This is a genomic window from Pseudoalteromonas sp. L1 (genome assembly GCF_021728095.1).
GTDB lineage: Bacteria > Pseudomonadota > Gammaproteobacteria > Enterobacterales > Alteromonadaceae > Pseudoalteromonas.
Genome location: NZ_JAKKCT010000001.1, coordinates 346029 through 576714 on the forward strand (window position 1 = coordinate 346029; position 230686 = coordinate 576714).

General features: G+C 40.8%; 211 protein-coding genes, 11 tRNA genes and 1 other RNA gene (1 of these 223 running past the window's edge). 148 read left to right on the forward strand and 75 right to left on the reverse strand.

Translation table 11 applies throughout. The features are described 5' to 3' along the window. Window positions 1-286, forward strand: the 3' portion of a protein-coding gene (locus L3V38_RS01570) for a type II toxin-antitoxin system VapC family toxin (protein ID WP_237118159.1). The gene continues 104 nt to the left of window position 1, outside the view; 286 of the gene's 390 nt are visible here — the last part of the coding sequence; the start codon falls outside the window, past its left edge; it ends in the stop codon at window positions 284-286. 203 nt (window positions 287-489) lie between these two features. Here L3V38_RS01570 and L3V38_RS01575 read toward each other — a convergent pair whose 3' ends face one another. Next, complete coding sequence (locus L3V38_RS01575; RefSeq protein WP_130150501.1) at window positions 490-819, reverse strand: stress response translation initiation inhibitor YciH; 330 nt, start codon at window positions 817-819, stop codon at window positions 490-492. A gap of 141 nt (window positions 820-960) precedes the next feature. Here L3V38_RS01575 and L3V38_RS01580 point away from each other — a divergent pair, with 141 nt between their 5' ends. From L3V38_RS01580 to L3V38_RS01595, 4 genes are all read left to right on the forward strand, one after another. After that, a complete protein-coding gene (locus L3V38_RS01580; protein ID WP_062569768.1) occupies window positions 961-1266 on the forward strand; it encodes an STAS domain-containing protein in 306 nt (101 codons plus the stop codon). Continuing rightward, entirely contained in the window at window positions 1266-2936 is a 1671-nt protein-coding gene (locus L3V38_RS01585; RefSeq protein WP_237118160.1) for a SpoIIE family protein phosphatase, read from the forward strand. Before L3V38_RS01580 ends, L3V38_RS01585 begins: the two co-directional genes overlap by 1 nt. Window positions 2937-2982: 46 nt before the next feature. Further along, window positions 2983-3642: a GAF domain-containing protein gene (locus L3V38_RS01590; protein ID WP_237118161.1), complete on the forward strand. Its 660-nt coding sequence runs from the start codon at window positions 2983-2985 to the stop codon at window positions 3640-3642. A gap of 75 nt (window positions 3643-3717) precedes the next feature. Next, entirely contained in the window at window positions 3718-4908 is a 1191-nt protein-coding gene (locus L3V38_RS01595) for an amino acid aminotransferase (RefSeq protein ID WP_130150504.1), read from the forward strand. 74 nt (window positions 4909-4982) lie between these two features. Here L3V38_RS01595 and L3V38_RS01600 read toward each other — a convergent pair whose 3' ends face one another. The 8 genes from L3V38_RS01600 to L3V38_RS01635 all read right to left on the reverse strand — a co-directional run bounded on the left by L3V38_RS01600 (window position 4983) and on the right by L3V38_RS01635 (window position 13186). After that, a complete protein-coding gene (locus L3V38_RS01600; protein ID WP_237118162.1) occupies window positions 4983-5732 on the reverse strand; it encodes a DUF3379 family protein in 750 nt (249 codons plus the stop codon). Beyond that, window positions 5732-6247 (reverse strand): sigma-70 family RNA polymerase sigma factor, encoded by a 516-nt coding sequence (locus L3V38_RS01605; RefSeq protein ID WP_062569773.1) that lies wholly within the window; start codon window positions 6245-6247, stop codon window positions 5732-5734. The genes L3V38_RS01600 and L3V38_RS01605 overlap by 1 nt, the downstream gene beginning before the upstream one ends. Window positions 6248-6349: 102 nt before the next feature. Further along, complete coding sequence (locus tag L3V38_RS01610) at window positions 6350-7993, reverse strand: BatD family protein (RefSeq protein WP_237118163.1); 1644 nt, start codon at window positions 7991-7993, stop codon at window positions 6350-6352. Further along, complete coding sequence (locus L3V38_RS01615) at window positions 7987-9858, reverse strand: VWA domain-containing protein (protein ID WP_237118164.1); 1872 nt, start codon at window positions 9856-9858, stop codon at window positions 7987-7989. The genes L3V38_RS01610 and L3V38_RS01615 overlap by 7 nt, the downstream gene beginning before the upstream one ends. A gap of 1 nt (window position 9859) precedes the next feature. After that, window positions 9860-10846, reverse strand: a complete 987-nt coding sequence (locus L3V38_RS01620; protein WP_237118165.1) for a VWA domain-containing protein — start codon at window positions 10844-10846, stop codon at window positions 9860-9862. Next, window positions 10839-11279, reverse strand: coding sequence for a DUF4381 domain-containing protein (locus tag L3V38_RS01625; RefSeq protein ID WP_237118166.1), 441 nt, complete (start codon window positions 11277-11279; stop codon window positions 10839-10841). The genes L3V38_RS01620 and L3V38_RS01625 overlap by 8 nt, the downstream gene beginning before the upstream one ends. Before the next feature lie 2 nt (window positions 11280-11281). After that, entirely contained in the window at window positions 11282-12226 is a 945-nt protein-coding gene (locus L3V38_RS01630; RefSeq protein WP_205989527.1) for a DUF58 domain-containing protein, read from the reverse strand. Between the two features lie 3 nt (window positions 12227-12229). Then, the gene (locus tag L3V38_RS01635; protein ID WP_062569779.1) at window positions 12230-13186 is read right to left on the reverse strand and encodes a MoxR family ATPase; all 957 of its coding nucleotides are present in this window, start codon (window positions 13184-13186) and stop codon (window positions 12230-12232) included. A gap of 347 nt (window positions 13187-13533) precedes the next feature. Between L3V38_RS01635 and fadI the strand changes: the two genes are divergently transcribed. The 4 genes from fadI (at window position 13534) to L3V38_RS01655 (ending at window position 18795) form a co-directional block, all read left to right on the forward strand. Beyond that, window positions 13534-14844: an acetyl-CoA C-acyltransferase FadI gene (gene fadI / locus L3V38_RS01640; RefSeq protein WP_062569780.1), complete on the forward strand. Its 1311-nt coding sequence runs from the start codon at window positions 13534-13536 to the stop codon at window positions 14842-14844. Beyond that, window positions 14844-17069, forward strand: coding sequence for a fatty acid oxidation complex subunit alpha FadJ (fadJ, locus tag L3V38_RS01645; protein WP_237118167.1), 2226 nt, complete (start codon window positions 14844-14846; stop codon window positions 17067-17069). Before fadI ends, fadJ begins: the two co-directional genes overlap by 1 nt. Before the next feature lie 298 nt (window positions 17070-17367). After that, window positions 17368-18165, forward strand: coding sequence for a signal peptidase I (lepB, locus tag L3V38_RS01650; RefSeq protein WP_237118168.1), 798 nt, complete (start codon window positions 17368-17370; stop codon window positions 18163-18165). A 99-nt stretch (window positions 18166-18264) separates the two neighbouring features. Further along, window positions 18265-18795 carry a GNAT family N-acetyltransferase gene (locus L3V38_RS01655; RefSeq protein WP_130150513.1) on the forward strand — a complete coding sequence of 177 codons (531 nt, stop codon included), beginning with the start codon at window positions 18265-18267 and terminating at the stop codon, window positions 18793-18795. A 14-nt stretch (window positions 18796-18809) separates the two neighbouring features. Here the strand turns inward: L3V38_RS01655 and L3V38_RS01660 are convergent, their stop codons facing one another. Beyond that, a complete protein-coding gene (locus L3V38_RS01660) occupies window positions 18810-19196 on the reverse strand; it encodes an MmcQ/YjbR family DNA-binding protein (RefSeq protein ID WP_062569784.1) in 387 nt (128 codons plus the stop codon). A gap of 190 nt (window positions 19197-19386) precedes the next feature. Between L3V38_RS01660 and yeiP the strand changes: the two genes are divergently transcribed. From yeiP to L3V38_RS01695, 7 genes are all read left to right on the forward strand, one after another. Further along, window positions 19387-19959 (forward strand): elongation factor P-like protein YeiP, encoded by a 573-nt coding sequence (gene yeiP / locus L3V38_RS01665; protein WP_130150514.1) that lies wholly within the window; start codon window positions 19387-19389, stop codon window positions 19957-19959. A gap of 225 nt (window positions 19960-20184) precedes the next feature. Further along, window positions 20185-20913 carry an RDD family protein gene (locus tag L3V38_RS01670; protein ID WP_130150515.1) on the forward strand — a complete coding sequence of 243 codons (729 nt, stop codon included), beginning with the start codon at window positions 20185-20187 and terminating at the stop codon, window positions 20911-20913. Then, complete coding sequence (locus L3V38_RS01675; RefSeq protein ID WP_130150516.1) at window positions 20910-21860, forward strand: stage II sporulation protein M; 951 nt, start codon at window positions 20910-20912, stop codon at window positions 21858-21860. The genes L3V38_RS01670 and L3V38_RS01675 overlap by 4 nt, the downstream gene beginning before the upstream one ends. Then, window positions 21850-23316 carry a hypothetical protein gene (locus tag L3V38_RS01680; protein ID WP_237118169.1) on the forward strand — a complete coding sequence of 489 codons (1467 nt, stop codon included), beginning with the start codon at window positions 21850-21852 and terminating at the stop codon, window positions 23314-23316. The genes L3V38_RS01675 and L3V38_RS01680 overlap by 11 nt, the downstream gene beginning before the upstream one ends. Beyond that, window positions 23306-24454 carry a DUF4350 domain-containing protein gene (locus L3V38_RS01685; RefSeq protein WP_237118170.1) on the forward strand — a complete coding sequence of 383 codons (1149 nt, stop codon included), beginning with the start codon at window positions 23306-23308 and terminating at the stop codon, window positions 24452-24454. The genes L3V38_RS01680 and L3V38_RS01685 overlap by 11 nt, the downstream gene beginning before the upstream one ends. Further along, complete coding sequence (locus tag L3V38_RS01690; protein ID WP_193987600.1) at window positions 24451-25434, forward strand: MoxR family ATPase; 984 nt, start codon at window positions 24451-24453, stop codon at window positions 25432-25434. Before L3V38_RS01685 ends, L3V38_RS01690 begins: the two co-directional genes overlap by 4 nt. Next, a complete protein-coding gene (locus L3V38_RS01695; RefSeq protein ID WP_237118171.1) occupies window positions 25431-26750 on the forward strand; it encodes a DUF58 domain-containing protein in 1320 nt (439 codons plus the stop codon). Before L3V38_RS01690 ends, L3V38_RS01695 begins: the two co-directional genes overlap by 4 nt. A gap of 101 nt (window positions 26751-26851) precedes the next feature. Here L3V38_RS01695 and L3V38_RS01700 read toward each other — a convergent pair whose 3' ends face one another. After that, window positions 26852-27328, reverse strand: a complete 477-nt coding sequence (locus L3V38_RS01700) for a DUF4234 domain-containing protein (protein WP_130150521.1) — start codon at window positions 27326-27328, stop codon at window positions 26852-26854. 219 nt (window positions 27329-27547) lie between these two features. Between L3V38_RS01700 and L3V38_RS20255 the strand changes: the two genes are divergently transcribed. Continuing rightward, the gene (locus L3V38_RS20255; RefSeq protein WP_237118172.1) at window positions 27548-27742 is read left to right on the forward strand and encodes a hypothetical protein; all 195 of its coding nucleotides are present in this window, start codon (window positions 27548-27550) and stop codon (window positions 27740-27742) included. Here the strand turns inward: L3V38_RS20255 and L3V38_RS01710 are convergent. Next, a complete protein-coding gene (locus L3V38_RS01710; RefSeq protein ID WP_237118173.1) occupies window positions 27739-29976 on the reverse strand; it encodes an EAL domain-containing protein in 2238 nt (745 codons plus the stop codon). The genes L3V38_RS20255 and L3V38_RS01710 overlap by 4 nt on opposite strands. A 53-nt stretch (window positions 29977-30029) precedes the next feature. Continuing rightward, a complete protein-coding gene (locus tag L3V38_RS01715) occupies window positions 30030-32750 on the reverse strand; it encodes an insulinase family protein (RefSeq protein WP_237118174.1) in 2721 nt (906 codons plus the stop codon). 190 nt (window positions 32751-32940) lie between these two features. On the opposite strand from L3V38_RS01715, the gene sixA reads away from it, so the two are divergent. The 4 genes from sixA to L3V38_RS01735 are packed head-to-tail and all read left to right on the forward strand — an operon-like array spanning window position 32941 to window position 35007. Beyond that, window positions 32941-33417 (forward strand): phosphohistidine phosphatase SixA, encoded by a 477-nt coding sequence (gene sixA, locus L3V38_RS01720; protein WP_130150525.1) that lies wholly within the window; start codon window positions 32941-32943, stop codon window positions 33415-33417. A 48-nt stretch (window positions 33418-33465) separates the two neighbouring features. After that, on the forward strand, window positions 33466-33816 hold the full coding sequence (locus L3V38_RS01725) for a RidA family protein (RefSeq protein WP_237118175.1): 351 nt from the start codon (window positions 33466-33468) through the stop codon (window positions 33814-33816). Then, window positions 33797-34276, forward strand: a complete 480-nt coding sequence (locus L3V38_RS01730) for an ASCH domain-containing protein (RefSeq protein WP_237118176.1) — start codon at window positions 33797-33799, stop codon at window positions 34274-34276. Before L3V38_RS01725 ends, L3V38_RS01730 begins: the two co-directional genes overlap by 20 nt. Then, on the forward strand, window positions 34273-35007 hold the full coding sequence (locus L3V38_RS01735) for an SDR family oxidoreductase (RefSeq protein WP_237118177.1): 735 nt from the start codon (window positions 34273-34275) through the stop codon (window positions 35005-35007). The genes L3V38_RS01730 and L3V38_RS01735 overlap by 4 nt, the downstream gene beginning before the upstream one ends. Window positions 35008-35009: 2 nt before the next feature. Here the strand turns inward: L3V38_RS01735 and L3V38_RS01740 are convergent, their stop codons facing one another. After that, on the reverse strand, window positions 35010-35930 hold the full coding sequence (locus L3V38_RS01740; protein ID WP_237118178.1) for an AEC family transporter: 921 nt from the start codon (window positions 35928-35930) through the stop codon (window positions 35010-35012). A gap of 24 nt (window positions 35931-35954) precedes the next feature. Next, entirely contained in the window at window positions 35955-36512 is a 558-nt protein-coding gene (gene smrB, locus L3V38_RS01745) for an endonuclease SmrB (protein ID WP_237118179.1), read from the reverse strand. Window positions 36513-36613: 101 nt separating this feature from the next. Between smrB and prmB the strand changes: the two genes are divergently transcribed. Both prmB and aroC read left to right on the forward strand, forming a co-directional pair. After that, window positions 36614-37549 carry a 50S ribosomal protein L3 N(5)-glutamine methyltransferase gene (prmB, locus tag L3V38_RS01750; protein ID WP_237118180.1) on the forward strand — a complete coding sequence of 312 codons (936 nt, stop codon included), beginning with the start codon at window positions 36614-36616 and terminating at the stop codon, window positions 37547-37549. Between the two features lie 65 nt (window positions 37550-37614). After that, on the forward strand, window positions 37615-38715 hold the full coding sequence (gene aroC, locus L3V38_RS01755) for a chorismate synthase (RefSeq protein ID WP_130150531.1): 1101 nt from the start codon (window positions 37615-37617) through the stop codon (window positions 38713-38715). Between the two features lie 85 nt (window positions 38716-38800). On the opposite strand, the gene L3V38_RS01760 is transcribed toward aroC, so the two are convergent. Further along, window positions 38801-39955 carry a lipase family protein gene (locus tag L3V38_RS01760; protein WP_237118181.1) on the reverse strand — a complete coding sequence of 385 codons (1155 nt, stop codon included), beginning with the start codon at window positions 39953-39955 and terminating at the stop codon, window positions 38801-38803. An 11-nt stretch (window positions 39956-39966) separates the two neighbouring features. Next, a complete protein-coding gene (locus L3V38_RS01765) occupies window positions 39967-40581 on the reverse strand; it encodes a DUF4198 domain-containing protein (protein ID WP_237118182.1) in 615 nt (204 codons plus the stop codon). Window positions 40582-40887: 306 nt separating this feature from the next. On the opposite strand from L3V38_RS01765, the gene L3V38_RS01770 reads away from it, so the two are divergent. The 3 genes from L3V38_RS01770 to L3V38_RS01780 all read left to right on the forward strand — a co-directional run bounded on the left by L3V38_RS01770 (window position 40888) and on the right by L3V38_RS01780 (window position 42173). Then, the gene (locus L3V38_RS01770; RefSeq protein WP_237118183.1) at window positions 40888-41232 is read left to right on the forward strand and encodes a hypothetical protein; all 345 of its coding nucleotides are present in this window, start codon (window positions 40888-40890) and stop codon (window positions 41230-41232) included. 122 nt (window positions 41233-41354) lie between these two features. Beyond that, on the forward strand, window positions 41355-41702 hold the full coding sequence (locus L3V38_RS01775; RefSeq protein WP_237118184.1) for a hypothetical protein: 348 nt from the start codon (window positions 41355-41357) through the stop codon (window positions 41700-41702). 123 nt (window positions 41703-41825) lie between these two features. Then, on the forward strand, window positions 41826-42173 hold the full coding sequence (locus L3V38_RS01780; RefSeq protein WP_237118185.1) for a hypothetical protein: 348 nt from the start codon (window positions 41826-41828) through the stop codon (window positions 42171-42173). Window positions 42174-42262: 89 nt separating this feature from the next. On the opposite strand, the gene L3V38_RS01785 is transcribed toward L3V38_RS01780, so the two are convergent. Beyond that, window positions 42263-44269 (reverse strand): fused MFS/spermidine synthase, encoded by a 2007-nt coding sequence (locus L3V38_RS01785; RefSeq protein WP_237118186.1) that lies wholly within the window; start codon window positions 44267-44269, stop codon window positions 42263-42265. A 130-nt stretch (window positions 44270-44399) separates the two neighbouring features. Between L3V38_RS01785 and L3V38_RS01790 the strand changes: the two genes are divergently transcribed. Then, complete coding sequence (locus L3V38_RS01790; protein WP_237118187.1) at window positions 44400-46403, forward strand: winged helix-turn-helix domain-containing protein; 2004 nt, start codon at window positions 44400-44402, stop codon at window positions 46401-46403. 14 nt (window positions 46404-46417) lie between these two features. Here L3V38_RS01790 and L3V38_RS01795 read toward each other — a convergent pair whose 3' ends face one another. Next, on the reverse strand, window positions 46418-47257 hold the full coding sequence (locus L3V38_RS01795) for a LysR family transcriptional regulator (RefSeq protein WP_237118188.1): 840 nt from the start codon (window positions 47255-47257) through the stop codon (window positions 46418-46420). Window positions 47258-47358: 101 nt separating this feature from the next. Here L3V38_RS01795 and L3V38_RS01800 point away from each other — a divergent pair, with 101 nt between their 5' ends. From L3V38_RS01800 to L3V38_RS01825, 6 genes are all read left to right on the forward strand, one after another. Further along, window positions 47359-48009, forward strand: coding sequence for a glutathione S-transferase family protein (locus L3V38_RS01800; RefSeq protein WP_237118189.1), 651 nt, complete (start codon window positions 47359-47361; stop codon window positions 48007-48009). Between the two features lie 204 nt (window positions 48010-48213). Beyond that, entirely contained in the window at window positions 48214-51390 is a 3177-nt protein-coding gene (locus L3V38_RS01805; protein WP_237118190.1) for an HD domain-containing phosphohydrolase, read from the forward strand. Between the two features lie 87 nt (window positions 51391-51477). Then, window positions 51478-52047 (forward strand): elongation factor P hydroxylase, encoded by a 570-nt coding sequence (locus L3V38_RS01810; protein ID WP_237118191.1) that lies wholly within the window; start codon window positions 51478-51480, stop codon window positions 52045-52047. Then, on the forward strand, window positions 52037-53179 hold the full coding sequence (locus tag L3V38_RS01815; protein WP_237118192.1) for an ATP-NAD kinase family protein: 1143 nt from the start codon (window positions 52037-52039) through the stop codon (window positions 53177-53179). The genes L3V38_RS01810 and L3V38_RS01815 overlap by 11 nt, the downstream gene beginning before the upstream one ends. Before the next feature lie 2 nt (window positions 53180-53181). Further along, window positions 53182-53457, forward strand: coding sequence for a YfcL family protein (locus L3V38_RS01820; RefSeq protein ID WP_062569812.1), 276 nt, complete (start codon window positions 53182-53184; stop codon window positions 53455-53457). Window positions 53458-53606: 149 nt separating this feature from the next. Beyond that, window positions 53607-55166 carry an AbgT family transporter gene (locus L3V38_RS01825; protein ID WP_237118193.1) on the forward strand — a complete coding sequence of 520 codons (1560 nt, stop codon included), beginning with the start codon at window positions 53607-53609 and terminating at the stop codon, window positions 55164-55166. A gap of 148 nt (window positions 55167-55314) precedes the next feature. Here the strand turns inward: L3V38_RS01825 and L3V38_RS01830 are convergent, their stop codons facing one another. The 3 genes from L3V38_RS01830 to L3V38_RS01840 all read right to left on the reverse strand — a co-directional run bounded on the left by L3V38_RS01830 (window position 55315) and on the right by L3V38_RS01840 (window position 58174). Beyond that, a complete protein-coding gene (locus L3V38_RS01830) occupies window positions 55315-57126 on the reverse strand; it encodes a DEAD/DEAH box helicase (RefSeq protein WP_237118194.1) in 1812 nt (603 codons plus the stop codon). A 147-nt stretch (window positions 57127-57273) separates the two neighbouring features. Then, a complete protein-coding gene (locus tag L3V38_RS01835) occupies window positions 57274-57537 on the reverse strand; it encodes a GrxA family glutaredoxin (protein WP_062569816.1) in 264 nt (87 codons plus the stop codon). A gap of 118 nt (window positions 57538-57655) precedes the next feature. Further along, complete coding sequence (locus L3V38_RS01840) at window positions 57656-58174, reverse strand: TlpA disulfide reductase family protein (RefSeq protein WP_237118195.1); 519 nt, start codon at window positions 58172-58174, stop codon at window positions 57656-57658. A 269-nt stretch (window positions 58175-58443) separates the two neighbouring features. Between L3V38_RS01840 and L3V38_RS01845 the strand changes: the two genes are divergently transcribed. Then, window positions 58444-58890: an Hsp20 family protein gene (locus L3V38_RS01845; RefSeq protein ID WP_237118196.1), complete on the forward strand. Its 447-nt coding sequence runs from the start codon at window positions 58444-58446 to the stop codon at window positions 58888-58890. Between the two features lie 60 nt (window positions 58891-58950). Here L3V38_RS01845 and L3V38_RS01850 read toward each other — a convergent pair whose 3' ends face one another. Next, window positions 58951-60504 (reverse strand): cryptochrome/photolyase family protein, encoded by a 1554-nt coding sequence (locus tag L3V38_RS01850; RefSeq protein ID WP_237118748.1) that lies wholly within the window; start codon window positions 60502-60504, stop codon window positions 58951-58953. 114 nt (window positions 60505-60618) lie between these two features. Between L3V38_RS01850 and L3V38_RS01855 the strand changes: the two genes are divergently transcribed. Continuing rightward, on the forward strand, window positions 60619-61392 hold the full coding sequence (locus L3V38_RS01855; protein ID WP_237118197.1) for a DUF4124 domain-containing protein: 774 nt from the start codon (window positions 60619-60621) through the stop codon (window positions 61390-61392). Here L3V38_RS01855 and L3V38_RS01860 read toward each other — a convergent pair. Further along, complete coding sequence (locus L3V38_RS01860; protein ID WP_237118198.1) at window positions 61387-61848, reverse strand: hypothetical protein; 462 nt, start codon at window positions 61846-61848, stop codon at window positions 61387-61389. The two genes, L3V38_RS01855 and L3V38_RS01860, sit on opposite strands and share 6 nt — an antisense overlap. 243 nt (window positions 61849-62091) lie before the next feature. Between L3V38_RS01860 and L3V38_RS01865 the strand changes: the two genes are divergently transcribed. The 22 genes from L3V38_RS01865 to purF all read left to right on the forward strand — a co-directional run bounded on the left by L3V38_RS01865 (window position 62092) and on the right by purF (window position 85527). Further along, window positions 62092-62168, forward strand: a tRNA-Met gene (locus L3V38_RS01865). A 310-nt stretch (window positions 62169-62478) separates the two neighbouring features. Next, a complete protein-coding gene (gene rimP / locus L3V38_RS01870) occupies window positions 62479-62934 on the forward strand; it encodes a ribosome maturation factor RimP (RefSeq protein ID WP_062569821.1) in 456 nt (151 codons plus the stop codon). Window positions 62935-62972: 38 nt separating this feature from the next. After that, complete coding sequence (gene nusA / locus L3V38_RS01875) at window positions 62973-64472, forward strand: transcription termination factor NusA (protein ID WP_130150551.1); 1500 nt, start codon at window positions 62973-62975, stop codon at window positions 64470-64472. 25 nt (window positions 64473-64497) lie between these two features. Continuing rightward, the gene (gene infB, locus L3V38_RS01880) at window positions 64498-67152 is read left to right on the forward strand and encodes a translation initiation factor IF-2 (protein WP_237118199.1); all 2655 of its coding nucleotides are present in this window, start codon (window positions 64498-64500) and stop codon (window positions 67150-67152) included. Between the two features lie 110 nt (window positions 67153-67262). Then, window positions 67263-67667 carry a 30S ribosome-binding factor RbfA gene (rbfA, locus tag L3V38_RS01885; RefSeq protein WP_054553174.1) on the forward strand — a complete coding sequence of 135 codons (405 nt, stop codon included), beginning with the start codon at window positions 67263-67265 and terminating at the stop codon, window positions 67665-67667. Continuing rightward, entirely contained in the window at window positions 67667-68611 is a 945-nt protein-coding gene (gene truB, locus L3V38_RS01890; protein WP_063706762.1) for a tRNA pseudouridine(55) synthase TruB, read from the forward strand. Before rbfA ends, truB begins: the two co-directional genes overlap by 1 nt. Window positions 68612-68721: 110 nt before the next feature. After that, the gene (rpsO, locus tag L3V38_RS01895; RefSeq protein ID WP_054553172.1) at window positions 68722-68991 is read left to right on the forward strand and encodes a 30S ribosomal protein S15; all 270 of its coding nucleotides are present in this window, start codon (window positions 68722-68724) and stop codon (window positions 68989-68991) included. A gap of 242 nt (window positions 68992-69233) precedes the next feature. Beyond that, window positions 69234-71366, forward strand: a complete 2133-nt coding sequence (pnp, locus tag L3V38_RS01900) for a polyribonucleotide nucleotidyltransferase (protein ID WP_237118200.1) — start codon at window positions 69234-69236, stop codon at window positions 71364-71366. A 128-nt stretch (window positions 71367-71494) separates the two neighbouring features. Next, on the forward strand, window positions 71495-72373 hold the full coding sequence (nlpI, locus tag L3V38_RS01905) for a lipoprotein NlpI (protein ID WP_130150555.1): 879 nt from the start codon (window positions 71495-71497) through the stop codon (window positions 72371-72373). Next, window positions 72357-73559, forward strand: a complete 1203-nt coding sequence (locus L3V38_RS01910) for a hypothetical protein (RefSeq protein WP_237118201.1) — start codon at window positions 72357-72359, stop codon at window positions 73557-73559. Before nlpI ends, L3V38_RS01910 begins: the two co-directional genes overlap by 17 nt. A gap of 212 nt (window positions 73560-73771) precedes the next feature. Continuing rightward, window positions 73772-76564 carry a monovalent cation/H+ antiporter subunit A gene (locus tag L3V38_RS01915; RefSeq protein WP_237118202.1) on the forward strand — a complete coding sequence of 931 codons (2793 nt, stop codon included), beginning with the start codon at window positions 73772-73774 and terminating at the stop codon, window positions 76562-76564. After that, on the forward strand, window positions 76564-76908 hold the full coding sequence (locus L3V38_RS01920) for a Na+/H+ antiporter subunit C (protein WP_062569829.1): 345 nt from the start codon (window positions 76564-76566) through the stop codon (window positions 76906-76908). The genes L3V38_RS01915 and L3V38_RS01920 overlap by 1 nt, the downstream gene beginning before the upstream one ends. Then, window positions 76905-78422: a monovalent cation/H+ antiporter subunit D gene (locus L3V38_RS01925; RefSeq protein WP_237118203.1), complete on the forward strand. Its 1518-nt coding sequence runs from the start codon at window positions 76905-76907 to the stop codon at window positions 78420-78422. The genes L3V38_RS01920 and L3V38_RS01925 overlap by 4 nt, the downstream gene beginning before the upstream one ends. Continuing rightward, on the forward strand, window positions 78423-78959 hold the full coding sequence (locus tag L3V38_RS01930; RefSeq protein WP_237118204.1) for a Na+/H+ antiporter subunit E: 537 nt from the start codon (window positions 78423-78425) through the stop codon (window positions 78957-78959). Beyond that, a complete protein-coding gene (locus tag L3V38_RS01935) occupies window positions 78953-79222 on the forward strand; it encodes a K+/H+ antiporter subunit F (protein ID WP_062569832.1) in 270 nt (89 codons plus the stop codon). The genes L3V38_RS01930 and L3V38_RS01935 overlap by 7 nt, the downstream gene beginning before the upstream one ends. A gap of 8 nt (window positions 79223-79230) precedes the next feature. Further along, complete coding sequence (locus L3V38_RS01940; RefSeq protein WP_062569833.1) at window positions 79231-79563, forward strand: Na+/H+ antiporter subunit G; 333 nt, start codon at window positions 79231-79233, stop codon at window positions 79561-79563. 102 nt (window positions 79564-79665) lie between these two features. Further along, a complete protein-coding gene (gene truA, locus L3V38_RS01945) occupies window positions 79666-80460 on the forward strand; it encodes a tRNA pseudouridine(38-40) synthase TruA (RefSeq protein WP_062569834.1) in 795 nt (264 codons plus the stop codon). 158 nt (window positions 80461-80618) lie between these two features. Further along, entirely contained in the window at window positions 80619-81494 is an 876-nt protein-coding gene (gene accD / locus L3V38_RS01950) for an acetyl-CoA carboxylase, carboxyltransferase subunit beta (RefSeq protein ID WP_130150560.1), read from the forward strand. 25 nt (window positions 81495-81519) lie between these two features. Next, window positions 81520-82785, forward strand: coding sequence for a bifunctional tetrahydrofolate synthase/dihydrofolate synthase (folC, locus tag L3V38_RS01955; protein ID WP_237118205.1), 1266 nt, complete (start codon window positions 81520-81522; stop codon window positions 82783-82785). 11 nt (window positions 82786-82796) lie between these two features. Continuing rightward, a complete protein-coding gene (locus L3V38_RS01960) occupies window positions 82797-83426 on the forward strand; it encodes an SPOR domain-containing protein (protein WP_237118206.1) in 630 nt (209 codons plus the stop codon). A 61-nt stretch (window positions 83427-83487) separates the two neighbouring features. Beyond that, window positions 83488-83982, forward strand: a complete 495-nt coding sequence (locus L3V38_RS01965; protein WP_036969851.1) for a CvpA family protein — start codon at window positions 83488-83490, stop codon at window positions 83980-83982. 18 nt (window positions 83983-84000) lie between these two features. After that, complete coding sequence (purF, locus tag L3V38_RS01970; RefSeq protein ID WP_130150563.1) at window positions 84001-85527, forward strand: amidophosphoribosyltransferase; 1527 nt, start codon at window positions 84001-84003, stop codon at window positions 85525-85527. A gap of 73 nt (window positions 85528-85600) precedes the next feature. Here the strand turns inward: purF and L3V38_RS01975 are convergent, their stop codons facing one another. Further along, a complete protein-coding gene (locus L3V38_RS01975; protein WP_062569839.1) occupies window positions 85601-86200 on the reverse strand; it encodes a Yip1 family protein in 600 nt (199 codons plus the stop codon). Window positions 86201-86429: 229 nt separating this feature from the next. Between L3V38_RS01975 and miaE the strand changes: the two genes are divergently transcribed. Then, window positions 86430-87188, forward strand: coding sequence for a tRNA isopentenyl-2-thiomethyl-A-37 hydroxylase MiaE (miaE, locus tag L3V38_RS01980; RefSeq protein WP_237118749.1), 759 nt, complete (start codon window positions 86430-86432; stop codon window positions 87186-87188). A gap of 245 nt (window positions 87189-87433) precedes the next feature. After that, window positions 87434-88558, forward strand: a complete 1125-nt coding sequence (locus L3V38_RS01985; RefSeq protein WP_237118207.1) for a hypothetical protein — start codon at window positions 87434-87436, stop codon at window positions 88556-88558. Window positions 88559-88618: 60 nt separating this feature from the next. On the opposite strand, the gene L3V38_RS01990 is transcribed toward L3V38_RS01985, so the two are convergent. From L3V38_RS01990 to L3V38_RS02000, 3 genes are read right to left on the reverse strand one after another with little or no spacing between them, the layout of a single operon-like run. Beyond that, window positions 88619-89413, reverse strand: coding sequence for a transporter substrate-binding domain-containing protein (locus tag L3V38_RS01990; RefSeq protein WP_237118208.1), 795 nt, complete (start codon window positions 89411-89413; stop codon window positions 88619-88621). A 55-nt stretch (window positions 89414-89468) separates the two neighbouring features. Next, window positions 89469-90200 carry a UDP-2,3-diacylglucosamine diphosphatase gene (locus tag L3V38_RS01995; protein WP_237118209.1) on the reverse strand — a complete coding sequence of 244 codons (732 nt, stop codon included), beginning with the start codon at window positions 90198-90200 and terminating at the stop codon, window positions 89469-89471. A gap of 54 nt (window positions 90201-90254) precedes the next feature. Next, entirely contained in the window at window positions 90255-90746 is a 492-nt protein-coding gene (locus tag L3V38_RS02000; RefSeq protein WP_062569843.1) for a peptidylprolyl isomerase, read from the reverse strand. A 177-nt stretch (window positions 90747-90923) separates the two neighbouring features. Here L3V38_RS02000 and cysS point away from each other — a divergent pair, with 177 nt between their 5' ends. Together cysS and L3V38_RS02010 are read left to right on the forward strand one after the other, a co-directional pair. Further along, window positions 90924-92303 carry a cysteine--tRNA ligase gene (cysS, locus tag L3V38_RS02005; protein WP_237118210.1) on the forward strand — a complete coding sequence of 460 codons (1380 nt, stop codon included), beginning with the start codon at window positions 90924-90926 and terminating at the stop codon, window positions 92301-92303. Window positions 92304-92442: 139 nt separating this feature from the next. Then, window positions 92443-93318, forward strand: coding sequence for an EamA family transporter (locus L3V38_RS02010; RefSeq protein WP_237118211.1), 876 nt, complete (start codon window positions 92443-92445; stop codon window positions 93316-93318). 55 nt (window positions 93319-93373) lie between these two features. On the opposite strand, the gene folD is transcribed toward L3V38_RS02010, so the two are convergent. Next, window positions 93374-94228, reverse strand: coding sequence for a bifunctional methylenetetrahydrofolate dehydrogenase/methenyltetrahydrofolate cyclohydrolase FolD (folD, locus tag L3V38_RS02015; protein WP_054553151.1), 855 nt, complete (start codon window positions 94226-94228; stop codon window positions 93374-93376). A 327-nt stretch (window positions 94229-94555) separates the two neighbouring features. On the opposite strand from folD, the gene L3V38_RS02020 reads away from it, so the two are divergent. The 14 genes from L3V38_RS02020 to L3V38_RS02085 all read left to right on the forward strand — a co-directional run bounded on the left by L3V38_RS02020 (window position 94556) and on the right by L3V38_RS02085 (window position 105739). After that, a tRNA-Pro gene (locus L3V38_RS02020) sits at window positions 94556-94632 on the forward strand. Between the two features lie 50 nt (window positions 94633-94682). Beyond that, window positions 94683-94759 (forward strand) — tRNA-Arg (locus tag L3V38_RS02025). Window positions 94760-94782: 23 nt separating this feature from the next. Next, window positions 94783-94858: transfer RNA gene (locus L3V38_RS02030), tRNA-His, on the forward strand. Between the two features lie 16 nt (window positions 94859-94874). Next, window positions 94875-94951: transfer RNA gene (locus tag L3V38_RS02035), tRNA-Pro, on the forward strand. 124 nt (window positions 94952-95075) lie between these two features. After that, window positions 95076-95152, forward strand: a tRNA-Pro gene (locus L3V38_RS02040). A gap of 366 nt (window positions 95153-95518) precedes the next feature. Further along, window positions 95519-96823, forward strand: a complete 1305-nt coding sequence (gene tig, locus L3V38_RS02045; RefSeq protein WP_062569848.1) for a trigger factor — start codon at window positions 95519-95521, stop codon at window positions 96821-96823. A gap of 274 nt (window positions 96824-97097) precedes the next feature. After that, window positions 97098-97715 (forward strand): ATP-dependent Clp endopeptidase proteolytic subunit ClpP, encoded by a 618-nt coding sequence (gene clpP, locus L3V38_RS02050; protein ID WP_237118212.1) that lies wholly within the window; start codon window positions 97098-97100, stop codon window positions 97713-97715. A 135-nt stretch (window positions 97716-97850) separates the two neighbouring features. Continuing rightward, a complete protein-coding gene (gene clpX / locus L3V38_RS02055; RefSeq protein ID WP_062569850.1) occupies window positions 97851-99134 on the forward strand; it encodes an ATP-dependent protease ATP-binding subunit ClpX in 1284 nt (427 codons plus the stop codon). Window positions 99135-99277: 143 nt separating this feature from the next. After that, window positions 99278-101638: an endopeptidase La gene (gene lon, locus L3V38_RS02060; RefSeq protein WP_130150583.1), complete on the forward strand. Its 2361-nt coding sequence runs from the start codon at window positions 99278-99280 to the stop codon at window positions 101636-101638. A 193-nt stretch (window positions 101639-101831) separates the two neighbouring features. After that, window positions 101832-102122: an HU family DNA-binding protein gene (locus tag L3V38_RS02065; protein WP_175580427.1), complete on the forward strand. Its 291-nt coding sequence runs from the start codon at window positions 101832-101834 to the stop codon at window positions 102120-102122. A 201-nt stretch (window positions 102123-102323) separates the two neighbouring features. Beyond that, window positions 102324-104225: a peptidylprolyl isomerase gene (ppiD, locus tag L3V38_RS02070; protein ID WP_237118213.1), complete on the forward strand. Its 1902-nt coding sequence runs from the start codon at window positions 102324-102326 to the stop codon at window positions 104223-104225. Window positions 104226-104292: 67 nt separating this feature from the next. Beyond that, window positions 104293-104691 carry a GNAT family N-acetyltransferase gene (locus L3V38_RS02075; protein WP_130150585.1) on the forward strand — a complete coding sequence of 133 codons (399 nt, stop codon included), beginning with the start codon at window positions 104293-104295 and terminating at the stop codon, window positions 104689-104691. Then, complete coding sequence (locus L3V38_RS02080; protein ID WP_130150586.1) at window positions 104688-105029, forward strand: cupin domain-containing protein; 342 nt, start codon at window positions 104688-104690, stop codon at window positions 105027-105029. Before L3V38_RS02075 ends, L3V38_RS02080 begins: the two co-directional genes overlap by 4 nt. 5 nt (window positions 105030-105034) lie before the next feature. Then, entirely contained in the window at window positions 105035-105739 is a 705-nt protein-coding gene (locus L3V38_RS02085) for a hypothetical protein (protein ID WP_237118214.1), read from the forward strand. A 58-nt stretch (window positions 105740-105797) separates the two neighbouring features. On the opposite strand, the gene L3V38_RS02090 is transcribed toward L3V38_RS02085, so the two are convergent. The 6 genes from L3V38_RS02090 to pspF are packed head-to-tail and all read right to left on the reverse strand — an operon-like array spanning window position 105798 to window position 112164. After that, a complete protein-coding gene (locus tag L3V38_RS02090; RefSeq protein WP_062569855.1) occupies window positions 105798-106559 on the reverse strand; it encodes an ATP-binding cassette domain-containing protein in 762 nt (253 codons plus the stop codon). Then, window positions 106559-107551, reverse strand: a complete 993-nt coding sequence (locus tag L3V38_RS02095) for an oligopeptide/dipeptide ABC transporter ATP-binding protein (RefSeq protein ID WP_237118215.1) — start codon at window positions 107549-107551, stop codon at window positions 106559-106561. Before L3V38_RS02095 ends, L3V38_RS02090 begins: the two co-directional genes overlap by 1 nt. A 2-nt stretch (window positions 107552-107553) precedes the next feature. After that, window positions 107554-108447, reverse strand: coding sequence for an ABC transporter permease subunit (locus L3V38_RS02100; protein WP_130150589.1), 894 nt, complete (start codon window positions 108445-108447; stop codon window positions 107554-107556). Then, window positions 108434-109468, reverse strand: coding sequence for an ABC transporter permease (locus L3V38_RS02105; RefSeq protein ID WP_130150590.1), 1035 nt, complete (start codon window positions 109466-109468; stop codon window positions 108434-108436). Before L3V38_RS02105 ends, L3V38_RS02100 begins: the two co-directional genes overlap by 14 nt. Next, complete coding sequence (locus L3V38_RS02110) at window positions 109468-111045, reverse strand: ABC transporter substrate-binding protein (protein WP_237118750.1); 1578 nt, start codon at window positions 111043-111045, stop codon at window positions 109468-109470. The genes L3V38_RS02105 and L3V38_RS02110 overlap by 1 nt, the downstream gene beginning before the upstream one ends. Before the next feature lie 45 nt (window positions 111046-111090). After that, the gene (gene pspF / locus L3V38_RS02115; protein ID WP_130150592.1) at window positions 111091-112164 is read right to left on the reverse strand and encodes a phage shock protein operon transcriptional activator; all 1074 of its coding nucleotides are present in this window, start codon (window positions 112162-112164) and stop codon (window positions 111091-111093) included. A 188-nt stretch (window positions 112165-112352) separates the two neighbouring features. Here pspF and pspA point away from each other — a divergent pair, with 188 nt between their 5' ends. From pspA to L3V38_RS02165, 10 genes are all read left to right on the forward strand, one after another. Continuing rightward, the gene (pspA, locus tag L3V38_RS02120; protein ID WP_062569861.1) at window positions 112353-113015 is read left to right on the forward strand and encodes a phage shock protein PspA; all 663 of its coding nucleotides are present in this window, start codon (window positions 112353-112355) and stop codon (window positions 113013-113015) included. Window positions 113016-113073: 58 nt separating this feature from the next. Then, complete coding sequence (gene pspB / locus L3V38_RS02125) at window positions 113074-113307, forward strand: envelope stress response membrane protein PspB (RefSeq protein ID WP_130150593.1); 234 nt, start codon at window positions 113074-113076, stop codon at window positions 113305-113307. Then, entirely contained in the window at window positions 113304-113705 is a 402-nt protein-coding gene (gene pspC, locus L3V38_RS02130) for an envelope stress response membrane protein PspC (RefSeq protein ID WP_062569862.1), read from the forward strand. Before pspB ends, pspC begins: the two co-directional genes overlap by 4 nt. Window positions 113706-113767: 62 nt before the next feature. Then, complete coding sequence (locus L3V38_RS02135; RefSeq protein WP_237118216.1) at window positions 113768-115180, forward strand: YcjX family protein; 1413 nt, start codon at window positions 113768-113770, stop codon at window positions 115178-115180. Further along, window positions 115177-116211: a YcjF family protein gene (locus tag L3V38_RS02140; protein WP_237118217.1), complete on the forward strand. Its 1035-nt coding sequence runs from the start codon at window positions 115177-115179 to the stop codon at window positions 116209-116211. The genes L3V38_RS02135 and L3V38_RS02140 overlap by 4 nt, the downstream gene beginning before the upstream one ends. A gap of 134 nt (window positions 116212-116345) precedes the next feature. Beyond that, window positions 116346-117527 (forward strand): methionine gamma-lyase, encoded by a 1182-nt coding sequence (gene megL / locus L3V38_RS02145; RefSeq protein ID WP_237118218.1) that lies wholly within the window; start codon window positions 116346-116348, stop codon window positions 117525-117527. 189 nt (window positions 117528-117716) lie between these two features. Next, on the forward strand, window positions 117717-118550 hold the full coding sequence (phhA, locus tag L3V38_RS02150; RefSeq protein WP_346729896.1) for a phenylalanine 4-monooxygenase: 834 nt from the start codon (window positions 117717-117719) through the stop codon (window positions 118548-118550). A gap of 9 nt (window positions 118551-118559) precedes the next feature. Further along, the gene (locus tag L3V38_RS02155; protein ID WP_036969771.1) at window positions 118560-118904 is read left to right on the forward strand and encodes a 4a-hydroxytetrahydrobiopterin dehydratase; all 345 of its coding nucleotides are present in this window, start codon (window positions 118560-118562) and stop codon (window positions 118902-118904) included. Window positions 118905-119003: 99 nt separating this feature from the next. Further along, window positions 119004-119570, forward strand: coding sequence for a hypothetical protein (locus L3V38_RS02160; protein ID WP_237118220.1), 567 nt, complete (start codon window positions 119004-119006; stop codon window positions 119568-119570). A gap of 154 nt (window positions 119571-119724) precedes the next feature. Further along, on the forward strand, window positions 119725-121680 hold the full coding sequence (locus L3V38_RS02165) for a methyl-accepting chemotaxis protein (protein ID WP_237118221.1): 1956 nt from the start codon (window positions 119725-119727) through the stop codon (window positions 121678-121680). An 82-nt stretch (window positions 121681-121762) separates the two neighbouring features. Here the strand turns inward: L3V38_RS02165 and L3V38_RS02170 are convergent, their stop codons facing one another. The 4 genes from L3V38_RS02170 to map all read right to left on the reverse strand — a co-directional run bounded on the left by L3V38_RS02170 (window position 121763) and on the right by map (window position 128622). Continuing rightward, complete coding sequence (locus L3V38_RS02170; protein WP_237118222.1) at window positions 121763-123793, reverse strand: BCCT family transporter; 2031 nt, start codon at window positions 123791-123793, stop codon at window positions 121763-121765. Between the two features lie 539 nt (window positions 123794-124332). Next, window positions 124333-125160, reverse strand: coding sequence for a 2,3,4,5-tetrahydropyridine-2,6-dicarboxylate N-succinyltransferase (dapD, locus tag L3V38_RS02175; RefSeq protein ID WP_130150603.1), 828 nt, complete (start codon window positions 125158-125160; stop codon window positions 124333-124335). Between the two features lie 9 nt (window positions 125161-125169). Continuing rightward, window positions 125170-127788: a [protein-PII] uridylyltransferase gene (gene glnD, locus L3V38_RS02180; RefSeq protein WP_237118223.1), complete on the reverse strand. Its 2619-nt coding sequence runs from the start codon at window positions 127786-127788 to the stop codon at window positions 125170-125172. 12 nt (window positions 127789-127800) lie between these two features. Further along, window positions 127801-128622 (reverse strand): type I methionyl aminopeptidase, encoded by an 822-nt coding sequence (gene map / locus L3V38_RS02185; protein WP_267136299.1) that lies wholly within the window; start codon window positions 128620-128622, stop codon window positions 127801-127803. A 236-nt stretch (window positions 128623-128858) separates the two neighbouring features. Between map and rpsB the strand changes: the two genes are divergently transcribed. From rpsB to L3V38_RS02255, 14 genes are all read left to right on the forward strand, one after another. Further along, window positions 128859-129587: a 30S ribosomal protein S2 gene (gene rpsB / locus L3V38_RS02190; protein ID WP_062569873.1), complete on the forward strand. Its 729-nt coding sequence runs from the start codon at window positions 128859-128861 to the stop codon at window positions 129585-129587. Between the two features lie 105 nt (window positions 129588-129692). Then, window positions 129693-130544, forward strand: a complete 852-nt coding sequence (gene tsf / locus L3V38_RS02195; protein ID WP_130150606.1) for a translation elongation factor Ts — start codon at window positions 129693-129695, stop codon at window positions 130542-130544. Window positions 130545-130696: 152 nt separating this feature from the next. Next, complete coding sequence (pyrH, locus tag L3V38_RS02200) at window positions 130697-131446, forward strand: UMP kinase (RefSeq protein WP_062570043.1); 750 nt, start codon at window positions 130697-130699, stop codon at window positions 131444-131446. A 17-nt stretch (window positions 131447-131463) separates the two neighbouring features. Further along, on the forward strand, window positions 131464-132021 hold the full coding sequence (gene frr / locus L3V38_RS02205) for a ribosome recycling factor (RefSeq protein WP_130150607.1): 558 nt from the start codon (window positions 131464-131466) through the stop codon (window positions 132019-132021). A 105-nt stretch (window positions 132022-132126) separates the two neighbouring features. Beyond that, complete coding sequence (locus tag L3V38_RS02210) at window positions 132127-132906, forward strand: isoprenyl transferase (RefSeq protein ID WP_130150608.1); 780 nt, start codon at window positions 132127-132129, stop codon at window positions 132904-132906. Between the two features lie 22 nt (window positions 132907-132928). Beyond that, window positions 132929-133795, forward strand: coding sequence for a phosphatidate cytidylyltransferase (locus L3V38_RS02215; RefSeq protein WP_130150609.1), 867 nt, complete (start codon window positions 132929-132931; stop codon window positions 133793-133795). After that, entirely contained in the window at window positions 133792-134991 is a 1200-nt protein-coding gene (ispC, locus tag L3V38_RS02220; RefSeq protein WP_237118224.1) for a 1-deoxy-D-xylulose-5-phosphate reductoisomerase, read from the forward strand. Before L3V38_RS02215 ends, ispC begins: the two co-directional genes overlap by 4 nt. 1 nt (window position 134992) lies before the next feature. Beyond that, window positions 134993-136345, forward strand: coding sequence for a sigma E protease regulator RseP (gene rseP / locus L3V38_RS02225; protein ID WP_237118225.1), 1353 nt, complete (start codon window positions 134993-134995; stop codon window positions 136343-136345). A gap of 107 nt (window positions 136346-136452) precedes the next feature. Then, window positions 136453-138924, forward strand: coding sequence for an outer membrane protein assembly factor BamA (gene bamA, locus L3V38_RS02230; protein ID WP_237118226.1), 2472 nt, complete (start codon window positions 136453-136455; stop codon window positions 138922-138924). 11 nt (window positions 138925-138935) lie between these two features. After that, window positions 138936-139454, forward strand: a complete 519-nt coding sequence (locus L3V38_RS02235) for an OmpH family outer membrane protein (protein WP_062569881.1) — start codon at window positions 138936-138938, stop codon at window positions 139452-139454. Window positions 139455-139463: 9 nt separating this feature from the next. Next, the gene (gene lpxD / locus L3V38_RS02240) at window positions 139464-140504 is read left to right on the forward strand and encodes a UDP-3-O-(3-hydroxymyristoyl)glucosamine N-acyltransferase (protein ID WP_237118227.1); all 1041 of its coding nucleotides are present in this window, start codon (window positions 139464-139466) and stop codon (window positions 140502-140504) included. A 10-nt stretch (window positions 140505-140514) separates the two neighbouring features. Continuing rightward, the gene (gene fabZ, locus L3V38_RS02245; protein WP_130150615.1) at window positions 140515-140967 is read left to right on the forward strand and encodes a 3-hydroxyacyl-ACP dehydratase FabZ; all 453 of its coding nucleotides are present in this window, start codon (window positions 140515-140517) and stop codon (window positions 140965-140967) included. A gap of 2 nt (window positions 140968-140969) precedes the next feature. Beyond that, on the forward strand, window positions 140970-141740 hold the full coding sequence (gene lpxA / locus L3V38_RS02250; RefSeq protein ID WP_062569884.1) for an acyl-ACP--UDP-N-acetylglucosamine O-acyltransferase: 771 nt from the start codon (window positions 140970-140972) through the stop codon (window positions 141738-141740). Between the two features lie 111 nt (window positions 141741-141851). Next, window positions 141852-142223, forward strand: coding sequence for a septal ring lytic transglycosylase RlpA family protein (locus tag L3V38_RS02255; RefSeq protein ID WP_237118228.1), 372 nt, complete (start codon window positions 141852-141854; stop codon window positions 142221-142223). Here the strand turns inward: L3V38_RS02255 and cydC are convergent. Genes cydC through L3V38_RS02280 form a run of 5 tightly spaced genes read right to left on the reverse strand, consistent with a single transcriptional unit; the run spans window position 142220 to window position 148580 of the window. Further along, window positions 142220-143959 (reverse strand): thiol reductant ABC exporter subunit CydC, encoded by a 1740-nt coding sequence (gene cydC, locus L3V38_RS02260; RefSeq protein ID WP_237118229.1) that lies wholly within the window; start codon window positions 143957-143959, stop codon window positions 142220-142222. The genes L3V38_RS02255 and cydC overlap by 4 nt on opposite strands. Next, entirely contained in the window at window positions 143952-145712 is a 1761-nt protein-coding gene (cydD, locus tag L3V38_RS02265; RefSeq protein WP_237118230.1) for a thiol reductant ABC exporter subunit CydD, read from the reverse strand. The genes cydC and cydD overlap by 8 nt, the downstream gene beginning before the upstream one ends. Continuing rightward, the gene (cydX, locus tag L3V38_RS02270) at window positions 145702-145854 is read right to left on the reverse strand and encodes a cytochrome bd-I oxidase subunit CydX (RefSeq protein WP_036969707.1); all 153 of its coding nucleotides are present in this window, start codon (window positions 145852-145854) and stop codon (window positions 145702-145704) included. Before cydX ends, cydD begins: the two co-directional genes overlap by 11 nt. 12 nt (window positions 145855-145866) lie before the next feature. Next, window positions 145867-147006, reverse strand: coding sequence for a cytochrome d ubiquinol oxidase subunit II (cydB, locus tag L3V38_RS02275; RefSeq protein WP_267136285.1), 1140 nt, complete (start codon window positions 147004-147006; stop codon window positions 145867-145869). Next, on the reverse strand, window positions 147003-148580 hold the full coding sequence (locus L3V38_RS02280; protein ID WP_237118231.1) for a cytochrome ubiquinol oxidase subunit I: 1578 nt from the start codon (window positions 148578-148580) through the stop codon (window positions 147003-147005). The genes cydB and L3V38_RS02280 overlap by 4 nt, the downstream gene beginning before the upstream one ends. Window positions 148581-149001: 421 nt before the next feature. On the opposite strand from L3V38_RS02280, the gene lpxB reads away from it, so the two are divergent. From lpxB to L3V38_RS02310, 6 genes are all read left to right on the forward strand, one after another. Then, window positions 149002-150159, forward strand: a complete 1158-nt coding sequence (gene lpxB / locus L3V38_RS02285; protein ID WP_130150620.1) for a lipid-A-disaccharide synthase — start codon at window positions 149002-149004, stop codon at window positions 150157-150159. Next, entirely contained in the window at window positions 150149-150754 is a 606-nt protein-coding gene (rnhB, locus tag L3V38_RS02290) for a ribonuclease HII (protein ID WP_237118232.1), read from the forward strand. The genes lpxB and rnhB overlap by 11 nt, the downstream gene beginning before the upstream one ends. Further along, complete coding sequence (dnaE, locus tag L3V38_RS02295; RefSeq protein WP_237118233.1) at window positions 150754-154245, forward strand: DNA polymerase III subunit alpha; 3492 nt, start codon at window positions 150754-150756, stop codon at window positions 154243-154245. Before rnhB ends, dnaE begins: the two co-directional genes overlap by 1 nt. A 16-nt stretch (window positions 154246-154261) precedes the next feature. Further along, a complete protein-coding gene (accA, locus tag L3V38_RS02300; protein WP_054553102.1) occupies window positions 154262-155218 on the forward strand; it encodes an acetyl-CoA carboxylase carboxyl transferase subunit alpha in 957 nt (318 codons plus the stop codon). 90 nt (window positions 155219-155308) lie between these two features. Continuing rightward, window positions 155309-156616 carry a tRNA lysidine(34) synthetase TilS gene (tilS, locus tag L3V38_RS02305; protein ID WP_237118234.1) on the forward strand — a complete coding sequence of 436 codons (1308 nt, stop codon included), beginning with the start codon at window positions 155309-155311 and terminating at the stop codon, window positions 156614-156616. Continuing rightward, entirely contained in the window at window positions 156613-156957 is a 345-nt protein-coding gene (locus L3V38_RS02310) for a hypothetical protein (RefSeq protein ID WP_237118235.1), read from the forward strand. The genes tilS and L3V38_RS02310 overlap by 4 nt, the downstream gene beginning before the upstream one ends. A gap of 26 nt (window positions 156958-156983) precedes the next feature. On the opposite strand, the gene L3V38_RS02315 is transcribed toward L3V38_RS02310, so the two are convergent. Further along, window positions 156984-157880, reverse strand: a complete 897-nt coding sequence (locus L3V38_RS02315; protein ID WP_237118236.1) for a GGDEF domain-containing protein — start codon at window positions 157878-157880, stop codon at window positions 156984-156986. Window positions 157881-158018: 138 nt separating this feature from the next. Between L3V38_RS02315 and L3V38_RS02320 the strand changes: the two genes are divergently transcribed. Further along, complete coding sequence (locus tag L3V38_RS02320) at window positions 158019-159992, forward strand: monovalent cation:proton antiporter family protein (RefSeq protein WP_130150625.1); 1974 nt, start codon at window positions 158019-158021, stop codon at window positions 159990-159992. Here the strand turns inward: L3V38_RS02320 and L3V38_RS02325 are convergent, their stop codons facing one another. Continuing rightward, window positions 159993-161138 carry a patatin-like phospholipase family protein gene (locus tag L3V38_RS02325; RefSeq protein WP_130150626.1) on the reverse strand — a complete coding sequence of 382 codons (1146 nt, stop codon included), beginning with the start codon at window positions 161136-161138 and terminating at the stop codon, window positions 159993-159995. Between the two features lie 132 nt (window positions 161139-161270). On the opposite strand from L3V38_RS02325, the gene L3V38_RS02330 reads away from it, so the two are divergent. From L3V38_RS02330 to L3V38_RS02380, 11 genes are all read left to right on the forward strand, one after another. Beyond that, window positions 161271-162143 (forward strand): DUF3014 domain-containing protein, encoded by an 873-nt coding sequence (locus tag L3V38_RS02330; protein WP_062569898.1) that lies wholly within the window; start codon window positions 161271-161273, stop codon window positions 162141-162143. 136 nt (window positions 162144-162279) lie between these two features. Then, window positions 162280-162376: signal recognition particle sRNA small type (gene ffs / locus L3V38_RS02335), an RNA gene on the forward strand. A 341-nt stretch (window positions 162377-162717) separates the two neighbouring features. After that, window positions 162718-162948 carry a hypothetical protein gene (locus L3V38_RS02340; RefSeq protein WP_237118237.1) on the forward strand — a complete coding sequence of 77 codons (231 nt, stop codon included), beginning with the start codon at window positions 162718-162720 and terminating at the stop codon, window positions 162946-162948. Between the two features lie 353 nt (window positions 162949-163301). After that, on the forward strand, window positions 163302-163781 hold the full coding sequence (locus L3V38_RS02345) for a hypothetical protein (RefSeq protein WP_237118238.1): 480 nt from the start codon (window positions 163302-163304) through the stop codon (window positions 163779-163781). Between the two features lie 80 nt (window positions 163782-163861). Beyond that, entirely contained in the window at window positions 163862-164374 is a 513-nt protein-coding gene (locus L3V38_RS02350) for a hypothetical protein (RefSeq protein ID WP_237118239.1), read from the forward strand. Window positions 164375-164638: 264 nt separating this feature from the next. After that, complete coding sequence (locus L3V38_RS02355; protein ID WP_237118240.1) at window positions 164639-164935, forward strand: hypothetical protein; 297 nt, start codon at window positions 164639-164641, stop codon at window positions 164933-164935. Window positions 164936-165104: 169 nt separating this feature from the next. Continuing rightward, window positions 165105-165521: a GNAT family N-acetyltransferase gene (locus L3V38_RS02360; protein WP_237118241.1), complete on the forward strand. Its 417-nt coding sequence runs from the start codon at window positions 165105-165107 to the stop codon at window positions 165519-165521. A gap of 226 nt (window positions 165522-165747) precedes the next feature. After that, entirely contained in the window at window positions 165748-167901 is a 2154-nt protein-coding gene (locus L3V38_RS02365) for a TonB-dependent siderophore receptor (protein ID WP_237118242.1), read from the forward strand. Window positions 167902-168146: 245 nt separating this feature from the next. Then, entirely contained in the window at window positions 168147-168992 is an 846-nt protein-coding gene (locus tag L3V38_RS02370) for an HDOD domain-containing protein (protein ID WP_130150630.1), read from the forward strand. Window positions 168993-169368: 376 nt separating this feature from the next. Further along, on the forward strand, window positions 169369-170121 hold the full coding sequence (locus L3V38_RS02375; protein WP_237118243.1) for a hypothetical protein: 753 nt from the start codon (window positions 169369-169371) through the stop codon (window positions 170119-170121). Window positions 170122-170185: 64 nt separating this feature from the next. Then, window positions 170186-170419, forward strand: a complete 234-nt coding sequence (locus L3V38_RS02380) for a hypothetical protein (protein ID WP_237118244.1) — start codon at window positions 170186-170188, stop codon at window positions 170417-170419. Here L3V38_RS02380 and L3V38_RS02385 read toward each other — a convergent pair. The 3 genes from L3V38_RS02385 to L3V38_RS02395 are packed head-to-tail and all read right to left on the reverse strand — an operon-like array spanning window position 170416 to window position 174401. Next, a complete protein-coding gene (locus L3V38_RS02385; protein ID WP_237118245.1) occupies window positions 170416-170796 on the reverse strand; it encodes a diacylglycerol kinase in 381 nt (126 codons plus the stop codon). The genes L3V38_RS02380 and L3V38_RS02385 overlap by 4 nt on opposite strands. 20 nt (window positions 170797-170816) lie before the next feature. Continuing rightward, window positions 170817-172442, reverse strand: a complete 1626-nt coding sequence (locus L3V38_RS02390) for a phosphoethanolamine--lipid A transferase (protein WP_237118246.1) — start codon at window positions 172440-172442, stop codon at window positions 170817-170819. 15 nt (window positions 172443-172457) lie between these two features. Next, the gene (locus L3V38_RS02395; protein ID WP_237118247.1) at window positions 172458-174401 is read right to left on the reverse strand and encodes an LTA synthase family protein; all 1944 of its coding nucleotides are present in this window, start codon (window positions 174399-174401) and stop codon (window positions 172458-172460) included. Window positions 174402-174568: 167 nt separating this feature from the next. Between L3V38_RS02395 and L3V38_RS02400 the strand changes: the two genes are divergently transcribed. The 4 genes from L3V38_RS02400 to L3V38_RS02415 all read left to right on the forward strand — a co-directional run bounded on the left by L3V38_RS02400 (window position 174569) and on the right by L3V38_RS02415 (window position 179141). Then, on the forward strand, window positions 174569-175243 hold the full coding sequence (locus L3V38_RS02400; protein ID WP_130150638.1) for a response regulator transcription factor: 675 nt from the start codon (window positions 174569-174571) through the stop codon (window positions 175241-175243). Beyond that, window positions 175243-176649 (forward strand): ATP-binding protein, encoded by a 1407-nt coding sequence (locus L3V38_RS02405; protein ID WP_237118248.1) that lies wholly within the window; start codon window positions 175243-175245, stop codon window positions 176647-176649. The genes L3V38_RS02400 and L3V38_RS02405 overlap by 1 nt, the downstream gene beginning before the upstream one ends. 64 nt (window positions 176650-176713) lie before the next feature. Beyond that, window positions 176714-176902: a DUF3185 family protein gene (locus tag L3V38_RS02410; RefSeq protein WP_062569921.1), complete on the forward strand. Its 189-nt coding sequence runs from the start codon at window positions 176714-176716 to the stop codon at window positions 176900-176902. A gap of 64 nt (window positions 176903-176966) precedes the next feature. Then, window positions 176967-179141: an exonuclease domain-containing protein gene (locus L3V38_RS02415; protein WP_237118249.1), complete on the forward strand. Its 2175-nt coding sequence runs from the start codon at window positions 176967-176969 to the stop codon at window positions 179139-179141. A 41-nt stretch (window positions 179142-179182) separates the two neighbouring features. Here L3V38_RS02415 and queC read toward each other — a convergent pair whose 3' ends face one another. Then, window positions 179183-179863 carry a 7-cyano-7-deazaguanine synthase QueC gene (queC, locus tag L3V38_RS02420; protein WP_228074481.1) on the reverse strand — a complete coding sequence of 227 codons (681 nt, stop codon included), beginning with the start codon at window positions 179861-179863 and terminating at the stop codon, window positions 179183-179185. 121 nt (window positions 179864-179984) lie between these two features. Here queC and queE point away from each other — a divergent pair, with 121 nt between their 5' ends. Beyond that, on the forward strand, window positions 179985-180650 hold the full coding sequence (gene queE, locus L3V38_RS02425; protein WP_130150641.1) for a 7-carboxy-7-deazaguanine synthase QueE: 666 nt from the start codon (window positions 179985-179987) through the stop codon (window positions 180648-180650). Between the two features lie 71 nt (window positions 180651-180721). On the opposite strand, the gene bcp is transcribed toward queE, so the two are convergent. Together bcp and L3V38_RS02435 are read right to left on the reverse strand one after the other, a co-directional pair. Next, the gene (bcp, locus tag L3V38_RS02430; protein WP_130150642.1) at window positions 180722-181201 is read right to left on the reverse strand and encodes a thioredoxin-dependent thiol peroxidase; all 480 of its coding nucleotides are present in this window, start codon (window positions 181199-181201) and stop codon (window positions 180722-180724) included. A 10-nt stretch (window positions 181202-181211) separates the two neighbouring features. After that, window positions 181212-181745 carry an ACT domain-containing protein gene (locus L3V38_RS02435; protein WP_130150643.1) on the reverse strand — a complete coding sequence of 178 codons (534 nt, stop codon included), beginning with the start codon at window positions 181743-181745 and terminating at the stop codon, window positions 181212-181214. Between the two features lie 372 nt (window positions 181746-182117). Here L3V38_RS02435 and bamC point away from each other — a divergent pair, with 372 nt between their 5' ends. Together bamC and L3V38_RS02445 are read left to right on the forward strand one after the other, a co-directional pair. Continuing rightward, entirely contained in the window at window positions 182118-183179 is a 1062-nt protein-coding gene (gene bamC / locus L3V38_RS02440; RefSeq protein ID WP_130150644.1) for an outer membrane protein assembly factor BamC, read from the forward strand. A gap of 71 nt (window positions 183180-183250) precedes the next feature. Further along, complete coding sequence (locus L3V38_RS02445) at window positions 183251-184618, forward strand: YjiH family protein (RefSeq protein WP_237118250.1); 1368 nt, start codon at window positions 183251-183253, stop codon at window positions 184616-184618. Window positions 184619-184653: 35 nt separating this feature from the next. Here L3V38_RS02445 and L3V38_RS02450 read toward each other — a convergent pair whose 3' ends face one another. After that, entirely contained in the window at window positions 184654-184791 is a 138-nt protein-coding gene (locus L3V38_RS02450) for a DUF2897 family protein (RefSeq protein WP_237118251.1), read from the reverse strand. 39 nt (window positions 184792-184830) lie between these two features. Next, on the reverse strand, window positions 184831-185367 hold the full coding sequence (locus tag L3V38_RS02455) for an acyloxyacyl hydrolase (protein ID WP_130150647.1): 537 nt from the start codon (window positions 185365-185367) through the stop codon (window positions 184831-184833). A gap of 235 nt (window positions 185368-185602) precedes the next feature. Between L3V38_RS02455 and L3V38_RS02460 the strand changes: the two genes are divergently transcribed. Together L3V38_RS02460 and L3V38_RS02465 are read left to right on the forward strand one after the other, a co-directional pair. Then, the gene (locus L3V38_RS02460; RefSeq protein WP_237118252.1) at window positions 185603-186196 is read left to right on the forward strand and encodes an ABC transporter substrate-binding protein; all 594 of its coding nucleotides are present in this window, start codon (window positions 185603-185605) and stop codon (window positions 186194-186196) included. Between the two features lie 299 nt (window positions 186197-186495). Beyond that, on the forward strand, window positions 186496-187833 hold the full coding sequence (locus L3V38_RS02465) for an ankyrin repeat domain-containing protein (RefSeq protein WP_130150648.1): 1338 nt from the start codon (window positions 186496-186498) through the stop codon (window positions 187831-187833). Between the two features lie 61 nt (window positions 187834-187894). Here the strand turns inward: L3V38_RS02465 and L3V38_RS02470 are convergent, their stop codons facing one another. The 5 genes from L3V38_RS02470 to L3V38_RS02490 are packed head-to-tail and all read right to left on the reverse strand — an operon-like array spanning window position 187895 to window position 191430. Next, window positions 187895-188350, reverse strand: coding sequence for a DUF2069 domain-containing protein (locus L3V38_RS02470; protein ID WP_062569931.1), 456 nt, complete (start codon window positions 188348-188350; stop codon window positions 187895-187897). After that, window positions 188347-188901 carry an NAD(P)H:quinone oxidoreductase gene (gene wrbA, locus L3V38_RS02475; protein WP_237118253.1) on the reverse strand — a complete coding sequence of 185 codons (555 nt, stop codon included), beginning with the start codon at window positions 188899-188901 and terminating at the stop codon, window positions 188347-188349. The genes L3V38_RS02470 and wrbA overlap by 4 nt, the downstream gene beginning before the upstream one ends. Then, window positions 188901-189248, reverse strand: a complete 348-nt coding sequence (arsC, locus tag L3V38_RS02480; RefSeq protein WP_062569933.1) for an arsenate reductase (glutaredoxin) — start codon at window positions 189246-189248, stop codon at window positions 188901-188903. Before arsC ends, wrbA begins: the two co-directional genes overlap by 1 nt. Window positions 189249-189302: 54 nt before the next feature. Continuing rightward, a complete protein-coding gene (locus L3V38_RS02485; protein ID WP_130150650.1) occupies window positions 189303-190763 on the reverse strand; it encodes a M48 family metalloprotease in 1461 nt (486 codons plus the stop codon). Between the two features lies 1 nt (window position 190764). Then, entirely contained in the window at window positions 190765-191430 is a 666-nt protein-coding gene (locus tag L3V38_RS02490; protein WP_130150651.1) for a hypothetical protein, read from the reverse strand. Between the two features lie 366 nt (window positions 191431-191796). Here L3V38_RS02490 and L3V38_RS02495 point away from each other — a divergent pair, with 366 nt between their 5' ends. Together L3V38_RS02495 and L3V38_RS02500 are read left to right on the forward strand one after the other, a co-directional pair. Continuing rightward, window positions 191797-192867, forward strand: a complete 1071-nt coding sequence (locus L3V38_RS02495) for an AI-2E family transporter (protein ID WP_130150653.1) — start codon at window positions 191797-191799, stop codon at window positions 192865-192867. Between the two features lie 129 nt (window positions 192868-192996). After that, window positions 192997-195252, forward strand: a complete 2256-nt coding sequence (locus L3V38_RS02500) for an aminotransferase class V-fold PLP-dependent enzyme (RefSeq protein WP_237118254.1) — start codon at window positions 192997-192999, stop codon at window positions 195250-195252. Window positions 195253-195353: 101 nt separating this feature from the next. Here L3V38_RS02500 and L3V38_RS02505 read toward each other — a convergent pair whose 3' ends face one another. Beyond that, window positions 195354-196382: a LacI family DNA-binding transcriptional regulator gene (locus L3V38_RS02505; protein ID WP_130150655.1), complete on the reverse strand. Its 1029-nt coding sequence runs from the start codon at window positions 196380-196382 to the stop codon at window positions 195354-195356. A 353-nt stretch (window positions 196383-196735) separates the two neighbouring features. On the opposite strand from L3V38_RS02505, the gene pgi reads away from it, so the two are divergent. The 5 genes from pgi (at window position 196736) to L3V38_RS02530 (ending at window position 205626) form a co-directional block, all read left to right on the forward strand. Next, on the forward strand, window positions 196736-198382 hold the full coding sequence (pgi, locus tag L3V38_RS02510) for a glucose-6-phosphate isomerase (protein ID WP_130150656.1): 1647 nt from the start codon (window positions 196736-196738) through the stop codon (window positions 198380-198382). Window positions 198383-198644: 262 nt separating this feature from the next. Further along, window positions 198645-200117 (forward strand): glucose-6-phosphate dehydrogenase, encoded by a 1473-nt coding sequence (gene zwf, locus L3V38_RS02515; protein WP_130150657.1) that lies wholly within the window; start codon window positions 198645-198647, stop codon window positions 200115-200117. Between the two features lie 5 nt (window positions 200118-200122). Continuing rightward, window positions 200123-200833: a 6-phosphogluconolactonase gene (gene pgl, locus L3V38_RS02520; RefSeq protein WP_193987536.1), complete on the forward strand. Its 711-nt coding sequence runs from the start codon at window positions 200123-200125 to the stop codon at window positions 200831-200833. Between the two features lie 607 nt (window positions 200834-201440). Beyond that, complete coding sequence (locus L3V38_RS02525; RefSeq protein WP_130150659.1) at window positions 201441-204035, forward strand: TonB-dependent receptor; 2595 nt, start codon at window positions 201441-201443, stop codon at window positions 204033-204035. Window positions 204036-204108: 73 nt separating this feature from the next. Continuing rightward, on the forward strand, window positions 204109-205626 hold the full coding sequence (locus L3V38_RS02530; protein ID WP_237118752.1) for a tryptophan halogenase family protein: 1518 nt from the start codon (window positions 204109-204111) through the stop codon (window positions 205624-205626). A gap of 34 nt (window positions 205627-205660) precedes the next feature. Here L3V38_RS02530 and L3V38_RS02535 read toward each other — a convergent pair whose 3' ends face one another. Continuing rightward, complete coding sequence (locus L3V38_RS02535; RefSeq protein ID WP_237118255.1) at window positions 205661-206371, reverse strand: DUF6445 family protein; 711 nt, start codon at window positions 206369-206371, stop codon at window positions 205661-205663. Between the two features lie 246 nt (window positions 206372-206617). Between L3V38_RS02535 and L3V38_RS02540 the strand changes: the two genes are divergently transcribed. Then, window positions 206618-207322, forward strand: coding sequence for a SapC family protein (locus L3V38_RS02540; protein ID WP_130150662.1), 705 nt, complete (start codon window positions 206618-206620; stop codon window positions 207320-207322). Between the two features lie 125 nt (window positions 207323-207447). After that, window positions 207448-208482 carry an isoaspartyl peptidase/L-asparaginase gene (locus L3V38_RS02545; protein WP_237118256.1) on the forward strand — a complete coding sequence of 345 codons (1035 nt, stop codon included), beginning with the start codon at window positions 207448-207450 and terminating at the stop codon, window positions 208480-208482. Window positions 208483-208542: 60 nt separating this feature from the next. On the opposite strand, the gene queF is transcribed toward L3V38_RS02545, so the two are convergent. Further along, on the reverse strand, window positions 208543-209388 hold the full coding sequence (queF, locus tag L3V38_RS02550) for an NADPH-dependent 7-cyano-7-deazaguanine reductase QueF (RefSeq protein WP_237118257.1): 846 nt from the start codon (window positions 209386-209388) through the stop codon (window positions 208543-208545). 59 nt (window positions 209389-209447) lie between these two features. Between queF and syd the strand changes: the two genes are divergently transcribed. Next, window positions 209448-209987 (forward strand): SecY-interacting protein, encoded by a 540-nt coding sequence (gene syd, locus L3V38_RS02555; RefSeq protein ID WP_237118258.1) that lies wholly within the window; start codon window positions 209448-209450, stop codon window positions 209985-209987. A 60-nt stretch (window positions 209988-210047) separates the two neighbouring features. Here the strand turns inward: syd and L3V38_RS02560 are convergent, their stop codons facing one another. The 3 genes from L3V38_RS02560 to L3V38_RS02570 form a co-directional block, all read right to left on the reverse strand. Next, window positions 210048-210821: a Zn-ribbon-containing protein gene (locus tag L3V38_RS02560; RefSeq protein ID WP_130150666.1), complete on the reverse strand. Its 774-nt coding sequence runs from the start codon at window positions 210819-210821 to the stop codon at window positions 210048-210050. Then, window positions 210821-211087: a hypothetical protein gene (locus tag L3V38_RS02565; RefSeq protein ID WP_062569950.1), complete on the reverse strand. Its 267-nt coding sequence runs from the start codon at window positions 211085-211087 to the stop codon at window positions 210821-210823. The genes L3V38_RS02560 and L3V38_RS02565 overlap by 1 nt, the downstream gene beginning before the upstream one ends. A 154-nt stretch (window positions 211088-211241) precedes the next feature. Then, window positions 211242-211472, reverse strand: a complete 231-nt coding sequence (locus tag L3V38_RS02570; protein WP_036969581.1) for a DUF2789 domain-containing protein — start codon at window positions 211470-211472, stop codon at window positions 211242-211244. Window positions 211473-211624: 152 nt separating this feature from the next. Between L3V38_RS02570 and L3V38_RS02575 the strand changes: the two genes are divergently transcribed. Further along, window positions 211625-212266: a GNAT family N-acetyltransferase gene (locus L3V38_RS02575; protein WP_237118259.1), complete on the forward strand. Its 642-nt coding sequence runs from the start codon at window positions 211625-211627 to the stop codon at window positions 212264-212266. Window positions 212267-212922: 656 nt separating this feature from the next. On the opposite strand, the gene L3V38_RS02580 is transcribed toward L3V38_RS02575, so the two are convergent. Then, the gene (locus L3V38_RS02580; RefSeq protein ID WP_062569953.1) at window positions 212923-213222 is read right to left on the reverse strand and encodes a DUF3301 domain-containing protein; all 300 of its coding nucleotides are present in this window, start codon (window positions 213220-213222) and stop codon (window positions 212923-212925) included. Beyond that, a complete protein-coding gene (locus tag L3V38_RS02585) occupies window positions 213223-214251 on the reverse strand; it encodes a DUF3549 family protein (RefSeq protein WP_237118260.1) in 1029 nt (342 codons plus the stop codon). It lies immediately after the preceding gene. Window positions 214252-214357: 106 nt separating this feature from the next. On the opposite strand from L3V38_RS02585, the gene L3V38_RS02590 reads away from it, so the two are divergent. From L3V38_RS02590 to msrB, 11 genes are all read left to right on the forward strand, one after another. After that, window positions 214358-214672 (forward strand): YqcC family protein, encoded by a 315-nt coding sequence (locus L3V38_RS02590; RefSeq protein WP_237118261.1) that lies wholly within the window; start codon window positions 214358-214360, stop codon window positions 214670-214672. A 1-nt stretch (window position 214673) separates the two neighbouring features. Then, a complete protein-coding gene (gene truC, locus L3V38_RS02595; protein WP_237118753.1) occupies window positions 214674-215447 on the forward strand; it encodes a tRNA pseudouridine(65) synthase TruC in 774 nt (257 codons plus the stop codon). Next, window positions 215434-215880 (forward strand): flavodoxin, encoded by a 447-nt coding sequence (locus L3V38_RS02600; RefSeq protein WP_105175164.1) that lies wholly within the window; start codon window positions 215434-215436, stop codon window positions 215878-215880. Before truC ends, L3V38_RS02600 begins: the two co-directional genes overlap by 14 nt. A gap of 118 nt (window positions 215881-215998) precedes the next feature. Then, on the forward strand, window positions 215999-216730 hold the full coding sequence (locus L3V38_RS02605; RefSeq protein WP_130150672.1) for an RNA methyltransferase: 732 nt from the start codon (window positions 215999-216001) through the stop codon (window positions 216728-216730). A gap of 60 nt (window positions 216731-216790) precedes the next feature. Beyond that, entirely contained in the window at window positions 216791-220192 is a 3402-nt protein-coding gene (locus L3V38_RS02610) for an AAA family ATPase (RefSeq protein ID WP_237118262.1), read from the forward strand. A 36-nt stretch (window positions 220193-220228) separates the two neighbouring features. Continuing rightward, on the forward strand, window positions 220229-220969 hold the full coding sequence (gene zipA / locus L3V38_RS02615; protein WP_130150674.1) for a cell division protein ZipA: 741 nt from the start codon (window positions 220229-220231) through the stop codon (window positions 220967-220969). Between the two features lie 84 nt (window positions 220970-221053). Next, a complete protein-coding gene (ligA, locus tag L3V38_RS02620) occupies window positions 221054-223075 on the forward strand; it encodes an NAD-dependent DNA ligase LigA (RefSeq protein WP_237118263.1) in 2022 nt (673 codons plus the stop codon). After that, window positions 223068-223412 (forward strand): DUF3392 family protein, encoded by a 345-nt coding sequence (locus tag L3V38_RS02625; RefSeq protein ID WP_062569962.1) that lies wholly within the window; start codon window positions 223068-223070, stop codon window positions 223410-223412. The genes ligA and L3V38_RS02625 overlap by 8 nt, the downstream gene beginning before the upstream one ends. Further along, a complete protein-coding gene (locus L3V38_RS02630; RefSeq protein WP_130150677.1) occupies window positions 223412-223903 on the forward strand; it encodes a DUF2919 domain-containing protein in 492 nt (163 codons plus the stop codon). The genes L3V38_RS02625 and L3V38_RS02630 overlap by 1 nt, the downstream gene beginning before the upstream one ends. A 1-nt stretch (window position 223904) precedes the next feature. Next, the gene (locus L3V38_RS02635) at window positions 223905-224348 is read left to right on the forward strand and encodes a hypothetical protein (RefSeq protein ID WP_237118264.1); all 444 of its coding nucleotides are present in this window, start codon (window positions 223905-223907) and stop codon (window positions 224346-224348) included. A 64-nt stretch (window positions 224349-224412) separates the two neighbouring features. Further along, window positions 224413-224856, forward strand: a complete 444-nt coding sequence (gene msrB, locus L3V38_RS02640) for a peptide-methionine (R)-S-oxide reductase MsrB (RefSeq protein ID WP_130150679.1) — start codon at window positions 224413-224415, stop codon at window positions 224854-224856. Here the strand turns inward: msrB and L3V38_RS02645 are convergent. The 8 genes from L3V38_RS02645 to L3V38_RS02680 all read right to left on the reverse strand — a co-directional run bounded on the left by L3V38_RS02645 (window position 224853) and on the right by L3V38_RS02680 (window position 230632). Continuing rightward, on the reverse strand, window positions 224853-226724 hold the full coding sequence (locus L3V38_RS02645; RefSeq protein ID WP_237118265.1) for an ATP-binding protein: 1872 nt from the start codon (window positions 226722-226724) through the stop codon (window positions 224853-224855). The genes msrB and L3V38_RS02645 overlap by 4 nt on opposite strands. A 74-nt stretch (window positions 226725-226798) precedes the next feature. Beyond that, entirely contained in the window at window positions 226799-228163 is a 1365-nt protein-coding gene (locus L3V38_RS02650) for an extracellular solute-binding protein (RefSeq protein WP_237118266.1), read from the reverse strand. 23 nt (window positions 228164-228186) lie between these two features. Then, complete coding sequence (locus L3V38_RS02655; protein WP_237118267.1) at window positions 228187-229821, reverse strand: tetratricopeptide repeat-containing response regulator; 1635 nt, start codon at window positions 229819-229821, stop codon at window positions 228187-228189. Window positions 229822-230094: 273 nt separating this feature from the next. Further along, window positions 230095-230170 (reverse strand) — tRNA-Val (locus L3V38_RS02660). Between the two features lie 26 nt (window positions 230171-230196). After that, window positions 230197-230272 (reverse strand) — tRNA-Val (locus L3V38_RS02665). Window positions 230273-230324: 52 nt separating this feature from the next. Next, window positions 230325-230400: transfer RNA gene (locus tag L3V38_RS02670), tRNA-Val, on the reverse strand. A gap of 43 nt (window positions 230401-230443) precedes the next feature. Further along, a tRNA-Val gene (locus tag L3V38_RS02675) sits at window positions 230444-230519 on the reverse strand. A 37-nt stretch (window positions 230520-230556) separates the two neighbouring features. Beyond that, a tRNA-Val gene (locus L3V38_RS02680) sits at window positions 230557-230632 on the reverse strand. Between the last annotated feature and the right edge of the window lie 54 nt (window positions 230633-230686).

Here is a 230686-nt window from a genome sequence, read left to right on the forward strand (position 1 = left end):
CATTTACGTTAGTGCTGCCACAGCTTGGGAAATTAGCATTAAAACGAACCTTAAAAAACTTACAGCGCCTTCGAATATTCCCTTGGTTATACAAAATCAGGGGTTTATCGAGATACCAATATTAGGTAAGCATGGTGAGCAAGCTGGTCAGCTACCTATGCACCATAAAGATCCATTTGATCGCGTGATAATTAGTCAAGCGATGGAATCTGGTTATGAAGTCATGACTTCAGACACAAAATTTTCTCTATATAAGACCATCACCGTACTTGATTCAAGAAAATAGGCCTATACAAGCATTTAGAATGATCCCCAATACTTGGCATTTCCAGTTTAAGGTAGTGTTTACGGTGAAATGGTTTAATTTTTGGTAGCGTTGCCACTGTTCGTAAATGGCGCATTTTCGACAGTCAGATTTGATTAAGTTCTATTAATGGAGTTTGACTAATCTAGTTCAAGTCTATTCAGATAAAATAAAAAGGGGCATTTTTAGCCCCCTGCAATTTTCACCTTGAACTTAAGGCCTTCAAGAATCGCTTTGAGCTTTTCTCTATCATCGCCTTGCACCTCAATAATGCCATCTTTCACCGCACCGCCTTGACCCATCTTACTTTTAATGGTCTTAGCAAGTTTTTTCAGGTCATGCTCTTGGCTATCAATACCAACCACTAACATGACACCTTTGCCTTTACGGCCTTTTGTTTGACGCTCAATTCGTAAAAAACCATCTTTAAAGATTTTACCTTGGATTGATTTTTCCTCTTTAGGCTGTTCAATGCGGCCAGTAGCGGTTGAATATACTAGATTATTATCACTCATTTTAGATCTCACTTTAAATGAAGGTTGTATGCTGTAAATCATAACAAATTTCCCTCTAAGTGTTTTAATTTTTGGCTTATTTCTCCTAAGCAGTTATATTTAGATTAGTCTTCGGAGAGATTTGATTAATAGGAGTTTATTATGAGTTTGACGCGCAGCACTTCTGCTGATGGCGCTATCTTGACCGTACAAATCAAAGGAAAATTTGATTTTAATCTGGTTCAATCTTTTCGTCAGGCTTACGCTGACCTAAATGATAATATCAATAAAGTGGTTATTGATCTTAGAGAAACAGATTATATGGATAGCTCGGCACTTGGTATGCTTCTTAATATGAAGAAAAACCTAACCGGTAAAGTGGATAATATTCAAATTAGTAATTGCCAACCACAACTAAAGAAAATCCTGCAAATCTCTCGTTTTGATAAAAAGTTTGATATTGATTGATGCTTAACATTCTAGTGGTGGATGATCTTGCTTTAAATCGTCGACTATTAACCGTTATGTTGGAGCATCAAGGTTATCAAGTTCACACAGCTGAGAATGGCCTTGTTGCGCTGCAAATACTCGAAAAGCACACTATTGATATTGTGCTCCTAGACGTTGTTATGCCTGTTATGGATGGTTTTGAAACCGCCGCTATTATCAAAGAACGTTTTAGCCAAGTTTACCTACCCATTATTTTTATCACCTCCCTTGAAAATGAAGAAAGCTTTGAGAGGTGCCTTGCTGTAGGTGGAGATGACTTTCTCCATAAACCATTTCAAGAGGTTATTCTTAACGCTAAAATTAAAGCTCACTGCCGTATAAGAAATTTAAGTCAAAAGGCACGAGAGCAAAACCTACAGCTCGAATATCACCAGAACCAAGTTGAACGTGAGCATGAAATAGTTGAGCATATCTTCAATAATGCGTTAGAAAACCAATATACATTTACGCAGCATTTAGATTTTCATTTATCTCCTGCGGCTATGTTCAATGGCGACATGTTCCTTGTTGCGCAAAGCCCAATAGGTAGCCTGTATTGTATGTTGGGTGATTTTACGGGGCATGGCCTAGCGGCTGCTGTGGGGGCATTACCGGCTTCTCGCGTGTTCTATACCATGGTTAACAAAGGTATGTCTGTTAGCGACATTGCAGCGGAAATAAACGCAGTATTAGGTAATTTATTACCTGGGCACATGTTTTGTGCGGCTACTATTATTGAGTTAAGTAACTCAGGTAAGAGTTTGTCTGCGTGGTTAGGTGGCTTACCCGATACTTACATTATTGATCAACAAGGCCATATATTACGTACATTAGAATCCCAGCACATGGCGTTAGGGATTTTAGAAGAAGATGAATTTGAGCGTGGTCTTATTCATCTCGAAGTCAACGAAACAATGCGGCTTGTTATGGCAACCGATGGCATTATAGAAACTGTTAACTTACATGGTGAGTTTTTTGGTGAGCATCGATTTATTGAAGCATTAAGTTCAAAAGAAAATATTAATAGCCAGCAGCTAATAGAGACTGTAAACCAGTTTTCTCAAGGTTATGAACAACAAGATGATTTAAGTTTAGTGCTATTAAATTGTTTACCAGCACCGGAGCCTGAGCAAGAGGCGGAGCCTTTTTCACCTTTACCTTTTAATTTTTCACTTAGTTTAAATTCAAAACAAATAAAAAGCACAGATCCCGTGCTTGAAGTTGTGGATGTGATATCTAAAGTAGCGGGTTTAAATGCACACCGTGCGAATATCTTTTTAATCCTCTCAGAGGCTTACAATAATGCGCTTGATCACGGCGTATTAGGACTCGATTCTGATATAAAGAATCAAGATGATGGCTTTTTAATTTATTATCAAGAACGTGAGCAGGCATTAGAAAAACTGACTGATGCGCTTATTATTATTGATATTCGTTATTGCCCAGATACCTTGGCTCTTTATTTTACTATTTGCGACTCTGGCAATGGTTTTGCGAATCAAAATGACGGCCAGCATAACTTGCAGCGAGAGCATGGCCGCGGGTTATCTTTACTGGGTGAAGTAGCGTCAAGCGTAGCTTTTAATGCGTCCGGAAACCAAGTTGAAATTTGTTACCAATTATCCATAAACAGTGCTAGCTCTGATTGAAAGCCCGTGTTATGCTTTCTAGCATTATAGATGTTTGGATGGCTAAATGATTTCTACATACTTATCTGTCGCTCAGCTTGATTTATCAGAGACTTTAGTGGCAGAGCAATTATCAAACCTAGAGCAGTACCTTGCACAGTCACAGTTACCTGAAGTACGTTGGCAGTACCAAATACCTGAGCTTGGCGAGGGTGGGGCATGTAGCTTATTTGGTTACTTGCAAGATGAACCGTTTAAGTTAAACGATTATGTTGATGATGATGCGATAAATACTGCAAAGTTAGCAAGGCTTCAGCAAATCATCGATTATGTTGTCCAACAAACACAAGTTGATTGGTTTGGTATTTATCAATCAACTAATACAGATGAAGGTGATCAGCTGTTAAAGCTTGTTTATCATGGTGCACCAAGTCGCCCATTGTTTCCACTCACTGAAGACTTTGCAAAAGGCAGTAACAATGTTCAAGTTGCTTTGTCTAAAAAAGGTCGTGTGATTAATAATGTTGCAGATTATTTGGCGCAAGGTGGTGAATATTATACGTGCGATCCTAAAGTAAAAGCCGAAACCTGTTTGCCAATTTTATCTAGTGAAAATACCTGTTTAGGCATTATTGATGCGGAAGCATTTAGTAATGATTTCTTTGATCAGCAAACCCTTGCTTTACTTGCAGCTTGTTGTATTAAAATTCCTCAACTATTGGTCTAATTTAACTAGTAATCAGGCTCGGTTTTTATGTTAAGCTAGTGGCAACGCTAACCCCCTATATAAAAGAGATAGTCAATGTTCTCAGAATTAAAACCATTACCAACAGATCCTATTCTTGGCCTAATGGCGGCCTTTAAACAAGATACAAACCCAAAGAAAATTGATTTGGGTGTAGGTGTTTATAAGGATGAGCAAGGCAATACGCCAGTTCTTAAAGCGGTTAAAAAAGCGGAAGCGTTTCGTTTGGAAAACGAAACCAGTAAATCGTACATTGGCTTGGCGGGTAATCTAGATTACTGCCAAAAAATGGAAAACTTATTACTGGGTGAGCATCCTGCGTTATTAGCAAACCGTGTTCGCACAGCACAAGCACCAGGCGGTACAGGTGCACTTCGTGTTGCAGCTGAATTTATTAAGCGTTGCAACAAAGATGCAACTGTATGGGTTACAACCCCAACGTGGGCAAACCATATCAGTTTATTTGAAGCGGCTGGTTTAACAGTAAAAGAGTACCCTTACTACGACTACGAAAATAAAGACCTGTTATTTGATGAGATGATTAACACACTTAAGCAGGTGCCTAAAGGTGATGTTGTGTTATTCCACGCATGTTGTCACAACCCGAGCGGTATGGATTTAAATGCTGAGCAATGGAGCACAGTGGCAGATCTTGCTGTTGAAGTTGGTTTTACACCACTGGTTGATATTGCATACCAAGGTTTTGGTTCAAGTCTTGAAGAGGATGCTGCAGGCCTACGTAAATTAGCGGCAGCGGTTGATGAGCTAATCATTTGTTCTTCATGTTCGAAAAACTTTGGTTTATACCGTGAGCGTATCGGCGCATGTTCAATCATTGCTAAAGATGCAGCAACTGCAGATATCTCTAACTCTGTATTGTTAAGTGTTGTACGTAGTATCTACTCAATGCCGCCAGCACACGGTGCTGATATAGTTAGCACTATTTTAGGTAGTACTGAGCTTACGCAAATGTGGCATGACGAGCTTGATGAAATGCGTAATCGTATTAATGGCTTACGTACTCTAATCAAAGAAAGCTTAGCAGCGAAAGGTATTGAGCAAGATTTCTCATTTATTGACCGTCAAAATGGCATGTTTTCATTCCTAGGCATTAATAAAGATCAAATTGAGCGTTTACAAAAAGATTATTCAATCTACATTGTTGGTTCTAGCCGTGTAAACGTTGCAGGTATCAGCGATGCAAACATTGACTACTTTGCAAATGCAGTAGCAGACGTTTGTAAGTAACCAGCTGTATAGTGATAAAAAACCGCATCATTTTGATATGATGCGGTTTTTTTGTATCTGCTATTTTAACTCACCTAATGAAGCCAGCGTATAGCACTGGTCACCATATTATTGTAACGCTCTAATGGTGCACCTATGCTAGCAATTAAAATTGTATCGGCTTTTTCTCCACGACTTATGTGGCCTGCAAAACGCTCATCGCTAAACTCATCAGAACCAGAGCCAAAAGGCTGCTCCTCTGAAGGTACAATAAATACAGTCATTGGGCCAAAGTCAGACTCAAATACTAAGTGCAATCCTTTTTGACCTTTAAAATCACAAAACATCAAGTACGTGACTTTACCTGGAAGCTCATCTAAGTGGCCGCCAATGGTGGCAAACTTCTCATTAACGTACTCTAAGTCAATTGCTTTATGTTTATCTAAAGAGCCAATTTCATAGTATAAGTGTGCTAAAGCATGCTCTCCAACGCTATATAATGAATGCTGTTTAGTAGTAACAAAAAATACGCTTATAGCAACTAAGAATGACGCTGCAGCCGCTAAATAAAAGCGATTAAATGCAAAGCGTGATTTAGCTTCAACGACGTTGTCGTTTTGCTGCTGTTCGACATGCTCTTCAGATGCGTAGGTATTTTCAATAATGCGCGCAGCTAAATCGTCTGGCACAGGAACATTTAAAGCGGCGTTCAACTCGTCGTCAAATGCACGAATGTCGTCAATAAATGCTTGTTTATCACTGTCCTGCTCGGCAAACGCTTCAAGTTCCTTATCAATAGTGCTTGGCTCGGCGAGGATGCGGCGGCGAAACTCGAGTTCATCCATTATTTTGATGCTCCTCTAAGTTGGTCATCATCACTGCTTAAAGCCTCTTTAAGCTGGTTTCTGGCACGAAATAATCGTGTCATGACGGTATTTTTGTTTAAATCGAGTATCTTAGCGATTTCATCACCAGAACAGCCCATTACTACTTGCAAAAGTAGAGGCTCTCGATATTCGTCTGCTAACTTTCCAATTTGTCGTTGGATCACTGTTTGTTCCATTTCAGCATCAAGGGATGTGCTTTTATCATCCACTAAGGTATCGTTTTCAACATCAGCGTAATCAAATTGCTTTCTTTCAAAACGTCGCGCATTTTCGCGACGCAAAATAGTAAGTAGCCAAGGTTTAGCAGCCTGTTGATCTTGGAGTGAATCCAAGGCACGCCAAGCCCTCAGGAATGTTTCCTGCACTAAATCTTCAGCAATAGTTTGATCACGGCATAACCAATATGCAAAGCGATAAAGCTCACTGTGGTAGATATGAACGAGCTCTTCATATCGCTTTTGTTTTTCCGTCATAGTTATCTAGACCTGCCCTTAAGGAAAAAACTTTCTGGATTTATTATTTTTTTAATGCGGCTAATCGCTGTTAGCCGCTTAATGTGTATTGTTTAGTTATTATTAATCGTAAAGTTTTTTTAGCCCCTGATTTTTGTCAAATGATTGAGCACTTTTTGTTTGGGCTAAACCATTAATGATGATTGCTAAATCAGGCTGCTCATCACTTGAACTATAGAGTTTTGCACGCAATTTAGCAATTTCTTCGCTTAGTTTAGAGCTTGATCTTGTGCCCATGAGCGTATCAATCGCGTTATGTGTTTGCCTTGTTTCATGTTTGGCGTAACGTGAAAGGGCTAAATAAAATGCTGAATAGTCTTTCGTCTTTGCATATTTCTTTAGCTCAGATAAAGAAACCGAAGACACTTCACTCTTAACGTCATTTTTATCGGGAGAGTTGCTAACAGGTCGTTTTCTTAAGAAGAACACGAGTGTTGCAATCCATAAAAGGTATCCTCCAGCAGCAACCATTATAAGCCAAATAGGCTGAGTTACTTCAGTAATAGTACGAACAGCAGGAATTTCACCTGTTAGCTCTTGGCTGGTGTTTGGTGCTGAATTATTGGTATTTGCTGTTAGTGCATTAGTGCTAGGTATCACTGTGATAGTACGTGCAGGTATTGTTGCGTAATTAATTCGATTAATTTTTGTATTAAACCATGGCAGCTTTACTTCTGGTAATGTAAATGTACCTGGTGTTTGGGGGAGCAGCGCATACGAGGCTGTTTGTTGAGAGATAACACGTCCATCCCTAACTAAATGATTTGTCTCTTTTTCGTCAGGGTAGCTTCTAAAACCTTGTACTTGGGGCATCTCAATATCTGGTAATTGCTCTTTGGTTACACCGAGCGCTGTTAAAGTGATTGTACGTGTGATTGGTGTGCCAACCTCGACTGTATCGTCTTTTGGTTGCCACTGCTCATCTAAGTTTACTAGTTCACTTGGTAACCATGCACCTTGGTAATTTTCTGGAATAGGTTTAATGTCGAGATCAAGGTCTTCACCCATTGCCGATATTTCCATCTGACGATAGTTCTGCCTAATTCGGCCATTAAATACTGGCGCAGTAATTGTGTGTTGACCACTTTTTTGCGGTTGTAGTAAATATTCTCGGGTAATAACGAGATAACGTTTACCATCGATTAATTCATAGCTTTCTGATTGTTTACCAATAGCATTGAGTTGAGCATCATCCATTTGAGGAGTACTTAGGTTTCCATCAAGTAGCTCTTTATTGTTATCTAAGTAAAGTTTAACGGTATATACACCGGCTTCTTGGACATACAAGCTATCTGATTTTACACTCGTTTTTATAAATGCATCTTTATTTTGCTCAGCGTTTTGGCTGCGCTTAGACACTTCTAACTCTATTGGTTTTGAACTAACACCTGCAACTGTAAAGGCAGGGATAGTGTAAGTACCTTCTTTACGCGTCATTAGTTTTACTGACCAATTAGTTTGCTTACTGATCTCACCATTTACGATATTGGTTCGAGAGCTTACGCTGGTGGGCCCAACAACAAAGTCTTTTAATAGTACAGAGGTATCAGGCTGCTCGCTTTTGACACTATCATCTACGGAGATTGTTAAAATAAAAAACTCGCCAGCAAGTACTGGGTTTTTATCAACACTTGCCTGCAGTTGGCTGGCGGCCCATAGCGGCGCTGCCGCGATTAACAATAAACAACATAATAATCGCATTACCATGATTTTTCGGCTCCTCGTGGACGACGTTGATAGGTTCGTTTTTGTGCTTCTAGCTGCATTTTATTTCTTAATAAGATTGCAGGATCATCGGGGACTTTGCGCAACAGTTGATTCAGTTGTTGTGCTTTCTCTTTTTCTTCATTGGTGAGTTCGGCTGCCTGTGCTTGCATCGCCTGTTGCTCAGCTTGCTGCTTGGCTTGCTCATCATTTTGCATAGGCTCAGGTTGAGCCTCTTTTTGCTGATCAGATTGCTCAGGCTTTTGTTCATCGGATTGTGATGACTGCTCTGATTCAGACTCCATTTCAGGTTGATTTTGCTGATCTTTATTAGACTCGCTTTGTTCACCTTTTTGATCTGACTGCTCACCTTGCTCAGACGGTTGTTGGTCATCTTGTTGCTCAGTTTGCTCAGAGTTTTCGCCTTGCTCTGAATTATCGCCTTGTTGCTTTTGCTGGTTGTCTTGTTGACGGTCTTCGTTTTGTTGATCGTTATTTTGCTGCTGATCTTGCTGCTGTTGCTCTTGCTGATGCAACAACTTTTCAACCAGAGCTTGGTTTTCCTTTGCTTCAGTGAAGTTATCTCTAAGCTGTTGTGCTTGCTTGTAAGCATTTATAGCTTGTTCAAGCTCACCTGCTTTTGCAAGGGCATTACCGTAGTTATACAAGCCCGTAGCAGATTTATCTTCACTAAACGCATCCATTGCCGCTTGGTAATTACCTTGTTGGTAAAGTGCAGCACCTTTTAGTTGAGAGTTCTCAGCTTGGGCGGCTTGTTCAAATTGCTTCTGCTGATAAGCATCGAGTGCGCGTTGATCTTGGTTCTTGAACATTTCTGGTAGTTCAGCGGCATACACGTGTTGCTGCGGCAATAGCATAACGAACATAAAGCCAAGTACTAGGCTACTACGGCGAATTAAAAAGAGTGCCAGTGGTATTAAGATCAGCAGTCCATAAATACCTGCATCTACACGCCAGAGTGTTTGGCTTTGCTTTTCATCTTTAAGTATTTCAGCATTTGCACTAGGTGCAAAGGTTTGAATATCTTGATTGTTGGTCTGATAAAGTGCAAATTTGCCACCACTATTACGTGCAAGCGCACTTAAACGACTGATATTCAGCGTTGGAATCACAATCTGCCCCTGCATATCTTTCAAAAAGCCACCTTCAGGTAACTTAATAGGTGCACCTTGCTCAGTACCAACTCCGTAAACATTTAAGCGATAATGTGACTGATCCGTAAAACGGCTAATATCTTCTTGATCTAGGCTATCAATACCGTCGGTGACTAGAATGATATCACCTTCTAAGTAACCCGCCTGATTGAGCAACTCGTTCGCTTTTTCAAGTCCTTCGATTACATTAGAGCCTTTACTAGGCATGATTTCAGGGCTAAGGCTTGGAATGAGATTCGCTAATGTACTGGCATCGTTTGTTAATGGTGAAATGGTAAAGGCCGAACCTGCATAGGCGACTAATGCTGTATCACCTTCTTTAAATAGCTCAATCATATCAAGGGCTTTAAAACGTGCTTGTACTAAACGGCTTGGCGCAATATCTGTACTGAACATGGAGTACGACATATCCATAACAATAACGCGGGCGTTTTTCGCTTGAAACACAGGGACTTGTTTCTTCTCAAAGCTTGGTCCTGCACTAAACACGATAGCGAGAATCGTAAAGAGAGCAACTAACCAAAGTGGCTGACTTTGTTTTTTATGATTGTCGCTCATAACAAATTGCGCTAAATGTGGGGCAATTAACGCTGCCGGTGCGTTCTTTTTATTACGGACCAATAACACACTAAAAATAATGACCGCAGGTATTAATAACCAAAGTAGGGCAGGGCGAATAAATTCGAAATCCATATTACTTCTCCTGCTTAAGTTGGCGAGTAAAGCTAATGAATACAGCAAGAACAATTAAACCAAGTGCTGCCAATAGCGGAATATAAAACAATGAAATCTGAGGGCGAAAAGTCTGCTCATCACTACTAACAGGTTCGAGCTTATCGAGTTCTTGATAAATCTGCTGCAAACCAGCCACATCTTTTGCTCTAAAGTATAAGCCGCCAGTTTGCTCGGCAATACGTTTTAGCAAGCTTTCATCAAGGTTGCCGCCACTCATACCGCCCATATTAAATAGACTAAAACCACGTGGGTTATCTGAGCCGACACCAATGGTGTATACTTTTATGCCTTCCTCGCGAGCTAACAGTAGCGCATCTTCAGGATTGAGGTTACCAGCAGTGTTTTGTCCATCAGTTAAGAGCACCACGATTCGATTGCTTTCATCTTTGTTAGCAAAACGCTTTACAGATAAACCTAAGGCATCACCGATGGCTGTTGCGCGGCCTACAAGGCCAATTTGTGCTTCACCAAGCATTTGGCTTACGGTTTTAACATCACGCGTAAGCGGTGTTTGTAAAAATGCGGTATCACCAAATAAAATCAGACCAAGGCGATCGCCTTGACGTTGTTCAATAAAGTCACCTAGTACGGCTTTAACCATGGTTAGTCTGTCGACATATTGGCCTTGATAAGCCATATCTTGCTCAGTCATTGAGCCTGATAAGTCTACCGCCAGCATAATGTCACGGCCTTCATTGGGTAAAGTAATTGGTTCATCAAGCCATGTTGGGTTTGCAATCGCAATGACCAATGAGACCCATACCGCCCATTCAAGCAATGACACTTTGTGACTATGTTGTTGCACGGCTTGGTTGTTAAGCCCAAGCTTGGCAAAGCCTGGAATACGTAGACGTAACTGACCTTGCTGTTTTGAAGGCATAAAGCGACTGACTAACCAAGGCAAGGGTAAAAGCACAAAGAACCAAGGCCAACTAAACTCAAACATTGATAGGCTCCTTGAGTTTAAAGTTGTGGATGGCGCTGCGTAATTTAGCCGCAAGCTCTGCATTATTATTTTGCTGTTGGTAAAGTGGCATGAGCTCATCGTAGCTAAAAGTGTCACCACAGAGCTTTGATAAACTCTCTGACCATTGTGCCAAAGGCTGTGAAGCAAGCTGACTATTATAGTAATGACGTGTTAAGCGCTTAAGAATAATATGCAACGCTTGTGCATCATCTTTAGCCACATTTTGACTCATTTTAATCGCTTGCTTTTTGGCTTTCTTGAATTGCTGATTTTTATATAGCAACACTAAACCAACTACCAGTAGTACAACTAAAAATACAATAATTAGCCACCAAATAGGAGCCAGTGGCCACCATGCGACCTCTGAAGGTGCAATGACATCATGTAAGCCATCGAGCGGATTTGTTTGCATTATTACTTTCTCACTAATTGCAGCTCAAGCGGGGTGGCTGCACTGAATGAAATTAAACTAAGTCCAGATTTTTGTAAGCGTTTTAGCCTCAAAGCGAATGACTCTTGTGCCGACTTAGCAAAGCGTTCCCGAAATTGCTTATCCATTAACGGCAGAGCAAGATCTTGCCCATTAGCAGATACAGTCACTGTTTGCTTAAATGCAGGAAGTTGATGTTCGAATGGGTCGCTTACGTGGCAACCAATTAACTCGCAGTGACGGCTTAGTATTTCAAGTTGTTTAAAGCTTGCTTCGTCTAGTGCGCTAAAATCTGAAACGATATAAACTAAGCTACCGGGCTTAGCTAAATGGTTAAGACGCTTGAGGTTCTCACTAAATAAACTGGTCGCGCTTTTATCAACATTAGCTAACGCCTGACTATGAATGTCACATAAATTATGGCAAAGCTTTAATACTGCTTTTTCCCGTGATGTGGGTTTTAGTTCATGATGACTGTGTTGGTTAAATACCAAACCACCAATTCGGTCGCCACGCTGACAAGCTGACCATGCAACCAAAGCGCTGATATGTGCTGCTTGCACTGACTTTAACAATAACTTTGAGCCAAACAACATGGAGTTTGAAAAGTCGGTGAACACAAAAACGGGGCGCTCTTTCTCTTCTTGGAACAGTTTTGTGTGAGTTTCGCCAGTGCGAGCGGTGACTCGCCAGTCTATTGAGCGAATGTCATCACCAGTTTGGTAATGGCGTACCTCAGCAAACTCCATGCCTCGTCCTTTGTGCGGCGCAAGGTATTGCCCAGCTAAGCTGTTTTTGATTTTTACTTTAGGTGCAAGTTCAAGTAAGCGCGCTTTGGCTTTGTAATACATCAACTCTTTGAGTGATAAATTAACACCTTGGCTATGGCTTTCATGCAACCAAGTAGCTATATCTAATTGACCTGACATAACTTATGGTACTGCAACCAGTTCTAAAATGCGCGTGATCACATCATCTTTGCTGATGCCGTCTGCTTGGGCTTCGTAGCTTAAAATAATACGATGGCGTAATACATTATGCAGTACCGCCTGAATATCGTCAGGGGCAACAAAGTCACGGCCTTCAAGCCAAGCATGGGCTCTAGCACATTTGTCTAGGGCAATGGTTGCACGTGGGCTGGCACCGTATTCAATCCAGCGACCAAGCTGCTCATCTAGTTCAGAAGCTTCGCGGGTCGCAATGATTAGTTGTACCAAATACTTTTCAAGTGGTTCAGCAAGGTACAAACCCAAAATTGATTTTCGTGCTGCGAAAAGATCACTTTGGCTAATTTGCTGTGTTTCAGCTTGTTTATCAGATATTGCTTCACCACGGGTCAGGCGAAGAATATCAAGTTCGTGTTCTGCCCCAGGGTAATCAATACTTAAATGGAGTAAGAAGCGGTCAAGCTGTGCTTCAGGAAGAGGGTAAGTCCCTTCTTGTTCTAGCGGGTTTTGGGTTGCCATAACCATAAATAGCTCAGACAGTGGATAAGTATTTTTACCAACCGTTACTTGACGCTCAGCCATAGCCTCTAATAAAGCAGATTGTACTTTTGCAGGCGCGCGATTGATTTCGTCAGCTAAAATAAGATTGTGAAATAATGGCCCTTTTTCAAATACGAATTCACTGGTTTGCTGACGGTAAATGTCGGTGCCAGTGACATCCGCAGGGAGTAAGTCAGGAGTAAACTGTACACGTTGGAAGCTACCTTCTACGCCTTTTGCTAAAGCATTCACTGCACGTGTCTTTGCAAGACCAGGAGGACCTTCAACAAGTAGGTGACCATCTGCCAAAATAGCGATTAACAGTGCTTGAGTTAATTGAGGTTGGCCGATAATTTGCGTGTCTAAATATGATTTTAATTGTGAAAATGCGTTAACTGCCATAATAAAAAGACTGTCCTAAATAGCGTGAGTCAAAATGTTATTGTTATGCGCCGATATAAGCCTATTCAGTGCTGATAAATTAGCTAAGCGTTATTATTAATTAGGCGCTTTTTACAAGTTATAAGGATTCGAAGCTTACAACACAAGTGTTAGACATAAAATCCTAAAATAGTTCGTTATTTTTTAAGGATTTTTAGCCTACCATATAAATACGCGTTATTTTTGTAAATAAGCTAAAAAAAGCCTATGGTTGGTAACTAATTTCGTTTCTCTATTGGCATTCGTATTCGGGTTGTTTTAGAATCAGGAAAAACAAACAGGTCAGACCTGTCAGCGGGAGAGCATAAATGTCTGAGCAAAATATACTTAAAACAGCAAAGGGCGATCGTATCGCCATCGTTAGCGGCTTACGAACGCCGTTTGCAAAACAAGCGACTGCATTCCACCATGTGCCAGCACTTGATATGGGTAAACTGGTTGTCAACGAGATGCTTGAACGTCTTAATTTCGACAAGTCTGAAATCGATCAACTTGTATTTGGTCAAGTAGTGCAAATGCCAGAAGCGCCTAATATTGCTCGTGAGATTGTTTTAGGCACAGGTATGCCTGTTTCAGTAGATGCATACTCTGTATCACGTGCGTGTGCGACAAGCTTCCAAGCAATTGCTAATGTTGCTGAGTCAATTATGGCAGGTTCAGTGCAAGTGGGTATCGCTGGTGGTGCTGATTCATCGTCTGTGTTACCAATCGGTGTGAGCAAAAAATTAGCCGGCAGCTTGGTTGATTTAAACAAGGCGCGAACACTTGGCCAGCGTTTGAAGATTTTCTCAAAACTGCGCCTAAAAGATTTACTCCCTGTACCACCAGCTGTTGCTGAGTACTCTACTGGTTTATCTATGGGTCAAACGGCAGAGCAAATGGCGAAAACGCATAGCATCAGTCGTGAAGATCAAGATGCTTTAGCACATCGTTCTCACACTCTTGCAAGCCAAGCATGGGCTGATGGCAAGCTAAAAGACGAAGTAATGACGGCCCATGTTGCGCCTTATAAGAGTTTTATTGAGCAAGATAATAACATCCGCCATAACTCAACAGTTGAAGGCTACGCGAAATTAAAACCAGTATTTGACCGTCAGCATGGTTCAGTTACTGCTGCTAATGCAACACCATTAACAGATGGTGCCGCTGCGGTATTAATGATGAGCGAGAGTAAAGCTAAAGCACTGGGTTACAACATTCTTGGTTATGTACGTAGCTTTGCGTTTTCTGCAATCGGTGTTCATGAAGACATGCTAATGGGGCCGGCGCACTCAACGCCAATCGCTCTAGACAGAGCAGGAATTACATTAGCTGATTTAGATTTAATTGAAATGCACGAAGCATTTGCAGCGCAAACACTTGCCAATATGAAGATGTTTGCGTCAGATAAATTTGCACAAGAAAAGCTAGGTCGTAGTAAAGCGATCGGCGAAATTAACATGGACAAGTTCAATGTCTTAGGTGGCTCTCTGGCATACGGCCACCCATTTGCGGCAACAGGTGCACGCCTGATCACGCAAAGCTTGAATGAACTTAATCGTCGCGGTGGCGGCCTAGCACTAACGACTGCGTGTGCAGCGGGTGGCTTAGGTGCAGCCTTTGTATTGGAGAGTGCGTAATGACAGATTCAGTATTTAGTTTATCAGTGGCTGATGACGGCGTAGCCGTTGTAACCATTGATGTGCCGGGTGAGAAAATGAACACCCTGCGTAGCAGTTTTGCAGAAGATTTAAAAACCTTACTTAAAGACGCACAAGCACAGGCAGTAAAAGGCATGGTGTTTATTAGCGGTAAGAGCGATAACTTTATCGCCGGTGCTGATATTAAAATGCTTGATAATGCTAATAGCCGTGAAGACGCATTAGCGCTGAGCGAAATGTGCCAAGAAGCGTTTTTTGATATGAAAAAACTACCTTTCCCAACAGTGAGTGCCATTCATGGTGCAGCACTGGGTGGTGGTTTAGAGTTTGCTTTAGCTTGTGATTATCGTGTTTGTTCTGACAGCGACATCACTAAACTTGGCTTGCCAGAAGTACAGTTAGGCTTATTACCAGGTGGCGGTGGTACACAGCGTTTACCTAAATTAGTGGGCCTTCAAAAAGCACTTGAATGGATGCTTACAGGTAAGCAAGTTCGTGCTAAGCAAGCGAAGAAAACAGGCTTAGTAAACGACTGTGTGCCGCACAGTGTTTTACTTGACGTTGCTAAAGAATTTGCACTAAAAGGTAAGGCGAAGGTTACTAAACCAAAACTTGACCGTTTAAGCCAATTACTTGAGTCGAACCCATTTGGCCGCAACATTATTTTCAAAAAAGCACAAGAAAATGTGCTGAAGAAAACTGGTGGTCACTACCCAGCACCTTTAGCCATTATTAAAGCAGTTCGTGCAAGTGTTGAGCTTGATCAGTTAAAAGCATATAAAACTGAAGCTGAAGGCTTTGCTACGCTAGTTATGAGCGATGAGTCAAAAGCATTGCGCGGTATTTTCTTTGCAACCACTGAAATGAAAAAAGAATGGCGCAATGATGATGCACCAGCAATCGCTAAAGCTGCGGTATTAGGCGGTGGCTTAATGGGCGCGGGTATCGCTCATGTCAGTGCAGTGAAAGCGGGTGTGCCAGTGCGCATTAAAGATGTGGCTGAAAAGGGCATCAGCAATGCGATGAACTACAGCTATAAAATTTTAGATAAAAAGCAAAAGCGCCGTATTTTGTCTAAAGCTGAGCTGCAACAAACCATGAACCGTATTACCGGCACCACCGATTACAGCGGCTTTAAACACATTGATATCGTAATCGAAGCAGTGTTTGAAGACTTAGCTCTTAAGCAAGGTATGGTAGCTGATGTTGAACGTGAGTGCCAAGGCAACACGATTTTTGCAAGCAATACCTCGTCATTGCCGATTGCACAAATCGCTGCGGATGCAGCGCGTCCAGAAAATGTAATTGGTCTGCATTACTTCTCACCTGTTGAGAAAATGCCACTTGTTGAGATCATTCCACACGCGGGCACGTCTGAAGAAACCATCGCCCGCGTTGTTAACTTTGCCCGTAAACAAGGTAAAACACCGATTGTGGTTAAAGACATGGCTGGTTTCTATGTAAACCGTATCTTAGCGCCTTATGTAAATGAAGCGGCTAATTTATTGCTTGCAGGTGAGCCAATTGAAAAGATTGACCAAGCCTTAGTTGAGTTTGGTTTCCCAGTTGGTCCATTAGCATTACTTGACGAAGTAGGGATTGATATTGGCTCTAAAATTGCCCCCATCCTTGAAAAAGAATTGGGCGAGCGTTTTAAAGCCCCCGATGCCTTTAACCGCTTAATCGATTCTAAGCGTTTAGGCCGTAAAACAGGTCGTGGCTTTTATCTTTATGACAAAAAAGATAAAAAAGTGGATGAGTCAGTATACGAATTACTGGGAGTTACGCCATCACCTCGTTTAAACAAGAGCGAAATTGCTAAACGCTGTGTGGCACAAATGCTGAACGAAGCGGTACGTTGTTTAGATGATGGCATTATTGCAAGTCCTCGTGACGGTGATATTGGTGCTATTTTTGGTATCGGTTTCCCTCCGTTCTTAGGCGGTCCATTTAGTTATATGGATAAACTGGGTGCAGCACAGGTTACTTCTGAAATGGCGACTTTTGCTAACTACAACCCAATTTTTACTCCTTGCGATACATTAAAAGCAATGGCTGAAAAGGGGGGGCGTTTTGACCAAGCAGAAAGTGAAGAGTCGGCAGTTACCGAAGCTGCACAAGTCGATCCAGTTGAAGTAACCAAAGAAGTGGTTGAAGACGAGCAAGCTTCAGATGAAGTGGATACAGAAACAACTAAAAGCTAATTCTTTAAATTAGTTAATTTAAAAACCCTGCTCATTTTGAGCGGGGCTTTCTGTTTCAAAGGAATATTGCTTTAAAGAAATATAAGAAATTTTATGGCATCACTGTGATTTTATATTTAATATAAGCAATTAAATTCAATGACTTAATTTCAACAAGGATGTCAGAGTGTCTACTTCATGGAAGCCTAAGGGTTTTATCGCTATTCTTCTTGGCGTGTTATTTCAGCCATTTGTATTTTTGTACGTTAATAAATTCAGGTTGTTCATTACTTACCTTGTCTTAACGGCCTTATGTTACTTGCTTGACATTAAAATCCAAGCGAGTGCAGGAGAGGCCGATTGGTATCAAGGTATCTATCTCACAAGTGTGTTTATAATTATATGTCCACTCCATGCTTTTTGGATAACAAAGCACTATAACGCAGATAAGAAGCGGCCTTGGTTCGCAAGTTGGTGGGCTGTAACTTTAATTTATCTTACCCTTTCTGCTGCTCTTATTTTAATGAGAATTTTTTCATTTGAGCCTTTCACTTTACCAGCTTCATCTATGGCACCTCAGTTAGATAAAGGGAGCCAAGTTCTAGTTAGTAAAATAGGTTTTGGTAATTATCGGTACTTAGGCTATCAAATTTCAAGATCGCCCATGTCAGCTAAAGTAGGTCGAGGTGATGTTGTTGCCTTTCAGTATCCGAAAAACCCTGATTATACTTGGCTGAAACGCGTAATAGGGGTGGCTGGCGATAGAATTGTTTATCGAAATAAAACTGTTTATATCCAAAAAGCATGTGATGAGGGAGCCGACATTTGCGCTGACTTCATTCCTTTAGAGCAATCTCTCGTTTCTCAAACTGAAAGTGGACTTAAAGTTCTGCAAGAGGTAAATGATGGTAAACATTATCAAATTTTACTAAATGAGAATCACCCTGAACAGGTAAGTCATTATTTCAACCAAGCAGGCAGCGAAAAGGCGGAATGGATCATCCCTGAAGATCACTACTTTGTTATGGGTGACTCTAGAGATAATAGCTCAGATAGCCGCTTTTGGGGCTTTGTTCCTAAAGATAATGTGATAGGAAAAGTGATTTATACTTGGTAGCTGTAAAGCAGCTTAAGCTGCAGTATTGGCCATAAGTGGTATTTAATTAGCTAAGTAGGTTTGTTATAACTAGACTTATTTACTTAGCGATTGATCACCATGACTCTCACCACTGCGCGATTAACTTTACGGTTGTTAAATGCTGATGACTGGCCACTGTTTTACACTTTGCACAATGATGCAGAGGTTATTGAGAAATGCTTTGATAAGCCCTCAGAAGCGCAGCTACGTGCGAAGTTTAATGAACGTTTAAAGCCTTGGCAGCCAGATGCAAACTCGCCATTGTGTTTAGTTATTATTGAAACGAGTACAGGTAAAGAGGTGGGGGTGACAGGCTTTACCTCATCAACCGTTCCTGATATTCAAGAAGTTGGCTACTTATTGCTGCCTAATTTTCATGGTCGTGGCTATGCCACCGAGTCTTTAAAGGCGGTGCTTGATTTTGCTCAGGCTGAGTATTCTGTGAAGGAGTTTAAAGCTGTCGTCACTGAAGGCAACATAGGTTCAGAAAAAGTACTTGAGAAGTGTGGCTTTCAGCTAGTTGATAAGCAATTAGATGCCTATGCCATTGGTGGGGTTTTGTATACCGATCATCATTTTCATTTAAATTGCACTGATCACAGGGTGTGATCAGTGCGGTCAAATTATAGGTGAAGCTCAATCGCTTTTCTGTCTTTTTCAGGCATATTTGCAACCACCAAATCAAATGAGTTATCAATCATTCGTTCAATTTCTCCTTGTGGGATAGTGCCATCTAAAATCACTGTATTCCATAACCGTTTATTCATATGGTAACCAGGAATTACAGAAGGAAAAATATCACGTAATGCTTGGGCTTCGTCCGGATCGCATTTTAAGTTAAGCCACCAAACAGGTTCACCATCTTCATTTGTTTGGCCTTCTTTTCCCTCTGCGAGAGTCGCAAACATTTTATGATTTACTTTATAAACATCGACGTCTTGACCAAATGGCTGAGTGAGCATTACCACTGGCTTTTTCATTAAGTATTCATGTACAGCATGTTGATTCATGATCCAGTCCTTGAAGTCATTTTTCGTTGTTATAAAGATAGCATCTTTTTATTCGGTTTGAGACATTTATTACGATAATTCGCTGAAAAATAGACCAATTACATCAGCAAAAGTAAAACTGCAAATTTTTGTTGAACAATAGTAATTACGTGGTAAATTCCTGTCATTAAAAAACGATAGGAATACACCCATGCCTAAGGCTAGTGAAGTCAAAAAAGGTGCCGCTATTGAGCATAACGGCCAAGTTTTAGTAGTAAAAGATATTCAACGTTCAGTACCGCAAGGTCGTGCTGGTGGTAGTTTATACCGCATGCGTTTATATGATGTTGTTACTGGTGGCAAAGTAGACGAAACATTTAAAGACAGCGATATGCTTAAACTTGCTGATTTAACTCGTCGTGAAGCGATGTTCTCTTACATTGATGGTGAGGAGTATGTTTTCATGGATAATGAAGACTACACGCCTTATAACTTAAACAAAGAAGCAATCAGCGAAGAGATTTTATTTGTTAATGAAGAGACGCAAGGTCTACATGTTATAGTGATCGATGGCTCACCAGTGGGGATTGACTTACCTTCAAGTGTAGAACTTGTTGTTGAAGAAACAGACCCCTCAATTAAGGGCGCTTCAGCAAGTGCTCGCTCAAAACCTGCACGTTTGAGTACAGGCCTTACTATTCAAGTGCCAGAGCATATTTCAACAGGCGATCGTATTCGTATTAACACCGCAGAACACAAGTTTATGGGTCGCGCTGAAAAGTAGTCCTAGCTGGTTATGTTTGATAAAACCGATTGCAGATCGGTTTTATCATTTTATTTGCTTATAAAGTAGTATTTTCATTAATCATTTAATATTACTTTGTTTAAAGATTGAAAAAGGGACAGAAAAAGCGCATTATTAAGCGCTCAAATTATTGCTATGTGGCTGTTTCTATCATGTATACGGGTTAGGTAGCAAAAACAATAATAACAAGCAGTAGTAGATTAAATGTTAAACCACGGATTGGAAAACAGAGAATACGTTAAATTACCTGAAGGGGTTGATATTGCAATCACACCCGCAGGTGTTGTCTCCCGTAGCTATGCCTACATCATCGATTTCTTATTTCGCAGTCTTATTATGTTCGTTGTATCACTTGTATTTAGCTTTTTAGGTGATGCAGGGCAGGGCATTATTCTGATTATTTATTTTATAACATCTTGGGGATACAACATTTTTTTTGAAATGAAAAATGGTCAAACTCCTGGGAAAAAGCGTCTTAAGATCCGCGTAGTACAAGATAATGGCTTACCAGCCAGTTTTTCACAAATTGTTGTACGAAACCTATTACGTCCAGCAGATATGTTACCTATTGGCTATTTTTTAGGGCTAGTTGTCATGATGTTCAACTCTCGTTTTAAGCGTATTGGTGATTGGGCAGCAGGCACTATGGTTATTTATGATGATGAAGTAGAGGCACGTCCTGAATTACCGAAAGGCAATATTGAAATCCCAGTATTGAGCTTAAGCACGGAAGAACAATTAGCAGTGCTTGCTTTTGCAGAGCGCAGTGATGAGCTTTCTGATGCGAGGCGCAGTGAACTCGCTGCAATTTTAGCTGAGCCATTTAAGTTAGAGGGCAATGAAGCGCAGAGTATGTTAATCGGTTATGCGCGTTTCTACTCAGGTCAGTTAAGTAACTCTAATGAACAGGCGCATAGTGAGACAGTGCAATGAAGCAAACGCAATTTGTAAAATCGAATAGCCAGAGCTGGAATGAATTTAAGGCGCTTTGCGAGCTTGCAGAATCAGAAAGTTTGCCGGTTTATTTTCCTAATATGTACCGTAAGGTGTGTAATGATTTAGCCATTGCCCGCAGTCGTCAATATAGCCCCGTACTTATTGAGCAAATTAATCGTTTAGTTCAGTATGGTCAAAAGCGCTTGTACTTATCTCGCAGCAATCAGTTTTCTGAGATATGGCATGTTGCCCGCACAGCATTTCCTCGGGCCCTCTATGAGAACCGTATAATGCTGGGCATTAACTTATTAGCATTTTGGGGCTTAGCACTTATCGCGTTTATTTGGGTGATGCTTGACCCTGATGCGGTATATACATTTTTGGGGCAAAGCACTGTACTGCAAATTGAAGAAATGTATAACCCCGGGGGCAGTGTACAAACAGCTGAGCGTGGCGCAGCTCAAGATCTCATGATGTTTGGTGTTTATATTTACAATAACATTGGCATTGCATTTCAAATGTTTGCTGGTGGGGTGTTGTTTTGTGTTGGCGCTGCATTTTTCTTACTATTTAACAGCTTTTACTTTGGTGCGATTGCCGCTCACATTGTTAATATTGGCTTTGAAGGGCCATTTTTCTCATTCGTTATAACCCATGGTTCATTTGAATTAACCGCGATTATTATTGCCTCTGCTGCAGGGTGTCAGATAGGTTATGCATTATTGAATCCTGGTCATTTTACCCGCGGCTATGCAATTAAACAGGCCGCACAAAAAGCATTGCCTCTTATTGTTGGTGCGTTTTTAATGCTTGTTCTTGCGGCATTTATTGAGGCCTTTTGGTCGCCACGTGATATAGCCAATGAAATTAAATATAGTGTAGGGAGTGTTTGCTGGGCGTTTGTTTTGTATAGGCTATACAAGGGGATGCGTTATGGAGCTTAATAGGTTAAGTTTTAACCCGCGTAAACGTAGCGCCTATGAAAACTTTGATTTAACTGTATTATTAACTAAACAGCACTTTTTACCTTTGTTTAGCCTTTATATCTGCTTAGCTTTACCAACATTTTTGATATTAGGGTTTTTACTTGGCTGGTCAATCGCTGCATTTGCTGTATGGCTATTAAAACCTTTATTTGAACGCCCTTTACTTGATTACATGTCGAAGGCTGTTTTTAGTCAACCAACCTCGATTAAGTCAAGCATACTGGTTATAAAGCAGCTTAAATTTAAGGATATGCTAGCGCATTTAACTGTATTTAGGCTCAGCCCTAATCGTGCATTTTTGGCTCCGGTGGAGCAATTAGAGCGCTTATCAGCAGAGCGAAAGCAAAAACGTAAGCAAGTTCTTTTTGCAACATCAAAGCCAAAGCAAACCTTATGGATGCTTTTTTGCGTACATTTCGAGTTTATTGTTTTAATGGGACTTTCGGCTTTTTCAATTGCATTGATCCCAGATTCATTTTCTCTTGAAGAATCTATCTATCAATTTCAAGACTCTCCTGCTTGGCTAGAAGTTGCCTTTAACTTACTTTATTTATTAAGTATTTCCCTCGTCGCGCCATTATTTGTCACAGGGGGGTTTTTAGCCTATTTACATCGCAGGGTTGAGCTCGAAGGTTGGGACATTGAGCTTGCTTTTAAGAATATAAAAACACGTTTTGCACAGCCTTTGTCATTGATATTCGCTTGCTTACTTAGCTTTTTGGCAGCGATGCCACAAACCAGTTTTGCTGAGGAGCTTGATAAAGATGCTGTTAAAGAGCAAGTGATTACACTTTACAATCAAGATGATGTTATTGAAAAGAAAACGACTTGGGTTCCTGATTTTAATTTTGAGCAAGACAACGCAAGTCCATCATCGTTTGATTTTTCATGGCTGAGTAACTTTTTTGAGTTAATTGGATTTACGCTCAGCTATTTAGTATGGGGCTTTGTAGGATTACTTGCACTGTGGCTTGTTTATTATCTTGTTAAGAATAAAGGCTTTTTTACTGGGTTGAAGCTGCCTGAAAAGTCACAAAAAAAATCTGACCATGTTATTCCGTCTTTATTTACTGACATTAAACATGACGAACTTCCTGATGATTTAATTAGTGCTGCACTTGAGAGTTATCGTTCAGGAAACTTACGGTTAGCGCTTGGTTACTTATTGCATCACTCACTTCGCTGGGCACAGGTTCAGTATGAGATAAAACTTCATCGTTCAATGACTGAACGTGAGTGTAAACAAGTAATTGATGCAAGCGTGCCCGAGCAATGGCAAGCTGTATTTAGCACATTATTTTCAGCATGGGTCAGTGTTGCTTGGGGACATCGAAAACCTAATATCGACTTTGAACAACTTGCAGAGCAAATTAAGCAAATGTCGTTGCCTGTGGAGTTAAACCATGAAACTTAAGTATTTTATGATTGGTTTACTGGTTTTAACTGTTGCTTTACTCGGGTCAATGTTGGCATCAGTAAAGTGGGAAAAACAGGAAGTAGAGATAGGTTTTCAACCAGAGGTAGCAAAAGACAGCTTCACTCTGGCTCAGCGTTTATTGGCTTCATATGATGTGCAATGGCACAAAGACAAACGTTTAGCCAGCCAAACTAACCCCAATCAATTAACAATAGACCCAAATACTATGCTGGTTGTTGATGAGGCTGTACTTGCTAACTCATATGAGCTTGATCAACAGCTAGTGCAGTGGGTCGCTGACGGTGGGCGTTTAGTGTATGTACTTAACCGACAGCGCGATGAGCTAGGGATTGATAACGCAATTTTTTTCCAAGAGTTAGGGATTGATGTTACAACTGTCGATGATGTGTTTGAATTCAATTTTGTGCTACTAGAAGAAGGTAGCTCAAATACAACACTGACAATTGATGAGACAACGCAATTAAAACTCGAACTTAGCCAAGCTTTTAAAATTGATAGTTGCCAAGGCGTGCAAACAGAAAATCAAGCGGGTGATACTGTAATGTGCGATCTGCCCTTTGGTGCAGGCCGTGTTATTGTTTTACCATCACTGGCCCCTTTTACTAATTATAAGTTACGGCATCTAGATCATGGCAGCCTATTAGTTTGGTTAACTCAAGGTGCCAGTAAAGTCACATATGTGCCGTATTTAAGTTACCCAAATTGGTTATCTAAGTTGTGGCATTGGAGCTGGCAGTTTGTGGTTAGCTTATTACTGACAGTGGTATTTGCTGTGTGGCATATTAGTAGCCGTATTGGCCGTGCATATGCGCCAGATGTCGATAGCAAAACAAGCTTTGATCAGCATATTCGAGCTATTGCAAATTTTTACACAGAACACGGTCATGAAGCGCGTTTATTTGAAGCGTTAAAAAAAGATTTTAATGCAAAAGTAGAGACGCGAGTCCCTAATTTCAAAATGCTTAGTGCACACAAACAGGCTGAGATTATTGCCAGCCTAACTCAGTTTGATAAAGAGCAAGTCGAGATCTTGCTTTCAAGCGAACTTCCCGAGTCTCGTGAACAACGAACAGATTATATAAAACGATATAGACAATTAAGGAATGCCTTATGAGCACGGAACTAGATACTCACTCATTGAGCCTGGTAGATGCGGCAAACGCAGTAAAAAAAGTGAAAGAAAATATTGCGCGTGTTCTTGTTGGTCAAGATGCCATTGTAGAAGACGTATTAACAGTATTGTTTGCCGGCGGACATGTGTTACTTGAGGGTGTACCAGGGCTTGGTAAAACCTTGTTGGTACGAGCACTTGCTAAAAGCTTGAGTGTTGATTTTTCACGGGTTCAGTTTACACCCGATTTAATGCCATCGGATGTCGTTGGTCACAGTTTATATGATATGAAATCGGGTGAATTTAATATTAAAAAGGGACCTGCTTTCACCAACATATTATTAGCCGATGAAATAAACCGTGCACCTGCAAAAACTCAGTCAGCGTTACTTGAAGTGATGCAAGAACAACAAATAACCATTGATGGTGACACGCTGTCAATCGACTCGCCATTTATGGTTCTTGCCACGCAAAACCCGCTTGACCAAGAAGGTACGTATCCGCTACCTGAAGCAGAACTTGACCGTTTCATGATGAAGATTGAGCTAGGGTTTCCTTCGTTCGAATCTGAAGTGGAGTTACTAAAACTAAACACCAAGATGGTTTCGAATGAATCAACCGTTGATGAATTGCCTGCTGTATTGAATGCTGCCCAAATTGCACAAATTAAACAGCTTTGTGCAGATATATTAGTGGACGAACAGATTTTAAATTATGCGGTTGATATTACGCGTAGCTCAAGAACGTGGCAGGGAGTTTTACATGGTGCAGGGTTGCGAGCATCGATTAATATTATTAAAGCGGCAAAAGTTATGGCGCTAATGAATGGTCGCGACTTCGTAACCCCTGATGATGTTAAATCAGTGTCAGTTAACATACTTCGCCATCGTTTGATCTTATCTGCTGATCTTGAGCTTGAAGGTGTGTCATTTGATGAAGTGATTAGTGCCATTCTTGCTAGTGTTGAAGCACCACGATCATGAAACGTATAAAGCTAAGACCATCAAAACGCCTAGTACAGATACTGAGTGTTATTGTCCTCTTAGTGGTGGTATCTGCTTTGATTGAGCTTAGCAGCTTATTTATTACGCTACTGCTTTGTATTCCTTTGCTGATTGCTTGTGTTGATTGTTACTTTTCGCGATTTGCGCACAATGTATCTATAGAGCTTTCAACAAATCAAAATATGGCGTTATATCGCTGGCAGCCAATAAAGTTGCTACTAAAAAATAAAGCGAAACAGGTTCTACGTGCTGATATCAGTATTCATTTAACAAATGCTCTGGAGCTTGCTGAAGCTGTAAAAAGTATTGAACTTGAGACAAACCAACAAGCTGAGCTTAGCTACTCTATGCGTGCCCATAAGCGAGGAGATGCAGATATTTCGGCGGTTGAATTGCGTATAACTTCTGCGTTTGGGTTATGGCAATCAAATTGGTTAGCAACACATCGTACCCAGTTAAAAGTATACCCAGACTTCAGCCGCGTCACGTCGAAGCAACACCTTAATGGCGTGACAAATAAACCAATTAATGGCCTTAAGCTAACAAAAAAACGTGGTGATGGAATTGAGTTTCATCAACTAAGAGAGTATCGCCAAGGTGACAGCGTTAGGCAGATAGATTGGCAAGCAACCAGTAAACGCCGTAAATTAATATCCCGAGAATACCAAGAAGAGCAAAACCAGCATGTAATTGTTATGCTGGATGCTTCAAAGAAAATGGCTATAGAGGCTAAAGAGGGCAGTCACTTTGACCACGCGCTAAATGCATTATTGTTACTATCACACACGGTATTAAAGCAAGGCGATTGGTTTAGTATGCAAAGCTTCAATCAAAACGTGCGTTGGTTACCGGGTGTAAAAGGGGCACAAAACGTGTCGCGGGTGATGAACCACTTTTATGATCTTTACCCAGATCAAAGTAGCAGTGATTATGTGGTTGCTGTAAATCAGCTAATTGCCAAGCGCAGTAAGCGCTCTTTAGTTTTACTCGTTACAACACTCGACGAACAAAGTATTGATGAATTACTGCCTGCGATAAAACTATTACAGAAGCATCATTTAGTTGCTTTAATCAACATAAATAACCGCTCTGTGAGTGAAGTGCTTAAAGAGCCAATTCAAAAGTACGAAGATGCAACAAGTTATTGCGCAGCACTCAGTTTATTAAATACACATAAGAAAAACATGGCGAAACTGAGAAAAGAAGGGGTGATTGCGATTGATTGTAACCCTGAGCAGTTATTGCCTCATGTGCTCAATACATATTTGAATGTGAAACATTCAGGTGCTTTATAATGATGCAGTTAAGTAACTAAAACATACTTGGATGTTAAACGGGACACATAGTAAAAAGGCATTAAAATTTAATGCCTTTTTCATTATGAAATTAAAGTAGCTTATTGCTGTCTATCAATTGCTTCATTAATCTTGTATTGGAAGTAAATAACGTTAAAGAAGAACGTTAAAATACCATTTAATTTTACAGGCTCAGCGCTACCTTCATTAATTAATTCTGTGAGTGAAGTACGGAGTGAGAAAATTAAAATAATGGCTACGACAAATGAGGCTAGCGACACAATAAAGCCGAGCTCAGGTAAAATACCGGCTATTGATAAAACAAGGTTAACCACATACAGCGCCACATAGCCATAAACTAGTCCTTGAGCTATTTGGTTTTTCGCCAGTGAGTTTGCTTTGTTTGTTCTATTTACAAGCCAATACACACTGTAGATACCTAATGTGATGATACTTAAAAAGAACACGCCCCATGCTGAGAAGCGGTCAAAGTTCAAAATGGGTTTGTTGCTACCATCGTTATTTTGTGTAAGGTTTGCTTCCGGTGCCTCGTAGACGTTTGCAGTATTGTCAGACATGATGTCTCCTAATCATTTTTGTTTATTCCTTATGTGCATCAATGCACGTTCCTATTTTAACAATTCTGACCGCTTTGTATATAAATAATACAATTTTTTATTAGGTTTATGTTTGATATTTAAGAATATAATCTGCCTTTATACTGGCTATTTACATCCTAACGTTTTCACTGCTGCTTAAGTTATGTACACTGCGCGCTTATAACTGTGGGGGCTATTGTGTTTTTTGTTTGTGTGAGTTGTGTATTTATTTTTGTAATGTATTTAGAGTCCGTTTCAAAAGGCATGCCTGTTAAACGATGGGTATTTTTAGGTGGGGCGCTAGGCCCTGTTGCTTGGTGCTTGTTTAACATACATTATCGACGTGCATTGATACGTCATATCGGCTTACAAGCGTGCAGCTGGCGACCTTAAACTTCAACGCTTCTTAATAAACTGGGCGCTGATTTATTACGCTGTTTTTTCAAAAAAGCTGTGAACTCAGGTTGTGACAGGGGTTTTGAGTAGTAATAACCTTGTACTGTTTGGCAATTTAATTGCTCTAACATCGCTATTTGCTCTGCTTTTTCAACACCTTCAGCAACAACATGTAAGTCAAGGTTGTGTGCAATGGTAACGATAGAGTCGACCATATTACGGCCACGTTCTGATTGCATGTCGTCTATAAAAGCTTTATCAACTTTTAAAGTATTGAGTGGGAACTGCTTTAAGTAAGCCAACGATGAGTAACCCGTACCAAAGTCATCCATTGCTAAGTGTATACCTCTGGCACTAAGAGAACGCATCACTGAAATTGCTTCATTAGGATCGTCCATTACCGTTCCTTCGGTTATTTCGAGCTCTAAAAAGTAAGAGGGTAGTTCATTCTTTTGTAAAATTACATCAATGCGAGTCGTTAAATCAGGTAAGCTAAATTGCTTTGCTGATAGGTTTACAGCGACACGACCATTAAATAACCCTTGGTCGATCCATGTCTTCACATCACGACAGGCTTTATTAAGCACCACTTCACCGATTTCAATAATTTGCCCCGTTTCTTCTGCGATAGGAATAAACATTCCTGGGCTGATAATCCCCTTTTTAGGTGTGATGAAACGCACAAGTGCTTCCATACCATCCAATTTGCCGGTGCGAATATTCATTTTGGGTTGATAATAAACTTCAAAATGATCTTCTTTTAATCCGTAACGCATTAGGTTTTCTATTTGCAGACGTTTAACGGCTTGGCGGTTCATTGTGTCGTTAAAGAATAAGTAACTATTGCCTTTTTTCTTAGCGTGGTACATCGCTGTATCGGCATTTTTTAATAAAAGCTCAGGTGTATTGCCATCTTCAGGGAACAGTACGATACCAACACTCGAGGTGATTACTAGCTCATGGCCTGCCATGTTAAAAGGTGTGGCAATCGCTGCTAAAAACAGTTTTGCCATCCGTGTAATCGTATGAATGTCGTTGGTGCCTGACATAACAAGTGCAAACTCATCACCACCAAGGCGATAAAATACGTCTTTTTCACGGGTGAGCTTATTTAATCTCATGGCCAATTTGGCGAGCAGGCTGTCACCAAGTTGATGGCCTAAGGAATCATTGATCTTTTTGAAGTTATCCAAGTCAAATACTAATAGGGCATGATGATTATCTTGTTTGGCGAGCTTTTTAAGATTAGTAAAAAATAAATTACGGTTAGGCAAGCCGGTAGTACGGTCTCGGTTTGATAAATTATGTAACTGTGACTCAGCTTTTTTGCGTTCTGTTTGGTCAGAATAAACCACAACGTAATTACATATTTGATTATGCTCGTTTTTGATTTCGTCGATAGAAATCTCTATGGGGAGTAACTGTCGTTGTGCATTTCTAAGCTTAACTTCTTGCTGCCAGTGTTCTGTAGCTCTAACCGTTGCTTTTATTTCATCTACGTAGCTTTGATCATAGCCAAAAAGAGCAAAATCTTTCTTTAGATATTGCTCTCGAGTACCACCAAAAAGGGTCAAAAAGCTGGGGTTTAAATCAACTAATTTAAAGTTTTTATCGTAAATTGCGATGGCATCAGTCAGTGACTCAACACATTTTGCAAATAGGTTTAAACGTGCTTCTGTGGATTTGAGCTGTGATATGTCACGTACGGTGCCAGTCATACGTAGGGGGTTAAGATTGACATCTTTTTCAATAATCTTTCCGCGGTCGAGTACCCAATGCCAACGCTCTAAGCTGTCTTTTATACGATAGCTTGCTTCAAAAAAAGCAGTGTGTTCAGCAAAGTGTTTTTTAAGGGCTTTTTCAACATGTTGTAAATCATGAGGGTGGATTAAATCACGGTTGGGCGGGAAGCCTGCTGCGTTATTCGTATCGGTGGTATATTTATCGTTTATACGAATAACTTCACCTGTTTTTATATTCCAGTCCCACAGAGTATCACCGCTGCCTTCTACGGTACTTTTTAATCTATGTTCTGAAATACGAAGTTGATGGCGTGAGCGTTTGAGCTTATAAATAACGAATAGCAAATACGGTAATAACAGCAGCATTATAGAGCTAGGTATAAGCAATAGGGTGCTTTGCTCTAGCTCTATAGGGCTTGCTGCGGCTGAAAATATACCGGCCATATTGAGTGTTAGAAATACAGAAATCATTGTTATTATTTTTGTCATTAATGCAATACCTTAATTCGCACCAGATAATTTAATCTAAGCTCGCAAGCGAGTCAAAGAGAATGCGAAGAAAGGGTTGTTTTTGACTGTTTTTTGATTGCTTTATCACTTAACAGCTCTATTCGAGGTCGCGATTCGGTAAATGTCTCTTTTATGTATTGTTGCATTTGCTTTAAGCTCAGTTTATCAAGCTCAACAAGAAGTTGTTGCTGCATATTAAACTTACTATCTCGATTACCAATTGCTAACCAGAGCCTTTGTGAGCGAAGACGAAGATTTTTATCTTTTTCTGCTATATGTGTAATTAATCCAGCTTTTGTATCTTGCCATTGTTGCTCATCTAAAGAATCAATGTGCTGTAGATAGTTACTTATAAAATGCTGATGACGGATGAGTATTTCGTCAGCGGTGTGTTTTGGAGACTGAACATAAAACGCAATGCCAGCACGCGTATTAAAAGGTGCGTAGCCAGCCCCCACTAAATAACCAAGTTGTTGCTTGGTTCTAAGCTCATTAAAATAGTCTTGATTGATAAGGTGATTTAACACCATCATCTTTACTTTTTCAGCTGTGTCATCAGTCAGCGCTTGGTAATAGAGAACCATGGCGTGGTCATTACAATTTAGCTCAACGCGTTGCTGCTCGACATCTGTTATATCGTTAAGAGGGCGTGTTAGGTCGATAATTTTAGTGCAACCTGCTAAATGATCCGCCACTTGTTTTTGAAAAGCCAGTGCATCACTACGCTGCCAATTACCATGTAAAAACGACTCTACGTGTAGCGCTTTAAAGAATTCATGTCTGAAACAATTAAATTGATGAAAACTTGTATCTCTTAAAGCTTGTGCAAGTGCATTCGGTTCTGGGTTCCACGGCATCATTTTAGCACCTAAGATACTGAATAACTCGCTTACCGGCTTGTTTTGATTACTATTACGCCAATGCCTCACAAGTTGCTTTTTATATTCAGCAAAACGTTTTGCGCATATTTCTACACTAAATAAGGCTTCGAGTAGTTCATCAACCAGTTCAAGCTGACTTGATGATAAGCCTGCAGTATGAAGCGTTAGGCCACCCTGGTGAGAGGTTAAATGATAACTTAAGCCTGCCAGCTCGGCAGGGTAAAATTGCTCAGCGACACTATCCATAAATAAATCAGCAAACAGCCGAGTTAAAGCCATATGCTTGACATCTTTAATGGCATAGTGCGAGTCCATCGCTAAGTAAAAATGCCCCTTAGCAACGCGAAAAGTCGCATCCTGCTTAAACCAAAAATCAAAGCCTTCTTGTTTTATCAGTAACTCAGGCGTTTTTTTAGGTTCATCCAGTGCTAAAAGTTCAACATTCTTCGTTAGATAGGGGTTGGCAACAGGCAAACTCATTTCAGGTAATGGGGTGTTAATTTCACTTAATGCATCAAGCCAGCAAGGTGATATATTTTCGATTTTATAAGGCGTATTGTACCAAGCCGTGGTGTTTTCCGGCTCTACATCTGGATGTATGAGTACAAGGCGCATATTATCTGGCGTTAACCATTGCATTGCAATTTCATGCGCGCAGTGATTAAAGCCTTCCATGAGGTAATCACCTTGCACGTAGTTGGCTTCATCATAGTGTTGCATGTTAATGCTTAAACCACTTACCCAATCTATAAGTCGGGCTTTCTCTTGATTATCAAAGGCAATCTGCAGCAAATTCTTCTTATCTTGATAAAGCCTTGGTAACTTGTCACAGTTTTGGTTTATCAGACAAATGTATTCGAATACCATTTCAACAATATCTTCGTAGTATTCAATACCTTCATCGGTCAGTGCCATACTGATATTGAAGTCTTTGAAGTTACTGCCGTTTATACCACCGCCTGCTGAGAGTGCGTTGATCCAACCTTGCTCTTTTAAAATTGAGTAAAGTGAGCCTTTTCCCTCATAACCTAACAAGTGAGCAATAAAGCTCACCGTTTTATGGCGATAAAAATCATCAATATTTGGCATAGCAAAGCTAATGATGAGCTTTTGCATGTGCTTATGCGGCTCAATGTGCAGCACTTTACCTAAGTCTTGTTTGCGATAAAGTGGCTGTTCAATAATTTCTTTGCTTTTGGGCTGACCTTTAACCTCGCTGAAATAGTGCTTCACCCAGTTGGTCATTGTCGCAATATCTTCATTACTACAGATCACCAGTGTCATCCACTGAGCTTGGTAATGGCTGTTGAAAAAAGCGCGTAGCTCGTCACTTATGCAGCCTTCGCGATCTGCCAAGGTTTGCTGGTTACCAACCGAAAATTTAGCAAAGGGATGTGCAGGGTTTACCGTTTCTTTATGGGCTTGGTAGATGCGTCTGCCATCATCTTTGATCTTTAATTTAAATTCCGCATCAATCGCGTTACGCTCTTTGGCTGTCTCTTTTGGGCTTAATAGTGGGGCAATAAAAAAGCGGCTAAATTGAGCGAGGGCTTCAGAAAACTGATGATTATTAATATCAAAAAAGTAACAAGAGTGCTCAGTGCCTGTCCATGCGTTAGTGTTACCACCAGACTGTGATACAAAATTAGAAAACCCACCAGACTCAGGGTATAGGTCAGTGCCTAAAAAAAGCATATGCTCTAAAAAGTGTGCAAGGCCCTGCCTATCAAGGGGATCGTCAAAGTGACCTGCATTAATTGCCATTGATGCCGCTGATTTAGTTGATTCTAAGTCTTGCACTAAAAGTACTTTTAGACCATTGTCCAGTGTGAGGGGGTGGTATGTTCTGTTATCATTGCGGCTGATATTCAAAAGGTGCTCCTGAAGAATGCGTTAATGTCCTAACAACAGATGATAAATCAGGAACGCTAAAGGCACTGCAACGAAAATCTACCTGAATATCATAAGAGGATGTTTAATGTGTTTTGTGATGATATTCTAATATAGCGGACAATCAAGCAAACTGGCTACTGTTTTATATTCTTTAATCGGTTGATTTTTTATGAAAACAATCTTAATCATGCGCCATGGCGAAGCAACGCCAATGCAAGCAGATGATGCAGCAAGACAACTGACAACTACGGGGCAACAGGAAGCCAGTAAAATGGGGCAATGGTTAGCAATAAATTATAAACCAGATGCGTTATTGGTAAGCCCTTACATACGTGCCCAGCAAACTGCGAAAGCAGCAACGCAAAGTAATCCATTACAATTTAGTGAAACCTGTAATGACATAATTCCAGATGGTACTCCTCAAGTTGCTGCTGACTACCTTGAAACTCTAATCGCCATGCACCCAGAATGCTCAACTTGGTTGGTTGTTGCACACATGCCAATTGTTAGTTACTTGGTTGACCAATTGAGCCCTGGTAACATGCCGATTTTTAACACAGGTGCTATTGCTGTTATTGAATATGACGATACCAAGCAGCGCAGTCATTACTTAAGTATTCACTCACCTAATAACGTCGAAATATAAGTATGAATTTGCTAGATTCATGTTTTTATCAACTATTGAATTAAAATTATGACAATCGAACGTTTACAAACTGGTGCGCGCATGAGCCGTATCGTCAAGCATAATGATACGGTGTACCTTTGTGGCCAAGTGTGTGCAGATGCAGAAAAAGATATCAGCGAACAAACTCAAACCATGCTAGATAAGGTAGAAGTTTTACTTATTGAAGCGGGGAGTAGCAAAGAGCATATGCTAAGCGCCACAATCTACCTGAAAAGTATGGAATACTTTGCAGCGATGAACGCAGTTTGGGATGCATGGGTACCACAAGGTCATGCGCCAGCACGTGCCTGTGTAGAGGCAAAAATGGCGCGCGATGCACTGCTTGTAGAGATTTCGGTTGTTGCAGCCGTTAAGTAACGAGCAGCGTAAGGTGCAGTTGATTGCTCGCTTTAATGAGCAATCAGGGCGTGCCGTTGTTAAACTACCACATTGGCATTTTTGCGATAATGAGCAAGATGCCAATGACTGCGCATTACTTGTTTTAAAAGGTATAAAACAAGCAACAACCTCTTCACTGTATTGGTTTAAAGCCAATGACGAAGCTTTACCTCAAGTTGGCGACCTAGCTATTTTTACTAATTGGCAAGAACAGCCCTTAGGCATTATTGAAACCATCGCGGTAACTATTACGCCATTTAACCAAATCACAGACGAATATGCTGCATTAGAGGGGGAGGGCGACAAAAGCCTCGCTTATTGGCAGCGTGTGCATTGGAATTATTATCAGCGAGAGCTAGCAGGTACAGGTTATCAATGCCATCCTGAAATGCCTTTAGTATGTGAGCAGTTTAAATTGGTATTTAAGGAGTCAGAATGAGTTCGAACCCTGTGGTTCTTATTACTGGAGGCGGCCGTGGTATTGGCGCTGCAACGGCTAAGTTATTTGCCGAGCAAGGTTATGACGTGTGTATTAACTATAAGTCAGATCAAGCAAGTGCAGAGCAGGTCGCTGATGAGATAAAAACGCTTGGCGTGAATGCCTATTTGTTCCAAGCCGATATCGCTGATGAGCAGCAAGTACTCGCCATGTTCGCCAAATTAGATGAGCAGGTTGCGCGCTTAGACGTTTTAATTAATAACGCGGCGATGATGCAACCACAAATGCCGCTATTAAAGATGAATGCAAAGCGTATTAACGCCATTTTAAGCTGCAATGTTACAGGCGCATTTTTGTGTGCGCGAGAAGCAATTAAACGAATGGATAAAGGCAGTATTGTGAACGTTTCATCGGGGGCTTCACGAACAGGTTCGCCAAATGAATATTTAGACTATGCCGCATCCAAAGGTGCACTTGATACCTTTACTATTGGCCTTGCCAAAGAAGTAGCCAGTAAAGGTATTCGGGTAAACGCGGTAAGACCAGGTCTTATTTATACCGATATGCACCGTGATGGTGGTGAAGTAAACAGAGTTGATCGTTTAAAATCAAAGTTACCCCTTGGTCGTGGTGGGGAAGCCGCTGAAGTGGCGTCGGCAATTTACTTTTTAGCAAGTGAGCAAGCCTCATTCACAACGGGCAGTTTTATCGATGTGTCGGGTGGTTTATAAAACTAAAGCAATATACTTAACCAAACACTAAAGCTGACTACACTCAATACCGTTGAGAGCACCACAGTACTTGCGAGCGTCGCTTGATGCTGCTTAATTTGATTGGCGATTAGGTAAGCGTTGACCCCTAAAGGAGAGGCGCTTAAAAGCACTAAAACGTTCAGTAATGATTGCTCTAGATGGAACACACTGCCTGCAAAAAAGTAGACTCCGCACGGTAACACGGCAAGCTTGATGATGGTTGCGATAAGTGATGCTTGTAAGTTGTCGGCCACTTTATAAAACGCAAGGTTCGCTCCTAATACGAATAACGCACAGGCAATGGCAGGTTTAGCAAGTAAGCTGAGGCCATTTACTAAATCATCAAAAAGTGTAAAACCAAGTAGGTTTACAGCAAGGCCGCTACTGATGCTTAATACCACAGGGTTCAGCAGCATGTTTTTAGCAAATGTTCGCCAAGAGAATGTTTGCTGCGATTTAGCGCTGAGCAAAAAGGTGAGGGTAAACAAAAGTGCGCTATGAAAAGTAATGATCATAAACACAATGCCGACCATCTGTTGCCCAAGTGCAGCAATAATAATCGGCAAACCTACCAGTACCGTATTTGAGTAACTACTGCCAAGGGCAAATACAGCATGACGTGACGGCGCAGAGTGCTTAGTAATGAGGTAGCGGTTAATAACATAGCCAAGGGTATAAATAGCCAATACCGGGATGTAAAAGCTCATAAATCCCGCTATAGATACACTATTATGTAAATTGGCTTGGGCCATATTTAAAAATAGAAAAGCAGGTACACTGATATAAAAAGTAAACTTACTTAGCCCTGCTATATGCTCTTTCGATAAAAACGTGCTTCGCGAGCTGATGTAACCACTTAACACGATAAAAATCAGTGGAAAGATAATCGAAAAAATATGCACTTTAGGCCTTATGACAAGAAAACGTTAGCGTCTGAACTCATCACTTTGTGGAAGATTAATTAAAATAAGTACCGCCCCTTTACCACCAAATTCAAGAGGTGCTTGGTGCATCGCAATCACATCAGGGTGCTGCACTAAATATTGCGGTACCTTGTGTTTAAGTATGCGCTCACCAATGCCATGCACAACACAAGCGCAATAGTAATGCTGCTTTTTACACTCATGAATTAAACCTGCCAACTCATCTTTGGCTAATTCTTTATTCAAGCCATGTAAATCAAGGGTTAAATCAGGTGGGTAATCTCCACGGCGAAGTTGCTTTGCTAAAAAGCTATCGTGACCTGGCTTGACATAACTGACGGTGCCGTGAGTGTCGATATCTGGTACATATTCATCAGAAAAGAAAAATTCTGCCTGATGTTGCTTTTTTTGCTGGGAAAATTGCTTCGCTTGTGACACTTTAGGCTTATTGGTGAATCGAATAGTGTCTTGTTTAAATGCTTTGGCACCACTGATACTCTGACGAAATAAGTCAATATCGTCAGTGCTAATGTGGTTGTTGTCGTGGGGATCTTTTTTCATGGCGGCAGTCTAAACAAAAAAACGCTAAAAATCGAGTAAAAACCAACTGAAAAGACGGTACAATACGCGTCAGAACAGACTTTGAAAGTTAAGGAACATACATGAACCATTTCCAGATAGAAGACGCAATTTTAGACGAGGCAATTGCAGAACTTTCAACGTTGCATGATTGGTTACGTTGGACAACCAGTCAATTTGCCAGCAGTGGTATTTTCTTTGGGCACGGCACAGACAACGCGTGGGATGAAGCTGTTAGCCTGTTATTGCCAGCGCTAAGCTTGCCAATCGACGCGCCAAAAGAGCTAATGCATGCGCGTTTAACCAGCACCGAGAAAAACCGTTTAGCTGAACTAATTGCAGAGCGTATTAATGATTGTACGCCAGTACCGTACCTGACCAACACCGCATGGTTTGCAGGTATGCCGTTTTATGTTGATGAGCGCGTGTTAATTCCACGTTCGCCATTTGCAGAGTTAATTAACAACCGCTTTGCACCTTGGTTAGAAGAGCCAAGCTCAGTATCGCGCATTCTTGATTTATGTACCGGCTCTGCATGTATCGCTATTGCACTTGCACAAGCATTTGAAGATGCACAGGTTGATGCGGTTGATATTTCTTATGAGGCGCTCGAAGTTGCTGATATTAATATCAGCGATTACATGCTAAATGACCGTGTACTGCCAATTCAGTCAGACGTGTTTAGTGGTGTTCCGGGTCAAAAATATGACCTGATCGTAGCTAACCCACCGTATGTTGATGCTGAAGATATGGCTGATTTACCACGTGAATTCCATCACGAGCCAGAGCTTGGTTTAGCATCGGGTCACGATGGTCTTGATGTTACTCGCACCATCCTAGCGGAAGCTGCTGAGCATCTAACTGATAACGGTTTGTTATTTGTCGAAGTTGGTAACTCTATGGTACATATGGAAGAGCTGTACCCAGGTGCGCCGTTTGAGTGGGTTGAATTCGAACAAGGTGGCCTTGGCGTGTTTGTAATCAGCAAACAGCAGCTTGTTAACTATTTCGCAGATTAACAGCAGATTTTAAAAGCCGAGCCTGAGGGCTCGGTCTCAGTAGTCATTAGGAATGAGGAAAATTAATGGCAGGTAATAGCATCGGACAACTATTTAAAGTGTCCACCTTTGGTGAGAGCCACGGCGTTGCATTAGGCGGCGTTGTTGATGGCACCCCAGCAGGTCTTGAAATTAGCGAGGCCGATTTACAAATTGATTTAGACCGTCGTAAGCCGGGGCAAAGTCGTTATACAACACAGCGCCGTGAAAGTGACGAAGTAAAAATTCTTTCAGGTGTGTTCGAAGGTAAAACCACAGGTACTAGCATTGGTTTACTGATTGAAAACACTGATCAACGTTCAAAAGATTACGGCAAAATTGCCGATGTATTTCGCCCTGGTCATGGTGATTATACCTATTGGCATAAGTACGGTATCCGTGATTACCGAGGTGGTGGTCGCTCTTCTGCTCGTGAAACTGCGATTCGTGTAGCCGCGGGTGCAATTGCAAAAAAATACCTAAAACAATTTCACGGTATTGAAGTGCGTGCTTGTTTGAGCCAGCTTGGGCCAATTAAAGCTGAAGATTACAACTGGGATGAAGTGGAAAACAATGCATTTTTCTTCCCTGATACAAGCAAGTTAGACGCGCTTGATGAATATATGCGCGACCTAAAAAAACAAGGTGATTCGGTAGGCGCTAAAGTTAAAGTGGTTGCTAAAAATGTGCCTGTTGGTTTAGGTGAACCAGTATTTGATCGCCTTGATGCAGAACTTGCACATTCACTAATGAGCATTAATGCAGTAAAAGGCGTTGAGATTGGTGATGGCTTTGATGTGGTTGAGCAAAAAGGCTCTGAGCACCGTGATGAGTTAACTCCAGATGGTTTCACATCAAATCACGCAGGTGGTGTACTTGCAGGTATCTCGACAGGGCAAGACATTATTGCCTCTATCGCACTTAAGCCAACCTCAAGCATTACCATACCGGGCAACAGCATTAATACCAGCAACGAAGCGGTAGAGATGATCACCAAAGGACGTCATGATCCCTGTGTGGGCATTCGTGCAATTCCTATTGCTGAGGCGATGATGGCGATTACCTTAATGGATCACTTATTGCGCCAACGTGGTCAAAACCCACATGTAAGCCACGAACATGGACCAATCAAAGGTTCGATTGATTAGCTTGGTTTGATTTAGCAAAGAACTATAAACTTAAAACGCGGCTTGATTTGCCGCGTTTTTGATTTGGGAAGGCCTGAAAAGAAGCTTAAATACGATCAATTGCCTGTTTTGCTACCATGTATAGTTTTTTGATCATTAAACCTAATACCCAACGAATAAATTGAGCGGTTAGCTCTTTGACCTCATATGTTGCTTTACCAACAAATGCGAGCATATGCCCGATTAACCCTTTTAACTCTTCTGTAAGCTCGACAAATTTAACCACTGACTCATGTAGACAGCGGGCTAAAATATCGTAAAAAGTTAACCCGACAGTTAAACCTGCCTGTGCAGATATGAAGGCGTATTGTCCTGTTTTCTTTAAAAAAGTAATTAGGCCATTAGTAATTACTCGCTGCCAGTTAAGTGAAAACCTAACATTAAAGCGCTGATCATACTTTAATACAGTGTGGTTGTAGTGAAGCGGCTTTATGGAACTTTCCATGCTTGCGTAGTCTTTATAAGCAGCAACAGTATTAATATAACCTGGGGTATTCTCTTCCATGGAGTGAGCTCCAATACTAAAAGATGACCCTTCATTCATTGCTGTTTGATATTCGCTTGCGGTATGGCTAAACGGCCAAGCAGGTACACAAGGTATTGGATCTGCGCCATGTGTAACACGATACTGGCCAATATTATGCGCGGCAAAATGAACGGAGTGGTTTAATACAACCCGTGGCGCACCAAAGGTATATAAATTTACAGGGATCCCTTTTTCGCTTGCCCAAATTGCTGTGATCTGTGCGATAGCACCACCTAAGCTATGACCAACAAGGTGCAAGCACGTAGGTTTATGATTTTTTATATAAGCCTCAAACATGGGCTTCATACTGCTAAAGGCTTTTTCAAAACCAGAGTGTACTTCTAAATTTTTAGGTCCATGTGTAATCGCGACATTTAAATTGGTAAGCCAATCAGAGCAGGATGAAAAAGCGGTACCGCGGATACCTATAATATGATGCCCTTTAAATTGAGGTGATGCGCCTTCTGCTGTTAAGGCAAACCCTGTGGTACGGTTTAGAAGTTGGTTAATTAAGCCACCACTGACGCCTTTGATTTGATTGGTGGTGATTTTGAAATTGCTGTCAAAGTTTTGCCCGAACTCTTCTTTAAATAATGTAGATTTTCTTATATCGTATACTCTAGCAGCTACGATAGCAGCAATGTTTGGTGGTAGAACTGTTTTGACTTTTTCCATGTCAATCTTCCTTATATTTCAGTTAAATCTGTTAGATCATAATTATTTATTCGGTATTGTTTACCATTCTTTAAAAGTTTATAGGGTAAAAAATCCTCTTCCCACCTACAAATGCTTTGAGCTACGTAGTTACGATACTTATTTTTTTGATTTTTGAACTCAAATACAACATGAGGATCAGTTATTTGGCAGTTCAAGAATGACAGCTTCTTACTGTACTCCGGAATTTCATTAATACCAGCTTGAGTTGCAACCCATAAAGGAGTTAGCCCATCTTCTCTTTCAATAAAAATTTCTTGAGAAACACGATGCTCAGCAATCAACTTATTAGGTATCGAGGATAAAATTGTTTTTTTAGGGAAGTGAAAGCGCCCATTTTCATCGGTTATTGCAGCGTCTCGATGAACTTTTTCATCTATGTAGATTAATGAGCGAATTATTTCTAAGTTAGCAACTGGTTGACCATTTTCAGTCACAATGCCTTTGACTTCTGGGCTTAAAAACACTTCTTTTTTCTTTCTGAACCAGCTGAACATATCTTCTCCTTGACTAATAACTGGAAAAATAACGGCGCAAACAAGAATGAGCAAGACAACGAATCGAGGGCTTAAGCTAGGTATATTCATAGGCAGTCCTTGCACTTTTTTTAGACATTAATAAAGAATGAACGTAATGTAAAGAGTAATGTTCCTATTTTAATTGTTCGTTAGTTTGAAAAAGATAATCAGTACAGAGTTGAGGTGTTGCACTGGCATGGCAACTTCTGAAATATGTATTATTACTTTGATATGTTTGTATTTTTAGGGATACTTTTTTGTGTGTTTGACACAGCTTAATAGGTAATAAAGAGCGAAGAAAAAGTTAGGGCTGCTACTTGTTGGGGGAGACCTCTGGAGAGGGATGTACTTGGTCATACTGATAGGAATAAATAAATGAGCGGTGCTGATATTTTTCATTTATTACTGATATTTTTAGGTATCTCTTTTCTTATTTCTATGCTGTTATTTTTACGTTTTACTATTCGTCGATTAGATAAAAAAGTTAAAAAAGAGGGGAGTGGTACGCCTAGCTGGGATAGGGGAGGAATGGGGCTTCGAGTTGGCGTGTATTCAGTTGTACTGGTTCGTGGTAAAAAAGGAAGCTCCCCGATACCGGACGAAGATATAATCCTGCGTTGTGCTCGCCCTATAGATAGAGTACTTGCGTTTACTGTCGATTTAAGCCTTTTAGGGATGTTTATATTATGGCTTGCAGGGAAGTGGTTAGGATATTTTTAACCGTGCCTTTATTTGGTTATTTAGGCATGCAGCAGACTAAAATGCCCTTAGAGCTAATAATTACACGAGTCAACTAACTACAGACTGCTCTATGATAAAAGTTCAAATATGAGTTTCTTTTAATGGAAATAAAAAGTGTTTTTGAAGTTTTAAATGTAATTTTTGTATTAGGCTTTCTCATTTCGGGATTTTGTTTTACGCGCTTAACCATTCGTCATCTTGACAAAAAAATCAAAGAGGAAGGTGAAGGAACACCGTCATGGGATAGGGGCGGGATGGGCCTTAGAGTAGGTATGTATGCGGTCACACTGATAAAGAATAAGTCAGATAAAGCATCACTTACAGAGGATGAGATCATTCTACGTCATGCAAGGTCTATCGACCGTGTTCTAGCTTTTTCTATGAGTATAAGTTTAGTGGCTATATTTATATTATGGCCTTTAGGGAAATGGCTGGGCTATTTAGTTTAGTATTTGTTTTGGTTAACTTCAGCATTTAGGCATGGAGCTAGATTTAATACATGCAGTTTTTAGTAATGAGCCAACTAACTACAAGTAACTGTATTATAAAAGTTCAAATATGAGTTTCTTTTAATGGAAATGAAAAGTGTTTTTGAAGTGTTAAATGTAATTTTTTTAGTTAGTTTCTTAATTTCAGGGTTACTTTTTACACGGCTCACAATCCGTCGGTTAGATAGAAAAGTGAAAGAGGAAGGAAGCGGAACGTCAAGTTGGGACCGAGGTGGAATGGGTCTCAGAGTTGGTATGTATGCAGGAATATTAGTTCGAGGTAAGAAAGGAAAAACCCCTCTAGCAAATGAAGATATCATTTTACGCCATGCAAGACCAATAGACCGTTTTCTGGCATTTTTTATGGATATCAGCCTAATTGGTATGATTCTCCTAGGGATAACGGGGTTGTGTTTGGGATACTTTGACTAGCAATACTCTAAAGTGGCTTAGTGTTTAGAAATTAATGCAATTTAATGAGCGCGATGATTAATAAAAATCATCACGCTTTTTTATGCCTGTTAGAATTTTAATAAGGGGAGTAGGCTGTGTTTGCTATCAGTCCACATTGCCAGCTCGCTATGTGGGTAGCGTTTAATCGGCGACAAATCACTGATAGATACACGATTTAAAAAAGCCTGATTGTCAGTTAGCACCACCCAGTCTGAGCCTATGTCTGATGGGTTATAGCCTTGATAGCTAAACTTTAACAAAGCCTTATTAAAGTGTTGGCTATGTGCCTGTAATACTGGCAATAAGTCAATGTGGTTATTTGAGATATGCACAATTAATACGCCATTTTCATTGAGTCTTTGCCAATAAAGCGATATTGCTTCTTGGGTTAGTAAATGTGCAGGGATTACATCACTTGAAAATGCATCAATAATTAATACGTCAAATATTTCGCTCGCATTATTTTTTAGCGCTATACGGCCATCTCCCAAGGTCACTTTGAGCTTAGCTTCACTGTTTTCTAAGTAAGAGAAATAACGCTTTGCCATCTCGACCACAGCAGGGTTTAACTCAAAAAAGTGAATACTATCCTGCTGGTCTGCAAACCGAGCTAAAACGCCTGCACCCAAACCAATCACGCCAATGTTTAGTGCGCTGTGTTGCTTTAGTATGGCAAGTGATTTAGCGACACCAGTATGTTGGTGGTAGTAACTTTGCCCAAACTGTTGGTTTGCGTTTAATGGTTCAGAGCCATGAATCGTGGTGCCGTCAATTAAGCGCCTTTCTTTTATTGATTGAATGTTTATATCTTTAACCGCTAAATAGCCATAAAAGTTGCGGCTAGTCGCAACGTTATATTGGTTAAAGTTTACCGCTAAAAAACAATAACACGATAGCCAAACAACGGAGCTGGTTGCGAGAGTGAATTTGAGCTGTTTTGTCGTTGTTTCAGCTTTTAGTTGGAAATAACAGACAGCACTAAAAATAACGGCTAATGCAAGTAAGTACTCGTCAATTTGGACGAATAGCAATGGGGCAATGAGCGTACTGAAAAGCGAACCTAACACACCGCCAAGGGCTATATAGAAATAAAAAATCGTAAATTGCTCATTTTCAGGGGCCTTGCTTCTAAGCTCACCGTGGCAAATCATGCAGGCGGTAAATAGAATCAGGCTGTAAATTATAAGCTGGGCTAGGGCATTGAATAAGCTGCCAAAATAAAACATCAGCAGGCCTGCAAAAGCCGAAAATATAAACGCATATGCCCACTTATGACGCTGATAATTTGCTTTGTTGGCAAACGTGTAACTAAAGGTGAGCAAGTAAATTACAAGGGGCAGTGACCAAAGTAATGGCATGGGTGGAATATTAGTGCTGATCATATGCGTGGTAGATACCAACATGGCTGAGCTTAAGGCACTGAGTAACAGCCATTGACCTTTACCTTTTAATACCGTGATATGCCTAGTTTGAATTGGCGCTCTTGATATGTCGGGTGCTTTTTTTAGTAAAAATACTACAAGAAGTGTTAATAACAAGCAGTAGCTGATAAGTCCAAATAGCCAGTAGGTAGTTTGCTGCTCTAAAGAAAATAGTAATTCATAAACGAGCGGGTAGCTCATTAACGCCAGTAAAGAACCCAAGTTTGAGATGGAATACCAATGGTAAGGCACTTGTGCTGAAGCAGTTTGCACATACCACCTTTGTAAAAGCACGCTGGTGGCGCTCAGTAGAATAAATATTGGACCAATTTCTATAAATAAATTAACAAACACCGCAAGCGTAGGCGGCCACTTTGTGAGATTTGGGGCTGCAAATTTTGTCACAACAATGAGTGTGGCACAGGTGACTAAAACTATATGGGTGACTACCTGCAACTTAATATGAAAGCGACCCATGTTATGCGCATAGAAATAGCCAATAAGTAACATGACTTGATAAAACACTAAACTTGCTGACCAAATAGAGGCACCACCACCAAATTGCGGTAGAAGTTGCTTTGAAAGCATCGGCTGAATTTGAAAAATTAAAAAAGCACTGATGAAAATAGTGAGCGTTGATAAATATTTATACATTGTTTTTATTACCTATTTTGACATAACAAAAACAATCTAATAGGCAGAGCAAAGTGACAATGGAGTAACCCTTGAGTTTCTCTTAAGAAAACCTTAATCTTTGATTCGTAAATATTTATTGGAGAAGTAAGTGGCGCGTTATCGAATCGGCAAATTTGCAATTGATGAGAGTCGATGTTTAATTTCATCGCAAGATTATGAGCAAATAGTCGAGCCAAAGGTCATGGATGTATTACATACTCTTTATTTAAATAAGGGGGAAGTGGTAAGCCAAGAAGTAATCTTTGCAAAAGTATGGCCTAATGCTACCTACAACCCAAGTTCGGTACAGCGTTGTATCGCATTGCTACGAAAAGCACTCCAAGAAGATGCCAAAAATCCACAGTTTATAATTACACACCCTAAGCGCGGTTATAGCCTTGAAAAAGTAATTGAGGGGCAAGCAAAAACACTAAAAGTGCAATTTTTTCCGTTGTTAGTTGTTCTGCTAATTAGTTTTGTTGTTATTGCTTGGCAGCTAATACCTCAACAGAAAGTAAATACTCACTTCAACCTGTTAATGCCACTCACTTCGAGTGAACTAAACGAAGCTAACTTATCACTTTCACATAGTGGTAAGTACCTCGCTTTTGTGCGAGGCGATAAAGAGAGCCAACATATTTGGATTAAAGAGCTCTTAACAGAGCGAGAGGTGAGGCTGACTGAAGATGCCGCAAGCTACTACGCGTTGGGGTGGTCTACCTCCGATAATGCGATCGCGTTTGTAAAAACCTTAGACCAAACACAATCACTCAACACCTTAAGCATAGATTTATCAAGATTTCTGCCATTAGAGCAAACGACAGTGAGTGTTTTTAATGACAGCGTATTAACCAGTCATCACATAGATTGGGGGGCTGATAAGCGACTCTATTACATAGAAAAAGAGAAACAAAACAACGATACTCGACTTGTCTCACTGAATTTAAACACTAAACAAAAGACACGCTTAGTAACAGCAGCACAACAAGATTGGTTACTTGTGAGTGCGTTATCTAAAGATGGTACTAAAATCGCATTAGGCATTGAAGCTGGGCAAAACAAATACCGTATTGATGTATTTGACCTTACCAATAGAAAGTTACAAACCATTTCTATCATAGAAGATGGTATTCAAGGCTTAAGCTGGCACCCAAATAATCAAGCGTTATTAATTAGTCAACGCAATCAGCTTATTCACTTAGACCTTGGTGGTGAGCTACAGCTAATTCCATTTAATAATTATCAAATAATTCGTGATGCACAGTACACATCAAACGCTGAAGCTATTTTGATGGAGTTAGTAAATGTTGATGTGGATATTGTCAGCCAAACACGCGCTAAACCAGACACTCTGACCAAACTCGTTGATACCTCATCAATCGACTTTCTTCCCGTGTTTTCGCCAGATTCTACTCAATTTGTATTTGAGTCACATCGTTTTGGATTAAAACAATTATTTTTATACGACAATGGTAAGCAAACACGTATTTTTTCAAACCCTGATAACCATGAGTTATTTGGGATTATTTGGAGCCAAGACGCTCGACAGGTTTACACTGCAAGTAAAGATACATTATTTAAAATTGATTTAAGCAGTGGCACTTATGAATCAATTCCTCATGGTAATCATTCTTTTTATTTAAGAGAAATGTATCATAATGAAAACGCAATTCTGGTTTCTTATCGCGCAGAGGATGGACAGACATTTCACCCAGCTAAATTTGATTTAACAAGTCTAACTTTGACACCATTCACAGGCTCAGGGAAACGCTTAAGTTGCTATGGTATGGATTTAGATGAGCAAGATCAGATTTACTTTTCGAACAGTAACGAAGTGTTTCGAGTTAATAGCCATGGCGATATAGAGACTGTTTGGCAAGCAGCTAACAATGACATCATTGGTATATCTGTGAGTAACCAGCAATTAGCCGTTACCATGGAGTATGCTGATAAAGTCAGCTTTCAGCGTATTGATTTAGTAACTGCCAAAACTGAACGTTGGCAATTAGCCCAACCTAAGCAACATATGCTGATCAACAGTGCTCATGATTTAAGTGAGTTTTTATATCTTACAAAACCAATTAGAACTCGCAAATTGGTTAAACTCCAGTAGTTTATTATACTTATTTATTCCCTAATCAACTCCACAATCTGTTTTAACTGTTCATGGCGAACAGGGTTGTGGGCATGATTACCATACAGTAGAACAATATCAATCATAGGAAGGGTTGGCAGCGAGCCATCGCTGATTTCTTCCACACTCGCTTGCACACTTATTCGCGCCATACTCCCAATGGCGAGGCCTTGTTCAATTAGGCCATGTAACGCACCCACAGAGCCACAGCAGGCAACAATATTAAAACGACGCTCGGCTTTTAATAGACCCTCAATACTGGCTTGGTGAAACTTACAGTCTCGTTGAAACAAGGCGATTGGAAGTGGTGTTGAATCGTTAATCTCAAAAGCAGGGCTTTTCACCCACACGCCTTGGCTTGATTGTAATAAGTAACCTTCTTCACTGTCAGGTGAGCGAGTGGCAATTACTAAATCCAGCATGCCTTGGTCGAGCTTGGCTCTAAGCTCAGTGCTTGGGGCGCAGCTTATCTGTAAATCAAGCGCATCAAATTGTTGGTGCAGAGCATCAACAAGCTCTGGTAGTAAAGAATGGGCATAGTCGTCAGGACAGCCAATACGCACACGTAAATTACCTGTGCCTGCTTTTAATTGCTTAAACGCCTCATCATGAAGTGTGATCAGTTGCTTTGCATAACTTGCAAGCTGGTGGCCTTGCTGGGTTAGCACCAGTTGACGGCCTTGCTTTTCAAATAGCGGACTTGCAATGTCTTGTTCAAGCTTTTTCATCTGCATGCTTACCGCAGATTGAGTTCTACAAATTTGTGCTGCGGCGCGGGTAAAACTTCCCGTATCAACAAAGGCGCAAAAAGTTCTGAGGGCATCAATATCCATTATGTATCAACTTTTCTTATGGGTTGTATAAAAACTATTGGCGAGTAATTAACCGCTCGCTACTTTATAGTGAACTTAATCTACTCGTTAAAGGACGTATAATGCAATTATTTATTGGCAATAAAAACTACTCAACTTGGTCATTGCGGGCATGGTATTTACTGAGTAAATTCAATGTTTCATTTGCAGAGAAGCAACTAGTCTTAGATACCCCTGAATTTTATGAAGTGCTAAAAACGAAGTTTCCAGTGCAAAAAGTGCCTGCCCTTATAGATAGTGATTTAATTGTGTGGGATTCACTCGCTATTTGTGAATACATCAATGATGCTTATCTAAATGGTGCTGCTTGGCCTAGTGACATAGCCCAAAGAGCAAAAGCGCGGAGCTTAGCTGCCGAGATGCACTCTGGTTTTGTTGCACTTCGTAATGAAATGCCTATGAATATTCGTGCTAAAAGGTATGTTGAGTTATCAGAGCAAGCTAAAAAAGACATTGCGCGCATGGATGAGATATTTTCGGCTCAGCAGCAAAGTTACCCTAATGCTTGGTTATTTGGTGATTTTTCTATTGTTGATGCGATGTTCGCACCTGTGGTGCTGCGCTTTAAAACGTACCAGATTGAGCTTTCGAGTGCAGCACAAGCTTATTGCCAGCATGTACTTGCGTGCCCAATCTTGCAAACATGGATTGCTAAGGCATTAGCAGAAACAGATATTGTTGAATGTGATGAGGCTGGCGAGGAGCTTATTTAATTAAACTGAAAAGTAGTTACCTATATTTTGTTATTGCCCTGCTATTTAAATGAACTAATTAATAGTCCTACTGAAAGACTGCATTGATTTTTTGCTGTGAGCATAAATTTTGTAGCTTTCTATTTGTAATACTTAATCATTGGTGTATAAAAGATATACAAGTTAATAATAATTACGAATTTAGCATAGCAGGGAGTTGCATAGGTGCTGGTAGCTGCTTTTTATAAATTAAAAGAAAAAATCCGTTTCTCTATTCGTTTAACTGTTGTGGCTGTATTTGTACTTGCAACCTCACTTACAGCAATTATTGCAATCAGTTTGCAATACTATTTCAGCGAAAAAATGGCATTAGAGGCGAGTGTAAAACACTTCAATTTAACCACAGACTCAGTGGCAGGTTATCTCACAAGGATTAATGAAAAGTCCGAAAACACGTTAAGTGTAATGATTCAAAATAGCACCCTTGTTACATCGAATAAAATCGACAAAAGTGAATTACGAAATGTAATGGGTGAAATAATGCAGCTAAATCCTCAATTTTATGCCATGTATGTTGGTTATGAGAATGGAGATTTTTATGAGCTTATTAATTTAGAAAGTAGCAATATCGTTCGTCAGCAGCTCCAAGCGATAGAAGCAGATCGTTGGGTAGTGATACACATTGCAGGGGAGGGAGAGGCGCGAACCCACCAAACTCATTACCTTGATGAACAATTTAATTTGCGTATTTCACAAAGTAAAGCAACTAATTATGACCCCCGTGAACGGATCTGGTTTAAAAACGCGAATTCAACCCATGTCAGTAAAACGAAGCCTTATTTTTTCACACATTTGCAAGCGCCTGGGCAAACCTATTCTATAAAATCAGCGGATCAAAAAAGTGTATTAGCACTTGATGTGAGTTTGTCGAGTATTTCGGAATACTTGGCTCGTCAGCAAAAAAAGATTAGCAACAAGTACTTAACCGAGTTATATATTTACAATAAAGAAGGGGAAATTATAGCCTCTAACCAGCAAAAAAATAACCTTCAGTTACCCACATTAACACAGCTTACGTTAAGCGAATACCAACAAGCTGTGTTGAATAAATACCCCTACCTAACGGTATCAAACGAGACGAATTGGCCACCACTTGATTTTAGTGTTGGAGGGACGCCCAAAGGCTATAGCATTGATTATATTAATGGGATTGCCGAGATGCTGGGCTTAAAAGTCACATATATCAATGGTTACGCATGGTCAGAATTTTTACAGCAATTTGCCAATAATGAGATTGATATTATTCAGCCTATCTTCAAAACACCAACTAATGAACCGCTGGGGTTGATGAGTGAGCCCATAACAACCTTGCCATTTAGTATCATAACTAAAGAGGGGGAGCTGCCCATTTTAACTATGAAACAGTTAGCGGGTATGAAGTTAGCGATAGGTGAAGGGTGGTCGGTGATAGAGGTCATAAAAAAACACTTTCCAGATATTGAAATTATTGAACTTGCAAGCACCAAAGCCGTGTTAGATGCAGTTAGCCAAGGAAAGGTTTTTGCGGGGCTCGATAACGAAGCCGTGTTTAAATACACGCAAAAGCAATTTTTTATTAAAGGCATTCAATACAACCAGTTAGATGCTTTTAGCCATGATTTATTACCTGATACATTGCACCTATTATTTCACCCTGAAGATGCCGAGCTTAAAGGTTTAATCGATTTGGCAATTAAACGGTTACCTACTGAGTACTTAACAGCTTTACAAAATAAGTGGTTGTCAAATGAGTTGCATGTTACTTCAAAGGTTGTAGGAACAGTACCTTACCCAGAGCTTTTGACGCTACTTGAGCAGAGTGATCAGTTTTCCAAACTTAGGCTTATGACATTAAATGGCATTGAAAAATATGTTTATATAACCCCTTTATCTGCCAATAACGAAGATGGTGACTTTTTGGCAATTGCGGTACCTAAAGAGGGAGTGCTTAGTTCTACACATGAGAAAATTAAGCTTTCTACTTTAATTACAGCCGCTTGTTTAATTATGGTGCTACCTGTTTCGTGGTTTTTTGCTTCACCGATTGTCGGGCCAATTAAAACACTAGAAGGTGAGAACTTAAAAATAAAAAAACGCCAGTTTGATCAAGTCTCTACTTTAAAAAGTAACATTAAAGAAATTCATAATTTGGCGTCTTCGATGGTCGAAATGAGCCAATCAATTCAACAACATGAACAAAATCAAAAAGCGTTAATGGAATCATTTATCGAGTTAATAGCGCAAGCTATCGACGATAAGTCCCCATATACCGCCGGTCACTGTGAGCGGGTTCCTGAACTTGGAATCATGCTTGCAAAGGCTGCGTCAAGTTCAAATGAGCAAGCATTTAAAGACTTTGAATTTAAAAACGATGATGAGTTTAGAGAATTTAGTCTAGCAGCTTGGCTTCATGACTGCGGAAAAATTACCACGCCAGAGCATATTGTCGATAAAGGAACAAAGCTCGAAACTATCTATAACCGGATTCATGAAATAAGAACCCGCTTTGAAGTGTTATGGCGAGATGCTGAAATTGACTATTTACAAGCTGCATGCCAAGCGCCAGAAAAAGAAGGGGGTTTAAAGTTACAACTCAAAGAGAAGCAGTCTCAGTTACGAAAAGATTTTTCATTCATAGCATCCTGTAATGTAGGTGGTGAGTTTATGGATGAAGCGAGCCTTGAGCGGTTGGAGAAGTTAAGCAATATCACATGGCAGCGGTATTTTGATGACAAAATAGGGTTGTCACCGGTGGAGGAGATTCGTCATAGTAATGCTGATGAACAACTCCCTGCAACAGAGAAACTATTAAGTGATAAAGCAGAGCACCTAATACCCCATGATAAGCCAATAGAATATGATGAGCGCTTAGGTATTAAAGTGACGATTCCTGAATACAAATACAACCTAGGTGAATTGTATAATTTAAAAATTACACGTGGCACGCTAACAACAGAAGACCGCTTTAAAATTAATGAACATATTATAAGTACCATTCGAATGCTTGATAATGTACCGTTTCCCGATGAGCTGGCTAGAGTACCTCGTTACGCATCAACTCACCATGAGACATTAATTGGCACAGGGTATCCGCGTAAATTAACTGCTGATAACTTATCTATTCCAGAGCGTGTGTTGGTTCTTGCTGATATTTTTGAAGCGCTTACAGCTGCAGATCGGCCTTATAAAAAAGCCAAACCTTTGAGTGTTGCAATTGATATATTGGCGAAAATGGTGGATGAGCAACATGTAGATCGTGATGTTTTCACATTGTTTTTACGCTCCGGAATTTACTTGAGCTATGCAAAACGGTACTTGAACCCTGCACAAATTGATGAGGTCGATCTAACAAAGTACCTATAGCTTTTACTTTGAACCTAAAAGTCCGTACAATTCGGCTCGTTTTTAGCGCGTTATTTTAACCCTTTTGACGAGACGAATTCAGCCTGTATGCACCATATTGCCGATTTAATCGCTATTTTTGAAAACACCTTTTATCAAAGCTATAACACGCGTTTGATAAAGGGCGAAGATGAACCTATTTACCTGCCTGCTGATCAGCAAACACCTTATCACCAAATCGTGTTTGCTCATGGTTTTTATGCTAGTGCCTTACACGAAATAGCCCATTGGCTGGTGGCCGGTGAAGCTCGACGATTAAAAGAGGATTATGGTTATTGGTATTGCCCTGACGGTCGTAATAAACAGCAGCAAGCTGAATTTGAAGCGGTTGAAGTAAAACCTCAAGCTATTGAATGGGCGCTAAGTGTGGCTGCGGGGTTTGATTTTAATGTCTCTGTTGATAATTTAAATGGTGAGCAAACCTGCCGATTTGATTTTCAAGCGCGGGTTCACCAGCAAGTGTTAAGCTTTTTAGCATCTGGCTTTAATCAACGCACGATAGCGCTACTCAAAGCATTGAGTGATTTTTATAAAACCCCATGGCCATTAACGGCTGCACAGTTTACGTGGCAGCATGATTTTCATGGCAACCAAGGAGCTTTATCTAATGCAGTTTAAATTAGGTTTGATTGTTAACCCTGTTGCCGGCTTAGGGGGCAGTGTGGCACTGAAGGGCAGTGATGGGGCAGATACGGCAGCAAAAGCGATACAACTCGGTGCAGAGCCCAAAGCTAATTTACGCACCCGTGCAGCCCTTGAAGTTCTTCTAACTCATCAAGATGCACTCACTATTTACACTGTAAACGGTGAAATGGGCGAGCAAACGGCAAGTCAGCTAGGTTTTAACACTCAAGTGGTTTATCAAACAAAAGATATCACAACACCTGATGATACTGAGCAGGCAGCCAAGTTATTAGTTGAGCAAGGTGTCGACCTTATTTTATTCGCAGGGGGCGATGGTACGGCCCGCAATATTTGTCATGCGGTTGGCGATAGCACGCCTGTGTTAGGTATTCCAGCAGGCTGTAAAATACATTCTGGCGTTTATGCGATTACCCCCAAAGCTGCGGGGCGCGTTGTTGAGATGCTAGTAAAAGGTGAGCTTGTTAGCCTTGGCGATGCTGATGTAATGGATATTGATGAAGACGCATTTCGTGAAGGCACGGTAAAAGCTAAGCGCTATGGTGAAATGCAAGTACCTAGTGAAGTGCGTTATGTACAAGCGGTTAAAAATGGCGGCAAAGAAACTGATGAATTAGTACTTGCTGATATTGCTGCTTATGTTGTCAGCGAAATGGATGAAGACTGCTTATATGTGATGGGTAGTGGTTCTACAGTTGCGGCAATTATGGAAGAGATGGGCCTTGAGAATACCTTGCTAGGAGTTGACTTAGTGGCAGACCAAGAACTTGTTGCTAAGGACTTAACTGCCCAGCAATTACTTGAGCTTACACAAGGGAGAGCAACCAAGTTGGTGATCACCTTAATTGGTGGACAAGGGCATATTTTTGGCCGTGGCAACCAACAACTAAGCCCTGCACTTATTCGTGCGATTGGCCGCGACAATATTATTGTGGTGGCGACTAAAACTAAATTACAGGCCCTAAATGGCCGACCACTGATTGCCGATACGGGTGATAGTGAATTAGATGATGAACTAAGTGGTTATATTCGTGTAACCACAGGGTTCAATGACCATATTATGTATGCAGTGGGTCATCAAGATGGGCTGCACCCAGAGGAGAAATAACAATGAGTTTAGTAAGTTATATTGATGCAGCGCAGCAATATTTTGATGATTTGGTTGATAAAGCAACCGACGATGAGCTATTTGCTGGTGGTTATTTACGTGGCCACTTTGATTTAGCCGTTGGTTATGCCCAAGTTGAAGAGCTTAATCTGACGACTGAAGAATTAAACAGCCAAGTAGAGTCAAGCCTCGTAAAGGCGTATCGCAATGGTGAGCTTAATGAAGACGATAAAGCATTAGTGGTTCGCCTATGGGATGAAGTAAAGTCACTGGCTTAGTAAGTGTCTATCAAAAGAATATGAGCGGCTTTTTTGCCGCTTTTTCATATAATCCGTTTACCTAATAAGGGTAATTTTATTAACTTAAAATTTACCTTGTTGTAGAGATACGATAAGGTTAGCAAGACGTTTTTCTAGGGAATAAAAAAATGAATAACAATAATAATGTGCAGGCACAAAGTGGTGCAATCGCACGTTTTTTAAATACAATAGAAAGGGTTGGGAACAAACTTCCTGATCCAGCCATAATCTTCTTAGTGGCTATGCTGCTTATTTGGTTATTGTCATGGCTGTTTTCAGGCATGACATTTGACGCTATTGACCCACGTACTGGCGAAGCTATCGTTGTACATAATCTTTTAGCGGGTGACTCCCTTGCCACCTTCTTATCTTCGATGGTGAAAACCTTCACTGGCTTTGCGCCGCTAGGTGTAGTGCTGGTTGCTATGTTAGGTGTTGGTGTTGCTGAGCACTCAGGCTTTATCAATACCGGCCTTAAATTAATGTTAAAAGTAACGCCTAAGCAGCTTTTAACCCCGTCTATTATTTTAGTGGCGATTGTTAGCCATACCGCAACTGATGCCGGTTATGTGTTAGTGATTCCGCTCGCTGGGGTTATTTTCTATGCGATGGGGCGTCATCCGCTAGCTGGTATTGCTGCCGCGTTTGCTGGGGTAAGTGGTGGCTTTAGTGCGAACTTTATTCCATCAGGCATTGATCCGTTACTGCAAAGCTTTACGCAAAGCGCGGCGCAAATTATTAACCCTGATATGGCGATTAACCCACTTAATAACTGGTTTTTCACCTCAGCTTCAAGCTTATTTATTATCTTACTAGGTTGGTACATCACAGATAAAATCATTGAACCGCGTTTGCAAAATACCCCACTTGATGGTGACACTGAAGACTTACCAGCGTTTGATGAAGCACGTAGCGATGAAAAACGTGCATTTTATATTGCAAGCTCTGTAATGATTGCAGGCCTTGCTTTACTTTGGTTTGTATCTGCCCCTGCTGATTCTGCTCTACGTAGCCCAGATGGTTCATTAACTAACTTCCGCTCGCCTTTAATGCAATCTATTGTACCGCTCATCTTCTTATTGTTCTGGATCCCAGGTGCAGTATATGGCTTTGTGGTTGGTACGTTTAAAAGCTCAAAAGATATGATAGATGCGATGAGTAAGGCTATGGGTGGTATGGCTTACTATATTGTTATGGCATTTTTCTGTGCGCTATTTATTGCGGCATTTAGTAAATCAAACTTAGGTGCATTACTTGCTATTGAAGGGGCGCAATTACTTAAAGCGATGGCATTACCTAGCTCTGTCACCGTGATTGGTATTATCTTTTTAACAGCATTTGTAAACTTGTTCGTAGGTTCTAGTTCTGCAAAGTGGGCGTTATTAGGGCCAATCTTTGTACCCATGCTGATGCAGTTAGGAATTTCTCCCGATCTTTCGCAAGCGGCTTATAGGGTAGGTGACTCAAGCTCTAATATCATCACCCCACTGATGCCTTACTTCCCGCTTGTGGTGGTTTACTGCCAAAAGTATGTTAAGGATACTGGCATCGGTACGCTCATTGCTATGATGCTGCCTTATTCAATTGCATTCTTAATCGGTTGGAGCATCTTCTTACTGGCGTATTGGGGCTTAGGCATCCCACTTGGCTTACAGTCGAGTTATGTATACCCAGCTGTCGGCTCATAACGATTAAAGTAACTAAGCCTCAGCAATCCAAGCTGAGGCTTTAAAAAGATCTAAGGTTAATGCCAATCACGGCTCACAGCTTTACTGCAGACACAAAAAAACCTTGTCACTTTCATGACAAGGTTTTTACTTAAAGCTTACTGCTCTATTAGTTAGATGTGAAGCTCACTGGACGGCGCTCTTTACGTGGGCCGCCACGTTTTTCACCACGATCTTTGTCTTTGAAGCTGCGCTTTTTATCACCACGATCACCGCTGGGGCGTTCAGAGCGAGGAGCTGCAGGACCTTGGTCTTGCGTTAGCGTCATATTCATAGGACGTTTACAGATAAATACCTTTTGGAAATGGTCTAACACGTCTTTTGGCATATTCTGTGGTAATTGAACAGTACTGTGACTGTCGTGTAAGCGGATATCACCAATGAACTTACTTGAAATATCAGCTTCGTTAGCAATCGCGCCTACAATGTTCTTAACTTGCACACCGTGCTCACGACCTACTTCGATACGGTAAGTATCCATAGGGCCCATGTTACGGCTATTACGCTCACGCGGCTCACGAGGTTTACGCTCACGTCCTTGACGGTCACCACGATCACCACGTTCGTTGCGACGACGCTCGTTACGTTCACCACGCGGTTGAATTTTAACTTCTTCAACTTTGATTGGTGATTGTTGCTGTGCTAAACAAAGTAATGCACCTGCTAAGTCTTCAAAGCTTAGCTCAAGTTTTTCTGCCATATTAGCGGCAACTTGGTTAAAGAAAGTGATGTCTTTGTTTTCAAGCGCAATAGTGAGTTTGTCTTGTAGCGCTTTAATACGCTTTTCTTCAACTACTTTTGCTGTTGGTAAATCAACTTGTGCAATTTCAGACTTCGTATGGCGAATGATATTTTTAAGTAAATAACGCTCGTTATGTTTTACGAAAAGAATTGCTTTACCTGTACGACCCGCACGACCAGTACGACCAATACGGTGAACGTAGGCTTCTGAGTCTTGTGGAATATCATAGTTGATTACTAAGCTTAAACGGTCTACATCAAGACCACGTGCTGCAACGTCTGTTGCAATAACAATATCAACTAGGCCGTTTTTCAAGCGGTCTACTGTGCGTTCACGTGCCTGTTGGTTCATGTCACCATTAAGTGGTGCCGCAGAGAAACCTTCGCGCTCAAGTAATTCAGCTAATTGTACAGTGTCGTTACGTGTACGTACGAAAACAATTGCACCATCATATTGTTCAGCTTCTAAAAAGCGAACGATAGCTTTGTTTTTATGTACGTGCGCATTCCAAAATACTTGCTCAACCGTTGATACAGTCGAGTTACGTGCAGAGATATGAACTTGCTCAGGCTCATTCATATATTTGCTGCTGATATTTTGGATTTGCTTAGGCATGGTTGCAGAGAAAAGACATGTTTGCTTTTCACGCGGTGTTTTTTCCATGATGTTCTCAACATCATCGATAAAGCCCATGCGTAACATTTCGTCTGCTTCATCAAGAACAAGGGCTTGTAAGCTCTCAAACTTGATTGTACCACGGTTAATGTGGTCGATTAAGCGACCTGGCGTTGCAACAATAATTTGCGCGCCACGACGAAGTGCACTTAATTGGATGCTGTAGCTTTGGCCACCATAAAGGGCTAAAACTTCAACTCCACGAGTATGCTTAGCATATTGTTCGAATGCCTCAGCTACTTGGATCGCAAGTTCACGCGTAGGCGTTAAAACAAGGATCTGTGGCTGTTTCACAGACGGGTCAATATTATTTAGTAATGGCAGTGCAAATGCTGCTGTTTTACCTGTACCCGTTTGCGCTAGTCCCAGTACGTCCTTTCTTTCTAGCAATAACGGTATACATTGAGCTTGGATTTCAGATGGAGTCTTGTAACCCAACTCTTCAACTGCTTTAAGGATTGCAGGAGAAAGATTTAGAGATTCAAACGTGACTGGTTCTGACATTAATACGCCTCAACGAATTTAAAGAGGCGCGCATTGTATAGGAAATACAAGGCAATTGCTTGTATAAATTACAACTAATTTGTATGTGGTTGATGTTGGTCATAATTTAATCAGTTTAAATTTGCCAAAATCAACCATGTTTACAATTTATTGATATAACCCTAAATTTTCTTTAGCGTATGCTTCGAATTCAGTGAAGCCACCAATGTGGGCTTGGTCAATAAAAATCTGTGGTACGGTTGGGCAAGGTTTGCCAGCAGACTGTTCTAAATCAGCTTTGCTGATACCTTCTTTGATTATGTCGATATAACGGTATTTAAAATCGTCACGCTCATTTGCTAGTTTCTCAGCAACGTCTTTAGCACGGACGCAAAAAGGGCAGCCTTCACGGCCAAAAATTACAGTTAACATATCGCTCTCCTCGATGTGAATGTGTTTGTCTGGTTATCATCTTAACGAATTAGATGAATAAAAACAGTGCATAAAATCGATTGTACTGTTCTGTTTTTTCTCTTTATAAATAATTTAACTACTCAAGTGTTCGCAAGCGTAAGCCTAGTTCGGTTGAGTAACCCATAGAACGTGCTGTAATGGTCAGTTGCTCATCAATCACATAATAGGTGGGGTAAGCAGACACTTTATAATCTTTACCTGTGTTTCGACTGCCCAGTAGTACCGGCATGGTTAACTGTAATGAGTCAGTAAACTGCTTTATTTCATCAATATTTTGATAATCAAGAGCGATCGCTATCGCATTTAGCTTACCTTGTTGATGGGCTGTTTCTAAATTTGGCATGCTGTAGCGACAAATTGAGCACCAAGGGGCAAAAAAGTACACCACGGTTTGTTTACCTTGTAACTGTGCAATACTGATGCGCTCAGTTGGGTCTTCGAGTGTGGCTAAATTAAAATAAGGTGCGGGTGTTTTATCTGTTGAGAGTAAGTTACGTTGCTGAAATGTCGTCACAACATAAAAAACGACAGCCATCAACACAGCAGTTTTCATCACCCTGATAAATTTTTTTAAAAAAGTAGGATTTTTTTTCATTCTCACCTTGTACGTTCTTAGCCTTTTAAAATCAACCTATTCGGACCAATTTTAGGCTTTTTAAATTTCACTTATTAGAAAAAACACTAATTTTTTTTACTAAAAAATCTTGAAAAGAATTTACCCGCCCATAAATAGTTTAGTGAGGACGCCTGATGGGTCCCAAACCAACTAAAGTAATTGAAATTTATAATGTTAATTTAACTTTGTTAGCGTTTGTTCAAACGAAGAACACTAACAAAATATCGCTTAAATATGAGGATATAATTATGCGTACAGTAGACTTATCACCACTTTATCGTTCATTCATCGGCTTCGATCATTTAGCGTCATTAATGGATGCGGCAGCACGTACCGACAAGCAGCCAAGTTTTCCTCCGTACAATATCGAAGCACTCGATAAAGACAAATATCGTATCACTATGGCTGTAGCCGGTTTTAGTGACAGTGAATTGACCATTGAGTCAGAAAACAACACCCTAAAAGTCAGCGGCACTAAAGCTGATAAAGAAGATAATGCGGAGCGTAAATTCATTCATCAAGGCATAGCAGAGCGTAACTTTGAGCGTAAATTCCAATTAGGTGACCACGTCAAAGTGCTGGGTGCAGACCTTGAAAATGGTTTACTCAGTATCGATTTACAACGTGAAATCCCTGAAGCCTTAAAACCACGTAAAATCGAAATCGGTAATGGTAAATTACTCGAGAACAAGTAATACCGACCAGCATTGTTTCCCTAGTTAGTTTTGCCGCCTCATTTGAGGCGGCTTTTTTTGTTATAGTTTTTCTAAATTATCTAAGCACCACTTAGCACGTTTTAACGTTGCTTGCTTAAGTGACTCATCTTGTTTATACCAATTGTTGTAAATCATTCCAATACGAGGGTTTTGCGATAGCTGTTGTTCGTGCTCTAACATAAAGTGCCAATATAAACTGTTAAATGGACATGCGTCATCAGTTTCTTTTTCTTTAACGTTGTAGCTACAATGCTTGCAGTAATCACTCATTTTATTGATGTAATTACCACTGGCAGCATAGGGTTTAGTGGCGATTAATCCTCCATCTGCGAACTGACTCATGCCACGCGTGTTCGGCATTTCCACCCATTCGATAGCATCGATATAAATCCCTAAATACCAAGCATCGACCTCATTTGGCTCAATCGCAGTTAGCAGGCAAAAGTTACCGGTGATCATTAAACGTTGAATGTGATGCGCATAGGCCGTTTGCAAACTTTGTGTAATGGCATGGTGCATACAATTCATGTTCGTTTTGCCGTGCCAAAAATAGTCGGGTAGGGTACGTTTGGCATTCAGGGTATTTTTACTCGCGTAATCAGGCATATTTTGCCAATAAATACCGCGAACATATTCACGCCAACCAAGAATCTGCCTAATAAAACCTTCTACTTGTGTAATATCGATATGTTGTTTTTTAAAGCTATTTAAAACTTGCTCAATGACCTGCATCGGGTGCAGCATTTTGGTATTAAGCGCGAATGATAAACGGCTGTGATACAAAGACCATTGATAGTCTGATTGACATGTCATGGCGTCTTGAAACTGGCCAAAGTGAATAAGTAAGTGTTTACAGAAAAAATCGAGTAATTGTTTTGCTTCCGAGCGCGTAGTTGGCCAGATTAGGGTTTCGTTACACTCTCCAAAAGTATTTATTTTATGTTTTTTTATACGCTTTAGAATATCACTCACATCATGGCAAAAGCACAAAGGTTCAGGTATATCTTTTAGATCGCTTTGTTTTAACTTATTTCTGTTTTGCTGATCAAAATTCCATTGCCCATCAAGTGGTTCATTATTCTTATCCATTAAAATGTTAAAGCGCTTACGCATGGCTCGATAGAAAAACTCCATTTTTACATGTTTATCTTTTTTGAAATATTGAGGTATTTCATTAAACGGTAGCAAAAAGTGTTCTGTATCGTACGCATTTACCTTAAGTGAGGTTTGTTTTGTATAATCGAGTAGTTGCTGTTTTAGTCGATATTCATCAGGAAATTGATACTCAATAGTTTGGCAATGATATTGTTTAGCCAAATTAGTCAACAGGGTAGGTAGCGAAGAACTGTCAGAGGTTTCATCAAGGGTAAGATGAAGTACATTAAATCCTGCTTTTTTTAATGCACAAGCAAAGTTTTCCATAGCAGCAAAAAAAGCCGCAATCTTTTGTAGGTGATGTTTTACATAGTCGGTTTCTTGTTTTAGTTCGGCCAATACATACAACACATCTTGCTGATCGTCTTCTTTAAACCAACTATGACTGGCGTTGAGTTGGTCGCCAAAAATAAACCGTAAAGTTGAGTATTGCACTATAGTAAACCTAACTGACTTGTGACTAAATAAATCGATACGAAGTAAATGCAGATATAGATCGTGAAATTAATTAGTGTGTTAATATAAGGAACTAAACTCTAAAAGGGTGATGGCATGCAAATTCAGTTTAAAACAGTGATATTTTTAAGTTGTGCGTATTTAATGTTTACGAATGTAGTAAACGCGACGGTTTACCAGTGTGAAAAAAACGGCGTGGTTGAGTTTAGCCAGCAACCATGTGGAAAGGACGCTCGATTAGTAATCATTAAAGAGCAAAATCCGCATGTTTCTGATGTATTTGAATCAGCACCTGTAAAGCCTGATTCTGGTGTAGATAGCTATATCCGAGTAAAGCAAATTGATGCCGAAATTCAACAGCACCACAACAAAATAGACACTTTAACCCAACGCTTAGATAATGATATTGCCAGCTTAAGTAAACAAGCTGACGCACAATTGAATAATGTAGTGGGGAATAAAAAAGTAGCTGCAATTGCAAAGCAAATGACTGCTACATCTCAGCGCTACAAATTACTTATCGATAATGAACAGCGAGGTATCGATAGACTAAATACTGAAAAAGCGACGCTTCTAGCAAAAAGTGATCAAACTGTAGATGCAGAGGTTGATAGTTTTATTCGAACACAGCAAATAAAACGAGAAATCACTGAGCATCAAAACAAGATTGACACACTCTATGCACAGCTAAACAGCCAGCTGAGTCAACTTGAACAACAAACCCGTCCTCGTGCTGTAAATTTGACAGGCGTGAGTGCTGACGAAGCATTGTCTGAAAAAATGACTGCTGTTACGAGTAAGTTTGATACCCTAATTGCGGTTGAACAACGCCAGATTGATAGGCTAAACACTGAGTTAGGGCAATTATGAGCTTAACTGTGTTGCTTGTTTTTGCGCTAAAGAAACAACATTACTATATGAAAAAAGATAACTTTTTACGATATTCTTAAATATAAGTATCGCCTGTGACCATGCCTGACATAGGTGACTGTTCATTTTAATTGATTGTTTTTGAAGTGTGTCCCAAAAGGCATCGCAAAGTAAGTCAATGTCAGTACAATTAACGTTTAAAAAGCTGAGATTGTTTGCCATATAGTGAATAAATGGAATCACAAGGGGTAAATCATCTAAATGATTTATTACCTTATTAAGTGCACAATATAAAATGTAGCTTTGCTGATTAATGCTTTCTTGACTTGGAATTGTCATTTGCAATGGCTTCTCATTTATTAACGTATGAAATGTCTTTGTAAATTGATGAAAATCCGGTTTTATCAGCTCAACATTTTGTTGTAAAAGCTTTTTTTGAAAAATAGATAGACTCATTAATTATCGCTTAATAGCACTCGCTATAGTTTTTCTTATTATAATACCAACTATAGACCATTTTTCTCGAAAATAGGAAATTAATGACAGGGCTGTCATAATGTTTTTATCTACAAAATAGTCTAACTAATTCACCCAATGAGGTTGCTAATTGAGCGCTACGTGCTTATAATAGCCGCCATTGATTTGAGGTGCTTGTCACTCAAACTGCGATATTTAGCAATTAGCTTTAATATCCATTGGCGCGGGATGGAGCAGCCTGGTAGCTCGTCGGGCTCATAACCCGAAGGTCGTCGGTTCAAATCCGGCTCCCGCAACCAATTCAGTGTTTACACAGCAATGTGATAAACATACACAGTAAGTTATTTTACTGTATTGAAGTCGCGCATTCTGGGTAATGCGCGTTTTGCGTTTAGGCTATCTAGTTTAATTTAGTCAGATAAATGACTCGCAACCAAGCTTGGCCCTAGGCCACACAGTTTTATGCTTTAGGTGTGACGCCCCGCTTGGTTCGGGGCGTTGTTGTATCTGGTCTAGCATGATTTACTTAATACCCCAGTGGTATAAATCATTATTAAACTCAGTATTTCAGGGCTATATGCCCTTTTTTTGTTTGTATGGAGGATTTTCGTGACAAAACTTGAGCAAGATTTAGTAACCATGCTCTCACCAGCTGTAGAAATGTTAGGTTTTGAGTTACATGGTCTTGAGTTTGTGCAAGCTGGTCGCCACTCTACATTACGTGTTTACATTGATCACGATGCAGGGATTACGGTTGATAATTGTGCCGATGTAAGTCGTCAAGTTAGCGCGATTTTAGACGTAGAAGACCCGATTACAAACGAATATGATTTGGAAGTTTCGTCTCCTGGTGTTGATCGTCCATTATTCAAACAAGATCACTACGAGAAGGCGCAAGGAGAAGAAGTACGCGTGCGTACTAAGCTTCCGCAAGATGGTCGCCGTAATTTTAAAGGCGATTTAGTATCAGTTAGCAGTGATATGATCACACTTTCGGCAGATGGCACTGAGCATATGATTATGCTAAGTAACATTGAACGTGCGAACATCATCGCAAAGTTTTAATTCGAGTGCGAAGGAATAGGGCAAGCGAGGCATAACCCATGGCAAAAGAAATATTATTGGTTGCTGAAGCCGTCTCCAATGAGAAAGCGGTTCCAAAAGAAAAGATTTTTGAAGCGTTAGAGTTCGCATTAGCGACTGCGACAAAGAAAAAACACGATGGCGAAATTGATGTTCGCGTATCAATCGATCGTAAAACAGGTGATTATGACACGTTCCGTCGCTGGAAAATTGCAGAAGTTCAAGAAGACGGTTCGTTAGAACATCCTTACAGCGAAATTACGTTAGAAGCGGCACAAGTTGAAGATCCTGAGTTACAACTAGGTGATTACGTTGAAGAGCAGATTGAGTCAATCAAGTTCGACCGCATTACAACGCAAATGGCAAAACAAGTTATCGTACAAAAAGTACGTGAAGCTGAACGTGCGCTAGTTGTTGAAGAATATAAAGATCAACAAGGTGAGTTAGTAACTGGTGTTGTTAAAAAAGCAACCCGTGACGCTATTGTACTTGACCTTGGTAACAATGCTGAAGCGGTTATCTACCGTGATGACATGTTACCGCGTGAAAACTTCCGTCCAGGTGACCGTATTCGTGGTTTACTTTACGAAGTTAAACCAGAAGCACGTGGCGCGCAGTTATTTGTAACGCGTTCTAAGCCTGAAATGCTGATGGAGCTTTTCCGTATTGAGGTACCTGAGATCGGCGAAGAAATGATTGAATTACGTGCCGCAGCACGTGATCCAGGTTCGCGTGCAAAGATTGCAGTAAAATCTAACGATAAACGTATCGACCCTGTAGGTGCGTGTGTTGGTATGCGTGGTGCACGTGTACAAGCCGTGTCAACTGAGCTTGGTGGTGAGCGTGTTGATATCGTTCTTTACGATGACAACCCTGCGCAATTCGTTATCAATGCAATGGCGCCAGCAGAAGTGGCATCTATCGTGATGGACGAAGATACACATTCAATGGATATCGCTGTAGAAGCCGATAACCTAGCACAAGCAATTGGTCGTAATGGTCAAAACGTTCGCCTTGCTAGCCAGTTAACTGGTTGGGAATTAAACGTTATGACTGTTGATGACATGCGTGCGAAGAACGAAGCTGAATCAGACAAGCTGATCAACTTATTCACTGAGTACCTCGATATCGATGATGAGTTTGCAACCCTACTTATCAACGAAGGTTTCTCAACACTTGAAGAAGTTGCCTATGTTCCAGCATCTGAATTCTTAGAAATTGACGGTTTAGATGAAGAAACGGTTGATATTTTACGTTCTCGTGCAAAAGACGCATTAACAACAAAAGCGCTTAAGACAGAAGAAAGCCTTGATGGTGCAGAGCCTGCAGAGGATTTACTAGCACTTGAAGGTCTAGAGCGTCACCTTGCATTTGTAATGGCAAGTAAAGGTGTAATAACACTTGAAGACTTAGCTGAGCAAGGTATTGATGAGTTAGTGGATATCACTGACCTTTCAGAAGAAGAAGCTGGCAAGCTTATTATGGCTGCGCGTAACATTTGTTGGTTCGCAGACGAGTAATTTATTAACGGAGGTATTACACACTATGGCAGAAGTAAATGTTGAAAAACTAGCCGGAGATATTGGTACAACTGTTGATAAATTATTGCAGCAGCTTGAGCAAGCCGGTATCAAAAAACAAGCAGGTGATATGGTAACAGAAACTGAGAAGTCAACGTTACTTGATCACCTGAGTAAGCAGCATGGTGGCACGGGCTCGGAAGGCCCTGCTCGCATGACTTTGCAACGTAAGAGCAAAAGCACGTTAAGTGTAACTGGCTCTACAGGTAAAGCGAAGTCAGTCCAAGTAGAAGTACGTAAAACGCGTACCTACGTAAAGAAAAGCGCCGTTGAGCAACAGCAAGAAGAAGAGCGTTTAGCTGCAGAAGAAGCTGCCCGTAAGGCAGCAGAGCTTAAAGCCCAGCAAGAAGCTGAAGAACTTAAAGCGAAACAAGAGGCAGAACGTAAAGCAAAAGAAGAAGCTGAGCGTAAAGCCAAAGAAGAGGCTAAACGCAAAGCTGAAGCTGAGCGTAAAGCGAAACAAAAGCAGATGACCCCAGAGCAAAGTGCTAAGTCTGAAAAAGATCGTGCCGAAGCTGAGCGTCTGCAAAAAGAAGCAGAAGAGGCCGCATTGAGAAAAGCTGAAGAAGAAGCGAAACGTCAAGCAGAAGAGGCAAGAAAGCTAGCTGAAGAAAATGAAGCTCGCTGGAAGAAAGAAGAAGAAGAGCGTAAGCAGCGTGAAGAAAACGCTGATCACCACCTTACGACTTCAACTTACGCGCGTGAAGCAGAAGATGAATCTGATGCACGTGAAGAGCAAAGTGCTCGTCGTAAGAAAAAGAAAAAAGGACCTCAAAAAGAGAAGGCTCCTTTACCTAAGGGTAAAAAAGGCAAATTAAAAGCACCAACTTCACTACAGCATGGTTTCCAAAAGCCAACTGCAGATGTTAAAAACGAAGTACGTATTAGTGAAACAATCACCGTTGCTGAACTTGCATCTCGTATGGCTGTTAAAGGTGCTGAAGTTGTTAAAACAATGATGAAGATGGGTGACATGGTTACCATCAACCAAGTGATTGACCAAGAAACAGCACAACTTGTTGCTGAAGAAATGGGCCACAAGGTTATCATCGTTAAAGAAAACGAATTAGAAGAGAAAGTACTTAACGACCGTAGCGAAGAAGGTACAGCTGTACCTCGTGCTCCAGTTGTAACCGTAATGGGTCACGTTGACCACGGTAAAACGTCAACACTTGACTATATTCGTTCAGCAAAAGTTGCATCTGGTGAGGCGGGTGGTATTACCCAGCATATTGGTGCATACCACGTTGAAACTAACGGTAACATGATTACCTTCTTAGATACGCCAGGTCACGCCGCGTTTACATCAATGCGTGCGCGTGGTGCAAAAGCAACGGATATCGTAATCCTTGTTGTTGCTGCGGATGATGGTGTAATGCCACAAACTAAAGAAGCGGTTCAGCACGCCCGTGCTGCTGGCGTTCCTTTAATTATCGCAGTAAATAAGATGGATAAAGAAGGTATCGACCCAGATCGCGTTAAGAATGAGCTAGCTCAACTTGACGTAATCCCTGAAGAGTGGGGTGGTGATACACAGTTTGTACATATTTCTGCAAAAACAGGTTTAGGTATTGATGACCTACTTGAAGCAGTACTAATGCAAGCAGAGCTTCTTGAGCTTACTGCGCCTGCAGAAGGTATGGCGGCGGGCGTTGTAATTGAATCACGTCTAGATAAAGGTCGTGGTCCAGTTGCATCTATTCTTGTACAATCTGGTACACTGAATCAAGGTGATATCGTTCTGTGTGGTCTTGAATATGGCCGTGTACGTGCGATGAAAGATGAGAACGGTAAAGACATCAAGTCTGCGGGTCCATCTATCCCAGTTGAGATTTTAGGTCTATCTGGTATCCCTGCTGCGGGTGATGAAGCAACAGTAGTTAAAGATGAGCGTAAAGCGCGTGAAGTAGCACTTTACCGTCAAGGTAAGTTCCGTGAAGTGAAGCTTGCTCGTCAACAAAAAGCGAAGCTTGAAAACATGTTTACGAACATGGCTGAAGGCGATGTATCAGAAGTTAACATCGTTCTTAAAGCTGACGTACAAGGTTCAATTGAAGCAATCGCTGATTCATTAACTAAGCTTTCTACCGATGAAGTTAAAGTGAAGATTGTTGGTTCAGGTGTAGGTGGTATCACTGAAACTGATGCAACGCTTGCAGCGGCGTCAAACGCAATCGTTGTTGGCTTTAACGTACGTGCTGATGCATCAGCTCGTAAAGTAATTGAGTCAGAAAACTTAGACTTACGTTACTACAGCGTAATCTACAGCCTGATTGAAGAAGTTAAACAAGCGATGTCAGGTATGCTTGCACCAGAATTCAAGCAAGAGATCATTGGTCTTGCTGAAGTTCGTGACGTGTTCAAGTCACCTAAGATTGGTGCAATCGCAGGTTGTATGGTTACTGAAGGTATCGTTAAGCGTAGCGCGCCTATCCGTGTACTTCGTGATAACGTGGTTATCTATGAAGGTGAACTTGAGTCACTACGTCGCTTTAAAGATGACGTTCAAGAAGTACGTAACGGTATGGAATGTGGTATCGGCGTTAAGAACTACAACGATGTTAAAGTTGGCGACCAAATCGAGGTATTCGAGACGGTTGAAGTACAACGTTCACTTTAATTTCGTTTAAGTTATTGCTTTAAATGGGGGCCTAGCCCCCATTTGTGTATTCGTAATTAAATTAACTTATTCTTTAACATCAATAAGTTATTATTTTAGAGTGAAATGAAATGAGAGAATTTTCTCGCACTGATCGTGTTGCACAGCAAATTCAAAAAGAGATTGCTGTTATTCTTCAACGCGAAATCAAAGATCCACGCTTAGGCATGGTGACAGTGTCTGCGGTTGAGGTATCTCGCGACTTATCTTACGCAAAAGTATTTATCACAGTATTCAACACTGATGATGAAGATAAAGCCAAGCAAAGCGCTAAAATCTTAAATGAAGCAACGGGTTATATTCGTTCTTTATTAGGTAAACGTATTCGTGCGCGCATCATGCCTGAGTTACGTTTTGTGATCGATAACTCGCTTATGGAAGGTATGCGTATTTCAAACTTGGTTGACTCAGTTATTCGTGAAGACAATGCCAAGCATGTAGACGAAGATGACAGCGAAGAAGGCACTAAAGACTAATGGCTAGACGCAGTAAAGGTCGTGCTATTGACGGCATCTTATTACTTAATAAGCCGCAAGGTATTTCATCAAACAAAGCATTGCAGCAAGCAAAGGGCATTTACTTTGCGCAAAAAGCAGGCCACACCGGTGCGCTTGATCCGCTCGCCACAGGTATGCTGCCTATTTGTTTTGGTGAAGCGACTAAGTTTACCCAGTTCTTGCTTGATACCGATAAAACCTATGTTGTACGCGCCAAACTTGGTGAGCGAACCACGACCTCTGATTCAGATGGTGAAGTGGTTGAAACGCGCGAAGTATCGGTCACGCGTGAACAATTAGCTGAGCAAATTGCCAGTTTCTTAGGTGAGTCGGATCAATACCCTTCGATGTACTCTGCGCTAAAATACCAAGGTCAGCCTTTGTATAAATATGCCCGCGAAGGTATTGAAGTGCCGCGTAAGTGTCGAAAAATTAATGTATTTAGTTTAACGCTTGATGAGTTTGATGAAGCGAATAACGAAGTACAAATGACGGCACATGTGTCTAAAGGCACTTATATTCGTACTATTGTTGACGACTTAGGTGAAAAGCTCGGCTGTGGTGCGCATGTCATCATGTTACATCGCAGTGCAGTTGGTCATTATCCAAGTGAGAAAATGGTTACGCTTGAGCAACTTGAAGAAAAGCTACAGCAAGCAAAAGCAGATGATGTTGCGCCTTCAAGCTACCTCGATGAGCTACTACTGCCAATGGATACTGCTTTGGTTGACCTACCAGTGATCGAGATTACCCAAGAGCAGGGCGTAGCATTTAGTCATGGTCAAACCGTGGTTATCGGTAAGCCCGTACCCGATGGAGTGGTAAAAGTAATGGCTGATGGGGTGTTCATTGGTACCGGTGAGCGTCATAAAGACGGCCACTTAAAATCAAAGCGTGGCTTATCAAATCAACTGCCTGAGTAAAGATTACCTTGTAGTTATTAGTAAAGCTGGGTAGAATACGCCCCGCTCAATCGTTTTGGCTGAATTAGTGATCGGCTAAAACACAATTTAAATTAATTTTTGGAGTTACTATGTCACTAAGCAATCAAGAAAAAGTTGAAATCATCGCTAAATTTGCACGCGCTGAAGGCGACACTGGTTCACCTGAAGTACAAGTTGCACTTCTAACTTTCGATATCAACAAGCTTCAAGGTCACTTTGCTAGCCACAAGCACGACTTCCACTCACGTCGTGGTCTTCTTCGCAAAGTAAGCCAACGCCGTAAACTGCTTGACTACCTTAAAGGTAAAGACATTGCACGTTACACTGCGTTAATCCAAGAGCTTGGCCTACGTCGCTAAGAACTAGATTACGAGAAAAGGGGCTATTTAGCCCCTTTTTTTGTGCGCGTATGAAAGGTATACTAGCGCACACCTAGGGAGTGGATGCTTCCTAGATATCAAAAAACATCATTGCCAATTGTAGTACTTAATTGATTTTTCTTAAGTTTAATTAAGTACTGTAATTGGTACTTTGATGGACTATTTTTTACCAATTCGGAGCACTGCTCTGAGTTGCTTTTACATTTAAAGGACATTTTTAAGTGCAAGCAATTATTAAAGAATTTCAACTAGGTCAACATACAGTGACGCTAGAAACAGGTGCTATCGCTCGTCAAGCTGACGGCGCAGTACTAGCAAGCATTGGCGATACTTCAGTATTAGTTACTGTTGTTGGTAAGCGTGATGCACAACCAGGTCAAGACTTCTTCCCACTAACAGTTAACTACCAAGAGCGTATGTACGCTGCGGGTCGTATCCCAGGTGGTTTCCTTAAGCGTGAAGGTCGTCCTAACGATGGCGAAACGCTTATCGCGCGTCTAATCGACCGTCCAATCCGTCCACTTTTCCCAGACGGTTTCGTAAACGAAGTACAAGTAATCGCGACAGTTGTTTCTGTTAACCCAGAAATCCAACCTGACATGGTTGCTATGATTGGTACTTCAGCAGCACTTGCTATCTCTGGTATTCCATTCAATGGTCCTATCGGTGCATCGCGTGTTGGTTTCATCAACGGTGAATACGTACTTAACCCAACACTAGCTGAGCTTGAAGAAAGCCAATTAGACCTAGTTGTTGCTGGTACTGATAACGCAGTACTTATGGTTGAATCAGAAGCTGAAACACTATCTGAAGACGTGATGTTAGGTGCGGTTGTTTATGGTCATGAGCAATCTCAAGCTATCATCAACGCAATCAACGAATTCAAAGCTGAAGCGGGTAAACCAGCTTGGGATTGGACTGCACCAGAGAAAAACATCACACTTGCTGAGAAAATCTCTGCAATCGCTGCTGAAAAAGTAGGTGAAGCATACCGCATCACTGACAAAGTAGCGCGTAAAGAAGCACTAGGTGTAGCGAAAGAAGAAGTAGTTGCTACATTAACAGCTGAACTTGCTGAAGGCGAAGAGCTAGATACGCAAGAAGTTGGTAAACTATTCGGTTCTTTAGAAAAAGAAATCGTTCGTGGCCGTATCATCGCTGGTGAAAAACGTATCGATGGTCGTGAACCGGATATGGTTCGTGCACTAGACGTAATGACGGGTGTGTTACCACGTACTCACGGTTCTGCAATCTTCACGCGTGGTGAGACACAAGCACTTGTGACTGCAACGCTTGGTACTGAGCGTGATTCACAGTTAATCGACGACTTAACAGGTACTAACAAGCATCACTTCATGCTTCACTACAACTTCCCTCCGTTCTGCGTGGGTGAAACAGGTTTTGTAGGCTCTCCTAAGCGTCGTGAAATTGGTCACGGTAACCTAGCTAAGCGTGGTATCGCTGCGGTACTACCTACACTTACTGACTTCCCATACTCAATCCGTGTAGTATCAGAAATCACTGAATCAAACGGTTCATCGTCTATGGCATCAGTATGTGGTACATCACTAGCACTTATGAATGCCGGTGTACCAATTAAAGCATCTGTTGCTGGTATTGCGATGGGTCTAGTAAAAGAAGGCGAAGATTTCGTTGTTCTTTCTGATATCTTAGGTGATGAAGATCACTTAGGTGACATGGACTTTAAAGTAGCGGGTACTTCAAACGGTATCACTGCGCTACAAATGGATATCAAGATCGAAGGTATCACTAAAGAAATCATGCAAATCGCGCTTAAACAAGCGAAAGCTGCACGTCTACACATCTTAGGTGTAATGGACGAAGCGATTTCTGCTCCTTCTGAAGAGCTATCTCAATTCGCACCACGCATCTACACAATGCAAATCCCTGCGAAGAAAATTGCTGAAGTTATCGGTAAAGGTGGCGCAACTATCCGTCAACTTACTGAAGAGACTGGCACAACGATCGAAATCGAAGATGACGGTACAATCAAGATCGCTGCAACTGACGGCATGAGTGCAAACGATGCTATCAAGCGTATCGAGCAACTAACTGCTGAGCTAGAAGTAGGTACTATCTACACGGGTAAAGTTGTACGTATCGTTGATTTTGGTGCGTTCGTTAATATCCTTCCAGGTAAAGACGGTCTAGTGCACATTTCACAAATCAGTACAGAGCGTGTTAACAACGTAACTGACCACCTAAGCGAAGGCCAAGAGGTTAAAGTTAAAGTTCTTGAAGTAGATCGCCAAGGTCGTGTACGTCTAAGCATTAAAGAAGCGATGGAACCAGCTGCTGAAGAAAAAGCAGAAGAGCCAAAAGACGCTGAATAATGATTGAATAACCAGTAATTTGCTGGATATCAGAAAAAGGGGCTGTTTAGCCCCTTTTTTTATGCTTTAATGAAACCTATCAGCTTCGACTTTGTCTACAGAGCATTCTTCAGGTATTAAGGATTTTAATGAATTTTAAACACTTAGCATTGACCGCCGTGGCTCTTTTTTCTCTAAGTGCATGTCAAACAACGTCACAATCTGAGTCTTTGCCTATCGTAAATGTGCCGTTCACGGCACCGTTGGCCTCTGATTTTCGCAACGAAATTACGATTGCTCGCTATTCTGAGTTATTGAGCCGAACAGATTTAAGCCCTGAGCAACAAGCAAAACTATATTACGATCGCGGTGTGTTATTTGATAGCTTAGGGATGTCAACATTGGCACGAATAGACTTTAATCGTGCTATAAAGCTTAAACCAGATCTTGCTGAAGTCTATAATTTTTTGGGTATTCACCACACACTGATGCAGCAATACGAGCAAGCGTATGAGTTTTTTGATTCAGCACTTGAATTAAATGAGCAGCACGAATATGCCTATTTAAACCGTGGTATTGCGCTTTATTATGGTGAACGTCCATTACTGGCTGCAGATGATTTACAACAGTTTCTAAATCGAGCGCCGAGTGATCCTTATCGTGTGCTTTGGTTGTATCTCGCCCAAGCTGAAGCAAATAAAGAGCAAGCGTTGATTGATCTTAAAGCGAATGCACAAGGGGTTGATGAGTCGCAATGGGGTTATCAACTTTTAGCACTTTATTTGGGCGATATTAGCGAATTTGAATTTTTATCGGGTATTATCGAAGGTGTAACGTCAGAGCAAGAGTATGCTCATCGTTTATGTGAAGCCTATTTTTATTTAGCTAAATTACATCAAGCTGCGGGTGATAAATACCTCGCTGCTGATTACTTTCGATTAGCCCTTTCTACTAATGTGCATGAGTTTGTTGAGTATAAGTACGCACGTTTAGAGCTTGAGTTAATGGCTGGTGAAGACGCGAGCTAATCAATACTTGTTAGTAGGGTTATTACTGAGTTTGTGCGGACTTTCAAGCTCAGTATCCTACTTTTCACCGTCTTATCTTTATTATATTGGCAAAGCACCTTCCCAAACAGCAGCTATTTATTATTTAGCGCCTCATGTTGTTAATACACAATTAGCTAGACTTAGTACTTCGCAACTTCGTCATTTGGCTGAGTTTGATAACACAGATGCCAAATACCAGCTAGCTTTACGTTTTTTACAGCAAGGTAATTTTTCTGCGGCGCAATTGTGGTGGCAAACACAGTTTGACTCATTTGACTTGAAACAGCAGCAAAACCTCGCAAAGCAATTAGTCATAAACGAGCAGTGGAGTGCTCTCGAGTCATTATGGAAGACAAATCGATTACCTGATGGCGATGCTAAGCAAACATGGTTTTTACAACAAAGCATGCCCACCACCAAAATAACAACCGAGTATGCCAATTTACATAATTTTTCCTTGTCGTTAGACGCTGTTACAACCAATCCAATATGTCATTTTAATGTGTTAATGATGGCGGACCATAAAGATGGTATTGCTGCTTTACAATCTTTTAAAGGCCAATATCAGTCTAGTCCAGAGCCTGCTATTAATAGCTTTTGTTTTAGCGATGTTGTTTATGTAGGCAATCAATATCGCTGCGAGGAAAATAATAACGCATTGCAATGTGACTGGAGAAAAGCAGAAAACCACACATGGCCAGCTGGTTTTGACTTTATTGTCATGATGTCGAAAGAGGGGAGTGCAAACGTACAAGGTGGTATTATGCATATTAATTCATCCCAATCATACGCAGTATTTTTGCATGAGCTAATGCACTTTAATGGTTTTGAGGATGAATACCCATTGCCAGAAAAAAAACAGCAATGGCTGTGCCAGCAAGAAGGGCTAGTGGCACCTAATTTATTTATTGCAACTAACAGTTTGCCGCCAAGTGGATGGCAGAAAAGCGTGGCTTGCAAAAACCAAATGGCTTATAAACCCAGTTTTAATTGGTCAATAATGCAATACCAAAAGGTGGGATTATCTGAACAATATCGCCAACTTTGGTTAAAACAAATTAACTCCCCCTTAACAAAGCCAGTAAGGTACGCTGATTATTTTGCCTTTATTGGTGTAAAGCCTGTAATAACAACAGCTTTAAGCTCTAAAGAATTTTCTGACTAATCGCTTATTTATTGCTATTTTAATACGTAAAGTGGTTAAAAGTTGGCCGAATAGGTGTGTCTCCTATAGACAAAATAGCACCCAATCAGTATAACTATACGCATTGTAAGCTTTTTTTGAAGCCAACTTTTAACCATCCAAATGAACAGTACGCAACTAATTATAACTAGCAGCGGTATTGATATTCTTATGACACTAAAAGGCTCCTTATTATGACTTTGCTCTGGATACCCCTGTTATCCTTGATTGGCAGTGTTATTTCATCCTGCACTTCAAAACTAACACGTAATCAAAGTACTGCTTTGACCATGTTAGCGCCTTTGATTGCTCTTGGAATCGTATTTTCCTATACACCAGCCGTTTTTTCTGGTGAAACTATCCGCTATACAGCAGAGTGGATCCCACTGTTGAATATGCAAGTCTCATTTCGACTTGACGGGTTAAGTTTATTATTCCTTTATATGATTTTGGGTATTGGTACCTTAGTCATTTTCTATGCACGCTATTACTTAAGTAATAACGATTCGCTGCCCAAGTTATATTGTTACCTTATGCTATTTATGACGGCCATGGTTGGCATTGTGATGTCTAACAATGTCATTCAACTATGGCTATTTTGGGAATTAACAAGTATTAGCTCGTTCTTATTAATTAGTTATTGGTGGCATAAGTCAGAAGCGCGTAAAGGTGCAAGAATGGCGCTAGCAATTACGGGAGCGGGCGGTCTTGCGTTATTAGCGGGTTTACTTTTAATTGGTGATATCGTTGGTAGCTATAACCTTGATGTTATTCTTGCTAGTAAGGCATTAATTCAATCACACGACTTATATGAAGTTGGTCTGGTACTTGTATTATTAGGTGCATTTACTAAGTCTGCGCAGTTTCCTTTTCATTTCTGGCTACCTCATGCTATGGCTGCACCGACACCCGTTAGTGCATACTTACACTCAGCAACCATGGTTAAAGCCGGTATATTTTTGCTTGCGCGATTCTATCCTGCACTATCAGGTACGGATACGTGGTTTATTTTAGTTGCGATGACGGGTTTATCGACTTTACTTGTAGGTGCTTACATTGCGTTATTTAAACATGACTTAAAAGGACTGCTTGCTTACTCTACCATCAGTCACTTAGGTCTAATTACTTTGCTATTAGGTTTAGATACCGAACTTGCAACTGTGGCAGCTATTTTCCATATTATTAACCACGCGATATTTAAAGCGTCATTGTTTATGGCTACGGGGATTATTGACCATGAAACTGGCACCCGTGATATGCGTAAGTTAAATGGGATGTGGCGTTTTATGCCATATACAGCAACACTTGCTATGGTGGCCGCAGCTTCTATGGCAGGGGTGCCTCTATTAAATGGTTTCTTATCAAAAGAAATGTTTTTTGCTGAAACCTTACACCAGCAAGTACTAGGCTCTATGTCTTGGCTTATTCCTGTATTAGCAACTTTAGCGGGTGCCTTGTCTGTAGCGTACTCAGCACGTTTTATACATGATGTTTTCTTCAATGGTGATCCGATTGATTTACCAAAAGAGCCCCACGAACCGCCGCGCTACATGCGCGTACCAATCGAAATTTTAGTGGTATTGTGTTTATTGGTTGGTATGTTCCCTCACTTTGCCGTCAGTGATATTTTGGCCTCAGCATCCTACGCTGTACTGGGTGATGCTGCACCAGATTATAAATTATCTGTTTGGCATGGATTTAACTTACCTCTGTTAATGAGCTTTATTGCAACGTGCTGCGGGATACTGATTTATGTACAGCGTAAGTATTTGTTCCAGTTCCAAGCATCACTGCCAACAATCAGTGCGAAAAAAGGTTTTGAGGGTGGGTTATATCGTGTGATCAAGTGGTCACAAGAGCAGATAAACCATATCGAAAATGGCTCGTTGCAACGCTACGCTTTTGTCATGATTACGGTTGTTTTACTGTGCGCTGGATGGCCTTTGTTTGAAATGCGTCAACTTGCTGGTGCCAGTGAGCTAACGCCCATTGATTTTCATAATGCCATTGGCGCAGGCTTGTTGATTATTGGTGCATTAGCAACCGTATTTTGGCATCGTTCACGGATGATATCTTTAATCATGATTTCAATCGTAGGCCTGATGGTGTCCGTTGCTTTCACCCGATTCTCTGCGCCAGATTTAGCACTGACTCAGTTAACGGTTGAAGTTGTCACTGTAATGCTACTGATGCTAGCACTATTCTTCTTACCACAGCGTACTCCAAAAGAGTCAAGCTCATTACGTATTTTACGTGATCTGGGGGTTTCGTCGGCTATAGGTGTGGTTGTTGCGAGTATTTGTTATGCGCTATTAACAAGACCACTTGAGTCAATTTCTGACTTCTTTGTTGCCAATGCTAAAACTGGCGGTGGTGGTACAAACGTGGTGAACGTTATTCTAGTCGACTTTAGGGGTTTTGATACCTTAGGTGAAATCACCGTTTTAGGTATAGCCGCATTAGGTATTTATAAATTGCTTATCAATTTACCTTTATTTATGCCTGCAAGTGATAGTGAGGGGCGTCCGTGGGCGAGAGAGCGTTATCCAATTCTTCTTGCAAGTATTTCACAAAGCTTATTACCTTTGGCACTGTTAGTTTCTGCATATATCTTTTTACGAGGCCACAATTTACCAGGCGGTGGATTTATTGCAGGCTTAGTCACAGCCATTGCATTTATACTACAGTACATGGCGAATGGCTCTAATTGGATAGCAGAGCGGTTTGATGTGAATTACCGTAAGATTATCGCATCGGGCATTGCTATCGCTTTATTCACAGGTGTTGGAAGCTGGGCATTTGGTCGTCCATTCTTAACAACGTGGTTTGATTATTTTGATATACCGTTAGTTGGCAAAACAGAGCTTGCCAGTGCTATCGTATTTGATTTAGGTGTGTATTTAACTGTTGTAGGTGCAACGCTGATGATTTTAGCTAGTTTAGGAAAACTAACGGCTAATACACCCAAGCAAGAGGTAAATATTTAATGGAAGTATTGTACGCATCATGCGTGGGCGTGCTGGTTGCATGCGGCATTTATTTAATTTTAAGAGCGCGAACCTTTCCGGTCGTGTTAGGTTTAACCATGCTGTCTTATGCGGTAAACCTATTCTTGTTTTCATCAGGACGATTAACAATTAATAAAGCGGCGGTTTTGGGCAGTGCCAGTGAGTATGCAGATCCACTCCCTCAAGCTTTAGTGTTAACGGCTATTGTAATCGGTTTTGCAATGACCGCTTTTGTCGTTATTTTGTCAATTCGTGGTCGTGCCGATTTGGGTAATGATCATGTTGATGGACATTTAGTTAAGTCTTCAAAGGAGCGAAAATGATTCAGCATTTAGCTTCTTTACCTATTTTAATTCCCATGCTGACAGGCATTATTTTACTCATGCCTCCATGCGGTAAGAATCTTCATATTCGCCGTGTGATGTCGGTATTAATGTCAATTATAACCCTTGCTGTTAGTGCATTTTTACTACTTCATGTAAATAGTACGGCACCCATGGTATACGCCATCGGCGGCTGGTCGGCTCCTTTTGGTATTGTATTGGTTGCTGATAGGCTCGCGACTTTACTAGTAGTGTTAACAAGCTTACTAGGTGCGGTTGTTGTGCTATATAGCTGCGCAGGTGATGATAAAAAAGGAAGCTTCTTTCACCCTCTTGTTCACTTCTTAATTTTAGGCGTAAACGGTGCATTTTTAACTGGAGATGTATTTAACCTATTCGTATTTTTCGAAGTATTGCTAATCGCATCTTATTCATTATTGATGCATGGCGGAGACAAGCACAGCACTCGTGCAGCTCTACAGTATGTGATTCTAAATCTGATTGGCTCGAGTGTATTTCTAATTGCCCTTGGTGTTTTATATGGCGTAGTGGGTACTTTAAATATTGCTGATTTAGCCCAGAAAGTACCTCAGTTAACAGGTGACGATGTTTATTTAGCTAAAATCGGTGGTTTACTACTAATAGTCGTTTTCGCCCTTAAAGGTGCGTTGTTACCGCTACATTTGTGGCTACCAAATACCTACGCAAGTGCCACCCCTGTTGTTGCAGCTTTATTTGCGATCATGACTAAGGTGGGTGTGTATGCCATGCTTCGTGTGTACACCGTTATCTTTGGTGATAACGCGGGGGAGCTTGCACACATGGCACAACCTTGGTTATGGGGACTTGCATTGGCGACCATCATTCTGGGGTCGATAGGCGTTCTTGCAAGCCAAGATTTTAGAAAGCTAATTGCAAACTTAGTGATCGTATCAGTGGGTACATTGGTTGCCTTAGTCGCTATTCAGAATGTAGCAGCGACTGCGGCGTTACTTTACTACTTAGTTCATTCAACGATTGTTTGTGCCGTGCTCTTTTTACTTGCTGATTTGATTGCGCATCAGCGTGGAAAAGTGGCCGATCGTCTTGTTGCAGGGCGTGCTGTTGCACAACCTTTTTTATTAGGAATTAGCTTTGTAATTGCTGCATTGACGGTGGTAGGTATGCCTCCACTATCTGGTTTTGTAGGTAAAATTTGGATTCTAAAAAGTACCTTAGATAGTGAGAAGGGCATGGTGTTTTGGCCAATTTACTTACTTTCAAGTTTAGCCTTATTGGTTGCTATTTCTCGTGCTGGCACAAGCCTTTTTTGGGACCGAAAGTTCAAAGAAAGTGAAGCTGTCGAAGGTATAAAGGCACACCCATTAAAAGTCACGGCGATGTTACTATTGTTAGTTTGCTCTCCTTTGATGGTCATTTTTGCCGGTCCAATTTCAGATTTTATGCTTGCGACATCTGAGCAATTGTTCGATATCAACAGCAGTATTAATAATGTACTACAGGGAGGCCGCTAAATGCGTTTAGAAGCTCGTTTTCGTTGGCTACCCACTCCGTTTCGCAGTGTTTTACTCTTCGTAGTGTGGTTATTACTCAACAATAGTGTGTCGCCTGGGCATCTACTGCTTGCTGCACTCTTTGCAATTACAATTCCATGGATCACCTTTCCATTTCGTGATCCACAGCCGTTAATTGTTCGACCTAGCCTCGCATTTAGGCATTTATTGTTAGTCTTGTACGATATTGTAACGGCTAACTTGCAGGTTGCTTTACTGATCCTTGGGCCAACTAAAAAGCTACGCCCAGGCTTTGTTAAGGTGCCACTTGATTTAAGTCATGATATGCCAATTACGATATTAGCAAGTACAGTATCATTAACGCCTGGCACGGTCAGTGCTGAGGTGTATCCAATTCCTGAGTCGCTTGCAGAAGGTGAAGAAATAGACCAACGTTATTTGCTAATTCATGTGCTGGATTTAGCTGATGAAGCTGAACTTATTAAGACGATTAAACAGCGTTACGAAGCCCCGCTTAAGGAGATTTTCCGATGCTAGATACGGTATTCCTCATTGTGTATGGGATGATTGCCATTTCACTTTTATTGAACTTATGGCGCCTTATTATTGGGCCTTCAGTTCCAGATCGCATTTTAGCGCTTGATACCATGTTTATAAATACCATTGCATTGATCATTCTTTACGGTATGAGCATGGACACAGACTTGTATTTTGAAGCGGCTTTATTAATTGCGATGCTTGGCTTTGTGAGTACGGTAGCTGTATGTAAATACTTGCTACGCGGCGATATTATTGAATAAGGTAACAAATGATGAGTGAATGGGTTGTTTCAATCTTATTGTTAATTGGTGGTTGCTTTATTCTGATAGGCTCGATCGGTTTGGTTAAGATGCCTGATTTTTTTATGCGCCTGCATGGGCCTACCAAAGCGACGACACTGGGGATGGCCTCACTGTTAATAGCGGCGATGGTTTATTTTACTTTCACACACGATGGTGTAAGTGTAAAAGAAATTCTTATTTCTATCTTTTTGCTCATTACAGCACCTATCAGTGGTTACATGCTGATTAAATCGGCTATTCACCATAAATTGCGCGCAAAAGAGGGCACCAAGGGCCAAGACAACATCGAAGAGGATTAGTCTGTAGTATTTATAATATGTGATCTGCGCTCGTGGCTTTTATTGCACGGGCAGATCGCATAGAATGCCCCGTCATTTAGCACACTAGGTAAATAGATCATTATGCGAGTAGCACTTGGAGTAGAATACAACGGCGCCCGTTACAGTGGTTGGCAACGTCAATCACACGTCAATAGCGTACAGCAAGAAGTAGAAACAGCGTTGTCGCGTATTTGTAATCATCCTGTTGAGATTGTTTGTGCGGGTCGTACAGACGCAGGTGTTCATGGTACAGGCCAAGTCGTGCACTTTGATACTCATGCTGAACGCGAAATGGTCGCGTTCACGATGGGGATGAATACCTTACTACCAAAAGATATTTCTATTCGTTTTGCTAAGCCTGTTTCTGAAGATTTTCACGCACGTTTTAGTGCGACAGCACGCCGTTATCGTTATGTGATATACAATTATACCTATCGCGGTGCGATTATGAGTGAAGGCGTTACTCATTTTCATCACCCATTAGACGAAACTAAAATGCAACAAGCCTGTCAGTATTTAATAGGTGAGCACGACTTTACGTCGTTCAGAGCACTCCATTGCCAAGCAAATACAGCAAATCGTACTATTCACCATTTGTCGGTAAAACGCCAAGGTGATTATGTGATCATTGATATTAAAGCCAATGCGTTTTTACATCACATGGTACGTAATATTACTGGTTGCTTGATGGACATTGGTTTACATAAGCATGAACCTGTTTGGTTAAAAGAGTTACTTGATTTAAAAGAGAGAGCCAAAGCCAGTGCGACAGCTAAAGCTGCGGGTCTTTATTTAGTGGATGTGGATTACCCTGAGCAGTTTGAGATCCCTAAAACACCATTAGGGCCTTTGTTTTTACCTGATTCAGACAGTTAACACTTGGTAGTACACTACTAAGACCAGTTTTTTATATCGTCTGCGGGTAATTCATGTTTTAATTGAAAAAATCTGTCTGTTTATTGGTTGTCAGAAATACAAATAAGTATTCACAATTAAACAGACTGCGACACAGAACAGTATTAAGAGAGTTGCAAATGAGTTGGTTAGAAAAAATCTTACCTAAAACGACTAAATCGTCAGGCCGAAAAGAAATCCCAGAAGGGGTTTGGGCAAAGTGTACAGACTGTGATTCAATTTTATATAAAGCAGAATTAGAAAAGTCACTTAATGTATGTCCAAAATGTGATCACCATATGCGTTTGAGTGCCCGTAAGCGACTCGAAAACTTTTTAGATGATGCAGATCGTCAAGAAATTGGTGCAGAACACGAACCAAAGGACGTTTTAAAGTTTAAAGATTCTAAGAAGTACTCTGACCGCATTACACAAGCACAAAAAGTAAGTGGCGAGAAAGATGCACTTGTTGCAATTAAAGGACGCTTAAAAGGTATTCCTGTTGCTGCGGTGTCGTTTGAGTTCTCATTTATGGGTGGTTCTATGGCGTCAGTGGTCGGCGCTCGTTTTGTTGAAGCTGTAGATCAATGTTTAGAGCATAACATGCCACTTATTTGTTTTTCAGCATCAGGCGGTGCACGTATGCAAGAAGCGCTTATGTCATTAATGCAAATGGCAAAAACAAGTGCTGCACTGGCTAAAATGAGCGAAAAAGGCTTACCGTTTATCTCAGTATTAACCGACCCAACAATGGGTGGTGTATCTGCGTCACTGGCAATGCTTGGCGATATAAACGTTGCTGAACCAAAAGCACTTATTGGCTTTGCCGGCCCTCGTGTAATCGAGCAAACAGTGCGTGAAACACTGCCTGAAGGTTTCCAACGCAGTGAATTCTTGCTAGAGCACGGGGCAATCGACATGATTGTTGACCGTCGTGAAATGCGTGACACCCTTGCGCGTATCTTAGCGAAATTTATGAACTTGCCTTCTACTGAACAAGAGCATAGAGTAGCGTAAATTTCAGCTTAACTGATTAATCGCTATGACAGAAATCCTTCCTAGCCAATCATCAAGCCTTGATGATTGGCTTTGTTATTTAGAAAGTGTTCACCCCGCCAATATTGAAATGGGCTTAGAGCGCGTTGCTCGCGTTGCAAACCAAATTGGCTTACTCGATACACCGAGCAAAATAATATTAATCGCAGGTACCAATGGTAAAGGCACCACAGCGCGTTGCCTAGAAAGCTTATTACTAGCACAAGGTTTTAGTGTGGGTACATATGCTTCTCCACACCTAATTCGTTATAACGAACGCGTACGTATTAATGGCCAAGAGCTTGATGACCAATTCCATGTTGATGCTTTCGATATGCTGGAAAAGGGCCGTGGTGAGACGCCACTGACGTATTTTGAGTACGGCACGTTAGGTGCACTGGCAATTTTTAAACGTCACGCTGTTGATTATGTATTGTTAGAAGTGGGTTTAGGTGGTCGCTATGATGCGACTAATATTGTCACACCACATGCGTGTGTGATCACAACTATCGATCTAGACCATAAAGAATACCTAGGTGATACACGCGAGCTTGTTGGCTACGATAAAGCAGGTATCTTCCGACCTCACATACCCGCAATTGTTGGTGATTTAGATATTCCACATACAGTAACTGATTACGGTAATGAAATTGATGCTGATATGGTGTTATCTGGTCGTGATTTTAAATTCATTGAAGACAGTGAAGGTTTTAATTGGCAGTACAAAGGTAAAGACTTGCGCTTAGCAAAACCTGCGATTCCTTGTCAAAATGTAGCCACTGCGTTGACCTTATTGGCTAAACTTGACTTACTACCTAGTGAGCAACAAGTACGTGATTGTTTAGCTAATTTAACAGTTGAAGGACGTTTTCAGCAGCTAAGTGAACAGCCACTTATTTTTACCGATGTGGCACATAACCCTGAATCGGCCCGTTATTTGGCGCGTAAATTAAGCGTGTATAAAGATCAAGGGTTTAAAATTCATGCATTAGTCGCTATGCTTGCAGATAAAGATAAAGTGGCAGCAATGTCAGCCGTGGCGGATGTTGTTCATGAGTGGTCGTTAGCCAGTTTAGATTGTTTTCGCGGCGATAAGGTTGAAAACCTTGCAAAGGCATTGGCTGAAACGACATCAACAGCGCCTAGTACGCAATATGACAGTGTTGAAACTGCGCTAGACACACTATTAGCAAATGTAGACAATAACACCTTAGTAATTGTGTTTGGCTCATTTATAACCGTGGCTGCAGCAATCAGCTATTTTAAAAAATAGAGAGGAATTCGGTGAACGCAGGGTTTATTAATCGCTTAGTAGGGACCACCATTGTGGTTGTGGCGGCTATTGTCTTTATTCCAAATATTTTGGATGGAGAGAAAGTTCACTATACAGAAGGTTTTAAAGCAATTCCTGAACGCCCTGAGTTCACAACGATTGACTTACAAGATGAAATTGATAGTAAAGTTGCCTCTGCAGAGCAGCCTGCTGAAATACCTGTTGAAAAAGCACAAGCGAATGACGCTGAGCTTACAGCAGAGCAAACTGAGCAATTTGATGATGCGCCTAAAATGGTTGAAGCATCAACTCAAGATCCTGTTGCAGTTGTTAAAGCAGCCAAGCCAGTAGTAAAAACAACGGAGCCTGCTCGTAAGCCAGAAGAAAACCTCACGCAAATGGCTTATGTAATCCAATTGGGTAGTTTCTCACACGCGCCTAATGTAAAGTCGTTACTTGAAAAGCTTAAAGCGAACGGCTTTAAAACCTTTACGCGTCCAATCAAAACCCCGAACGGAACACTGACAAAAGTCTTTGTAGGCCCTTCACTTAGCAAGAAAGAGTTAGAGAGTAAGCTCCCTGAGTTAAAGCAGTTAACCAAGTTAAACGGCAAAGTTACTCAGTTTGAAATTACAAAATGATCTGGCAATTCCTCCGCTTGTCTTATAGAATGCGCCCCAAATTAACGACTAGTTGGTTCTTATGATCTGGGTTGATTACGCCATACTTGGCATTATTGCACTATCCACTATCATCGGCTTAATACGTGGCTTCGTAAAAGAAGCAATGTCATTAGCTGTATGGGCTGGCGCATTTATCATCTCTAGTTTGTTTTACCAATATTTAGCTTCCTTCCTAACAAGTATTTCAGAACCCCTTTTAAGAAATGCAGCCGCAATAGCCATATTATTCTTTGCGACACTCCTGTTGGGTGGATTACTAAACTATATTTTAGGTGAGCTTGTACAACGTACTGGTTTATCTGGCACCGACCGTGTATTCGGCATAGTGTTTGGTGCTCTTCGTGGCGTGTTGGTCGTAAGCGCGTTACTCTTCTTTCTTGATGCTTTTACCGGTGCACCTAATACGCACTGGTGGGGTAACTCTATTTTGATTCCAGAATTTGGCTTTGTTGTTGAGTGGTTCTTTTCGTACCTCGAAAACAACTCAAGCTTTTTAAATTCGGTAAACCGTTAATCGGCGAGGATAAATTTAATGTGTGGTATCGTTGGCATAGTCGGAACTTCTCCTGTTAATCAGGCGCTGTATGATGGCTTAACTGTTTTGCAACACCGCGGTCAAGATGCAGCTGGCATCATTACCATTGAAAATAATACGTTTAGCTTACGTAAAGCCAACGGCCTTGTGAAAGATGTGTTTCATACCCGTCACATGAAACGCCTTCAAGGTACGATTGGTATTGGTCATGTTCGCTATCCGACAGCTGGATCTTCTAGCTCGTCAGAAGCGCAACCTTTCTATGTTAACTCACCGTTTGGTATTGCACTTGCACACAATGGTAATTTAACAAACGCTGAAGCATTAAAAGAGCAATTATTTTCAGAAGCTCGCCGTCATGTTAATACAACATCTGACTCTGAAATATTACTTAATATCATGGCGCATGAGTTAAGTAAGTCTAATAAACTTAAACTCGATGCTGAAGATATCTTCACAGCAGTAACGGAAGTAAATAACAAAGTAACGGGTGGTTACGCAACAATAGCAATGATTATCGGCCACGGTATTGTTGCCTTTCGTGACCCGAACGGTATTCGTCCACTTGTATTTGGTAAGCGTGAAACAGCAAACGGTACTGAGTACATGTTTGCATCAGAAAGCGTTGCATTAAAAACAGATGGCTTTGAGTTTGTACGCGATGTAGCGCCAGGCGAAGCTATTTACGTGACTGAAGAAGGTCAGCTTTTCTCACAAGCGTGTGCTGAAAAGGCCACATATGCGCCGTGTATTTTTGAGTTTGTTTATTTTGCGCGCCCAGATTCAACCATTGATCGTATGTCTGTTTATGCAACGCGTGTAAACATGGGGACTAAGTTAGGTGAAAAAATAGCACGTGAATGGGCTGATAAAGACATCGACGTGGTTATTCCAATCCCTGAAACATCATGTGATGTGGCGCTTGAAATTGCATCAGCGCTTAACCTGCCATACCGTCAAGGTTTTGTTAAAAACCGTTACATTGGCCGCACCTTCATCATGCCAGGTCAAGAAATGCGTAAGAAGTCAGTTCGTCAAAAACTGAATGCCATTGACCGTGAGTTCAAGGGTAAGAATGTATTGCTTGTTGATGACTCAATTGTTCGTGGTACCACGTCAGCGCAAATCGTTGAGATGGCTCGTGAGTCAGGTGCAAAGAACGTTTATTTTGCATCAGCTGCACCAGAAATTCGTTTCCCGAACGTGTATGGAATTGACATGCCTTCGGCTGCTGAGTTAATTGCTCATGGTCGTGAAGTGGAAGACATTAATGCAAGCATTGGTGCTGATGGGCTCATTTTCCAGTCTCTTGATGATTTAATCTCAGCGGTGAGCCAAGAAAATCCTGAAATCACTCGCTTTGAAACATCGGTATTCGATGGACAATATATAACGGGTGATATCGATCAAGAATATCTTAACCATATCGATCGTCTACGTAATGATTCTGCAAAATCAACGCGTGAAAACGCAATGTCTTCAGGTTTAGAATTACATAACCAAGAAGAAAACAGTGCAGATTAATTAGTTTTTATACTAATACATGAAAAAGGAGCTACATAGCTCCTTTTTTGCTTGTGGAAAGAAAGGAAATAATTTAGGTAAACATTGGGTGGACTATACCATTTGTCCACAGAATTGCTGTTGCAGCAAGGATTATGACCAGTAGAATTAATCCGCAAGTGACCACTGAACTGGCATAAATAAAGCCTCGCTCTTCAGGAATGTGCATTAAAATTGGCACCCCAGTGTAGAGCAGGTAAACAGAGTAGGCGAGAGCTACAAGTCCTACACACACCACAAACCAAAGCTCTGGTAGAAACGCCGCAAATGAAGACATAAATACCGGTGTTGCTGTGTAAGCAGCAAGTTCTAGGGTTTGAGTAAAGGTGGGTTTTGCACCGAAGGTCACGGCCATCCAGTGTGCTAAGTAAGCCAGTGCAAACACGCCTACAATAAGCGCAAAGTACATGGCTATCGCAATCAATAGCGCGCTATCATGCGTTAAAAATACTGCTTCACCGGAGCCAATGCTCCACCCCAGATGGACTGATGAATAATAGCCCATGATGGATGGAATACATGCAATGAGTAAGATGTGCGATAAGCTGTAACGCAAGCTTTCATGTCGATTATCTATTGTTTGCCATTCTTCGAGTGGGTGGGCGTATAAGCCCCATAAGTGGTTCAAAATCATAATTGTTGCCCCTGTAAATAGGAATATGAGCTGTTTTATTTTTGTACAGCTTTGATTAAGTTATGGTCCACTTATCACATATTGTCAAGAATCTGAAATACTGGAAATGATGGGTTATATATAAGTCTTTAGTGCATATAGAAATTAGTCCTGTACTGATATGGGTCATAGAATGACAATGTATTTATATGGTAAAATATACTCACGTTTATTGATGAGAAATTATTCAGTGCCTTACTCTGCTTTACTCGCTCCTATCCATTCTTTTTTAAAGTGTGGAACGCCTGATGAGTGGATTGCTGCGGCAATCAAACAAGAAAACTTAGATGTGGTATTAATTGATCACCTTATTTGTGAATTGAAAGCTGCTCAGTCAGCGATGTTTTTAATTCGTAAGTATGCAGTTGATAAAGAAAGTGGTGATGCATTACTTGCATGGCTAAAACCTTTTGAAACTCTTATTTATAAACGAGAAGGGGATTGGCGAGAACTTGCAGATAAAAACAAGCTAACTAAATCAATGATCCCAAAATCGAACTCGCCTTACGGGCAAGATCTGATTGATAAAATGGTCATGCTTATAAAGGAAGAGCTGCATCATTTTTATCAAGTGCTTGAGATCATGGATGAGTACGGTATTGAATATAAAAGCATTACGCCATGTCGCTACGCAAAGGGTATGCTGCGCCATGTAAAAACCTACGAGCCAGATGCGCTAGTCGATAAACTCATTATCGGTGCTTACATCGAAGCCCGCTCGTGTGAACGGTTCGCTAAGCTCGCTCCTCATGTTGATAAGCGGTTAGGGGATTTTTATATTTCATTATTGCGCTCAGAAGCCCGTCATTACCAAGACTATTTAACACTCGCGCAAGAAATCAGTGAATTTGATATTACCGAGCGTGTTGAGTTTTTTGGTCAAATTGAGGCTGAGCTGATTGCAACGCCTGATGACGATTTTAAGTTTCATAGTGGTTTGCCAGTTTAAAAAGCGATGTAATCCAACAGCAAGGAGCGATTATTAATAAGCTCTTTGCGATCATTTTACTTTTTTATTTTATAAACCCCTACCCCCAGCTATTCCCAAGAGCCTTATTCATTCTTAAAAATAAATATTGACAATGCTGTAAACCTAAAGTACCCATAAAGGGTCCGAAGTATTGACGTATGTATTTTATAACCTTAATTAAAACAAAATGGATGACCCCTTGATATTGAGGGTAAGGAAATAAGATGAAATATAAGTTGATATTAATGTTGGCTGTAAGCGCTTTGTTTATTGCAAATGATGCTGCAGCAGCACTTACAGAAGCAAAAGCGTGTGATACATGTGACTATAGTGAGGCACTGCGTATTGCAAAATTATATTATGAGAGGCCTAACTGTGAAGTCAGGAATTTAAATAATGGTAAGCCAGAGTTTGGGGTAACGACCTATCTTTGTAACACAACTTCAAAAGAGGTTATTGTCGCTAATGCACTACAGCGAGTGGCGTTTAAATTTATAATTACTACAGAGCAACAGACCCAGTATAGTAAAGCGGTAAAAGTCAAAGCAATAGATACTACACTTAATAGCGCTGAAGCCGCTGCACTTGATGACTTTTATGAGATAGATAGTGAATTTAGGCGGGCTGTAAATGAAGCCGGTACTGTTGCAACTAACTCAACAGTGACTGTACATGCAGGAAACTGGGGGGATGATTCAACACGTTCCGCGCTTGCTAGTTCTGATGAAAGTTGTGCCAATCACCCATCTTTTTATTTAACGAGCATTGATGCACGTAGAAGTATTAAAAAAGAAATGCATGCTCAAATAGCCACTCGCCTTGGTAAAAGTAGCTGGAATGAATTTATTACTGATACTCAAGTGAAAGTTTCGGGGATTCATATTGGTAAAAATAGTGCAGGGATTTCACTTTCATTAAGTCACGATAAAGTCGGTGTGTATGCAACGCGTTCTTATGGTAATTCAAGTAATAAATTAGTATTTAAAGTAGGTTATCATGGTCAATCAATTACTAATGGGGCAAGAGATCTGAATCTTACTTTCACTCTAGATAGAGGAGCTTCACTTGTTGATGGCATTGAAATTGGCACTTTCATGAGTGGCATCAATGTTACTTTAACAGATACACTTGTTTCTAATTGTTTAATCGAAAATTTAGAAAGTATTGAAGGTGCAACAACGAAAATGAGTTCACCTGGAGGTGGTGGAGTGGGCGGGATTGTTACAGGCCCAGGAGGCGGTACGCTTATTAGAGGGGGTGGCTGTACTCGAGAAATAAATTATACAACCTGTTCGACCTCGGGTGGAGTGACAACTTGTACAAATAGTTCCGTGAGGACTAGCTGTTAGGTAATTTTAGTATAGAGGTGTTATAGCCTCTATACTAAGCAAAGTAATCGACTTACTTGGCTAATTAAAGTTTTTGCTAAGCAAAGCTAAAACTTTATCAGTTTGATTAGTGTCAAAATCATAACGTTTTAAAATTTTTGCTGCATCTCCATTTGCCACAATAGTTTGTAACCCTGTATATAAATCTTGTTGAAAATAGGCAGATTGAGGGTGATTTTTGGCTGTAATAACGTGTAGCTTTTGAGTTGATAGGAAAGGGGTGATGACCTTTATTTCCGAGTGTTTGAGGTTTTGCAAGGTTTCGTTATTTTCTAACCAGTATAATGCAACTTCTTTTGTACCGGCAACAAGGTCTACACGGCCATGTATTAAAAGGGTTAAGCTTTCTATTAGACTATGTGTTGTCGTAACCGCAAGTTGAGGATGGTGTTCAAACTCTTCACTTATAACATAGTCTTCTCCTTTGCTGATTGTGTAAGGAGTCAGAGAGTATAGGGAGCCTGAATAGGTAATCTCACTATCGGCACGTTTTAAAAGCACAATATCAGCTGTAGCAATAGGTCGGGAGTAGGTAAAGATTTTCGCTCTTTTTAGGGTATAAAAAGCACCAATAACCGCAACACGTTTATGCCGCTGCGCAAGCTTTAATGCGCGAGCCCAATGAGTATATTCAATCTCTACATTTTTATTTTGGCTTTTTAGTGCGCTAACAACGAGTTCATGAACCCAGCCAGGCTTTTCATTATTGTCGATAAGGAAAGGTGGGAATGGTTCTGTGACTAATCGCCAAGTTTGGCTGTTAAGAGAAAAACTTAGCATTAAACAGCAGAACAAACAGGTTAACCGAACAATCATGACTCACGCTTTTTTAGTAAAAACTCTATTCAAGCATAGTCAAAGTTTCTACTATTTAAAGTGGCGCGCTGATTAGTTCCTGACTAGCAGGTGTAACCCTTAGATATGACCCTTGCTCATACCAATCTCCGAGTACGGTGCGGGTCAGTGTGTTATTATTTATGCTGTAGTGATGTACGTTGGGTCTGTGTGTATGACCGTGGATCATATTAACAACCTGATGCTTTTCAAACATCGCTAATACCGCATCTTCAGTCACATCTAGAATTTCTAACGCTTTGCCAGCTTGGCTTTGTTTTGATTTTTCGCGAGCATTACGGGCAATTTTTTTGCGATACCAAAGCGGCATAGCAAGCATTAATTTTGGCCACCACCAACCACGGCTTTTTTTACGAAACTTTTGATATTCAACATCTTGGGTGCACATTTCATCACCGTGCAAGATAACTGTTGGAGTACCATATAAATCAATAACAACTTGTTCAGGTAATAAAGTCATACTCGCGCTTTTTGCATAGTCTTCTCGCATAATAAAATCGCGATTGCCATGAATAAAAAACACCTCAGTTCCACTTTCACTTACTTGGCTTAAACGTGCGGCAACATTGATTGAAAGGTCAGTTTGATAGTCATCACCGACCCATACTTCAAAAAAGTCGCCCAAAATGTACAGTGCATCAACGTCATCATTAATAATCTTGTTATCAAGAAAATCAAAAAATGCTGCTGTGATATCAGGGCGGTTTTCTGTTAAATGGAGATCGGCAATAAAATAACTTTGTTTCATGGTTACTCGCAAAAAAGCGGGCAAAGGCCCGCTTAAAAAGACTAAACGATTAAATTAGCTAACCGTTACTTTTTCGATGATTACATCTTCAAGAGGTACGTCTTGGTGGAAACCAGCACTGCCAGTTGCAACACCTTTGATTTTGTTAACCACATCCATACCCTCAACAACTTCTGCGAACACGCAGTAGCCCCAGCCTTGTGATGTTTCACTGCTGAAGTTTAGGAAGTCATTGTCGTTAACGTTAATGAAGAACTGCGCAGTCGCTGAGTGTGGATCCGGCGTACGTGCCATTGCTAATGTGCCTACTTTATTTGCAAGGCCATTATTAGCTTCGTTTTCGATAGGGTTGTTTACTTCTTTTTGAACCATACCAGGCTCAAAACCACCGCCTTGTACCATAAAACCATCAATTACACGGTGAAAAATAGTACCGTTGTAAAAGCCAGAGTTTGCATACTCTAAAAAGTTTTTAACTGTGTTTGGTGCATCGCTTTCGTGCATCTTGATGGTGATGTCACCAAAGTTTGTGTGTAGTACAACCATGAGGTTTCCTATATCTGGTTTAATAATGGGTCTATTTTATAGTAGTTGACTTGGATTAACAAAGAGCTTGTTGAGACAGATTAACAAAGTGCTTATTCAATTGATAAAGCGCTAGAGCAGCGGCTTTGCAAGTGTTACCATAAAGAATCTCAAAACACCGTTAAGGACATTTTATAAATGGTACAAATTTACAACACACTTACGCGACAAAAAGAGCAGTTTAAACCCCTTGTTGATGGCAAAATCGACATGTACGTGTGTGGTATCACCATTTATGATTACTGTCACATCGGTCATGCTCGTACATTCGTCGGTTTTGACGTGATTGTTCGTTATCTTCGTCATATTGGTTATGACTTAAAATACGTTCGTAACATTACAGATGTTGACGATAAAATTATCAAGCGTGCTAATGAAAATGGCGAGTCAATTAATGATTTAACGACTCGTATGACCAAGGCGATGCATGAAGACTTTGATAGCTTAAATATGCTGCGTCCGGATGTTGAGCCAACGGTGACAAACCACATGGATGAAATCATCGTGATGGTTGAGCGTTTAATTGCTAAAGGCCATGCGTATGTTGCAGCAGACGGCGACGTATTGTTTGATGTATCTACATTTGAACAATATGGTGCCTTGTCGCAACAAGACCTAACCATGCTACAGGCTGGTTCACGCGTTGAAGTTGCACAAGATAAGCAAGATCCACTTGATTTCGTACTTTGGAAAAAAGCCAAGCCTGGCGAACCATCATGGTCATCACCATGGGGGGAAGGGCGTCCTGGTTGGCACATCGAATGTTCGGCAATGAGCTCTAAACACCTAGGTGAGCACTTTGATATTCACGGTGGTGGTTCAGATCTACAGTTCCCGCACCATGAAAACGAAATTGCTCAGTCATGCTGTGCAAATAACGGTAAATACGTGAATACCTGGATCCACACAGGTATGGTACAGGTTAATAAAGAGAAGATGTCTAAGTCATTAAACAACTTCTTTACCGTGCGTGATGTATTAAAAGAGTACGATGCTGAGTCAGTTCGTTACTTCTTAATTTCAGGTCATTACCGTAGCCAGCTTAACTATTCGCAAGAAAACCTTGAGCAAGCGCGCTCCTCTCTTGAGCGAATTTACACTGCACTGCGCGGCGTAGCACCAATTGAATGCGATTTAGCAGGTAATAAATATGTGGCTAAATTCAGAAAGGCGATGGATGATGACTTCAACACACCTGAAGCATTGCCTGTGTTATTTGAGTTAGCAAAAGAGCTAAACCGTGTTAAAGACAGCGATGCAGAGCAAGCAGGTAAACTTGCTTATGTACTGCGCAGTGTTGCAGAGGTATTAGGTGTAGCACAACAAGATCCAGAAGCTTTTTTACAAGGTGGCCAAGCTGATGACGAAGTAGCACATATCGAAGCGTTAATCGCAAAACGTAATGAAGCCCGTGCTAGTAAAGATTGGGCAGCGGCTGATGAAGCCCGTGATGCATTGAATGCGCTTGGTGTGGTACTGGAAGATTCTGCTGGTAAAACAACATGGCGTAAAGCATAAGTATCAATCGAAAAGCTGCATATCAAAAGGTTGCCAATATCGGCAACCTTTTTTGTTTTTAGAAATTTATTTTTAATATTGACCTCAACTAAAGTTGAGGTTTTACCTTGGCGTTACTTTGCTTTAACAAGGACTGACTTTGAATATCTTACTTGCCATGATCCCTGCCTTTTTATGGGGTACCACTTACGCAGTGACCAAATATGCCACACCAGATTGGCCACCATTGTTATTAGGCGCAGTGCGTGCATTGCCAGCGGGGCTATTACTTTTATTACTCAAGCCAAGTTTACCGACCCGTTCACAATGGCTCAGCTTATTGACCTTAGGTGCTGTGAATATAGCGCTGTTTTTTGCTTTTATTTTTATTATGGCAGTGAACCTTCCAGCAGCGATTGCAGGTGTTGGTATGGTATCAGTTCCTGTGGTGGCACTTTTATATGCATGGTTTGTAAAAGGGCAGCGACCAGCACGAATACAAGCTATCTGTGCGGCAGCACTTGTTGTGTTAGCCTGGCTGTTATTTGATCCTACCTATGTTGCACTGAATGTACTTGGCGTTGCAGCTTTATCTGGTGCCTTACTGACTATTGTAATTGGTAGTACTTTAGTACAAAGCTTATCGGTTCATATACATTGGTGGGTTGTACTGACATGGCAGTTAATCATTGGCGGCACTATTTTGTTATTGGCTGCGTTTATTGATGGCAGTTTTATACACCCAGCGCACTATCAAGTGGTGTTTTCACCTATTTCAACATTGCAATACGCTGCATTGCTTTGGTTGATAATACCTAACACGGCTATTGCCTATATACTGTATGTGTGGTTATTAGGGCGTATGACTGTTGCTGAGTTTTCATTTGGGACTATTGCAAACCCAATTGCGGGCATCGTATGTGCTGTTATTTTACTTAGCGAGCAGTACCAAGATTGGCAATACTTGATTATGGCTATGATGATCGTATTTTCAGTACTGCCACAGATGTTGAAAGTTATTCGTTCTAGTAGATAAAAAGCATAAACAAAAAGGGCTGCCAATTGGCAGCCCTTTTTACATAACTTAACGTTTAGCTGTGATATTTTTCACATGCTTCGAGCGTGTTTTCGATTAAGCTTGCCACAGTCATTGGACCAACACCACCAGGTACAGGTGTAATGAAATGTGCTTTTTGTTCAGCGATATCGTATTCAACATCACCAACAAGCTTACCAGATTCAAGGCGGTTAATACCTACATCGATTACAATAGCACCTTCTTTAACCCAATCACCCGGAATAAACTCAGGCTTTCCAACCGCAACAACTAATAAATCAGCGCGGCGAACATGAGTTTCTAAATCTTGAGTAAACTTATGACATACCGTTGTTGTACAGCCTGCAAGTAAAAGCTCAAGTGACATAGGGCGACCAACAATGTTTGATGCACCAACCACGACTGCGTGCATACCTTTGTAACGAACACCGGTAGAGTCGAGTAGGGTGATGATACCTTTCGGCGTACAAGGGCGAAGTGCCGGCATACGCTGCGCTAAGCGACCAATATTATACGGGTGGAAACCATCAACGTCTTTATGAGGGGTAATACGCTCAAGAATTTTTTCAGCATCAAGGCCTTGCGGTAAAGGTAATTGAACTAAAATACCGTCTACTTCTTTGTCTTCGTTTAGTTGGTCTATTAATGCAAGTAAATCTTGTTCAGTGGTGTCGCCAGGTAAATCATAAGACTTAGATACAAAGCCGACTTCTTCACATGCTTTACGTTTAGAACCAACATACACTTGGCTTGCTGGATCTTGACCTACTAACACGACTGCGAGTCCTGGAGCACGTAATCCGTTCGCTACACGCTCTGCAACGCGCTCTGCTACATTGCTGCGTACTTGTTTAGCTATTGCCTTACCATCGATGATGTTTGCCGTCATGGGTGACCTTTCATTGGGGTTAGTTAACTTGATACTGATACATTTAAATATGATTATCCGATAAAGGGGTGTGGATAAATAAATCATATTTATTTTATGTTGCGTATTTTCGCAGAAAAGCATCATAGCGCCAAGATGCAATCTTATATAAAGCGTCGATTTATAAAAAAGAGTCCAAATTTTAGCTTATATTTGCAATATTTAACCATTATGAACTAAAAGTGACCGATTGAATTATTTTCTTAAAAAAATGTTTGACCTAACCCAGCCAAATCACTATTATGCACCCCGTTGTTAACGAGGTCACTCGCAAACAATAGTAAGCATCGGCGATTAGCGCAGTTTGGTAGCGCACTTGGTTTGGGTCCAAGGGGTCGCAGGTTCAAATCCTGCATCGCCGACCACTTCTTCTTTAAGAAGCGGCGCTTACAGGCAAGCTTTTGAAGTTTTCGATGCGCCCGTAGCTCAGCTGGATAGAGCAACGCCCTTCTAAGGCGTTGGTCGAAGGTTCGAATCCTTCCGGGTGCGCCATTTGAAAATATGTAAATGCCGTGGTGATTGTAGCTCAGTTGGTAGAGCCCCGGATTGTGATTCCGGTTGTCGTGGGTTCGAGCCCCATCAGTCACCCCAATTTACTCTAAGATATCGGCGATTAGCGCAGTTTGGTAGCGCACTTGGTTTGGGTCCAAGGGGTCGCAGGTTCAAATCCTGCATCGCCGACCACTTTTAGAAAGTTAAAGGTCAAAGAACGATTGGTTTGGGTATATTCAATTCAGTCGAATGTGCAAATTTTGCATCGCCGACTATTTTCTTGAATGGTCTTTATTTTCAAAACTTCTCTCAGTATCGGCGATTAGCGCAGTTTGGTAGCGCACTTGGTTTGGGTCCAAGGGGTCGCAGGTTCAAATCCTGCATCGCCGACCACTTTTAAAACTTTTAAGCTTTAATCCCTCATTAAAAGCTTCTTAAATTCATATTTCATATCTTCAAACCAGCTTAATTCATCGTTGTTATTTTACTGAGTTCGTTTTTTACGCATTTGAACACTGATTGCTGCTATATACGCCAAATAATTGCCCCCTAGACTCGACTATCATAAATATTAGGTTATAATGCCGCGTCTATTGTTTAACATAGTGCCCATAGAGGCAAAGCAGCAATGGTATCTCATGGTTACAATGCGCCGTTTTAAGTTGAAATTTTCAGCGTTAAAACTTGCTATCACTCATAGAGATCACCTTGTTTGTAAGGAAGGCGAACAGTCGCCAAAATTGAAGATTGAGGTAAATCATGCAAGTTTCTGTTGAGACGACTCAAGGCCTTGAGCGCCGTCTGACCATCACCGTTCCTGCAGAGAACGTTGAGACTGAAGTAAAAAAACGCTTACAACAACTGTCTAAAACCCAGCGTATCGATGGTTTCCGTCCTGGTAAAGTACCAGCGTCTATCATCAACAAGCGTTACGGTGCAGCAGTACGTCAAGAAGTTGCTGGCGAATTAATGCAACGCAACTACATTGAAGCAATCGTGTCAGAGAAAATTAACCCAGCAGGTGCACCTACTTTCGCTCCTAAAGCGTTAGAAGCTGGTAAAGATTTAGAATTCGATGCAACTTTCGAAGTTTACCCTGAAGTTGAAATTCAAGGTTTAGACAAAATCGCTGTTGAAAAACCAGCTGTTTCTGTAACTGATGAAGACTTAGCTAACATGCTAGAAACGTTACGTAAGCAACATGCTTCGTGGACTGAAGTTGACGCAGCTGCAGGTGAAAATGACCGTGTAACTATCGATTTCGTTGGTTCTATCGACGGTGAAGAGTTTGAAGGCGGTAAAGCTGAAGACTTCCCTCTAGAACTTGGTCAAGGTCGTATGATCCCAGGTTTTGAAGACAACATCGTTGGCAAAAAAGCGGGCGAAGAAGTTGTTGCTGAAGTAACTTTCCCTGAAGAGTACCACGCTGAAAACCTTAAAGGTAAAGCGGCTTCTTTCACAATCACTGTGAAGAAAGTTGAAACTCAAGAGCTTCCTGAGCTTAATGATGAGTTCGCAACTAAATTCGGTGTAGCTGAAGGCGGTGTTGACGCTCTTAAAGAAGAAGTTAAAAAGAACATGACGCGTGAGCTTGACCAAGCGGTTAAAGCTAACGTTAAAGATCAAGCAATCAAAGGTCTTTTAGAAAATAACGAAATCGAAGTGCCAAAAGCGCTAGTAGATCAAGAAATTGATGCTCTACGTCAGCAAGCTGCACAACGTTTCGGTGGCGACGCTAAAAACATGCCTGAACTTCCAGCTGAGCTTTTCCACGAGCAAGCTATTACTCGCGTTAAAACTGGCCTATTATTAGGTGAAGTTATCAAAGCGAACGAGCTTAAAGTTGATGATGCTAAAGTTGAAGAGCTAATCGCAACGGTTGCTTCTGCATATGAAGATCCAACTGAAGTTGTAGAATACTACAAAGCAAACGATCAGCTTATGCAACAAATGCGCAACGTTGCTATGGAAGAGCAAGCGGTTGAAGCAATTCTAGCTAAAGCAAACGTGACTGACGTTGAAAAAGCATTCGACGACATCATGAATCCACAGCAAGGTGCTTAATAAGTCATTGACTTAAGCTCTCGCTAGCGATTAAATGGCTCGTGTTACTCTGTATTTATACAGCGTACCCGGGCCATTTTAGTTTGTGGATATTAGTTTCACAAAAACCAACAATGCTGATGTTATTACAGAACTTTGTTCGACGAGGATTGAATTTGTTCTGATAAGTTCCTATATAGTTTAAAAGATTAAATAGATAGCTTTATTAACATTAGTATAAATGTGCTTTCCTTATTGTAAGGATGAGTCGCAGCGGATAAGGAATTAAACAAGAATGAACAGCGGTATGATAGACCCTCTAAACGCATTAGTCCCTATGGTTGTTGAGCAAACAGCGAAAGGTGAGCGCTCATATGATATATACTCTCGTCTTTTAAAAGAGCGCATTATTTTCTTAACTGGCCAAGTTGAAGATAACATGGCAAACCTGATTCTTGCGCAAATGCTATTTTTAGAATCAGAAAACCCAGAAAAAGATATTTATCTTTACATTAATTCGCCAGGTGGTTCAGTGACTGCTGGTATGGCAATTTACGATACAATGAATTTTATTAAGCCAGATGTAAGCACAATTTGTGTTGGTCAAGCAGCAAGCATGGGTGCATTTTTGCTATCTGGTGGTGCTAAAGGTAAGCGTTTCTGTTTACCAAATTCACGTGTCATGATCCACCAACCATTAGGTGGTTTCCAAGGTCAGGCATCTGATTTTGAAATTCATGCGCGTGAAATTTTGTCAATAAAAGATAAGCTAAACCGTTTAATGGCTGAGCATACGGGTCAACCGTTAGATGTTGTATCGCGCGATACCGACCGTGATAACTTCATGACTGCCAATGAAGCAGTTGAATATGGCTTAGTCGACTCGGTATTCACGAATCGTGAAACTAAGTAACCTGAATAGCTAGTAATTGCGTATTATTAGCTATCACCCTTTACTATGCGAAAACTAAAAATCTTTGATATAGTTACACATAGTGAATTAGCAGCAGATAGATGCTGCTACCAACGTAATAAAAGAGGTAGCTGAATGTCTGACACTCCTACAGACGGCGACAAAAGTAATAAATTGTTATACTGCTCTTTTTGTGGCAAAAGCCAGCATGAAGTACGCAAGTTAATTGCCGGTCCTTCAGTATACATTTGTGATGAATGTGTTGAGCTGTGTAACGATATTATCAGGGAAGAAATCAAAGACATTGCGCCTAAGCACAACGCGTCTGATAAACTGCCTGTACCAAAAGAGATTCGTAATCACTTAGATGACTATGTAATTGGCCAAGATCACGCGAAGAAAGTGTTATCTGTTGCAGTTTACAATCATTACAAACGTCTACGTAATCAAACTATCAACCCAGATATCGAACTGGGTAAAAGTAATATCTTGCTAATTGGTCCTACGGGCAGTGGTAAAACACTTCTAGCTGAGACAATGGCACGTTTACTTGATGTACCATTTACTATGGCTGATGCGACTACGCTAACTGAAGCCGGTTATGTAGGTGAAGACGTTGAAAATATCATTCAAAAGCTACTGCAAAAGTGTGATTACGATGTAGAGAAAGCACAACGTGGTATCGTTTATATTGATGAAATTGATAAAATTTCACGTAAATCAGATAACCCGTCAATCACCCGCGACGTGTCTGGTGAAGGTGTTCAACAAGCTTTACTTAAATTAATCGAAGGTACGGTTGCATCAGTACCACCACAAGGTGGTCGTAAGCATCCGCAGCAAGAGTTTTTACAAGTTGATACATCTAAGATCTTATTTATCTGTGGCGGTGCATTTGCAGGCTTAGATAAAGTGATTGAACAACGCAGTCATAAAAACACAGGTATTGGTTTTGGTGCTGAGGTTAAAAACTCATCGGGAAGCCGCAGCTTAAGTGAGACATTTAAAGATGTTGAGCCAGAAGATCTTGTAAAGTATGGTTTAATCCCAGAGTTTATTGGTCGTCTACCTGTTGTTGCAACATTGACTGAACTTGATGAAGCCGCGCTTATTCAAATCCTTAGCGAGCCTAAAAATGCGTTAACAAAACAGTTTTCAGCACTTTTCGCGATGGAAGATGTTGAGCTTGAGTTCCGGGAAGACGCTTTATCAGCGATTGCACATAAAGCAATGGAGCGTAAAACAGGTGCACGTGGCTTACGCTCGATTGTTGAAGGTGTGTTACTCGATACTATGTATGAGCTGCCATCAATGGATGAAGTAAGCAAAGTCGTTATCGATGAAACAGTGATAAAAGGTGAGTCTGATCCAATTTTGATTTACCAAAGTGGTAATCAAGACAAAGCAGCATCAGAGTAATCTCTTGATAGTTCAAATATTAAGCAGTTAAGCATTAAAAAGGAGCCAAAGGCTCCTTTTTTTATAAATTTGTTGAACTTTCCCTTACATATCCCCATATACTTGAGTAATCTTTAAAATAAATGAAGTGCGAAGAGAATATAATGACGCTTGAGAGAACAGATCGAGTCGAAATCCCCGTGTTGGCACTGCGCGATGTCGTGGTCTATCCACACATGGTGATCCCGCTTTTTGTTGGTCGTGAAAAATCAATAAAATGCCTAGAAGCGGCGATGGACAAGGACAAACAAATTTTCCTAGTGGCGCAAAAAGACGCCTCAGTTGATGATCCGCAGCAAGATGATATTTACCGTGTTGGTACAATTGCCACAGTACTTCAGTTATTAAAGCTACCTGATGGCACCGTTAAAGTGCTTGTCGAAGGAACACAACGCGCAAGTGTAGAGAAGTTTCTAGATAATGATGATTTCTTTGTTGCAGAAGCGCAGTTCATTGAATCAAGCCATATCGACGAGCAAGAACAAGATATCTTCATCCGCAGCGCAATTAGCCAGTTTGAAGGCTATGTAAAGCTAAATAAGAAAATTCCACCAGAAGTACTTACTTCTGTGTCAGGTATCGATGAAGCTGCACGTCTGGCTGATACTATGGCGGCACATATGCCACTTAAGGTACCTGAAAAGCAAAAAGTGCTAGAGATTGCTGATGTAACAGAGCGTCTTGAGTACTTAATGGCGTTGATGGAAGGCGAGATAGATTTATTGCAAGTTGAGAAGAAAATTCGTACCCGCGTGAAAAAGCAGATGGAAAAATCGCAGCGCGAGTATTACCTCAACGAGCAAATGAAAGCCATCCAAAAAGAACTAGGTGAGCTTGATGATGTACCGGATGAATTCGAAGCGCTGAAAAAGCGTATTGAAGAGTCGGGCATGCCAAAAGAAGCACAAGAAAAAGCGAACGCTGAGCTTGCTAAGTTAAAAATGATGTCGCCAATGTCGGCAGAAGCGACTGTTGTGCGCTCGTACATTGATACATTAATCAATGTGCCTTGGAAAAAACGCTCAAAAGTGAAAAAAGACTTAGCGGGTGCGCAAAAGATTCTAGATACCGACCATTACGGCTTAGATAAAGTGAAAGAACGCATTATTGAGTATCTTGCTGTGCAGCAACGTACCAATAAGTTAAAAGGCCCTATTTTATGTTTAGTAGGACCTCCTGGTGTGGGTAAAACCTCATTGGGTCAGTCAATCGCCCGCTCTACAGGCCGTAAATATGTGCGTATGGCATTAGGCGGCGTACGTGATGAAGCTGAAATCCGTGGTCACCGCCGTACTTACATTGGCTCTATGCCTGGTAAGTTAATCCAGAATATGACCAAAGTGGGTGTGAAGAACCCATTATTCTTATTAGATGAAATTGATAAGATGTCATCAGATATGCGCGGAGACCCTGCTTCAGCATTACTTGAGGTGCTCGATCCAGAGCAAAATAGCCATTTTGCTGATCATTACCTCGAAGTGGATTATGACTTATCAGATGTTATGTTTGTTGCCACCTCAAACAGCTTTAACATCCCAGGTCCATTACTGGATCGTATGGAAGTGATTCGTTTATCGGGTTATACCGAAGATGAAAAGCTAAACATTGCTAAGCAACACTTAATTCCAAAACAAGTGAAGCGTAACGGTTTAAAAGAGTCTGAGGTTGAGATTGCAGACAGTGCGATTATTGGCATTATTCGTTATTACACACGCGAAGCGGGCGTTCGTAACTTAGAACGTGAAGTATCAAAACTATGCCGTAAAGCCGTTAAGAATATCCTGCTTGATAAAGGCACAAAAAAGGTACTTATCGACGAGAACAACCTTGAAGAGTTCTTAGGTGTACAACGCTTTGACTATGGTAAAGCAGAAGACGGTGACCGAATTGGCCAAGTAACGGGCCTTGCGTGGACTGAAGTAGGTGGTGATTTACTGACTATCGAATCAGCTGCCGTACCAGGCAAAGGCAAGCTAACTTATACCGGTTCGCTTGGTGATGTAATGCAAGAGTCAATTCAGGCAGCGATGACGGTCGTTCGTAATCGCGCTGAAAAGCTTCGCATTAATAGCGACTTTTATGAAAAGCGTGATATTCATGTGCACGTACCTGAAGGTGCAACACCAAAAGATGGCCCAAGTGCGGGTATTGCCATGGTGACAGGTTTAGTATCGAGCTTAACTGGGAACCCAGTACGCTCTGATGTAGCCATGACTGGTGAAATTACGCTACGTGGTGAAGTATTACCAATTGGTGGCCTTAAAGAAAAGCTACTTGCAGCACATCGTGGTGGAATTAAAACCGTTATTATTCCAAAAATTAACGAACGTGACTTAAAAGAGATCCCTGATAACGTATTAGAGGGCCTTGAAATTCACCCTGTTACTTGGATTGATGACGTTTTAAAACTGGCTTTAAAGCACCCAGTTGAGAGTTTTTCTGTCGAAACTGAAAAAAACCAGTAAAAAACCGCAAAAAAGTGCATTTAGGGGCTTTTCAAATACCAAAGGTATGATAAGTTAAGCACTAGTTTTCAAGCCTAGGCCTTATGTGGCCTAGGGTTGAGAAAAATATAATAAACTGAGCATAAACTTAATTTGCTCATAAATTTTCAAAACAGTGATGTTAATTTAAAAACAATCGCTCTTGATAATAACAATGAAAGAGGATGATATTGTGAATAAATCTCAATTAATCGATCAAATCGCAGCTGATGCTGACATTTCTAAAGCGGCTGCTGGTCGTGCACTAGATTCATTCATCGAGGCTGTTTCAGGCGCTCTTAAAGATGGCGATTCAGTGGCGCTAGTTGGCTTTGGTACTTTCTCTGTACGTGAGCGCGCAGCACGTTCAGGTCGTAACCCGCAAACTGGTGAAACTATCCAGATTGCTGCAGCAAACATTCCTTCTTTCAAAGCAGGTAAAGCGCTGAAAGACGCAGTAAACTAATCAACACACGATTAGTTAGGTGAAAGATACTTAATTGCACTTAGATCAAATTAAGTATCTTAGCGCCAGTTACTTCAAGTGGAAAAGCGTATCTGGTAAGATACGCTTTTTTTACATGAGCAGGGTTGATACCAAATCCGTAATGATACCTCATTAGGCTAATTGGTATAATTTTTACCTGATCAGAATAGAGATAAATAAATGCTTGAGAAAATCAGAGAAGGTTCGCAGGGACCTGCAGCCAAAATTATTTTAGGCGCGGTGATTTTATCTTTTGCTTTAGCTGGGATTGGTGGTTATTTAGGACAAACCACAGAGCAGCCCGTTGCAGAAGTAAATGGAGTTAAAATTAGCCAAACCGAGTTCAGCCGTGCGTACCAAAACGAACGCAGCCGTTTAGAGCAACAATTTGGTGAATACTTCGCACAAATCGCTGCTGATCCAAATTATATGGCGCAAATTCGTCAAGGCGTAATTGACCGTTTAGTACAACAAGAATTGCAAACTCAACTAGCGGCAGAATTAGGTCTTCGCGTCAGTGATGAAAGTATTCGTAAAGCTATTTTAGAAATGCCTTACTTCCAAGTTGGCGGCCAATTTAGCAACGATCGTTACTTACAAGTTATTCGTCAAATGAACTTCCAGCCAGATGCTTTTCGTGAGTATTTACGTGAAGATATGACACGCAGCCAATTGGTTGGTGCAGTCGCGGGTAGTGATTTTGTTTTAGAAAACGAACTGAACAATAGCGTAGCGCTACAACAGCAAACACGTAGCATTGATTATGTGGTGGTTGATAAAGAGTCTTTGCAAGAGGGTATCGAAGTATCTGAGCAAGAGATTGCGGATTACTACGATTTAAACCAACCGCAATTTTTGTCGCCAGAGCAAGTATCAGTAAGCTATATTGACCTAAATGCAGCAAATCTTGAATTAGATTCAAGTGTTTCTGAAGATGACGTAAAAGCATACTATGACCAAAACAGCGCACAATACGTTGAGCCTGAAAAACGTCGTGTTTCGCATATCTTAATCGATAACAGTGAAGATGATGATGCCGCAAAAGCGAAAGCTGAAGAGCTGTTAACACAGCTAAATAACGGTGCCGATTTTGCTGAATTAGCTGAATCATCATCTGATGATGTTGTTAGCGCTGAAATGGGCGGTGATCTAGATTGGATTGAACGTGACATGATGGACCCTGCGTTTGAAGATGCAACTTATGCTCTTGAAAATAAAGGTGACATTTCAGGCGTTGTAGAATCAGAATTTGGTTATCACATCATTAAGCTTACTGACATCCAAACACAGCAAGTAAAACCGTATGCCAACGTAAAAGATGAACTTCGCGCTGAACTTGAACGCTCTAAGAAAGTTAATGCGTTTTATGAGAAGCAAACTCAAATGGGTGAACTTGCATTTGAAATTTCAGATACTTTAACAGATGCTGCAGATGTAGCTGGCGTAGAAGTACAAAAAACGGAACTTGTTACACGTAATGCATTACCTGAACCGCTAAACAACCCTCAAGTAGTTGCTGCCATTTTCTCACCTGAAGTGTTAGAAGATCGCATGAACTCAGAAGTGATTGAAGTCGGTGATGAGCATGCTATCGTTGTGCGTGTAAACGATCATAAAGCGGCTACAACTAAACCGCTTGAAGACGTTTCTGAGCAAATCAAAGCAACATTAGTAGCACAAAAAGCATCGGAACTTGCTAAAGAAAAAGCACGTACTCTGTATGCTGATATTGAAGCTGGAAAGAGCTTAAATGATGTAGCGACCGCTGAAGGACTAACTGTTCGTCAAGAAGCTGCGCTTGCTCGTCAAGCTTATACGGTGTCGCCTGCAATTGTTCAACAAGCATTTAAAATGGCACACCCTGAAGATAAGCCAGTTGTTGATGTTGTTGACCTAAGCAATGGTGATACAGCAATCGTTGCATTAAAAGCTGTTAATGAAGCACCTAAAGCTGAAATTAATGAGCAACAAAAGCAAAATATCACCATGGCTCAAGTGAATAAAAACTACATGGTATTTATTGCTGCACTTAAAGCGCAAGCTGATATTCAGGTACCAAAAGTGGTTCAAGCTGCTGAATAAGTAGCAAAACGACTTAAGTAAAAGGCGCCTCTGGCGCCTTTTTTGTTACCACAGAGAAGGAGTAATTATGCAATATAGTCTTATTGAGCAACTGCCGAGTGCCGAAGAATACTGTGAAATGCGCCGCAAAGCGGGTTTGTCGGCTCGTTCACTCGCGGCGGCTAGAGCAGGTTTACCAAATTCTCTCTATGCTATTTGTATTCGCAAAGGCGAAGAGCTGATTGGCATGGGCCGTGTAATTGGCGATGGTGGTTGTAACTTTGAAGTGGTTGATATTGCTGTGGCACCCGAGTTCCAAGGCAAAGGGTTAGGACGTGTCATTATGGAACATGTTGACCGCTACATTGAATCGGCAGCCTTTGAGGGCAGCTATGTCACAATGGTGGCTGATAAACCAGGTTTTTACGAAAAGCTTGGCTACAAGTTTGTCGCACCACAAAGCCAAGGGATGTATAAAAAGTTTTGAATATCATAGACAAACATAGCGCAGATCATTACACATGGGGTAACAATTGCGACGGTTGGCATTTGGTAAAGTCTAATGCACTGAGTGTTATTCAAGAACATGTCCCTGTGGGTGGTGCTGAAGTAAAGCACTACCATAAGCATGCAGAGCAATTTTTCTTCGTGCTTAGTGGTTGTGCCACTATCGAGCTTGATGGGCAAATACACCAACTGACTGCGCAACAAGGTTTGCATGTAAGTGCTGGCCGAGTTCATCAGCTAAGTAATCAAGGTACTGAACCATTACATTTTATCGTTACATCAACACCGCCAAGCCATGGTGACAGAGAAGAAGTGTAGCCCTTATGAAGCTTGTAATGTTACCCGGCCTTGATGGTACTGGATTACTATTCGAAAATTTGGCTCAAGAGCTTTCCAGAAATTTTGAAGTAATCATCATCTCATTTGAAGACGTTTCAGGGCAGAGTTATCAGCAGCAAGCGGCTGAGGTTGCAGAGCAATTAAAAAATGACTGCATATTTATTATTGCAGAGTCATATTCAGGGCCTATCGCATATGCCTTAACTCAGCTGTTAATGCCCAATCAGATTGCGGGAATTGTATTTCTTGCGAGCTTTATATCAAGACCATCACAGATTGCACGCATGGCTCATTTAATACCGAATGTCCTTTTTAAAGAGAATCGCTTTACTCGCAAAACCTTAACTTACTTTGGTTTTAACTCCCACTATGAAAGCCAGCTAATTAGTGCTGTTTTTAACTCAATTAATACGGCGGATAAAATAAAGCTGAGAAATCGTTTACATAACATTGCAACTCTGCAAAAAGTGCATAACATGATCTCAATACCTGTGACTTATATTCGCCCATCGAAAGATCGTCTCGTTTCCAAGCAAGCGGTTAACGATCTTGCTAAAAACTGCATTAATTACAATGAAGTGAGTGTTTCAGGCGGGCATTTTATCGCACAGTTAAAGCCAAAAGAGTGCGCAGAAGTTATTTGTAAAGCAGTTAAATTGGCCAAACAAAGTAAGATTGATGATAGGTAAGGAGTGTTTTTTCGTCGGTTTATCTTAAAACTTACGGCTGATAGCTGACAGCTCACTATCAGCAATTCAACAGCTTCTGTGTTACTTTTGATTGTGGATCTTGGAAGATTGCTTCAGTTTGCCCGTACTCAACAATTTCACCATGATCGAGTACCACGAGTTGGTCGCTAATATGGCGGACTAAACTTAAATGATGCGTAATCAGTACATAGCTCAAGCCCGTATCTTTTTGTAAACGTAGTAATAAGTTTACCGTTTGTGCGCGTACAGACGGGTCTAGAGACGATAAAGCTTCATCGAGCACCACAACCTTAGGATCTAGAATTAAAGCGCGTGCAAGCGCTATGCGTTGCAACTGGCCACTACTAAACATGTGTGGGTAATAATGCTGATGATCTAATAGCAAACCCACTTTTGCTAGAGTCTGCTTTATTTTTTCTTCACGTTCATCTTTGTTTAAATCAGTGTTGTACTGTAAGCAGTCATTGAGCATATCGCCAATAGTCAAACCAGGATTGAGTGAAGCTTCAGAGTCTTGGAATATCAATCTTATATGACGACAGTCGTTATCACGTAAGCCATCATTTTCAATAATATTACCATCCAGTAAAATCTGTCCTTTGTCGGCATTATCGGCCCCAGCAAGTAGCTTGGCAAGGGTGCTTTTACCTGAACCGGTTTCACCAATAATCGCAATGGTTTCGCCTTGACTTAAGCAGAACGAAATATTTTTTAACACTGAAAAGCGCTTACGTGAAAATAACCCTGCACGTAAATTAAAACTCTTTGATAACGCTTGAACTTTTAACAGAGGTTGCATTATTTCATCGCCTTAATGAGGGGAAAATGGCAAGCATAACTGTGGCTATGATGTTTAGTCAGCTTAGGTGTTACAACACATGCTTTTTGTGCTTGTGGACAACGTGGCCCCAATCGGCAGCCTATCGGTAAGTGCTGCAAGGTCGGAATAGTTCCTTTTAGCGCATAAAACGGTTCTTTGTGGGCCAGGCCTTGCTCATAATCAGGTAAGCTTTTTAGAAGAGCTTGGGTATACGGATGGTGAGGCTGCTTAAAAATACGGTTAGTCGGACCTGCTTCGACCATTTGTCCGCAATATAAAACATGCATACCATGTGACCATTCAATAATCTCTTCTAGTTCATGAGAAATCATTAGTATCGACATGTTTTTTAATTGGTTTAAGCTCTTTAGTAACCGAAATACCTGTGCACGGGTGGTGCTTTCAAGCGCAGTTGTAGGCTCATCAGCAATAAGTAATTTAGGAGTACGGGCAATTGCCATGGCAATCATTACTTTTTGACAGATCCCTTCAGAGAGCTCATGAGGGTAGCTGTCGAGTACCTTTTTATGATCTTTGATACCCACTTTGTGGATTAAAGCTTTTACTCTGTCTTTACGTTGTCTATTACGCTTTAAAAAAAAGCCACTCGTCGCTTGCGCGGGCAGGGTTTCAGCTATTTGATCAAAAATTTTGGCTGTAGGGTCAAGGCAGCGGCTTGGATCTTGATAGATCATTGCAATATCTTGGCCGACTAGTTTTCTGCGTTGTTCTGTCGACAAGCGCATTAAATCAACACCGCGCCAATGCATTCTATCTGCTGTAATGTGCCAACGTTTATTTAAAACACCGACAATTGCTTTTGCTATTAAGCTTTTGCCTGAGCCTGATTCACCGACAAGAGCGTGAACCTCACCTTCCTTAAGGGTTAAGCTAACTCTATCAACTGCACGAATTACTGTGTCAGAGGTGCGTAACTCTATCGTGAGATTGCGAATATCGAGTAATTGCATAGTTAATCAGCCTTACGTTCTTTAAGCACTTGTCGCAGGCCATCACCCACTAAATTGGTGGACAGGACTGCTAAAAATAATAATACGCCTGGCAGGCCAACAGTCCAAGGGGCAAGATAAATTAAACCTAGGTTTTCAGCTAATATTGCTCCCCATTCCGTAGTGGGAGGTTGTGCACCTAACTTTAAAAAGCCTAGCGCTGAAATATCGAGTATTGCTGTTGACAGAGCCATGGTAAAAATAACCACGATATGCTCGTAAATATTTGGGAAAATACCACGTGCTAAAATATGCCAATTAGATGCGCCATCGAGTTTAAAAGCTGTAATGTAGTCTTTGCTTAGCTCTTCAACAATTAAATTCCTTACTGAGTGAATAAATTGTGGTAATAACGCTAAGATAATAGCCCAAACTGTATTCATTAAACCAGGGCCAAGAATTGCGATGATAATTATCGCCAGTAACAGCGATGGGATAGATAACGTGATATCGAGTAAGTGATTCAAAAAGCTTGAGCGAATACCACGACTAATACCAGCAAAAGTACCGACTAATACACCTATAACAGTGGTAATTAGTGCGGCAACAACAGATAAGCCAAAGGTATAAGTTGCCCCGTTCATTAAACGTGACAATACATCTCGGCCTAAATCGTCAGTACCTAACAAAAACCTAACATCGCCAGCATCATGCCAAGAAGGAGGTAGTAATAAAGCATCGCTATGCTGCTGATTCACGCCGTAAGGTGCAAGGAGTGGAGCGGATGCAGCAAGTAACGCAAGTGCTATAAACAGCCACAAACCAACTAGTGCAGGGTGATTTGTCTTAAACTTTCGCCAAAACCGCGCCAGTGGCGATTTATTCGACTCTTCAGAGAATAAATTAAACTTTGCCATGTGCTTGGTTCCGCGATAATGGATCGAATAACGTATAAGTCAGCTCAGCGACTATGGTAGCCAAAATAACAAACATAGACACAGCAAGTAAGCCACCTTGAATAGCAGGGTAGTCGCGTTGATAAATACTGTCGATAAGCCAACGACCAATCCCCGGCCAAGAGAAAATGACTTCCGTTATCATTGCCAGCGTTATCAAAGTACTAAACTGTAGACCAATTTGCTTGATTACAGGCAGTAATGCATTACGTAGTGCATGGTGGATAATTAGTTGCGCACGGTTTAAGCCTTTTGCACGGGCTGTTTTAATATAGCTTTGCTCGAGCACTTTGAGCATTGAATCACGAGTAAAACGAACCAATACTGTTGTTGGATACATGGCTAACACGATTGTTGGTAAGGTCAAGTGATGCAGCGCGTCTAAAAATGCCATGCCATGATAGGGGAAATCATCGGCAATAATATCAATGAGGATAAACCCCGTAACGGGTTCTATTTCGTACAGTAAACCCATCCGGCCTGACATTGGAAACCAGCCTAACTGCAGTGAAAACACCATAATTAGTAATAGGGCTAACCAAAATACGGGCATTGAATAGCCGACTAAGGTTCCTGAGTTAATTAATTTATCGGGCCAACGTTTATAATAAGCCGCTGCTAAAATCCCCCCAGGTACTCCCACAAGTACAGACACAATAAGTGCATATGTGCTTAGTTCAAGAGTCGCAGGAAACAAATCAATAATATGTGCGAAGACACTTTCTCCTGAGGCAAAAGAGATGCCCCAGTCACCCTGTATAATCCGTTCTAAAAATGCAAAATATTGTACTATGTAATTTTCAGTAAAATGAAATTTTGCCTCAAGCGCATTCGTTTGAGCAAATGTGCTATTGGTAACGCCGCTTAAGTTTGTCAGGGCGTCACCTGGGAATAAGAAGCTTAGCGAAAAAGTGAAGACACTTAATGTTAGCATCATAAATAATAATAGGGCTAAGCGGCGAAGAATATAGTCTAGAATCATTACTCCTTCCTCGCGTTAGCCAATGAAATGCCACCAAATGGGCTTAGACTAATACCTTTGACGTCGCTACTTGACGCTTGAAAACGCATACCGTGTGCAATCGGTAATATCGGCATTTCTTGAACAATTATCCGTTGTGCTTGGTTATAAAATTGTTTGCGCTTTTCTAAGTCGGTGGTGTCTAGAGCTTGAGTAAGCAGTAAATCGAACTCTGGATTACACCAGTTTGCAGGGTTTTTACCACTAAAAGTAGCAGTACAACTTAGTAACGGGCTCATAAAGTTATCAGGGTCAGGCGTATCGGCTGCCCATCCCAGTAGTACACTGTCGTGACGATGCTCACCAATGCGTTGTAAAAAGGTGTTCCATTCGTACTCTACAATACTGACATTAACGCCAATTTTACGTAAATCACTTTGCATCAATTCAGCCATTTTACGTGCATTTGGGTTGTAAATTCGGCTTACTGGCATGGCCCAAATATTCATATCAAAGCCATCTTTATAGCCCGCTTCGGCAAGTAAGGTTTTAGCAAGCTCAGGGTTAAACTCGGGCATCGCTTTTTGTGCTTCAAAAGCCCATGATGCTGGAGGCAATAATGATTGTGCTTTTATGCCATTTCCGTAATACACAGCCTGCATAATTTTATCTACATCAATAGCGCTAGCGAGGGCTTGTCGAACACGCACATCATCAAACGGTGGGCGTTCCGTATTGAAGGCCCAATAACCAATATTGAGGTTTTGCTCTTTTTGGACTTTGATATCTTCACGTTGTGACAAAATACTGAGCTGTGCGCTACTTGGGTGCGCAGTCACATCGCATTCTTTAGTGAGCATTTTCGCAACCCTCGTTGTCCCATTGGGTGTAATGTCATACACCAATTGCTCAAGCACGACGGGGTGTTTCCAATAATCAGGGTTACGATAGTAACGAATTAAGCGGTCACGACGGTATTCTTTATATACATAGGGACCTGTACCAACAGGGTATTGATCAAACAGGTTCTCTTGTTTGCGATCTTTGAGCTGCATAGCATATTCTTTCGATAGCACGACAGCAAAATCCGTGGCCAAATTCGCTAAAAAGCTACTTTCAGCGTTGTATAACTCAAACCGAACTTGGTAATCAGAAACACGCACAATGCGGCGAATTAATTGATCAATTCCCACACTTTGAAAATATGGGTAGTTAGCATCACCAACAAAATGGTAAGGGTTGTAAACATCGAATAGGCGACTGAAGGTAAAAATAACATCATCAGCATTAAAGTCTCGGGTTGGTGTAAAGTACCGAGTAGTGTGAAATTTTACTCCTTTACGAAGCATAAATGTGATGGCTTTACCATCAGGGCTAATCTTCCAATCAGTGGCAAGCTCTGCCTGAAACTCGGCAGAGACAGGGTCAATACTGAGCAAGCGGTCATATAATTGATTAGCAATAATATCAATAGTTGAACCAGTGGTTGTCACTTGCGGATTAAACGACACGGGATTAGCTTCAGCGCAATACACTAAGCCTTGGTTTTTTTGTTCTGTGGTTTTTTCTTCGCTATCTAGGCAGCCTACTAAGCACACCAAAGACAAAGCAAGTAACGGTTTAAACACCTGATTAGCCTCTAACTATTGCTGCTGATCTAATAAATTGTATTTTTTCAAATAGCCACGTAATTGATGATACGTTAATTCTAAGTGTTCTGCAGTTTTCTTTTGATTAAATTGACTATATTCCAGTGCTTTTTTTATCACATCAATTTCAAAGTCATTTGATAGCTGTTTTAAATTACAAGGAAATTGAATGTCAGGTTTATTGAGAATCACAGGTTCTTGATTTTGTGTTGTCACAATAGGTGCAGCTTCCACATTTGCAACAGGCGTACTGCTCACTGCGGCTTTAACGCGTTGTTTGGGTCTAAATTTACTCGCAAATGGGTCTAAAATAATCTGATGAACGGGAATATGTTCATTGCCATGACGGTATAAGCTACGTTCCACAACATTCTTTAATTCACGAATATTACCTGGCCAATCATAAGATTGCAGTGTTTCGATGGCGCTACGCGTAAAGCCACTGAATAATTCCCATTCGAGGTCGCGGGCCATATTTATCGCAAATTGCTCTGCAAGCAGCATGATATCTTCTTGGCGTTCACGCAGCGGAGGCAGGGTGATAACATCAAAAGCAAGGCGGTCGAGTAAATCGCTTCTGAATTCGCCTTGTTCAGCAAGGGTCGGCAAGTCTTCATTGGTTGCGCAAACTAGGCGGGTATCGACTTTAACAGTTTGCTTACCACCAACGCGTTCAAATTCGCCATATTCAATTACGCGCAAAAGCTTTTCTTGCACCATGGCTGAGGTATTCGCTAATTCATCAAGGAATAATGTGCCGCTATTGGCGCGTTCAAATCGGCCTTCATGACGTTTACTGGCACCGGTGAATGCACCGCTTTCATGACCAAATAGCTCACTTTCAAGCAGGTTTTCATTAAGAGCAGCACAATTTAGCTTTATGTAGTTTTGTTCCCAACGTTTAGATAAGAAATGTAAACGCGCTGCAATCAGTTCTTTACCTGTACCGCGTTCACCAATAATAAGCACAGGCTTATCAAGACTTGCCAGTTGTGAAACTTGGTCAAGTACACTTAAAAAACTGTCAGATTGGCCGAGTAAATTATCCTGTTGGCGAAATTGGCTCATATTCCCTAACTCTTAGTCATTTTTACTAAGATCTAGTGTATTTCATTATTTATGAGAACTAAAGAAATTTATAAATTTAGTTTAACTGTTTGAATATATTAAGTTATTCTGCATCTATAAAAGTTGGCAAGCATATTGATACTAGATATACCAACTGATTAAGTTAAAACACCAAAGAGGTAAATGTTATGGGAATTTTTTCACGTTTTGCAGACATCGTTAATTCTAATATCAATGCCATCTTAGATAAAGCAGAAGACCCAGAAAAAATGGTTCGTCTGATCATCCAAGAGATGGAAGATACATTAGTAGAAGTTCGCTCTACGTCAGCAAAAACACTTGCTGAGAAAAAAGAGCTGGTACGTCGCGTTGAAACTTTGAAAGTTCAAGTTGCAGACTGGCAAGAAAAAGCTGAATTAGCGCTCAGTAAAGACCGTGATGATTTAGCACGAGCAGCACTGATTGAAAAGCAAAAATCAGCAGATGCAGTGGCAGCAGTTGAAACTGAGCTTGAGCATGTAGAGTCTCACATTGAAAAACTACAGCAAGAAGTAAGTACGTTACAAGAGAAGCTAGCTGATGCAAAAGCGCGTCAAAAAGCAATCATCTTACGTCAACGCTCTGCTGAGTCACGTCTTGAGGTGAAAAAAGCGCTCGACAGCTCAAAAGTTGAAGATGCTTTAAACCGCTTCGAACGTTACGAAAACAAGATCGATGGTCTAGAATCACAAATAGAGTCTTATGATCTTGGTAAAAAATCATTATCAGATGAGATTGCAGGTCTTCAGCAAGACGAAAAGATTGATGATGAGTTAGCTGAGCTTAAGAAAAAGTTAGCAGATAAAAAATAATAAAATGGGGGCGTGTCCCCCAGTGCTTAAACACATAACGGATTGACAGGAGAGTATCATGTTCAACGCAGAAGTTTTGATGGCACCCATCATTGTATTTATGGTGGTGGTTGCCCCACTTTGGCTTATTCTACACTACCGTAGTAAAAAGCAAGTGAGCCAAGGTTTAAGTGAACACGAGCATCGCCAGCTACTAGAGCTTGCACAAAAAGCAGATAAAATGGCAGAGCGTGTTGAAACATTAGAAGCCTTACTTGATCAAGAGGCTCCGCAGTGGAGACGTAAAGTATGAGTACCAAACGCGAATTATTCAGAGACGCGGAGCGTGGTAAAATAGCCGGCGTGTGCGCGGGGATCAGCGACTACTTCAATATGGAGCTTTGGCTGGTACGTATTTTAGTTGTGACAGCAGTGTTATTATCGGGTGGTCCATTTATTGTTGTTGCTTACATTGCTGCGTGGTTTATTTTAGATAAAAAACCGGCTGAAAAAACAGTTAAAAACGCAGACAGCATTCACCAAGACCCGCTTGAAGTAAAATTTAAAGTATGGCAAAAAGGGGAACCACCTCGCCGTGCATTGCAAGATTTAAAAGATCGTCTTGCTCGAGTTGATGGTCGTTTACAAGAGATGGAACGCTATGTCACATCAACAGAATTTACGGTTAGCCGTGAAATCAACAAACTTTAAAGGATATAAACGCACCTTGTTTGCATCGTGATACCAAGCGCAAATAAGGTGCCAGACACTTTATGAGCCAATCATTCGCAAAGAACACCTTTAATTCATTAAAAAATAAAGCAGAAAAAGCACTTCACCGTAGTTTAGATCAACACGTGAAATTAGCTGTTACAGGGTTAAGTGGCAGCGGCAAAACTGCGTTTATTACCGCCTTGGTTAAACATTTAACCAGCCAAGCTGACGATAAAAACTTACCTTTTTTCGATGTGATGCGTGAAAAGCGTCATATCGCTACAAAAATAGTGCCGCAGCAAGCACTAACAATTCCGACATTTGACTACACGAATGCATTATCGGCGTTGTTACCTGTTGAAGGTGAGCCAACATGGCCTGCATCCACTGAGCGTATAAACACCTTACGTTTGGCAATTAAATACCAAAGTAACTCAGGGCTTCGTGGTCATTTTGCACCGCAATCAACGCTCTATTTAGACATTATTGATTACCCTGGTGAATGGTTACTCGATTTGCCAATGCTGGAGCAATCATTTGCTGATTGGTGTGAATTACAATACTCACTCTTACAGCAAACAGCCCGTAACGAAAAGGCTAAGCCATTTTTAACCGCCCTTGCTAAACTTGATTTATCAGCCAGTGTTGATGAGAGCAAGCTTGCTGATGTCGCAGCGCTTTATCAACAGTTATTGGTCGGCCTTAAAAAAGACACCAAGCTTGCTATGCTGCAACCTGGTCGTATGCTGATGCCCGGTGAGCTAAAAGGAGCACCATTACTGCAGTTTTTCCCAGTTGCGGATGTGTCTGACGACATAACCGAAGGGTCAAATTTAGCGCATCTTAAAAAGCGCTATAAAGCCTATGTAAAAGAGGTTGTAAAACCTTTTTACGAGCAGCATTTTCGTCATTTTGACCGACAAATTGTGCTGGTGGATGTGCTCAGTGCATTGAATGAAGGCAGCGAAACGCTGCATGAGCAAAGCCGTGTTATCAACCAATTGTTGGCGCATTTTAATTATGGTGAAGCGAGCTTCTTTAAACGTTTGTTTAAACCAAACATCGACAAGTTATTGTTTGCGGCCAATAAGTCAGACCATATTAGTGCCCAGTATCATAAAGATTTAGCATTATTGCTCGATTCAATCGTGCATGACCAAACGAATCATTTAAAGTTCGAAGGCGTGCAAATTGAAACCATGGCAATGTCATCTATCTGCGCTACAGAGCCGCGCCAAGTAGCTGAGAAAGGCCAACAGTTAGCCTGTATTTATGGCAAGCCTTTAGGCGAGCAAGAATGGCTGACGTATTTACCGCCGCAGCCACCGTCACGCCTTCTCAACAAACAAGAGTGGCCAAAACAAGGCTTTGAGTTTTTATCGTTTTCGCCACTTCCATGCCCTGATAAACGGTTAAAGCATATTCGTTTAGATCATGTCATGCAGTACCTGATAGGAGATAAACTAACATGAGTGAGCAACCAAAGGAGATGAACTTTCAGGCTGGTCGACGTATTTCAAGTTCTGCAAGCAATGAAGCTCCTGCAAAGGAGTTAACTGTTGCTAAAGTAATAGAGAACGCCGAATTTATTGATGCAGAAGAGGAACTGCAAGATAGCATTGAGCTTGAACCCGTGTATAAAAAGTCGAAATGGCAAACCCTAAAAGGGGTGTTTGTTGTTAGCTTTTTAGTTTTAGTGTTACTTGAGTTTGCTATGTCGCTGTTTGTGACGTTTCAGCAATCAATTATTTTAGGTTCGGTGTATCTAACAGCTGTTCTCAGTGGTGTGCTACTGATTGCCCGTGTTATTTGGCGCGAGTACCGTATGCTGAGAAGTTTAAAGCGTAATCAATTGCATCGCAGTGAAGCCGACCGCTTACTCAATAGCGAGCAAGTAGGTGAAGCACTGCCGTGGCTTGAAAAGCTTAATAAACATCAGGAGCTTACAGGGTTTGAAGAGTTTAAGCAGCAAATAGCGAGTCACCATACCGATAAAGAAATCATGACCTTATACGCCGATAGCTTATTGGTAAGCCAAGATCAACAAGCGAAAAAACTGATTAACCGTTTTGCCACTGAGTCAGCTTTATTAGTTGCGCTAAGTCCACTGGCTTTAGTCGATATGATGGCGGTGTTATGGCGTGGCACTAAGCTCATTGAGCAAATTGGCCGTATTTACGGTATTGGTTTTGGTTATGCAAGCCGTATTAAATTGTATCGCTTATTGGTTAAGCAAGTGTTGTTTGTTGGCAGTGCAGAGTTGGTATCAGATCTAGCTGCCACGGCACTAAGTGCTGAATTGCTGGGGAAATTGTCGGGCCGTGCAGCACAAGGTCTAAGTGCAGGTATTTTTACTGCGCGCATAGGCTATAAAGCCATGGAGCTTAGCCGTCCGTTACCTCGCTTGGAACATAAACGCAGCTTGCTAAAAGAAACCGCTAATAGTATTGCCCGTAAAATTGCTTCACGTACCAGTGATAAAGAGACCGAAAACACAAAATGACAACTTTTGTGTACAGTTAATAAAAATGGCTGAGTGATATTTAGCCATCTGAGCATCCGGCATGCTTGTGCATTGTGGGTATCTACGTTTTATTTATGAGTATGAAGTACTGATAATAAAAACGAGAACACACAATGACTAAGCATCACTTACATACACAATGTATTCATGGTCCAGAAAAACCAAATGACCCACATGGCGCACTGAGTGCGCCACTTTACCAAACCTCTACCTTCGCATTTGCTAATGCAGCCCAAGGTGCAGCCCGATTTGCCGGTGAAGAGCAGGGCTTTATTTATACCCGTTTAGGTAACCCGACAACGCAAGAGCTAGAACAAAAAGTAGCCCAGTTAGAAAACTGTGAAGCAGCCGCTGCCACAGCGACCGGTATGGGAGCCGTCTCTGCATCTGTGCTTAGCTTTTTACAACAAGGTGACCACCTAGTGGCATCAAGTGCGTTATACGGTTGTACCTTTGCATTTTTTGCTCACATGTTGCCGCGCTTTGGGATCGAAGTCACTTTTGTTGATATGACTAACGAAGCTGAACTACGTGGCGCGGTTAAAGCAAATTCAAAAATGATTTTTGCAGAAACACCAATCAATCCGACCATGGCGGTGCTTGATTTAAATTTAATTGCCGACGTTGCCAAGCAGCACCAACTGATAAGCGTTATCGACAATACCTTCTTAACACCTTTGCTACAGCAACCTACTTCGTTTGGCATTGATATTGTGGTGCACAGTGCAACTAAATACCTAAATGGCCATGGTGATGTGGTGGCAGGGCTTGTGTGTGGCACAGAGGAACATATCAACCTGATAAAAATGACGGTGTTAAAAGATATTGGTGCAACGATTAGCCCTCATGATGCATGGTTAATTAATCGTGGTTTAAAAACTCTCGCTGTACGAATGGAGCGTCACTGCACCAGTGCGCAAGTCGTCGCTGAATATTTAGAGCAACACCCGTTAGTGAGCCAAGTATATTACCCTGGGCTTAAATCACACCCAGGTCATAAATTTATTGGCTCACAGATGAAAGCGGCCGGTGGTGTAATTGCCTTTGAAATAAAGGGTAACCTAGAAGATGGTGAAACATTTATAAATAACACCCAGCTTTGCACCCTTGCGGTCAGTTTAGGGGATGCTGAAACGCTCATTCAACACCCTGCATCAATGACCCATTCGCCTTATACACCCGAAGAAAGAGCAGCCGCAGGTATTAGTGACGGTTTAATTCGCTTATCAGTTGGTTTAGAAGATGTTAACGATATAATTAACGATCTCAAAACTGCATTTACATTTATTGGTTAGCGTGTAATTTAAGGTTTACAGTAATTTGGTCTTCAACCTCTTTATTTTTGGGTTGTGTAAACTTCCCGATCTTTTTGTGTAATCTTAAGTTTACAGTTGGGTTGTTTTTGAAAGTCTCGGAAACAACCCTAGCTATTAAACTTTTGCTTACTTTTAAATAGTATCAACCAACAAGTTAATGAAACTCTGATCGATGCTGATCACGATTTAACGAAGAAGGTTATTATGGCTAAAGCAAGTAATTACACCTCCAAGCAACCTGATGAAAATGGGGTTATCCATTGGAGCGAAGAAGAAAATAAAATATGGTCTGAGCTCGTTGCTCGCCAGCTCGCTTGCATCGAAGGTAAAGCCTGTGATGAATATTTAGCAGGTCTTAAGAAAATCAATTTACCAACAGATCGTATTCCACAACTCAGTGAGCTTAATGATGTGCTGCTTGAGGCTACGGGGTGGCAAGTTGCCCCTGTACCAGCTCTGATCGATTTTGATGAGTTTTTCCGTTTATTAGCAAACAAGCAGTTCCCAGTTGCGACGTTTATTCGCAGCCGTGAAGAGTTTGACTACTTACAAGAGCCAGATATCTTCCATGAGATTTTTGGTCACTGCGCCATGCTAACTAACCCTGCATTTGCTGAGTTTACTCACAAATACGGCCAGTTAGGCTATGCCGCTGAAAAGAAAGATCGTGTTTATTTAGCGCGTCTTTACTGGTTTACTGTTGAGTTTGGTTTGATGCAAACTGAGCAAGGCCTGCGTATTTATGGTGGTGGTATTTTATCGAGTCCTGGCGAAACACAATATGTATATTCAGATAAGCCAGAAATCAATGCAATGGATGTATTAGATGTGCTACGTACACCTTATCGTATTGATATAATGCAACCAGTGTACTACACCATAAGCTCAATCAATGACTTATTCGATATTTCACAAATGGATATCATGTCGCTGGTGAGTAAAGCAAAAGAATTAGGGCTACATGAGCCAAAGTTTCCACCTAAAGAAAAATTAGCAAGTTAAGGATTTATAATGTCTTCATTAAGCACACAAAAGTGTGAAGCGTGTCGTGCGGATGCGCCTAAAGTATCTGATGCTGAATTAGCAGAATTGATCAAAATGATCCCAGATTGGGTTCCTGAAGTGCGCGACGGCATTATGCAATTAGAGCGTGTTTACAAGTTTAAAAACTTCAAGCAAGCACTTGAGTTCACGAATAAAGTGGGCGATATGGCCGAAGAAGAGGGCCATCACCCAGGTCTTTTAACCGAGTGGGGTAAAGTAACTGTTACTTGGTGGAGTCATTCAATCAAAGGCTTACACAAAAACGATTTTATTTGTGCGGCTAAAACAGACGACGTATTCGCTGCATTATAAAAAGCACCTCTAAAACTTTTAAAGGCGTAATCGCAAGATTACGCCTTTTTGCTTTTGCAAAGGGGAAAAAGTAACATGATGAGAGTTTTAAGGAATACTATGAAAAATAAAAGTTTATTAATTTCTACTCTGTTTATTTTTTTACCTCTTATCGATAGTTTGTTTGTTCCTCAAGTGTTTGGTATTCAATGGCATAGCCCCAAAATGATGTATCAGATAGGGGTTTATCTGATGTTTATAAAATTACTGATGGTGATAGTGGGTATTTTTATTCTTCTTAAACATGAAAGATTACTCTATCAAGATACAAAACCTATTCGTTTGATTCGTCTGTTATCTTTTATCTTCGCAGGGTTGCAAGTGGTGATAATGGCATCTGTTTGTTTTTGGTATTTAGTGGCAGGCACTCAGGCAAAGCATTTTAAGCAGCAACAACATATTAATGTTTTTACTGCAGATTATGGTGTTTTTGCTGATGTTTATCATCACTTTACTTATCTTTGTTATGACAAACAGGGTTTTTATCATCAAGAACCAATAGCTTCATTACAATGGCTAGGGGAATTTAGTTTTACTGTGAATCAAGATGAATTAATTATTCATCATGAAGATAGCTTGGGTGAGCACAGCAAACATATCTCACTGCAAGGTTTTAATTGTTCTTAATGCAATTAATACCTTTGCTCTTATCAGACATTTCGTAAATTAATTTTTTTTCGTACTAAACATTTCATTTACATACATTGTTTCTATACTTTGTTTAAGCACCCTATCAAGGACTCTTAATGCAGTGGACGCAACGTTAAACAGAGAGAACGTTATGTTTACTAAGTTAAAGTTAAATACCCAGCTGTACCTAGCCTTTGGTGCAATGGTCCTTCTTCTTGGTGTTGTTAGTGTTGTTGCACTTATCGCACTTAATTCTGGATACGAAAATTTTGTAGATTATCGTGCAAATGCGCGTGATAGTAATATTTCAGGTCGAATCCAATCAAATGTTTTAAGTCTTCGCTTAAGTGCCCTTAAGTACTTAAAAGATCAGAACCAAGCGAGTATTAATGAATTTACTAATCGCTACCAATTACTAAATGATCTCATTCAATCTGGAAAGCGGCAGTTTAATGATGCAAACAAGGTTAAAGCGATCACAACCATAGAGCAAGAGGCGTTAACTTATAAATCAGCCTTTGAAAAAATTGTTAACCTCGTTAATAAGCGAAATGAAGTCGTATCCAACATGCTTGATGCTAATGGTAAATATATGCGAGAGAGGATCAGTGAAATAATCCAATTAAGTATGCAAAAAAATGATGTTCCAGCTTTGTTTTACAGCTCACAATTACAAGAGTCACTCCTGTTAGGTCGTTTGTATGCCGCTAAGTTTCTTGTCAATAACACGCAAGAAGAACTTAATAGGGCGAAGCAAGAGTTTACAGTTTTATTGGATAGGCTAGAGAGTTTGGCAAAAACAGTGAGTGGCAATAAAGAGCAAACGTTACTCGCAGATATAAAACTCAGAACCAATGAATACATTGAAGGCTTAGTGCTTGTTAACGAAGCAATTAGCGAGCGTAACACGGTGATATCAGGTACCTTAGATAAGATAGGCCCTGCAATTGCCGAGCAAATAGAGCAAATAAAGTTAGCCAGTCAAAATCGTCAAGATGAAATAGGCCCGATGCTACAAGCTAGCAGCAAAAATGCAATTAATACGATTTTAGTATTTTCGCTAATTATTATTGCTGTAGGTATTTTCTTAAGTATCTTTATATCTCGGCTCATAAAAGCGCCTATTGGTGGCGAGCCAAGCGAGATAGCTCGTATTGTTCAATCAATAGCACAAGGAGATTTAACCTATCGTTTCAGTCAGCAGGGTAATGAAACGGGTATTTATTTAGCGATGCGGGACATGGTGTCTAAACTTAATGAAATGCTCACCCAAATCAGTGACTCAACGACTCAAGTTTCGCAAACTTCGCAAGAGTTAACTACCATCACAACAAATTCTAAGACAGGTGCTGAACATCAATCAGACCAACTGACGCAAACAGCCACAGCAATGCATGAAATGTCTGCAACAATCAATGAAATAACCCAAAGTGCGCAATTAGCAGCAGAGGCAGCTACAAAAGCAGATAACGAGGTTTTAACAGGCACACAAGTGGTCTCGCAAACGCATGCTGCGATGGGAGAGCTTGTAGAAACCATGCTTCATGTTAGTAAAACCATTGCTAATTTAGAGGCTGAAACAGAATCTGTTGGCTCAATACTGGATGTGATCAGAGGGATAGCGGATCAAACTAATCTACTTGCTTTGAATGCAGCAATTGAAGCTGCTAGAGCAGGAGAGCAAGGACGCGGGTTCGCAGTTGTTGCTGATGAGGTTCGCTCATTAGCTAGTCGTACTCAACAGAGCACCGAAGAAATACAAGTGATGATTTCAAACTTACAAAATGAAGCGAAGAAATCAGTAGACTCAATGAAAGAAAATATGGTCAGTGTTGAGCAAACTGCAGAAAAAACAGAGCAAACAGGCAGCGTGCTTGAACAAATATCGCAATCAGTAGGGACCATTAAAGATATGAATGTACAAATAGCGAGTGCGTCTGAAGAGCAAAATGTTGTCAGTCAGCAAATTAGTGAAAGTGTGCAGCATGTGAATGAGAAAGCACATGAAACAATGGATGGAGCAGAGCAAGCTGCTGCTATTGCTGATGGACTGGCCCAAACAGCGCTGGAACTTGATCAGATTGTGAAGCAATTTAAAGTTGCTTAAAAGCGCTTATTCAAGCCAGCTTTTGCTGGCTTGAATAATGCTACACCGGTTAAATCACAGAGATACAAGCTAGCTTGGCTTGTTAATCTTTACGTGTATCTAACATATCATCATGTTTTTCTAGATCCCAAGGAAGATCGCCAGGGCTGTTATCTAAAAAGTGTAAGTAGTTTTCAAATTGGTCGAGAATATCTTTTACAACATCATTTTCTTCAAAGCCATAAATATCGTATGACAACCCACCGCGACGTAAAAACACTTCTGCACGATAATACAGTTGCGATTCACTATCTGCAGCGGCGGGTTCGGCATATGCGAAGCTCGGTTTAGCATGCTCGGTAAGCCTAATATCGTATACAAAGTCGACATGATGATGACGTGTTACTGTTAGATATGCTCGGCCAATATCAGTGTCAACATCAACAGAGGCTTGCCAATTACGGTTAATTAGCTCGCTTTGCACTTCTTTCATTGCAGTTACAACAATCTTATTTATAAATGCATACACCTCTTGCTTATTAGGGTAATCAATCATTGCTTTTAAGCGATGTTTCCACAGAGAAAGGTCTAAATTTTTATTAATGAGCGTATGAGCTTGTAGACTCACATCTCGGTGGCCCTCAATGCGAAGAGCACGCCATAGTCCCGCACAGGCAAGTAGCATAATAATAGCAAAGGGCAGGGCACTGGCTATGGTCATCGTTTGAAGTGCTTTAAGGCCACCGGCTAAAAGTAATACCGCAGCAACAGCACCTTCGAGTACAGCCCAAAAAACTCGCTGCCAAGCAGGGGTATGAATACTGCCGCCTGATGCTAATGAATCAATAACTAATGAACCCGAGTCAGATGATGTCACGAAGAACGTGATAATCAAAATAACAGTTAAGAAAGAGGCAAATGATGAAAGCGGTAACGCATTGAATAATTGAAATAAAGCAACAGCGTGATTTGCTTCAACATCAGTAATAAGTGAATTTAACCCTTCGTTCATTATCAAGTTTAATGCTGTGTCACCAAAAATGGAAAACCATAAAAAAGTAAATAAACTTGGCACTAACATGACACCCACAACAAACTGTCTGATTGTTCTACCACGACTTATTTTTGCTATAAACATACCAACAAAAGGGGCCCAAGCGATAGTCCAGCCAAAGATAAATAGTGTCCAATTTCCTATCCAGTCACTGCGGGTATATGCTTGCAAGTTAAAGGTTCTTTCTACAATTCCACTTAAGTAGCTACCTGTATTTTGTAAAAATGATTCTAAGATATGGATACTTGAACCAACAAAAAACACAAACATCATTAACGTTATTGCGATAGCCATATTGAGTATAGATAAGCGTTTTACTCCCTTATCTAACCCCGCAACTACCGATATAGTTGCAGCACCGGTTATGACGGCGATTGTAATAATTTGCACTGTTGCATTAATGGGAATACCTTCCCACAAATAATGTAAGCCTGCATTGATTTGAGTAACAGATAAACCCAATGTGGTTGCAATCCCGAACAGGGTTCCCAAAATTGCAAATATATCGACGCAATGACCAATAGGGCCATGGATCTTATCACCAATTAGCGGATATAAGGCTGAGCGAATGGATAACGGAAGACCATGGCGAAATGCAAAGTAGGCAAGAACAAGACCGACGACGCCATAAATTGCCCAAATGTGGAAGCCCCAGTGAAAAAATGCGATTTGCATCGCTTGCTTTGCTGCATCAATAGTTTCTGCTGCGCCACTAGGCGGTGAGGAATAGTGAAGAACAGGCTCTGCAACACCGAAGTAAAGAAGTGCTACACCATAGCCTGCTGAGAAGAGCATAGCAAACCACTCTAATGAGCTATATTCAGGTTCTGCGTGAGCGGGGCCTAACTTTATATTACCCCAGCTAGAGGCTGCTATGGATACTATAAATACTAGGAATACCGCAACAGATAACATATAAAACCAGCCGAAGGTTTCTGTTATCCAAGATAGCGTTACTGAAAATGCTTTACCTGCTTGTTCAGGGTCACTGATTGTACCAAGCACAAGTAAAAAGATAATAGAGACTGCCGGTAAAAATACGGGTAGTAAAATAGTTGAGCGTAAGGTTTTTCTTGCCATAAATAAATCCTTTATTTTAAAGCTAACTTTAAGCGTACTTATCAACTACCTTATTGGATCAAATAATGAATAGCTAGTTATAAAGGATTGTTTTTGAATATATTGATTGCTTTTCCAGTATTAAGGGGGAGTTAATAAAGATGTACTACGCGAATCAAAATAAGTGTATTCATCTTAACGGGTAGACTTTAGTTTAGGAGTACACAACTCGTACTAGATAGTATGAATAAAGTAGCTCCTAATTCACTATTTAAGCCTTCGTTTAAGAGATTAATTTAAAGCTCACCTTGCACCTCAACTTCTTGACCTGTTTGTAATTGTTCAGCACCTCGAATATTAACCATATCGCCGGCACTAAAAATCACTTCAGTGAGATAAACAGTGGGTCAGAAGTAACGCCGAATAGCAGTAAATACGCGATGAAGTGTGTATTTGAAATAAGATGTAACAATTTAAGGAATAAAACTTAAAGCGACGAGTATAAAAAAGCGCCAACCATTATGGCTAGCGCTGTAATGAAAATCGGTTATTGCAAGCAGTTACTCGTCAATTGAACGAAGGAGGGCATTAATACCCACTTTTTCGCGAGTTTGTTGATCAACTTTTTTCACTATGATGGCAGCGTAAAGGCTGTGTGAACCATCTTTTGAAGGCAATGAGCCTGGTACAACAACTGCGCCGGCAGGTACGCGACCGTAATGGATCTCACCTGTTTCACGGTCATAAATGCGCGTACTTTGGCTGATATAAACACCCATTGAAATAACTGCACCTTCTTCAACGACAACACCTTCAACAATCTCAGAGCGTGCGCCAATAAAGCAGTTGTCTTCGATAATCGTAGGGTTTGCTTGTAGTGGTTCAAGTACGCCACCTATGCCTACACCACCAGATAAGTGTACGTTTTTACCAATTTGAGCACACGAGCCAACGGTTGCCCATGTATCAACCATCGTCCCTTCATCAACGTAAGCGCCGATGTTGACATAAGATGGCATGAGTACCACGTTTTTACCTACGAAACTCCCTTTACGAGCAACTGCATTTGGCACAACACGCATGCCACCTTGCTGGAATTGCTCTGGTGTGTAGTCGCTAAATTTAAGTGGTACTTTGTCGTAAAACTGATTAACACCATCGTTCATTGGCTGGTTATCACGAATACGAAAAGATAATAGCACTGCTTTTTTTAGCCATTGATGTACAACCCACTCACCGCTGATTTTTTCAGCAACACGCGCAGCGCCGCTATCAAGTAGTTCAAGTGCGTCGATAATAGCTTGTTTTACGTCGCTTGATACCGTGCTTGGGCTGATGCTATCGCGGTTGTCCCAGGCGTTTTCGATCATGGTTTTTAAATCTGACATAAGGTCCTCTTATTCGGTTTCTGCGTTGAGTTTTTTACGCAATGCTTGATGAATTTTTGCTTGTTCTTCGTCTGTTAATGCTTGGTATTCGTTATTTGATACCACGAAGAAATCTTCTGCACGTTCACCTACAGTGGTGATCCGTGCGGCATGAATATGTAATAAGTGTGCTTGAAACACTTCGGCAATTTTCGTGAGTAACCCAGGGATATCCACGGCCTGAATTTCGATTAAACTGCGATCTTTTCGGGCATGTGGTCGAAGCACAATTTTGGGTTTAATATTAAAGTCTTTAAAACGCTGTGAGCGGTTCTTCTTAAAACGGATTTTCTTTTTAGGGTCACTAATTGCAGCGTCTAGTGCACGTTTAATTCCTTGCGCACGGTTACTGGCAATTGGATCGCCATTCACTTCCAGAATAACAAAACTAAACAGCACATAACCGTCTTTCGTTGTGAGGACTTGTGCATGTTGAATTTGTGCTTTTTTTGAGCCGATGACACTAACTAAACGAGCGAACAGCCCGCCTGAGTATGGACTATAAGCAAATACTTGCGTTCCCCCATGCATGGCGGTATCAGATACCATCACACTGGGCTGGCTTAAGTCCTCACAACTGAGTAAGTGTTCGGTGTGCCACGAAATTTGTTGTTCACTAAAAGCGGTAAAGTAATTGGCTTTAAAACGACTCCAAATTAAGTCGATCTGATCTTCGTTACAGCCGTGGTTCAATAAGCGTTGTTTAGCTTGTTGTTTTTTATCACGAATTTGGTCACGTTGATCCATCGGGTTTTCAAGCCCTAAACGAAGTGCGCGCTGGGTGTGTAAATAAAGCTCTCGTAGTAGGGTATTTTTCCAATCGTTCCACAAGTTATCGTTGGTGGCACGAATATCGGCTAATGTTAAACAATATAAGTAATCGAGTTGACGCTCCGTTTTTACTTTGCTGGCAAAGTCTTTAATGACATCAGGGTCATTGATATCTTTACGCTGCGCCGTGACCGACATGAGTAAATGATTAGCAACAAGCCACGAAATGAGTTTACCATCGGACGCAGGAAAGCGATGAAGCTTAGCAAAGGCAAGGGCGTCTACAGAGCCAAGCTCTGAGTGATCGCCACCACGACCTTTGGCAATATCATGGAAAATACCTGCTAAATAAAGTAGCTCAGGTTTATCCATGCGCGTGACAATTTCACTACATAGCGGAAACTCGCTGACTTTTGATTTATCAAAATACTTGTAAATATTGTTGATTAATTTATGCGTGTGCTCATCCACGGTGTAAGCATGAAAGAGGTCAAACTGCATTTGTCCAAAAATATTTCGCCATTGCGGTAAATAGGCTGCAATCATGCCGTGCTTGTGCATAAGCGTGAATGCACGACCCATGCCGTTAGGATGCTTAACAAGTCGTAAAAATGCTTCGCGGCAGGCTGCGTAATCTTGTAAATCACCGAGTAAGCGGCGTCGTACTTGGCGCATTGTACGTATGGTACTTGGGTAAATATGGGTGATTTCAGGGTTGTCAGCAATATGCTCGAACAACACAAATAGTTGATCACGGCGGAAAAACACCGATGGGTTTTTTACCCGAATTTGATGACCAATACGCTCAAAGTTACGATCGAGCTCAACGACAGGTAACTCACCTGCGCCAGGTAAAATGCTTTGCTCAAAGTATGAAAGCAGCATTTGATTAAGCTCACGTACGCGGCTCATAATTCGGAATAAGCGTTTCATCATGCGCTCTACGGAAGCTTTACCATCACTACCAAAACCAAGTATTTCAGCAGCGTGAGGTTGATGATCAAACAATAAGCGGTTTTCAGAGCGTCCTGCGGCTATATGCAATGCAAATCGAATATTCCATAAGTTCTCTAAGCATTCAGAGAGCTCTTGATATTCTTCGTGAGTAAGATAGCCGTGATTAATGAGCTCTTGTAATGTTTCTGCTCTAAAGTGTTTTTTTGCCACCCATATAATGGTTTGTAAATCACGTAAACCACCCGGGTTTTCTTTAATATTCGGCTCAAGGTTATAGGCTGTGCCGTGACACTTTTTATGACGTAAATTCTGTTCTTGCACTTTCGCCAAAAAGAATTCATCAGAGCGCCAAATGGGTGTATCGACTAAATGTCTTTTGAGCTTTTCAAACTCAATATGATTACCGAAAATGAGTCGGCTTTCGAGTAAGCTGGTGGCAAACGTCACGTCTTCGCGCTTTTGTTCTAATGCTTGTTCTATGGTACGAACGCTGTGACCAATTTCTAAGTTGAGATCCCAAAGCATAGTGACGAATTGACCAATCTTTTCACACACCGCATCACTTGGCTGCTCGCTTACTAGCAACATAAAGTCGATGTCGGAGTAGGGGTGCAATTCGCCACGGCCATAACCACCTACTGCGATAAGGGCCAAATCACTTTCGTGCGCAAGGTCATAGTCATGAAACAGTTTAATCAATAAGCGATCGATAAACTCAGCGCGGGCATTGATTAAGTTGCTGACGGGTTGTTTAGAAAATTCGTTCTGAAGCCATTTGTAAAAATAACTTGAACAGTCGCGATAGTCGCTAAGTTGCTCAGCTTGGCTAAGCAACTTCTTTACTTTATTGGGTAATGCCACAGGGGCTGGCTCCTAGTGTTCGATGATCCTGTCAATAGTATCATCTGATCGGAGCGTTAAAATTTCAACACCATTTTCAGTCACTAACAGCGTATGTTCCCACTGTGCAGACAATGAACGGTCTTTTGTTACGACAGTCCAGTCATCTTTAAGCAACTTACATTGGCGTTTACCCGCATTAACCATAGGTTCGATTGTTAAGCACATGCCCGCTTTTAATACTTCACCAGTACCTGCTTTGCCATAGTGCATAACTTGTGGCTCTTCGTGGAACTCTGCACCAATACCGTGACCACAGTATTCACGTACAATCGAATAGCTAAAGCTTTCAGCATATTTTTGAATCGCAGCACCAATGTCACCTAAGCGAACGCCAGGTTTTACCATTTTAATGGCAAGGTACAGGCTTTCTTGAGTTACTTCAGCAAGGCGCTTACCTTGGATATTAGGTGTACCAACATGGAACATTTTAGATGTATCGCCATGGTAACCGTCTTTGATTACAGTTACATCAATATTGACGCTGTCACCTTCTTTAAGTGGTTTGTCATTTGGGATACCGTGACAAATTACATGGTTCACTGAGGTACAAATTGATTTTGGGAAACCGTGATAGTTAAGTGGTGCTGGAATAGCATCTTGAACGTTAACAATATAATCGTGACAAATTGTATTTAGTTCATCTGTGGTTACACCTGGCACCACATGCGGTTCAATCATTTCAAGTACCTCGGCGGCTAAGCGCCCGGCAACACGCATTTTTTCGATTTCTTCAGGGGTCTTGATCACAGCACTCATTGAGGCTCCAAAGTTGTTTTTTAGGTCATTTTTCAGTGCACAAATTTTGCACTGAATGTTGAGTTTTCAATTTTAATATGGTATAAAGCGCGCCGTCTTTTTACAAATAAATTCTTAACTGATTTTTTGTATTTAAGGCAAACACAATTTTATTTTAACACACACACGTATCGTCACATACACTTGGGTGCACATAAGTTACAAATTAGCTTAGGTGTTGGTGCTATGGGATATGTGGAGGCCTAACCCTAAACTATTAGAGGAATTTACAAATGGCAAACGTTTCAATGCGCGATATGCTTCAAGCTGGTGTTCACTTTGGTCACCAGGCACGTTACTGGAATCCTAAGATGAAGCCTTTCATCTTCGGCGCTCGTAACCGTGTTCATATCATCAACCTAGAGCAAACTGTACCAATGTTCAACGAAGCACTTAAGTTCTTATCGAACGCAGCTTCTAACAAAGGTAAAGTACTTTTCGTTGGTACTAAGCGCGCAGCAAGCGAAGCAGTTAAAGAAGCAGCTCTTCAAAGCGAGCAGTTCTACGTAAACCACCGTTGGTTAGGTGGTATGTTGACTAACTGGAAAACAGTTCGTCAATCAATCAAGCGTCTTAAAGATCTTGAAGCGCAAAGCCAAGACGGTACTTTCGAGAAGTTAACTAAGAAAGAAGCGTTAATGCTAACTCGTGAAATGGAAAAGCTTGAAAAGAGCCTTGGTGGTATCAAAGACATGGGTGGTCTTCCTGACGCACTTTTCGTTATCGATGCAGACCACGAGCACATCGCTATCCGTGAAGCTAACAACCTAGGTATTCCAGTTGTTGCTATCGTTGATACTAACTCTAACCCAGACGGCGTTGATTACGTTGTTCCTGGTAACGATGATGCGATCCGTGCTATCCAACTTTACACTGGCGCTGTATCAGCTGCGATCACTGAAGGTCGTGAGAACAACATCGTTGCTCAAGCTGAGAAAGACGATTTCGTAGAAGCTGAGTAATTAGCTGTCATCAAGTCTTCATCTTAATTAAGGTGAAGACTTGTTATTCTTGTTAAGCGGCCCATACCGCTTCCCTAATAACAGAATTCAATTGAGGATATTCTAATGGCTGTAACTGCTGCCCTAGTTAAAGAATTACGCGAGCGTACTGGCGCTGGCATGATGGATTGTAAAAAAGCGTTAACTGAAACTAACGGTGACATCGAGTTAGCGATCGAAAACATGCGTAAGAGCGGTGCTGCAAAGGCTGCTAAAAAAGCTGGTAACATCGCTGCTGAAGGTACAATCTTAATCAAAGAAGGTAACGGTTTCGCTGCGCTTCTTGAAGTTAACTGTCAAACTGACTTCGTTGCTAAAGATTCAAACTTCCTTGGTTTCGCTAACCAAGTTCTTGACGCTGCTGCAGAATCTAAAGCAGACATCGATGCGCTTAAAGCACAGTTCGAAGAAACGCGTGTTGCACTAGTTGCTAAAATTGGTGAAAACATCAATGTTCGTCGCGTTGAGTACATCGATGGTGACAAACTTTCTTCATACCGTCACGGCGACCGTATCGGTGTTGTTGTAGTTGGTGAAGCTGACGAAGAAACACTTAAGCAAGTTGCTATGCACGTAGCTGCGTCTAAGCCTGAGTTTGTTAACCCAGAAGACGTACCAGCTGACGTTGTTGAGAAAGAAAAAGCAGTTCAAATCGATATCGCGATGAACGAAGGCAAGCCTGCTGAAATCGCTGAGAAGATGGTTGTTGGCCGTATGAAAAAATTCACTGGTGAGATCTCTCTTACTGGTCAAGCTTTCATCATGGAGCCTAAGAAGACTGTTGGCGAAATTCTTAAAGAGAAAGGCGCAACTGTTTCTAACTTCATCCGTTTAGAAGTAGGTGAAGGTATCGAGCGTAAAGAAGAAGATTTCGCTGCTGAAGTAGCTGCACAAATCGCTGCTGCAAAAGGCGAGTAATTTTCTGCTTGAGTGATGCAGGCGAAATTAGATGAAATTAATCTGCTATTAGCTTTTGCGTCACTGATGAAAATTCTTTAAAATAACCGCGTTTTATGTGTAACCATAGCGCGGTTATTTTTTATCTCATTACTAAGGCTGGCCCAAATATTATGACTATCAATCGTAAACCTATTTTTAGACGTGTTCTTCTTAAACTTAGCGGTGAAGCATTAATGGGAGACGAAGGCTTCGGCATCGACCCGAAAGTACTTGACCGTATGGCTCAAGAAATTAAAGAACTTGTAGAACTCGACGTAGAAGTAGGTTTGGTTATCGGCGGCGGTAACTTCTTACGTGGTGGTTCATTAGCAGAAGCAGGCATGAACCGCGTAGTGGGTGACCACATGGGAATGTTAGCAACAGTAATGAATGGCTTGGCAATGCGTGATGCACTACACCGTGCATTTGTAAATTGCCGCTTAATGTCAGCTATTCCACTAAATGGTGTGTGTGATGCTTATAACTGGGCTGAAGCAATCAGCTTATTAAAATCTGGCCGCGTAGTTATTTTCTCAGCGGGCACGGGTAATCCGTTCTTTACTACTGATTCTGCCGCGTGTTTACGTGGTATCGAAATCGAAGCTGATACAGTTATCAAAGCGACAAAAGTGGACGGTGTTTATTCTGATGACCCAGTGAAAAATCCAGAAGCTACACTATATCGCCACTTGAGCTACAATGAAATCATTGAAAAAGAATTAAAGGTTATGGACTTAGCTGCATTCACTCTTGCACGAGATCATAAAATGCCTTTAAGCGTATTTAATATGAACAAATCTGGCGCGTTGAAACGTGTTATTATGGGTGAAGATGAAGGAACACTTATTTCTTCACAAGCCTCAGATGAAATAAATAAATAGATTATTAGGATTGAACCGTGATTAACGATATCAAAAAAGATGCGTCAGAGCGCATGCAAAAAAGTGTTGCGGCACTAGGCAGTCAATTATCTAAAATTCGCACAGGCCGTGCTCACCCTGCGTTACTTGATGGTATTCAAGTATCTTACTATGGTGCTGATACACCGTTAAACCAAGTTGCAAACGTAACAATTGAAGACTCGCGTACACTTGCTATTAGCGTGTTCGACAAGTCACTAGCACAAGCTGTAGAAAAAGCGATCATGGCTTCAGACTTAGGCTTAAACCCTATGTCTGCAGGTACAGTTATTCGTGTTCCACTTCCTCCACTTACAGAAGAGCGTCGTAAAGACCTAATTAAAATCGTACGTGGCGAAGTTGAAGGTGGCCGTGTTGCGGTACGTAACATCCGTCGTGATGCGAATGGCGACATTAAGAGCTTATTGAAAGATAAAGACATTTCTGAAGATGAAGCGCGTCAAGCAGAAGATGAAATTCAAAAGCTTACTGATAAGTTCATTAAAGAAATGGATACACAATTAACAGCGAAAGAAGCTGAATTGATGGAAATCTAATACGTCCTGTTTATCTTTCAGACACTCATCCTGAATAGGTAATAGGCATAACTAAATTTATTAGTTTTGAAACGCCGTCTAGGGTATACTAGACGGCGTTTTTTTATGGAATACTCGATATTTATGGTTCTTAACGCTGATAAAATTTCCCAGCAAAGTTTGCCTAAGCATGTCGCTATAATCATGGATGGTAACGGTCGATGGGCGCAAGCTAAAAATCGTCCACGTGTTTACGGGCACAAAAAGGGCGTTGATGCGGTGCGTCAATCTGTTCAATTTTGTACTCGCTTAGGTATTCAGTCATTAACACTATTTGCGTTTAGTAGTGAAAATTGGCGCCGCCCAGAGGACGAAGTAAATACACTTATGGAGTTGTTTTTATTCGTACTGGGCAAAGAAGTAAAAAAACTTCATAAAAATAATGTAAAACTAAATATCATTGGTGATTTATCACGTTTTTCTGAAGGTTTACGACACAAAGTAGATGCTGCACACGAACTTACCCGCAACAATACTGGGTTAGAATTAAATGTCGCGGCTAATTATGGTGGTCGTTGGGATATTACCAATGCCGCAACACAGCTTGCGAAGAAAGTCGCTGCAGGTGAATTAGCTGCAGATGAAATTACTGAGCAGCATATGAACGACCACATGAGTATGGCAGGTCAGGTGGAACTTGATTTGATGATCCGTACTGGTGGCGACTTACGCATTAGTAACTTTCTTTTGTGGCAAGCTGCTTATGCTGAGCTTTACTTTACAGATACGCTTTGGCCAGATTTTAATGAAGCTGCTTTTGCTGACGCTATCGCTTGTTACGTTGCCAGAGAGCGACGATTTGGTTGTACCGGTGAACAAATAAAACAATTACTCGCCGAAACCTAATTACTAGTTGAAGGTACACACATTGCTTAAACAACGAATTTTAACCTCACTTGTACTTGCGCCACTTGCACTTGTACTGGTTTTTTATACCCCACTTACTTTATTTAGTTATATCGCCGCCGGTATTGTTTTACTCGGTGCGTGGGAATGGTCTGCTTTTATGGGCTTATGCGATAAATTCAAACGGCTAGGCTTTGTTGCTGCGACCGCTATCATTCTTGCTCTGCTGAATTGGCACTGGCCGATAGAGTCGCTTTGGCAAAACGGTAAACTGGTGGGCGATGCTAATTATTTGTTTACCTTGTCATTCGCGTGGTGGATTGTTGCCACTTATTTAGTATGGCGCTACCCGGCCATGGCCAAAGCATGGAATGAAGGTCTTGTGATGCGAGCGATAGCAGGCTTTCTAACCCTCGTGCCATTATGGTTGGCGTTAAATACCTTAAGAAGTGCGGGCTATAACGAATCGACTCACTTTGGTTCAATGCTTATTTTAGTGGTTTTAGGTATTGTTTGGAGCGCAGACATCGGTGCTTATTTTACAGGCAAGAACTTAGGAAAACGTAAATTAATGCCTAAAGTCAGCCCTAATAAAACCATTGAAGGGCTACTTGGTGGTGTCGTCGCATCGGTTATCTTCGTGTTGGCTTTTTGTCACTTTAGCGATGTTGATATGGCTGTTTGGCCTGTTTATGCCATTATGACTGCATTTATAGCACTGTTTTCTGCGGTGGGTGACTTACTTGAAAGTATGTTTAAGCGTGAAGCGGGTTTAAAAGACAGCGGTTCATGCTTACCTGGTCATGGCGGTATTTTAGACCGTATTGACAGCCTAACTGCTGCAGCACCTATTTTTGTCCTTTGTTATGCATGGACATTGAGTTTATGAGTAAGACTGAACAACTGGTAGTGCTTGGTGCAACAGGTTCAATAGGCCTAAGCACGTTAGATGTTGTTGCTCGAAATACAGATCGCTTCGCTATTTTTGCGTTAACCGCAGGGCAAAATGCTGAAAAAATGGCTGAGCTTTGCTTAGCGCATCAACCGAAATTTGCAGTTATGGCTAATAACGCGGCAGCAAAGGCGTTATCAAGCTTACTTGCAAATACACCCTGTACGACCGAAGTGCTTGCAGGCGTAGAAGCAATGAGCGAGCTTGCGGCTCACCCCGAGGTTAATACAGTGATGTCGGCTATTGTGGGAGCAGCAGGCTTACTACCCACCTTGAGTGCCGTTGAAGCAGGTAAAAAAGTACTGCTTGCTAATAAAGAGTCGTTGGTGATGTCAGGTCAGTTGTTTATCGACAAAGTAAAGCAACATGGCGCAACATTACTGCCAATTGATAGCGAACATAATGCTATTTTTCAATGCATGCCTGCATCATTACAAAACACATCAGGGTTACTTGGTGATAACGGCGTGAGCAAAATCTTGTTAACGGGCTCTGGTGGTCCATTTTTAACACGTGATTTAGCCACCTTATCATCTGTTACAGTCGCTGAGGCGGTGGCTCACCCTAACTGGTCTATGGGACAAAAGATTTCTGTTGATTCAGCGACCATGATGAACAAAGGCCTCGAATTCATTGAAGCTAAATGGTTATTTAACTGTCACGCCAGTGATATTGAAGTGGTCATTCATCCGCAAAGTATTATTCACTCAATGGTACAGTATCAAGATGGCTCTGTGCTTGCGCAAATGGGGAATCCAGATATGCGCACACCTATCGCACATGCACTTGCTTTTCCAGATCGTCTTGATGCAGGTGTGAAGCCCCTCGACTTTTCAGAGCTAGCTGATTTTACGTTTACTAAACCTGATTATGCACGTTATCCAAATTTAAAATTAGCAATAGATGCCAGTGAAATGGGGCAAGGTGCAACAACGACAGTCAACGCTGCCAATGAAGTAGCTGTTGCGGCATTTTTAAATGGGCAAATTGGCTTTACAGATATTTTCCGTGTTAATGCGCAGACATTAGAGTCAACCTTGAATGTTAATGTACAAACACTTGAAGAAATATTAGCGTGCGATAAAGCTGCACGTATGAAAGCGCTTGAACTTGTTAAAAAGGGCATGAATTAAGATGTTTGATTTTTTCTGGAATTTAGGCTCATTCATTCTTGCATTGGGAATTTTAGTGACCGTGCATGAATATGGTCATTTTTGGGTGGCGCGTAAAGCCGGCGTAAAGGTTTTACGCTTTTCAATTGGCTTTGGCAAACCACTTATAAAATGGTACGACAAGCATAAAACAGAATACGTCATTGCTGCTATTCCATTGGGTGGCTATGTTAAAATGCTGGATGAACGAGTTGACGAAGTCCCGCCGGAGCAGCGCCATCTATCATTTAATGCCAAATCTGTAAAAGCCCGTATTGCCATTGTTGCAGCGGGTCCCATGGCGAACTTCTTATTTGCTATTTTTGCCCTTGCGGTAATGTATATGGTGGGCGTACAGTCACTAAAACCTGTCGTTGGTGAGGTCACGCAAGGTAGTCGTGCAGAAGCCGCAAATATCGAACCAAACCAACAAATCATCAAAATAGGTGAAGATGATATTAGCACTTGGCAAGATGCTACTTTCTCATTAATGAGTCGTTTAGGTGAGCAAAGTGTTGTGGTGACATTACGCGACCAAAATTACCAAAAGCATGTTCGTACATTGAACCTAGATGGCTGGAAGTTAGACCAACAAGATGTGCCTCCGTTAACGTCGATTGGTATTGTTCCATTTAGACCTCAAGCGACATTAACGGTCGCGCAAATCAATAAAGGTTCTGCAGCTGAGCGGGCTGGTCTTCAGGTAAATGATACAATCTCAGCCGTAAATGGTGAAAATATCAGCGATTGGACCCAGTTAGTCTCTATTATTCAACAATCACCTAACAAATCCTTACAATTTAGTGTAAAAAGGCAAGGTAGCATTGAGTCACTTACCGTCACACCCGATGGCCGTGATAATGATGCTGGCGTGTTGCAAGGGTTTTTAGGGGTTGCACCAAAGGTTGAGCCTTGGCCAGAAAACTACATTGAAACTAGACATTATGGCCCCGTCGATAGTATTGTGCTGGGCATACAAGAAACATGGCGTTTAATAACCTTAAGTTTTGATATGATTGGCAACCTCATTACGGGTCAAGTGTCAGTTAAAAACTTAAGTGGGCCCGTAGGCATTGCAGTGGGGGCGGGGACTAGCGTAAGCTATGGCTTGGTTGCATTTTTAAGCTTTTTAGCTTTGATCAGTGTTAACCTTGGCGTATTTAACTTATTGCCGTTGCCAGTGCTTGATGGTGGGCACTTAATGTATTACATAATTGAACTTTTTCGTAAGAAGCCTGTCTCTGAAAAGACACAAGAGTTTGGTTTTAAATTGGGCGCCTTACTGCTCATATTTTTAACATGTTTCGCTTTGTTCAATGATGTATCACGTTTATAACAAGTAAGCGGAAAATTCCAATTTGAACACGATTGTAAAACACCGCAAAAAGTTAAATTTACAAGGTGTTGAGCGGTAATACAGTTGTAAAGGATAAAGATAACAAAATGGCTATAAAAAAACATTTGGCAGTTTCAAGTTTATTAGGTGCAAGCTTTGCAGCCCTAGGCCAAAACTCCTTTATTGTAGAAGATTTAAAAGTTGAAGGTTTACAACGTGTTGCATTAGGTGCAGCACTGACGCATATTCCGATCAACGTGGGCGATAATATTGATGAGTACACAATTTCAAGAACCATAAAGTCACTCTATCGTTCAGGTCACTTTGATAATATTAAAGCGTTGCGTGACGGTAATAATGTTATTTTCCGTGTCACTGAGCGCCCAACAATCAGCTTGATTGAGTTCGACGGCAATAAAGATATTAAAGATGAGCAGCTAAACGAATCACTTGATCAACAAGATATTCGTACCGGTGAGCCTCTTGATAAAACCGTTCTTGATAATATTGAAAAAGGGCTTGTTGAGTTCTTTCATAGTATTGGTAAATACAATGCTAAAGTTGAAGTTAGCATCACCAAGCTACCTCGCAACCGCGTAAAGTTATTATTTAAGTTTGATGAAGGTGACGCTGCGTCAATTCGTCAAATAAACCTTGTTGGTAATGAACTTTTCTCAGATGAAGAACTACTCAAGTTGGCTGAATCTCAACAAGATTTGCCATGGTGGAAGTTCATGTCAAGTGACCGCTATCAGAAACAAACGATTGAAGGCGATCTTGAGAAAATCCGCAGTTACTATTTAGACCGTGGTTACTTACGCTTTAATATTGATTCCACACAAGTGTCTGTGAGCCCTGAGCGAGATTCAGTTTATGTGACTGCAAACATGACTGAGGGTGTTAAATACACCGTAAAAGGGTTTGACTTTATCGGTGACTTACTTGGCCGCGAAGAGCTTATTAAAAGTGTTATTCCACTTAAAGCGGGTGAGTTGTACAATGGCTCTGTGGTTACCTCATCAGAAGAGTTTATTAAGAGCTACCTAGCCCGATTTGGCTATGCGAATGCAGAAGTTCGCACGATTCCTGAAATCGATGATGAAAATAAAGAAGTGCAGTTAACGCTGTCGGTAGACCCTGGCAAGCGTGTATATGTGCGCCGTATTATCGTTGGAGGTAACCAAAATACCTCAGATGAAGTTGTTCGTCGTGAAATGACTCAGCTTGAAGGTGCGTGGCTATCTAATCAAAACCTAGAGCGTTCTAAATTGCAAATCCAACGTTTGCCGTATATGGAAAGCGTTGATTTCAATGTTGTTCCTGTACCAGGTGTTGATGACCAAGTAGACGTTGATTTTACTGTGAAAGAACAGTCAGCAGGTAGCTTTAATGCAGGTCTTGCATATGGCTCTTACTTAGGTCTGCAATTTAACATTGGTGTCAGTGAATCGAACTTCTTAGGTACTGGTAACCAAATTGGTTTTAATATCAATACGTCACGTGGTTCAGAGCGTATTAGCTTATCGTATACTGATCCGTACTTCACCCCTGATGGTGTTTCGCAGGGCAGTAGCATTTTCTATAGTAACTATGATGCAAGTAAATTTAGCCTCATCGACTATAAATCGAAAAGCTACGGTATTGGTACCAATATTGGTTTCCCAATTGATGCTGTAAACCGTATTAATTTCGGTATCCGTTGGATTGAAGAAGAGTTATCGGATATCGCTGAATACGAGCAAACACGCGTAATGCGAGAAACCTTCTTAGACCCTGAAAACCCAGATGCTGGCTTTAACTTTACTAAATATGAGTTGAGCACGGGATGGTCGCGTGTGACAGTAAACCGTGGTTTATTCCCATCAGCGGGTTCGCGTCAATCACTTAATCTAACAGCAACAACACCGAACTCAGATTTAACTTACTTTAAGTTAAATTATGACTCACGTTTTTACTGGCCGATTAGCAATGACCATCGTTGGGTATTCTCAACACGTGCAGCGCTTGCTTATGGTAATGGTTACGGTTCAACCAATGGGTTTGATCAAACATTACCGTTCCAAGAGTACTTCCGTATTACTGAGATGGAATTACGTGGTTTTGATAGAAATACCATTTTACCACGTGCTGTATCACGTACACCGCAAACTATTCCGGGCACGCCACTTGAAGATGGGACAACAACCGGCAGTATTGGTGGGGCGTCAGAATTTGACGTACTAACATTACAAGGCCGAATTGGTGGTAATGCCAAAGCGGTTGCAGGGATGGAGCTGATTGTTCCAACCCCATTCTTGGATGAAGAAAATACGAGTTCTGTACGTACAAGCTTCTTCGTAGATGCTGCGAACGTATGGGATACAGAGTTTAACGTTGACCGTTATCAAAACTTAGCCCCTGATCAACGCGCAAAATTAGAGGATTATTCAGATCCGATGCGCTTTAGGGTATCAACCGGTCTTTCATTACAATGGATCTCTCCAATGGGTCCAATGCTGATCAGTTTTGCGTATCCATTGCAAAAAGAAGAAGATGACGATACGAAAACCATCAGCTTTAATATTAGTAATACATTCTAAAGGAGTTTTTTGTGAAAAAATCAATTAAATCAACAGCGTTTGCACTACTTGCTACTTTGTCAATGGGGTTGTCTACCAGTGCATTTGCACATAAAGTCGCTATTGTTGACATGCAAGAAATCTATAAGCAAATTCCTCAAATGGCAAAAGTAGAGCAAACACTTGAAGCTGAGTTTGCCGAACGCCGTCAAGAGCTTGAAAAATTGCAGGGTGATATCCGTTTTGAAGCTGAAAAGTTCAAGCGTGAAGCAACAACAATGAGTGACAAGCAAAAAGAAGAATTACGTACTAAGATTCAAGGCATGCAACAACAACTTGCTGAAAAGGGTCGTCCTTTAGAGCAAGAAATCAAAATGCGTCAAAACCAAGAGTTAGCAAAAGTTCAAAAGCTAATTCTAGATGCGATTGAAGAAGTTGCTAAAGCAGGTAAGTACGACGAAGTAAAAGTTAAAGAAACAACAATTTACGTTAACCCTAAAACAGTGTCTGACTTATCAGATAAAGTTGTTGAAAAAGTAAGTAAGCAATAGAAATTACATATGCAAAACTACACGCTTTCGCAGATTGCGGATCTTTTGGGTGCTGAGCTACACGGCGATGGCACTCAAGAGATTAAAAAAATATCAACACTTGCAAATGCCCAATCTGGGCATATTGCATTTTTGGCGAACAAAAAATATCGTTCTCAGTTAGAGAGTACCAATGCCAGTGCGGTGATTTTATCACCGGCAGATGCCGACTATTTTAGTGGCAATAAGCTGGTTATTGCTAACCCTTATGTATGCTACGCCAAGCTTGCCCAGTTAATGGATACAACACCTCGCAGCGCATCAGTAGGGATACACCCTAGTGCAGTCATTCATGATTCAGCATCAATTGGAGATAATGTCTCGATCGCTGCCAATGTGGTGATAGAAGCAAATGCAGTCATCGCAAACGATGTACAGATTGGTCCAGGTTGCTTTATTGGTGAGCAGGTAAAAATAGGCCAAGGAACAAAGCTTTGGGCTAATGTCAGTATTTACCATGAAGTTGAAATTGGCAGTGACTGCCTGTTTCAAGCAAATACAGTTGTAGGAAGCGATGGTTTTGGTTACGCCAATGAGCGTGGTGAATGGATTAAAATACCGCAATTAGGACGTGTAATTATTGGTGATAAAGTTGAAGTCGGTGCCTCAACAACGATTGATCGTGGCGCACTTGATGACACACTCATCCATAGTAATGTAATTATCGATAATCAATGTCAAATAGCGCATAATGTCGAGATCGGTTCGGGTACAGCAGTTGCTGGCTGCACTGTTTTTGCCGGCAGTGTTGTTGTTGGTAAACATTGTCAAATTGGCGGCATGGTTGCAATTAATGGTCACATCAGTGTCTGTGATGGTGCTATAATCACGGGCATGAGTATGGTGACAAAAGCAATCAGTGAACCTGGGATTTACTCATCAGGTTTGCCTCATCAAAACAACAAAGAATGGCGTCGTAGTATTGCCCATATCCGAAACCTTGGTGATATGAAAGACCGCTTAAAAGCACTTGAGTCACTGACTAAGTCACTCAATATTGAAGACAAATAAGGATGCTATTTTGGCAAATGAATTAAATAGTCTTGATATTCAAGATATCTTGAATTTACTTCCGCATCGTTATCCGATGTTACTTGTTGATCGTGTATTAGATTACACGCCAGGCGAGTCGTTACATGCAATTAAAAATGTAACAGTGAATGAACCTATTTTTACAGGCCACTTTCCGAATCAACCAATTTTTCCAGGTGTGTTGATATTAGAAGCAATGGCTCAAGCAACTGGCTTGTTAGGTTTTAAAACAGTTGAAAATCGTAGCGATAATGAACTTTACTTGTTTGCTGCCATTGACAATGCACGATTTAAGCAACCAGTATTACCTGGCGATACTATGCATTTGCATGTAGAGTTTGTTAAAGAGCGCCGCAATATATGGAAGTTTGCAGCAGAAGCAAAAGTTGACGGCAAAGTAGTGTGTACTGCCGAAATCATGTGTGCGAGAAGAGAGTTTTAATAGTGATCCATCCTACGGCAATAATCGAACCAGGTGCGAAGCTTGGAAAAAATGTCTCAGTTGGCCCTTATAGCTATATTGGCAACGATGTAACGATTGGTGATAACTGTATCATTGAGTCTCATGTGGTTGTCAAAGGCCCATCGACAATTGGTTCTGGTAACCATATTTTTCAGTTTGCATCGGTTGGTGAAGCTTGCCAAGACAAAAAATACGCGAATGAGCCAACTACTTTAATTATGGGTGACAACAATGTTATTCGTGAATGTGCAACAATTCACCGTGGCACTATTCAAGATCAAGGTGTGACTAAAATTGGTAGCAACAACTTGTTTATGGCTTACACGCACGTTGCTCATGACGCAGTCGTGGGTGATAACGTGATTTTTGCTAACAACGCCTCTGTTGCTGGTCATGTGCACGTAGGTGATTGGGTGATCCTTGCGGGTAACTCAGGTGTTCACCAGTTTTGTAAGATTGGTGCACATGCTTTTGTTGGTATGTACTCAGGCGTTAATAAAGACGTACCGCCGTTTGTTACAACCATTGGTACGCCAGCAGGCCCAGTCGCAATCAATACTGAAGGTATGAAACGTCGTGGCTTTGAAAGTGATGAAGTAATGGCGACTCGACGTGCTTACAAGACACTTTATCGTAAGAGCCTAGGTGTTGAAGAAGCAATCGCTGAGCTGAGCGAAGATGCTGCGAAGTACCCAGCTGTTCAGCTGATGATAGACTTCGTGAAAAGCTCTGAGCGCGGAATTATTCGCTAATCATAAGCGAACCTCTACAAAAGCCACCGTGAGGTGGCTTTTTTGTTTTTATAGTTCAGGTTTTGCTAAGTCAGTGCTTGCTATCTTCACAGCAAAAAAGGATCTAGTAATATGAATAAACTCATCGTCTTTGCATTGTTAAGCTTAATTTTAAGTGGCTGTAGTAGCTCGCCTACAATAAACTCAAGTGCTGAGGTACAAAGAGGTAAAGCCAGCTTTTATGCGGACAAATACCATGGCCGTACAACGGCCAGCGGTACAGTGTTTAATCAACAAGCATTGAGTGCAGCTCACCAAGATCTCGCTTTTGGTACCCGCGTAAAAGTGACTAATATTGCAAATAATAAAAGTGTGATTGTTAGTATTAACGACCGTGGTCCGTTTGTTCACGGTCGAATTATTGATTTGTCTAAAAAGGCATTTTCACAAATAGCTTCTTTGCAGCAAGGTGTTATTGACGTTACCGTTGAGCAACTTGATTAAAAACGAGTGATGAGCTCGACATAATCAGGCTCATTCTCAACCAGCTCAGCATGGCTTGTCATTGCTCTTATTTGCCCTTGTTCTAACCAAATGACTTTATCAACACGATTCAACATAACAGGATCATGACTGATCGTTAGCACGGTTTTATCAGCCCAGACCTTTTCGAGTGTATTAAGTAAACTGTACTTAGTGTGGTTATCTAAGCTTTCTGTTGGTTCATCAAGAACCACAAAATTACCTTGTCTTAATAATGCTTGCGCAATAGCAATACGACGTGACTGACCATGAGAGAGTTTTCTTCCTGCGGTGCCTAATCGGGTATTGAGGCCGTTTTTTAAGTTATTCAGCCATGAGCCAAGTTCTGCTTGTTTACAGGCTTCTATAAGCACCTTATCAGTCGCCTCCGGTGCTGCATAGCGAAGGTTATCCCTTAGTGTGCCATCAAAAATATGATGCTGTTGGGCGACAATTGTGAGCTGCATAAAGCGTTCGTTAGCGTCTAGGCTACTAAGTTCAACACTGTGTTCTGCCGCTAACAGTTTTAATGAGCCAGACTGTAAAGGCCAAAGTCCCGTGAGTAAATTTACTAATGTTGTTTTACCGCTGCCACTTGCGCCAACCAGTGCTACTTTGTTGCCAGCTGCAATGGATAGATTAATATCCCTCAAAGCGTAGTTATGCGCCCCAGAGTATTGATAACTCACGTTAGTTAATTCTAAGCCGAGCGCGTGTTGATTGTTTACTTGGTCGTGCTTTTTGTAAGGTGCTGGTGTTTGTTTGTCCTCTAGCGAAAATAACCGCTCTGCTGCACTTAAAGCGACAGGGAGCTCGATAAAAGCTGCGGGCAGGGTAAGTACAGTTTCAAAACTAGCCAAGACGAATAGTGCGAGCATTGCCAATTCAACATTTTTCATAGCGCCTGTTGCAACCAAAGGAATAATTACAAAAACGCTTGCAAGCATAGTTAACTGTACAACAAAGGTGCTTAAACCATTGCTGTTCGCGATGGCTTTATGGCGAGTATAGAGTTGCGAATTATATTGCTGACTTAGTGTATCGCAGCGTGTTAACTGAGCATCATGTGCTTGATAAATTGCAAGTTCACGGCTTCCTTTTAACGTATCGGCAAGCTCAGCTCTTAGCTCAGCTGAAAGTCTGGTCTCGGCATCTGCTTGTTTGTGTAGTTTATGACTCAATAAGACTGGTAGCAGCACACCAATTATCATCAATGATATAAAACAAATCAAAGCCACATTCGCGTTGTATGCGCTCATAAATGCCATGACAATTGGAATAGTAAATAAGGCTATTATGATGGGAAGTAAGACATTCAAGTAAAATTTATCAAGGGCATCCACATCATTTTGCAAACGATTCACAAGGTCGGCACTGCGACTCATTGCCAAATCAACGTTGTTGAGTCGGCTCAGTGTTGCAAACATTTTTACACGAATTTCGCTTAGTAATAAAAATGTAGCATTGTGAGTGATCATTCGTTCGCCGTACCGTGATGCGGTTCTTACAATGGCTAAAAAGCGAATCACTCCTGCAGGTGTAAAATAATTCATATGTACACCTGCAATGCCAGCGGCTGCCATTGCTGCTAAAAACCAGCCAGATATTGCAAGCAAACCAACATTGGCAAGCACAGTCAAGCTTGCTAAAAAGGCGCCCAGTAGCAGCATACCAGCATGAGGTTTGCACAGTTTTAATAAGCGAATGAAGTTATACATGCGCTTCACCTCGACTCACAAGCTTAGCAAACAGACCCGCTTGTTCAGTAAGTTGTTGATAATGACCCGACTCGATAATTTTACCTTGCTGCATAACGTAAATATTGTCCGCGTGTTTTACCGTATTAAGCCTATGAGCAATAACCAGCACTAAATGATCGTTTGCATAATCTCGGATTGCTTGATTGATTAGCTGCTCTGTTTGGCTGTCTAAGTGTGCTGTTGGCTCATCAAGCATTAGAATTGGTGCATTCTTTAAAAACGCACGAGCAAGGGCAATACGCTGCTTTTGGCCGCCTGAGAGACCTTCCCCTTGTTCACCCAGCATAGTATCAAAGCCATTTGGTAGGGCGTTAATAAACTCAAGTGCGCCTGCTTTTCGAGTGGCCGCAATAAGTTCATCATGGCTTGCATCTGGTTTGGCAAGGCGTAGATTGTCGGCAACACTTCGATAAAATAGTGTGGCTTGCTGTGGGATCCACGCAAGTTGCGCCTGCCAATTATGTAGTGCGATATCACTGAGTGCTTGTCCGTTAATATTGATAGCACTGTTAGCTTGATGGTGAAAACCTAAAAGGCAATCAAATAGGGTACTTTTACCTGAGCCACTCTCTCCAACAAATGCAATTAACCCTTTATTTGGCAGACTAAAATTAATGTCGGTGACCCCTTCGTTTGTGTCAGGGTAATGATAGGTGAGTCCATGCACATGTATGTCTTTTAGTGGTGTTGATAGTTGTGATGAACCCGTATGCTCATGTGCTTCGCTGTGATTAACGATGTCGACCATATCAGCAGCGGCGCTGACCCCTTCTAACTTTGCGTGATAGTGAGTGCCCATTTGTCGAAGTGGTAAGTAAAACTCAGGCGCAAGTAATAGCACCACAAACCCAGTGGCAAAATCAAGGGTACCAAAAAACAGTCTAAAACCGATAATAACTGCAACAAGTGCAACACTAATGGTGGCTAAAAACTCCAAGGCGAAAGAGGATAAAAAGGCAACTTTCAACACCCCCATGGTTGCACCACGGTAGTCATCAGAAATCTGGCTAATATTATTAAGCTCGCGTTTGGTCGCATTAAACAGCTTAAGCTGAGTCAGTCCTTGCAAGCGGTCAAAAAAGTAATTGCCAAGTACCGCGAGCTGTTGCCAACGTTCTTGGTTGAGTTGCTCCGCTTTGTGACCGACTAAAATCATAAAAAATGGAATAAGCGGGGCAGTTAACAGGAAAATAAGCCCTGCTTTATAATCGGTTGGAAAAATAACCACTAAAATAGCGAGTGGAATAAGTGCGCTATATGCCACGCTTGGAATGTAGTTTGCGTAATATTGATGAAGCGCTTCAACACCATTATGTAAAGTGTTAAGTGTTGCGCCGTGCCCTTTGTGTTCGCTGTAAGCAGGGCCTAGTTTAGTTAACTTCGCAAGTAATGTATTGCGCATCACCGTTTTTATTTTTAATGCGGCAAGGCTACTCACTCGCTCACTAAATGCAACTAATAGGGCGCGTAGTACAATAAGACCTGCAAGAGGCCATAGTAACGGAGTGACAGCTTGCAAACTTGCTTGCTCAAACATAACTTGATGAACCGCGTTTGCCAGTAAATAGCAAGAGGCAATCATTAACAGGGCATTGAGTGTGCCCAGACTAATGCTTAGTTTCAGAAGCCCTGAAGCGGACTGGCTATATTGCTTTAAGAACGCGCGCAGCGTTTGCTGCTGCGCGCGATTTGGTCGGGGTTTAGTTGTCATCGTTGTTTTTGAGTCTCGCGTACAGCTCTAGCTCATCATCAGCGATGGAATCTTTATGTTGGTGAAATTCGTACCACATGACGTTGATAACCCCAAGTGTACAGGCTAATAGAACACCTAATATCCAGGCGAAATACCACATAATTAAATCTCCTTAATAGCTACCGTGCGTGTTGTTTTCAATTTCACTAATCGTTACTTTGCGCCACATTTTCACATAACACCAAGTGGTGTAAAGAAGAATGAGTGGTACAAAAATGACTGCAGCAATAAACATCACATTTAATGTCATATGGCTCGAAACCGCGTCCCACATCGTTAGACTAATATTAGGATTATTGCTCGATGGCATCACAAACGGGAACATTGACATACCTGCTGTAAGAATCACACCTGCAAGCATTAGACTTGAGGATACAAGTGCTAGCGCAGGCTTGTGTAATTTTGAAAATACCAGTGCCAGAATAGCCATTACAAATGCAAGAGCAGGGAACAACATGGTTAATGGCATTTTACTGTAGTTGTCAAGCCATGCTCCAGGCGCTTGGGCTACGGTTTTTGCAAGTGGATTTGCATAACCTTGCGTATCACCCATGCTAACAATTCGATAGCCTTCAATTTGTGATATCCACACACCAGCAATAGCAAATAACACAATAAATGCCATGAGTGCGTATCGTCCATACTGTGCTGAGCGTTTTGCAACCTCAGCATCTGTTCTAAGTTGTAACCACATACCAGCATGTCCGACTAGCATCAATACACTGATCAAGCCTGCAACAATTGCAAAAGGATTAAGTAAGGCAAAGAATGAGCCTTGATAGCTTACACGCAATAGGTCATCAATATGGTACGGCACACCTAATAATAAGTTACCAAATGCGACCCCAAAAACGAGCGCAGGAATAAAGCTGCCAGCAAAAAGCCCCCAATCCCAATTGTTACGCCAACGGGTTGACTCAATTTTAGAGCGGTAATCGAAACCAAGGGGTCTAAAAAAGAGTGCGAATAACACCAGCATCATGGCAAAGTAAAAGCCTGAGAAGGCCGCAGCATAGACCATAGGCCATGCTGCAAATAGTGCGCCCCCAGCGGTGATAAACCACACTTGGTTACCATCCCAGTGAGCACCAATGGTGTTAATAACTGTTCTACGTTCTACATCTGTTTTACCTACTAGGCGAAGCAAAATTGCTACACCCATATCCATGCCATCGGTCACGGCAAAACCAATCAGTAATACACCGATTAGTAGCCACCAGATAAATTTAAGTGTTTCGTAATCAAAAATCATGACTGAGCTCCTTGGCTATCTACTTTAGCAAGTTCATGATGATATTTACCTGTATGAAGCGAGCTTGGGCCTTGCTTAATAAAGCGCAGCATTAACCAGCCTTCTACCGCAGCAAGCCCTGTATAAAATACAATAAAGCCTGTGATACTAATCAAAAGATCATTAACGGTCAGTGACGATGTTGCTAAAAAGGTTGGTAAAATTTCTGATATAGCCCAAGGTTGACGGCCGTATTCAGCGACAATCCAACCAAACTCAATGGCAATCCAAGGAAGTGGAATACTCCATACCGCAGCCCATAATAACCAGCGTTTTTGTTCAATTACACGGTGTGCATTGTAATAAAATGCCAGAACAAATACCCCAAGCATAAGTACACCGCAGCCCACCATGATTCTAAATGACCAAAACATTGGGCCTACTTTAGGGAAGGAGTCTTTTACTGCTTTTTGAATATGTTCTTCTGTGGCATCAACGACATTTGGCGTATAACGTTTTAAAAGTAAACCGTAGCCTAAATCATCTTTTAGTGTGTCAAACTTGGCAATATTTTCAGCTGTATCATCACCGCTACGAAGCTTTTCAAGGTATTCATAGGCAAGCATACCGTTGCGAATACGTACTTCATGTAGTTTTTCAAGCTCTTTGATACCGGTTACTTGCTCATCTATTGAGCGTGTTGCAATAATACCCATAACATAAGGGATTTTAACCGCAGCATGCGTGACTTGTTCTTCCGAGTCAGGAATACCGACTAAGGTGAATGCCGCAGGCGCTTCTTCGGTGTGCCACTCAGCTTCAATGGTGGCGAGTTTTACCTTTTGAACTTCACCCACTTCATAGCCAGATTCATCCCCAAGTAAAATAACACACAGAATAGAGGCAAGACCAAAACCAGAAGCCACCGAGAATGAACGTTTAGCAAAAGCGAGGTCACGACCTTTTAAGATGTACCAGCTACTAATGCCTAATACAAACATCGAGGCAGCAACATAACCTGCAGATACCGTATGAATAAATTTAACCTGCGCAACAGGGTTAAACACAAGCTCAGCAAAGCTGGTCATTTCCATACGCATGGTTTGATAGTTAAACTCTGCCCCCACTGGGTTTTGCATCCAACCGTTAGCAATTAAAATCCACAGTGCAGACAGGTTAGTGCCCAGTGCCATTAAAAAGGTTGCTGCAAGGTGCTGGCGCTTTGTTAATCGTTCCCAGCCTAAAAAGAACATACCTACGAACGTCGATTCGAGGAAAAAGGCCATTAGACCTTCAATGGCAAGAGGTGCGCCGAAAATATCGCCCACATAGTGAGAGTAATAAGACCAGTTGGTACCAAACTCAAACTCCATGGTTAGACCTGTAGCCACACCAATAGCAAAGTTTATACCAAACAACTTACCCCAAAACTTAGTCATATCACGATAAATTTCGCGACCAGTCATCACATAAACGGACTCCATGATCACTAAAATCCACGTCATACCTAAGGTAAGAGGAACAAATAGGAAGTGAAATAGGGCAGTGATTGCAAATTGCAATCGCGATAGATCCACAAACGTTTCATCTATCATTGGTTGGCTCCTTGTAAACGGTGCGGTAGACACGACAAATTAAATTATTCAAGTTTCAGTATTTATTGAAACTTTGTAAATAGTAACCTTGTATTCATTTTAGTCAATAGATAAATAAGAAAATAAGGTGAAATCACTGCTCACCATTTCTACAGGTTAGAGATAAAGCTCTAAAGTTTCAAATGATTAATTACTTTAAAGAATAAGATATTCAGTTATTACTTAATGGGTATCGATTACTTCATTTGAGGTATCAGTCTTTGGTATGTCGAACTTTGAAGCCTTATAAAGAGGCTTAAATGCTTAACCTTTGAGCGTTATTTCAATTTCTAGTATTTATTCAGCGTGTGACATTTATCCTGTTGCTAAAACACGGTAAACTAATTTTTATATGTGCCTTTAAGTTGCGAATTATCAACGAATGAAAGAACAAAAAAAGCCGTTACGTATTGCCTTGGTGGCAGGCGAGTTATCAGGTGATATTTTAGGTGAGGGACTGGTAAAAGCACTTAAAGTCCGTTTTCCAGATGCCATATTTGAAGGCATTGCAGGCCCACGTATGCAAGCGGCTGGCTGCAAAACACTATTTGATATGGACGAATTATCGGTTATGGGGCTCGTTGAGGTCTTAGGCCGCTTACCGCGTTTACTAAAAATTCGTAAGCAGCTTGTACAGCACTTTATCGATAACCCACCTGATGTGTTTATTGGTATTGATGCACCAGACTTTAACTTGCGTGTTGAAAAGCCTTTAAAAGAGGCGGGTATCAAAACGGTTCAATATGTTAGTCCGTCGGTGTGGGCATGGCGCGAAAAACGTATTCACAAAATTAGTGCTGCAACTAACTTAGTGTTAGCACTGTTACCGTTCGAAAAAGCATTTTATGATAAGCATAATGTGCCTTGTACATTTGTTGGGCATACGCTTGCAGATGATATTGCGCTTGAACATGACCAAAATGATGCACGCCATCAGTTAGGTTTAGCTCAAACGGATAAGGTGCTTGCGTTATTACCAGGCAGTCGAGGCTCAGAGGTCGGCCTGTTAAGCGAAACTTATATTCAAACTGCTGCAAAGCTACAAGCTGCAAACCCTGAGCTTAAAATTGTGGTGCCCTTAGTTAATGAAAAACGCAAAGCCCAATTTTGCGATGTGTTAGAAAAAACAGCACCACAGTTAAAGTTAGCGCTATTAGACGGTAAATCAAACCTCGCTATGCAAGCCGCGGATGCTATTTTACTCGCATCAGGTACGGCAACACTTGAAGGCATGCTTTATAAAAAACCTATGGTTGTTGGATATAAAATAAAACCAATGAGTTATTGGATTTTCAAAACATTATTCACTTTCAACATTAAATATTTTTCATTGCCAAATTTATTGGCAGATGAAGAGCTGGTGCCTGAATATTTGCAAACAGAGTGTAATGTTGAGAACTTAGTTGATGCATTAACACCCATGTTAAATTCCGATAATGCAAAACTGAAAGCACGCTTTTTAGCTATTCACAAAGAAATTAGATTAAATGCCAATGAACAAGCTGCGGCTGCAGTTGCGGAGTTACTAGATGCAGATTGAACGACCTAACGTTAACTTTATTGCGGGTGTCGACGAAGTTGGCCGAGGTCCATTAGTCGGTGATGTAGTCACAGCCGCGGTTATTTTAGATCCTGCTAAACCTATTGCAGGCTTAACTGACTCAAAAAAGCTTTCCGATAAAAAGCGTCAATTGCTTGCAGCCGAAATAAAAGAAAAAGCACTTTGCTATGCTATTGGCCGTTGTAGCCCAAGTGAAATTGACGAATTAAATATTTTACATGCTACTATGCTGGCAATGAGTCGTGCTGTTGAAAGCTTGAGTGTAAAGCCTGAGTTTGTATTTATTGATGGTAATCGTGTGCCAACTCAATTAACGGTCCCTGCTCAAGCTGTTGTAAAAGGTGATAGTTTAGTAGCTGAAATTTCAGCAGCGTCCATTTTGGCTAAAGTTGCCCGCGATGATGAAATGATTGAGCTTGATAAACGTTACCCAGATTATGGTTTTGCAGGCCATAAGGGATACCCGACAAAAGCACATTTTGCGGCACTTGAACAATACGGTGCAATTGCAGAGCATCGTAAAAGCTTTAAACCTGTACAGCGCATTTTGGCGTTAAAAGGAGAGCAACGCTAATGCCAACGCCGCAATTTGTCCACTTACGTGTTCACTCAGATTTCTCAATGGTGGATGGTCTTGCTAAAACTAAACCAATAGTTGCAAAGGCTGAAGAGTTACAAATGCCTGCGCTGGCAATCACAGATCAAATGAACTTATGTGGTTTGGTGCGTTTTTATGGTGCTGCCCATGGCGCGGGTATTAAACCTATTGTTGGCGCTGATTTTTGGCTAAGAAGCCCTGAGTTTGAAGATGAACCATGTCGTATAACCATATTAGCGAAAGATAATGACGGCTATAAAAATCTCACATTATTGATTTCTAAGGCGTATCAGCGCGGGCATTTATTTCATCGCCCAGTTATTGATCGTGAATGGTTAGTTGAGTTAAAAGACGGCTTGATTATTCTCTCTGGCGCGAAAGATGGTGATTTAGGCAAAGCACTGCTTAAAGGTAATGCAGGGCTTATTGAGTCAGTAGTAAGCTTTTATAAACAGCATTTCAGCGATCATTACTACCTTGAATTAATTCGAACAGAGCGCCCATTAGAAGAAGATTATTTACACCTAGCCGTTGAGCTTGCCGCACAAGAGCAGTTACCTGTAGTGGCAACGAACGAAGTGGTATTTTTAAAGCCAGAAAACTTTGAAGCCCATGAAATCCGCGTAGCAATCCATGACGGTTACACCTTAGAAGATAAACGCAGACCAAAACGTTTTTCTGAGCAGCAATATCTTAAAACAGCACAGCAAATGGCTGAGCTATTTAGTGATATTCCTGAAGCGCTGGAAAACACCGTTGAAATTGCCAAACGCTGTAATGTAACCGTGCAGCTCGGGACTTACTTCTTACCAGATTACCCAACCGGTTCGCTGAAAATAGAAGACTTCTTGGTTAAGGTCTCTGAAGATGGCCTTGAAGAGCGTTTACAGTTCTTGTTCCCAGATGAGCAAGAGCGTAAAGAAAAACGTGGTGAGTATGACGAGCGTTTAAAAATAGAGCTCGACGTAATCAACCAAATGGGTTTCCCAGGTTACTTCTTGATCGTAATGGAGTTCATTCAGTGGAGTAAAGATAACAATATTCCGGTAGGTCCTGGGCGTGGTTCAGGTGCCGGTTCATTGGTGGCTTACGCGCTGAAGATTACCGACCTTGATCCGCTTGAATTTGACTTACTTTTCGAACGTTTCTTGAACCCTGAACGTATTTCAATGCCCGATTTCGATGTCGACTTCTGTATGGATAGGCGCGATGAGGTAATAGATCACGTAGCGGCGCTTTATGGTCGTGATGCGGTATCTCAGATTATTACCTTTGGTACCATGGCTGCAAAAGCGGTTATCCGTGACGTAGGCCGTGTACTTGGTCACCCTTACGGCTTTGTTGATCGTATTTCAAAATTAGTACCGGGCGATCCGGGCATGACCTTGGCTAAAGCGTTTGATGTTGAGCCGCGATTACAAGAAGCCTACGACGGTGATGAAGAGGTCAAAGAACTTATTGATATGTGTCGCATCCTTGAAGGGTGTACACGTAATGCCGGTAAGCACGCCGGTGGTGTTGTTATATCGCCAACAACGATTACTGATTTTGCCGCCCTTTATTGTGATGATGAGGGTAAATTCCCGGTAACGCAATTCGATAAAAACGACGTTGAAACAGCCGGTTTAGTTAAGTTTGACTTCTTAGGTCTAAGAACACTTACTATCTTGCAGTGGGCAATTGATATGACTAACGAGCGCTTAGCTCGTGAGGGTAAAGAGCCGGTTGATATCAACGCCATTCCACTTGATGATAAGCCAAGTATTGAGTTATTGCTACGCGCCGAAACAACCGCGGTATTCCAGTTAGAATCTCGTGGTATGAAAGACCTTATTCGTCGTCTAAAGCCCGACTGTTTCGAAGATATGATCGCACTGGTAGCACTGTTTCGCCCAGGCCCATTGCAATCAGGCATGGTAGATAACTTTATCGACCGTAAGCATGGTCGCGAAGAGTTATCTTATCCAGATGTGCAGTGGCAACACGATAGTTTGATTCCGATTCTAGAACCGACCTACGGTATCATTCTTTATCAAGAACAGGTAATGCAGATTGCGCAGGTACTGGCTGGCTATACGCTAGGTGGCGCTGACATGCTACGTCGTGCGATGGGTAAGAAAAAGCCAGAAGAGATGGCAAAGCAACGTTCAACCTTCGAAGAAGGCGCTGTTAATAACGGAGTTGACGGCGAACTTGCAATGAAAATCTTCGACTTGGTAGAGAAGTTCGCAGGTTATGGTTTTAACAAATCTCACTCTGCGGCTTATGCATTGGTGTCGTATCAAACGCTGTGGATGAAAACCCACTACCCAGCAGAGTTTATGGCTGCGGTAATGTCGGCGGATATGGATAACACCGATAAAATTGTTACCTTGGTTGATGAATGTGAAAACATGAAACTGACCTTGTTACCGCCAGATGTAAATGCGGGTGAGTACAAGTTTACGGTTAACCGTCAAGGTGAGATTGTTTACGGTATTGGTGCTATTAAAGGAGTCGGTGAGGCGCCTGTTGAAGCCATTTTAGAAGCACGAAGTGAAGGTGGGGCTTTCAAAGACTTATTTGATTTTTGTGCGAGAGTTGATTTAAAACGTTTAAATAAACGTGTGGTAGAAAAACTAATTTATGCCGGTGCGCTTGACCAGTTAGGGCCAGATAAAACCCAGCCAGGTCGTGCGACTTTATTAGCGAGCTTAAAAGATGCCATGCGAGCGGCCGATCAGCATCATAAGGCTGAATCATTAGGCCAGGCCGATTTATTTGGGTTATTAGCCACAGAGCCTGACGAAGTTGAACAAGCATTTATAAAAGCAACTGATTTAACGGATAACGAATGGCTTGATGGCGAAAAAGAAACGTTGGGCCTTTATTTAACTGGTCACCCTATAAATCAGTATAGAAAAGAGCTAAGACACTACACATCAGGCCGCCTTGTTGACCTACAACCGACAAACCGCGATGTGCAGTCAACAGCAGCTGGTCTTGTTATTAATGCGCGAACCCTTATTAATAAAAAAGGAAATCGTTGGGGTCTTGTAACTTTAGATGACAAGAGTGCCCGTATTGATGTACGCTTATTCCCAGAACAGTTTGAAATGTACCAAGATATGCTACAAGTTAATAATATCTTGGTGATATCTGGACAGGTCAGCTTTGATAACTTCTCCGGTGGCATTACAATGACCGCTAGAGACATATGCACCATTGCTCAAGCGCGAGAAAAACGTATAAAAGCGATTAAAATGACGTTGAATATGGTGCAAATCGAGGCGAACTTCTTCGATAATTTACAAAAAGTACTGGAACCTTATAAGTTTGGTACTTGTCCTATAAAAGTATTCTATCAACGTCCGGATGCGTTGGCTGAGATTACCTTAGGAACCGAATGGTGTGTTACGCCTAGTGATGACTTAATTCATAAGTTATCGCTGATGGCGGCGCAAGATGTAGAACTAGAATTTAATTAATTAGGTAGTTTAGAGCATGAGCCTCAATTATCTTGATTTTGAGCTTCCAATCGCAGAATTAGAAGCAAAAATTGAAGAATTACAAAATGTAAGCCGCGCTGGCGAATTAGACCTTGGATTAGAAGAGGAAGTCAGTCGATTAAAAGAGAAAAGCGCTGAAATGAAAGAGAAAATCTTCTCTGAATTAGGTGCTTGGCAGGTTTCTCAGTTAGCCCGTCATCCGTTGCGTCCTTATACTCGTGATTACATCGAGCGCATTTTCACGGAATTTGACGAACTAGCAGGCGACCGTACTTTTGCTAACGACCCTGCTATTTTAGGTGGTGTTGCACGCTTTGAAGGTCAACCAGTAATGGTTATTGGCCAGCAAAAAGGGCGTGACACGGCTGAAAAAATCAAACGCAACTTTGGTATGCCAAAGCCAGAAGGTTACCGCAAAGCATTGCGCTTAATGGAAATGGCTGAGCGTTTCAAAATGCCAATCATGACCTTTATCGACACACCAGGTGCGTACCCAGGAGTTGGTGCTGAAGAGCGTGGTCAAAGTGAAGCGATTGCACGTAACCTAAAAGTAATGGCGGCGTTAAAAGTACCAACCATCTGTACCGTAATCGGTGAAGGTGGTTCAGGTGGCGCATTAGCAATTGGTGTGGGTGACCGTGTAAACATGCTGCAATACAGTACTTACTCTGTAATTTCACCGGAAGGTTGTGCATCAATCCTTTGGAAAAGCGCAGATAAAGCACCACTAGCCGCTGAGGCGATGGGTGTAACTGCTGCACGTGTTAAAGAGCTTGATTTAATTAACAACGTCATTGATGAGCCACTAGGTGGCGCACATCGTAATTACGATGCGATGGCACGTAACCTTAAAAACCAACTTAAGCGTGACTTAGCTGACTTACAAGGCCTTTCACTAGATGAAATGCTTGATCAGCGTTACAAACGTTTAATGTCGTTTGGTTATTGCTAAACACAGCTTATAAACGAAAAAGCCGCTTTTGCGGCTTTTTTTGTTTTATAATGCCTGTAACTATTATGCTTGTATATTGATTGGTTTTTAATGCAAACATCAGATTTATATCACCATTTTTTAGCTCAATTACAGCCTTTACTGAATACTCAGCACAGGCGCTTTAGTGTGGCTTTATCCGGTGGTATTGATTCGGTTGTGTTATTACATTTAATGACTACTGTGCGAATGCAGTATCCTGAACTTGAAATCGAAGCGGTGTATGTCAATCATGGTTTGAGTCAACATGCTGGTGAGTGGCAAAGGTTTTGTCAATCGTTATGTGAAAAGCTTGATGTAGCATTTAAAGCGGTGCGCGTTGAAATTGTTGAGCGTGCACGCACCTCACTTGAAGCACAAGCTCGAGAGGCAAGATACCAAGCACTCGATGAAAACTGTTCAGCAGGCAGTGTGTTACTGCTTGGTCAGCATTTAAATGATCAGCTTGAAACCTTCTTGTTACGACTCAAACGTGGCTCAGGCTTGCAAGGCTTGGCATCGATGCAACAGCAGCGCTTACTCGCGTCAGGACGCGTATGTTTTAGGCCACTCATTAATATTACTCGTGAGCAAATTGAACAGTTTGCTGATGAATTTGCCATTACTCATATCACAGATGATTCAAATAGCGATGAGCGTTTTGATCGTAACTTTTTACGTCATCAAGTGATGCCACTATTAACGATGCGTTTTCAGGGGTTTGAAAAAAGCGCTGCACGCAGTATTCGGTTGTTACAGAAGCAGCAATCGCTACTTGATGAATATACGCAAAGTGACCTTGCACAGTGTCAAAATCAGCACGGGGGCTTAAGTTGTGGGTCCGTTGCAAAGTTTAGTGAAGTTCGCCAAGCCAACCTTGTGCGTGCGTGGCTTAATCAATTTACTCACCAATTGCCTTCTGAAAATCAGCTGCGGCAAATTATTGAACAAGGCTTAACAGCGCAGGCTGATGCGCAATTGAAAATTAGTTTGCAAAGCGGTGATGTGCGCCGTCATCAACAGCATTGGTATTTTGTTGTTGAGCAAGCTGCTCCTGATGCAATGATGATTGACTTACAGCCCGTGCAGTTGTCTGATGGCAGAATGCTTGCGCCGCATAGAGGCAAAGGTGTTCGTATGCCTTTAGAAAATGAGCAAGTGAAGGTTATATTCAATAATCCACAGGCTCGAATTAAGCCAGTTAACAAGCCAGGTTCAAATACCTTAAAGCATTGGTTTAAAGATGCCAAAGTAGCTCCTTGGTTACGTGTGCAAGTGCCGCTTATTTACTATAACGATGAGCTAGTGCAGGTGGTTGGCTATTTTGTTAGTGCTCAGCACAGTGCTGATGATGGAATTTTGTGGGAGATAGATGTATGAGTGAACAACCACATGCTGGTTTATCACTAGTTAATAAGGCACCGCTTGGATTTGTGTTGTCGGTGTTAGTTGCAGTAATTGCGAGTGTTGTTTTCACACAGTTAACTCTAAATACGCTCTTTTATGCGTTGGCCGGCGGAGTCGTGTGCTCGTTATTGCTATTGGCTTATTGGTCAGGTAAAGGCGGTGTGTTCTTTATTTTAGGCGTGCTTTCGCCACTGGCGTTAGTAGTGATATCGCCCCTTACCACGATGGCTGCATTACTTTATTTATTGAGTGGTTTTTTCTCTGGCTTTTGGTTGGTATTACTGGGCTATAAGCTGATGGTTAAAAAAGCCTAACGGGGGATGTTAGGCTTTCTATTTGATTAGTAGGCTCTGGCGCAATTTCTGCCTGCTGCTTTAGCCTTGTAAAGACCTTTGTCAGCACGGGCAAATACTTCGTTTTCGCAGTCTTGGTTGTTAGCAAGTGTAAAACCTATGCTAGATGTAACCTTGTATTGCGCCATTAAATCAGACTGAGCAACTAAGTGCATAATGCGATCGGCAATCACTTTGTTGGTTGTAAATTCTGGGTCATCGATAAGCAAAGCAAATTCATCACCACCAAAACGAAAGATTGAATCGGTGCCGCGTACGCTTTTATTTAGTACTTTAGAAAACTCTTGCAGTACATCATCGCCAATCTTGTGACCAAAATTATCGTTAACTTGTTTGAAGTTATCTAAATCCAGCAACATCAAGCTAAATGGGCGGTGTTGCCTGCGACAACGCTCAAGCCTTTGTGCCAAGCTGTCATTAAATTGGCTGCGATTATTGAGACCGGTTAAGGCATCTTTAGTTGCAAGTCGTAATACACGGTTATACATAACCGCATTACGTAATGGGTAAATAAGTGCGCTGTGCAGTTGTTGCAATTTGCTTTTTATAGCTTGTCCCATAGGGAACTTACTAAAGTATATTAGCTGACCAAGGCGCTCATTTTCGATATCTAAATCAAATGAATAAGGCGTTTGGCTGGTGTCGCTTTCTGCACTTTGGCAAACACCAAGGGAAGACTGAAATTGCAAACCCGACAAGTTTATTAACTGTTTTGCATGGTCAGCAAAAATTGTAAGAATTTCCTCAATTGATAGAGTTGTCTGTAATTTCGCTACAAGGCCATGCGCATTGCTTAGTTCATTATTTCGGTAATACTCTGCCGAAAATGGCATGAATTCGCCACGTGCAGACACTCGCTGCGTCAAAATATGGACATTTTCCACGATAATTCTCCCCCCGGAGTGTTTAGATACTGTGAGTAAGCGAGATTTGTGCCACTTTTTTAAACTGGCTGAAAAACAAATGGTTGCTATATTTAAAGAAAGGTATAGCTGGTCATCAAGTCGAAAGGAGTTTATTGCTTGCAAAATGTACTGATTCAAGTGTTTGGCTTGCTTGTCGCTGCCGTTGTATTTGTTTGGTTCTTCAAACGAATTGGTTTACCTCCTATTCTTGCCTACTTGGCAACCGGTGTGTTGGCGGGAAGCCACGGCATTGGCTGGATGGCACAAAGTCATGAAATGCATTTTGTAGCAGAACTCGGTATTGTGTTTTTGCTCTTTAGCCTTGGGCTTGAGTTTTCGATTCCACGCTTGATGGCAATGCGCAATATTGTATTTGGGCTGGGATCATTGCAAGTTGTAGTCACTAGCCTTGTCTTTATCATTATTTTGCTATTGCTTGAGCATAGCCTGTTAAACAGCTTTACGATTGCAACACTTATGGCGTTATCTTCTACAGCCGTTGTGGTTAAGCTGTTAAAGGAGTCTGGTGAGCTTAATCAACGGCGCGGTCAGCTTGCTGTGGGTGTATTATTATTTCAAGATATTGCAGTTGTGCCGTTGTTAATTGTTTACCCGCTTTTAGCGCAAAGTGGCTCAGATGCCATTGCCGGCGCACTGGCTTTTGCATTAACCAAAGGGGCATTTGTATGCGCTTTATTGTGGGCAATTGGGAAATGGATTTTACCTAAGGTATTCAGTGAGATAGCGCTGGTTCGTACCGATGAGTTATTTGTTTTAACAACCTTGTTGGTCGCACTATTTGCAGCAGGCCTTACGTATTTATTTGGCCTTTCTATGGCACTGGGTGCATTTTTAGCAGGGATGATGCTAGGCGAGAGCCAATATCGTCATCAATTAGAAGCTGATATTAGACCGTTTCGCGATATTTTAATGGGGCTATTTTTTGTTACGGTCGGCATGCAGCTTGATGTGTTATATGTGCTAAATAGTTGGTATTGGATCTTAGCTGTATTAGTTGGGCTGCTCTTTTTTAAAATTGCCGTATTAGCAATTTCAGCGCAAGTGATTGGTGAGCGTAAACAAGATGCCGTGGCTGCTGGCATTATGCTATGGCAAATGGGGGAGTTTGGTTTTGTATTAATCGCACTGGCATCGCAGCATTTGCTGATCAGCACAGAGCAAGCATCATTTCTTATTGCCGTGGGCGTATTATCAATGGCACTCACTCCTTATTTGATAGAGAAAACCCCCGTACTTTTAAAGCGCTTTGGTTTACTTTCCCATGCAGGTCAGTACTGGCAACAGCCAGCTACAAGCAGTCCTCTTTATCATAATCATGTGGTGATTTGTGGCTTTTCGCGTGTAGGGCAAACTGTTGCTCGTTTTCTTAAGCCTGAGGCCATTGAGTACGTGGCTATTGAAAGTAACCCTATTTTATTGCAAGAAGCAAAAGCTGCGGGTGAACCGATTATTTTTGGTCATGTAAAACAAAAAGATATTTTAAAATCGGCAGGGGTCGAGCGAGCACGGCTTGTTATTATTACATTTGCAGACTTTGAACAAACGCAAGTCGTTGTTGATGCAATAAAACAAATAGCGCCCAAAGTTAAAATTTTAGTCCGCATGCGAGATGATTCTGAGCTGGAAACACTCAAAGAGTTAGGCGTTACAGAAGTTGTGCCAGAGACCCTAGAAGCGAGTTTAATGCTAGTTTCGCATGTGCTTTATATGTCTGGTGTTCCCATGACACGAATTATTCGCAGAGTGAGTAAAGAGCGCCGTAATCGCTATCAATTTTTAAATGGCTTTTTTACTGGGGATAAGCTTGATAGCGAAGAAACCAGTTCTGATCGATTAGAATATTTACATGTTATTGCACTGCCTGAATATGCGTTTGCTGTGAATCAAAAAATCAGTGAGCTAAAGCTCGAACAGCGCCGAGTATCGGTTAGAGCACTGCGCCGACAAGACAGGGAAATAGAAGCCCCATCATCGCAAACAGTATTAATGGCTGGCGATATTCTTGTTTTACAAGGTAAACCGCGTCGAGTAGAGCGTGTAGAACATTATTTACTCGATGGAACAGAGTAATTAGTCAAGCTCTAAGAATTTACGAATTTCGGGCAGTTTATTGAGCCCGTCTTGGTAACCTATTTCAATCAGCTTTTGGGTATAGCGTTTTTCGAACAATAAGTAACTGGTTAAACTCGATTGTGAGCGTTTTTTTACACCTATCATACGCAGTAGCACTTTAATCGCGATTGGCATATCGTCATAAAATTGTGCTGCAATCATATTAAAATTTTGTGAGGGGTTAATGATACAGGTATCAATCTGTTTAAGTTCTTGATGTTTGTCACGCGCAGGTAACAAGCCAAGTGTTCTGTTGATGCGTTCTAACCGCTCTAAATCAGATTGCAGCGTGTCGGTAAAAACACTATCAAGCAGGTGACCTGCAATATTTGAAAGCCCAGGGTAATGGGGTTGATATCCTGGTGGATGCATTTCTTTGGGTTCATCAACACCAATAATAAAGATTTTTTCAGCGCCTAAATGCACAGAAGGGCTCAGTGGTGACAACTGGTGTATAGACCCATCGCCAAAATAATGGTTATGTACATTAACACTTGGAAACACCATAGGAATAGCACTTGATGCCATTAAATGTTCTACATTAATACGCGTTGCTTGACCTTCACGTTTCGCCCGTTGCCATGGTTTTTGCGTAAGCGATTGAAAAAAAGCGACAGAATCACCGGTTGTGTAACTTGACGCAGTAATAGACACAGCATCAAGGTAGTTTTTATGTAAGTTACGTTCTATGCGTGATAAGTCTAAAATTTCGTTAAGAAGTTTTCTCAGCGGTTTATTATTTAGCAAGCTTGCTGGTGGATGATTAATGTGTTCAGACTGGAAACTCGTTAGAATATTACGTGTTAGATGTAAAAACACGCTTAAAAAATCACTTTTGTACACTTGAGAGGTGGAAAAGTTTTTCCAGACCCATTCGAGCTTTTTACTCGCCAAATGGGCGCACGACGCATAACATGCAAGTGCGGCGGAATTAATTGCCCCCGCTGATGTCCCATTAATAATAGTAAAAGGTAATGGGGCAGTGCGAGGCATACTTTGTGTTATTGCTTTCAACACGCCGACTTGATAAGCGGCACGCGCGCCACCACCTGTTAATAATAAGGCGATTTTAGAGTGCTGTGTTTTTTTTAACTTACTGCTCATAGTTGCATTTAAATTGTTGTGCGTCTTTACTTTATTTATCAACTGTAAGTCTTTAAGCTAGAAGAAGCAAAGTTTACCTAATTGCTCACGTTATTTTGTCGAGTTTTATGTCTGTTTTTTAAAGGAGTCTGTATGTCAGAGCATTCGTCAGAGACCGAAGTACAAAAGCGTCCAGTCAATAACAACCTCATATTTGGTGTTGTTATTTTAATTATTGTTGCCTGTGTTGCAGCGTATATTTTACTCCAACCAGACGATAAGCCGACGCAAACCGTAGAGGATATTGTAACTGAAGAAGTACCTATGGCGGAGTTTCAAGAGCCCGAACCAGAGCCAGAACCCGAACCAGTTGCAGAACCAGAACCAGAGCCCGTTGTTGTTGAGCAGCCTGTAGCACGTGAAGAAGAGCCAGTGCCAGAGGTAGAACCATTACCTACATTAAACGAAAGCGATGAGGTGGTTGTTGCTCGCATGGACGAAGTACTGAGCGATCAGGTTATGAGTTTAATGGTGACCGATGACCTTATTCGTCGCGGTGTAGTGTATGTAGATAACATTGCAAAAGGCAAAGTAGCAGCTAGCCATGCACCTGTTGAGCGTCCAAAAGAGTCATTTAAAGTTATTGAAGGTGATATTTTAACGATTGATCCGAACAGTTATGAGCGCTACACCCCTTATGTAAAACTATTTACTAGTTTAAGTGCTGCGCAGGCTATTCGCATTTATGATGAATATAAACCATTAATAAACGAAGCATATGCTGAGATTGGCTACGAAGGCGATGCCTTTAATCAAACTCTTGAAGAAGCGATTGACGTTCTACTTGATACGCCAGAACCAAAAGGTGACATGCCATTAGTGCGCAACTCAGTGACTTATCAATATGCTTATTCAGAGTGGGAAAACCTTCCACAAGCGCAAAAGCAGCTTTTGCGTATGGGCCCTGAAAATATGAAAAAAGTGAAAGCGGCATTACGTAACATAAAAGCTGAACTAGAAAAGTAAGCTTTTAAACCATTTAATACAGTGCGATTGTACAGCAAGTATGCAATCGCACTTTCTTTTTCGAATACCCCTTGAATAACAGGTTAAAACTAGAGATAATCCCTCCCGCGCCAAACAAGGCCCTCAATGGTAGTCTTATTGGTCCTCTCGCAACACTAGCAGGTGAACCTGGTCAGGCCCGGAAGGGAGCAGCCACAGCGTGTGACGTGTGTGCCGAGATGTGGCTGGTAAGACTGCCACCCAAATTCTTCTTGGGTTGTCGTTTGAAGTATAAGATGACATAAATTGGAAGTATAAGGTGGCATAGCCTATTTTCTTCCCAAAAGACAAATCAACCTATTCCCAGCAAAAAGCTAAACTCTACCTTATAAATCCTCTATAAATCTGTAAGCTAAGAATAGATCTACTAGTTTAATCAGCTTTTTATGAGCATGAAAATGCCAAGCTTACTCTGTGTTAACTACGCGATAAGGCGGAAGTATTTAGGAACCGAAAATAATGAGTAAAGTTAAGATTAAAACTTATATGGTTTGAGGGAACAGAGCCTAGTGAAGTTGGTGTCTACTTAGTAGCATTGAGGCATATCAGTGGTTTCGGTTCATATGACTACTTATATTGGGATGGTAAATCATGGTTGAATCAAACGACTTCTGATATCGTGGGCTGGTCGCCAGTTTCTGATATTTTGGCGCAACTAGATGCTGGCTGGCCTACTGGTGACTTAGAAACTGATCTAGAGTTTGAAGAATATAGGAAGCAACATAGAGGTAAGTTTAGTGACGATGATTTTATCGAAATGGACTAGCCTATAACAAATCTAAATAGCAATGTATTTAATAGTGATTCGTAACGCTTGGCAGTTTCGCTTCGTTCAAGTATAGTCAAGCGTTGCTCACACCTAAGTGTGGCGTTACCAATGTTTGCTCATGGCACATAATCTTGGCTTTTTAAAGCCTGTATCTGGTAACTTTTGCCATTATAAGCTTCAATTTTATATCAATATATTCTTCGCTTTTGCTTGCTATAAGCTAAAAAACCGAGTTTGGCTATGCCAACTTATACTTGAAACAACATTTACTGGTGCTTTTTGTTCTAACACATTGATCTATTTCCTAGATTGATAGATGATTATTTGACATTTTATTTTCTAAGTGTCAAATGAACCTAACTCTACACATGCTGGCGAATGACTTTTATTTAAAGCTAAGGGAAAGCGCAAAAGACCCTTTAAAGTCTTTGTTGTTTATTTCAGAAGATTTCCCTGTTATGGATTGTTATAACAGCTGCTATCTAATGGCTTTACACATCTTCAAAAATACTAATCACACGTCTATAGAATTAGTTGCAGGATATGTATCTGGTGGGAGTGAGGCAATTGGGCATTGTTGGTTGGAAGTTGAAGGCATATTGGTTGACATTACTTCGGAGCAATACAACATACTGCGCGAGGAAGAACTAAGTAGTAATATTTTAGATCGTAGGCCGTTTCTCCCGATATATTGTATTGATGCTAATTTGGCTCTTCATCATGACATATTCAGTGATTTGACGAGAGAAGTTATTGATAGGAATTTTAGCCAGTTAACGCGCTCCGGTTATGAAGAATGGGAAGAAGAATACTTTAAAATATTGAGTTGAAGAGAGTTGGTTCAACAGCAAAGAGGTATGTTGAAAAACATCTCATGACAACAAAAAAGCAGAAAGGGTAATAATATAAAATGACGGCAAAGGATCTACCGATAGAAGAAGATTTTAGAACTCCCTCCAATGTAATGCTACCAGATGATCGTAGTAATTTAGTCGGGCTTAACTCTATTGAACAGTTGCATGAGGCAATTGATGAATACAGGCTAGACAAAAGTATACCTGAAAATATTCGGATTCAATTTGCTACGGTGAAAAATCTAATCCTATATTCCTACTATGTTTATAGATTTTTTCCTGTAGCAAAACATCAATTGTTTGTTGTTTTGGAGCATGCAATTAAAGCATGCATTGGTGAACAGGTCCTTCAAGACTACAAAAAAGCGAAAAACAGAAAGCAGGGCAAAAACAGTCATCGGTTCTCCATGGGCTTAAAACTAAGCCTACATTACCTTGTCGAACACGACTTAATCAAGAATGAAGATTTTAGAGTATGGCAAGAGGGAAAAGCCAGAGAAGCATGGGCAAGGTACAGAATTCAAGTTTCCAAAAAATGGATGAGGAAAACCTTCAATGCTACGAATTAGACGAAAACGAGGTTGATTATGATGGGTTCAATTATGAGCATGATTATGTATCAGTTCTCGCGAATATTCTGCCAAAGGTGCGCAATTCATTAGCTCACGGTTCGAATTACTTAAGTGCATCTACGGTTCATGACCTTGAGGTTGTAACTACCATTATTAATAAAATTTTTGCTCGTGCTAGCTGGAATATGCAGAGCCATCGAGTATAGGTGATGCGCGCCGTAAAACATTAGCCAAAGAACTCTATGATTTAGGTTTGCGATAATGAATAAAAATTCTATTGGGAGTTTACTTTTTTCTGTTGCTCTTATATTGATAATAAGCACAGAATCATACTTAGTTATTTCATTTAAAGATTTTATTCTTGAAGGGAAAGGCATTGGGATTTATGGTGTCTTTTTATATTTTATAGTACTTATACCTTGTTCTTTATTGTGGTTACTTTCTTATCGTATCAGAAAGAGTCGAGTTAAAGCTGCTATATATTGGATTTCTGCTCTTGTCTTAATTCCAGTTATTGTATTTCAACCTACGTGGTGGTCTGCTCCATTATTAAGTTGATTTAGCAAAGCTTTAAAGTTGAGTTTGTAACCGTAGATTCGATTTCGTTTTACGTTTTAGCCTAATGAAGTAAATGTGTTTGTGTAAACTTATGCTAAACAACATTGGATTTGTCTTTCTGATCCTTTTTTATTAGCTTAGGTTTTCCCTTAATTTTTCGATGCTTCCAATGAATAGCATAGACATAAAAACAATTACCATAGCAGAAGCTTTACCTATTAGGCATCGCGTTTTGTGGCCAAACAAACCGATTTCTTTTTGTTCTGTTGAAGGCGACGATACGGCGAGTCATTACGGTGCATTTATTGATAAAAGGTTAGTATGTGTTGCATCTATTTATATTAATAACAATGAGGCAAGATTGAGAAAGTTTGCTACTTTGCCTCAATACCAAGGACAAAAAATAGGTTCTAGAGTAATAGAGCATATACTGAGTGACTTGAAGTGTTCTGATGTTAATTATTTTTGGTGTGATGCACGTAAAACGGCGCTTTCTTTTTATCAGAGATTTGGCTTGTGCTCACATGGCGAGCCATTTCAAAAATCAGGTATTTCATATCTTAGAATGTCTGTTTCTTTGCGTTAAGGGTTAGGTCTTGGAATAGGGTTTATTGCAAGTAGTAGAAACTGAAGTCGTTATTTCTCTTATCGCTAAACTAAATTTTCAAATTAATAGAATCAGCTTTTTAAATTAGCATTAGGGGGCAGTAGTTATTATTTAGTGTGAATTGTACTATATTAACATTAAATGTAATGCAAATGGGAATTGTTCGTGATAGCATCTTTGTGCTATTTCAATAACAAGGGTTATTATGAATTTTTCTCTACTTCCTACAGCCACAGCGGTGAGCTTAGCGCTTTTGTCAAACAGTGCTTTTGCAGCAGAACAAACTAATAAAAAAGAAACAGACCTCATAGAAAAAATTACTGTAAATGGTAAGTACATTGTTAACGAAAATATCGATACAGCGACAGGCCTTGGTTTATCTATTCGCGAGACTCCACAGTCTGTAACAGTCTTTACTGCTGAGCGTATTCGAGATCAAGATTTAGACACGATTATTGACGCAGTTGATAATACGGTTGGTTTGTCATCTTCAAAAATGGATAATATTCGTAACACCATGCAATCACGCGGGTTTAATGTGTCTAACTATCAAATTGATGGTGTGCCTTTATCGTGGAGTTTGGCAGGGGATTCTGGTGAAACGTCAGCGGATGTTGCAATTTATGAACGAGTAGAGTTTGTACGAGGCGCAACGGGTCTACTAACAGGTGCGGGCGACCCATCTGCATCAATTAATCTTGTTCGCAAACGCGCGCGTAATACTGACTTAACTGGTTACGTTGATGCTTCAATAGGAAGTTGGAATAAAAAAGAGTTAACCCTTGATATCGCGAATGGCTTAAATGATAGCGGTACAGTGCGCGGTCGAGTGGTCGCAAAAGTGGTTGATAGTGAATCATATATCGACTTATACGAAGAGAATAAAAATATCTTCTACGGTGTATTAGAGACTGACCTAACACCTGATACTATCCTGCGTGTAGGGGCGAGTTACCAGAACAGTGATCCGCATGGTCCTGTGTGGGGCGCTTTACCTGCATACTATACAGACGGCACAGCAACTGAGTGGGATGACTCTAAAACTACGGCCCTTGACTGGACTCGTTGGGAAACAACGCACAAAAACTATTTTGCAACCATTGAGCATTTATTTTCGAATGGTTGGCAGTTAACAGCAAATTATAATCACTCAAAATATGATAAAGAAAGCCGCTTATTTTATGTCTATGGTGCATTAGATAAAGAAACAGGGGCGGGCTTAACAGGGCAACGTTATTTTGCGTTTGGCTCAACAGAGCAAGACAGTGTTGATGTGCAGCTTAAAGGTCAATACACTTTGTTTGAACAGAGTCATGACTTTGTGGTGGGTGCGCTTTACTCTAAGCAAACTGGTGAAACAAGTACTCGCGATCCCGATCCTATCATTGGTGGTAGCGCATGGGATGCGGTCCCTATTAATAACTTTTTTGATTTCCAAGGGGATGATATTGCAGAACCTAATTGGACTGAAGAAGTGACACTACAAGATGATAACGACACAGTACAAAAAGGCTTTTACGCAGCTACACGAGTTTCGTTAACTGATGCGTTTAAAGTGATTGCTGGTGGGCGTATTTCGTCGTGGGAGCGAGAGCGTTACTATTACGGCGATCAACAAGATTACGGTGATTCAGGGGTTTTTGTGCCTTACTTTGGCGCACTCTTTGATTTAAATGATCAGCATCGCATGTATGCCAGCTACACAGAAATTTTTCGTCCGCAAAATAGCTTAGATGCGAACGGGGAGTATTTAGACCCTGTTGATGGTAAAGCAAGTGAAATTGGCTTAAAGAGTGCTTATTTTGATGAGCGTTTGCAAACATCTTTGGCTATTTTTGATATTCAACAAGACAACTTAGCAGCAGAAGATCCCAACTTTGTGCCAACCGCTGAACAAATGTCAGCATATTATGGCGCTGAAGGAACACAAAGTCGCGGCTTTGAGTTTGAAGTGATGGGGGAGCCTGTGGATGGTTGGAATATCTCAGCCGGCTACTCACAGTTTAAAGCCGAAGATGCCGATAACAACAAAGTAAATACAGATTCACCACGTAAGCAATTTAAGTTATTTACGACCTACCAATTTGTAAAACAATTACCAGCGCTTACAGTCGGTGGTGGTCTTAACTGGCAAAGCAAGTCATATGCGCAAGGCACAACACGTAATGTAGAGCAAGATGCTTATACAATTGTAAACTTGATGGCACGTTATAATATTAATGAATCAATGGATTTACAGTTAAATGTTAATAATCTATTCGATAAGAAATACTATAACTACATGACAGCAGGCTACTATGACCTTTACCGCTATGGTGCGCCACGTAATGCATCACTGAGCTTCAGCTATAACTTTTAATTGATTGCTGGGATAGGCTTATATCGAGTTACAACTAAAGGTGCATTTGTGCACCTTTAGTTTTATGGTTATCAGGGCTTCTTCGCTATTCTAGCTTTAAACAGCGACGAGCTGTTTCATTTTATGACAACTCATTTCCTTCTTTAATCTTATTGATCTTAAATAACACCCTTTTAAATAAACTGGCTTATTCTGTTGCCAAATTAAGTAACGAGCTATTTGCTTGTTTGAGGGATTTTAGATAAATGATTACGTTAGATGAGCAGCGTTTAACATCGTTAAAACGTGGCTTTCATATACCACCTAAGCCTGAACTACTCGATGAAATTGCAACTGAAATGGAGTTAGACGATGCTTGCTTAGATAGAATTGCCAGCATGATCTCTAAAGATATTAGCCTCTCTGCTTTATTATTAAAAACCATCAACAGCCCTTTTTTTGGCTTACAAAGAACGATCAGTGATATAAAACAAGCGGCTATGTTTTTGGGTTTAGAGCAACTAAATCGTTTAGTTACACTCGCATTACTCAAGAACAACTTTGTTGGTGATGCCTGCATCAGTTTAGAGCGATTCTGGGATGAGTCTGTTGAAGTAGCAAACGCTTGTGTATGGCTTGGACATAGTTACAAGTCGCTGATGCCAGTTGATGAGCTCTACTCGTTAGGCCTTTTCCACAATGTTGGCATTGCAGCAATGGCTCTAAAATACCGTGACTATATTGACGTATTACAACACGCAAATCATGCAAAAGAGCAAGTAATAACCGATCTTGAGCAAGCTCGTTATCAGTGCGACCATGCTGTTATAGGTTATTTTATTGCCACATCGTGGCACTTACCTAAGCCGCTATGTAACGTTATTTTAAACCATCATAATAGCCACTTTTTACAGCTAAGTGATAATGACCACCAGCGAATGGCCTTTGCTATTTTAAAATGTGCAGAAAGCATGATTGACTATGCCAGACACAGGCAACATTCAAGCGAGTGGCTAAAAATTAAAGATCAGTGCTTTATCGAATTAGGAGTTATTGAGCAGGAATACGCTGATCTTCTAGAAGATTACCTCGACAATTCAATGGCGAGTTAAAGCCAATAAAAACCTTCGATAAGCAAGCGGGTGGTGTTAATTCACTGCTCGCTTTTATCTAATTCACGAGCTTCGGTAAGTGCTCATTAGTCCGTAGGCTTTACCTTGAAACCGTGAGTAAACTTAACCTTAAATATAGATATAAAAGCAGTTTGATAAACTGTAGTCGCGACTTTACGTCGCGTTATTTATATGAAACTAATGACGTGTGGTTCAGCGCAAATTATGAAGTAAGTACATAACCATCTCTGATAGAAAATAGCGTGTTTATATCGAGCTTTAGAGCTCAATATTTTCAAAAATTTAAACAGCTAAAGATATGCGCATTACACATATATTTGTTACGCTTCACTCAGTCTATTAAATAGGTATTAAAGTGAAAGTAATTAAATATTTACTGGTATTGTTTTTTAGCGGTATTTTCTCGATTTCAGCTTTTGCCGCAACAAAGCACCTAAATATCGTCAAACCTGTGGTTGCGGCATTTAAATCGGGGGATAAAGCTGCCATTGCCAAGCGAGTGCATTATCCTTTGCAGCGTAAAGCGCCACTGCAAGCAATAGAAAATGAGCAAATGCTTATAGAAAACTTTGAGCAAATTTTTGATAAAGAGTTTGTCGAACAAATCGTGAACTCAAATATTCGCCATGATTGGGAAATGATGGGTTGGCGCGGCATTATGTTTGATTCAGGCAAATTATGGCTAGACTTTGATGGCTCTATTTGGGCTGTGCCTTATGAATCAGAGGCAGAAAAAACACGACGCGAAGCACTGATTGACGAGCAAAAACAAGCATTACATAAAAGCCTTCGTGAATTCACAAAGCCGATATTAACGTGGCAAACAAAAAAACATCTAATTCGTATCGATGAGCTTGCTGATAATCAGTACCGTTATGCTGCATGGGAAATTGATCAATCTATGCAAGATGAGCCAAGCCTTGTGATCACAGGGGGCACATTAAGTTTTGATGGCAGTGGGGGCAATCATTTTTATACCTTTACTAACAATGGTTATCGTTATGTTTGTCATGTGACTGTGCTTGGTACGGAACAGTCACCGCCTGGGCTTTTAGAAGTATTTAAAAATAACGTACAAATATTGTCTGAGCCTGCTTTAAGTTTGTAAGGTGTTTTTCTTATTTTGAACTACACTTATCCTTTTAAAGGAGTCTCTTCTAAAGGAGTAAGTTATGGGTGCAAAATTTTGGATACTCAGAGCCACTAAAGTTTTTACGCTGGTGGCTATTTTATTATTTATGGTAGAAATCTTGAAAGGCCATGAGCCCTTAAGCGCATTGGGTTTTGCGCTACTTTGGTCTTTTATTGCTACGGCCATTTTTATCGCAACCCGTTTATATCATTCATCAAAAGGGCGCCACTGTGCGCTTTGTAATGACACCCCTGATGATAAAAAAGCGAGTTAGCTTAGGTTATTAACAAACACGCCGCCCCATACCAACGCACAAACCGTTAGAGCAATCAGCACGGCTGCGGAGCCTAAGTCTTTAGCTAGGCCTGATAATGGATGAATTTCAAGGCCTATTCGGTCTATGGCGGCTTCAATTGCCGTATTGATGACTTCAGCAAACATCACAAATAGCACAGATACAAGCAGCATAATTTTCTCATACAGGCTAATCTGCCAGACAAAAACCACTGCGATGGCTAGGACCAACAGTATTAGCTCTTGCTTAAAAGCAGACTCATGCTTTGCTAACCACGTGAATGCGCGTTGGGAGTTTTTAAATGCGAGGCGAATACGTTTAATGCCCATGGGTTTGTTAGTGCTATCAAATTGCATAGTATGAAATCTCTATTTCGTTAGCTTTGTATTGAGCAAGCATTAAAGATATCTTGCTCTGGGTGATATTCAGTGCTTTGTACATGGGTTAAGCCAAGTAAGGTGTCAAAAATGTTATCGTGCGAAAAAGTCTGGTTACGCTGCTGTTCGATACATTGATTAAAGCGGGTATCGGCTAGTTTATTACTCCAAAACAGCATAGGCACTTGGGTTTGCTCTTTAGGCGCTAACGCATACGGGAAGCCATGTAAGTACAAGCCTTTTTCACCTAGTGATTCACCGTGATCAGAAACATACAGCAGAGCTTTGTCATCCGCCTGACTGTTTTGCAGTAAATTAATAAGTTTACTCAACACTAGGTCGGTATAAGCAATGGTATTATCATAGGTGTTGGTGAGTTGCTCACTGCTACAGTTTTGGATATCGCTACGTGGGCAATCAGGCAAAAATTTACTGTCTTTTTCTGGATAGCGGCGATAGTAGGTTGGCCCATGTGAACCAATCATATGTAGCACCACTAGTTGGTGCTTCGCATGACTTTTAGCAAGCTTTGCGGCTAATTCTTCAACCAGTACTTCATCAAAACAATAGCGTCCGTCACAAAGTGGGTTACTCTTTGTTGGTTCTACCGTTTGTGAGTTTACCCGTACGCAAACCCCTTTACAGCTGCTATTGTTATCAATCCATGTTACTTCGACACCACTTCGTTGAATGATATCTAGGGCATTTTCTTGGCTTTGCGCGATGCGCGAATCATAGTGACTGCGGTCTAAGCGCGAGAACATGCAAGGTACAGAAATGGCAGTTGCGGTGCCACATGAACTAACATCACTGAAATATTTCACGCCAAGTTTAGGGGTATATTGATTAGTCGGCTTGTCGTAACCTTGCAGTGAGAAGTTTGCTGCACGTGCTGTTTCGCCTACCACCATAATCGTCAGTGAACTTTGTTGCTTAGCTAATAGGTGCGGTGTTTTATCTAACACTTTAAAAGGTAAAGGTGGATAAAAATAATTATCGCGCAGGTACTTATAGCCCGCAGTGTAAAATGCAAAGGGGGTAATGTAGCTGGTTAATTGGCGATTATTACGCCCTACAGAGGCGTAATCTTTATAAAATGGGACGGCAATAACAGCTACAGCAATAAATGCTGTAACGTTAAGAAACGCAAAGCTTTTAAGGCGCACACGAAAGTTTCCGACAATTTTAAAGCGAGAAAACAAGTAAGCAGGCAGTACACCTAACACACAAATAAAAGCGATAACTTGTACATTAAGGTATGAAAATGCTTCGCCTGAATTTGTTTCTAAGATATTTTGCAGCATGCTTTTATCAAAGATAACACCGTAATTTAAGGTTGCATAAAACAACAACGATGAAACCACGATGCTTGTTAAAAGCACGGGTTTTACAAAGGTGATTAACGATAACCAACTTAACACCATTGCCGCCAGTGCTAATAAGAAAAACGGTACGCTTGCTATAAATAACCAATCGACATGTTCAGGTTTGCTTGCAGCTTCAAATACATTAAATAAAAACAGACCATTAAATACAATAACCAAGTACAACGACACCAGCCAGACAAATTGGCTGTAGCTAACGTGCCATTTTTTAGTAAGGAGTTGTTTAATTTGCATGCTCATAATCATTCCTCATCGCTACGATTTATTTGGTAAGCGATACAACTGTTCGGTATAAGCTAAATTGTTAAATAAGACGTGCGCTAAGGCTTTTTTGGCAAGCTCAACGCTGCTGCCATCTTTATCAATGGCAACTTGGGTTTTACTTGAAGGGTCATAGCGCCAATAACTCACTTTTTGATTTGGCATGAGTATTACGGCTTCACCATTTTCTACGTAAGCAAAGTTGTCGTAGTACTGCATCATGGCGCGCTCAACAGGGTAGTGTTTCGTTAAATCATAACCAAGCATAGGGGTTGCTTGCTCAACGCCTAATAACGACAACAAAGTAACGGGTAAATCAATTTGGCTGACTAAGCGAGTATCGCGCTTTGCATCCATATCACTATTTAGGATCACAGCAGGGATGTGGAAAGATTTAAGCGGCACAGGCTCTGAACCAAACACGCGCACATCATGATCTGCAACCACTAAAAAGACGGTGTCTTGCCAGTAATCTTGCGTTTTTGCCTTCGCGATGAATTTACCAAGAGCATAATCAGCATATTTGATTGCGAGATCGCGCTTGACGTTTTCTGGGTCGTGGCCTTCAGGCAGTGTTACTCTACCCTCTGGAATATCGAATGGGTCGTGGTTACTTGAGGTAAACACAAGGCTGAAAAATGGTTTTCCTGATTTATTTAGCTCACTCAGCTCTTTATCAGCTTGATTAAACAAGTCTTCGTCGCTTGCGCCCCACGACGAAATAAACTCTGGGCTTTGCATGTCACTAATATCTACAATATCGCTAAAGCCATTCCCTAAGAAAAAGCTTTTCATATTATCAAAATGACTTTCACCGCCATAAATAAACTGGGTGGTATAGCCTGTGCGGCTTAATACATCAGCGAGTGAGAAAAAGTTGTGCTGTGACTTAGAGAGCTTTACTACAGATCGTGAAGGCGAAGGAGGAAATCCGGTTGTTACGGCCTCGATGCCGCGTACAGAGCGTGTGCCCGTTGCGTATAAGTTATCAAACCCCCAGCCTTGCTGATAAAGCTTATCAAGCTCAGGAGTTACACCAATACCACCTAGTTCACCAACAAAGCGTGCGCCTAAGCTTTCTTCTAAAATGATCACTAAATTCTTGTGTTTGCCTGTATTAAAAGGTGTGTTGTTGGCTAGGGTAGGAATACTCTGCGTTACAAACTGATTTTTATAGGCTGCTTGCTTTACTGTTTGTAAAATCTCATCACGTGGCATGGTACCGTATAAACTACTGGCATTTTTTTCATTGCCCATATTCTTAATAGCAAATGCAACACTGTAAGTTGAATTTAGAGCCAAAGAGTTAACCAGTGAGTCACTTGAAAAGTACACTAATGCAGGATTTAAAGGGCGATGGCTTACAGTGCCTCTTGCGCTAATTAAGCAAACAAATAAAGTAGTGACGAGTATCACCACTTGGCTAACGGTTTTAGCATTTTGCTGTTTGCTAAATGCTGCATTTATATAACGATACGCAAACACACAACTAAGCGTTGCAATAATTAAGGTGCTTATCATGGCAAATAGGTGGCCATGTAATAGCATAGAAAAGACTTCTTGAGGGTAATCGAGATATTCGACAAATAAACGATTAGGTCGTACATCGTACTGAGTAATAAACGCGGGGGTCGAAGCCTCAACAACCACGATTAAAGTCACAACTATGCTGCTATAAAGAGTAAAAACATGCTGAAAAAAAGCAGTTTTGCTGCGCAAAAGCACATCAGCGAGTAACATTAAAACAGCCAAGGCTGACAAGTAGCCTACGCTGCTTAAGTCGACTCTTAAGCCGCCCAATAAAACGGCAAGGCTATCGCCATTTGCTAACCTTTGTTGTTGCCATAATAGCAAGCCCATTCTAGACAATGTAAAAACTGACATAATCAGTAGCGTAAAACGTAATAGTGGTTTTAGAACGGATGTGATTGCTTGCATAGTTATACTTACTTAATCGAAAAGTATCGCAATACTAGGAAGCAAAGCTTAAGAAATACTTATGAAAAACTTAATGTTTACTGGGTTAGCTAAAATTCAGTAAACCTTAAGTAAATCTTAAGTTTTACAGCGTAAGCTACGCTTAGAATGTTTTATAAGAGAGAGCTATGAAGCTATTACTCATTGAAGATTCGGCGTCTTTGCGACGCAGTTTACGAATAGGTCTTGAAAACTTAGGTTTTACCATTGATGAAACAGGAGATGGAGCCGAAGGGTTAAGTATGGCTATGTCAGGAGAGTATGAACTGATAGTTCTTGATTTAATGCTACCGAGTATTGATGGCATTACTTTACTGCAAACCATCAGAGCAAAGCAGCTTGATGTGCGAGTACTTATTTTATCGGCTAAACAAGAGCCAGAAGATAGAGTTAGAGGGCTGCTCACAGGCGCTGATGATTACTTAACAAAGCCTTTTTCGTTTGATGAATTACATGCACGGTTATTAAACTTAACGCGTCGTGGAAATTTGAAAGCAAAAAGTGATGTGATTTATATTAATAGTTTGGCGCTTAACTTACAGCTTAAATTATTACAAGTGGGCGATACAGTAATCGACTTAACGCCTAACGAGTATAAAATAGTTGAGTGCTTGTTTAGTAATCAAAATAAAGTCATCACAGCAGAAAAACTGAGTAGTTACATTGCAGGTCAATACGATTTAGTATCAAAGAATTCAATCGAAGCACATTTATCATCTGCTCGTAAAAAAGTAAGAGCGGCTGGTGGAGAACTTCCCATTCAAACTAAGCGTGGCTTTGGCTACATAGTACAAGGTAAGTGATGAAATCAATTCGAAGTAAGCTGGTTGTCACTTTATCAATTGCTATTACTGGGCTTGTTTTAAGTATTTTATTAGCCACCGATATTGCTGTTGATAGCTGGATTGATAACGAATTTAATCGCGGCCTGCAGTCAAAAGCAGGGATGTTAATGACCTTGGTACATGAAGATGAGCAAGGACTGGCGTTTAACTTTTCAAGTGAATTTATGCCAGAGTTTGATGGTAAGGTTGAACCTGAATATTTTCAAATCTGGACAGAAGCAGGCGTATTTACGCGCTCTAAAAGCCTTAATTTATTTAAAGTAAAGACCCTTACATTGCAGAGTTTAGACGTTGGCGAATCGAAAATTATTGCTGCTAAACTGCCCGATGGCCGTGACGGTAGAATCATTTATACTCGCTTTTTTCCTCAGGCTGAATCGCATGTAAGAGCGGGTAACTACGAAAGTAATAAGTCTGCTGTTCAAATGCCTCTTACCCTAGCGTACGCAGCCTCATCAGAAGAAGTGGACTTTATTCTTTGGCTCATTGATATTATTTTTGTTGTCACGACCGTCACCGTCATTGTATTTATTCGACTTTTTGTCCGTAAGTCAGTTGATTCATCGCTTGCGCCATTAAATCAACTCAACAAAGATATAAGCCTACTTAGTATTGCCGATAAAAGTGCTCAAATTGTAATTAAAGAGCCTGTAAAAGAGTTGCAGCCGATTGTTGAGAGTCTAAATGCGTTCATACAAGAAAACAGGCAGCTTTATTTTCGTGAGAAACGTTTAACGTCAGATATCGCCCATGAACTTAAAACACCCATTGCAGAGTTAATTAATATGGCAGAAGTGGCCATTCGTTTTCCCAAAGAACAACAACTCAATGAAGACTTTAAGCCGGAAGTGCTAAACATCAGCCAGCGTCTAAAAAGCATTGTTTCTAACTTGTTGCTACTGCATAAATACAGTGATCAGGTTTTGCCAAAAAATGAGGCGTGTGATTTAAATCAGGTGACTATGCGAGTGTTGGAAAACGGTGATACATCGAGACTCGAATTTGAACTCGATAAAACCCTGCCGGCCATAATCAGTAATATATTTGCGCTTGAGTCTATTATTACCAACTTGGTGAATAATGCTAAGCAATATAGCCCTGAAGGTACATATGTGTTGATTAAAACTAAAAGAGCAGGGAGCTCAATCATTTTAACTGTTAGGAATACGCTCTTAACCGCTTTAAGTAAGGAGGAAATGAGCCAGTTATTTGACCCACTTTGGCAAAAAGACACCGCGCGAACGTCAAATGATAACTTTGGGCTGGGGTTATCGATAGCAAATGCATTAACGAAAGCTATTGATGCAGAACTATTGGTTGAGCAAAGTGAGCAAACAATTACCTTTAGTTTGATATTAAAGTGAAATTTTGCAGCCTCCGTGTTTATGTGCAACACTGATTATGAACAACAATAAGGAATAAAAAACTATGGGTAAAATAATTGGTATTGCACTTATCGTCATTGGGGTTGCACTGGCTGTGTGGGGATATAACGTATATGACTCTGCCAGCGCGCAAGTAAGTCGTACGCTAAGTGGTGATACACCGATTGAAGCGTGGTTAGGTATGGTAGGTGGTGCAATCTGTGCGGTTGTAGGCATATTAAAAGTTAAGTAATCAAACATTGAAATTAGCAAGCTAATACCTGATACTGTGTTTATATACAGTTGTGGTGTTAGCTATGCAGAAACAATTACCAGCAAAATACTATTTAAGTCACTTTTTTGAACTTGCAGAGTTTATCCAAACTCAGTGCACACGCCTGTTAACGGCTAAGCAGCAGTTATTTCTATCAAGGTTAATTCAACTTGATGAGCAAAGCTTGTGTACCTTATTGCGTATTTACTCGCGTAAGCCCAAACTTGTCGCAATATCCTCACTTAATTATGAAGAGATCCCCAATCTTCATGGTGCTATTTTTAAGCTTAAGCAGCAAGGGCTGGTGGCACACCCCACAAGTGAAAATTTAGACTTAGTACTTGAACATTTAACTAAGCCGGAGTTGGTGAGCCTTTTAGCGAATGATGAGCTAATGTCATCTACTGTTGTTTTTAAAAAGTCAGCAAGCAAAGGGGCATTAATTCAACTATGCAAAGATCACATCGATCGTACGAGTAATCTGTTAGAAACGCTTTTCAGTCAATTTGTGATGAATAGCCGAAGCCAGTATTACGAGTACTTTGAGTTTTTATATAGTGGTCGCTTGAGTGGTGGTGATATAAACCACCAAAATCGCTTTGTGATGCGTGATTTAGGGATAGCCAGAGTACGTGGTGATGTCAGCAAAACGCTGTCGCGTTTTCAAACCTTGGCCGAAGCACAAACACAGTATCAATTAAATCAATTGCGCATGCAGTTTAAGCAAAGCGAGTCAGCAGCGCAGTATCAAAATTTAGCCCAAGCACTTTTAGCCATTAGCTGTGAAGATGAATTAGCCCAGAGTATCAAAAACAAATTACTTATTCGCTTATATAAGCAGTTGAAGGAGCATGATTTAGCGTTTGCATGTGAGTTACTCGAACACTGTGAAGGCAGTAGTGAAGCGCAAGAGCTAGCAATTCGCCAGCGCTATAAAGAGGGGGATAAAGAGTGGGTTGAGCAAAAGCTTGAGCAAATAATTCACGATCCACTTGATGATGGCATTTTGTATTTTGCAGAGGATTTCTTACAACGCAAATACAATAAACAACAACGCTCGCGTTTAACGCAAATGCTCGTTGATACAGAGCATCAATTAAACATTGATGACATTTATCGTGGTGACGTAGAGCAAGGGGTGTGTGAGCATTATCAGCAACAGGAATGCACTGTCTTTTTTAGCGAAAATAACCTTTGGTTGAGCTTATTTACACTGACATTTTGGCAAGAGCTTTTTATTGATACGCCGTACCCACCATGCAACGAATTTGATATTTATCCCAAAGTGCTTCTTGCTGATAACTTTTACGACTCACAGCAAAAACAAATAGAAAAAAAGTTAGCATTTTTAACATCAAGTGATACTTGGTTTAAGCATGTGTGTAAAGCGGCAGGGCAGTTTTACGATACACCGACAGGTTTATTTCAATGGCACAGTGATGTTTTAGAACCATTAAAGTTACTTATAAAATACAGTGGTTTACAAAATTTAAAGTCACATATTTTGCAAATGACAAAAACATTTAAGCAGCTAAAAGATGGCTACCCAGATTTAATGGTGCTCAAAGAGGGCAAGCTCACATTCGAAGAAGTAAAGGCCCCAGGCGACAAATTAAGACGCAACCAACTTGTCAGTATTGATGTGTTAAAACAGCACGGCTTTACTGTGAACATCGTTGCGGTAAATTGGTTTAATGACCCTACTCGCATTTACAGCGTGGTTGATATAGAAACCACAGGCGGCCTACAAGGTAATAACAAAATTACGGAAATAGCCGTTGTGCAAGTGCAAACTGGCGAGGTGATAAATCAATGGGCAAGCTTAATTAACCCTGAGCGAAGCATTCCACCGTTTATTACTAAACTTACCGGTATCAATGCTGTCATGGTCCGTGATGCCCCACGCTTTGAAGAGATAGCCGATACACTGCGCTCACTATTAAAAGGCAGTGTATTTGTTGCTCACAACGTGAATTTTGACTATGGCTTTATTCGTAAAGAATACGCTGCACTTGGGCAAGGCTTTAAAATGCCCAAGCTATGTACTGTGGTTGAATCACGAAGAGCATTTCCAAAGCTTAAGTCTTATTCGCTCGGTAACTTAGCGGCTCATTTTGAACTGAATTTAACTAACCACCATAGAGCATTAGCTGATGCAACTGCCACTGCAGAGCTGTTAAATTTGATTCAACAAACACAATCAAAAAAGGCGAGTTAAACTCGCCTTTTTAAACTTAATCTGTCCCATCCAAAATAAGATTACTCGTATTCGATAGGGTCGGTAACGTTATTTAATGCAAAAGCCTCTAAACGCTCTTGGCAAGCACCACATTTGCCACAAGCTTTGTCACGGCCGTTATAACATGTCCATGTTTGGCTATAATCAAGACCCATTTTTAAACCGTCTGTCAAAATATCGATTTTGGTATTATTTAAATACGGGCTGAAAATTTCCACAGCGTCATAGTTGGCAATACGGCAAACATCATCCATTTTTTGTACGAACTCTGGGCGACAGTCTGGATAAATTGCATGGTCACCTGAATGCGCGCCGTAATAGACTTTGCTTGCTTTTAAAGACACCGCATAACCCACTGCAAGTGAAAGTAAGATCATATTACGGTTAGGCACAATTGTGCTCTTCATGCTTTCTTCTTCGTAGTGACCTTCTGGTACTTCGATATCATCAGTTAAAGATGAGCCACCAATTAACTGGTTAATAGCTGAAATATCAACAATCTTATGAGAAACACCTAAATTTTCACACACTTGAGCAGCTACTTTAAGCTCTTTAACATGACGCTGGCCGTAGTCGAACGACAGGGCATATACTTCATGGCCTTGTTGCAGGGCTTTATTTAATACGGTAAATGAGTCCATACCGCCGGAATAAATCACAACTACTTTTTGCGTCATATCTGTTTTGCTCTTACTTTTGATAGAGGTTTACTTCAGGGCGCGATATACTACACGGCTCGAGCCTAAATAACAATTTTTGCGCGTGTTTTTGGTTTTTTGATGGTATGTATTTTATACCGTTGCGTCGTAAGTGAGATGTCTTTTGTACAAAATTAACGAAGTGTTTGAAACAATTCAAGGTGAAGCAAGTTTTACAGGTACACCTTCAATCTTTTTACGTTTACAAGGCTGCCCAGTGGGTTGTGCTTGGTGTGATACAAAGCAAACATGGGATGTTGATAATGTATATAAAGTGTCCTTAGATGACACGGTTGAGAAAAAAGCCGACTCAGATCATTGGGCAGAAGCAACGGCTGAGCAAGTGTTAGCGCTATTTAAAGAACGTGGCTACAACGCAAAACATGTGGTGATCACCGGTGGTGAGCCTTGCATGTACGACTTAAATCCAGTGTGTGAATTATTACACGCAAATGGCTACTCAACTCAAATTGAAACCAGCGGCACATTTGAAATTTTAGTCCCAGAGCAGACATGGGTGACTGTATCACCAAAAATTAATATGCGTGGTGGCTACAACGTATTACGCAGTGCCATGCAACGTGCAGACGAAATTAAACACCCAGTTGCAATGCAAAAGCACGTTGAAGAACTTGAAGACTTATTCTTAAAAACAGGAGTGAACCCACGTTTAGTGTACCTGCAACCAATTAGCCAAAAAACCTCAGCAACCAAACTGGCTATTGAGACCTGTATCGCTAAAAACTGGCGCCTGTCAGTGCAAGTACATAAGTATTTGGGAATTAGTTAGTTTATTACTCTGTAGAACAAAAAAGCGTTGCACAATGGCAACGCTTTTGTATTTTATACTCAGTTCAATTATTAGCTTTGAGCTAAATAATCAAGCACGACTTGATGGTGGTCTTTAGTTTTAAACTTATCAAATACGTGTTTTATTTTACCGTCTTGGCCTACAAGGAAACTAATACGGTGAATACCTTCGTACTCTTTACCCATAAACTTTTTGTAACCCCAAATACCAAATGCATCAGCAATAGCATGATCTTCGTCGGCTAATAAATCAAAGTTAAGTTCTTTTTTGGTTTCAAAGTTCTTTAAACGTTTGATTGGGTCAGGGCTAATACCAACAACACGTGTATTTAATTTAGCAAGCTCAGCTTTTTCATCACGTAAGTTTTCAGCTTGTACTGTGCACCCTGGAGTGGATGCCTTTGGATAGAAGTAAACAAGCACTTGCTGCTCTTTTAATAGCTCAGCGAGTGTGATTGTTTCATCATTTTGGTTTTGTAAACTAAAAGCTGGGGCTGTATCACCTGCTTGAAGAGGATTAATTTTGTTCATGCTTAGCTCCTTAGCGAATGCGTCTGAAAATATAGTCTACGTTCAAACTACGAGAAAGATCTTCAAAACTAACTTTAAATTTATCAATATCAACTTCTACTGGAATATTAAACTCTAGTTCACAACGCATTTTCACATCTTCATCGTCATCAAATGTATCTGATTTTAATGAGCAAATACTGATATTGTTATCAGCAAAAAAGCGTGTCACTTTACTGAGAGTTCCTGGCGTGTCGATACCTGTGTATTCGAGTGTGTAACCTGCACAAAACTCACTTGCCACATGGCTTGCTGTGCGTTTCATCATGGTTAATAAGCCTAGCTCCATCCCTTTAGTTGGCAATGTATGTTCAATTCGGCTAATTGCCGACATGTCACCAGCTAATAACATGATGAAGGTAAATTCGTTGCCTAAAATAGCAATTCGACTGTCGATTATATTGCAATGACAATCACTCACTAGTTGAGTTAGTTCGCTAACGATACCCGGTCTATCTTCACCGATCGCAGTGAGCACTATCTGATGATTCGTAAAAGCAGTCATGGAATTTTAAGTACCTAGTAATTAATAAATACCAACGGATATAAGCCAGAATAAGCTTTGATTTCACGTGAGTTTAATACCGCACGGCGGCGAAGTTTAACATAATTTACCGAATAGACGATAGCGGTGATTAATTAAGCCATTAATAAAGTACGCTCTTTCTTGTTTTTAGGGGCATCTGAAAGTACCATAGTTAAAATTTTGCAAGGCGATAAGCAAACATAGTGGTTACGCGCTAACCCATATTGATTAGGGTTTTTTGCATAAAAACAAAAAATGTAAAGTCAAAAATGATTTTACAGTGAACCAAATCGGCATTACCCACTCATACATTTGTTAAAAAAATTAAGGGTTTGCTAAGGAGAAATATCTGTGCAGTATTGGATCTCAAAGGCGCTTGCAGTAAGCGTAATGGTTAGTTTAACAGGGTGCGGTGTCTTTACTGACGAAGCACATCATAAACGTAATTATCGTGCTAACGAACCGGTTAAAGCGCCTGAAGGACTTGCGCAGCCAGCTCAAGATCTGACCTATAAAATGGATGTTGCTCAATATGACAACGATCCAGAAGCAAAAAATTATCGTCCACCCGCACAAGTTATCACTATTGCTCAGGGTAGCTGGGTAGAAGAGGGTGATAAAGATGCTCGCGTATACTTTGACAAAAACGACGGCATTGTTGACTTAGACGAGTTTATTTGGGACTCAATTAACGCTGTATTACATGAAGAGAATACTCGCGCAACGAAGGAAGACAAGTTGCTTGGCAGTATTGAGACTGATTGGTATAGCATCATCAAACCAGAAGATGTTTGGTTTTGGGAAGATGAAGCAGACGTTTCACAACAGCGATTCTTGTTTACAATTGAAGAAAAATCTCACCAGCGTACGGCATCATTAAGCAGCAAATTGGTTGATTTTAAAAGTGACTCGCAAGAGCTTACGCCACTTTTAAAGCAACAGCTTGAAGTGCGAGCGCTTAATCAAGTAATTGCTGAGTTTGATTACCGTTATCGTCAACTTGAAGTCGAAATGCGTAAGCAACAAGGTATTATTTCTCTTGAAATGGGATTTGATAACAAAGGCAACGCTGCATTAGTGACTGAACAAGATTACTTTGTGGTATTTGATCGTTTTTCTGGCTTCTTAGAGCGTTTATCTTTCACGATTGTTGAAATTGACCAAGAAAGAGGTTTGATTACGGCTGATTACAAGAAGCCTGAGTCAAGCGTTTGGGATTCAATTTGGGGTGAAGAATTAGCAGAGTTACCAATCGAAAATGGCCAATACCAAATACTTGTAAGTCGCACAAATGAAGGCGGTACGAGTCTGACGTGGATGGACTCTGAAGGAACTACATTAGAGCCAGGTACAATGAATGACCTACAACAAGCACTAGAAAATGCGCTGCGCCAGCGCGGTATTAATATTTAATAATTATAAAAGTTAAAACCACCACAGAAAGAGCCTCACCGCTCTTTTTGTGGTTTTTACAGGTTGAAAATATGTCTAACTTAAACACTGCAAATCGCAGTAACTTGCGAACTTTGTTTACCTTTTTCGTTCCTTCACTTATAGGTGTCTTTTTGTTTATGACGCCGGTGCCCATAGGTGAGGCAATGACTATTCCTATTGCTGTGATGGCAAAGGGAGTTCAGCAATGGATAGCACCATTCGCATTAGGTTTAATAACCACTATTGTATGTATAACGGGTGTGCTTTCCTTAGTTATTAAATTATTTCAGCCTAAAGCACTTTTAAAGGTGTTTGTAATTAAGCATTTGTTTGATGTAAGTTGGTTGTGGCTCAGTGTTCGCCTATTCGGTATGGTGTTTATACTATTGACCTATACCCAGTATGGGCCTGAAATGATTACTTCCAAAAATACGGGAGCTCTAGTTCTAAATGATCTGCTTCCTGTGTTGTTTTCAGTATTTATATTAGCAGGTTTATTACTTCCTCTATTATTAAATTTTGGTCTGTTAGAGCTTGTCGGCACCTTATTGACGAAAGTAATGCGACCATTATTTGGTGTGCCAGGGCGCAGCGCAGTTAACTGTGTAGCATCTTGGTTAGGCGACGGTAGTGTGGGAATTTTGATGACTGCACGCCAATATGAAGATAAACATTACACCCAACGCGAAGCAGCGATTATTGGTACCACTTTTTCTGCTGTATCAATCACTTTTTGCTTAGTTGTAATTGGCCAAGTTAAATTAGAGCACTTATTTGCTCCTTTCTATTTGACTGTGTGTCTAGCTGGCTTTGTTGCCGCACTTATAGTACCTCGCTTGCCTCCTTTACGTTTTAAGAAAGATTTATATGTTGATGGTACTCAACCTGATGAGCATGCAGAAGCAGTGCCAGAAGGAAAAACACTGATAACGCACTCGCTTGATGTTGCACTTGCAAAGGCTAGAACTGCGCCAGGTTTCGTTGGTACTTTAAAAGAGGGGATTCACAATGCCCTTGACATGGTTTTTGCTGTGTTACCTGTGGTTATGGCTGTGGGTACATTTGCGCTTATTATTGCCGAATATACGCCAATTTTTGAGTACATGGGTAAACCATTCGTACCATTTTTAGAACTATTGCAGGTACCAGAGGCAGAAGCCGCTGCACAAACTATTATGGTGGGATTTGCTGATATGTTTATTCCGTCTATTTTAGCCGCAGGTAGTATTGAAAGTGATGTAACGCGTTTCATTATTGCGGCAATGAGTGTGACGCAATTAATTTATATGTCTGAAGTAGGTGCCTTATTACTGGGTAGTAAAATCCCTGTGAATATCGTTGAGTTGTTCTTGATATTTATTTTAAGAACGTTAGTGACACTGCCTGTTATCGTTTTAATGGCTCATTGGTTGGTCTGAGTGAGTCTTTAGGTATTATTATAAAGCCCTGATAACTAATCAGGGCTTTTTTTATCATCATCGTTTTGTGGTTTTTTAAAATCCATTTTTGCAGCGTGTTTTAATAAGGCGAGGTTACCAATAACAACGCCGAAAACCGCAACAACAATTGCAATTTTTTGCCATGTTTCCATGCTCAAACCCAACTAGTCAATTTTGATAAATAGTAGCACTTAAAAGCGTCTAGCATAAGACAGAGATATAAAATCAAGGCCAGGGTTCGGGCTTTTGAAGCCCGCATTAGAATAATGTAAGTATCTTAATGCTAAACTAGTATTATCACCTAAGTCTGCGACGAGCCCTAATCTATCTTCAAATTGGTAGTGAGTGCTAACGTTCTTACCTGCAAAATGGGTGTCATCTAACAAAGAGACACCAATCCCGAACTCCACTGAAACAGGGATGTTTTTAACACTAAAAACAGGATATTGAATAACAGGAGACATGGCTAAAACTAGGTTAGTTTGATGGCTGTTTTCTTTACCATATTGCCAAATATTAAAGCTTGATTCGAAGTAGAGGCGTGCATGCTGAAAAGGGAGTTGCTCTTGGGGGATGTGATATTGATAGGCAAGTTTTACCCCTTTTACATCTCCTTCGCCTTGAATATAGTCAATGGCATAACCATGATTTGAATTTGCAAAAGCAGGCGTTGTTAAACTAGCTGCTATAACGAATGTTAGGGCGTTTAAAATGTGTGTAGTTTTCATATCGGGACTTCTCATAGTGACTATGAGCATGTAAATAGGGGTGGCCAAGGGGGCTTTTCAATGTGCAAAAATACACACCTACTGTGCATTTACTTAGTTTTTTTAGCAATTAACTGAAAACTAAAACAAAAATCGATTGGTGCGGATTTGGCATTAAAAAGGTGTCGGATTGTTTCTTTTTATTTGGGGCTAATATCGGTATATTGGCTCAAATTTTCAACGGTAAGTGCATATCATGACCAAATTAATTAACGCCTTTTTACTTGTCACTGCGCTATTTGCTTCAAGTGTCTTTGCTAGCCAACTGAATTCTCCAAAACAGTTGTTAGAGTCAGTGACCGCTGATTTATTTGTAGACATTGCAAGTGTAAACGCAAAAGGTGATGCAAGCTCACAAGCCATGGCGGACATTGTTGAAAAACGTTTGCTACCGCATATGGATATTAAGTTTGTTTCATATAAGTTGCTTGGCAAGCATATTAAAGGGTTGCGCCGTGAGCAAGCTGTTAGCTTTATTTCAGCGGTTGAGCATTATTTAACGGTTACTTATGCTGGTGCGTTAATGAAATACACAGGTCAAAAAGTTATCTTTGATCAAGCACAACTAGTAGATGGTGACTACGCGACTGTTAAAACACAAATTGTGGATGAGAATGCGCCAACTATAGACCTTCATTTTAAGCTACGCCAGAGTAAGAATAAGCAATGGAAAGTGTACGATATCGTTGCTGAAGGGATTTCTTTACTGAGTGCTAAGCAAAAAGAGGTTTTGCAACGTATCAGCCAAGTTGGTATTGATGAAGTTACTCAAGAATTAGCCAACAAATAGGCTTAGACCTAGACTTACGTTAAAGACATATTTTCAGTAAGTTTAGGTTTATTTAGTCTCCAACCAAGCAGTCAGTGTATCCATGTGCTACTGCTTTTCTATTTTCTTTAAAAATCACTGACTTTACGCTAGCACCTCTTAACCTCTGTGGTAGAATTAAGGCACTTTTCTTCTTACCTTAGTATCATTAGATACTGTTTTTATTGGTCGTGATATTAAGCGCAGTGTCAGTTAAATTTTGGCATAATTTGTAGCTTAATAAGACATCTAATAATGTGCAGCGGAGTTGTGTTTTTTTAATGGAAAATGTACTGATTTGGCCAAAGGAATACCCGTTACTGATCAAAGGATTAGTCGAACAAAATGGGGCCTATATTTTAGATGCGTTAGAAGCTTGGCCTGCATGCCAATCTACCAATGAAGACGATGGTGTATGCACGACTGTATTACCTCCTATCTATTATCTTTCTTGGCTAACACCCCTTGAGCCATTTGAGGAATGTTATTTTCAGCATATTTCTGAGTTTGATGAAGCCGCGCAGCATTATATCAATGCAATGAAGTCTCACTTTTATGAAAACGATTACACGCCTGAAACGCTTGTGCTGATGCTTTGCCAACGATTAGAGCAATATGCGAGTGCATTTGCGCAATCTGCGGTTAAAACGCCAATTACTCTCATTCGTCAATTATTTAACCGCCGCTATTTTACTGTTATTGAACATGTGTTAAGTCAAGGTGCGAAAATGTCCGCGGATGATGTATTAGTTCTGTGGACAGAAGTTGATTTTAGAGAGCGTTTCAGTGGTTTTATACCTGATTCAGTCACTGACCTTGAGCAATTAACAGAACTTGCCGCAGAAAAAGTCGCCCTTGGTGAGGATTATTTCACGTTATTAAAATTAGTCTCGCCGGATGTCGATTCAGCTTCGCTTCTTGAGCAAGCATTGTTAGCTCACTTAAGCCATGAGAGTGCTAAGCAAACAATGGCAAAACGTTTTATTGAGCAAGGAGCAACGGGCACACTGGCAGATGAAAACGGCAAAACAGCATTTATGTGGGCTACAGAGAAGGGTTACGTCAATGTTGTTGAGACTTTGCTGGAGCATCAAGATAAAACGATTCAGGATATAAAAGGTAATACAGCATTACACTATGCCGTGCTTGCTGAAAATGAACCATTACTAGTGTTATTACTAAAACAAGGTTTTGATTATCGTGTACGCAATAACGATGGTTTAAGCTGCTATCGCCTGGCGGTGAGTATAAAAGCAGATAGCCTTGTAAAATGTCTTGAGCGTGAATTTGGCATTAAAGAATTATCACCAGAGGGGCAATTTGATCGTGTTAAGAAAGTGCACCTACTCCACGCAATTGTTACCTTGTTGCTGCCAATGCAGTTATTCTTCTTTTTTGACGACAGTATTGCAATAAAAAGTGAATTAACACTGAGCTTCACTTTGGTGGCTATTTTGTGTTTCTTTTTTGCAACGAGCTTAAAGCGTTGCGCACTTTATCCACATTTACGCCATCCTTGGGGTTTATTCTTACTGAGATTATTCTCATTGTTTAGCTTGATTGCTCAAGTGGGGTTAGCCAGTATTGTTGCATTAGCAACTTTATCCGAATTGGTTTAAATAAAAACGGCAACTTATAGTTGCCGTTTTTATTTGTAACTGTGCTAAACACATGGTGTGACTATTTGTCGTGCTCGTGGGCTGCTTTTTCCTCAGCAAGCTCTTCTTTGAGTTTACGTATTTTTAACCCTAATTCCTGCCCACGATGGCGCGCATAATACGTGCAACCAATAAACATGAGGCTAGCAAAAGTTAACTCTAACAGTACCCAAATGAGTTGATCTTGGGCGACCCACAGTAGTGTAAAGCCATGAATAAAATAAAACATGACAATAAAATTAGCCCACGCATATGTGTAGGGCTTGTCTTGAATAATTCCTTTTAATGGTAAGAGTAATGGCACTATATAAACAACAAATATAAAGGCATTACTATGGCCTTCCCTAGGAGCAATTAGGAATAACCAAATAGGCATTAAAATTAATAAGCCGATGTAACCGGTTAATGCAAATCGCTGAAAACGTTTTGTAATCGGTTTTTTGGCAATAGGGGGGTTTACTTCTGAGTTTGTGCTCATTGTAGTTTACTCGCAATCTGCGCCAAACGTTTTCCAACACTGTGGCAAATTTTCATTTCATCTTTACTGAGAACATTACTATTGTTAGTACCAGCAATATGTGTTGCACCGTATGGGGTTCCACCTGTCTCTGTGCTCAGTAATTCGGGCACATCGTATGGCACGCCTAGTAACATCATGCCGTGGTGTAATAAAGGTAATGATAAGTTAAGTAAGGTTGCTTCGTTACCACCATGCATACTGCTTGATGACGAAAAAACACAGGCTGGTTTATCGATCAATTGTCCTTTAAGCCACAGATCACTGGTTGTTTCCCAGAAGCTTTTCGCTTGCGATGCCATCATACCAAAACGGGTAGGGGTGCCAAAAGCGAGACCATCACAATGAATAAGGTCGTCTTTACTTATGACAATATCGTGAGCTTGGCGTTTAACAAAGGTGCGCAGTAAGGCTGTTGCACCTTGCTGTTCAATTGACTCTGCAATTTCGTGGGCCATGGCTTCTACAGAGCCATGACTTGAGTGGTATAACACAACAATGTTAAGTGACATTAAAGTACGCTTAATACGTTTTCAGGTGGACGACCAAGCGCAGCTTTATTATTGTGCTCTACAATAGGACGCTCTATTAATTTAGGGTTTGCCGCCATCGCTGCAATTAGCTTGCCTTCGTCTTGTTCGTTTTTAAGCTCAAGCTCTTTGTAGATGTCTTCTTTTGTGCGCATTAATTCACGTGCCGAGGTAAAACCAAGTTGCGTTACTAGCGTGGCGATTTGTTGCTCATCAAGAGGTGTTTTTAAATACTCAACCACATTAGGTTGGACGTTATTACTTTCTAAAAGGGCAAGCGTTTCACGTGATTTTGAACAACGCGGATTATGATAAATAGTCACAGACATGGAGTGTTCTCTAATTTAATAATTTAGCTTATTTTAGGGTAAGCAAGGCGAGACTTAAAGTCTCGCTAGCTCTTTTTGTAGTTGACGATATTGTGTAAGCAATGCTTTTAAACGTTGCTGCTTCACTAGCTCTTCTGGCTCGACGAAATTTAATGCTTTTTGAATTTCGTCAGCTGCTTTTAAGTAGGCACCGTATTGCGCTAAAACATCAGCATGTGCTTCATGATACGCCGCTAAGTTTTTTTGCTTTTTATAAACGTTAGCAATCAATTCTTTACCTAAATTATGATCAGGCTTAGCAAGTAAAAAGGTTTTTAAAACTTGCTCTGCAACGTCGTATTGCTCAGCCTCAATAGCCGCATTAGCATAGTTGAGGGTTATAACTTGATTATTTGGTCTATCAATATTTAATTTTGCTAAATATTCTACTGCTTCATCTGCTTTACCTTGCGCAATAAGTAGATCAGTGTGGGTATCGATATAAAATAAGTTTTTAGGATCTTTTTTGCGTAATGGCTCAAGTACACTGGCAGCTTCGTCGAGTTTTTTCTGATCTAATAAGCTAATCCCTAAACCATATTTTAGAGCAGTATCGCCATACGCGGTGTTTTCACGCATTAATTTTCGAAAGAGGTCCTCAGCAGCTTCAGACTTTTGATAATAGCGAGCAATAACACGACTTTTTGCTAAATTGAATTCTAAGCTATCTGAGAAGTGCTTTTTAGGGTATTGCTCAGCTCTTAAGCGTACATCAGAGACGCGGCTTTCGGGTAATGGGTGAGTAAGCAAAAAAGCAGGGGGCTTGTATTTGTAACGGATTTGCGCAGCTAGTTTAGTTAAAAACTCGCTTGATTGGCGCGGATCAAAGCCGGCATTGTTAAGGGTTTGCATACCAATACGGTCAGCTTCTTGCTCTGCAGCACGGCTATGAGTGAGTTGGCTAAATGCGGCTTGTGTTTGGTTTGCTGAAATAATCGCAATACCTGCATCAGGTGAGACAACCGTTGCCAAAATACCTGCAATCATACCTGCAATTGTTAAAGCGCTATTGTCTTGTTGTTGTTGGAGTCTACGCGCTAAATGACGTTGTGTTACGTGCGCTATCTCATGGCCCAACACTGATGCAAATTGGCTTTCGTTATCAGCTTGAGCAATAAGCCCAGTGTGAACACCAACATGGCCACCATAGAATGCAAATGCATTAATCTCAGAGTTGTTAATCCAGAAAAAAGAAAACGGAAAACGTACATCGTTGGCATTTGCAACTAAGCGACGACCTAAAGTTGTGAGATACTCGTCAAGTACAGGATCATTAACAACAGGTGATGATCCTCGGATCTGCATCATCATTACTTCACCAATTGCTTGCTCTTTTTCAATAGGAAGTGCTTGCAGTGCCGAGGTGCCTAAATCGGGAAGTTTAAAATTTGTTTGCGCCTTCAACGGCTCACTGTGCAAAACCACGATTGTGAGTAATGCACTGCACAGTGTTATAAAGGCTGATTTAAATCGCATTTTATTCCTTTTTGATCTGCTCACCAAGCATGATTTTAGCAAGGTCTATTTCGTCGCTACATGCACGGCTATCTTTTTCACATAATTGATAGAAATCTTTTATTGTGACTCCACCTAGCTTAACAACGTTCAACTCGCGTTGTAAAAAAGTTATGATTTTATGCACAACCTTATGCGCATGAAGAATAAGGGCTTTGTCGGCTTTATCGCCACGCTCAAAGTAAAAGGCAATAAATTTGTGTAGCTGATTTATGCGAATAAGGTTTTTCATTGTGATGGGATCCCATACCTTAAACTCCATAAAGCGGTTACCTTTGACATATTGATCAACAATTGAATCTTTGGCATATGGCGAAGCCCATAACTCAAAACCACGCTCAGTAAAGCTTTGATGTAACGCTATTCTGGGTTTGTTTTCACAAACAATTTCACCTAAATTGGTTACGTGCCCATCAAGTGTATCAAGATTCCAATTGCTTGTATCAATAAGGCGCTTCACTGCATTATCAAAACCATGGTTTAAAATCCCCTCAGATTCACTCACAGAGGATGCAACCATGTGATAAAACGGAGGTAGCTCCCCCCAGTTAATCTGCTTTTTATACCAATTTATTTCTTTAAGAGTTGGATTAGCAGGTAATTGCGCTTTATTATGCGTGCCAGGCATTAGGTTTCCTTTACTACCAGTTATTAAATAAGGATAAACTATTGTTTTGCGTGTTTTAAGAAAAAAATGAATTATGATTCATTCTAGCGACCTTATTTTGGTAAATGTATAAAGCTTATACCAATTGTTCATAGTTATTACGGGATAGTCTCGTTATGTTGAGATGTGATTTGAGGCCGTTTAAGTGCCCGCAAAAATTTGTTCAGTTTAAATTAGGGCTAAAAAAGGCACAATTAACGAAGCAAACAGTTATTTTTGCATTTGATGTTGCCCATTCAAATCATGATATGCTGCGTTTTTTAGATAAACATCATTATCAATATAGACTTGACCTAAATTTAGGCGAATTAACAGTGGAGCCTGTTTGTGTTTGAATACGTTAAAGCTTGGTACGAAAATAAGTTTTCTGATCCTCATTCAGTTACGCTGTTATTACTTTTAATAGCAACAGTTGCACTGTTTTATTTCTTTGGCTCATTAATTGTACCTGTGCTCGTTGCATTGGTGATTGCATATTTGCTTGATTGGCCTGTTGTGCATTTAGAAAAGCTCGGTTTAAAACGTTTTACAGCCACTGTGTTGGTGATGTTGGTGTTTAGTGGCTTAATGTTAATGATCATTATTGGTATGGGGCCTGTTTTATGGCAGCAAACAAGTAATTTAGTGCAAGAAGCCCCGCACATGGTCGAACAAGGAAAAGCCTTCTTAATGCATTTGCCTGAAGACTACCCCAATCTGATCACAACAGATCAAGTTAAATCTATTGTCAGTAGTGTAGAGACGAAGGTTATTGAGTTTGGCCAAGTTGTTCTATCTGTCTCGCTTACTTCTTTAAAAGATGTCGCAGCATGGTTGATCTATCTTATTTTAGTCCCGCTGTTAGTTTTCTTTATGCTTAAAGATAAACAAGATCTTATTAAAAGTGCTGAGCGTTTAATCCCTAAGCAACGTCGTTTAATCCTGCAAGTATGGCAAGAGATGAATCAGCAGATTATGAATTACATCCGCGGTAAAGTGTTTGAAATTTTGATTGTTGGTACAGCTTCTTTTATCGCCTTTGCTGTGCTTGATTTACGTTATGCAGCATTACTCAGTGTGCTTGTTGGGCTTTCAGTACTTATTCCGTTTGTGGGAGCGGCATTGGTAACAATCCCCGTTGCTGCTGTGGCGTTGTTTCAATTTGGTCTGGAGACCCAGTTTTGGACCATATTGATCATTTACGGCATTATTCAAGCGCTCGATGGCAATGTGTTGGTCCCTTTATTATTCTCTGAAGCTGTTGACTTAAACCCTGTGTTTATCATTGTTGCAGTACTGTTTTTTGGTGGGCTTTGGGGGTTCTGGGGAGTATTCTTTGCTATTCCTTTAGCGTCACTTGTCAAAGCGTTAATAAATGCTTGGTCGAGCAAGCAGGATCATTTGATAGAGAGCAAATAGTTCAGCCAGTTCTTTAGCATTAAAAAGTATAGAAAACGCACTTTACTGCTTAATTGATTATTACTCTTATACACGGTAAAAATGTAAAATGTGTTATAAGATATATCTTTTAGTAATATGGTGCGTTTAATGGCTAACTTTTTTTTCTCCGATGATGTAAATCAGCAAATCTATTTAGATGCAAATGCAACGACACCTGTACTTCCTGAAATTGCTGATATTGTCTCTCATACAATGCAAGTTTGCTTTGGTAATCCGTCAAGCTCTCACATTACAGGTATTCAAGCTAAGCACTTGCTGGAGCAAACTCGCTGTAAAGCCCGTGATGTAATTGGGGCGACTGATGGTGACATCTTGTTTACTTCAGGCGCAACAGAAGGTATTCAGACGGCTGTCGTATCGACTTTAATTGCCGCAAAACATCATAAAATAGATAACCCAGTATTGCTTTATGGTGCAACAGAGCATAAAGCGGTTCCTAATACGCTTAAGCACTGGAATACAGTGCTAGATATTAATGCTGAAGTTCTTGCGATCCCCGTTGATAAAAATGGCATTTTAGATCACGAATTTATTGCTAGGCATGCGGCGCGCGCGTTAATGATTTGTACCATGGCAGTGAATAATGAAACTGGTGTGTTCCAAGACCTAACAGCAATTGAAAAAGTGATCCGCAGTAAAAATACGGATGTTGCTTGGATGGTAGATTGTGTACAAGCACTAGGAAAAACGGACTTATCACTCAGTAAAACGACAATTGATTACGCACCATTCTCAGGGCATAAGCTATATGCACCCAAAGGGATAGGTGTTTTGTATATTCGCAAGGGTAGTGCATATACGCCATTTATAGCTGGAGGTGGCCAAGAAAGTGGCATGCGCTCAGGCACTGAAAACTTACCAGGTATTGCAGGGTTAAATAAACTTTTTTCATTGTTGTTAGATAAAGAAGATAATGTTTTTAAACCTATTGAGCAGCTAGATGCTTATCGCGAGCAGTTACATGCAGCATTAGTGGATACTTTTGGTGACATTACATTTAATCACCGCTTTGCATGCTCAGTACCCACAACATTAAACTTTGCGGTTAATGAGTTAACAAGCAAAGAAGTGATGGATTTATTTGATGCTGCGGGTATTCGTGTCAGTGGTGGGTCTGCATGTAGCTCAGGGGCGAATCGTAGTTTTGTTCTCGATGCTATGGGCGCACCTGATTGGCAAAGTGAGAATGCCATTCGCATGTCGTTTGGTCCAGCAGCAAGCCAGCAAGAAATTGATTATGCGTGCGAGAAAATTCGTTCATTAAAACCGATTCTTGAAGCAAACTGTTTAGTTGTTTCAGACAGTACAACACCACAGCATGAGGTGTGTGCGATTGGTCTAACTCAATTACGACATCAAGCTGCGTGCTGCTGGTTATATGTTGATAGTAACAAGCATGCGGTGATTATCGATCCTATTATTGAACTTATTCCGCGTTTAGCAAAAATGGTTGCGACACAAGGATTAACAGTTCACGCTATTTTAGACACCCATCAACATCAAGAGCGACTTTCTGCAAGATGTTTATTGAGTAAAGAGTTGGGTGAACACTGTATTGTTGGTGAGGTCGATGAACTAGGCTGGCCAGTTAAGGCCAAACAGATTGAACTAACCGATATGTGTTTGAGCAAAGTCGCTACACCAGGGCACAGTCAAGACAGTGTTAGTTATTTGCTCAAAGATAACAAAACAAAAGCTATTAGTTATTGTTTTTGTGGAGACTTAATTTTACCTGGAGGGTTAGGTAATACTTCACTTGAAGGTGGTGATGCCGCTCAGATGGCTCAGTCATTAAAGTACATTGCAAATACCATAGATGATAAAACAGTGATTTGCTCTGGTCATGATTATCAACAGTGCTTCGCAATGGATTGGCATGCTCAGCAGTCGACAAATCCGCTATTAACAAAATTGCTCAACGAGCAGATTTCTGACGCCGAGTTTATTGAGCTAAAGCAACAAAGCGATCAGCAAAAGCAAGCTGTAAATCATACGTTGTGCGGTTATGTCGAAACATTAGAAAGCGCGCCCATGAAACAGCTAACATCAACAGAAGCAAAAGCAATGCTTTGCCAAAAGGACACCTATCTAATCGATACGCGCGAGCCTTATGAGCATAGTGTTGTTGATATCGCAGAGCAGTTTAAGATTGATGACTCTCACGTGATTAATATTCCACTTAGCCGCATGGCTAATGAGATTATGCAGGGGCATCTAAATAAATGTAATTGTTATATCTTAATATGTCGCAGTGGGAACCGCTCAAAACAAGCTGCAAATAACTTATCTCAATTAGGTTTTGAGAATGTTTATAACCTAAATGGTGGTTTAGCGTTACTGTAGCGAACAACACCAGTTCGCACTAATACTTAATCATTTAATTAAGTGAGTTAATATAAGAAAGCCGCATGTTAATGCGGCTTTTTCGTAACAGTATTGAATCGTTAGATTTTTGGCCCTGAACTTTCACGAACAACTAATGACGGGGTAAATGTCGTGATGATCTCTTTGTCTTGGTTCCGTGCCCCTCGTGTCTTTCTAAATAATAGGCGAGCAGCGTGCTGAGATATAACATCATTGGCTTGATGAGCTGTTGTCAGTTTTGGCCATGTTTGACGCGAGAAAGGCGAGTCTTCGAATCCTGTAATAGACAATTGCTCAGGGATCTCAATTCCCATTAAACGTGACGCAAATAAGGCACCAGCTGCCATTTCATCGTTTCCGCCTAAAAGAGCCGTTATTTGTAGCGGATTATCGGTTCCCAAGAGTGCTTTCGCACCTTCAACACCTGACTCGAACGAATATTGGCCTTCGTAGATTAGCTCATCATTTAGGGCAATATTGTGATCTTTTAATGCTGCTTGATAACCTTCTAAACGTTCTGTTGTTGATTTATGCTCTTTATCACCACATAAAAAGCCAATATGAGTATGACCTAGCGATAATAGGTGAGAGGTAATTTCGTAAGCGGCTTCATAGTCATTAACAAAGATGCAGGTATCTTGCTCTTCATCAGTAGGGCGGCCAGATAACACACGAACGTAATGAATCCCCATTTCATCGAGCATATCAATAATACTACTTTGTTCAGATAAAGGAGGGGTTAGCACTAAGCCGGCTAAGCGAGAACGCTTAATCATGGTTTTAAAGTCATCTTCCATGTTGCTGTCTAGATAATTGCATGGATGGATAACCAGCTCATAACCTTCTTCCTTGCAGCGGGATAAAACACCATTTTGCATATCGATAACATAGTATGCATTAGGGTTGTCATAAACTAAGCCAACAGTGAAAGAGGATGTTCCGGCAAGGTTACGAGCTGCTAAGTTTGGTTGGTAGTTAAGCGTATTAACAGCGTCCATGACGATATCGTAGGTTTTTTTTCTAACCGATGGCTCTTTATTTATGACTCGCGACACGGTTTTCATGGAAACCCCCGCAAGCTTAGCTACATCATTTATTGTTACTTTCATACTGTTACTTTATAGTTAGTTTAAATTGTATTATAATAATACTGAAAGATGGTTAGCCCATGCACTTTAATTTTTAATAAATACATTAATATTTAATATAAGTTGTTTAGTGTATCGAATGTTCAAACAAATTAGCAGTAAAATAATTGAGATAATTTTTATGATACCGGTGTCAAAAGAGAAAAATTGCGCTATTATCTCGACTGTAAAATGTAAAAGTAGAACATTGACAGCGTTGTCATTTTAACTTAGTGTTAACCAACTTCGTGTTTTTAATTGCTGTCTTTATTCATTTTTAATTAAAAAGATAGTTACATATCAAATTGTTGCAAGTTTTTTAGGGGATTTCATTTATGAGCAACCGTTCGCAGTTAGCTAGTTGGCAAGCATTGAGTGACAGTGCAAAAAAGATGAAACAAATTCATCTTAAAGATTTATTCGCCAATGACAGCTCGCGCTTCGAGCAGTTTTCCGCTCAAATCCCAGGTGTTTTATTTGATTATTCAAAGCAACATATAGATAAAACAGTATTCGAGCAGCTGATTGCACTAGCGAATGAATGTGATATCAGCTCATGGCGTGAAAAAATGTTCACCGGTGAAAAAATTAATATCACCGAAGATCGCGCCGTACTTCATACTGCATTGCGTAACCGCGCTAATACACCTGTTATGGTTGATGGCGATAATGTAACGAATGACGTTAACAACGAACTCGCAAAAATGAAGCAGTTCGTTAATAAGGTTCGCAGTGGTGAGTGGTTAGGTTACACAGGTAAGGCCGTAAAAGATGTTGTGGCCATTGGTGTTGGCGGCTCAAACTTAGGCCCACAAATGGCCACTGAGGCACTTGCAGCCTATGCCGATGACACATTGAAAGTTCATTATGTTTCAAATGTTGATGGCGTACAGATTGCCTCTGTATTAAAAGAGTTAAGTGCTGAAACAACGCTTTTTGTTATTTCATCAAAAACATTTACAACATCTGAAACCATGACCAATGCAAAATCAGCGGTTGAATGGTTTTTACAATCGGCGCAAGCACAAGAGCACATTGCCAAACACTTTGTAGCTGTGAGCACTAATTTAGAAAAGACAGCCGCGTTTGGAATTGCAGATGAAAACGTATTCACAATGTGGGATTGGGTCGGTGGTCGCTTTTCGCTGTGGAGTGCGATAGGATTACCAATCGCATTGTATTTAGGCTTCGAAGCGTTTGAAGAGATCCTTGAAGGTGCGTTTGAAGTTGATGAACATTTCAAGTCGGCTAAATTTGAACAAAACGTACCGCTATTAATGGCGCTATTAAGTGTTTGGAATACCAGCTTTTTAGGTCATACATCGCAAGCAATCTTACCGTACGACCAAGCATTGCATATGTTACCTGCTTATTTACAGCAAGGTGAAATGGAAAGCAACGGTAAACATGTAAACTTTGCTGGCGAAACAGTACCTTATACGACAGTACCTATTATTTGGGGTATGACTGGTATTAATGGTCAGCACGCATTTTATCAATGTTTGCACCAAGGTAATGTAATTGTGCCCGCTGATTTTATTGCCTCAATTGAGCCGCAAGTGAATGTTGGCAAGCACCACGATATTTTATTATCAAACTTCTTTGCTCAAACAGAAGCCATGATGGCAGGCGTTGATGCAGAGCAAGTAACGGCTGATTTAACCGCGAAAGGTAAATCGGAAGCCGAAATTGCAGAATTACTGAATCATAAGATTCACCAAGGCAACCGCCCAACGACGTCAATGTTACTAGACAAAGTGGATGCAAAAACTGTGGGTCGCTTAATTGCGCTTTATGAGCACAAGATCTTCTGTCAAGGCATTATCTTAGAGATTTGTTCATTTGACCAATGGGGTGTTGAACTAGGTAAAGGACTTGCCTCTAAAATTGAAGCTGAACTATTTGATGACGCAGTGAGTCACCCACACGATAGCTCAACCAATGGACTGATCGCTTACTATAAAACGCATCGTAAGCAGTAAAAGATTCGCAGCATTAGCTGTAAACCAAATACCTTTGAACGGGTAGCGCTGGAGTTCTTAGGGCCTGTATTTTTGTGAGAGGATTTACAGAGCCCCTAAGACTCATTTACTTCAGCCAAAATAAGAACAATGAGTAAGCTACTTACATAAATTCAATAGGCTTTGTTAAATGTTTTAAACATCGCCAATCATCCAAATAACAATTCGCATTGCCACACTGCACAAAGTGAAAACATGGCATTGCCAATGTAGAGAGTGATATATGCTAAATCCATTTGATATCGTAATTTTTGGGGGCGGTGGCGATCTTGCGTTACGCAAATTACTACCTGCAATGTATCGCGCTTATCAAGAGGGCAACCTGCCTCAAGGTTCTCGCATTCTCCCTACGGTACGTGACCAAAGTAAACAACAAGAATACATCGAAACAGCGCATAAAGCGTTACAAGAGTTTCTTGCCAAGGGTGAATATAACGCCAAAGACTGGAAAGCATTTTCAGCTTATTTAGTGCCAGTGGTGACTAATGTTACAGAAGCGGATGCTGATTGGGATAAGTTAAAAGATATCTTAGATGAGCACGAAGCTGATAAATCTCGTGTATTTTATCTGTCACTACCGCCAGCTGTGTACGGTAGCTGCTGTGAGATTTTATCATCAAAAGGTCTAATCACAGAGACATCCCGTGTAGTTGTTGAAAAACCGATTGGTTATTGTGGTAAATCCGCGGAAGAAATTAATGCAAAAATTGCCGAGTATTTTACTGAGGAACAGATTTTCCGAATCGACCATTACCTTGGTAAAGAAACGGTACAAAACTTAATGGCCCTGCGCTTTTCAAATTCATTGTTTGAAAATCTTTGGGATGCTAAGTCGATTGATAATATCCAAATCAGTCTATCAGAGACAGTGGGCCTTGAAAGTCGTGCTGGCTTCTACGATAAAGCGGGTGCACTTCGTGATATGGTACAAAACCATTTATTACAGCTGCTTTGTCTTGTTGCAATGGAGTCGCCAAACAAATTAACAGCCAATAGCATTCGCACAGAAAAACTAAAAGTGCTTGAATCACTACGTCCGCTTGTTGCGGAAGACGTTGATGCAAATATTGTCCGAGGCCAATATGTACCTGGTAATTTAGATGGCAAGATTGTGCCAGGGTACTTAGAAGAATTAAACGAAGGCGCAAGTAAAACAGAAACATTTGTTGCTATTCGTGCGCATATTGATAACTGGCGTTGGGCAGGTGTTCCTTTCTATCTTCGCACTGGTAAACGTATGAAAAAGCGTTGTGCTGAAATTGTTGTTGAGTATAAAAAAGTTTCTCACAATGTATACAGCGATAACGTTGGTAATATTGAGCCAAACCGCTTAGTGATCCGCCTGCAACCAGAAGAAACAATTCAATTAACGCTTATGTCAAAGCGTCTTGATAATTTAGAAATGCAGTTAGAGCCTGTGACAATGAATATTGAGTTGTCTCAAGCATACAGTAATGGTTTCCATTCTGATGCATACAAACGTTTAATGCTTGATGCGGCTGCTAATAACCCATCACTATTTATCCACCGTGATGAAGTTCGCCAAGCTTGGAAGTGGATTGATCCGATTATCGAACGTTGGCAAGAAAAAGGCGCTCCTTCGTTATACCGCGCAGGTAGCTGGGGTCCAGAAGATGCTGATGAATTACTAGATGAAAATAATCATGTATGGTTTAACACTGGCGATAAGGCGTAAATACGATGGCAACAATTGTTGAAAAATTCTTTGCGACTAAAGATGAGTTAACAGCTGAGCTTTCTTCAAGTTTAGAGCAAAGTTTAGTATCAGGCATTAAACAAGATGGCCGTGCTGTATTAATGGTATCGGGTGGTTCGTCACCGGCGCCTGCGTACAAACACTTATCTAACCTTGAGCTTGATTGGGCAAATATTGATGTTGCTATGGTTGATGAGCGTTGGGTTGATGCGTCACATGAAAAAAGTAATGAAGCATTTATCAAAAGCACGTTATTACAAAACCAAGGCGCAGCAGCTAACTTCATTACGATGAAAAATAGCGCAGCGACTGCAAAAAAGGGTGTTGCTGAATGTGAAGCAGCATACCAATCTTTAAAGCGTCCTTTTGATGTAACAATTTTAGGTATGGGGCCAGACGGCCATACTGCTTCTCTTTTCCCACATGCTGAAGGTTTAGAGCATGGTTTAGCTACAAATGATTTAGTTTGCGCTATTAATGCTATTGAAAGTGATGTTACAGGTAAGATAACTGAGCGTATGACATTAACACTTGCTGCAATTGCTGATTCTAAAGTGGTTAAGTTATTAATCAGTGGCGAAGAAAAGCTTGAAGTGTATAAACAAGCAAAGCAGGGCGGGGCTGTTGCAGACATGCCTTTACGCGCTGTTTTGAATCACCCAACAATTAATATTGAAGTTTATTGGGCTCCATAATTACTTGTTTTAAAAACATTAAACGAAAGCGAGCTTGAGGCTCGCTTTTTTATTTAAATAAGGAACAAAAAGCATTAGACATTAAATAATATGCTCGTTATAATTTAAAAATGACAACGCTGTCATTGGTATTGATTTTTATTCTCAATCCCCTTAACGCTTTCTGCCCAGAAAAAGTTAAATAAAATTTATCAATGTTGGCGTGGTTATAAAAATACACCCCAATTTAAAACTAATTGATTGTTAGTTAAGTCTTTTTTTATAACTTTTGGTTATGGCTAATAATTAACCTCTGGAAAGTAAAGCTTACAAAAATTGCTTAAAATAGGTGCTTTGTACCTAAAAACTCTCAACTGTGCTTTTCATATACTTTAAATCTCATGTTATATTTGCGCCGTTTAAATGTAACAATTCTTAAATGCTCAATATTAAATTTCATTAATTTCAATATCTTAATTATTTTGTTGTAAATTTTTTGCACAAAACAGCCAAAAAGATGTAGCACAAATGTAATTTAGAGTGTATGGTTTGTTACTAGATGACAGCGTTGTCATCATCACTGGGCAGAAGTGATATAAAACCAACAAAATGATTCAAGGGGAATCCTGTGTTAGCTAAAAATTTTAAGAAAAGCTTATTAGCAGTTAATATCGGTCTTGTAATGAGTGCCGGATTCACTGGTGCTGCATATGCGGCAGATGAAACAAAAGTTCAAGAGGACGTTGAAGTTATTGAAGTTCGCGGTATTCGCCGTTCACTTGAAGCGTCAATGAATACAAAGCGCTTTGCTGACAGCGTTGTCGATGCTGTTTCTGCAGAAGATGTGGGTAAGTTTCCTGATGGTGACGTAGGTGAAGCGCTTGGTCGTATCTCGGGCGTTGCAGTTAACCGTCAGTTCGGTCAAGGCCAGCAAGTATCGATCCGTGGTGCATCTAGCCAGCTTACACGTACTCTTTTAAACGGTCAAACAGTGGCATCAACTGGTTGGTACGATCAACAGTCTATCGACCGTAGCTTTAACTACACTTTATTACCACCTGAGCTTGTAGGTGAAATCCAGGTCTATAAATCTTCACAAGCTGACATCGTTGAAGGTGGTGTAGGTGGTACTGTTATTGTTAATACACGCAAACCACTAGACCTTGATGCTGGTACTACTTTCTTAAGTGCTAAAGCAGATTACGGTACGATTTCTGAAGAAACTGACCCGCAAATCTCAGGTTTATTTAGCTGGAAAAATGACGAAGAAACATTTGGTGTTCTAGGTTCAGTTTCATGGGCAGAAACGAACTATCAACGTAATGGTATTGAGTCACTAATTGGTTGGGGTGACATTGTTCCTACCACTTTCCAACAAGAGCGTGAGCGTACAGCATTAAATGCTACATTCCAGTATCGTCCAACTGAAAATCTAGAATTAGGCTTGAATATCATGAGCCTAGAGTTAGATGCAAACAACGCAAATACCTCAAACTTCGTGATGTTCCCTGACGATAAAGATGCAGCGTGTGAACAAACGAATGCATCAGGTACGTGTACTTTCTACCGTCGTACTGGCGAAGGTGCAAATCCAGGTTGGGTACAAACATGGGCGCGTATTGCGAGCATGACATCAGATACAGCTGATTTTAGCCTTAAATATGAAGGTGAAAACTTCACATTAAAAGGTCGTTTCGGTACTACTGAATCAGAAGGTGGTACAGACTTAACAGCGAACTACGGTAACTTCATTGGCTTACCATCTGATTATGCGGGTACTTACGATGCAACTGGCGAAGTAATTAAAATTGATATCAATAACAAATACTTTGAACCATCAGATTTTACAGGTCCCCTTTCTCCAGCTGGTTGGTCACTTAAGAAACAGCCTAATACAGATGAAGAAACCTATGCACAGTTAGACCTTACTTTCCCAGTAGATTTTGGTGCGATTACAGCTATTAAAACAGGTTTCCGCTGGGCTGATCACGAAGTTAAACAAGAAACTTACTCAACGACACTAACTGATGTCTTACCTACTGGTGATGGTGAAACATACTTCTCAGGTACTATGTCATCAGGCGCTGGTTTTACTCTACCTGAACCAGACTTTGATAGAATGATTACAGATGCTCGTGCCGCAATTGTAAGCTTTGATAATGACTCAGATGTGTATCGTTCAGGCTACGGTACAATTGAAGAAGAAAATTTTGCTGTGTATGCAATGGCAGAATTCTCAGCAGAATCTATTCGTGGTAACTTTGGCTTACGCTATATTTCTACAGATGCTGAATCTGACTACTATGGCTTTGCCAACGGTACTTATGAAAGCACATTAAGCACAGATAAAGCGAGCTACAACGATATTTTACCAAGCATTAACATTGCTTTTGATATCGCTGAAGATGTGATTCTACGTACTTCTGCAGCACAAGTTATTGCACGTCCTAACTATACAGATATGTTCTCTGCGTCTTCATTTGCAGGTTATTCAGATGGCACTGCAGGTAACGAAGTTTTAACAAAAGGTAATGTGGGTCTTAACCCATTCAAAGCAACTCAGGCCGATTTAGGCATCGAGTGGTACTTTGATGGTGATGGTATGGTAAGTGCGACGTACTTCTTTAAAGACATCACTTCATTTGTTACATCTAGTCAAATCTTAAATCAACAGATTGGTGTATTTGACCCTGATACACAAGGTGATAACTGGACTCTTTCAACTAAGTTGAATGCAACGGGCGGTCAAATTGAAGGTATCGAGCTACAAATTCAAGATGGTTTTGACAGTGGTTTTGGTTACTCAGTTAACTATACGTTTGTAGATGCACCGTCTGAGGCTGAAAATTACCCAGATCAAATTCCTCTATTCTCTGATTCATCTGAGCACACAGTAAACTTAGTGGGTTACTATGAAACAGATACTTACTCAGCGCGTTTAGCTTATAACTGGCGTTCAGAGTACATGATTCGTGAGCTTCCTGGTTTCTATGGTAACCGTGAGCACCAATCGTACGGTACATTAGATTTCAGCGCGAACTACAGTGTAACTGATAATATTGATGTAACATTTGAAGCTGTTAACTTAACTGAAGAAGACAGCATTCAAATTGGTGTTGCACCAAGTGATGCTGAAGTGGTTCCAGAGCTTCGCAATGGCTACCCAGCATGGAGCTTTGAAGGTGAAGCACGCTACAAGCTAGGTGTTACGCTTCGTTTCTAATTTTAATTAGATAACGAATCTATTAAAGCCCAGTTTGTACTGGGCTTTTTTGTGAGTAAATGAAAGCGAGTTAATAATGATAAAGAAAATCGCAATTGTTGGTGGCGGAACCGCAGGCTGGTTAGCTGCTAATCATTTAGGGCAGTCTCTGCAAGGAAGTAACATTGAGATTACTTTAATAGAATCACCGACTATTCCTACAATCGGTGTTGGCGAAGGTACAGTGCCTTCAATGCGCAACTCATTACAAAAGTTTGGTATTAGCGAAAGCGATTTTATTAATGAATGTGATGTGACATTTAAGCAATCAATTAAGTTTGTTAATTGGTTGGATAAAACAAAACATGGCAGTAACTTTTATCATCATTTGTTTGATCATCCTCATATTTTCGGTGAGCAACTAACAGATGCTTGGCTTGCTTCAAATGAGTCGTCTGACTATGCTTCGTTTGTTTCAAAGCAGCACTTATGTTGTGAAAAAAACTTGGCACCCAAGACGATTACTACCCCAGAATTTATGGGCGTTAATGGCTATGCTTATCATTTTGACGCCAAAAAATTTGCTGCATTTTTAAGTCGTCACGCAGAGCAATCTTTTTCTGTAAAACATCATTTTGCTGATATAAAAGATGTTGTAGTAGATGATGCAGGCTACATAACACACTTAGTTGATGAACATGATGTGGCAATGGCATTTGACTTTATTATTGATTGCACCGGTTTTTCTGCAGCAATTCTTGGCAACAAGCTGGGAGTTGAGTTCTTAGATAAGTCAGATTGCTTACTAACAGATACTGCGATCACTCTACAAGTTCCTACCTCGCCAGATGATGAAATTCCTCCCTATACAATTGCAACCGCGCACCAAGCAGGCTGGATTTGGGATATTGCCCTCACACAGCGAAGAGGTGTTGGTTTTGTGTATTCATCTAAATATATGACTGAACAACAAGCGTTAGACAAATTACACACATATTTAGGTGAAAAATTTAACCACCTTACCCCCAGAAAAATTCCCATGAAAGTAGGGCGAAGGGAAAAAATGTGGCATAAAAACTGTGTCGCCATTGGTCTATCTCAAGGGTTTGTAGAACCACTCGAAGCCACTGCAATTTTAATCGCTGACTTTTCTGCTAACCTACTAGCAAAGCGTTTTCCTCGCTGTAAAGCGGATATTGCATTAGTGATTGATGACTACAATCGCCATGTTAATTACGTGTGGGAGCAGACGTTTGACTTTATAAAAATGCATTACTGTATTTCAGACAGAACCGATTCTGAGTTCTGGATTGATAACCGTAAAGATGAGCAATTATCACAGCAATTGAAAAGTAACTTAGCGCGTTGGCAAAGATTTGCGCCAAATAGAGAAGACTTTGCAAGTAAATTTGATTTGTTCGACCTTGAGAATTACTTGTATGTGCTGTTTGGAATGCGCTACCTTCCTGCATCAGACACACTAAATACTGTGCGCGGTTTTGAGCAATTAACGTCATTAAAGCAGCAACGAGTTAATCAGTTGCTAGATGAGCTTCCAACACACAGAGCGCTGCTCGAGAAAATTAAAAAGTTTGGAATGCAAAAACAGTAAACAGCAAATAAGTGGCTTTTAATTAACAAGCCACTTATTCAATTCTAAAAAACGATGAAATAGAGAGTCGGCTATTTTTAATATCTTGGCTATATGGTAGGTTGTTTTTTAAGGCCGCACTATGAAGCAGGTTGCTTTTATAAAGTACCACACGGTTTGGTTTTGCCTCTATATCAATAATCTTTTCAAATAGCTCCGTACTTTCATCTAAATAGCCTTGATGTGTACTTTCATGTTGTTGTACATTTTTAATCATATCGTGAACGATATTTTGATTTTCAGCGGTAATTTTAATTGTATTTGTTGGTTTGTATTTATAAATACCTGTACCACCCCATTCTTTACTTGATAAATAATGTACGGCAGCAAACGTTGTGTCATCTGTTGAATCAATATGTGGCATGCGTTGCATGACATGTAAATCATTAGCAGATTGCGTAACGACCGAGAGCTTACATTTATGCAAATAGAGATTGTTATTTCCAGAATTTATAACACCATGCGTTATTAAGCTTTGTAATAGTTGTTCAAATACTCGGTAATAAGGCGCTGGCATTTCGTCGCGTTTTCCTGGGTACAAGGTGCCGTCTGTGCCGATAGGTTGAAAGTATGCGACGTTTGATGCGAAATGATAAACACCTTGAAGGTGGCTTAAAAAATCATCGATAATAATGATGTTTTCATCAATACTTTCAATATTGATTACCTGCACTTTATAGTTTTTATTTAATTGATAACTTTCCATTTAAATGCTCAGTAAATTCCTCATCATTAATGAATATACTAACAAAAATAATTAGTTAGAGGCGAGGGAATTTTGCCTTAATTCACCGCTTTTCTAGGCTGTTTTTTAACCGTTGTTGAGTAATTATTTGTGTTAAAAAATAATGTACAATCTGCCACAAAATTTTCACTTCCTTTTTGTGTCTAAAACCGATAGGCTTTGGGCACTAACAGCAAAACATATATAAAATTATAATGGAGCAGTATCATGGCGGAGCAACAAGTACAGCCTTTACATAACGAAAAACATGCCAACACTAAAATTCAAAACGGCATCCATGTCGAGTTCATGAAATCTCAGCATTTAGTTCCTGTGGTTGCCCACGAATTTGCACGTATCGCAAATGAATTTCCAATGGCTTTTGTTAAAAATAATGAATCAGGTCAATTCCAAGCTGTTGCGATTTTTGGTCTAGAGCCAGGCGAAAACTTATTTATCGAAGATGACAAATGGACAGCCGCTTTCGCACCTATGGCGATGACACGTTATCCTCTTGGTCTAGTAAAACACCCTGAGGGTGACCAATTTGGTATTGTTATTGACGAAGCAAGCCCACTTGTAAGTGAAGAAGCGGGTAATGCTCTTTTCGAAAATGGTGAAGAGACTGAATATCTTAAACGTCGTAAAGAAGCACTTGTTTCTTTTATCGAGTTTTCTCAAGTAACAGACGCATTCACTAAGTTCTTAGCTGATAAAGAGCTTTTAGTTGCGCAGACATTAACTGTAGATATCAAAGGTGAGAAAAAAGACATCAGTGGTATTTACCTTGTAGATGAGAAAAAGCTAAACGCATTAAGCGATGAAGAGTTCCTTGAGCTTCGTAAGCGTGGCTATTTAGCGCCTATCTACTCATTCTTAACGTCTACTCATCAAGTAGCACGTCTAGCACGTTTAAAAGCTGCTAAAGCATAATTTTAAACTGCTAAAGAAAAGCGCCATTTGGCGCTTTTTTTATTTCTTTCATCGGGTAATACTTGAAAATTGCCGACGAATTATTCACATTGGGCTTATCACCAAAATAAATATAAGTGCCCATTATGTTAAAAACATTACTCACCTCAGCTATTGCGCTCAGCGCATTGTCACTCAGTGTTCCAACTTACAGCGCAGAGCAGCCGTTTGCTATTGCCATTCATGGTGGTGCTGGCACCATAGAAAAAAGCCGCTTTACAGCAGAGCAAGAAAAAGCCTATCGGGCAAAATTAAAAGAGGCAGTAGAAACTGGCTACACAGTGCTAGAGAAGGGAGGTGAGAGCTTAGATGCAATTACAGCAGCTATAAATGTACTTGAAAACTCGCCATTTTTTAATGCTGGTCGTGGTGCTGTGTATACCTATGATGGCGCGCATGAATTAGATGCTTCGATAATGGATGGCCGTAATCGACAAGCTGGCGCAGTTGCAGGCATTAAACACATTGAAAACCCAATTAACCTTGCTCGTTTAGTGATGGAAAAGTCAGTGCACGTGATGCTGAGTGGTCAAGGGGCTGAAGATTTTGCAAAAACGCAAGGTGTTCCTTTGGTTGAAAATAATTTGTTTGATACAGAAAATCGCTATGAAGCACTTTTAAAAGCTAAAGAAAAATTAGATAAGCAAAAAGTAACCAGTAAAGATTACCAAGCTGCACATAAAGCCCTGCCAGTTAATTATAAAATGGGCACCGTCGGTGCCGTTGCGCTCGATAAAAACGGCAATATCGCCGCAGGCACTTCAACCGGTGGTATGACGGCAAAACGTTTTGGCCGTGTTGGTGACTCGCCAGTAATTGGTGCCGGTACGTTTGCTGAAAACGAATCATGTGCAGTATCAGCAACAGGGCATGGTGAGTACTTCATTCGCTATAATGTGGCAGCTGACATTTGTGCGCGTGTAAAATACCAAGGTAAAACGATTGTTGAGGCGGGTAATGAAGTGATTCACGATGTTTTAATGCCTGTTGGCGGCACAGGTGGCGTAATCATCATTGATGCTAAAGGCAATATCAGCTTACCGTTTAATACTGCGGGTATGTATCGTGCGAGTAAATCAAATACATCACCAACGTATGTGGGTATTTTTAAAGACGAATAATCACTCGTAATTGCCTGACATAAAAAACCGAGTTCAACTCGGTTTTTTATTGTCGTTTACTTATTGACGATTAATTTTCACCTTAAAGGGCGTTTCGTCTTGATTCGTTGAGCGATAAGGGTTGATGTCTAAACCTCCGCGGCGTGTATAGCGGGCATACACTTCAAGCTCTTCAAGGTCTAACTGCTGCATTAAATCACAATAAATACGCTCTACACACTGCTCATGAAACTCGTTATGAGTACGAAACGAAATCAAATATTTTAATAAGGCTTCATGGCAGATTGCTTGACCTTTGTAGCGAATAATCACGCTTGCCCAATCTGGCTGTGAGGTAATTAAACAGTTCGATTTTAGCAAGTGGCTGTGTAGTGTTTCTGAGATAACGTCATTGCCATTGTGACGAAGCGAGCTTGCGTCAATATCGTAACTGTTGATTTCGATATCAAGATCATCAATACACTCGCCTGGTAACGCGGTAAATGGCAAGCAGTTATAATCGTCAGCTTTATATAAAGTGACGACGACAGGCGCATTCACGGCGGCAGATAAGTCGCTAGAAAGAGCTTGCTGTACGTCTTCAATAGCTGCAAAGCGTGTCTGGTTAAAACTATTCAGATACAGCTTGAATGATTTTGACTCAATGATGTGGCTACTTTGGCAAGGAAACACAAATGTCGCTACAGCAACCATTGGTTTACCCTTATTATTGAGCCACGATAACTCATAGCCAGTCCAAATATCTTGCCCTTTAAATGGTAAGTTATCTTCGCTAACACCTAATGCGTCACGATTAAGTTTACGGGCAATAGGAAACAATAAGCTAGGTGTGTAGGTGTCTATATACTCAGTTGATTTACCAAGCACACTGTCTTTTAATTCGGGAGAGTTGCTGTAATCTGTCATCTTTACACTTTTGTGGTTACAATGGCGACATTATACCCAAAGCTAATGAGTTTCGCAGTATGTCCGTTTCTTTAAAACTAGAAAAACTACACCAAGCATTTAGTGAAAAATGCCTAGAGCGCACGGGAAGGTTACCTGTTATTGAGCATGATGAAGCATGGCCTAGCCCGTGTGAGCAAGGTGATGTTGATGAGCAAGGCCTTATTCAGTGGCGAGCAGCAGCGCAACAGCCCAAGGGATCTTTAAATGATTTAGCAAATGCTTTAGAGCTTAATTTTCCTGAAGAGCTGGATGTGTTATTTGGTCACTTGTATGCAGGAAACTTGCTAGTTCGTATCGACGATCATCATATTGAGTTGCTGCAAGCATGGAATGAAGATGATTTTAGCCGTTTGCAGCAGAATATTACTGGCCATGTACTCATGAAACGTAAGTTAAAGCAGCCAGAAACGGTGTTTATTGGTCTTACAGAGCAAGATGATTTACTTATTACTGTATTGGTTGAAAGCGGGGAGGTTTGCTTAGAGTATGTGGGTAAAAAGCCACATCACGTACTCGCAAACAGCATCAGTGAGTTTTTAGATAAAGTAACGGTGTAGACTTAATAAGTAAAAGGGGCGATTGCCCCTTTTGTGTATCTGGTTATTGCCTTTATTGAGTTATTGAAAGTCCCACGAGATATTCGAAACAATGCCACAGGGCTCGCAACGAAAATCAAATAAGCCAAACCATGGTTCGGGCAGTCTCCAATCTCCATTACAGCTAGGGCAACGACGTTCAAGCTCTGATTCTTTATCGACTCCACCAACGCGATACAAATAGTAATAAACTGGCTTCTTTGTTAGATAGCTAATACGCTTAGTGATATCTCGCCCACGGCGGTATAAATCACTGTTGATACTGGTTAGCTCCTCAAGAGCGGGAAATTCACAGCGGGTTGCACCATTGATCTGAATTTGATCGCAGGCTTGCCAGTCTTCTTGCCATTTTATCAGTGTTTTGTAATCACCATTGGCAATCGCAGGAATGCGGAATAACGGCACAGGTAAAAAGTCATCACCACAATAAACCGGGCTACAGGTATGCACGTAGGTAGTGTATAAAATATAGCACGACGGATCATGGCACATATCTGCGCCATTTGAGTGAATGTCTTGGCCGATCACTTTAACTTTTGGTGCAAGTAAACCCGCAGTGTGTAGTTGCTCAATACTGTGCTTTACAAACGGGCTATTATTAAGAGGATGCATTGCATCTTCGGTCGGGCACATCACGCGGGTGATAAAAAATCCATCTTTTAAAACTGTAGGAAATTCATCCCCAATAATCTGGCCGTTAAAACGAAGCGCATTGACTAAGCGGTTTATCGCCTGCTCAGCAAGCTCTAGGGTGGTATCTTGGTAGCAATCAAAAGTCAGATCGACAACAAACATTATTTTTTCTCAAGCAGTGCTAATAACCTATCTAATTTTGCTTCGATACGATCCAATTGACTTTCTTTTGGTGTACTCAGTTTCTCATTTGATGGGTTATTAATGAAATTTTTAATTGAATCCGGATTGTTTTTATATTGGCTTACAGCTGCAATAATTACTGGCATCGGCATAGGTTCTGCTAGCTTACTTTTTGTTAGGGCAACTGTTGGGGTTTTACCTTCATCAAGAAGGGTTTTAATTGCATCAAATACAACGGCATTCATTTTTGTATAAACTCTTTAATAAAGACTAAAAAGCACCGTAGCGTATGGGCCACAGTGCGCGTGTATGGTAGCAATAATAGAGATGGAGTGAAATTAATTTCCTTATTTACACGCTAAAATTAGGTATATTAGTGTGTAAATAAGGGAGCGAAAGCTACTGGCGTAACCTTGCGTCTAATTCGTCAATCACCTCGCTCCATGCACCATCTTCAGCTAACGACTCGGCTAGAAAATGTTGCTGTGCTTCATCCCAAAACGGAGCTTCCTGTAACAAAGTTGTATCTGACAATTGATGTGAGGCTATAAAAGCGTCTATTTCGCTTTCTTTACTTGGTAAACCAAGTTGTGCAAAGAGGGTTGAAATATCATGTTTTGTCGTATCCATAGTTCTACTCCTTGTGTATGGTGATAATTTATTACTGCTTAAAATTAATAATGGAGAATGTCAGTTTAACTTACGCTGAATTTGTTTTTAGCTTTGCTTAGGTATATATATAGTCTAGTGGTAAAAATAATAAAGCCAAATAAAGGATGAGTATGACAACGATAGCCGAACACGACACATTCAGTGTGCAATACCTCAGTGCTGAAGATATCAGTATAGCTGCAAGTCTTATTTACCAAGCTTATTATGATGACCCTGTGTTAAAGAATGTACTTGGATACCAACCAGATAGCCCCACTAAATACGAAAGTAAGCTCAGAGCCCTTGTGCGTGAAGAACTGGCCAGCTTTTGGCAAGAAAAGCAGCCGTTAATTGGGTTGTACTCTCAAAAAAGATTGAAAGCCGTTGCGTGTGTTTTTGACTCAAACAGTGAACTTCAAGCCGAACGTTACTGGCACTGGCGCTTGAAATTAATGCTTAGTGCAGGGTATTTGCAAACCAATCAATTGATTGAAAAAGAGCGCACAATACGAGAAGCATTATCGCAAAAAGCACCTTATTTATTTTTAGCCTTTATTGCCGTGGACCCGCACTTTCAGGGGCAGGGCCTTGGGCGTTATTTACTAAGAGGACTTGATGATTTATTACAAAGCAGTCCTAATACATCGGGTCTCGCTGTATTTGTGACACGTGCGGAACAGCGCGAGTTTTTTACCTCAGAGAGCTTTGAAATATTTAAGTCACTAAGCTTTAATCAGGTTAATGGTGACCTTATGTTTAAGAGTGCAAAATAACCAACGGACGTTTTGGAAATTGCAATGTGAGACTTATCTCACATTGCTGTAAGTATTATCAGAATAAATACTCAAATTTTGTACCCAATTTTACTTATCTTAATGTTTTTTAAAGAATTCTCTTATCTTACTTTAATATGAACGCAAAAAAATTGCTTTTTGTACCTATCCTGATTTCTCCATTCCTCTAAACTTAATCATGTCAAGACGACACAGGTTCAATGAATGAACTGATGCCAAGGATTAGGACGCTGGCAATTTAGCAAAGATGCTTAGCAGGAAGCAAAAGGACAATTTAAAAGGGAAGCAAGGACGACTAAGGAAACTGCTAGGATGCAGTACGACCGCGGAGCGGTTGAAAAGGATTGAGTAAGGGATTATTTAGCAGGAAGCTAAAGGAGCGTTTGGAAAACGAAGTGGATAGCCATTGATGGCAAGAGGACGGCACTGGGATGTGTTAAATGCGACATGATGTTGCATGGTGGGTGTATCTGGATGTATACCCGTTCAGGGGATAGAAAAAAACGGCAGCTTCGGCAAGAGTAGGGATACTTTATCATGGAAGTAGCAAGATTGGGGCGTGGCTAGTAGCTACGCCTTAGTTCTTTCTGGGCTTTGTATTTTTCGCAATCAAAATTACTTCGTTTACACGCAATTTAAATTTTGTGCGGTGGTATCACTACACTCTTAAGCAATTCGTTTTCCATGATCAAAACGCCTTGATATACGCTTTGCCCATCACTTGAAAACTCAAAAATAAACTCACTTTTAATACCCGGTTTCCCACTTTTTAAAATGCCAAGTCGGCGTTTATTACAAGCGACACTCATCAATTGCACATTTAATTGCTCAATTTGTCTTTGTGCATGGAGGTTAGCTGCTTCGGCTACTTTTCTGTTTAACCAAAAAAAGTAGATGATGCTGCCAATGATAATGAGTGTCCACAAGCCTGCCATTTACGAAAATAACCTTCCAATTGCTCGAGCGAGTGTTTCGCTTCGATTTTCTAGTCTTAATAAACCTAGTAAGTGAGGGCGAATACTCGGAATTGCAACTAAATCGGTGAAAATACTCACAAACAGTTGCTCAATTTCAGTGTGGTGTGCACAGCAATCCATAAACACATGTAAGCGTTCTGGGTCTTCAAGTGTGCTAAAACAACGCCCTGCAATCGTTAATAGTACATCTGATTGGGTGTTCATATCAGAGCGTAATACAGCATCAACAAGTTGCGCAGTTAAACCTTGCGCTGGTGTTTTTGATAAGCTTCTAAGGGCTGCAACAAGGGCGATGTCGTCTTTATGCTCTATGGCGTTTAAACCATAGGCTAATAATTGCTCTGCAAACACGGGTTCGATTGCAACATGTTCAAGCATTGCACTTAGCGGCTGTAATACTTCGACTGGTAATTGCCCCCAAGCGGCTTGTAGATTTGCTAAATTGTTGTCGTTATCTAAACGCATCGCAAAATCAGCAATACCTTGTACTGCAACACTTTGCCAATTATCAAACCCCAGTTTGCCTGAGAAATACAGCTGAGCATATTCGTAGTACTGTGAAGCACTTTGTTTAAGTAAACATTTAACCTGTGCATTAAATGCCGCTAGCTTGTTGGCGTTTGGCGTAAATACATACGGGTTGTTATCAAGTTTGCCTTCGGCATTTTCACCGGTAATTTCTGTACCAAGAGCTTCAATTACCATATTTGCAAAGTGATCGCGGCTTGCGCTTACTAGGCGGCTTTGCTCATCTAATGGAAGTTTTAAAAACCATACATAAGGTTCTTTAGAGGCTTTTACATCCCAAAATTGAATAGCAAGCCAAGCATGACCAGCAAGCGGGTAAGGGTAAGGGATTTTTGTTTCTTCAATGGCAAGAAATTGTTTTTTGTCTAATTTCGTGATGTGTCTGCCAATATCGAAGGCACGCCAAGTGGTACCTGCTGCATCCAGAAGTTGCCCTAAAGTGGCGATCTGCTCAGTCATAAAATCTCAATTACCGTAATTAATCTATATCAGGGGCGAATTATACGCCATACCATGGCGCCTTGGAACAGGGTATACTAAGCACAAAGGTATTAAGAGTTTTACAATGCATCAACAGACTTTGGCGCTGCTGCGCGAATTAGAATCCACATTACAACGCCATTCACTTTGGCAAACAACACCGATTGACCCAAGTGCACTCAATTCTAGTGTGCCGTTTTGTCATGACACCATGGCTTTTGAGCAATGGCTGCAATTTGTTTTTCTTGAAAAAATGCATGCTTTAATCACACATGCTCAGCCTTTACCCCGTAATTTTGCAATTGCGCCTATGGCTGAAATGATGCTGGCACAGCACCGCGGTGCTAATGAAGTAATTAGTGTTTTACAAAAACTCGATGAACTTTTGAGTGATGACTAAGATGCAAGAGATTGTTAAGCCACAATTTGACGAGTTAACGATTCTGTACCGCGATGAAAATTACATTGCGATTGATAAACCATCCGGTTTATTGGTTCACCGTTCGTTTTTAGACAAACACGAAACCCAATTTGCGATGCAAATGCTGCGTGACCAAATTGGTCAACACGTGTTTCCTGTACATCGCTTAGATAGACCAACCTCAGGCGTATTACTGTTTGCGTTAAGTTCAGAAGCGGCCCGTGATATGAACCAGTTATTTATTGATGGGCAAATTGAAAAACGTTACTTAGCTTTAGTAAGAGGCTTTTTAAACGAATCAATCTTCTTAGATAAACCTTTAAAAGAAGAGCTTGATAAAATTGCCGATAAGTTTGCTGATCAAAATAAAGCACCGCAAGAAGCACAAACGCAATTTTATTGCCTGCACCAAGCAAGCTTGCCTATTCCAATTGGTAAGTACCCGACAGTTCGTTACTCGCTGGTGGAGTGTTTTCCAAAAACTGGTCGCAAACATCAAATTCGTCGTCATTTAAAACATTTATCATTGCCAATTATTGGTGATGTAAATCATGGTGATAATCAGCATAATCAATTTTTTAGAGAGCATTTTCAGCTTCGTCGTTTAATGTTATTTGCCTCTGAATTAAAGTTTATGCACCCTTATAGCAAGCAACCAATAACAATTAGAGCGCCATTAGGCGATGCAATGTTAACTATTTGCCAGCAACTTGGCTGGCCAACAGAAGAAAAGGATTATTATGGCAACCATTAGTATTTTTGTCGGCAGTGTTTACGGCGGTGCTGAGCGTTTAAGCGAACAAGTTATTGAAGTCATTGAAAAGTCTGAGCATCAAGCGCAACTAGTTGAAAATGGCACGGTTGATGACATGCTGGCTGCGTCACATATTTTAGTGATCACATCAACGACGGGTCAGGGTGATATTCCTGATAACTTAATCGCTTTATACAGCCAATTAAACGATCAATTCCCACTGTTAACAGGCAAGCAATACGGCATTATTGCTATGGGCGACCGCAGCTATGGCGATACGTTTTGTGGTGCAGGTCGCAGTTTTGATGAGCTGTTTCGCGATTTACAGGCAAAACCTGTTGGTCATCGTTTAGAAATTGATGCCTGTGAAGATTTTGAGCCTTGGCCTGTTACTGAGCCATGGTTAAATGAATGGCTGACGAAAATTAGTTAATGCCTATTAATTAGCTAGTGTCTCTTAAAAGTGCTGATTGAATAAGCAATTGGCACTTTCCCCTTGGTTTTTCGAGTACAGAATCTGATATACTAAACCATCATTTTATGAGGCTGTTATGATTTCAAAAAACCAACTGAAACTAATTCGTGCATTAGGTCAAAAGAAATACCGTAAGCAATACAATCAGTACCTTGTACAAGGCGAAAAAAATGTACTTGAATTACTAAACAGTGGTTTAAGTATTGCTCATATTTTTGCGACTCCTGCATTTATTTCTGCGCATAAAACAGCGCTTGCAGCCCATCAAGTCATTGAAGCAGATGAAGACAGCCTAACTAAAGCCAGTACACTTGTTAGTAACAACGCCGCCATTGCTGTTGTTGATATGCCAAGTCAGCAAGCATTACCAACATCGGGACTTATTTTAGCCCTTGATGGCGTGTCGGACCCGGGGAATTTAGGAACGATTATTCGAGTTGCTGATTGGTATGGTATTAAGCATATTGTTACCAGCACAGACAGTGCGGATGCTTATAACCCTAAAACCATCAGCGCAACCATGGGTTCATTTGCTCGCGTGTGTGTCACACAAACCGACTTAACCAGTTACTTACCTAGTTTAAACCTTCCTGTGTATGGTGCATTTTTAGAAGGTGAGAACATTCACAAAACTGCTCTCAAGCAAGATGCCGTATTACTCATGGGCAGTGAATCCCATGGTATTCGTGCTGATTGCGAAAGCTTAGTTACTGATAAAATCACTATTCCGGCTTATGGCCAAGCAGAATCGCTTAATGTAGCGATGGCAACGGGTATTATTTTAGATAATTTTAAGCGCCACGCTTAACCTTTTACCCTAAAATGGGTTAAATTGAAGAATAACAATAAAAATCGGTAAAACAGTTAGATGCGCTTAAGCACCATAAAATTAGCGGGTTTCAAATCGTTTGTTGAACCCACTAAGATCCCATTCCCTGATCAGATGACCTGTGTTGTCGGCCCGAACGGCTGTGGCAAATCAAACGTCATCGATGCAGTGCGTTGGGTGCTAGGTGAAAGCTCAGCTAAAAACTTACGTGGCGATGCCATGACCGATGTTATTTTTAACGGCTCAACTAATCGAAAACCTATTTCACAAGCCTCTGTTGAGTTGGTGTTTGATAACACCAGTGGCCATTTACCGAATACCTTTGCTGATCGAAACCAAGTGGCGATCAAACGCTTAGTGACCCGAGATGGTCAGTCAATTTATTTTCTAAATGGCAGCAAATGCCGTAAGCGTGATATTACCGATATCTTTTTAGGCACAGGTCTTGGCCCGCGCAGTTATGCGATTATTGAACAGGGCATGATCTCGCGTTTAATAGAGAGCAAACCGGCTGATTTGCGTGTGTTCTTAGAAGAAGCTGCGGGAGTTTCGAAATACAAAGAGCGTCGTCGTGAAACGCAAACCCGCATTAAAAGCACCCGCGAAAACCTTGAACGATTGCTTGATGTAAGGCAAGAGTTGCAAACACAGCTCGATAAGCTTGCAGTGCAATCAGTCGATGCAAAAAAATACCGAGAGCTAAAAGCCACAGAACGTACCTTAAAAGGGCAAATTGCGGTTTTGAAGTGGCAGAAGTTACACCAACAACAAATTGATAAAGCTGAGCAAATCAATAAACTTAAAGAGCAAATTCAGTTCTTTAGAGAAGCGCATTCTGGCCACGATGATGTTTTAGCAAGTCTTGAAAATCAGGTGCAACTTGAGCAGCAGAAACTGCAAGATGCCCAGCAAGCTCAGCATCAAACTCATACAGACTTAACCCGCAAAGAACAGCAACAGATTAGTTTAAAGCAGCAACAGCAAACACTTAGCCAAAACCTTATCAAACAGCAACAATTGCAGTTACAGAATAAAGAGCTGCAAGAAGAGCAACATGCTTCAGCTGCTATTTTACAAGAGCTGCTTCAAGACGCGATTGAGCAAAGTTTGTTGTGCGCTGAGCAAGTTGCAGAGGTTGAAGAGCAAGTCGCTCTACAGCAGCAACAAACGCAAAGTGCCAATGAGCAATATCAAAGCACCTTACAGAAAAATCAAGCTCATAGTAGTGATATTACTGTTGCAAAGAGTCAACAGGCTCACTTTGCCCTGAGTCTTGCACAACTTGAAACCCAGCAGACACAACTTGCCGCTGAAATTAGTGAGCTAGAAGCGACCCCAGTTGCAGCGCAAATTGCTGAGCAACAACAGCATATTCAAACACTGACGAAAGAGCTTGCGCAGCAACAAAGTGCGCTGAATAAGCTCACTCAAAACCTAGAACAAGCGGATAAAGAGCAACAGCACTTAGAGCAGGATTTAAAGCGGGTTCAACAACACAGTAATGAAAACAAAGCCAGCATAGCTGCGCTTAATTCTTTGCTATCAGAGCAAACCGACAGCGAAAGTGTCTCTTTATTAGCGCAGTTAAAAGTGGCTTCTGGTTTTGAGCCGTTAGTTGAGCAAGCCCTACTTGGCCTTGAGCATCTTAAGGTCAGTCAACATAAAGAGCCGAATAGTGTTTGGCCTGCATCGAATGGTGTTGAGTTACCAAAAGAGTCATTAGCTAATTATATCGAATCGGGTGCTTACCCTGACTTATTAGCACGGTTTGCTTTTCAACCTAGTTTTGATGACGCTATTTTAGCGGATCCATATTGGCTGGCAGTGATTGATGAAGAAGGCTGTATACATGGTCGTAACTTTCATACCGATGCTAATAAAGACACCGACAATTCTTTGCTTTTAAAGCATGCTCAGCTTAGCGATGCACAGCAGTTAGATGAAGAGCTCAACGAGCAATTAGAAACCAAGCAGCAACTGTTAAATGAGCATCTAGCACATAAAAAAACGCTCACCGCCGATAAAGAGCAATACAGAGAACGAATTCACCAAGCGGCTCAGCAGATTGCATCGGCCAGTACTCGCCGCGATATGTTGCTAGAGCAGCAAACCCAGTGGCAAAACCAGCTTGTTAAGTTACAACAGCGTCAAACGTTACTGGCTGAGCAAAAGCAAAATGCCGACGAACAGCAACAAACGCAGCAGACTTTACTTGAGCAATTGTTAGAGCAGCAGTTAGAACTTGAAACTGAGTTAGAGCAGGCGAAACATCAACAAACTGAGGCAAATAACAACTATCGCCAAGTGGCTTCTCAGCTTGAGCAATATAAAACGCAAGCACATCAAGCAAATTTGGCCGAACAAAAAGCTCGCAGTGAGTGTCAACTTAGCGAAACCAAACTTCAGCATGCTAATGCCGCCCAAAGTGCGGCTAGTGAAGCTGTATTAGAGCTCACCGAGCAACTAGAAGAGCTAGTGATTCCGCTTGAAGAAGTAGCAGAGCAAATTATGCTATTGCTTGAAAAGCATCAACAAAGTGACGTTGAGCTGAAAAACTTGCAAGCGGCCTTGAGTCAAGCTAAAAAGGAGCTTGCTGATAAGCAAACAGCGCTGAAATCATCGCAATCTGAGTTGGTGACGTTGCAAGAGCAGCTGCAAGCATTGGCACTGGATGAGCAAAGTTTAATCGTTAAAGCACAAGCGGCTTTAGAGCCACTTGAAGAACTGCAACAAAATTTAAAAACAGTACTTGAAGAACTGCCTGACAATGCCAATTTAAATAGCATGCAAACTTTGCTTACAAAAACCACGCAAGCTTTAAATGAGCTTGGCGCGGTGAACTTAGCGGCAATAGATGAGTTTGAGCAGGCTAAACAACGTAGCGATTATTTAAATCAGCAGCTTGATGACTTAACACAAGCATTAAATACCCTGGAAGGGGCGATTCAAAAAATCGACCGAGAAACAAAAAATCGTTTCAAGGCGACGTTTGAACAAGTAAACACTGACTTTGGGGAGTTATTCCCCAAAGTGTTTGGTGGTGGTAGTGCTTACCTTGAATTGACCAGTGATGATCTACTGGAAAGTGGGGTGAGCATCATGGCAAGGCCACCAGGCAAGAAAAATTCGACAATTCACCTGCTTAGTGGTGGAGAAAAAGCGCTGACCGCATTATCATTGGTGTTTTCAATATTCAGGCTCAATCCAGCTCCATTCTGTATGCTAGATGAAGTGGATGCGCCATTGGATGATGCGAACGTGGGTCGTTTTTGCCGTTTGGTAGAAGAGATGTCACAATCGGTGCAATTTATTTATATTAGTCATAATAAAATTGCCATGGAAATGGCAGGCAGATTGACTGGTGTAACTATGGCTGAACCCGGTGTTTCTCGGATGGTTGCTGTAGATATTGAACAAGCAGTGCAAATGGCACATGCATAAATTTAGTTAGGCAGATCAAATAATAAAGGTGAGGGGATGGCCGAAGAATTAAGATGGGCTTTAATCGTAATCAGTGTGTTTGTGATTGGTGGTTTATTAATACACGGACTTTGGTCTGTACGGAAAAAAGACAATCCAGAGGTTACGCAGCAAGATCGGGTAGAACCTAACGAACCGACGCCAAGTGTCGAAGATACACCAGAGCCTGTTGTTCAAGAACGCGATGAACCTGAATTTGGTGATTTAAGCTTTAGTGCTGAGAATGAGCAGCGCGAGCTTGAGCCTGAAATCGAACAGCAGCCAGTCGAAGAAGAGCAGCCATCAGAGGTTGAATCTGTGACTGATGAGCCGCAACAAGAAGTGCAACCAACTGACTTTATTATTGTTCACTTGCAAATGCCTGAAGGTTTATCGATGGAAGGCAGCCAATTGCTACCTGCTGTTAATATGCTTGGCTTCAAATATTCAGAAGAAGGCTTCTTTAATCGTCACCTAGACCCTGCGGGTACGGGGCCTGTGTTGTTCCGATTAGTGAACATGTATAACCCTGGTACATTCGATATTGATAATATGGAACAATTTAGTACCGCAGGGGTAAGCTTATTTATGACCTTACCATGTGAAGGCGATGGCTTAAGTGCCTTTAATATGTTGCACAGCGCAGCTAAAAAACTTGCTGATGAATTTGGTGCAACTATTTTAAATAGCAACCGTGAAGAAATGACGGTTGACAGTGTGAGAGAGTATGTTGAGAAAGTAAGAAGCTTTTCAGCATAATAGTCGTTGCACATTTTTTGTATTTTAGGCCACTTGGCGATGACTCGTTTAAGTGGCTTTTTTATGTAGATTTTTGAGGTTTTCATGTCCAGCCCTATCTTTGAGCAAATTACTCAATTACGTGCCCAGTTAGAAGAGCACAACCATAATTACTATGTGCTGGATGCACCCAGTATTCCTGATGCAGAATACGACCGTTTAATGCGTGAGCTAAGTGCGCTTGAGCAAGCGAATCCAGAATTTCAAAGTCCTGATTCACCTACCCAGAAGGTGGGTGGTGCAGCACTTGATAAATTTGAGCAAGTAACGCACCGAGTACCTATGTTGTCACTTGATAACGCATTTTCTGAGGAAGAATTTGCAGCCTTTAATCGCCGAATTAAAGAACGTGTTATGAATAATAACGAGCTGACATTTTGTTGTGAGCCAAAACTTGACGGTTTAGCCGTATCAATTATTTATCGCAATGGCGTGCTTGTACAAGCAGCCACTCGCGGCGATGGCATGGTCGGTGAAAATATTACCCAGAACGTAAAAACGATTCGAAATGTGCCGCTTAAGTTACGTGGTGATGATATTCCTGCAGAGCTTGAGGTTCGCGGTGAAGTATTTATGGATACCGCTGGGTTTATAAAGCTTAATACTGAAGCTCAAAAGCGTGGTGAAAAAGTATTTGTTAACCCTCGTAATGCAGCGGCAGGAAGCTTACGCCAACTAGATTCTAAAGTAACAGCAAAACGCCCATTAATGTTCTATGCCTACAGCACAGGTTTGGTTGCTGATGGTCAGTTACCGGAAGATCATTACCAACAACTTGCTAAGTTGACGGATTGGGGCTTACCACTTTGCCCAGAAACAAAGCTGGTTGAAGGTCAACAGGCCGCGCTCGACTATTATCAAGATATTTTAGTTCGTCGCGAACAATTAAAATACGAAATTGACGGCGTGGTGATCAAAGTAAACGATAAAAAACTACAAGAGCGTTTAGGCTTTGTTGCACGTGCACCACGCTGGGCAATTGCTTTTAAATTTCCTGCCCAAGAAGAAGTAACTAAACTGCTCGATGTTGAGTTTCAAGTAGGCCGCACCGGTGCAATTACCCCCGTTGCTCGTTTGGAGCCCGTTTTTGTAGGTGGCGTCACTGTGTCTAACGCAACCTTACATAACGGTGACGAAATTGCCCGATTGGGCGTCAAAATTGGCGATACCGTGATTATTCGTCGTGCCGGTGATGTTATTCCGCAAATTACCCAAGTTGTCCTTGAACGTCGCCCTGACGATGCCAAAGAGATTGAATTTCCAGCTACTTGCCCAATTTGTGATTCGCATGTGGAGCGTATTGAAGGCGAAGCGGTAGCTCGTTGTACAGGTGGTTTAGTTTGCCAAGCGCAGCGTAAGCAAGCAATTAAGCATTTTGCGTCACGTAAAGCGCTTGATGTCGATGGCTTAGGTGACAAAATTGTTGACCAGTTAGTTGACCGTGAACTGATTAAAACGCCTGCTGATTTATTTATCCTTAAGCAGGGTCATTTTGAATCACTTGAGCGTATGGGACCTAAGTCTGCTAAGAATTTAGTTAACGCATTGCAAGACGCTAAACAGACAACATTAGCCAAGTTTCTATATTCATTAGGTATTCGCGAAGTGGGTGAGGCGACAGCACAAAACTTAGCAAACCACTTTTTAACCCTAGAGAAAATAACTCAAGCAAGCGTTGATGCATTGACTGAGGTCAGTGATGTTGGTGAGATTGTTGCCAAACATGTACGTGGTTTCTTCACTGAAGAGCATAATATGGACGTTGTTAATGCACTTATAGAGCAGGGCATTCATTGGCCTGCGTTGAGTGCTCCAAGTGAAGATGCGCAGCCATTAGCAGGGCTGACTTATGTACTAACAGGTACGCTAAGTGAACTTAACCGTAATGATGCAAAAGCGCGTTTACAGGCATTAGGTGCAAAAGTATCGGGAAGTGTCTCAGCAAAAACAGATGCGTTAATTGCTGGTGAGAAAGCCGGTTCTAAACTGACTAAAGCACAAGATTTAGGAATTGATATTTTAACTGAAGCCGATTTAATCGCATTACTAGGTGAACACAATGGATAGTTTTTTACAGGCAATGTCGTCGCTTGCATTAACTCTAGGTCATTGGTTGCAGCCTCACTTATATAATATTTCGTTATTGTTAGTGGTTTGTTTTTTATCTCTCTATGCGGACGATATCATTAAAATAACAAAGCGTTTTGTGGCACGTCGTCACTTCATTATACGTATTCTGTGTTTTGTGTTAGTCACAGGGTTCGGTATGGGGTTATTGGTTGTATTTATTACCCCTTACTTGAGCAAGCTGCTTATGCTGTTGGGTGTAAAATGGTTGGCTTTGACACTCACAGCTGCCTTTTTAGTATTGGGTATTATCGCTGATAGAAAGAACCAACTGTAATGCGTTATGGGCCTGAATATTGGGATAAATACGGAGCATATAGAACGCCTATAGCTTTTCATTTATCTTTATTAGTACTTTTACGCAGTTACTTTATTTGGATTATGGCGGCGCTGAGTCGTCGTCCTGATTTAGATATTATGTCGTTATTTTTTAGCAGTAAGTCTGATTTCTTTTTTTCTATCGGTATTGCGGCCATTGCTTTATTACCTGCTGTTATATTTTGTTTAAGACGACCACAAGACAACCCTGATAGCGCAAAGCGACTCGCAAGCATATGGCGTTTTATGCGTTGGCCATTAATTTTATGTGCAATCATTGATCTAGGCTGGCTTACATATCAAGCAGCGCATAGTCATTATCAATTTTCATTGTTTCTAGCGTGTCAAATGGTAATTGTATTATGGGTGTTGTTGTACTTACTGAAAAGTCGTTACCTCAGCGTATTTTTTAATGATTGGCCAGATCCAATTATTAAAAAAGGAGAATAAAATGCTTCGTGTTAATAAGCTATTAGCTAAAATTTCAGTGGCAATTGCGCTCGTTTTACTGCTTTTATGGCTTGTCACACCACTGTGGAATAGTGCTCTTTTTTCATTGTTTGTTATTTTTTGGTGTGTGATAACAAGCTCTGCGTTGTACCGAGTTACTCCTTTATTTAAAAACAGAAACCCAGTTGAAGAGTTAATCAAGCGAGATGTTAATCAGCTTGCTTTAATAAGTCTAGCGGGATTATTTGATTTTAAACGTAAAGCCGAATTTGTGTTAATAGGGCAAATCAAAACAATCAGTGTCTGTGAGGGAAGTATTGTTATCGAAGACATTAACTCACAACGGTTGCATGCGGTACTGAGTGTCTCTAAGGCTGAGATAATTTCACATCTTCATATCATTTTATCAGCGCGTGAACGGCAGAAAATTACAATAACATCTTAAGGCTTGCCGAGCCTTAGCTTTTTGATGTAGTGTCTTGGCATACTTTAAATCTTGAGGGGGCCTTATGTTAACTTGGCAAGATATATTAACGTTCGCACAAACTGGTAATCCGACTCCGCCGCGCAGAGTCGAAAAGAGCGCCTCTGAGTGGCAGTCACAGTTAGATGAACACACCTTTTATGTGACACGTTTAAAAGGAACAGAGCGCCCACACAGCTCCGATTCATGTACTTTATTCGAACCTGGTAAATACGCTTGTGTATGCTGTGATAATTTGCTGTTTGACGCAGATGAAAAATTTGACAGTGGTACTGGTTGGCCTTCATTTACGCAACCAAGCAGTAAAGAAAGTATTGCTTATATTGTGGATAACAGCCACGCAATGCAACGTATAGAAGCGGTTTGTAATGTGTGCGATGCGCACTTAGGCCATGTTTTTCCTGATGGCCCAGCACCGAGCGGCCTTCGTTATTGTATGAATGCTATTGCCATGAAAAAATGCGACTAATCTAAGTACTGGGCAATAATAAAGATAAGGTGCTCTCGGTATATTGGTTTACTGATTATATAGTCAGTTAGAATATTCGATTGTGCCTTTTCATCTTTTAACGAGGATGCGGTTACTGCGATAATTGGAATGTGTTTAAAACGGTCGTCACTACGAATTAACTGACATGCTTCTAGCCCACCCATTACTGGCATTTTTAAATCCATGATTATTAAATCCGGTTGCTGTTGTTCTACCTTTTTAAGTGCGTCTTCTCCATTTATAGCGGTATCTATAGTAAAACTCCAACGTGATAAAAATGACTCTAAATAGTCTCTGTTGTAGGGGATATCGTCGACAATTAAAATACGCGCAGGGTTGAAGTGGTAGCTTGAAATAGCAGGGTAGTTACGATGCTCTACCTCGGCCATTGATTCCGCAAGTTCAACATTAGGAATTGATACAATAAACTCACTGCCTTTATCTTTTTCACTCAATACCGATAACTCGCCACCCATTAATTTAATAAAACGTAGTGAAATTGCTAATCCAAGGCCTGTTCCCCCAAACTCTGAACTGCGCTGACCTTGAACTTGTTCGAAGTCATTAAAGATTAAATCTTGCTGATCTTTAGGAATGCCTTTGCCCGTGTCTTTAACATGAATAGCAATATCGATATGACTTTCATCATCATGAGGCTTGAAGTCGAAATACACATCGACACACCCTTGTGAGGTAAACTTAATCGCATTACTGATTAAGTTTGTCAGTACTTGGCGTACTTTATTGCTATCAAGTAATACGGGTGTTTTGAAGCCAGGGTGAGCTGTCACTTTAAAGTCGAGATCTTTTTGGGCACTTAATTGCAAAAACATCATGTTTAATTCATGACAGATAGTCGGGATCTCGACGCGATCTATATCAAGTTGCATTTTTCCAGCATCAATTTTTGACAAATCAAGAATATCATTAAGAACATTGAGTAGTGAACTACCTGAAATTGATATTGCTTCTAAGTAGCGACGCTTGTTTTTGTCTGTTTCACTGTCTTGTAGTAATTGGCTAAACCCAAGCACCGCATTGAGTGGTGTTCTTAACTCATGTGACATATTTGCTAAAAAGCGGCTTTTGGCTTGATTAGATTGTTCAGCTTGCTCCTTCGCATCAATATATTCTTGTGTGCGCTTAGCGATGGTTTCTTCTAATTGACTGTGTTGTTCATGCATGCTGTTGATCTGCTGCCTTACCGCTGCGCGCATCATCTTAAAGCCACTTGCTAGGGTACCAATTTCATCTTGGCTTTTAATATTGATAGGGCAGTTTAAATCACCTGTGGTAACAGCATGAGAAAACTCTACAAGTTGCTCTACAGGCTGTAAGATAATTCGCCTGATGATGATATAGGCAATGATCATCGCAGCAAGTAGGTAAATTGCAAATAAAGATATTGCATTACTAATGATTGATTTTGTTTTTAGGGCCAAGTCTTTGTCTGTAAAGGTCACAATAACGTAACCTATATTCTCACCTTGATGGTTATCAATGGGTACGGCAACAGCGTATTGCTGATCTAAAGGCACGATGGTATTTTGATTTGGCTTAAGTTGCTTGAGTATTACTTGATTTGTTTCTAGCGTATCAATTTTAGATGTGTCGGGGTGAGCTGCAATAAAGTTATTTTGATCAATAAAATAAATAGTTTGAAGATCATCGAATGTATTGTTTTTTAAGATGTTCTTTAACGTGATCCCCTGAATCTTTAAAACCCAACTGCCAATGGTGTTATCGGTCGTTAAATTGTCGATTTCTGAGAGCATAGGTGAAACGATCGCATCGGCTTTCTCACTCATATTCAGTAAAGTCTGTTCTTTTAACTCAACTACATGCATAGAAGTGCTCACCCCCAAAATTAGAGTGATGGTAAAACCTATAATCATCAAAATTTTATGAGCAATACTGACTCTCATTGTTGAACCGCTCTGTTTGATGTTAACTGCTTCATATCGGCGTTAATTTTAGCATGGGTGGCTTTTATTGATTCTTTAATATCTGCACCATAAAAGATTTGACTAAATGTATATGAAATGACTTTTCCGATAACCGGAAATTCAACCATGCCTGCTTGTAAGCGATCTGGTGTGGCGTGATCAAATACCCATAACATAGTGTTATTAAAGCCAGGTTTGTTGACAAGAGTGAACAGTTTTTCGTGCCATACTTTTTTTCGTGGGGGCGAGCCGCCAGTACTTAATAATGAGGCTGTTTGTTCACTTGTCGCCCATTGAATGAATAACCACGCAGCTGTTTTATTATTTGAATGAGCATTAATTGTAAACGCCCAAGCCCAAGGAGAGGTTTCTCGCGCAACAGGGCCCGCTGGTAAAGGGGCAGCTTCCCATTTATTCCAAATATCGGATTCTTCCGCTGTATCAATTTCATTGTAGAAATGTGAGGCTAAAAAAGCGGATGCGAGCTTTCCTTGCTTAAACTGGTTTCGCAACTCATAAAAATGTAAAAGCCGGCTATTGTCTGGTGTGCCATAGCCAGTTACTAAATTGCGATACATCTTTAAGGCATCTTCTGTTTCAGGGCTATCAAACTCTGATTCCCCATGTTCATTGATTACTTGTGCACCGTAAGCGCGCATAATAGGTAAAATAGTCCATGTGTTTAACCCTGCACCAGGTAAGGTGCGAGAGGCAAATGCGTGCATACCCTTTAATTGAGGATCAGTATCAATAGCGCGTTGTAATGCAACTTTTGTTTTTAATAGATCTGCATACGTATCGGGGACTTTAAGATTGAAACGTGTAAATAAGTCTTTTCGATAAAAATAAATTGGCGCAGAAAAATCAAAAGGAAGTGAATACAGTGCGCCATTAATGCGGCAGAGCGCAAGACTTCGTTCACTAATATCCTCTAATTGATACCAACTCTTATCGGTAATTAGTGGATTTTCTAAATAGGGTGCTAAGGGCTCAATCCAGCCATGACTTTGTGCTTCACCTAAAAAAGTAATTCCCATTGGGTGAACATCATATAAACCAAGTCCTTCACTTAAATCTTGGTGGCGTCTAATACGCATTTGAGATTGCTCAAGTGGGTGAAAGCCGACAGAAATACCAGTTAGTTTCTCGAATAGAGGAATATAAGGCTTTAAAGCCATAAAAGCAGGCTGCTCATCAGCTAATATGTTTATATGGCTACCAGCTTCACTTTGCCAATTGATCTTTGCTTGTTGCCAGTGTTGTAGCTCTGATGAGGCACTCGTATTAATACCGCCCAGTAAAGTGATTAAAAAAAGAAAGTGTTTTAAATACGTTTTCAAAAGAAGCCCCTGTAAATCAGTTTTTAATCAGTAAGCTGTAGGTTCATTTTTGCTGCGCGGGCTTTTATTTTTTCAAAACGCGCGGCTTGCTCATCTTCAAGCGTGTGCTTACTTAGCAAGCGGTAGCATTTTTTGGCAAGTACAAGGTTGAAGGATTGACCTTGTCCATTGTTATCAAATAAACACTGTAATAGATTTAGCGCAATGCTGGCATTTTTAGGCATGACTCTAAAAGCTTGTGTAAATGCTTCGAGTGCAACATTGAGCTGACCTTTATTAAAATGCGAAACAGCGTGATTGTTTAATTCTTTCGGACCCATTTTGATGTCACGACGCTCTGTTTGTTGCTGTTGAATATAGCGTACATAAACAGGGTCGCTGACAGTTGGGTGTCGCTCGCAATGAGTAATTATTTGATTAAAAAGCATTTGTGCTTTGTTATGAAAGCCAAGTTCGTGAAAAGCTTTTGCTTTATCAAGTGCTCCGTCGACAGAGCGAATTTGCGTATCACTTTCATCAAGCTGTTCAATCAGTGCTTTTGCTTTTTGATGTTCATCTTTTAAGTAGTGTAATCGTGCATTTAAAACATCAATTTGAGTTTGGTTATTACTGTTCGGAAACTGCTGCTTTAAATCATTTAAATACTGATTAGTTTGCCTTGAGATACGATTAACTTGATCGCTTTGATCTGTCGTAAGCGCAAAGTCGATGCCTGCGCGTGCGGCATTTAAATAAACATCAGGGTGATCATGAATAGAGTGTTTCGCGTAATTGGCAATGTCTTTTTGTGTTAGGTAATTTTTCTCATAATCATGATTAAGCAAGGAAACGTGACTGAGTGCTTTTTGGCGAGAAATATTACGGGGAGCAATATTAACAGCCTGACTGAAGAAAGCTTGAGCCTCGTCAAATTGGTTTAGTTTAACCTCCAAGCGACCGAGTAAATCGAGTGCGACTAAGCGAGTTTCATTGCGTTGTAACATCGTTTTGAGCATACGCTGAGCGAGAATATGTTCGTTATTCGCGATAAGCGCTTCAACTAAGCCCACTTTAGCCCATGTAAATTTTTGAATATTGAGTACTGACTTGAAGAAAGCTTTTGCATCTTCATTACGCTTTAAGCGGAGTAGGGCATTACCCTTTAACCGTAACAAAATAGCACTATAAGTATTACTCTTATTTTGTAATAGCTCGTCTATGTGCTTAATTGCTTTAGAGTCGTTATCGTCGTCAATTAGTTGGTACACACGTTGTAAATGGTATTTACGCATGAGTACTTTTTCGATACGGTTTTTGAGTTCGTAAATTGTGTATGGTTTAACAAGAAAGTCATCGGGCTGTAGTTCTAATACACTATGAACTAATGAGCCGCTTGTCTCTGCTGAAATAAAAATAAACCCAGTTGAGCTTTTAATATAACGTTTTACTTTTAGCTCTTCATAAAGCTGATAACCATCTTGGTGTTTGCTTAAATTAAATGAGCAAACAATTAAATCAAACTGTTCAACTTGGCATTGCTCCTTGGCAGCTATTGCGTGTTCAGCAAAGCGAAGTTGACGAAAACCTAACCCTTCAAGAGATTGTTTCATATAGCTTTGAGCTAGCGGCTGCTCTTCCACTATTAATATTTTAGCTTTCGAAAAAATCTTTGTAGGCATTGGACTTGCGACCGAGTGATATTAAAGGTGACTATAATAAACAGTCTAGCTGCTGACAAGGCAATTTGCAGGTTTAGTATAATTAGGACTGATAATTCATGCTAAATAATGGCTTAATTCAGTATTTAAATTTCAGGTATTGAAAAGCTGTTAAATGTTTATATGTGTTAGGTCGTACTGGAGCCGAACTATCGAGCCTGTGTTTTGTAAAGAGTGGCGATGCTTTTTAATTTAGAAACAAAATAAGGAAGTATTTAAAGAAGTGTTTATATGTGGTGGGTCGTACTGGACTTGAACCAGTGACCCTCGCCTTGTAAGGGCGATGCTCTCCCAACTGAGCTAACGACCCACATATAAATTTTGTTTTAGATTAAATGGTGGGTCGTACTGGACTTGAACCAGTGACCCTCGCCTTGTAAGGGCGATGCTCTCCCAACTGAGCTAACGACCCATATAATCTTTTTCTTCGCTACCATTTTTAACTTTTTTCTTTAAAAAGTAAATGGTGGGTCGTACTGGACTTGAACCAGTGACCCTCGCCTTGTAAGGGCGATGCTCTCCCAACTGAGCTAACGACCCGCGAAGAATAATCTAAATGAAAACACCATCAAAGTTTGTTTAATGGTGGGTCGTACTGGACTTGAACCAGTGACCCTCGCCTTGTAAGGGCGATGCTCTCCCAACTGAGCTAACGACCCATTTAGATCTTTGTAATATGAAACACCACTTTAAAAATGGTGGGTCGTACTGGACTTGAACCAGTGACCCTCGCCTTGTAAGGGCGATGCTCTCCCAACTGAGCTAACGACCCATATTACATACAGCATATTTTCTTAATGAAAGGACCACCGAGACTTTCTTTATA

Bases quoted from the DNA above. Each gene is read 5' to 3' on its own strand.
- L3V38_RS01930 (WP_237118204.1), top strand. From the start codon at position 78,423: ATGCGTTTAGAAGCTCGTTTTCGTTGGCTACCCACTCCGTTTCGCAGT.
- L3V38_RS01820 (WP_062569812.1), top strand. From the start codon at position 53,182: ATGAGTTTAGTAAGTTATATTGATGCAGCGCAGCAATATTTTGATGAT.
- L3V38_RS01785 (WP_237118186.1), bottom strand. From the start codon at position 44,269: ATGTATAAATATTTATCAACGCTCACTATTTTCATCAGTGCTTTTTTA.
- prmB (WP_237118180.1), top strand. From the start codon at position 36,614: ATGAACCATTTCCAGATAGAAGACGCAATTTTAGACGAGGCAATTGCA.
- folC (WP_237118205.1), top strand. From the start codon at position 81,520: ATGACAGAAATCCTTCCTAGCCAATCATCAAGCCTTGATGATTGGCTT.
- fadI (WP_062569780.1), top strand. From the start codon at position 13,534: ATGTCTGAGCAAAATATACTTAAAACAGCAAAGGGCGATCGTATCGCC.
- pgl (WP_193987536.1), top strand. From the start codon at position 200,123: ATGGCAACAATTGTTGAAAAATTCTTTGCGACTAAAGATGAGTTAACA.
- L3V38_RS02560 (WP_130150666.1), bottom strand. From the start codon at position 210,821: ATGTTTGTTGTCGATCTGACTTTTGATTGCTACCAAGATACCACCCTA.
- ppiD (WP_237118213.1), top strand. From the start codon at position 102,324: ATGCTTGAGAAAATCAGAGAAGGTTCGCAGGGACCTGCAGCCAAAATT.
- L3V38_RS02540 (WP_130150662.1), top strand. From the start codon at position 206,618: ATGGCGGAGCAACAAGTACAGCCTTTACATAACGAAAAACATGCCAAC.
- L3V38_RS02370 (WP_130150630.1), top strand. From the start codon at position 168,147: ATGATTACGTTAGATGAGCAGCGTTTAACATCGTTAAAACGTGGCTTT.
- L3V38_RS01795 (WP_237118188.1), bottom strand. From the start codon at position 47,257: ATGGATATTGATGCCCTCAGAACTTTTTGCGCCTTTGTTGATACGGGA.
- L3V38_RS02365 (WP_237118242.1), top strand. From the start codon at position 165,748: ATGAATTTTTCTCTACTTCCTACAGCCACAGCGGTGAGCTTAGCGCTT.
- cysS (WP_237118210.1), top strand. From the start codon at position 90,924: ATGGTACAAATTTACAACACACTTACGCGACAAAAAGAGCAGTTTAAA.
- L3V38_RS01855 (WP_237118197.1), top strand. From the start codon at position 60,619: ATGCAAATTCAGTTTAAAACAGTGATATTTTTAAGTTGTGCGTATTTA.
- clpP (WP_237118212.1), top strand. From the start codon at position 97,098: ATGAACAGCGGTATGATAGACCCTCTAAACGCATTAGTCCCTATGGTT.
- L3V38_RS02410 (WP_062569921.1), top strand. From the start codon at position 176,714: ATGGGTAAAATAATTGGTATTGCACTTATCGTCATTGGGGTTGCACTG.
- rbfA (WP_054553174.1), top strand. From the start codon at position 67,263: ATGAGAGAATTTTCTCGCACTGATCGTGTTGCACAGCAAATTCAAAAA.
- L3V38_RS02325 (WP_130150626.1), bottom strand. From the start codon at position 161,138: ATGAGCAGTAAGTTAAAAAAAACACAGCACTCTAAAATCGCCTTATTA.
- pspA (WP_062569861.1), top strand. From the start codon at position 112,353: ATGGGAATTTTTTCACGTTTTGCAGACATCGTTAATTCTAATATCAAT.
- L3V38_RS02210 (WP_130150608.1), top strand. From the start codon at position 132,127: ATGGAATACTCGATATTTATGGTTCTTAACGCTGATAAAATTTCCCAG.
- L3V38_RS02380 (WP_237118244.1), top strand. From the start codon at position 170,186: ATGGGTGCAAAATTTTGGATACTCAGAGCCACTAAAGTTTTTACGCTG.
- L3V38_RS02140 (WP_237118217.1), top strand. From the start codon at position 115,177: ATGAGTGAGCAACCAAAGGAGATGAACTTTCAGGCTGGTCGACGTATT.
- L3V38_RS02280 (WP_237118231.1), bottom strand. From the start codon at position 148,580: ATGATAGATGAAACGTTTGTGGATCTATCGCGATTGCAATTTGCAATC.
- L3V38_RS02470 (WP_062569931.1), bottom strand. From the start codon at position 188,350: ATGAGCACAAACTCAGAAGTAAACCCCCCTATTGCCAAAAAACCGATT.
- L3V38_RS01810 (WP_237118191.1), top strand. From the start codon at position 51,478: ATGCACCATATTGCCGATTTAATCGCTATTTTTGAAAACACCTTTTAT.
- L3V38_RS01675 (WP_130150516.1), top strand. From the start codon at position 20,910: ATGAAGCAAACGCAATTTGTAAAATCGAATAGCCAGAGCTGGAATGAA.
- L3V38_RS01630 (WP_205989527.1), bottom strand. From the start codon at position 12,226: ATGTCAGGTCAATTAGATATAGCTACTTGGTTGCATGAAAGCCATAGC.
- L3V38_RS02605 (WP_130150672.1), top strand. From the start codon at position 215,999: ATGATTTCAAAAAACCAACTGAAACTAATTCGTGCATTAGGTCAAAAG.
- L3V38_RS01965 (WP_036969851.1), top strand. From the start codon at position 83,488: ATGATCTGGGTTGATTACGCCATACTTGGCATTATTGCACTATCCACT.
- ispC (WP_237118224.1), top strand. From the start codon at position 133,792: ATGAGTAAGACTGAACAACTGGTAGTGCTTGGTGCAACAGGTTCAATA.
- pspB (WP_130150593.1), top strand. From the start codon at position 113,074: ATGTTCAACGCAGAAGTTTTGATGGCACCCATCATTGTATTTATGGTG.
- cydD (WP_237118230.1), bottom strand. From the start codon at position 145,712: ATGACAACTAAACCCCGACCAAATCGCGCGCAGCAGCAAACGCTGCGC.
- yeiP (WP_130150514.1), top strand. From the start codon at position 19,387: ATGCCTAAGGCTAGTGAAGTCAAAAAAGGTGCCGCTATTGAGCATAAC.
- L3V38_RS02590 (WP_237118261.1), top strand. From the start codon at position 214,358: ATGCATCAACAGACTTTGGCGCTGCTGCGCGAATTAGAATCCACATTA.
- L3V38_RS02575 (WP_237118259.1), top strand. From the start codon at position 211,625: ATGACAACGATAGCCGAACACGACACATTCAGTGTGCAATACCTCAGT.
- L3V38_RS01860 (WP_237118198.1), bottom strand. From the start codon at position 61,848: ATGAGTCTATCTATTTTTCAAAAAAAGCTTTTACAACAAAATGTTGAG.
- clpX (WP_062569850.1), top strand. From the start codon at position 97,851: ATGTCTGACACTCCTACAGACGGCGACAAAAGTAATAAATTGTTATAC.
- L3V38_RS01690 (WP_193987600.1), top strand. From the start codon at position 24,451: ATGAGCACGGAACTAGATACTCACTCATTGAGCCTGGTAGATGCGGCA.
- L3V38_RS02505 (WP_130150655.1), bottom strand. From the start codon at position 196,382: ATGAAAGTAACAATAAATGATGTAGCTAAGCTTGCGGGGGTTTCCATG.
- L3V38_RS02095 (WP_237118215.1), bottom strand. From the start codon at position 107,551: ATGCAATTACTCGATATTCGCAATCTCACGATAGAGTTACGCACCTCT.
- L3V38_RS01605 (WP_062569773.1), bottom strand. From the start codon at position 6,247: ATGACGGAAAAACAAAAGCGATATGAAGAGCTCGTTCATATCTACCAC.
- L3V38_RS02000 (WP_062569843.1), bottom strand. From the start codon at position 90,746: ATGGTTGTACTACACACAAACTTTGGTGACATCACCATCAAGATGCAC.
- L3V38_RS02465 (WP_130150648.1), top strand. From the start codon at position 186,496: ATGGAAAATGTACTGATTTGGCCAAAGGAATACCCGTTACTGATCAAA.
- L3V38_RS02445 (WP_237118250.1), top strand. From the start codon at position 183,251: ATGTCTAACTTAAACACTGCAAATCGCAGTAACTTGCGAACTTTGTTT.
- L3V38_RS01815 (WP_237118192.1), top strand. From the start codon at position 52,037: ATGCAGTTTAAATTAGGTTTGATTGTTAACCCTGTTGCCGGCTTAGGG.
- L3V38_RS01985 (WP_237118207.1), top strand. From the start codon at position 87,434: ATGAAATATAAGTTGATATTAATGTTGGCTGTAAGCGCTTTGTTTATT.
- lpxD (WP_237118227.1), top strand. From the start codon at position 139,464: ATGCAAAACTACACGCTTTCGCAGATTGCGGATCTTTTGGGTGCTGAG.
- dapD (WP_130150603.1), bottom strand. From the start codon at position 125,160: ATGTCAGATTTAAAAACCATGATCGAAAACGCCTGGGACAACCGCGAT.
- aroC (WP_130150531.1), top strand. From the start codon at position 37,615: ATGGCAGGTAATAGCATCGGACAACTATTTAAAGTGTCCACCTTTGGT.
- tsf (WP_130150606.1), top strand. From the start codon at position 129,693: ATGGCTGTAACTGCTGCCCTAGTTAAAGAATTACGCGAGCGTACTGGC.
- cydX (WP_036969707.1), bottom strand. From the start codon at position 145,854: ATGTGGTATTTCGCCTGGATATTAGGTGTTCTATTAGCCTGTACACTT.
- L3V38_RS02390 (WP_237118246.1), bottom strand. From the start codon at position 172,442: ATGAGCATGCAAATTAAACAACTCCTTACTAAAAAATGGCACGTTAGC.
- L3V38_RS02455 (WP_130150647.1), bottom strand. From the start codon at position 185,367: ATGAAAACTACACACATTTTAAACGCCCTAACATTCGTTATAGCAGCT.
- L3V38_RS01995 (WP_237118209.1), bottom strand. From the start codon at position 90,200: ATGAAACAAAGTTATTTTATTGCCGATCTCCATTTAACAGAAAACCGC.
- L3V38_RS02135 (WP_237118216.1), top strand. From the start codon at position 113,768: ATGAGCCAATCATTCGCAAAGAACACCTTTAATTCATTAAAAAATAAA.
- L3V38_RS01920 (WP_062569829.1), top strand. From the start codon at position 76,564: ATGGAAGTATTGTACGCATCATGCGTGGGCGTGCTGGTTGCATGCGGC.
- accA (WP_054553102.1), top strand. From the start codon at position 154,262: ATGAGCCTCAATTATCTTGATTTTGAGCTTCCAATCGCAGAATTAGAA.
- zwf (WP_130150657.1), top strand. From the start codon at position 198,645: ATGCTAAATCCATTTGATATCGTAATTTTTGGGGGCGGTGGCGATCTT.
- L3V38_RS01935 (WP_062569832.1), top strand. From the start codon at position 78,953: ATGCTAGATACGGTATTCCTCATTGTGTATGGGATGATTGCCATTTCA.
- sixA (WP_130150525.1), top strand. From the start codon at position 32,941: ATGAAAACAATCTTAATCATGCGCCATGGCGAAGCAACGCCAATGCAA.
- L3V38_RS01845 (WP_237118196.1), top strand. From the start codon at position 58,444: ATGCGTACAGTAGACTTATCACCACTTTATCGTTCATTCATCGGCTTC.
- L3V38_RS01760 (WP_237118181.1), bottom strand. From the start codon at position 39,955: ATGGAAAAAGTCAAAACAGTTCTACCACCAAACATTGCTGCTATCGTA.
- L3V38_RS02085 (WP_237118214.1), top strand. From the start codon at position 105,035: ATGAAGCTTGTAATGTTACCCGGCCTTGATGGTACTGGATTACTATTC.
- nlpI (WP_130150555.1), top strand. From the start codon at position 71,495: ATGAATTTTAAACACTTAGCATTGACCGCCGTGGCTCTTTTTTCTCTA.
- L3V38_RS02065 (WP_175580427.1), top strand. From the start codon at position 101,832: ATGAAAGAGGATGATATTGTGAATAAATCTCAATTAATCGATCAAATC.
- truB (WP_063706762.1), top strand. From the start codon at position 67,667: ATGGCTAGACGCAGTAAAGGTCGTGCTATTGACGGCATCTTATTACTT.
- truC (WP_237118753.1), top strand. From the start codon at position 214,674: ATGCAAGAGATTGTTAAGCCACAATTTGACGAGTTAACGATTCTGTAC.
- L3V38_RS02600 (WP_105175164.1), top strand. From the start codon at position 215,434: ATGGCAACCATTAGTATTTTTGTCGGCAGTGTTTACGGCGGTGCTGAG.
- cydC (WP_237118229.1), bottom strand. From the start codon at position 143,959: ATGTATAACTTCATTCGCTTATTAAAACTGTGCAAACCTCATGCTGGT.
- L3V38_RS02310 (WP_237118235.1), top strand. From the start codon at position 156,613: ATGAGTGAACAACCACATGCTGGTTTATCACTAGTTAATAAGGCACCG.
- L3V38_RS01725 (WP_237118175.1), top strand. From the start codon at position 33,466: ATGACAATCGAACGTTTACAAACTGGTGCGCGCATGAGCCGTATCGTC.
- L3V38_RS01765 (WP_237118182.1), bottom strand. From the start codon at position 40,581: ATGAATATACCTAGCTTAAGCCCTCGATTCGTTGTCTTGCTCATTCTT.
- L3V38_RS02570 (WP_036969581.1), bottom strand. From the start codon at position 211,472: ATGGATACGACAAAACATGATATTTCAACCCTCTTTGCACAACTTGGT.
- rpsO (WP_054553172.1), top strand. From the start codon at position 68,722: ATGTCACTAAGCAATCAAGAAAAAGTTGAAATCATCGCTAAATTTGCA.
- L3V38_RS01615 (WP_237118164.1), bottom strand. From the start codon at position 9,858: ATGGATTTCGAATTTATTCGCCCTGCCCTACTTTGGTTATTAATACCT.
- rnhB (WP_237118232.1), top strand. From the start codon at position 150,149: ATGCAGATTGAACGACCTAACGTTAACTTTATTGCGGGTGTCGACGAA.
- L3V38_RS02105 (WP_130150590.1), bottom strand. From the start codon at position 109,468: ATGATTCTAGACTATATTCTTCGCCGCTTAGCCCTATTATTATTTATG.
- L3V38_RS02330 (WP_062569898.1), top strand. From the start codon at position 161,271: ATGTCAGAGCATTCGTCAGAGACCGAAGTACAAAAGCGTCCAGTCAAT.
- pgi (WP_130150656.1), top strand. From the start codon at position 196,736: ATGAGCAACCGTTCGCAGTTAGCTAGTTGGCAAGCATTGAGTGACAGT.
- L3V38_RS02385 (WP_237118245.1), bottom strand. From the start codon at position 170,796: ATGCAATTTGATAGCACTAACAAACCCATGGGCATTAAACGTATTCGC.
- purF (WP_130150563.1), top strand. From the start codon at position 84,001: ATGTGTGGTATCGTTGGCATAGTCGGAACTTCTCCTGTTAATCAGGCG.
- zipA (WP_130150674.1), top strand. From the start codon at position 220,229: ATGGCCGAAGAATTAAGATGGGCTTTAATCGTAATCAGTGTGTTTGTG.
- L3V38_RS01830 (WP_237118194.1), bottom strand. From the start codon at position 57,126: ATGTCAGAACCAGTCACGTTTGAATCTCTAAATCTTTCTCCTGCAATC.
- L3V38_RS01915 (WP_237118202.1), top strand. From the start codon at position 73,772: ATGACTTTGCTCTGGATACCCCTGTTATCCTTGATTGGCAGTGTTATT.
- L3V38_RS02345 (WP_237118238.1), top strand. From the start codon at position 163,302: ATGAACCTAACTCTACACATGCTGGCGAATGACTTTTATTTAAAGCTA.
- L3V38_RS01775 (WP_237118184.1), top strand. From the start codon at position 41,355: ATGGAAATAAAAAGTGTTTTTGAAGTTTTAAATGTAATTTTTGTATTA.
- rseP (WP_237118225.1), top strand. From the start codon at position 134,993: ATGTTTGATTTTTTCTGGAATTTAGGCTCATTCATTCTTGCATTGGGA.
- L3V38_RS01660 (WP_062569784.1), bottom strand. From the start codon at position 19,196: ATGAATCAACATGCTGTACATGAATACTTAATGAAAAAGCCAGTGGTA.
- L3V38_RS01710 (WP_237118173.1), bottom strand. From the start codon at position 29,976: ATGACAAAAATAATAACAATGATTTCTGTATTTCTAACACTCAATATG.
- L3V38_RS02630 (WP_130150677.1), top strand. From the start codon at position 223,412: ATGCGTTATGGGCCTGAATATTGGGATAAATACGGAGCATATAGAACG.
- L3V38_RS01655 (WP_130150513.1), top strand. From the start codon at position 18,265: ATGACTCTCACCACTGCGCGATTAACTTTACGGTTGTTAAATGCTGAT.
- L3V38_RS02500 (WP_237118254.1), top strand. From the start codon at position 192,997: ATGGCTAACTTTTTTTTCTCCGATGATGTAAATCAGCAAATCTATTTA.
- L3V38_RS02435 (WP_130150643.1), bottom strand. From the start codon at position 181,745: ATGACTGCTTTTACGAATCATCAGATAGTGCTCACTGCGATCGGTGAA.
- cydB (WP_267136285.1), bottom strand. From the start codon at position 147,006: ATGATTTTTGATTACGAAACACTTAAATTTATCTGGTGGCTACTAATC.
- L3V38_RS02165 (WP_237118221.1), top strand. From the start codon at position 119,725: ATGTTTACTAAGTTAAAGTTAAATACCCAGCTGTACCTAGCCTTTGGT.
- L3V38_RS02090 (WP_062569855.1), bottom strand. From the start codon at position 106,559: ATGCAACCTCTGTTAAAAGTTCAAGCGTTATCAAAGAGTTTTAATTTA.
- L3V38_RS02485 (WP_130150650.1), bottom strand. From the start codon at position 190,763: ATGCGATTTAAATCAGCCTTTATAACACTGTGCAGTGCATTACTCACA.
- L3V38_RS02415 (WP_237118249.1), top strand. From the start codon at position 176,967: ATGCAGAAACAATTACCAGCAAAATACTATTTAAGTCACTTTTTTGAA.
- L3V38_RS01575 (WP_130150501.1), bottom strand. From the start codon at position 819: ATGAGTGATAATAATCTAGTATATTCAACCGCTACTGGCCGCATTGAA.
- L3V38_RS02395 (WP_237118247.1), bottom strand. From the start codon at position 174,401: ATGCAAGCAATCACATCCGTTCTAAAACCACTATTACGTTTTACGCTA.
- L3V38_RS01735 (WP_237118177.1), top strand. From the start codon at position 34,273: ATGAGTTCGAACCCTGTGGTTCTTATTACTGGAGGCGGCCGTGGTATT.
- L3V38_RS01685 (WP_237118170.1), top strand. From the start codon at position 23,306: ATGAAACTTAAGTATTTTATGATTGGTTTACTGGTTTTAACTGTTGCT.
- L3V38_RS01840 (WP_237118195.1), bottom strand. From the start codon at position 58,174: ATGAAAAAAAATCCTACTTTTTTAAAAAAATTTATCAGGGTGATGAAA.
- L3V38_RS01825 (WP_237118193.1), top strand. From the start codon at position 53,607: ATGAATAACAATAATAATGTGCAGGCACAAAGTGGTGCAATCGCACGT.
- L3V38_RS01780 (WP_237118185.1), top strand. From the start codon at position 41,826: ATGGAAATGAAAAGTGTTTTTGAAGTGTTAAATGTAATTTTTTTAGTT.
- L3V38_RS02160 (WP_237118220.1), top strand. From the start codon at position 119,004: ATGAAAAATAAAAGTTTATTAATTTCTACTCTGTTTATTTTTTTACCT.
- L3V38_RS01940 (WP_062569833.1), top strand. From the start codon at position 79,231: ATGATGAGTGAATGGGTTGTTTCAATCTTATTGTTAATTGGTGGTTGC.
- L3V38_RS01700 (WP_130150521.1), bottom strand. From the start codon at position 27,328: ATGTCTGACAATACTGCAAACGTCTACGAGGCACCGGAAGCAAACCTT.
- syd (WP_237118258.1), top strand. From the start codon at position 209,448: ATGTCCGTTTCTTTAAAACTAGAAAAACTACACCAAGCATTTAGTGAA.
- lpxB (WP_130150620.1), top strand. From the start codon at position 149,002: ATGAAAGAACAAAAAAAGCCGTTACGTATTGCCTTGGTGGCAGGCGAG.
- tilS (WP_237118234.1), top strand. From the start codon at position 155,309: ATGCAAACATCAGATTTATATCACCATTTTTTAGCTCAATTACAGCCT.
- dnaE (WP_237118233.1), top strand. From the start codon at position 150,754: ATGCCAACGCCGCAATTTGTCCACTTACGTGTTCACTCAGATTTCTCA.
- L3V38_RS02360 (WP_237118241.1), top strand. From the start codon at position 165,105: ATGAATAGCATAGACATAAAAACAATTACCATAGCAGAAGCTTTACCT.
- arsC (WP_062569933.1), bottom strand. From the start codon at position 189,248: ATGTCTGTGACTATTTATCATAATCCGCGTTGTTCAAAATCACGTGAA.
- lon (WP_130150583.1), top strand. From the start codon at position 99,278: ATGACGCTTGAGAGAACAGATCGAGTCGAAATCCCCGTGTTGGCACTG.
- L3V38_RS02635 (WP_237118264.1), top strand. From the start codon at position 223,905: ATGCTTCGTGTTAATAAGCTATTAGCTAAAATTTCAGTGGCAATTGCG.
- L3V38_RS01975 (WP_062569839.1), bottom strand. From the start codon at position 86,200: ATGATTTTGAACCACTTATGGGGCTTATACGCCCACCCACTCGAAGAA.
- L3V38_RS01925 (WP_237118203.1), top strand. From the start codon at position 76,905: ATGATTCAGCATTTAGCTTCTTTACCTATTTTAATTCCCATGCTGACA.
- wrbA (WP_237118253.1), bottom strand. From the start codon at position 188,901: ATGTCACTTAACATTGTTGTGTTATACCACTCAAGTCATGGCTCTGTA.
- L3V38_RS02655 (WP_237118267.1), bottom strand. From the start codon at position 229,821: ATGCCTACAAAGATTTTTTCGAAAGCTAAAATATTAATAGTGGAAGAG.
- truA (WP_062569834.1), top strand. From the start codon at position 79,666: ATGCGAGTAGCACTTGGAGTAGAATACAACGGCGCCCGTTACAGTGGT.
- folD (WP_054553151.1), bottom strand. From the start codon at position 94,228: ATGACGGCAAACATCATCGATGGTAAGGCAATAGCTAAACAAGTACGC.
- L3V38_RS01595 (WP_130150504.1), top strand. From the start codon at position 3,718: ATGTTCTCAGAATTAAAACCATTACCAACAGATCCTATTCTTGGCCTA.
- L3V38_RS02565 (WP_062569950.1), bottom strand. From the start codon at position 211,087: ATGAATGCCGTTGTATTTGATGCAATTAAAACCCTTCTTGATGAAGGT.
- L3V38_RS01610 (WP_237118163.1), bottom strand. From the start codon at position 7,993: ATGGTAATGCGATTATTATGTTGTTTATTGTTAATCGCGGCAGCGCCG.
- L3V38_RS02350 (WP_237118239.1), top strand. From the start codon at position 163,862: ATGACGGCAAAGGATCTACCGATAGAAGAAGATTTTAGAACTCCCTCC.
- pyrH (WP_062570043.1), top strand. From the start codon at position 130,697: ATGACTATCAATCGTAAACCTATTTTTAGACGTGTTCTTCTTAAACTT.
- L3V38_RS01680 (WP_237118169.1), top strand. From the start codon at position 21,850: ATGGAGCTTAATAGGTTAAGTTTTAACCCGCGTAAACGTAGCGCCTAT.
- L3V38_RS01590 (WP_237118161.1), top strand. From the start codon at position 2,983: ATGATTTCTACATACTTATCTGTCGCTCAGCTTGATTTATCAGAGACT.
- nusA (WP_130150551.1), top strand. From the start codon at position 62,973: ATGGCAAAAGAAATATTATTGGTTGCTGAAGCCGTCTCCAATGAGAAA.
- L3V38_RS01770 (WP_237118183.1), top strand. From the start codon at position 40,888: ATGAGCGGTGCTGATATTTTTCATTTATTACTGATATTTTTAGGTATC.
- L3V38_RS01990 (WP_237118208.1), bottom strand. From the start codon at position 89,413: ATGATTGTTCGGTTAACCTGTTTGTTCTGCTGTTTAATGCTAAGTTTT.
- L3V38_RS02460 (WP_237118252.1), top strand. From the start codon at position 185,603: ATGACCAAATTAATTAACGCCTTTTTACTTGTCACTGCGCTATTTGCT.
- L3V38_RS02585 (WP_237118260.1), bottom strand. From the start codon at position 214,251: ATGACTGAGCAGATCGCCACTTTAGGGCAACTTCTGGATGCAGCAGGT.
- tig (WP_062569848.1), top strand. From the start codon at position 95,519: ATGCAAGTTTCTGTTGAGACGACTCAAGGCCTTGAGCGCCGTCTGACC.
- L3V38_RS02075 (WP_130150585.1), top strand. From the start codon at position 104,293: ATGCAATATAGTCTTATTGAGCAACTGCCGAGTGCCGAAGAATACTGT.
- ligA (WP_237118263.1), top strand. From the start codon at position 221,054: ATGTCCAGCCCTATCTTTGAGCAAATTACTCAATTACGTGCCCAGTTA.
- pspF (WP_130150592.1), bottom strand. From the start codon at position 112,164: ATGAGCCAATTTCGCCAACAGGATAATTTACTCGGCCAATCTGACAGT.
- megL (WP_237118218.1), top strand. From the start codon at position 116,346: ATGACTAAGCATCACTTACATACACAATGTATTCATGGTCCAGAAAAA.
- L3V38_RS02610 (WP_237118262.1), top strand. From the start codon at position 216,791: ATGCGCTTAAGCACCATAAAATTAGCGGGTTTCAAATCGTTTGTTGAA.
- rpsB (WP_062569873.1), top strand. From the start codon at position 128,859: ATGGCAAACGTTTCAATGCGCGATATGCTTCAAGCTGGTGTTCACTTT.
- L3V38_RS02645 (WP_237118265.1), bottom strand. From the start codon at position 226,724: ATGCATGTAGTTGAGTTAAAAGAACAGACTTTACTGAATATGAGTGAG.
- bcp (WP_130150642.1), bottom strand. From the start codon at position 181,201: ATGAACAAAATTAATCCTCTTCAAGCAGGTGATACAGCCCCAGCTTTT.
- L3V38_RS01800 (WP_237118189.1), top strand. From the start codon at position 47,359: ATGCAATTATTTATTGGCAATAAAAACTACTCAACTTGGTCATTGCGG.
- bamA (WP_237118226.1), top strand. From the start codon at position 136,453: ATGGCTATAAAAAAACATTTGGCAGTTTCAAGTTTATTAGGTGCAAGC.
- L3V38_RS01635 (WP_062569779.1), bottom strand. From the start codon at position 13,186: ATGGCAGTTAACGCATTTTCACAATTAAAATCATATTTAGACACGCAA.
- L3V38_RS01620 (WP_237118165.1), bottom strand. From the start codon at position 10,846: ATGTTTGAGTTTAGTTGGCCTTGGTTCTTTGTGCTTTTACCCTTGCCT.
- L3V38_RS02155 (WP_036969771.1), top strand. From the start codon at position 118,560: ATGTCTTCATTAAGCACACAAAAGTGTGAAGCGTGTCGTGCGGATGCG.
- msrB (WP_130150679.1), top strand. From the start codon at position 224,413: ATGTTAACTTGGCAAGATATATTAACGTTCGCACAAACTGGTAATCCG.
- L3V38_RS01580 (WP_062569768.1), top strand. From the start codon at position 961: ATGAGTTTGACGCGCAGCACTTCTGCTGATGGCGCTATCTTGACCGTA.
- L3V38_RS02100 (WP_130150589.1), bottom strand. From the start codon at position 108,447: ATGGCAAAGTTTAATTTATTCTCTGAAGAGTCGAATAAATCGCCACTG.
- smrB (WP_237118179.1), bottom strand. From the start codon at position 36,512: ATGAAAAAAGATCCCCACGACAACAACCACATTAGCACTGACGATATT.
- L3V38_RS02545 (WP_237118256.1), top strand. From the start codon at position 207,448: ATGTTAAAAACATTACTCACCTCAGCTATTGCGCTCAGCGCATTGTCA.
- L3V38_RS02405 (WP_237118248.1), top strand. From the start codon at position 175,243: ATGAAATCAATTCGAAGTAAGCTGGTTGTCACTTTATCAATTGCTATT.
- L3V38_RS02535 (WP_237118255.1), bottom strand. From the start codon at position 206,371: ATGGAAAGTTATCAATTAAATAAAAACTATAAAGTGCAGGTAATCAAT.
- L3V38_RS01695 (WP_237118171.1), top strand. From the start codon at position 25,431: ATGAAACGTATAAAGCTAAGACCATCAAAACGCCTAGTACAGATACTG.
- infB (WP_237118199.1), top strand. From the start codon at position 64,498: ATGGCAGAAGTAAATGTTGAAAAACTAGCCGGAGATATTGGTACAACT.
- accD (WP_130150560.1), top strand. From the start codon at position 80,619: ATGAGTTGGTTAGAAAAAATCTTACCTAAAACGACTAAATCGTCAGGC.
- pspC (WP_062569862.1), top strand. From the start codon at position 113,304: ATGAGTACCAAACGCGAATTATTCAGAGACGCGGAGCGTGGTAAAATA.
- L3V38_RS02170 (WP_237118222.1), bottom strand. From the start codon at position 123,793: ATGGCAAGAAAAACCTTACGCTCAACTATTTTACTACCCGTATTTTTA.
- L3V38_RS01600 (WP_237118162.1), bottom strand. From the start codon at position 5,732: ATGGATGAACTCGAGTTTCGCCGCCGCATCCTCGCCGAGCCAAGCACT.
- L3V38_RS01835 (WP_062569816.1), bottom strand. From the start codon at position 57,537: ATGTTAACTGTAATTTTTGGCCGTGAAGGCTGCCCTTTTTGCGTCCGT.
- L3V38_RS02580 (WP_062569953.1), bottom strand. From the start codon at position 213,222: ATGGCAGGCTTGTGGACACTCATTATCATTGGCAGCATCATCTACTTT.
- L3V38_RS02625 (WP_062569962.1), top strand. From the start codon at position 223,068: ATGGATAGTTTTTTACAGGCAATGTCGTCGCTTGCATTAACTCTAGGT.
- L3V38_RS01585 (WP_237118160.1), top strand. From the start codon at position 1,266: ATGCTTAACATTCTAGTGGTGGATGATCTTGCTTTAAATCGTCGACTA.
- L3V38_RS01625 (WP_237118166.1), bottom strand. From the start codon at position 11,279: ATGCAAACAAATCCGCTCGATGGCTTACATGATGTCATTGCACCTTCA.
- L3V38_RS02255 (WP_237118228.1), top strand. From the start codon at position 141,852: ATGAATAAACTCATCGTCTTTGCATTGTTAAGCTTAATTTTAAGTGGC.
- fadJ (WP_237118167.1), top strand. From the start codon at position 14,844: ATGACAGATTCAGTATTTAGTTTATCAGTGGCTGATGACGGCGTAGCC.
- L3V38_RS01670 (WP_130150515.1), top strand. From the start codon at position 20,185: ATGTTAAACCACGGATTGGAAAACAGAGAATACGTTAAATTACCTGAA.
- queF (WP_237118257.1), bottom strand. From the start codon at position 209,388: ATGACAGATTACAGCAACTCTCCCGAATTAAAAGACAGTGTGCTTGGT.
- L3V38_RS02490 (WP_130150651.1), bottom strand. From the start codon at position 191,430: ATGCCTGGCACGCATAATAAAGCGCAATTACCTGCTAATCCAACTCTT.
- L3V38_RS02450 (WP_237118251.1), bottom strand. From the start codon at position 184,791: ATGGAAACATGGCAAAAAATTGCAATTGTTGTTGCGGTTTTCGGCGTT.
- L3V38_RS02355 (WP_237118240.1), top strand. From the start codon at position 164,639: ATGAATAAAAATTCTATTGGGAGTTTACTTTTTTCTGTTGCTCTTATA.
- L3V38_RS02400 (WP_130150638.1), top strand. From the start codon at position 174,569: ATGAAGCTATTACTCATTGAAGATTCGGCGTCTTTGCGACGCAGTTTA.